General features: G+C 41.2%; 183 protein-coding genes, 1 tRNA gene, 4 pseudogenes, 2 CRISPR repeat arrays and 1 riboswitch (1 of these 191 only partly in view). Of the genes and pseudogenes, 154 read left to right on the top strand and 34 right to left on the bottom strand.

Translation table 11 applies throughout. From position 1 onward, the window contains the following. Positions 1-221: 221 nt before the first annotated feature. Positions 222-2,396: direct repeats of the CRISPR family, unit length 30 nt; unit sequence GTTTGTATCGTACCTATGAGGAATTGAAAC. A gap of 139 nt (positions 2,397-2,535) precedes the next feature. Together ETB99_RS01250 and ETB99_RS01245 are read left to right on the top strand one after the other, a co-directional pair. After that, a complete protein-coding gene (locus tag ETB99_RS01250) occupies positions 2,536-2,778 on the top strand; it encodes a hypothetical protein (RefSeq protein WP_171699723.1) in 243 nt (80 codons plus the stop codon). Continuing rightward, positions 2,778-2,963 (top strand): hypothetical protein, encoded by a 186-nt coding sequence (locus ETB99_RS01245; protein ID WP_171699722.1) that lies wholly within the window; start codon positions 2,778-2,780, stop codon positions 2,961-2,963. The genes ETB99_RS01250 and ETB99_RS01245 overlap by 1 nt, the downstream gene beginning before the upstream one ends. 344 nt (positions 2,964-3,307) lie before the next feature. On the opposite strand, the gene ETB99_RS01240 is transcribed toward ETB99_RS01245, so the two are convergent. Then, positions 3,308-3,739, bottom strand: a complete 432-nt coding sequence (locus ETB99_RS01240) for a type II toxin-antitoxin system HicB family antitoxin (protein ID WP_055441049.1) — start codon at positions 3,737-3,739, stop codon at positions 3,308-3,310. A 25-nt stretch (positions 3,740-3,764) separates the two neighbouring features. Beyond that, the gene (locus tag ETB99_RS01235; RefSeq protein WP_171699732.1) at positions 3,765-3,947 is read right to left on the bottom strand and encodes a type II toxin-antitoxin system HicA family toxin; all 183 of its coding nucleotides are present in this window, start codon (positions 3,945-3,947) and stop codon (positions 3,765-3,767) included. 240 nt (positions 3,948-4,187) lie between these two features. Here ETB99_RS01235 and ETB99_RS01230 point away from each other — a divergent pair, with 240 nt between their 5' ends. Genes ETB99_RS01230 through cas6 form a run of 8 tightly spaced genes read left to right on the top strand, consistent with a single transcriptional unit; the run spans position 4,188 to position 12,553 of the window. Continuing rightward, positions 4,188-5,930, top strand: a complete 1,743-nt coding sequence (locus ETB99_RS01230) for a TIGR02556 family CRISPR-associated protein (RefSeq protein ID WP_253263517.1) — start codon at positions 4,188-4,190, stop codon at positions 5,928-5,930. Beyond that, positions 5,911-6,873 carry a type I-B CRISPR-associated protein Cas7/Csh2 gene (gene cas7b / locus ETB99_RS01225; protein WP_171699720.1) on the top strand — a complete coding sequence of 321 codons (963 nt, stop codon included), beginning with the start codon at positions 5,911-5,913 and terminating at the stop codon, positions 6,871-6,873. The genes ETB99_RS01230 and cas7b overlap by 20 nt, the downstream gene beginning before the upstream one ends. 12 nt (positions 6,874-6,885) lie before the next feature. Further along, positions 6,886-7,605 carry a type I-B CRISPR-associated protein Cas5b gene (gene cas5b, locus ETB99_RS01220; RefSeq protein WP_171699719.1) on the top strand — a complete coding sequence of 240 codons (720 nt, stop codon included), beginning with the start codon at positions 6,886-6,888 and terminating at the stop codon, positions 7,603-7,605. A 50-nt stretch (positions 7,606-7,655) separates the two neighbouring features. Beyond that, the gene (cas3, locus tag ETB99_RS01215) at positions 7,656-9,995 is read left to right on the top strand and encodes a CRISPR-associated helicase Cas3' (RefSeq protein ID WP_171699718.1); all 2,340 of its coding nucleotides are present in this window, start codon (positions 7,656-7,658) and stop codon (positions 9,993-9,995) included. Between the two features lie 8 nt (positions 9,996-10,003). Further along, on the top strand, positions 10,004-10,513 hold the full coding sequence (gene cas4, locus ETB99_RS01210; protein WP_171699717.1) for a CRISPR-associated protein Cas4: 510 nt from the start codon (positions 10,004-10,006) through the stop codon (positions 10,511-10,513). Between the two features lies 1 nt (position 10,514). Next, a complete protein-coding gene (cas1b, locus tag ETB99_RS01205; protein WP_171699716.1) occupies positions 10,515-11,516 on the top strand; it encodes a type I-B CRISPR-associated endonuclease Cas1b in 1,002 nt (333 codons plus the stop codon). Between the two features lie 9 nt (positions 11,517-11,525). Beyond that, positions 11,526-11,789, top strand: coding sequence for a CRISPR-associated endonuclease Cas2 (cas2, locus tag ETB99_RS01200; protein ID WP_171699715.1), 264 nt, complete (start codon positions 11,526-11,528; stop codon positions 11,787-11,789). Positions 11,790-11,803: 14 nt separating this feature from the next. After that, entirely contained in the window at positions 11,804-12,553 is a 750-nt protein-coding gene (cas6, locus tag ETB99_RS01195) for a CRISPR-associated endoribonuclease Cas6 (protein WP_171699714.1), read from the top strand. A 181-nt stretch (positions 12,554-12,734) separates the two neighbouring features. Then, a CRISPR array of direct repeats spans positions 12,735-14,460; the repeat unit is 30 nt; unit sequence GTTTGTATCGTACCTATGAGGAATTGAAAC. A 132-nt stretch (positions 14,461-14,592) separates the two neighbouring features. Here cas6 and ETB99_RS01190 read toward each other — a convergent pair. Beyond that, entirely contained in the window at positions 14,593-15,096 is a 504-nt protein-coding gene (locus ETB99_RS01190; protein WP_171699713.1) for an IS630 family transposase, read from the bottom strand. Between the two features lie 28 nt (positions 15,097-15,124). Between ETB99_RS01190 and tnpB the strand changes: the two genes are divergently transcribed. Beyond that, complete coding sequence (tnpB, locus tag ETB99_RS01185) at positions 15,125-16,279, top strand: IS200/IS605 family element RNA-guided endonuclease TnpB (protein WP_171699712.1); 1,155 nt, start codon at positions 15,125-15,127, stop codon at positions 16,277-16,279. A gap of 299 nt (positions 16,280-16,578) precedes the next feature. Here the strand turns inward: tnpB and sigK are convergent, their stop codons facing one another. Then, entirely contained in the window at positions 16,579-17,292 is a 714-nt protein-coding gene (sigK, locus tag ETB99_RS01180; protein ID WP_171699711.1) for an RNA polymerase sporulation sigma factor SigK, read from the bottom strand. A 175-nt stretch (positions 17,293-17,467) separates the two neighbouring features. On the opposite strand from sigK, the gene ETB99_RS01175 reads away from it, so the two are divergent. After that, the gene (locus ETB99_RS01175; RefSeq protein ID WP_171699731.1) at positions 17,468-18,784 is read left to right on the top strand and encodes a TrkH family potassium uptake protein; all 1,317 of its coding nucleotides are present in this window, start codon (positions 17,468-17,470) and stop codon (positions 18,782-18,784) included. Positions 18,785-18,811: 27 nt separating this feature from the next. Here ETB99_RS01175 and motB read toward each other — a convergent pair whose 3' ends face one another. From motB to pssA, 3 genes are all read right to left on the bottom strand, one after another. Next, complete coding sequence (gene motB / locus ETB99_RS01170) at positions 18,812-19,567, bottom strand: flagellar motor protein MotB (RefSeq protein WP_003393832.1); 756 nt, start codon at positions 19,565-19,567, stop codon at positions 18,812-18,814. Continuing rightward, positions 19,551-20,351, bottom strand: coding sequence for a flagellar motor stator protein MotA (motA, locus tag ETB99_RS01165; RefSeq protein ID WP_129000601.1), 801 nt, complete (start codon positions 20,349-20,351; stop codon positions 19,551-19,553). Before motA ends, motB begins: the two co-directional genes overlap by 17 nt. Positions 20,352-20,491: 140 nt before the next feature. Continuing rightward, positions 20,492-21,031 (bottom strand): CDP-diacylglycerol--serine O-phosphatidyltransferase, encoded by a 540-nt coding sequence (pssA, locus tag ETB99_RS01160; RefSeq protein ID WP_006317790.1) that lies wholly within the window; start codon positions 21,029-21,031, stop codon positions 20,492-20,494. A gap of 124 nt (positions 21,032-21,155) precedes the next feature. Here pssA and ETB99_RS01155 point away from each other — a divergent pair, with 124 nt between their 5' ends. Then, positions 21,156-21,953: a phosphatidylserine decarboxylase gene (locus ETB99_RS01155; RefSeq protein WP_171699710.1), complete on the top strand. Its 798-nt coding sequence runs from the start codon at positions 21,156-21,158 to the stop codon at positions 21,951-21,953. Between the two features lie 8 nt (positions 21,954-21,961). Here the strand turns inward: ETB99_RS01155 and ETB99_RS01150 are convergent, their stop codons facing one another. After that, the gene (locus tag ETB99_RS01150; protein WP_077428843.1) at positions 21,962-22,102 is read right to left on the bottom strand and encodes a sporulation histidine kinase inhibitor Sda; all 141 of its coding nucleotides are present in this window, start codon (positions 22,100-22,102) and stop codon (positions 21,962-21,964) included. Between the two features lie 278 nt (positions 22,103-22,380). On the opposite strand from ETB99_RS01150, the gene ETB99_RS01145 reads away from it, so the two are divergent. Genes ETB99_RS01145 through ETB99_RS01110 form a run of 8 tightly spaced genes read left to right on the top strand, consistent with a single transcriptional unit; the run spans position 22,381 to position 27,368 of the window. Next, the gene (locus ETB99_RS01145; RefSeq protein WP_077428841.1) at positions 22,381-22,893 is read left to right on the top strand and encodes a YqeG family HAD IIIA-type phosphatase; all 513 of its coding nucleotides are present in this window, start codon (positions 22,381-22,383) and stop codon (positions 22,891-22,893) included. Positions 22,894-22,898: 5 nt separating this feature from the next. Further along, positions 22,899-24,002: a ribosome biogenesis GTPase YqeH gene (gene yqeH / locus ETB99_RS01140; protein WP_171699709.1), complete on the top strand. Its 1,104-nt coding sequence runs from the start codon at positions 22,899-22,901 to the stop codon at positions 24,000-24,002. Positions 24,003-24,018: 16 nt separating this feature from the next. Next, the gene (gene aroE, locus ETB99_RS01135) at positions 24,019-24,849 is read left to right on the top strand and encodes a shikimate dehydrogenase (RefSeq protein ID WP_171699708.1); all 831 of its coding nucleotides are present in this window, start codon (positions 24,019-24,021) and stop codon (positions 24,847-24,849) included. After that, positions 24,843-25,136: a ribosome assembly RNA-binding protein YhbY gene (gene yhbY, locus ETB99_RS01130; protein WP_004889429.1), complete on the top strand. Its 294-nt coding sequence runs from the start codon at positions 24,843-24,845 to the stop codon at positions 25,134-25,136. The genes aroE and yhbY overlap by 7 nt, the downstream gene beginning before the upstream one ends. Positions 25,137-25,146: 10 nt before the next feature. Next, on the top strand, positions 25,147-25,713 hold the full coding sequence (locus tag ETB99_RS01125; protein ID WP_004889430.1) for a nicotinate-nucleotide adenylyltransferase: 567 nt from the start codon (positions 25,147-25,149) through the stop codon (positions 25,711-25,713). Further along, positions 25,703-26,278: a bis(5'-nucleosyl)-tetraphosphatase (symmetrical) YqeK gene (gene yqeK / locus ETB99_RS01120; RefSeq protein WP_004889432.1), complete on the top strand. Its 576-nt coding sequence runs from the start codon at positions 25,703-25,705 to the stop codon at positions 26,276-26,278. Before ETB99_RS01125 ends, yqeK begins: the two co-directional genes overlap by 11 nt. Further along, positions 26,275-26,631, top strand: coding sequence for a ribosome silencing factor (gene rsfS / locus ETB99_RS01115; RefSeq protein ID WP_006317816.1), 357 nt, complete (start codon positions 26,275-26,277; stop codon positions 26,629-26,631). Before yqeK ends, rsfS begins: the two co-directional genes overlap by 4 nt. Further along, a complete protein-coding gene (locus ETB99_RS01110) occupies positions 26,628-27,368 on the top strand; it encodes a class I SAM-dependent DNA methyltransferase (protein WP_171699707.1) in 741 nt (246 codons plus the stop codon). Before rsfS ends, ETB99_RS01110 begins: the two co-directional genes overlap by 4 nt. Before the next feature lie 60 nt (positions 27,369-27,428). On the opposite strand, the gene comER is transcribed toward ETB99_RS01110, so the two are convergent. Continuing rightward, positions 27,429-28,259: a late competence protein ComER gene (gene comER, locus ETB99_RS01105; RefSeq protein ID WP_171699706.1), complete on the bottom strand. Its 831-nt coding sequence runs from the start codon at positions 28,257-28,259 to the stop codon at positions 27,429-27,431. A 76-nt stretch (positions 28,260-28,335) separates the two neighbouring features. Between comER and ETB99_RS01100 the strand changes: the two genes are divergently transcribed. From ETB99_RS01100 to ETB99_RS01090, 3 genes are read left to right on the top strand one after another with little or no spacing between them, the layout of a single operon-like run. After that, positions 28,336-28,923: a helix-hairpin-helix domain-containing protein gene (locus tag ETB99_RS01100; protein ID WP_129000594.1), complete on the top strand. Its 588-nt coding sequence runs from the start codon at positions 28,336-28,338 to the stop codon at positions 28,921-28,923. 45 nt (positions 28,924-28,968) lie between these two features. Then, positions 28,969-29,436 (top strand): ComE operon protein 2, encoded by a 468-nt coding sequence (locus tag ETB99_RS01095; protein ID WP_006317820.1) that lies wholly within the window; start codon positions 28,969-28,971, stop codon positions 29,434-29,436. A gap of 18 nt (positions 29,437-29,454) precedes the next feature. Beyond that, entirely contained in the window at positions 29,455-31,689 is a 2,235-nt protein-coding gene (locus tag ETB99_RS01090) for a DNA internalization-related competence protein ComEC/Rec2 (RefSeq protein WP_171699705.1), read from the top strand. A 48-nt stretch (positions 31,690-31,737) separates the two neighbouring features. On the opposite strand, the gene ETB99_RS01085 is transcribed toward ETB99_RS01090, so the two are convergent. Then, complete coding sequence (locus ETB99_RS01085; protein ID WP_003393868.1) at positions 31,738-31,872, bottom strand: YqzM family protein; 135 nt, start codon at positions 31,870-31,872, stop codon at positions 31,738-31,740. Positions 31,873-32,112: 240 nt separating this feature from the next. On the opposite strand from ETB99_RS01085, the gene holA reads away from it, so the two are divergent. Further along, complete coding sequence (gene holA / locus ETB99_RS01080) at positions 32,113-33,093, top strand: DNA polymerase III subunit delta (protein WP_305792545.1); 981 nt, start codon at positions 32,113-32,115, stop codon at positions 33,091-33,093. Positions 33,094-33,102: 9 nt separating this feature from the next. On the opposite strand, the gene ETB99_RS01075 is transcribed toward holA, so the two are convergent. Continuing rightward, positions 33,103-33,783, bottom strand: coding sequence for a Crp/Fnr family transcriptional regulator (locus ETB99_RS01075; protein ID WP_077428830.1), 681 nt, complete (start codon positions 33,781-33,783; stop codon positions 33,103-33,105). 57 nt (positions 33,784-33,840) lie between these two features. After that, on the bottom strand, positions 33,841-34,107 hold the full coding sequence (gene rpsT, locus ETB99_RS01070; RefSeq protein WP_004889444.1) for a 30S ribosomal protein S20: 267 nt from the start codon (positions 34,105-34,107) through the stop codon (positions 33,841-33,843). Positions 34,108-34,298: 191 nt separating this feature from the next. On the opposite strand from rpsT, the gene gpr reads away from it, so the two are divergent. The 33 genes from gpr to ETB99_RS00905 all read left to right on the top strand — a co-directional run bounded on the left by gpr (position 34,299) and on the right by ETB99_RS00905 (position 63,985). Then, positions 34,299-35,402 carry a GPR endopeptidase gene (gpr, locus tag ETB99_RS01065; protein WP_129000591.1) on the top strand — a complete coding sequence of 368 codons (1,104 nt, stop codon included), beginning with the start codon at positions 34,299-34,301 and terminating at the stop codon, positions 35,400-35,402. 65 nt (positions 35,403-35,467) lie between these two features. Then, complete coding sequence (spoIIP, locus tag ETB99_RS01060) at positions 35,468-36,637, top strand: stage II sporulation protein P (protein ID WP_129000590.1); 1,170 nt, start codon at positions 35,468-35,470, stop codon at positions 36,635-36,637. A 9-nt stretch (positions 36,638-36,646) separates the two neighbouring features. Beyond that, positions 36,647-36,952 (top strand): YqxA family protein, encoded by a 306-nt coding sequence (locus ETB99_RS01055; protein WP_077428824.1) that lies wholly within the window; start codon positions 36,647-36,649, stop codon positions 36,950-36,952. A 94-nt stretch (positions 36,953-37,046) separates the two neighbouring features. Then, positions 37,047-38,873, top strand: coding sequence for a translation elongation factor 4 (gene lepA, locus ETB99_RS01050; RefSeq protein ID WP_006317830.1), 1,827 nt, complete (start codon positions 37,047-37,049; stop codon positions 38,871-38,873). Between the two features lie 47 nt (positions 38,874-38,920). After that, positions 38,921-40,063, top strand: a complete 1,143-nt coding sequence (gene hemW / locus ETB99_RS01045) for a radical SAM family heme chaperone HemW (protein ID WP_171699703.1) — start codon at positions 38,921-38,923, stop codon at positions 40,061-40,063. 77 nt (positions 40,064-40,140) lie between these two features. Continuing rightward, a complete protein-coding gene (gene hrcA / locus ETB99_RS01040) occupies positions 40,141-41,175 on the top strand; it encodes a heat-inducible transcriptional repressor HrcA (protein ID WP_006317832.1) in 1,035 nt (344 codons plus the stop codon). A gap of 66 nt (positions 41,176-41,241) precedes the next feature. Beyond that, on the top strand, positions 41,242-41,823 hold the full coding sequence (gene grpE / locus ETB99_RS01035) for a nucleotide exchange factor GrpE (protein ID WP_077428820.1): 582 nt from the start codon (positions 41,242-41,244) through the stop codon (positions 41,821-41,823). Positions 41,824-41,836: 13 nt separating this feature from the next. Further along, positions 41,837-43,654 carry a molecular chaperone DnaK gene (gene dnaK, locus ETB99_RS01030; RefSeq protein ID WP_077428818.1) on the top strand — a complete coding sequence of 606 codons (1,818 nt, stop codon included), beginning with the start codon at positions 41,837-41,839 and terminating at the stop codon, positions 43,652-43,654. 131 nt (positions 43,655-43,785) lie between these two features. After that, on the top strand, positions 43,786-44,907 hold the full coding sequence (dnaJ, locus tag ETB99_RS01025) for a molecular chaperone DnaJ (protein WP_035019456.1): 1,122 nt from the start codon (positions 43,786-43,788) through the stop codon (positions 44,905-44,907). Between the two features lie 24 nt (positions 44,908-44,931). After that, positions 44,932-45,870, top strand: coding sequence for a 50S ribosomal protein L11 methyltransferase (gene prmA / locus ETB99_RS01020; protein WP_006317836.1), 939 nt, complete (start codon positions 44,932-44,934; stop codon positions 45,868-45,870). A 14-nt stretch (positions 45,871-45,884) separates the two neighbouring features. Beyond that, a complete protein-coding gene (locus ETB99_RS01015; RefSeq protein ID WP_171699702.1) occupies positions 45,885-46,634 on the top strand; it encodes a 16S rRNA (uracil(1498)-N(3))-methyltransferase in 750 nt (249 codons plus the stop codon). Positions 46,635-46,644: 10 nt separating this feature from the next. Continuing rightward, the gene (gene mtaB / locus ETB99_RS01010; RefSeq protein ID WP_171699701.1) at positions 46,645-47,997 is read left to right on the top strand and encodes a tRNA (N(6)-L-threonylcarbamoyladenosine(37)-C(2))-methylthiotransferase MtaB; all 1,353 of its coding nucleotides are present in this window, start codon (positions 46,645-46,647) and stop codon (positions 47,995-47,997) included. A 100-nt stretch (positions 47,998-48,097) separates the two neighbouring features. Next, positions 48,098-48,271: a 30S ribosomal protein S21 gene (rpsU, locus tag ETB99_RS01005; RefSeq protein ID WP_003393897.1), complete on the top strand. Its 174-nt coding sequence runs from the start codon at positions 48,098-48,100 to the stop codon at positions 48,269-48,271. A gap of 14 nt (positions 48,272-48,285) precedes the next feature. Further along, the gene (locus ETB99_RS01000; protein WP_171699700.1) at positions 48,286-48,729 is read left to right on the top strand and encodes a GatB/YqeY domain-containing protein; all 444 of its coding nucleotides are present in this window, start codon (positions 48,286-48,288) and stop codon (positions 48,727-48,729) included. A 92-nt stretch (positions 48,730-48,821) separates the two neighbouring features. Next, positions 48,822-49,484: an NfeD family protein gene (locus tag ETB99_RS00995; protein WP_171699699.1), complete on the top strand. Its 663-nt coding sequence runs from the start codon at positions 48,822-48,824 to the stop codon at positions 49,482-49,484. Further along, positions 49,481-50,470, top strand: a complete 990-nt coding sequence (gene floA / locus ETB99_RS00990; protein ID WP_012574511.1) for a flotillin-like protein FloA — start codon at positions 49,481-49,483, stop codon at positions 50,468-50,470. The genes ETB99_RS00995 and floA overlap by 4 nt, the downstream gene beginning before the upstream one ends. A gap of 7 nt (positions 50,471-50,477) precedes the next feature. Continuing rightward, a complete protein-coding gene (locus ETB99_RS00985) occupies positions 50,478-50,816 on the top strand; it encodes a hypothetical protein (RefSeq protein ID WP_171699698.1) in 339 nt (112 codons plus the stop codon). A 53-nt stretch (positions 50,817-50,869) separates the two neighbouring features. Beyond that, positions 50,870-51,154: a sporulation protein YqfC gene (gene yqfC, locus ETB99_RS00980; RefSeq protein WP_004889469.1), complete on the top strand. Its 285-nt coding sequence runs from the start codon at positions 50,870-50,872 to the stop codon at positions 51,152-51,154. Between the two features lie 11 nt (positions 51,155-51,165). Then, positions 51,166-52,350 (top strand): sporulation protein YqfD, encoded by a 1,185-nt coding sequence (gene yqfD, locus ETB99_RS00975; protein WP_171699697.1) that lies wholly within the window; start codon positions 51,166-51,168, stop codon positions 52,348-52,350. Between the two features lie 3 nt (positions 52,351-52,353). Then, entirely contained in the window at positions 52,354-53,316 is a 963-nt protein-coding gene (locus ETB99_RS00970) for a PhoH family protein (protein ID WP_077428806.1), read from the top strand. A 56-nt stretch (positions 53,317-53,372) separates the two neighbouring features. Next, a complete protein-coding gene (gene ybeY / locus ETB99_RS00965; RefSeq protein ID WP_171699696.1) occupies positions 53,373-53,840 on the top strand; it encodes an rRNA maturation RNase YbeY in 468 nt (155 codons plus the stop codon). A 6-nt stretch (positions 53,841-53,846) separates the two neighbouring features. Continuing rightward, complete coding sequence (locus tag ETB99_RS00960) at positions 53,847-54,233, top strand: diacylglycerol kinase family protein (RefSeq protein ID WP_004889475.1); 387 nt, start codon at positions 53,847-53,849, stop codon at positions 54,231-54,233. A 67-nt stretch (positions 54,234-54,300) separates the two neighbouring features. Further along, the gene (gene era, locus ETB99_RS00955) at positions 54,301-55,209 is read left to right on the top strand and encodes a GTPase Era (RefSeq protein ID WP_171699695.1); all 909 of its coding nucleotides are present in this window, start codon (positions 54,301-54,303) and stop codon (positions 55,207-55,209) included. Between the two features lie 99 nt (positions 55,210-55,308). Next, positions 55,309-55,452, top strand: coding sequence for a YqzL family protein (locus ETB99_RS00950; RefSeq protein WP_004889477.1), 144 nt, complete (start codon positions 55,309-55,311; stop codon positions 55,450-55,452). Between the two features lie 19 nt (positions 55,453-55,471). After that, complete coding sequence (gene recO / locus ETB99_RS00945; RefSeq protein ID WP_006317857.1) at positions 55,472-56,233, top strand: DNA repair protein RecO; 762 nt, start codon at positions 55,472-55,474, stop codon at positions 56,231-56,233. A 91-nt stretch (positions 56,234-56,324) separates the two neighbouring features. Continuing rightward, positions 56,325-56,954: a transcriptional regulator CcpN gene (gene ccpN / locus ETB99_RS00940; protein ID WP_171699729.1), complete on the top strand. Its 630-nt coding sequence runs from the start codon at positions 56,325-56,327 to the stop codon at positions 56,952-56,954. 12 nt (positions 56,955-56,966) lie between these two features. Continuing rightward, complete coding sequence (locus tag ETB99_RS00935) at positions 56,967-57,773, top strand: pyruvate, water dikinase regulatory protein (protein WP_004889481.1); 807 nt, start codon at positions 56,967-56,969, stop codon at positions 57,771-57,773. A 296-nt stretch (positions 57,774-58,069) separates the two neighbouring features. Then, positions 58,070-59,884 carry a DNA primase gene (gene dnaG, locus ETB99_RS00930; RefSeq protein WP_171699694.1) on the top strand — a complete coding sequence of 605 codons (1,815 nt, stop codon included), beginning with the start codon at positions 58,070-58,072 and terminating at the stop codon, positions 59,882-59,884. Beyond that, the gene (gene rpoD, locus ETB99_RS00925) at positions 59,877-60,995 is read left to right on the top strand and encodes an RNA polymerase sigma factor RpoD (protein ID WP_171699693.1); all 1,119 of its coding nucleotides are present in this window, start codon (positions 59,877-59,879) and stop codon (positions 60,993-60,995) included. The genes dnaG and rpoD overlap by 8 nt, the downstream gene beginning before the upstream one ends. Before the next feature lie 74 nt (positions 60,996-61,069). Further along, positions 61,070-61,603: a hypothetical protein gene (locus ETB99_RS00920; RefSeq protein WP_171699692.1), complete on the top strand. Its 534-nt coding sequence runs from the start codon at positions 61,070-61,072 to the stop codon at positions 61,601-61,603. 109 nt (positions 61,604-61,712) lie between these two features. Beyond that, positions 61,713-62,075, top strand: a complete 363-nt coding sequence (gene cccA / locus ETB99_RS00915) for a cytochrome c550 (protein ID WP_129000571.1) — start codon at positions 61,713-61,715, stop codon at positions 62,073-62,075. 90 nt (positions 62,076-62,165) lie between these two features. After that, complete coding sequence (locus tag ETB99_RS00910) at positions 62,166-62,870, top strand: tRNA (adenine(22)-N(1))-methyltransferase (RefSeq protein WP_077428942.1); 705 nt, start codon at positions 62,166-62,168, stop codon at positions 62,868-62,870. Next, a complete protein-coding gene (locus tag ETB99_RS00905; RefSeq protein ID WP_077428792.1) occupies positions 62,867-63,985 on the top strand; it encodes a Nif3-like dinuclear metal center hexameric protein in 1,119 nt (372 codons plus the stop codon). The genes ETB99_RS00910 and ETB99_RS00905 overlap by 4 nt, the downstream gene beginning before the upstream one ends. A 9-nt stretch (positions 63,986-63,994) precedes the next feature. Here ETB99_RS00905 and ETB99_RS00900 read toward each other — a convergent pair whose 3' ends face one another. Both ETB99_RS00900 and vrrA read right to left on the bottom strand, forming a co-directional pair. Beyond that, positions 63,995-64,942 (bottom strand): 4-hydroxy-3-methylbut-2-enyl diphosphate reductase, encoded by a 948-nt coding sequence (locus ETB99_RS00900; RefSeq protein ID WP_004889489.1) that lies wholly within the window; start codon positions 64,940-64,942, stop codon positions 63,995-63,997. A 67-nt stretch (positions 64,943-65,009) separates the two neighbouring features. Continuing rightward, a complete protein-coding gene (gene vrrA, locus ETB99_RS00895; protein ID WP_171699691.1) occupies positions 65,010-65,471 on the bottom strand; it encodes a VrrA/YqfQ family protein in 462 nt (153 codons plus the stop codon). A gap of 150 nt (positions 65,472-65,621) precedes the next feature. Here vrrA and ETB99_RS00890 point away from each other — a divergent pair, with 150 nt between their 5' ends. Then, positions 65,622-66,902, top strand: a complete 1,281-nt coding sequence (locus tag ETB99_RS00890; RefSeq protein WP_171699690.1) for a DEAD/DEAH box helicase — start codon at positions 65,622-65,624, stop codon at positions 66,900-66,902. 13 nt (positions 66,903-66,915) lie between these two features. Continuing rightward, positions 66,916-67,803: a deoxyribonuclease IV gene (locus tag ETB99_RS00885; RefSeq protein ID WP_004889493.1), complete on the top strand. Its 888-nt coding sequence runs from the start codon at positions 66,916-66,918 to the stop codon at positions 67,801-67,803. Between the two features lie 22 nt (positions 67,804-67,825). Here the strand turns inward: ETB99_RS00885 and ETB99_RS15145 are convergent, their stop codons facing one another. Then, positions 67,826-68,080, bottom strand: coding sequence for a DUF2624 domain-containing protein (locus ETB99_RS15145; RefSeq protein ID WP_004889494.1), 255 nt, complete (start codon positions 68,078-68,080; stop codon positions 67,826-67,828). An 84-nt stretch (positions 68,081-68,164) separates the two neighbouring features. Here ETB99_RS15145 and ETB99_RS00875 point away from each other — a divergent pair, with 84 nt between their 5' ends. From ETB99_RS00875 to ETB99_RS00860, 4 genes are read left to right on the top strand one after another with little or no spacing between them, the layout of a single operon-like run. Then, positions 68,165-69,040, top strand: coding sequence for a YitT family protein (locus ETB99_RS00875; RefSeq protein WP_171699689.1), 876 nt, complete (start codon positions 68,165-68,167; stop codon positions 69,038-69,040). A 58-nt stretch (positions 69,041-69,098) separates the two neighbouring features. Then, positions 69,099-69,854 (top strand): metal ABC transporter ATP-binding protein, encoded by a 756-nt coding sequence (locus tag ETB99_RS00870; protein ID WP_171699688.1) that lies wholly within the window; start codon positions 69,099-69,101, stop codon positions 69,852-69,854. 14 nt (positions 69,855-69,868) lie between these two features. Further along, a complete protein-coding gene (locus ETB99_RS00865; protein ID WP_129000563.1) occupies positions 69,869-70,702 on the top strand; it encodes a metal ABC transporter permease in 834 nt (277 codons plus the stop codon). 6 nt (positions 70,703-70,708) lie between these two features. Continuing rightward, positions 70,709-71,134 (top strand): Fur family transcriptional regulator, encoded by a 426-nt coding sequence (locus tag ETB99_RS00860; protein ID WP_006317883.1) that lies wholly within the window; start codon positions 70,709-70,711, stop codon positions 71,132-71,134. Between the two features lie 2 nt (positions 71,135-71,136). On the opposite strand, the gene ETB99_RS00855 is transcribed toward ETB99_RS00860, so the two are convergent. Beyond that, the gene (locus ETB99_RS00855) at positions 71,137-71,712 is read right to left on the bottom strand and encodes a 5' nucleotidase, NT5C type (RefSeq protein ID WP_077428783.1); all 576 of its coding nucleotides are present in this window, start codon (positions 71,710-71,712) and stop codon (positions 71,137-71,139) included. Positions 71,713-71,842: 130 nt separating this feature from the next. On the opposite strand from ETB99_RS00855, the gene ETB99_RS00850 reads away from it, so the two are divergent. Further along, positions 71,843-72,175 carry a hypothetical protein gene (locus ETB99_RS00850; RefSeq protein WP_077428782.1) on the top strand — a complete coding sequence of 111 codons (333 nt, stop codon included), beginning with the start codon at positions 71,843-71,845 and terminating at the stop codon, positions 72,173-72,175. 21 nt (positions 72,176-72,196) lie between these two features. Here the strand turns inward: ETB99_RS00850 and ispG are convergent, their stop codons facing one another. Next, positions 72,197-73,291 carry a flavodoxin-dependent (E)-4-hydroxy-3-methylbut-2-enyl-diphosphate synthase gene (gene ispG / locus ETB99_RS00845; protein WP_004889502.1) on the bottom strand — a complete coding sequence of 365 codons (1,095 nt, stop codon included), beginning with the start codon at positions 73,289-73,291 and terminating at the stop codon, positions 72,197-72,199. Between the two features lie 79 nt (positions 73,292-73,370). Next, a complete protein-coding gene (locus ETB99_RS00840; protein WP_004889503.1) occupies positions 73,371-73,682 on the bottom strand; it encodes a type IV pilus assembly protein FimV in 312 nt (103 codons plus the stop codon). Between the two features lie 163 nt (positions 73,683-73,845). On the opposite strand from ETB99_RS00840, the gene ETB99_RS00835 reads away from it, so the two are divergent. Further along, positions 73,846-75,570: a methyl-accepting chemotaxis protein gene (locus ETB99_RS00835; RefSeq protein WP_171699687.1), complete on the top strand. Its 1,725-nt coding sequence runs from the start codon at positions 73,846-73,848 to the stop codon at positions 75,568-75,570. A 14-nt stretch (positions 75,571-75,584) separates the two neighbouring features. Here ETB99_RS00835 and ETB99_RS00830 read toward each other — a convergent pair whose 3' ends face one another. Then, positions 75,585-76,358, bottom strand: a complete 774-nt coding sequence (locus ETB99_RS00830; protein WP_077428780.1) for a DUF1189 domain-containing protein — start codon at positions 76,356-76,358, stop codon at positions 75,585-75,587. A 118-nt stretch (positions 76,359-76,476) separates the two neighbouring features. On the opposite strand from ETB99_RS00830, the gene ETB99_RS00825 reads away from it, so the two are divergent. The 9 genes from ETB99_RS00825 (at position 76,477) to phoU (ending at position 85,383) form a co-directional block, all read left to right on the top strand. Further along, positions 76,477-76,550 (top strand) — tRNA-Ile (locus ETB99_RS00825). A gap of 166 nt (positions 76,551-76,716) precedes the next feature. Next, a complete protein-coding gene (gene sodA, locus ETB99_RS00820) occupies positions 76,717-77,325 on the top strand; it encodes a superoxide dismutase SodA (protein WP_012574541.1) in 609 nt (202 codons plus the stop codon). Between the two features lie 91 nt (positions 77,326-77,416). Next, entirely contained in the window at positions 77,417-78,631 is a 1,215-nt protein-coding gene (locus ETB99_RS00815) for an MFS transporter (protein WP_171699686.1), read from the top strand. Positions 78,632-78,691: 60 nt separating this feature from the next. After that, on the top strand, positions 78,692-80,845 hold the full coding sequence (locus tag ETB99_RS00810; protein ID WP_171699685.1) for a peptidoglycan D,D-transpeptidase FtsI family protein: 2,154 nt from the start codon (positions 78,692-78,694) through the stop codon (positions 80,843-80,845). A gap of 113 nt (positions 80,846-80,958) precedes the next feature. Beyond that, entirely contained in the window at positions 80,959-81,921 is a 963-nt protein-coding gene (locus ETB99_RS00805; protein WP_171699684.1) for a PstS family phosphate ABC transporter substrate-binding protein, read from the top strand. Positions 81,922-81,996: 75 nt separating this feature from the next. Next, entirely contained in the window at positions 81,997-82,947 is a 951-nt protein-coding gene (pstC, locus tag ETB99_RS00800; protein ID WP_129000554.1) for a phosphate ABC transporter permease subunit PstC, read from the top strand. Between the two features lie 2 nt (positions 82,948-82,949). After that, complete coding sequence (gene pstA, locus ETB99_RS00795) at positions 82,950-83,831, top strand: phosphate ABC transporter permease PstA (protein ID WP_171699683.1); 882 nt, start codon at positions 82,950-82,952, stop codon at positions 83,829-83,831. A gap of 26 nt (positions 83,832-83,857) precedes the next feature. Continuing rightward, positions 83,858-84,670 (top strand): phosphate ABC transporter ATP-binding protein PstB, encoded by an 813-nt coding sequence (gene pstB / locus ETB99_RS00790; protein WP_129000552.1) that lies wholly within the window; start codon positions 83,858-83,860, stop codon positions 84,668-84,670. Positions 84,671-84,723: 53 nt separating this feature from the next. Next, entirely contained in the window at positions 84,724-85,383 is a 660-nt protein-coding gene (gene phoU, locus ETB99_RS00785; protein WP_006317904.1) for a phosphate signaling complex protein PhoU, read from the top strand. Between the two features lie 29 nt (positions 85,384-85,412). On the opposite strand, the gene ETB99_RS00780 is transcribed toward phoU, so the two are convergent. Next, positions 85,413-85,826, bottom strand: coding sequence for an endolytic transglycosylase MltG (locus ETB99_RS00780; protein WP_077428773.1), 414 nt, complete (start codon positions 85,824-85,826; stop codon positions 85,413-85,415). Continuing rightward, positions 85,823-86,140, bottom strand: a complete 318-nt coding sequence (locus tag ETB99_RS00775; RefSeq protein ID WP_216366003.1) for a hypothetical protein — start codon at positions 86,138-86,140, stop codon at positions 85,823-85,825. Before ETB99_RS00775 ends, ETB99_RS00780 begins: the two co-directional genes overlap by 4 nt. A 144-nt stretch (positions 86,141-86,284) precedes the next feature. On the opposite strand from ETB99_RS00775, the gene ETB99_RS00770 reads away from it, so the two are divergent. From ETB99_RS00770 to ETB99_RS00745, 6 genes are all read left to right on the top strand, one after another. Continuing rightward, positions 86,285-88,669: a sugar phosphate nucleotidyltransferase gene (locus tag ETB99_RS00770; protein WP_077428771.1), complete on the top strand. Its 2,385-nt coding sequence runs from the start codon at positions 86,285-86,287 to the stop codon at positions 88,667-88,669. An 80-nt stretch (positions 88,670-88,749) separates the two neighbouring features. Next, positions 88,750-88,899, top strand: coding sequence for a 50S ribosomal protein L33 (rpmG, locus tag ETB99_RS00765; RefSeq protein ID WP_004889517.1), 150 nt, complete (start codon positions 88,750-88,752; stop codon positions 88,897-88,899). 54 nt (positions 88,900-88,953) lie between these two features. Then, positions 88,954-89,523 (top strand): 5-formyltetrahydrofolate cyclo-ligase, encoded by a 570-nt coding sequence (locus tag ETB99_RS00760; protein WP_077428770.1) that lies wholly within the window; start codon positions 88,954-88,956, stop codon positions 89,521-89,523. Positions 89,524-89,683: 160 nt separating this feature from the next. Continuing rightward, positions 89,684-90,634, top strand: a complete 951-nt coding sequence (locus ETB99_RS00755) for an L-lactate dehydrogenase (RefSeq protein ID WP_035019479.1) — start codon at positions 89,684-89,686, stop codon at positions 90,632-90,634. Positions 90,635-90,704: 70 nt separating this feature from the next. Then, entirely contained in the window at positions 90,705-90,896 is a 192-nt protein-coding gene (locus ETB99_RS00750) for a hypothetical protein (RefSeq protein WP_171699728.1), read from the top strand. Between the two features lie 35 nt (positions 90,897-90,931). Then, positions 90,932-92,485, top strand: a complete 1,554-nt coding sequence (locus tag ETB99_RS00745; RefSeq protein ID WP_171699682.1) for a rhomboid family protein — start codon at positions 90,932-90,934, stop codon at positions 92,483-92,485. Here ETB99_RS00745 and ETB99_RS00740 read toward each other — a convergent pair. Further along, positions 92,456-93,316 carry a hypothetical protein gene (locus tag ETB99_RS00740; RefSeq protein ID WP_077428766.1) on the bottom strand — a complete coding sequence of 287 codons (861 nt, stop codon included), beginning with the start codon at positions 93,314-93,316 and terminating at the stop codon, positions 92,456-92,458. The two genes, ETB99_RS00745 and ETB99_RS00740, sit on opposite strands and share 30 nt — an antisense overlap. A gap of 163 nt (positions 93,317-93,479) precedes the next feature. On the opposite strand from ETB99_RS00740, the gene ETB99_RS00735 reads away from it, so the two are divergent. The 5 genes from ETB99_RS00735 to ETB99_RS00715 all read left to right on the top strand — a co-directional run bounded on the left by ETB99_RS00735 (position 93,480) and on the right by ETB99_RS00715 (position 99,259). Further along, positions 93,480-94,883 (top strand): spore germination protein, encoded by a 1,404-nt coding sequence (locus ETB99_RS00735; protein ID WP_064221267.1) that lies wholly within the window; start codon positions 93,480-93,482, stop codon positions 94,881-94,883. Between the two features lie 109 nt (positions 94,884-94,992). Further along, the gene (locus tag ETB99_RS00730) at positions 94,993-95,226 is read left to right on the top strand and encodes a YqgQ family protein (protein ID WP_006317940.1); all 234 of its coding nucleotides are present in this window, start codon (positions 94,993-94,995) and stop codon (positions 95,224-95,226) included. After that, positions 95,211-96,176, top strand: a complete 966-nt coding sequence (locus ETB99_RS00725) for an ROK family glucokinase (RefSeq protein ID WP_171699681.1) — start codon at positions 95,211-95,213, stop codon at positions 96,174-96,176. The genes ETB99_RS00730 and ETB99_RS00725 overlap by 16 nt, the downstream gene beginning before the upstream one ends. A 266-nt stretch (positions 96,177-96,442) precedes the next feature. After that, positions 96,443-98,305: an LTA synthase family protein gene (locus tag ETB99_RS00720; RefSeq protein ID WP_171699680.1), complete on the top strand. Its 1,863-nt coding sequence runs from the start codon at positions 96,443-96,445 to the stop codon at positions 98,303-98,305. An 84-nt stretch (positions 98,306-98,389) separates the two neighbouring features. Beyond that, positions 98,390-99,259: a M14 family metallopeptidase gene (locus ETB99_RS00715; protein ID WP_253263515.1), complete on the top strand. Its 870-nt coding sequence runs from the start codon at positions 98,390-98,392 to the stop codon at positions 99,257-99,259. Between the two features lie 29 nt (positions 99,260-99,288). On the opposite strand, the gene ETB99_RS00710 is transcribed toward ETB99_RS00715, so the two are convergent. Then, positions 99,289-99,474, bottom strand: coding sequence for a DUF2759 domain-containing protein (locus tag ETB99_RS00710; protein WP_091700632.1), 186 nt, complete (start codon positions 99,472-99,474; stop codon positions 99,289-99,291). A 132-nt stretch (positions 99,475-99,606) separates the two neighbouring features. Here ETB99_RS00710 and ETB99_RS00705 point away from each other — a divergent pair, with 132 nt between their 5' ends. Further along, positions 99,607-100,239, top strand: a complete 633-nt coding sequence (locus ETB99_RS00705) for an MBL fold metallo-hydrolase (protein WP_171699678.1) — start codon at positions 99,607-99,609, stop codon at positions 100,237-100,239. A 114-nt stretch (positions 100,240-100,353) separates the two neighbouring features. After that, on the top strand, positions 100,354-101,457 hold the full coding sequence (locus ETB99_RS00700) for a class I SAM-dependent methyltransferase (protein WP_171699677.1): 1,104 nt from the start codon (positions 100,354-100,356) through the stop codon (positions 101,455-101,457). Between the two features lie 29 nt (positions 101,458-101,486). On the opposite strand, the gene ETB99_RS00695 is transcribed toward ETB99_RS00700, so the two are convergent. Together ETB99_RS00695 and ETB99_RS00690 are read right to left on the bottom strand one after the other, a co-directional pair. Continuing rightward, positions 101,487-101,729, bottom strand: coding sequence for a DUF2626 domain-containing protein (locus tag ETB99_RS00695; RefSeq protein WP_004889537.1), 243 nt, complete (start codon positions 101,727-101,729; stop codon positions 101,487-101,489). Between the two features lie 69 nt (positions 101,730-101,798). Then, a complete protein-coding gene (locus ETB99_RS00690) occupies positions 101,799-102,497 on the bottom strand; it encodes a helix-turn-helix transcriptional regulator (RefSeq protein WP_077428759.1) in 699 nt (232 codons plus the stop codon). Between the two features lie 188 nt (positions 102,498-102,685). On the opposite strand from ETB99_RS00690, the gene ETB99_RS00685 reads away from it, so the two are divergent. The 10 genes from ETB99_RS00685 (at position 102,686) to ETB99_RS00640 (ending at position 107,825) form a co-directional block, all read left to right on the top strand. Continuing rightward, positions 102,686-103,057 carry a Spx/MgsR family RNA polymerase-binding regulatory protein gene (locus tag ETB99_RS00685; RefSeq protein ID WP_077428758.1) on the top strand — a complete coding sequence of 124 codons (372 nt, stop codon included), beginning with the start codon at positions 102,686-102,688 and terminating at the stop codon, positions 103,055-103,057. Between the two features lie 108 nt (positions 103,058-103,165). Then, positions 103,166-104,236: a competence type IV pilus ATPase ComGA gene (comGA, locus tag ETB99_RS00680; protein WP_077428941.1), complete on the top strand. Its 1,071-nt coding sequence runs from the start codon at positions 103,166-103,168 to the stop codon at positions 104,234-104,236. Continuing rightward, entirely contained in the window at positions 104,220-105,251 is a 1,032-nt protein-coding gene (gene comGB / locus ETB99_RS00675; protein ID WP_004889541.1) for a competence type IV pilus assembly protein ComGB, read from the top strand. Before comGA ends, comGB begins: the two co-directional genes overlap by 17 nt. A 12-nt stretch (positions 105,252-105,263) precedes the next feature. Beyond that, positions 105,264-105,560: a competence type IV pilus major pilin ComGC gene (gene comGC / locus ETB99_RS00670; RefSeq protein ID WP_006317959.1), complete on the top strand. Its 297-nt coding sequence runs from the start codon at positions 105,264-105,266 to the stop codon at positions 105,558-105,560. Next, the gene (gene comGD, locus ETB99_RS00665; protein ID WP_077428756.1) at positions 105,553-105,990 is read left to right on the top strand and encodes a competence type IV pilus minor pilin ComGD; all 438 of its coding nucleotides are present in this window, start codon (positions 105,553-105,555) and stop codon (positions 105,988-105,990) included. The genes comGC and comGD overlap by 8 nt, the downstream gene beginning before the upstream one ends. Beyond that, positions 105,974-106,282 (top strand): competence type IV pilus minor pilin ComGE, encoded by a 309-nt coding sequence (gene comGE / locus ETB99_RS00660; protein WP_077428755.1) that lies wholly within the window; start codon positions 105,974-105,976, stop codon positions 106,280-106,282. The genes comGD and comGE overlap by 17 nt, the downstream gene beginning before the upstream one ends. Further along, positions 106,279-106,713: a competence type IV pilus minor pilin ComGF gene (gene comGF, locus ETB99_RS00655; RefSeq protein WP_129000543.1), complete on the top strand. Its 435-nt coding sequence runs from the start codon at positions 106,279-106,281 to the stop codon at positions 106,711-106,713. Before comGE ends, comGF begins: the two co-directional genes overlap by 4 nt. Next, on the top strand, positions 106,673-107,089 hold the full coding sequence (gene comGG / locus ETB99_RS00650; protein ID WP_171699676.1) for a competence type IV pilus minor pilin ComGG: 417 nt from the start codon (positions 106,673-106,675) through the stop codon (positions 107,087-107,089). Before comGF ends, comGG begins: the two co-directional genes overlap by 41 nt. Positions 107,090-107,103: 14 nt before the next feature. Continuing rightward, positions 107,104-107,610, top strand: a complete 507-nt coding sequence (locus ETB99_RS00645) for a shikimate kinase (protein WP_077428752.1) — start codon at positions 107,104-107,106, stop codon at positions 107,608-107,610. Positions 107,611-107,636: 26 nt separating this feature from the next. Continuing rightward, positions 107,637-107,825, top strand: coding sequence for a YqzE family protein (locus ETB99_RS00640; protein WP_004889551.1), 189 nt, complete (start codon positions 107,637-107,639; stop codon positions 107,823-107,825). 14 nt (positions 107,826-107,839) lie between these two features. On the opposite strand, the gene ETB99_RS00635 is transcribed toward ETB99_RS00640, so the two are convergent. Both ETB99_RS00635 and ETB99_RS00630 read right to left on the bottom strand, forming a co-directional pair. Next, positions 107,840-108,610 carry a YqhG family protein gene (locus ETB99_RS00635; protein ID WP_171699675.1) on the bottom strand — a complete coding sequence of 257 codons (771 nt, stop codon included), beginning with the start codon at positions 108,608-108,610 and terminating at the stop codon, positions 107,840-107,842. After that, positions 108,597-110,240, bottom strand: a complete 1,644-nt coding sequence (locus tag ETB99_RS00630; protein WP_077428750.1) for a DEAD/DEAH box helicase — start codon at positions 110,238-110,240, stop codon at positions 108,597-108,599. Before ETB99_RS00630 ends, ETB99_RS00635 begins: the two co-directional genes overlap by 14 nt. A 589-nt stretch (positions 110,241-110,829) precedes the next feature. Next, a riboswitch (glycine riboswitch) is annotated at positions 110,830-110,918 on the top strand. 143 nt (positions 110,919-111,061) lie between these two features. Here ETB99_RS00630 and gcvT point away from each other — a divergent pair. From gcvT to gcvPB, 3 genes are read left to right on the top strand one after another with little or no spacing between them, the layout of a single operon-like run. Then, the gene (gcvT, locus tag ETB99_RS00625; RefSeq protein WP_077428749.1) at positions 111,062-112,156 is read left to right on the top strand and encodes a glycine cleavage system aminomethyltransferase GcvT; all 1,095 of its coding nucleotides are present in this window, start codon (positions 111,062-111,064) and stop codon (positions 112,154-112,156) included. 17 nt (positions 112,157-112,173) lie between these two features. Further along, entirely contained in the window at positions 112,174-113,520 is a 1,347-nt protein-coding gene (gcvPA, locus tag ETB99_RS00620; protein ID WP_077428748.1) for an aminomethyl-transferring glycine dehydrogenase subunit GcvPA, read from the top strand. Next, complete coding sequence (gene gcvPB, locus ETB99_RS00615; protein ID WP_171699674.1) at positions 113,513-114,961, top strand: aminomethyl-transferring glycine dehydrogenase subunit GcvPB; 1,449 nt, start codon at positions 113,513-113,515, stop codon at positions 114,959-114,961. Before gcvPA ends, gcvPB begins: the two co-directional genes overlap by 8 nt. Before the next feature lie 188 nt (positions 114,962-115,149). On the opposite strand, the gene ETB99_RS00610 is transcribed toward gcvPB, so the two are convergent. After that, positions 115,150-115,521 (bottom strand): rhodanese-like domain-containing protein, encoded by a 372-nt coding sequence (locus ETB99_RS00610; protein ID WP_035019487.1) that lies wholly within the window; start codon positions 115,519-115,521, stop codon positions 115,150-115,152. Between the two features lie 127 nt (positions 115,522-115,648). Between ETB99_RS00610 and ETB99_RS00605 the strand changes: the two genes are divergently transcribed. The 9 genes and pseudogenes from ETB99_RS00605 to ETB99_RS00565 all read left to right on the top strand — a co-directional run bounded on the left by ETB99_RS00605 (position 115,649) and on the right by ETB99_RS00565 (position 122,986). After that, positions 115,649-116,485, top strand: coding sequence for a lipoate--protein ligase family protein (locus ETB99_RS00605; protein WP_006317987.1), 837 nt, complete (start codon positions 115,649-115,651; stop codon positions 116,483-116,485). A gap of 161 nt (positions 116,486-116,646) precedes the next feature. Then, positions 116,647-117,432, top strand: a pseudogene (locus ETB99_RS00600) (ribonucleotide reductase N-terminal alpha domain-containing protein); the annotation flags it as partial. A 99-nt stretch (positions 117,433-117,531) separates the two neighbouring features. Further along, entirely contained in the window at positions 117,532-117,969 is a 438-nt protein-coding gene (locus ETB99_RS00595; protein WP_253263514.1) for a helix-turn-helix domain-containing protein, read from the top strand. Positions 117,970-118,062: 93 nt separating this feature from the next. Further along, a pseudogene (locus ETB99_RS00590) lies at positions 118,063-119,244 on the top strand (vitamin B12-dependent ribonucleotide reductase); the annotation flags it as partial. Positions 119,245-119,508: 264 nt separating this feature from the next. Continuing rightward, entirely contained in the window at positions 119,509-120,336 is an 828-nt protein-coding gene (locus ETB99_RS15235; protein ID WP_309138128.1) for an HNH endonuclease, read from the top strand. A gap of 86 nt (positions 120,337-120,422) precedes the next feature. Beyond that, positions 120,423-121,031 (top strand): annotated as a pseudogene (locus tag ETB99_RS00580) (vitamin B12-dependent ribonucleotide reductase); the annotation flags it as partial. Positions 121,032-121,190: 159 nt separating this feature from the next. Then, positions 121,191-121,538 (top strand): annotated as a pseudogene (locus tag ETB99_RS00575) (spore photoproduct lyase family protein); the annotation flags it as partial. A 69-nt stretch (positions 121,539-121,607) separates the two neighbouring features. After that, positions 121,608-122,036, top strand: coding sequence for a transcriptional regulator MntR (gene mntR, locus ETB99_RS00570; RefSeq protein WP_009373920.1), 429 nt, complete (start codon positions 121,608-121,610; stop codon positions 122,034-122,036). Positions 122,037-122,110: 74 nt separating this feature from the next. Beyond that, the gene (locus ETB99_RS00565) at positions 122,111-122,986 is read left to right on the top strand and encodes a patatin-like phospholipase family protein (RefSeq protein WP_171699672.1); all 876 of its coding nucleotides are present in this window, start codon (positions 122,111-122,113) and stop codon (positions 122,984-122,986) included. A 15-nt stretch (positions 122,987-123,001) separates the two neighbouring features. On the opposite strand, the gene ETB99_RS00560 is transcribed toward ETB99_RS00565, so the two are convergent. Next, positions 123,002-123,343, bottom strand: a complete 342-nt coding sequence (locus tag ETB99_RS00560) for an SA1362 family protein (RefSeq protein ID WP_129000534.1) — start codon at positions 123,341-123,343, stop codon at positions 123,002-123,004. Between the two features lie 20 nt (positions 123,344-123,363). Continuing rightward, entirely contained in the window at positions 123,364-124,293 is a 930-nt protein-coding gene (locus ETB99_RS00555; RefSeq protein WP_129000533.1) for a DUF1385 domain-containing protein, read from the bottom strand. 115 nt (positions 124,294-124,408) lie between these two features. Between ETB99_RS00555 and ETB99_RS00550 the strand changes: the two genes are divergently transcribed. From ETB99_RS00550 to efp, 4 genes are read left to right on the top strand one after another with little or no spacing between them, the layout of a single operon-like run. Continuing rightward, on the top strand, positions 124,409-124,972 hold the full coding sequence (locus ETB99_RS00550; protein WP_077428742.1) for a YqhR family membrane protein: 564 nt from the start codon (positions 124,409-124,411) through the stop codon (positions 124,970-124,972). 38 nt (positions 124,973-125,010) lie between these two features. Continuing rightward, positions 125,011-125,457: a type II 3-dehydroquinate dehydratase gene (aroQ, locus tag ETB99_RS00545; protein WP_004889580.1), complete on the top strand. Its 447-nt coding sequence runs from the start codon at positions 125,011-125,013 to the stop codon at positions 125,455-125,457. A gap of 2 nt (positions 125,458-125,459) precedes the next feature. After that, complete coding sequence (locus tag ETB99_RS00540; protein ID WP_077428741.1) at positions 125,460-126,521, top strand: M24 family metallopeptidase; 1,062 nt, start codon at positions 125,460-125,462, stop codon at positions 126,519-126,521. An 18-nt stretch (positions 126,522-126,539) separates the two neighbouring features. Further along, a complete protein-coding gene (gene efp, locus ETB99_RS00535; protein WP_003394108.1) occupies positions 126,540-127,097 on the top strand; it encodes an elongation factor P in 558 nt (185 codons plus the stop codon). 42 nt (positions 127,098-127,139) lie between these two features. On the opposite strand, the gene ETB99_RS00530 is transcribed toward efp, so the two are convergent. Beyond that, a complete protein-coding gene (locus ETB99_RS00530) occupies positions 127,140-127,655 on the bottom strand; it encodes a GNAT family N-acetyltransferase (protein WP_077428740.1) in 516 nt (171 codons plus the stop codon). 217 nt (positions 127,656-127,872) lie between these two features. On the opposite strand from ETB99_RS00530, the gene ETB99_RS00525 reads away from it, so the two are divergent. From ETB99_RS00525 to spo0A, 23 genes are all read left to right on the top strand, one after another. Continuing rightward, positions 127,873-128,145 (top strand): YqhV family protein, encoded by a 273-nt coding sequence (locus ETB99_RS00525; RefSeq protein WP_171699670.1) that lies wholly within the window; start codon positions 127,873-127,875, stop codon positions 128,143-128,145. A gap of 12 nt (positions 128,146-128,157) precedes the next feature. After that, positions 128,158-129,081: a stage III sporulation protein AA gene (gene spoIIIAA, locus ETB99_RS00520; RefSeq protein WP_077428739.1), complete on the top strand. Its 924-nt coding sequence runs from the start codon at positions 128,158-128,160 to the stop codon at positions 129,079-129,081. Further along, the gene (spoIIIAB, locus tag ETB99_RS00515) at positions 129,082-129,594 is read left to right on the top strand and encodes a stage III sporulation protein SpoIIIAB (RefSeq protein ID WP_129000528.1); all 513 of its coding nucleotides are present in this window, start codon (positions 129,082-129,084) and stop codon (positions 129,592-129,594) included. It begins immediately after the preceding gene. A 15-nt stretch (positions 129,595-129,609) separates the two neighbouring features. Beyond that, on the top strand, positions 129,610-129,816 hold the full coding sequence (gene spoIIIAC, locus ETB99_RS00510) for a stage III sporulation protein AC (RefSeq protein ID WP_004889589.1): 207 nt from the start codon (positions 129,610-129,612) through the stop codon (positions 129,814-129,816). Positions 129,817-129,822: 6 nt separating this feature from the next. Continuing rightward, on the top strand, positions 129,823-130,224 hold the full coding sequence (spoIIIAD, locus tag ETB99_RS00505; protein WP_268915724.1) for a stage III sporulation protein AD: 402 nt from the start codon (positions 129,823-129,825) through the stop codon (positions 130,222-130,224). Between the two features lie 4 nt (positions 130,225-130,228). Beyond that, positions 130,229-131,389, top strand: a complete 1,161-nt coding sequence (spoIIIAE, locus tag ETB99_RS00500; protein ID WP_171699669.1) for a stage III sporulation protein AE — start codon at positions 130,229-130,231, stop codon at positions 131,387-131,389. Positions 131,390-131,396: 7 nt separating this feature from the next. Next, complete coding sequence (spoIIIAF, locus tag ETB99_RS00495) at positions 131,397-131,975, top strand: stage III sporulation protein AF (protein WP_077428736.1); 579 nt, start codon at positions 131,397-131,399, stop codon at positions 131,973-131,975. A 6-nt stretch (positions 131,976-131,981) separates the two neighbouring features. Next, positions 131,982-132,548, top strand: coding sequence for a stage III sporulation protein AG (spoIIIAG, locus tag ETB99_RS00490; protein ID WP_006318011.1), 567 nt, complete (start codon positions 131,982-131,984; stop codon positions 132,546-132,548). Positions 132,549-132,560: 12 nt separating this feature from the next. Beyond that, positions 132,561-133,124 carry a SpoIIIAH-like family protein gene (locus ETB99_RS00485; RefSeq protein ID WP_004889595.1) on the top strand — a complete coding sequence of 188 codons (564 nt, stop codon included), beginning with the start codon at positions 132,561-132,563 and terminating at the stop codon, positions 133,122-133,124. 190 nt (positions 133,125-133,314) lie between these two features. Continuing rightward, positions 133,315-133,815 (top strand): acetyl-CoA carboxylase biotin carboxyl carrier protein, encoded by a 501-nt coding sequence (gene accB / locus ETB99_RS00480; protein ID WP_171699668.1) that lies wholly within the window; start codon positions 133,315-133,317, stop codon positions 133,813-133,815. 13 nt (positions 133,816-133,828) lie between these two features. Beyond that, positions 133,829-135,181 carry an acetyl-CoA carboxylase biotin carboxylase subunit gene (gene accC, locus ETB99_RS00475; RefSeq protein WP_171699667.1) on the top strand — a complete coding sequence of 451 codons (1,353 nt, stop codon included), beginning with the start codon at positions 133,829-133,831 and terminating at the stop codon, positions 135,179-135,181. 21 nt (positions 135,182-135,202) lie between these two features. Continuing rightward, a complete protein-coding gene (locus ETB99_RS00470) occupies positions 135,203-135,598 on the top strand; it encodes an Asp23/Gls24 family envelope stress response protein (RefSeq protein ID WP_171699666.1) in 396 nt (131 codons plus the stop codon). A gap of 121 nt (positions 135,599-135,719) precedes the next feature. Beyond that, positions 135,720-136,106 (top strand): transcription antitermination factor NusB, encoded by a 387-nt coding sequence (nusB, locus tag ETB99_RS00465; RefSeq protein WP_171699665.1) that lies wholly within the window; start codon positions 135,720-135,722, stop codon positions 136,104-136,106. Positions 136,107-136,129: 23 nt separating this feature from the next. Next, entirely contained in the window at positions 136,130-136,981 is an 852-nt protein-coding gene (gene folD, locus ETB99_RS00460; RefSeq protein ID WP_171699664.1) for a bifunctional methylenetetrahydrofolate dehydrogenase/methenyltetrahydrofolate cyclohydrolase FolD, read from the top strand. Positions 136,982-137,004: 23 nt separating this feature from the next. Beyond that, complete coding sequence (gene xseA, locus ETB99_RS00455) at positions 137,005-138,345, top strand: exodeoxyribonuclease VII large subunit (RefSeq protein ID WP_171699727.1); 1,341 nt, start codon at positions 137,005-137,007, stop codon at positions 138,343-138,345. Further along, positions 138,342-138,554, top strand: a complete 213-nt coding sequence (locus ETB99_RS00450) for an exodeoxyribonuclease VII small subunit (RefSeq protein WP_004889602.1) — start codon at positions 138,342-138,344, stop codon at positions 138,552-138,554. The genes xseA and ETB99_RS00450 overlap by 4 nt, the downstream gene beginning before the upstream one ends. A 2-nt stretch (positions 138,555-138,556) precedes the next feature. Further along, positions 138,557-139,429 carry a polyprenyl synthetase family protein gene (locus ETB99_RS00445; protein ID WP_077428731.1) on the top strand — a complete coding sequence of 291 codons (873 nt, stop codon included), beginning with the start codon at positions 138,557-138,559 and terminating at the stop codon, positions 139,427-139,429. A 169-nt stretch (positions 139,430-139,598) separates the two neighbouring features. After that, positions 139,599-141,491 carry a 1-deoxy-D-xylulose-5-phosphate synthase gene (dxs, locus tag ETB99_RS00440; protein WP_171699663.1) on the top strand — a complete coding sequence of 631 codons (1,893 nt, stop codon included), beginning with the start codon at positions 139,599-139,601 and terminating at the stop codon, positions 141,489-141,491. A 3-nt stretch (positions 141,492-141,494) separates the two neighbouring features. Further along, complete coding sequence (locus ETB99_RS00435) at positions 141,495-142,337, top strand: TlyA family RNA methyltransferase (RefSeq protein WP_171699662.1); 843 nt, start codon at positions 141,495-141,497, stop codon at positions 142,335-142,337. Between the two features lie 93 nt (positions 142,338-142,430). Beyond that, the gene (gene ahrC, locus ETB99_RS00430; RefSeq protein ID WP_004889608.1) at positions 142,431-142,880 is read left to right on the top strand and encodes a transcriptional regulator AhrC/ArgR; all 450 of its coding nucleotides are present in this window, start codon (positions 142,431-142,433) and stop codon (positions 142,878-142,880) included. Between the two features lie 18 nt (positions 142,881-142,898). Then, complete coding sequence (gene recN / locus ETB99_RS00425) at positions 142,899-144,629, top strand: DNA repair protein RecN (protein WP_077428729.1); 1,731 nt, start codon at positions 142,899-142,901, stop codon at positions 144,627-144,629. 115 nt (positions 144,630-144,744) lie between these two features. After that, complete coding sequence (gene spoIVB / locus ETB99_RS00420; RefSeq protein ID WP_171699661.1) at positions 144,745-146,022, top strand: SpoIVB peptidase; 1,278 nt, start codon at positions 144,745-144,747, stop codon at positions 146,020-146,022. Between the two features lie 217 nt (positions 146,023-146,239). Beyond that, entirely contained in the window at positions 146,240-147,019 is a 780-nt protein-coding gene (gene spo0A, locus ETB99_RS00415) for a sporulation transcription factor Spo0A (protein WP_077428727.1), read from the top strand. 22 nt (positions 147,020-147,041) lie between these two features. Here spo0A and ETB99_RS00410 read toward each other — a convergent pair whose 3' ends face one another. Next, the gene (locus tag ETB99_RS00410; protein ID WP_171699660.1) at positions 147,042-147,188 is read right to left on the bottom strand and encodes a YycC family protein; all 147 of its coding nucleotides are present in this window, start codon (positions 147,186-147,188) and stop codon (positions 147,042-147,044) included. A gap of 55 nt (positions 147,189-147,243) precedes the next feature. Here ETB99_RS00410 and ETB99_RS00405 point away from each other — a divergent pair, with 55 nt between their 5' ends. Further along, complete coding sequence (locus ETB99_RS00405) at positions 147,244-147,978, top strand: glycerophosphodiester phosphodiesterase (protein ID WP_171699659.1); 735 nt, start codon at positions 147,244-147,246, stop codon at positions 147,976-147,978. Here the strand turns inward: ETB99_RS00405 and ETB99_RS00400 are convergent. Then, positions 147,970-148,224 carry a DUF2627 domain-containing protein gene (locus ETB99_RS00400; RefSeq protein WP_012574608.1) on the bottom strand — a complete coding sequence of 85 codons (255 nt, stop codon included), beginning with the start codon at positions 148,222-148,224 and terminating at the stop codon, positions 147,970-147,972. The genes ETB99_RS00405 and ETB99_RS00400 overlap by 9 nt on opposite strands. A gap of 123 nt (positions 148,225-148,347) precedes the next feature. Between ETB99_RS00400 and ETB99_RS00395 the strand changes: the two genes are divergently transcribed. The 13 genes from ETB99_RS00395 (at position 148,348) to ETB99_RS00335 (ending at position 165,452) form a co-directional block, all read left to right on the top strand. Then, the gene (locus ETB99_RS00395; RefSeq protein WP_171699658.1) at positions 148,348-150,414 is read left to right on the top strand and encodes a sigma 54-interacting transcriptional regulator; all 2,067 of its coding nucleotides are present in this window, start codon (positions 148,348-148,350) and stop codon (positions 150,412-150,414) included. A gap of 128 nt (positions 150,415-150,542) precedes the next feature. Next, positions 150,543-151,475 (top strand): phosphate butyryltransferase, encoded by a 933-nt coding sequence (yqiS, locus tag ETB99_RS00390; protein WP_171699657.1) that lies wholly within the window; start codon positions 150,543-150,545, stop codon positions 151,473-151,475. Continuing rightward, positions 151,462-152,565, top strand: a complete 1,104-nt coding sequence (gene bcd, locus ETB99_RS00385) for a branched-chain amino acid dehydrogenase (protein ID WP_012574611.1) — start codon at positions 151,462-151,464, stop codon at positions 152,563-152,565. Before yqiS ends, bcd begins: the two co-directional genes overlap by 14 nt. A gap of 65 nt (positions 152,566-152,630) precedes the next feature. After that, positions 152,631-153,731, top strand: a complete 1,101-nt coding sequence (buk, locus tag ETB99_RS00380; RefSeq protein ID WP_171699656.1) for a butyrate kinase — start codon at positions 152,631-152,633, stop codon at positions 153,729-153,731. A gap of 12 nt (positions 153,732-153,743) precedes the next feature. Next, positions 153,744-155,165, top strand: a complete 1,422-nt coding sequence (gene lpdA / locus ETB99_RS00375) for a dihydrolipoyl dehydrogenase (protein WP_171699655.1) — start codon at positions 153,744-153,746, stop codon at positions 155,163-155,165. A gap of 11 nt (positions 155,166-155,176) precedes the next feature. Then, entirely contained in the window at positions 155,177-156,169 is a 993-nt protein-coding gene (locus tag ETB99_RS00370; protein WP_006318044.1) for a thiamine pyrophosphate-dependent dehydrogenase E1 component subunit alpha, read from the top strand. 2 nt (positions 156,170-156,171) lie between these two features. Beyond that, positions 156,172-157,155, top strand: a complete 984-nt coding sequence (locus ETB99_RS00365) for an alpha-ketoacid dehydrogenase subunit beta (protein ID WP_003394199.1) — start codon at positions 156,172-156,174, stop codon at positions 157,153-157,155. Positions 157,156-157,167: 12 nt separating this feature from the next. Then, positions 157,168-158,484 carry a dihydrolipoamide acetyltransferase family protein gene (locus ETB99_RS00360; RefSeq protein ID WP_171699654.1) on the top strand — a complete coding sequence of 439 codons (1,317 nt, stop codon included), beginning with the start codon at positions 157,168-157,170 and terminating at the stop codon, positions 158,482-158,484. A 155-nt stretch (positions 158,485-158,639) separates the two neighbouring features. Then, complete coding sequence (locus tag ETB99_RS00355; RefSeq protein WP_171699653.1) at positions 158,640-160,622, top strand: methylmalonyl-CoA mutase family protein; 1,983 nt, start codon at positions 158,640-158,642, stop codon at positions 160,620-160,622. Then, the gene (gene scpA, locus ETB99_RS00350) at positions 160,609-162,798 is read left to right on the top strand and encodes a methylmalonyl-CoA mutase (protein ID WP_129000509.1); all 2,190 of its coding nucleotides are present in this window, start codon (positions 160,609-160,611) and stop codon (positions 162,796-162,798) included. Before ETB99_RS00355 ends, scpA begins: the two co-directional genes overlap by 14 nt. Continuing rightward, on the top strand, positions 162,795-163,895 hold the full coding sequence (meaB, locus tag ETB99_RS00345) for a methylmalonyl Co-A mutase-associated GTPase MeaB (protein WP_077428718.1): 1,101 nt from the start codon (positions 162,795-162,797) through the stop codon (positions 163,893-163,895). The genes scpA and meaB overlap by 4 nt, the downstream gene beginning before the upstream one ends. Positions 163,896-163,959: 64 nt before the next feature. Next, positions 163,960-164,898, top strand: coding sequence for an aromatic acid exporter family protein (locus tag ETB99_RS00340; RefSeq protein ID WP_171699652.1), 939 nt, complete (start codon positions 163,960-163,962; stop codon positions 164,896-164,898). A gap of 50 nt (positions 164,899-164,948) precedes the next feature. Next, a complete protein-coding gene (locus ETB99_RS00335; protein WP_171699651.1) occupies positions 164,949-165,452 on the top strand; it encodes a L,D-transpeptidase in 504 nt (167 codons plus the stop codon). Between the two features lie 30 nt (positions 165,453-165,482). Here the strand turns inward: ETB99_RS00335 and prli42 are convergent, their stop codons facing one another. After that, positions 165,483-165,578: a stressosome-associated protein Prli42 gene (gene prli42 / locus ETB99_RS00330; protein WP_009373849.1), complete on the bottom strand. Its 96-nt coding sequence runs from the start codon at positions 165,576-165,578 to the stop codon at positions 165,483-165,485. A gap of 141 nt (positions 165,579-165,719) precedes the next feature. Here prli42 and mce point away from each other — a divergent pair, with 141 nt between their 5' ends. From mce to ETB99_RS00315, 3 genes are all read left to right on the top strand, one after another. Further along, entirely contained in the window at positions 165,720-166,133 is a 414-nt protein-coding gene (mce, locus tag ETB99_RS00325) for a methylmalonyl-CoA epimerase (protein WP_077428716.1), read from the top strand. Beyond that, complete coding sequence (locus tag ETB99_RS00320) at positions 166,130-167,680, top strand: acyl-CoA carboxylase subunit beta (protein ID WP_171699650.1); 1,551 nt, start codon at positions 166,130-166,132, stop codon at positions 167,678-167,680. The genes mce and ETB99_RS00320 overlap by 4 nt, the downstream gene beginning before the upstream one ends. A gap of 117 nt (positions 167,681-167,797) precedes the next feature. Next, positions 167,798-168,341, top strand: the 5' end (the start) of a protein-coding gene (locus ETB99_RS00315; RefSeq protein ID WP_171699649.1) for a M20/M25/M40 family metallo-hydrolase. 581 nt of this gene lie beyond the right edge of the window; 544 of the gene's 1,125 nt are visible here — the first part of the coding sequence; the start codon lies at positions 167,798-167,800; the stop codon falls past the right edge of the window.

The raw sequence follows: 168,341 nt of genomic DNA, 5'->3' as shown, positions 1-168,341 counted from the left end.
AGAGAAAACGCACATACCTACAGGATGAGAGTAAGTAAAAGCGCTTACATATAACGATTTTATAAAACCATATATAACCAAAAAAATCGGTCGAGAAAAAAATCTCCCACAAAGTCTTGACTCAAACCCAACGGACATAGACTATTGACTGAATTTTCAAATGTATGTATAATGATGTTGTATAGCTTTTCCATGTGTTGATATATCAACACTTTTTTGGGGTTTGTATCGTACCTATGAGGAATTGAAACTTCCCATGAAAGGGGTGAACACATGCTTATTGTTACGAGTTTGTATCGTACCTATGAGGAATTGAAACTGCGCAAAGGACTGTATAACCGTTTTGAAACGCTTGGTTTGTATCGTACCTATGAGGAATTGAAACTCCTGCCCGTTATCGTCGATTATTTTAATGTAATCGTTTCGTTTGTATCGTACCTATGAGGAATTGAAACTGCGCAAAGGACTGTATAACCGTTTTGAAACGCTTGGTTTGTATCGTACCTATGAGGAATTGAAACTCCTGCCCGTTATCGTCGATTATTTTAATGTAATCGTTTCGTTTGTATCGTACCTATGAGGAATTGAAACTGCGCAAAGGACTGTATAACCGTTTTGAAACGCTTGGTTTGTATCGTACCTATGAGGAATTGAAACTCCTGCCCGTTATCGTCGATTATTTTAATGTAATCGTTTCGTTTGTATCGTACCTATGAGGAATTGAAACTCGCGCAACATCGCACGAACATGCGCGTTAATTACGTTTGTATCGTACCTATGAGGAATTGAAACTCAGCCAGGATTGATTGCGGATTTTTAGACGCCTGCGTTTGTATCGTACCTATGAGGAATTGAAACGCGACCTCCTTCATGTGTTCATATTTTTTCTTGAGTATGGTTTGTATCGTACCTATGAGGAATTGAAACTTTCTCTTTCGAAGGATGTTTACGACTTTATTCTTGTTTGTATCGTACCTATGAGGAATTGAAACCGCGGAAAGAGAATAAGAAAAAATATGATGAGTTTGGGTTTGTATCGTACCTATGAGGAATTGAAACCCGTATTTTGTCAACTTTCACCCTCCGTGTTCTTGGCGTTTGTATCGTACCTATGAGGAATTGAAACTTTAGATTGTTGTTTGTTTTATGATTGCCTTATCTGGTTTGTATCGTACCTATGAGGAATTGAAACTTTCTCTTTCGAAGGATGTTTACGACTTTATTCTTGTTTGTATCGTACCTATGAGGAATTGAAACCGCGGAAAGAGAATAAGAAAAAATATGATGAGTTTGGGTTTGTATCGTACCTATGAGGAATTGAAACCCGTATTTTGTCAACTTTCACCCTCCGTGTTCTTGGCGTTTGTATCGTACCTATGAGGAATTGAAACCCGATCATTTTTTCTTCCGCAATCCAATCTTTCACGTTTGTATCGTACCTATGAGGAATTGAAACCCATTCATCACCACTTGGCCTTTACTAGGGTAACGAGTTTGTATCGTACCTATGAGGAATTGAAACAAAACATTCCTGTTGGGAACGTTCCGAGGTATCAGACATGTTTGTATCGTACCTATGAGGAATTGAAACTCGATTAGTTCGGATGAGCTGTAGTTCGTCGTATAGAGTTTGTATCGTACCTATGAGGAATTGAAACTTAGAAGAGATGACCGTATTTAGCGAGTACATCTTCACTGTTTGTATCGTACCTATGAGGAATTGAAACTTTTTCATAATGTTCTACATCCTTTCTACATAGTGTGAGTTTGTATCGTACCTATGAGGAATTGAAACTACTCAAGGTCCGCATGGTATGCCTCTGGATATATAGAGGTTTGTATCGTACCTATGAGGAATTGAAACCTAACAGGTGTCATGTCCTTTGTCCTCCTCTAAATTGCAGGTTTGTATCGTACCTATGAGGAATTGAAACAAGATAATATAGCAATAATAAAAAGGAAAATCGTCGAAGTTTGTATCGTACCTATGAGGAATTGAAACATCTCTTTTCGTTTCTCTTGTGGTATCGTAATATTGTTTGTATCGTACCTATGAGGAATTGAAACTCATCCCATTTGACACGATCAATTTGTTTATATTGAGTTTGTATCGTACCTATGAGGAATTGAAACTTTTTGTCATAATTAATGCACTCCTTTTTGAATTGGTTTGTATCGTACCTATGAGGAATTGAAACATTCGTTTCTAACCTCTTCACTTGGGACACCTGTAAAAGTTTGTATCGTACCTATGAGGAATTGAAACGCTCTCAGAGCTGTTGGTTCAGATGGAGACATCAAGTTTGTATCGTACCTATGAGGAATTGAAACGAAAAGATCGTGGTTGGCTTTGGCTCACTGGTACAGTTTGTATCGTACCTATGAGGAATTGAAACTGTGGTACTGAACAAAAACCGCGCAAAAGACAGCCAGGAATTCCAACGCATCAAAGAACAAAGCGCGGAACACAAATGGTCTGCCGTCGGCTCTCGCTATGGAACAATTATCCACTAGTTCGGGCATCAAATAGACTTCTTGCTGCAAGACGCGGGGCTTGCGTCGTTCGCCGATGAGCTGTGGAATAAATACAGGCAGAATCCGCTGCAATGGTGGCAGCAAAACATCAGCGAATACGGCAGCACAAACCGCGCCGAAATGTTCGCGGAACTTTTCAGCGAATACGTTGTAAAGGGCGATGATGCTAGAAGTATCGCAAAGCAATTCGGGGAAATGCTGGAAGCAACTATGGCGAAATATCGCGCAGGGGGGAATGACTGATGGACGTAGTCCGTCCAAAATTTATGGATAGCGAATTCTTCGTCGCTGAACCAGGAAACTGGCGGCTGAATCCTGGCGCGCCGAAATATATTCAGGAAGAATTCATAAAGTATATGGAAGCAATCAACGCAGGCGGAAACGAGGACATCGAACTTATCGACATCATGGACGATGAAGACGAATAAAACAAAAGTTTGTATCGTACCTATGAGAATGGAAACGAGAATCAAAATACTATCGCATAAGTGGAAGGTATTTTGTAAGCTTGCTTTCGCGCTCGTAATCGAAGTATGTAAAGAAGGGTAGAATTAAAGATTGTTTCACAGGTGATAAAACAATATAGTTTTCAAAGGTTTTTTATCCCTATATGTTGCATAAGAAAGAATGTCTTTGATGGTATGTTTTTGATGGTAGGAAGTTGATGCAAAGATGAAAGTTTAATTTGCTTCAAGCGTGGTACGATAATACCATAGGGTAATTATACAACGAAAGCCTCTTCTGCATGGTGTAGCTGAAGAGGCTTTTGCTCTCATCGTTTGAAATCAAAATCGTTTCGAACGTTGATTCCTAGACGCTCCTTAATTGCAAATTGTAACAACTGTGAAAAATTGATTCCTTCAGCTTCTGCGGCATCGTTTAACCATTTTGGAATAGTTAATGTTTTCTTAACAGCTTTATTTGCCATCTCCTCGCGAATGTAGTCAGTTCTTGCCTCGATGACAGAAACGAATGCGCCTTTTGGCAATTCAATATTTTTCGGATTGGAAGGGGAAGGAATGGATTCATTATCTTCTTCCATCCCGTATAAATAACCTTCCAAAGCGTCCTTTGCCATGCGAAATGCTTCTTCTAACGTTTCGCCTTCTGTGATGCATCCTGGAAGGTCAGGGAAAGTGACGGTATATCCTTCGCTTTCATCAGTGCCAGGGTCGAAAATCGCTGGAAAATAATATTTAGCCAAGAAAAACAACCTCCTTTCGCAGGGGCTATTTCAGTCCAGCCTGCTTTAGTATTGAGTTCAAGGTTCCGGGTTTTAAATCTTTGCGCGGATGGGGAACGGTGATCGTTCCTTTTTTTGTTGGATGTTTGAAGTGGTGATGGCTACCGACTATTCTATGTAAGTACCATCCGTCTTTTTTGAGCAGTTTAATCAGTTCTTTTGATGAAATGTTTATTCCCCCCTCTCCACATTTTTATTATAATACGTATAATTAACACGTGTAAATAGGTTTTTTATCTAAAGATGGGAGGGTTCGTCCTCAGCAGCAATGCAGAGATCCAAAGCGGTATACACATTCCGCCGCTTGTATATAAAAATAAACATCTTTTGGTGATGAACCAAATAAAAGTAAAAAAATATTGAAAAATATAAAAATCATGAGAAAATATAGATATTAGATAGTTATTTCATGGGAGGTGTAACATTGATTGAGTCAATAGCGGAAATCGGAAAGTGGGCACTAGAAAAAAAGCAGAAAACGGTTGTAGATCAGTTGATTGAAGACCATGGTTATCCATATGCGATGAATATTTTACTAAAAGAAGAGGATGGGACGTTTGTTTTTGTTGGTATAGAAGTAGAAGAGGCTCACATAGATTTCAAAAAATATTTATTTAGAAATGGATCGCCAAGGGGAGCGAACTATTCTCCAACAGCAAGAGTTACGACGATTGATAATACATTTCAGCAGAAAGTATTAGGATGGTTTAAAAAAGTTAAAGATGTTGAAAATCCTTATTTTTCTTCTATTTATGAATTGCTCGTGAGTAAACAAGAAGAGATTGTTTGTGACCTTCAGGAAAAATTTGATCAGTTGAGAGAGCGAGCTATTTTATCAATTAAAATTAATGGTGAGTTTTTATATGATCTACCGCCTTTTGTTGAAAAATTTTTATTTCTTGTCAATGAAAAAGATTTAGAATTGTGTGCGAAAAATCAAGTATGTTCAGTATGTGGAAAGAAAAAAGAGATTGTTATCGGAAAAATGTCAGTATTTCGCTTTTATACGCTTGATAAGCCAGGATTTATTACGGGGGGGTTTAATGAAAGTTCAGCGTGGAGAAATTTCCCGGTCTGTTTAAACTGTAAGTCGTTTATTGAAGAAGGAAGGAAAATTATCGAGGAAAAGTTGCGATTTCAGTTTTATGGGCTGTCTTATTTACTTATTCCAAAATTTATCCTTCCTTCTAAAGTGAATAGTGAAGATTACGAAGACATACTGTATCTTCTTTTTCTACAGCCAAAAGATATACGGCTTCAAGATAAAAAAGTCCAATCATTTATGACAACGGAAGAAGATATACTAGCGGTGCTTGCGGATACAAAAAACACTATTTCCCTACAACTGTTATTTTTACAAAAAATTCAAAGTGCAGAGCGTATTTTGTTGCTTATTGAAGATGTTCTTCCATCAAGATTACGAGAAGTTTTTCAAGCGAAAGCACATGTAGAAAAAATACTTTCTTTTGCAGATCGCCAATTCCATTTTGGAATGGTGAGGACGTTTTTTAATAGTGATGCAGATCGATATTTTCTGACTATTGTTGATCGAGTATTTAAGAAAGAACCAATCCATTTCACGTTTTTGTTGCCGTTTATTATGAAAGAGATTCGTCGCGATTTTTATGAAGTGGAATCAAACACAAACTTTTTCTACAAGGTGAGACAAGCTATAGCAGTCATTCTTTTTCTTGAACAGTGTGGGGTGCTGAAAATGAAAGGAGGAAGCGTAGTGCCGAGTAAATTTGATGCGCTATTTGAAACGTTTGGGCAACAGTTGGATACCAATGAGAAGAAAGGTATTTTCTTATTAGGTGCGCTGACGCAAATGTTACTAGAGGTACAGTGGAAAGAGAGAGGGAGTCAGCCGTTTGTAAAGCAGCTGATGGGTTTAAAGATGGATGAGCGCACAGTAAAAGGACTTCTTCCAAAAGTGATCAATAAACTAAAAGAGTATGATGCATATCAAAGAAGTCATCAGCAGTTAGCAGAAGACATTTCATCATTATTTATGATGGCACAAAAAAACTGGAAGCTGTCCGTGGACGAGTTGAATTTTTATTTTGTTTGCGGAATGAATCTTGTTTCAAAAGTAAAAGAGTGTTTATTTGAACAGAAAGGGGAAAAGATAAATGTTGAACAATCGCTCTGAATTGCTTTTTTTATACGATGTCATGTGGGCTAATCCAAACGGAGATCCTGTAGACGAAAATAAGCCGCGAATTGATGAGGAAACAGGAAAAAATATCGTAACGGATGTACGATTGAAGCGCACAATACGAGATTATTTACATGGCTATTTAGGGAAAGAAATTTTTGTTCGTGAAATTGCTGATGAAAACGAATACATTCAGGACGCAAAAATGCGCGCGGAAGATTTTTTGATTAAAGACGGCGAAAAACAAAATAAATCAAAACTATCCTTAGTCGAAATGAAAACGCTCATTAACGAACAAGTATTAAATGAGTGTATTGATGTGCGACTTTTTGGGGTAACTTTACCGATTGAAAAAAGTAGTAAGGAAGCGAGTTCGATTACCCACACAGGACCTGTGCAATTTAAAATGGGGCAATCGTTGCACTCCGTTAAGTTACACTATGTGAAAGGGACAGGTGCTTTTGCTTCGGGAAGCAAAAAGTCGACAAAAACGTTTCGTGAAGAATATGTATTACCGTATTCACTTATTTCCTTTTACGGCGTGATTAATGAAGTAGCTGCTAAACATACGAAATTAACGGAAGAAGATGTGCAGTTTATGCTTGAAGCGATGTGGAATGGAACAAAAAGTCTTATCTCACGTTCAAAAGTGGGACAAGTTCCACGTCTGTTGATGAGAGTGGTATATAAAGAGAAATATTTCCAAATTGGAGAATTGGATAAATATGTGTCGCTCCATGCAGAAAAAGTTGATGAGGAAATCCGAGATGTAAGTGACTATATGCTAGATGTGACGAATTTGCTTCAAGTGTTAGAAAAATATAAAGAGCGCATTGAACGAATTGAGTTAGCACAAGACGATCGTCTTGTTTGTAGTGAAAACTTAGTAAGTGCTTTAGAATGCAAAGGTTTTGTTGTTGAACAAAAATCGTTTTAAGGGTGAAGTTACATGAATGTACTTATTTTTGATCTATACGCTGATTTTGGACATTTTCGGAAAATATATTCAACCTCTTCACCCCTAACATATTCCATTATCCCACCTACCGCCTTTTACGGGATGATTGGTGCCATTGTTGGATTAGAAAAAGAGGAAAATACGTACCTCAAATATGTGAATCATCATACGGTAAAATTTGCAGTGCAGCTACTTCATCCTGTAAAAAAAATAAGAATGGGATTAAATCATATCAATACAAAAGGAAATGTATGGATTCCAAAACATCGGAGGGAAGGAGCGCGAACTCAAATTAGAACAGAATTTCTACGTTTTCCGAAATACCGATGTTATGCGCATATCAAGGATTCCGTATTGTTTGATGAACTGATTGATTATGTAACGTGTGGGAAAAATGTATATACAGTGAGTATGGGCTTAAGTGAATGTCTAGCAAAAATTGAATTCGTTTCTATTCGGGAGTTTGAGCAGAAAAAGGACGAGGAAGCTACTGAAATCGCGACAGCTGTTCCTGAACGGAAACTGAACAGTCTAGAAATTGAATTTGGAAAGGAATATTTTAAAGAAAGATTGCCTATACGTATGGATCGTGAACGAATTGTGGACTTGTATGATGAAGTGCTTTTCGAAGCTAATGGACGAACGGTGAAAGCTTCTGTTGATTCGTATTGGACGGATCATCAAGGAACGCAAATTGTTTTTCTGAATTAGAGCGCGTATGTCACTTCATGCGTGCTCTCTTTACATATGGAGGGAACATGATGAATGAATTATATTCGCATCCGAACTATCCTCTTCAAAGACATATAGAAGGGGTAAAATGGTTGTCGTCACAATTTTTGCGTGAAAAAAATTTAAGCTTCACCGAGCAAGAGTGGGTACAAACGCTTATTGAGCATATTGCTTTTTTTCATGATATGGGGAAGTCACATCGGTATTTCCAAGATTATATTTGTGGTTTGAATGTTCCGAAGCAACTGAAAACCCATGCGTTGCTCTCGGCGTTTATGTTTATGGCTTTTATAGAGAAATACGAGAACATTGAAGAGTTATGGAAGTATATTTCGTTTGTTATTATTAAGCGTCATCACGGCGATCTTCATGACTTGCTGGAAGAATGGAAACAGTTCAGTAGTGAAATGGAGCAACAGTTATTAAAACAAATTGAAGCCATTGATTTTCAACAATTAAATGATACATATACTCATTTCATTCCTGAACTTTCCAATCATCCATTGGTGAAGTCTGACTTTGAGCATGCTGTTCGAAATTTATTTAAACAAAGTCGAAATGTTCGGCGTTACGTCATGCGTTGGAATCAAGAAAATGATTCGCTAGTTCCTTATGTACGATTTTTATTTTTATTTTCATTGCTTCTGGACGCAGATAAATCAGAAGCGGGAATTATACAAAAAGAAACAAAGTCTTTTTTTGAAAGATACGCTATCCCTTCCACACTTATTGAAGTATATAAACAGAAACAAAATTGGGACAAGAATAAAATAAATGAGTTGCGCGAAAGGGCGTTTGAAGAAATTACAACCGTGCCAATTGATGTAGCGAATCATTTTTATTCGCTACAACTCCCAACAGGTATGGGAAAAACGCTTGCATCTTTACAGTTCGCCATTCGCCTTAGAGAAGCGATTGAAAAGGAAAAGGGCGTTACTCCACGCATCGTATATAGCCTACCGTTTTTAAGTATTATCGATCAAACGGCGTCTGTATTAGAAGATATTTTTCAATCGAATAACATGGTGACCGATCAACGGTTATTTTTATCACATCATCACTTAGCAGAAATGCAATATTCGCTCGCACAAGACGAAGAACGATATGATGTCGATTATGATGTGGCGAAGCTTTTAATTGAGGGATGGAACTCAGAAATTATTTTAACGACATTTGTTCAACTTTTTCACACCATATTTACTAACCGAAATAAGCTGATACGAAAATTTCATCGTTTAGCTAATGCGATTATTGTGATTGATGAGGTGCAGGCTATACCGCATCAATATTGGCTTGTAATAAAAGAAATGTTTCGAATTTTAGCTGAAGAACTAAACTGCTATTTTCTATTTAGCACTGCGACCACACCTGCCATTTTTCAAAGAGATGAAATGGTACAGCTTGTTGAGCCTTCGACATACTTTCAAGCATTGTCGCGTGTTCAGCTGTTTCCGTACGTGCAAAAAAATATGACCATTGACGAGTTTGTGAATCAACTTTGTTTGGATGAAGAAAAAAGTTACTTATTTATCGTGAATACAATCGATTGTGCGAAAAATTTATATGAAAAATTAGCTGAACATATTTGTTCGGAAAAAATGACATTTTTATCAACACATATCCCCCCGAAAGAAAGGTTGCGAAGAATTCAAGAGATTAAGAACGGAACATATCGAGTTGTTGTAAGCACGCAACTGGTAGAGGCTGGAGTGGATATCGATTTTGATGTTGTATATCGTGATCTTGCCTCATTGGATTCCATTCACCAAGCAGCAGGAAGATGTAACAGAAACGGTTTAAAAAAGGGAGAGGTTTATGTAATTTCATTAACAGATGGGAGACGTCGCTATGCTAGCTATATTTATGATTTAGTACGTATTGATTTAACTCAGTCTCTTTTGAAGAACCACTCGATTATAGAGGAGAGCGAGTTTTTTCCTTTGATTGAAAAATATTTTGAACAGCTCTCTATGAAAATGAATAATCGAGAGTCTATTCAGCTTTTAAATGGACTAAAAAGTCTTTATTTCGATGGCGAAGCAACAACGGAGCGTATACCAATTTCCCACTTCCGTCTTATTGAAGAAGGGGAAGATAAATTTGATGTATTTATTGAATTAGATGAGGAAGCCAAGACGATATTTCAACGGTTTGAAAAAATCATACGGATAAAAGAACCTTTTGAGCGTCAAAGACAATTTGCGGCGATTAAGGCGTCATTTTATCAGCATGTTGTGTCCATTCCACGGAAAGTGGATAATAAACCACCTATTTTATATGGTATAGGTTACGTTAACATAGATATGCTTGATGATTTTTACGATCAAGTGCTTGGATATAAAACGAAAAGCGAAGGAATGATATGGTAGGTGAAAACATGGACTATGAAATTCCTATCACCGGAACAGACATATGGTATTACTACATCTGCCATCGCGAAGTATGGCTTATGAAGCACCAAATTGCACCAGATCAAGAAGATGAATCGCTTGATCTTGGCCGTTTTATTTCAGAGATGTACTATCGAAGAAATAAAAAAGAATTGTCATTCGGCAATATTGTTATTGATCGCATTCGCCAAGAAGATGGGCAAATCGTTGTGGGGGAAGTGAAGAAGTCGTCGCGGTATATGAAAAGTGCAAAAATGCAGCTCCTTTATTATTTAGACCATTTACGTCAAATGGGGATTCAGGCGAAAGGGGAGTTGCTGTTTCCAGAAGAACGAAAAAAAGAAGTGGTCGAATGGACAGAGGAAGCAAGATTAGAGCTAGAGCAGGCTGTTAAAGAGATTCAGCGCATTTCGCGCATGCCGGTGCCACCGAAGCCAAAGAAAATCCAGTTTTGCGCAAAATGTGCGTATCGTGAATATTGTTGGGCGGAGGAATGAGATGAAACGGACATTGTACATTTTTCAAAACGGAGAGTTGCGCCGAAAGGATAATAGTCTTTATTTTGAAACAGAGGAACGGAAAAAGTATATTCCCGTCGAAAATACAAGTGACATATACATTTTTGGAGAAGTAGATGTATCGAAGCGTTTTCTTGAGTTTGCTTCGCAAAAACAAATCATCGTTCATTATTTTAACCGTTACGGCTATTACATTGGTTCATTTTATCCGCGCGAGCATCTAAATGCTGGTCATGTGATTTTAAAACAGGTGGAGCATTATATAGATATACAAAAACGTCTTAACTTGGCACGACGATTTATTGAGGGGTCGATCCAACAAATGGGTCGCGTGCTAAAGTACTATCGTTCCCGTTTGGAGAAAAAAGATGTTTTCAATGACATATTAGAAAGTTTTGAAAAAGAGTTGCTTTTTTTGACTGACGCTCAAACAGTAGAGCAATTGATGGCATCGGAAGGGCATATGCGCGAAAAATATTACAGTGCGTTTGATACGATTATTCGTCATCCCGATTTCGTATTTGAAAAGAGGACAAAGCGTCCGCCTCATAATCGTTTGAATGCCCTCATTAGTTTTGGAAATTCAATCGTATATACGATGTGCTTAAGTGAAATTTACAAAACGTATCTCGATCCGCGCATTGGCTTTTTGCATAGTACAAATTTCCGACGGTTTTCACTTAACCTTGACGTGGCTGAAATATTTAAGCCAATTATTGTTGATCGTCTTATTTTTTCATTAATCAATAAAAAAATGTTAGCCAAAAAACATTTTGATAAGCTAACGGACGGTATTTTATTGTCTGAAGAAGGACGAAAAATATTTGTGAGCGAATTAGAAAAGAAAATGCAAACAACGGTACAACATCGCCATTTAGGAAAATCGGTATCGTATCGACGACTAATCCGTCTCGAACTATATAAAATTCAGAAGCATTTATTAGGGGAAAAAGAGTACGAACCGTACGCAGCGAAATGGTAGGTGATGGCGGTGTTTGTTATTTTAGTGTACGATTTTAATGAGAAGCGCGTAGCGAAAGCGTTAAAAATTGCCCGTAAATATCTTCATTGGGTACAGAACTCTGTGTTTGAAGGAGAAATATCAGAAGCAAATTATAAGAAATTAAAAATTGAACTGCAAAATATCATGCATCCTGACGAAGATTCAATTATTTTCTACACGTTCCGCACGCAAAAATATTCGAAGCGTGAAGAGTTTGGATTGAAAAAAGGTGGAGAGGAATTTATTTTGTAGAGAGGAAGACGGAAATGCGTTTAACGATTACATTACGGGGAACAGACGGAGCGGTGACGTTTCCGCTTCATTATCAGCAATATTTACAAGGACTAATATACCATTCACTCAGCGATGAGGCATTTGCTCACTTTTTGCATGATCGTGGATTTCGCAAGGAAAAACGATCGTTTAAGTTGTTCACTTTTAGTCGCCTGTTTGGTGATCATCGTATTGAACATCGTACGAAAACAATTACGTTTATTGATTCATTTCAATGGCACATTGGCACTGTGCTTCCTGAACTGACGCAACAGTTAGGGGAGTATTTATTGCTTCAGCCATATGTAAAAATTGGTGATCAACATGTCATCATTGAGCGAGTGGAAACCGAAAAGCGAACCATTGAGCAGCGTGAAATTGAAATTGATATGTTGTCGCCAATGACTGTATACAGTACGTACGAAACGGTGGATGGGAAGAAAAAAACACAATTTTTTGACCCGAGCGACGAAGTGTTTTCACATTTAATGGAACGGAATTTTCATAACAAATATGAAGCATATTACGGTGTTCCACCAAGCGATCGGCTACTCATCGAACCTGTCGATGTTCGAAAAAGCGACCGCGTTGTGACACTCTTTAAAGGCTTTTACATCACGGCATGGAAAGGTCGATATAAACTTATTTCTTCTCCGGAAAATTTAACGTTTTTGTACCGTGTAGGTATCGGCGGACGAAACTCGCAAGGATTTGGTATGTTTCGTGTTGTATCGATAAAGTGAAATAATTCACAACTGTCGTCGACCTCCAATCTTGCAAAAACCGCGGGGGATCGACGACAATTTGTTTTTTGCAACTTTTTCAGACGTATCAAAGCATCAAGGTTATTGACAGAATTTTCGGATTTATGTATAATGCCATTGTATAGCTTTTCCATATGTTGATTTATCAGCACTTTTTAGGGTTTGTATCGTACCTATGAGGAATTGAAACCATTAGTGTATAGGGATGCTTCAGGTACTGCTTTAGGCGTGTTTGTATCGTACCTATGAGGAATTGAAACCCACGACAAGTAAAACAAAACGCTGATCTGAAGAGTTTGTATCGTACCTATGAGGAATTGAAACAAGAAGAAGAACAGCGGCTTGCGGAACGTCGCCGCGGTTTGTATCGTACCTATGAGGAATTGAAACATTAACCGACTAGCTCAACCGCTAGTCATTTTTTATGTTTGTATCGTACCTATGAGGAATTGAAACTTCTAATCTCAAACACATATTGCGGATTATGTTCATTCGTTTGTATCGTACCTATGAGGAATTGAAACAAGGTATATGACCACTGGTCACACCACTTTTTAGCCCGTTTGTATCGTACCTATGAGGAATTGAAACTGTTCATTCATGTAAGCAACTTCTTTTTTCAACTCTTCCGTTTGTATCGTACCTATGAGGAATTGAAACTGTCCTTTTCACTAATGACTTTTTCCCACATTTCATTAGGTTTGTATCGTACCTATGAGGAATTGAAACTATATGTACCATTATGTCCATTAAGGAGGTGTAACTGTTTGTATCGTACCTATGAGGAATTGAAACCACAATATAAAAATCAGAAATAAAAATAATGCATCATGTTTGTATCGTACCTATGAGGAATTGAAACAGAGATGCAACGATCTTTTTCTTTTTGGCCAACGGTTTGTATCGTACCTATGAGGAATTGAAACTGAGTTGCCCAAAAAAATCATCGAAATGGATACAGGATGTTTGTATCGTACCTATGAGGAATTGAAACTTCCTTCTTGTGTATAATTATCATGAAAAGAAAGAAGTTTGTATCGTACCTATGAGGAATTGAAACCGCCTATGACATAGTATCCTTTATTCTCTATGTGTTCTATGTTTGTATCGTACCTATGAGGAATTGAAACTAGTTTTCATTATATGGTGTTATCTCCTGCTTTATTTCGAGTTTGTATCGTACCTATGAGGAATTGAAACAGTAACAATATTTCTATATAATCAATGTAAAATGCTACGTTTGTATCGTACCTATGAGGAATTGAAACAAATCTATGGTGACGATCACTAAATCACCATTTTTGTTTGTATCGTACCTATGAGGAATTGAAACTGAGCTAGTCTAATATACGTAATAAATAACTTCATTTTCGTTTGTATCGTACCTATGAGGAATTGAAACTTCTCATAAAACATCATTAGCATACATAATCAATCGTTATGGTTTGTATCGTACCTATGAGGAATTGAAACGATGATCCGCAGTCGTTTTATTTCCTCATTCGTGCGTTTGTATCGTACCTATGAGGAATTGAAACAGCCAATTGCACTTCACCGAACACGAATGCTTCGTCAGTTTGTATCGTACCTATGAGGAATTGAAACGGCGGAAGCAAAAGCGGTTGTAGCAAACGAAACTGGTGGTTTGTATCGTACCTATGAGGAATTGAAACTATTCTTTCCCTTCTTCCGTCCATCTCGTTTTCACTTCGTTTGTATCGTACCTATGAGGAATTGAAACCGTCTGGCTCCGTTCCTGGCTCCGTTCCTGGCTCCGTTCCTGGCTCCGTTTGTATCGTACCTATGAGGAATTGAAACTGTAACTGCAATATGCTATGTAGATTCACGTATAGAAAGTTTGTATCGTACCTATGAGGAATTGAAACTCGTATTGGTCACTAGTCAGCGCTTCTACAGTAAAAAGTTTGTATAGTACTTAGTTAGTTTGACGTTGGCGGTATTGTGCTTGTCCCTCTTCACTTTCTATATACATCCAAATTGGCATTTTAACCTCTGATTTACGCAGCACACCCGATGCGGCGTAACACCTCATCTGGGTGCTGTAAGACGTGCTGTTCAAAGCGAGTAATGGATTGGGCAATGTCATTTTGATCCTTGTGAAAAACGTTGGCAATCACTTCATCTTTCAACCACTTCCACAGCCATTCAATCGGATTTAACTGTGGAGAATACGGTGGCAAAAAGATGAAATGAAAAGCATCGCCTTCCTCGTCATCAAGAAAGGCTTGCACCATCTCGGCATGATGAATACGCGCATTGTTCAACACAAGCACGAGGAATCGGTCCGTATATTTCTCTTTCAATCGGTGCAAAAAGTCGAGGAACGTTTCGGCATTGGCGGATGATGCGCGATGAAATACCACATCGCCTTGTTGAACATCGACGGCGCCAAAAATAGAAACGTGGGCGTGGTGACCGTAGCTCGGCACGTGTTTTTGATTTCCTACTTCTGCCCATGTCGTACGCAACGCTTGATAGGCACGAACATGTGTCTCATCCACATAAAACATGTGGAAGGAGGTGAAGTCAATGTTGGTCAACAAAGCATACAAATTTCGCATCTATCCAAATAAAGAACAAGAAGTATTAATCGCGAAAACATTCGGTTGCTCGCGTTTTGTATTCAACTATTTTTTAGCGAAATGGGAGGATGCTTATAAGCAAACGGGCAAGGGATTAACTTACAACGCTTGTTCTTCTCAATTGACGCAATTAAAAAAAGAATTCACTTGGTTAAAAGAAGTGGATAGCATTGCGCTTCAATCTTCACTCAAGCATCTGGATGATGCGTACGATCGCTTTTTTAAAAAGCAAAACGACAAACCGCGCTTTAAGTCTAAAAAGAATGCTGTGCAATCGTATACAACTAAGCATACAAATGGGAATATTGCTGTGCTAGATCAACACATCAAGCTACCTAAACTTGGCCTTGTTCGTTTTGCTAAAAGTCGTGAAGTAGAAGGGCGTATCTTGTCTGCTACGATTAGACGAAATCCGAGCGGGAAATACTTTGTGTCCATTTTGGTTGAAACTGACGTGCAAGCGTTGCCTCAAACGGGTTCAGCCGTTGGCATCGATGTTGGGTTGAAGGAATTCGCCGTTCTTTCTGATGGAACAAAGTACGCCAACCCGAAATGGCTTCATAAGCTGGAAGAACAGCTAGCAAAAGCACAACGTATTCTTTCCAGACGAAAAAAAGGTGGCTCGAATTGGAATAAGCAACGAATAAAAGTTGCACGATTGCACGAAAAAATAACAAATGCACGACATGATTACTTACACAAAATTTCCACCGAGATTGTCAAAAACCACGACATCATCGGGATGGAAGATTTGTCTGTAAGCCATATGCTAAAAAATCATAACCTTGCAAAAGCGATTCAAGAGGTATCTTGGTCAACGTTTAAAGCCATGATCGAATACAAAGCTAGATGGTACGGAAAACAAGTTGTCACCGTAGCAAAAAACTTTCCGTCTAGCCAGCTTTGTTCGTGCTGTGGCTATCAAAACAAAGACGTGAAACATCTTGCTTTGCGTGAATGGGAATGTCCTGTGTGCCATACTCATCACGACCGAGATGTGAACGCAAGTATCAATATTAAAAGCGAAGCGATTAGGCTTCTTAACCGCAGGAACTGTGGGGATCGCCTACTAAATAACCGAAAAAACTTTCGGTGTTCGTAGGAATCCGCTATGGCTTTAGTCTAGCGGTAGTTCAACTGAACGTAGTGGGATGTAAAAGACATTATGAAAAAGCGTTTCAGTCAAAGTTTGAAAACATCGTTGCTCAAGCGGACAGGATGATGGCGCCATCGGAGAAGTTTCATGAAGGGGAGCAGCCATCCATTGCTTGTCCTTTTCAATCACTTTTTGTTTTGGGCTGTAGTCATCATTTTTTTATATTATATTGAAACATAAGAAATAGACGGAGGCTTAGTAACGTATGAAAAGGTGTCCCGAGTGCGTGTGGGACACCTTTTTAACTACGATCCTTTTTCTCCTTTATCATGCTTATAACATTCATGAAACAGTTTCATTAACGCCCGTTTTTCGATGCGCGAGACGTAGCTGCGCGAGATACCGAGCTCTTTGGCGATTTCACGCTGGGTGCGTTCCGGTTGCATGTTTAGGCCGAAGCGGCTAATAATCACTTGGCGTTCGCGGTCGTCCAGTACATGTAAATGTTGGGCGATGTTTTCGAGCTCATTATTTTTTTCGATCATATCGATAATGTCTTCATCTTCCGATTTTAATACATCCAATAAACTAATTTCGTTTCCATCGCGATCTTGCCCGATCGGGTCGTGAAGGGAAACGTCTTTTCTCGTCTTTTTTAGCGAACGTAAATGCATAAGTATTTCATTCTCGATACAACGAGCAGCATATGTCGCTAGTTTTGTTCCTTTTCCTGTTGAATAGCTTTCAATTGCTTTAATTAAGCCGATCGTGCCAATTGAAATTAAATCTTCTGGATCTTCTCCCGTGTTTTCAAACTTTTTCACGATGTGAGCAACGAGACGTAAATTATGTTCGATCAGCTTATTTCGAGCATGTTCATCTCCTTTCGCCATCTGTTTCAAATACATCGCTTCCTCTTTTGCATCAAGCGGTTGTGGAAAGGCATTATTTTTTACATAAGAAACTAAAAAGACGAGCTCTTTTACAAACAAAGCAAGCGCAGAAAAAATCGTGCCCATGTTCGTTCACCTCACAGGTGGTCATTTGTTGCTTATGTATGTATATGCATTAGAAAACTTGTTCGTGTTTGGACACTTTATTTTCTTTTTCCTTCTTTGTTTAATGAAGAAAATGATATATAATCGTGAAATATAAAAACATGACGTGAAAGAAGGATGAGTCGTGCGAAAAGGAATGACAAAACCGTTAAAACTCAACCCACCGCAGTTGTTAGCACTTATGTTTCTTTTTCTCGTTGTTGTCGGTGGGGTGTTATTGAAGTTGCCGATTGCAACAGAGAAGGACATTAGCTGGCTTGATGCGTTCTTTTTATCGACATCTGCCGCAACGGTAACCGGTTTAGCACCGATTGATCCCGGTTCGACATTTACCTTATTTGGAGAAATTGTTTTAATGGTGCTCATTCAAGTTGGTGGACTTGGAATTATGACATTTGCGGTGCTTGTTGTCATTGTGCTTGGGAAAAAGATCGGAATGAAGCAGCGCATGTTAATGCAAGAGGCGCTAAATCAACCATCGCTTGGCGGTGTCATTCGTTTAGCGCGAAATTTATTGTTGTTTTCTTTATTGATGGAGCTTGTCGGGGCAACGTTATTAGCAATTGATTGGGTTCCGAAAATGGGCTGGGCGAAGGGGCTGTATTACAGCCTTTTCCACACGATCGCATCGTTTAATAATGCGGGGTTTGCATTATGGCCTGATAATTTATCACGTTTTGTCGGCGATCCGATCGTCAATATGACCGTCTCTTTGCTTGTTATTATTGGGGGGCTCGGTTTTACTGTCGTATTTGACGTGTTATATCAACGACGGTGGCGAAAACTATCTCTCCATACGAAGCTGATGTTAGTGATGACGCTTATTGTAAACGTTCTAGCGATTGTTGCCATCTTTTTATTTGAACATAATAACCCGAAGACGCTCGGTTCCCTTTCACTTTCCGAGCAACTATGGGCATCGTACTTTCAAGGTATTACGCCGAGAACAGCAGGATTTAACACGATTGATATAGGTTCACTTGACCAGCCGACAGCGATGTTCATGATTTTCCTTATGTTTGTTGGGGCAGGAAGTACATCGACAGGTGGAGGAATTAAACTGACGACATTTGCGGTGATCGTTTTTGCGGTGGTGAGCTTTTTAAAAGGGAAAGAAGAAACGGTCATTTGGCAGCGTACCATTCGTCATACAATTATTTTGCGTGCGTTAGCGATTGCTTCGATGAGCATGTTGTTTATTTTTGTTGTGACGCTAGCTTTGACGCTTACAGAGGATGCATCTGTCCTTGCGCTTTTATTTGAAGTCGTATCCGCGTTCGGGACCGTTGGGCTCTCGATGAATTTAACGCCGCATTTATCAATGATCGGAAAAGTGCTTATTATTTGCGTCATGTTGTTTGGAAAATTAGGTCCGTTAACGCTCGTCTATTCGATTGCGAAGCCGAAAAAAACAAATATTCGTTATCCAAATGGCGATATATTGACAGGATGAACAAAAGCGAGGGGCATCCCCTCGCTTTTATTGTGCCGGTTCTTGCGGCATAATTAAAATTTCTACCCGTCGGTTTTTCGCTCGTCCTTCAGCTGTTGCGTTAGATGCGATCGGTTTAAATTCACCGTATCCTTTTGCGCTAAATAGTTGCGGGTCTAATTTTGTATTTTCAAGCAATAGTTTCATAAAGTTAACGGCGCGCATGACGCTCAATTCCCAGTTTGAAGCAAACTTTGCATTGTTGATTGGCACGTTGTCTGTATGTCCACTAATGACGATGTTGCGCGGTGGGTTCATGACGAGCAAATTCGATATTTTTTTAGCGACATCGCGATATTGCGGTTTAATATCGGCGCTACCTGAATCGAACAATACGTCGTTTGCGATCGTCACAAGCAGTCCTTCTTCTGTCATGGCGACAGATAGTTCCCCACTTAATTGATTCGTTTTTACATATTCGTTAAATTTACTTTGAATCTTTTTTAGTTCCTCGTATTCTTCTTTTGAAATTTTTACATACGGCTTTTGACTCGGAGAATCTTTAATGACCGAATCCATTTCTTCGCGTTCAATCGGACTTAAATATTGCAGCGCTCCTGTGCCACCTGTAAACACGCTATTAAAGGCGCGAGCAATTTGCATAAACTTTTGAGAGTCGATTTGGCTGCTGGCAAATAATACGATAAACAAAGCCAACAGCAACGTCAGTAAGTCGGCGTACGGAATTAACCAGCTCTCATCGACATGTTCCTCATGATGATGCTTTTTATGCTTTTTCGCCATTATTTTGAGCTCCTTGTTCTAAAAGTTTTTGACGCTCGCTCATCGGCAAGTAAGAAGCTAGTTTTTGTTCGATCGCCCGCGGTGCTTGTCCTTCGATGATGGAGAGCACCCCTTCAATCATCACTTGCCGCACTTTAATCTCCTCTTTCGATTTCCGTTTCAATTTGTTCGCAAACGGATGCCAAAGCACGTATCCGGTGAAAATACCCATAAGCGTTGCGACGAACGCCGCACTAATCGCTTGACCGAGACGTTCAATGTCAGACATATCTTGTAAGGCAGCGATTAACCCAACGACGGCCCCAAGTACCCCAAGTGTAGGAGCATACGTTCCTGCTTGTGTGAAAATAGTTGCATTCGCGAGATGACGTTCTTCCATCGCTTCAATTTCTTCAGTCATCACATCGCGAATAAATTCTTGTGACTGTCCATCAATAGCTAAACTTAATCCGTTGCGCAAAAATGGGTCATCAATTTCGGCGACTTTCGCTTCTAGCGCTAACAACCCTTCGCGGCGAGCGATGTTCGCCCACTCAACGAAAAGTGGAATCAATTCTTCAATTTTTGGCGTTTTCGACTCTTTAAAAATTATCCCGAATAGCTTTGGGACTTTCGAAATTTCTTTCGTTGGAAAGGCGATTGTCACTGCGGCCACTGTCCCTAATAAAATGATTAAAATCGCCGCAGGGTTAACGAGCACAGCTGGGCTTACCCCTTTAAACACCATTCCGACACCGACAGCGATAATGCCAAGAATGAGCCCAATTAAGGACGTACGATCCATGATATCACCTCTAGTTGCAGAATGAAAACAAATCCAAGTTTATCATATAATTTATCCGAATGTTTGAAAAGGGAAATTTGTACGAAAAAAAACCTTGAAGCACGAGTCTTCAAGGTGAGCGTTCCTTTTTTTACGTATGACTAAATTTTTTTTAGCCTAAATGAACCAACCATTAAAAGAGAAAGCGTGAAAATAATAAAAATAAAGACGTAAGGCGGAAAATAGTGAATTGTTAAATAACTGAGCGTCAATAAACACCCTGCAGCTGTGATCGGCAAGCCGGTAAAATACCCGTTGCTTTCAGTAATGTTAAACCGAGCTAAACGAAATGCCCCACACCCGATATAAAAAACCGTAAAAAATGAGCCGGGTGCCCCAAATTCGTGCAACAATCCTTGATAAAGTAATAGTGCAGGTGCTACTCCAAATGATATAATATCACTCATTGAGTCCAATTGTTTTCCTAAGTCTGATTCGATGTTCATTTTCCGAGCGACTGTTCCGTCAAAACGATCGGCAAGTGCAGCTAAAAAGATAAATAATACAGAGACGTTCAGCTGGCCTTTTACCGCAAATAAAATCGCGAAACCGCCTAAGCTTAAGTTTGTTAACGTCAATACGTTTGCCGTATGCGCTTTAAGTTTTTTAATGGTATGATCAATATAATCGGATAAAAACATATAAGTTCACTCCTTTATTGAAATCGTGCCGACCCACTTGCCAAAAATATCACTCGGTTACTAATATTTTATTGATAATAAGCGAACTAGTAAAGGATATTCTTTACTTGAGGGGGGGAAATCGTTGGTTAAATGGCTATATCAACTATTTATTGAATTGACAAATCATGCATGGACATCGAAATGTCTCGCTTCGTTCACACGATCGAAATGGAGTCGGTTATTCATTTCATCTTATGCGAAAGTATACAAAATTAATAAAGAAGAAATGGAAAAAAAGTTGCATGAGTACGAAACGTTACAACAATTGTTCGTGCGTACGTTAAAAAAAGGGCTTCGTCCGATCGATACACATCCAGATAGCGTCGTCAGCCCGGTTGATGCAGTCATTGAAGATGTTGGGATCATTACGGACCAAAAAGAAATCATCGTCAAAGGAAAAACGTATTCGATTCGTGAAATGCTTGGCGATGATCAGATAGCTGAAAAATATTTGCATGGAACGTTTATTATTTTGTATTTAAGTCCGAGTCACTATCATCGCATTCATAGTCCAATATGTGGAGAAGTAGTGAAGCAGTGGGAGCTCGGTGGGAAGTCATACCCTGTAAACCGCCTTGGATTGAAATATGGCAAGGCTCCACTTTCTAAAAATTACAGAAGAATTACCGAACTGTGTACAAATGGTATGCATACGGCAATTGTGAAAGTCGGAGCGATGTTTGTCAACAGCATTGAATTAACACATGAACATGATTATGTGAAAAAAGGGGAAGAAATCGGATATTTTTCATTCGGTTCTACGGTTGTGTTACTGTTTGAAAAAGATGTGTTCACATTAGACGAACAAATCGTCCCGCCATTTGAAGTAAAAATGGGACAACGAATCGGCTTTTTGGCGCAAAAGAAAAAGAGCCAATAGAGGCTCAATTACGATGTTTGTTTCAGTTTATGATGGAGACGGCGACGCAAAATCTCACGTTCAATCAGTTGAATAAATTCTTTGCTTAGTTGTAATTCTTTCGCTTTGTAGTATGATTCAATTAATAAGTCGTCAGGCAAACATTTCATTTTTTCGCCTCCTCGGTATACAAAGGAAAATGTATACATATAATGGTAGGTTTATCTTCACTTTACCATAAATCGAAAATAAGAACAATCGTTCTGATTATCCACATGTGATGGTGGATAAGTTGTGGATTTATTGTTTATAAAGGTGATGGAATGTTGAAAAATGCGTGTGGATGATGTGTATAAAGTTATCCACAAAACGTGAAAAACGTCGGGTTTTGTCGAAAAATTTTACAATTTGTTTATTTATGTAAAAAACGGAGAAGGAATGAGGAAGTATGTTAAAATATTTTTTGCCAAATGAACATGCGAAAAGTATTTTTGAGATTACGCCAGAACATTTGAAACAAAAAGGAATGAAAGGGATTATTACCGATTTAGACAATACGTTAATTGAATGGGATCGTCCGCTTGCGACGCCGGAAGTTGTCAGTTGGTTTGAACAAATGAAACAAAGCGGCATTCAAGTGACAATCGTGTCAAACAACAATAAAAAAAGAGTGGAAGCGTTCGCGAAGCCGCTCGGCATTCCGTTCATTTTCGAAGCGCGCAAGCCGTTAACGAGAGCGTTCCAACAAGCGTTGCGCGACATGAAGCTAAGAAAGGAAGAAGTCGTCGTTATCGGTGACCAGCTTCTTACCGATGTGTTTGGCGGTAATCGCCTCGGCTTGCATACGATTTTAGTCGTCCCTGTTGCGCAAACAGACGGCTTTTTTACGCGTGTGAATCGAAATATTGAACGAAGAATTTTAAATGTCATGCGAAAAAAAGGTATGATTCATTGGGAGTGATGATAATGAGTGAACAAGTCATTTGTATTGGATGTGGAGTAACGATTCAAACAGAAGACGAAACGAAAGTCGGATATGCGCCTCCTTCAGCGCTTGAACGCGATCCGATTATTTGTCAACGTTGTTTTCGGTTAAAACATTACAACGAAGTGCAAGACGTATCATTAACAGATGACGACTTTTTAAACATTTTGCACGGCATCGGACAAGCAGATGGACTGGTCGTGAAAATCGTTGATATTTTCGATTTCAATGGAAGCTGGTTGCCAGGGTTGCATCGGTTTGTCGGAAAAAAAGATGTGTTACTTGTCGGCAATAAAGTGGATTTGTTGCCAAAGTCCGTCAAACATGAAAAGGTCACGCGTTGGATGAAACAAACTGCACGAGAACTTGGCTTACAGCCGCGTGACGTTTTTTTAGTTAGTGCACATAAAGGATATGGCATGAAGGAAGTCATGACGGCGATTGACGAGTATCGCAACGGAAAAGACGTATATGTTGTCGGTTGTACGAACGTTGGAAAATCAACGTTTATTAACCGTATTATTAAAGAAGCGACGGGTAAAGGAAATGTCATTACGACATCATATTTTCCAGGGACAACGCTTGATATGATTGAAATTCCACTCGATGATGGCTCAGCGCTTTATGATACACCGGGAATTATAAACCATCATCAAATGGCGCATTTCGTTGACAAGAAAGATTTAAAAGTCATTACACCGAAAAAAGAAATTAAGCCGAAAGTATATCAATTGAACGAACAACAGACGTTGTTTTTTGGTGGGCTTGCTCGATTAGATTATGTAAGTGGTGGGAGACGTCCATTTGTATGTTATATGTCGAATGAATTATTTATTCATCGAACGAAACGTGAACATGCCGATGAATTGTATGAAAGACATCTTGGTGAATTGTTGCAGCCGCCGCGCAAAAGCTATTGCGAGCAATTGCCACCGCTTGTCGCCCATCATTTTACGTTAAAAGAACCAAAAACAGATATCGTTTTTTCAGGGCTTGGCTGGGTGACGTGTCACGAGCCGGGGGCACAAGTCATCGCATATGCGCCAAAAGGCGTTGGTGTAATGTTGCGGAAGTCGCTCATTTAACACAAAGGGGGAGAGGATGTTGAAATTGTTTGGGCTGATCGGCTGTCCTGTTCATCATTCGTTGTCGCCGCTTATGCATAACGATGCGTTTCAATCGTTACATATTGATGCGCATTATCATGCGTTTCACGTCGAACCGCATATGTTAAAAGAGGCGGTAGAAGGCTTAAAAGCGTTACAATGCGCTGGGTTTAATGTGACGATCCCGCATAAGACAGCGGTGATGGAATATATGGATGAGCTTGATGAAACGGCTAAGCAAATGGGGGCAGTAAACACAGTCGTTAATGAAAATGGAAAATGGGTTGGCTATAATACAGATGGTGAAGGATTTGTCCGAGCGTTATGCGAGCAAATGAACATTGAATTATCTGGCGCACGCATATTGATTATCGGTGCAGGTGGAGCGGCGCGCGGCATTTATTTTACTCTTTTAAAACATGAAGCAGCTGCTATTGATATATGTAATCGCACGATGGAAAAGGCAGAGGCGTTTATTCAAAAAGAACGGTCAGCTGTGTATTCGCTTGAACAAGCAGAAGAACGGTTAGGAGCGTACGACATCATCATTAATACAACGTCTGTCGGTATGTACCCACATGTCGATACGATGCCGATCTCCCTTCAAACGTTAAAAACCGGGACGATCGTCAGCGACATTATTTACAATCCACTCATGACGAAATTTTTGCAAGAAGCAAAAGAAAAAGGGGCGCGCGTGCAAAACGGTGTAGGCATGTTCGTCTATCAAGGTGCACTAGCGTTCGAAAAGTGGACAGGGATCTTTCCAAATACGAAACGAATGGAACAACTTGTGATACAACAGTTAGGAGGAAAAACATGTTAACAGGAAAACAAAAACGATTTTTACGTTCTTTAGCTCATCATTTAACACCGATTTTCCAAGTGGGAAAAGGTGGCGTCAATGACAATATGATTAAGCAAATTGCCGATGCGCTTGAAGCAAGAGAGCTGATTAAAGTGAGTGTATTAAAAAATTGCGAAGAAGAAAAAGAAGTAGTGGCAGAGCAATTAGCGGAAGGTGCAGGGGCGGAAGTCGTCCAACTGATTGGGCATACGATCGTATTATATAAAGAATCGCGTGAACATAAACAAATTGTGTTACCGAAATAGGAGCGTTGTGGTGAAAAAAGTAGGCATTTTAGGTGGGACGTTTGATCCGCCTCATTACGGGCATTTATTAATTGCGGATGATGTACGAACGGAGTTACAGCTCGATGAAATATGGTTTATGCCAAATTACATTCCACCTCATAAAGATAAACAGGTGACGGATCACGTGCATCGCGTTCATATGTTGCGGGCGGCGATTGCGAATCAACCGCACTTTCGCGTTGAAACGATTGAGCTTGAACGAAAAGAGCGATCATATACGTACGATACGATCGTTTTGTTGAAGCAAAGATATCCGGATACGATGTTTTACTTTATTATCGGTGGAGATATGGTTGAATATTTACCGAATTGGTATCGAATTGACGAACTTGTTCAGCTTGTGCAATTTGTCGGGGTGAAACGGCCTGGCTATTCTCTTCGTACACCGTATCCGATCATCGAAGTGGATGTGCCGACGTTTGCGGTTTCTTCTTCGCTTATTCGTGAGCGGATTCAAAGTGGGAAAAGTGTCACGTATTTGTTGCCGGAAGCGGTTCAATTATATATAAAGGAGAATCGGTTGTATGAAACGTGAAGAAGCGTTAGCGATCGTGCGCACACAATTAAAAGAACAGCGGTATATTCATACGTTAGGCGTGATGGAAACAGCCATTGAACTGGCGAAATTGTACGGAGCTGATGTACAAAAAGCGGAATTGGCGGCAATTTTTCACGACTATGCAAAATTCCGCACAAAAGAAGAAATGAAGCGCATCATTATCGAACAACATATGCCCCAAGATTTGTTAGCATATAGCCCAGAGTTATGGCATGCGCCTGTTGGGGCATATTTAGTCCAAACGGAAGTCGGCATTCAAGATGAAGACATTTTACAAGCGATACGTTATCATACATCAGGAAGACCAAATATGACATTGCTTGAGAAAATTGTATACATTGCTGATTACATTGAGCCAAATCGTTCGTTTCCGGGTGTTGACGAAGTGCGTGCGTTGGCGCGAGAGCATCTAGATCGTGCGCTGTTTCGAGCGCTTCAAAATACGATCCAATTTTTAATGGACAAACGCGAACCGATTTACCCAGATACGTTCCATACGTATAATGATATAGCTAAAAAATTGAAGGAGGTTTCTTCATGACAGAACGAGATATTTTACGTATTGCAGTACAAGCAGCGGATGACAAAAAAGCCGAAAACATCGTAGCGTTAAATATGAAAGGCATTTCGCTTGTCGCTGACTACTTTATGATTTGTCACGGTCATTCCGATAAACAAGTACAAGCGATCGCGCGTGAAATTAAAGAAAAAGCAGAAGAGCATGGTGTTGTAGTCAAACGTGTTGAAGGATTTGACGAGGCGCGTTGGATTTTAGTTGATTTAGGGGATGTTGTCGTTCACGTGTTTCATAAAGAAGACCGCGAATATTACAATCTTGAACGCTTATGGGGCGACGCACCGCTTGAACACATTGAGAGTGATCTTGGGGCATGACGTACGAACGATTTGCGAGTTGGTATGATCAATTAATGAGCGATGCTCCATATGATGCGTGGTGTGCCCTCGTTGAACGAACGGTTACTTCGTATCACAATGGAAAACGACTGCTTGATCTCGGATGCGGTACAGGGGAACTTGCGATTCGGTTAGCGGAAAAAGGGTTTGACGTCACCGGTGTCGATTTGTCGGAACAAATGTTGACTATTGCGCAGATGAAAGCAGAGGAGCGGGGGGTAAACCTCTCGTTTTTTCAGCAAGATATGCGCGAATTTGGCCCGTTCGAGCCGTTTGATACAATCGTCATTTTTTGTGATTCACTCAATTATTTATTACAGGAAGAAGACGTTATCGCTACGTTTATGCGCGTATATGAACAATTGCGACCTGGCGGATTGTTTTTATTTGATGTACATTCTTTATTTAAAATGGAACACGTCTTTTTGCATCATCGCACGTTTGCGAGCAATGATGACCAAGTGAGCTACATATGGAACTGTTACGAAGGACCGTGGCCACATAGCGTCGAACACGAACTCACGTTTTTTGTTCAATTACAAGAAGGGATGTATGAACGAGTCGATGAAATGCACGTACAGCGAACATACGATGTCGATCAATATGTCATGTGGTTAAAACAAGCAGGGTTTCATGTATTGCATGTATGGGCGGATTTCACAGAGCAACAACCAACAAAAGAAAGCGAGCGCATTTTTTTCATTGCGCAAAAATAAAATCCCAAAAGTGCCTCACTTTTGGGATTTTTCTTCAACAAATAAGCAGGATTTTTTTTGTCAATCACGAATATTGTCGATTTGTTGGCGCACCTTTTCTGTTTCTTCATAAAACTTTTCGTGCGTTTTTTGAAAAACGTGAACGAACAAGTCCCCGACTTCTTTTTCCAACACTTCAATGCCCGCTCCTGTAATGCCACCTTTCACACGCACTTTTTCCTGCAATGTCGGTAATGTGTACAAGCGTTGTTCTAGCAAGGCACCGAGCCCGATAATCATTTCAGTTGCCAATGTTGTTGCTTGTTCTTTCGTAATGGATGTTTGTTGAACGGCTGCATCGATAAACTTTTGAATTAAGTAGCTGAAAAAAGCAGGACCACAGCTCGTTAAATCAGAAGCGATGCGCGTAATAGGCTCGTCTATGTATATTGGACGAGAAATGGAGCGAAATAAATGTTCAATCGTTGTCCGATCCGCCTCTGTGCAACGTTCACTTACCGTAATTAACGTACTTCCAGCGAGTGCGCGATTTGTAATGCTCGGAATGACGCGAGCGACGCTACATGGCACGAGCGATTCAAGTTGTTGCACAGAAATGGGGCTCGTAATCGATACGATACAATGATGATCGGTCAAATGCGGGCGAAGTTGCTTTAGAACATCGGGCATATGCAACGGTTTCGTGCAAATAAAAACAATCGTTGCATGTTTTACGACTTCTTCATTCGTCGGCATCACATGGATGTTTGGGTAGCGTTTTTGTATATTGTACGCTTTTTCAAGCGTGCGATTCGTAATGAATAGTTGTTCTTGTTTTACGGCTCTTCCGTTAATAAACGATTCAATTAAAATTGTTCCCATGTTTCCAGTTCCAATGAACCCTATATTCAACGGTATCCCCCCTTATCCGTCATCACTATACGTCATATGTATGCACGAATAATGCTTTTTATGAAAGGGTGAAAGCATGAAGTGGATAAAAACATATGAACGTTGGATATATGTAGGCTTAATTGTCATTGGAGCGGCCATTTGGATCATTCAACAACAAGAGGACACCCCCGTACAACCGCTCCCTTTAGAGCAGGTAGAACAAGAAGAACAGCAAGAACAACAAGTAGAGGAACAAGCCTCCGTTGTTGTCGATGTGAAAGGAGCCGTCAAACGAGCGGGAGTATATGAAGTGGCACCGGAAAGCCGCATTCACGATGTCATTCAACTGGCAGGAGGGCTAACCGAAGAAGCAGATGAGACGAAAGTAAATTTGGCGATGAAAGTGCATGATGAAATGGTCATTTACGTGCCGAAAAAAGGCGAAGACATCATCGTGGAAACAACGAGTCAAACGGGCAGTTCAAGTGGAAAAATCAACATTAACACAGCAACGATTGAACAGCTACAAACGTTACAAGGGATTGGACCTGCGAAAGCAGCCACCATCATTGCATATCGCGAGGAACATGGACCGTTTCAAAAAGTCGAAGATTTGTTGAATGTGAGTGGAATCGGTTCGAAATCGCTTGAAAAAATAAAAGAACAAATTGTCGTTCGCTAAAATTGACGATAAACTAAAGGCATAATGGACAAGGGGGAGAAGTAGATGGAGCGAATTACATGGGATCAATATTTTATGGCTCAAAGCCATTTGTTAGCGTTACGTAGCACGTGCACAAGGCTAGCCGTCGGGGCAACCATTGTGCGCGATAAGCGCATCATTGCTGGGGGATATAACGGTTCGATCGCAGGTGGGGCGCATTGTATTGATGAAGGATGTTATGTCATCGACAATCATTGTGTGCGCACGATTCATGCAGAAATGAACGCTATCTTACAATGTGCAAAGTTTGGTGTGCCAACAGAAGGGGCGGAAATATACGTCACTCATTTTCCGTGTTTACAATGTTGTAAGGCGATCATTCAAAGCGGGATAAAAGCTGTTTATTATGCGAACGATTATAAAAACCACCCGTTCGCTTTGCAGTTGTTCGAACAAGCTGGCGTAACGGTCAAGCACGTCCCGTTTGATGTAAACTCGATCCCAACCTTTTTACATGCAAAGGGGAGATGACGTATCGTTTATGTGGCGATGGCGGCCGTTTTGGCCGTCTTGTCTATGCTAACAAAATCGGTTGTTTGTTTTACATTGTCATGTGTGTATAGTTTCTTTTTACTCTGGCGAAAGCGAGCGTTATTTTTCGCTTGCGTGTGCTGTTATTTATTTTTCTTGTTGTGGAGCAGATGGGTAGCTGTGCATCATGTGACAACGCTTTCTGGGAATGAAACGACATTTTTTGTCCGATTCATTGCTCCGATTTATATTGACGGCGATCGAGTGAAAACGACTGTCCAATGGCAAAAAGAGCGATTACAGCTCGTTTATCGTCTTCGAACAGAAGAGGAAAAACGAAAATGGGAAGAGATTCAAATAGGGACAGCATGTTTACTAAAAGGAACGCTTGAGCGCCCTTCTTCGCCGACAAATCCATATGCTTTTAATTATCGACGTCATTTGTTTTACGAGCGCATTCATTGGATCGTTCGTCCAAATTCTCTTGAAAGTTGTACACGCACAAATGTAACATGGATAGAACGATTACAAATCATTCGCCAACAAGGCATTCGCTACATTCAACATCACTTTCCAAATGACGTAAGTGCGTTTATGCAAGCGCTCATTTATGGTGAACGAAGCGATATAGAGCCAACGGTACTCGCTAGTTATCAAAAGTTAGGGCTTATTCATCTGCTTGCGATTTCGGGCTTGCATATGACATTGCTCGTTGGTGGTTGTTTTTATTTGTTTATTCGCTTCGGTATTTCAAGAGAACGAGCGACGGTCATATTGCTTGGGTGTATCCCGCTGTATGCTGTTTTAGCCGGTGCCGCTCCGTCAGTAATGCGCGCAGCCATTATGACAAGTTGTTTTCTCCTTTTTTCTTCTCGTTTCCGCACAATTGATACGTTAAGTATCGCTTGCCTCCTTTTATTAGGAAAAGATCCGTATACTGTATTTCATCTCGGTTTTCAACTATCTTTTCTCGTTTGTTTTGCGTTAATTATTTGCTCTTCGTTCATTCAAAGCGAACGCTCTATTGTTCGCCAATTGTTCATGACATCTTTCATTGCACAAATAAGTACATTACCACTTTTGCTTTATCATTTTTACGAAGTGTCTCTTTTATCCATTCCGTTAAATATCATCTTTGTTCCACTTTATTCGTTTATCATTTTGCCGCTTTGCTTTGTAGCCCTTCTCAGCCACTTGTTTATGCCATTTGTTAGTTCTCTGATCATATATGTATTGACGGTTGTGCTTGAACATACGAACGCACTTGTTCTCTCGTTATCCGACATGTTCGTGCTCACGCTCGGTCGTCCGCCACTATTGCTGCTTGTTGCTTATATCGTCTCCGTTTTTCTCTTTTTTCTTTCTTTCGAATCGAAAAAGCGCGCGGTTATGTTTCGTTTTTCGTTTCTTTTTGTTATGATCGCGCATGTCATTTGGCCATTTTTTCGTCCGACCGGTGAAGTCGTCATGTTAGATGTTGGACAAGGGGATAGTATATATATTGAACTGCCTTATCGAAAAGCTGTTTATATGATTGATACGGGTGGAACGATGTCATTTACTGATGAACATTGGAAAAAACGAAAGCAATCGTTTCGTGTTGGGGAAGATGTAATCGTTCCGTTTTTAAAAGCAAAAGGAGTTCGTACGCTTGATGCACTTATCGCAACACACGGTGATTTCGATCATATTGGTGATACCAACGATATATTCGATGCTGTTCGTGTACGAAAACTTATCGTCGGTATGCAACGAAATGATTTAATCGAATCGGTGATGGAGCAAGCAGTAAATAAAGGGACACGTGTGCAAATAGTGAAAAGTGGCGATCGTTGGACGGTTGGGAAAGCGCAATTTTACATTCTCTCTCCATTTGGAAATGAAGAGACAACAAACGACGGTTCGATTGTGTTGTATGCATTGATGGGAGGAGCATATTGGCTATTTACAGGTGACTTAGAAGAAAAAGGGGAACAACAAATTATGAGAACGTACCCGTCATTGCCAGTCGACATATTAAAAGTAGGGCATCATGGCAGTAAAACGTCGACGTCTGAATCGTTTTTACGACATATACGTCCAAAGTTGGCGCTTATTTCAGTTGGGCGCGGCAACCGATATGGTCATCCGCATCGGGAAGTCATCGAACGTTTACGTCACGATCACGTGCGCATATTTCGCACCGATGAACATGGTGCGGTCGTCATTCGTTTTCATAAGCGAATAAGCACCATTCAGACGTTCTTGCCATAATATACAAGAAAAAAGAGACTGCAATACGCAATCTCTTTCAGGTGTCCATTATGCACCGAAAAATTTTACAAGTGTGGCGATAATGAACATCGTGGCGAAAAAGCCGAATGATACGATGAAGCCAACAGCCGAGTCAACGGCGTCGTTGCGCGTACATTGAACGTTTTTTTCAAATTCGTTCATGACCATCCCTCCTATTTTCTCACCCATTAGTATAAGGGAAAAAAGAAAGAAAATCTACATCGTTGACAACAGTTGTCACAAATAGTTCGCGTCAGATCGGAAAAGATAAAGATACCCGTTGGATAAACGAGTTCCTAGGGCTTGTTTTCCAACGTTTAAATAAATGGGAGTTGGCGATTCTCATCTGCTAACTCCCTTGTAAAATGCTCCGAAACGTTGTATGTTCTTTAGAGAAGATGGATGAAGAATGGGGAAGAGAACATGGAACAACTATATGTCATATATGGCACGGAGCATTTTTTAATGAGACAAGCGTATGAACAAATTATTCGTCGGGCATTGTCAGACGAAGAACGTGAATGGAATGTTAGTACATATGATTGCGAAGAAACGCCTATTGAAGTGGCGCTTGAAGATGCGGAAACGCTTCCGTTTTTTGGAGAGAGGAAAATCGTCATCGTCAAGCAGCCGTATTTTTTAACAGCGGAAAAAGGAAAAGAAAAAGTAGAGCACGATGTGAAACGGCTAGAAGCCTATATTGACAAACCTGCTCCGTTTTCAAGTGTCATGTTTGTCGGTTCGTATGAAAAACTTGATGAACGAAAAAAAGTGACGAAAGCGTTATTAAAAAAAGCACATGTCATCGTTGCTAAGCCGTTGAACGAAAAAGAGTTAAAACAATGGGTGAAAGGGCAATGTCAAATTGATGATGACGCGATTGACGTGTTGCTTACATTAGCAGGCACCGATTTAGCGACATTAGCAAACGAAATCGAGAAGTTGATGCTTTTTGCTGAGGGGCGTTCCATTACAGCTGACGATGTTCGGTTGCTTGTATCGCGTACACTTGAACAAAACGTCTTCGTTCTAGTTGAACAGATTGCCAAGCGGAACATCACAGATGCGTTACAAACGCTCCAAGATTTATTACGTCAAAATGAAGAACCAATTAAGCTTGTTGCACTATTAGCTAGCCAATTTCGGCTCATTTATGAAGTGAAAGAATTGATGAAAACAGGATACGGTCAACAACAAATAGCCTCGATGTTAGGTGTCCATCCGTTTCGTGTAAAAATGGCGGCAAGTTATGCGGGCGGATTTTCGGAACAGCAGTTGATGCACATTTTATATGATTTAGCGGAAACAGATTATGCGCTAAAAAGTAGTGCAACAGACAAACAGTTGTTGTTGCAGTTGTTTTTCTTAAAGTTACAGCGGTAGAGAAACAATCTACCGCTTTTGTTGTAGCGCCTCGACATCAATGATATAGTAGCCGTCGTCATCCGTTGTTACGACGCCTTGCTGTTTCATTTGGCTGAGTACACGACTGACTGTTTCGCGTGCGGTGCCGATCATATTAGCCAATTCGCGAGTTGTAAGCGTCGCTTTTAAACGATAACGGCCGTTGACATACACGCCGCTTGTTTTCGCTAATCGGATGAAAAGTCGGGCTAATTGTTCAGCTGTATTGTGAAAAACAAGTTCTTCTAACCGTGTTTGTAATTCAATAATTTTTTCTCCCATGATGCGAAACAGCTTTATGCATAGTTGTGGATGACAAATGAGTGTTTGTTCAAATTGTTCAATAGGAATGACAATAAGCGTCGTTTCATTCATCATTTCAGCGTGCGCTGGGTATGTACCACGTCGAAAAAAGCCGGTGTGCGGAAACATCTCTCCTTCGTGCAAAATAGATACAATTTGTTCTTTTCCGCTAACATCTGTTTTGTAAATTTTTACTGTACCACGGACGATGAAAAAAACACGATCGAGCGGATCTCCTTGCATAAAGACGATCGTTTTCGGTTTGCATGTGCGGACAGTTGCAATATGTACAATCGCATCTAATTCTTCATCGGATAGTTGAGAAAATAACGAAATGGTTTTTAACTGTTCTTTCACCCAATGCATATGTTCCCCTCCCAAAACGGAAAAACAGCTTGCCGGGTATGACAAGCTGTTTTTTCATTATGCTGTAATGCTGTTTAATTTTTTCGCTAAACGTGATTTATAGCGATTTGCAGCGTTTTTGTGGATTAAGCCTTTGCTAGCTGCTTTGTCGATTTTTTTCGTTGCAAATGCGAAAGCTTCTTTTGCTTTTTCCACGTCTTTTAACTCAACAAGCGCCTCAAATTTTTTGATTGCTGTGCGCATTGCTGATTTCATAGATGCGTTATGAGCGCGGCGCTTTTCGCTTGTTTTTGCACGTTTAATTGCAGATTTAATGTTTGCCATTTTTTTCACCTCCATTAACCGATCGCAAATATATACGTTCAATACGCGACAGTTCGATGAACAATAAGAACAAGTGATATTCTACCAAACTGCTCTTAATTATGCAATAGGGCAAAGACGAAAAGTACGATTGTATGAAAAAGGAGGAAAATGGATAAAACAAATGATAAAAAATACATGGAGGAAGCGGTATGATCGATTTACGACCGTATAGTGTACGAACGGATTTAGCGATTGAAGCGCATGAAATAGCGATTGAAGAACGACTACAAAACAAGCAGGAAACTTCGCTTGAGGGGGTATTGATTCGTGACTGGGAAGAAGATGGTGTTCATTTTTCATTTGTAGAAGTGACGGAAGAAGGGGCAAAAACGTTAGGAAAAAAAGCAGGAAAGTATTTAACAATTGAAGCCCAAGGCATTCGTACACAGGATACCGACTTACAGCAAAAAGTAGAAAAGCTTTTTGCTAAACATTTTTATGCTTTTTTACAGCAGCTTGGCATCCCAAGAGAAGCAAGTTGTCTTGTTGTCGGATTAGGGAATGCGGAAATAACTCCCGATGCGCTCGGTCCACTAGCTGTATCGAACTTATTAGTGACGCGGCATTTATTTCAGTTGCAACCGGAAAGTGTTCAAGACGGATTTCGCTCGGTGAGCGCGCTCGCTCCAGGAGTAATGGGGATGACCGGAATTGAAACGAGCGACGTGATTGCAGGGATTGTCGAAAAAACTCAACCAGATTTTATTATTGCGATTGATGCGTTAGCGGCGCGTTCGATCGAACGAGTCAACGCGACGATTCAAATTTCTGATACAGGCATTCATCCAGGAGCGGGTGTTGGGAATAAAAGAAAAGAGTTAAGTAAACAAACGCTAGGTATTCCCGTGATTGCGATTGGTGTACCGACGGTTGTTGATGCTGTATCGATTGCAAGCGATACGATTGATTTGTTGCTAAAGCATCTCGGTCGTGAGATGAAGGAAGGCAATCGAGCAGCTCGTGCGCTTGCGCCAGCAAGTCTCGTATTCGGAAAGAAAAAAAAGTTAACGGAAGAAGATTTACCGAGCGAGGCAGATCGTTCAGCTTTTTTAGGGATGGTCGGTCTATTGGATGACGAAGAAAAGCGACGGTTAATTTATGAAGTGCTTGCCCCGATCGGTCATAATTTAATGGTTACACCAAAAGAAGTCGACGTATTTATCGAGGAAATGGCGAACATATTGGCGAGCGGGCTGAACGCTGCTTTGCATCATCGGATTGATCAAGAAAACGTTGGGGCATATACGCATTAGTTTTTTCGTTCTATCTTTCAAAGCGTTGTCATATTGATAGAGTAGACAAGCTTTGAAAGGGTGAAGTGATGAACATGATGGTGACCGTTCACGGAACGAGTATAAAAAAGTGGCTTGTATTTATTTTGTTTACATTTATGGGAACGTTGACAGTTGTCGCCACGATGACAGCGACATCGACATATCGTCTCTCTTCTTCGTCTGTTCATGAAGTGGCGAATCAATTTTCAACGGAATCGCTCGTGCATTTGCTTTCTTTTGAAAATGTGTACTTTCGTCAAACGTTGCCGAAAGATAAACAACAATTCCCGTATTCCCAGTATTTTTTTCAAATGACGACAAGCGTTAATTTGAACGATCCACGCAGCTTGCTCGGACGAGAGCTTCCCGGTTTTTCGTTATATGATAGCGAAATTATTTTAGCTGGGGAAGGAACGGACTTTACAAACATTCCATACGAATCTCCTCCTCCTTTAGAAGTGTTGCTTGCGGAGCGTGAAGCTGCGCAAGAACAACTTCACGAGGAGGAAGCACCACCTGCTCCTGCGCCGTCGCAAACGACAGGAGGAAAGAAAGTCGTTTACATTTATCATACGCATACACAAGAATCGTATTTACCAGCATTAAAAGGGGTCACAAATCCAAACTTTGCGCATCATCCGACTGTGAATGTTACAAAAGTTGGAAAAAAATTAGGAGAAGAGCTAGAAAAGCGCGGCATTGGAACGGTTGTTGATACGACCGACTTTATAGGGAAGTTGTTGAAAAATAACATGGAATATTATCAAGCGTATGATATGTCGCGTAAAACGGTCGTTGAAGCGATGGCAAACAATCGTGACGTGCAATATTTGATTGACATTCACCGCGATTCTCGACGCCGTAACGATACGACGGTGACGATTAACGGAGTGGATTATGCGCGAGTATCGTTTATTATCGGTGGAGAGAATGCGAAGTATGAAAAAAATTTACAGTTGGTAACAAAATTGCATGAAATGCTAGAAAAAAAATATCCGGGCTTGAGTCGTGGCACGTTTGAGAAAAAAGGGGTCGGCACAAACGGAAAATTCAATCAAGATTTATCAGAAAACGCCATTTTAATTGAGTTCGGCGGTGTGGATAATACATTTCAAGAATTGTATCGAACAGCAGCAGCTGTAGCGGATGTATTTAGTGAATATTATTGGCAAGCGGAGAAGGTGAATGCGACACAACCAGCGGAGAAAAAGTAGGTGGGTAAGATGGTGAAATTTATGATGCAAAGTTTACTCATCGCCGTCATTTTTTTAGTCGGGGTATTGCTCGGCATGCAGCAAGCGAACGAAGGAATGCGAAAAATGAAAGGGTATAACGATCCTTCTCTCGAGCAAGTTGTACATGTATCAAAAGATGAAACGATCGTGCTCGGTCAATCCATCGAAGAGAAAAAAGAAAAACTGCAACAAATTGAGGCATTTAACATGTTTTCAAAAGCGGGACAAAAACTTGCGACATTCGTTCATTCGCTCGTTGAACAAATGTTCTCATTGATGCAAAAGGCGGGATAGCACTCCGCCTTTTCTTTTTTTGCGTTGAATATTGCGAACGTTGTTGCTATAATCAAAGCTAGCGTATTTCGGAAATTATAGGAGTGGAACATAGATGAATCGTGAAGAAAGACTAAAAAGACGAGATCGTATTCGCAACTTTTCCATTATTGCGCATATCGATCACGGCAAATCGACACTTGCTGACCGCATTCTCGAGAAGACAGGTGCACTATCTGAGCGCGAGATGAAAGAGCAAGCGCTCGATTCGATGGAGTTAGAGCGCGAGCGCGGCATTACGATTAAATTAAATGCCGTCCAGCTTCATTACAAAGCGAAAGATGGACAAGACTACATTTTACATCTCATTGATACGCCTGGGCACGTCGACTTTACGTACGAAGTGTCACGCAGTTTAGCGGCGTGTGAAGGGGCAATTTTAGTCGTTGACGCAGCGCAAGGCATTGAGGCGCAAACGCTTGCGAACGTATATTTGGCGATCGATAACAACTTGGAAATTTTACCTGTTATTAATAAAATTGATTTACCAAGTGCCGATCCTGAACGTGTTCGTCAAGAAATTGAAGATGTCATCGGTCTTGACGCATCCGAAGCTGTGTTGGCATCAGCCAAAGTCGGCATCGGGATCGACGAAATTTTAGAACAAATCGTTCAAAAAATTCCTGCTCCATCCGGAGATCCAGATGCACCGCTTAAAGCACTTATTTTCGACTCGCTTTACGATCCATATCGAGGGGTTGTCGCATACATTCGCGTGGTCGAAGGAACAGTAAAAGCAGGTCAAAAAATTAAAATGATGGCGACAGGAAAAGAGTTTGAAGTCGTTGAAGTGGGCGTATTTACGCCGAAAGCGAAAGTCGTTGACGAGTTGACCGTCGGTGATGTTGGATATTTAACCGCATCGATTAAAAACGTAAGCGATACGCGCGTCGGGGATACGATTACGCATGCCGACAACCCAGCAAACGAACCGCTTCCGGGGTATCGCCGTTTAAATCCGATGGTGTTTTGCGGATTATATCCAATTGATACAGCGCGTTACAACGATTTGCGTGAGGCGTTAGAAAAGCTACAATTAAACGATGCGGCGTTGCAGTTTGAGCCGGAAACGTCACAAGCGCTTGGCTTCGGTTTCCGTTGCGGTTTCTTAGGACTTTTGCATATGGAAATTATTCAAGAGCGTTTAGAACGTGAATTTAACATTGACATTATTGCAACAGCGCCAAGCGTTGTATATAAAGTATATTTGACAGATGGAACAGAGCTCGCCGTCGATAATCCATCCAACATGCCAGATCCACAAAAAATTGAACGTGTGGAAGAACCGTATGTACGTGCGACAATTATGGTGCCAAACGATTACGTCGGTCCTGTTATGGAACTATGTCAAAAGAAACGCGGTATTTTCGGTGATATGCAATATTTAGACGAGCGTCGCGTTACGTTGACGTACGAATTACCACTTGCTGAAATCGTATACGATTTCTTCGATATTTTAAAATCGAGCACAAAAGGATACGCATCGTTTGACTATGAATTGATCGGTTATAAGCCGTCTAAGCTAGTGAAGATGGATATTTTATTAAACGGTGAAAAAGTTGACGCCTTGTCGTTTATCGTTCATCGCGATTCAGCATACGACCGTGGAAAAGTGATTGTTGAAAAATTAAAAGACTTAATTCCACGCCAACAGTTTGAAGTTCCTGTTCAGGCAGCGATCGGCAATAAAATTATTGCGCGTTCAACGATTAAGGCGTTGCGTAAAAACGTATTAGCGAAATGTTACGGCGGGGACATTTCTCGTAAGCGTAAGTTGCTTGAAAAGCAAAAAGAAGGGAAAAAGCGCATGAAGCAAGTCGGCTCTGTTGAAGTGCCGCAAGAAGCATTTATGGCTGTACTAAAGATGGACGATCAAAAATAAACCGCAGAACCATTCTGCGGTTTTTTATATAGAAAAGGGTGAAACGAGTGATTCAAGCAGCATATATTCATATTCCGTTTTGTACGCACATTTGTCATTATTGTGATTTCAATAAAGTGTTTTTACATCAACAACCGGTCGATGCTTATCTTGATGCGTTGATTATCGAGATGGAGCGAACGTTTGAACGTTTTCCGACCTCGCAATTACAAACGGTGTTTATTGGTGGTGGTACACCGACGTCGCTTACTGCTAAACAACTTGATCGATTATTGAGCGCCATTCATCGCGCAGTTCCGCTCGCTTCGAATGTTGAGTTTACCGTAGAGGCGAATCCGGATGGAGTAAGCGATGAACAGTTGTATGTGCTCAAGCAATGGGGAGTCAATCGCCTTAGCTTCGGGGTACAAACGTTTGATAATGAACTGCTACGACACATTGGACGTACACATACGAAGGAAACGGCAATCGAAACAATTGAACGGGCGAACGAACTCGGTTTTCATAATATAAATATCGATTTAATGTACGGATTACCGACACAAACAATCGATCAACTGAAAGAAACGTTGCACATAACGTTTTCATTACCCATTCAACACGTTTCTGCCTACTCGTTAATTATTGAGCCGAAAACGGTTTTTTATAACTTAATGAAAAAGCAGGCGTTACGATTGCCGAGTCAAGAAGAAGAAGCACAGATGTATGAAATCATTATGGAACAAATGGAACAACGCGGATATAAACAGTACGAACTAAGCAATTATGCCCAAAACGGATTTAATAGCCGCCATAATATGACATATTGGAATAACGAGTACTACTACGGATTTGGTGCGGGAGCGCATAGTTATATGAACGGCGTAAGGTACGTAAACGCCGGACCGATTAAAAAATATATCCAACTCATTGAACGAGGTCAATTTCCTTATATCAATACACATGTTGTGTCAAAAGAGGAACAAATGGAAGAGCATATGTTTCTCGGTTTACGAAAAAGCGAAGGAGTAAATAAAGATGAATTTTTTCGACGATATGGAAAAACGGTGCATGACGTCTTTGATGAAGCGATTGCTTTACAAAAACGAAACGGATTGCTTGAAGAGACAGAAGAAGCGATTGTTTTGACGCATCGTGGCAAATTGCTTGGAAACGAAGTATTTCAGTCGTTTCTCGGCGTTTCATCTTGACACGACAAGCTCAATTTGATACCTTAATAGTAGATTTAGCACTCGCTTTATTAGAGTGCTAACAGAGGTGATGAGCATTGCTATCCGATCGCCAATTGTTAATTTTAAAAATTATTGTCGATGATTTTATTCGTTCAGGGCAACCGGTTGGTTCGCGAACGTTATCGAAAAAAGAGCAAATTACGTTCAGCTCGGCGACGATTCGCAATGAAATGGCGGATTTAGAGGAGCTCGGTTTTATTGAAAAAACGCATATTTCCTCTGGTCGCGTCCCGTCTCAAAAAGGGTATCGTTATTACGTCGACCATTTGTTGCCGCCTGTTCGGTTAACACAAAAGGATGTGCAAACGATTCAGTCGATTTTTCATGAACAAATATACGAATTAGAAAAGCTTATTCAAAAGTCGGCGCAAATTTTATCAGACTTAACGAACTATACGACGGTTGTGCTCGGTCCCTCAGTAAAAGAACATAAGTTAAAAACGATTCAAATTATTCCGCTCAATGCGGAAACGGCTGTCGCGATTATTGTGACCGATACAGGTTATGTTGAAAAACATGTTGTGACGCTCCCGCCATCTATTCCACCATCAGATGTTGAAAAGATGGTAAACATTTTAAATGAACGGTTGACGGGTGTCCCTTTAGAAGATTTGACAGATAAAATTCAAACGGAAGTTGCGCACGTTCTTCGTGAACACATCCAAAGCTACGACCACATGTTGCGCATGATTTCGTCTTCTTTAGATTTAAATGCGCCTGCACAAATGTTTTTAAGCGGAAAGATGAACATGCTTCGTCAGCCGGAATTTAGCGACATCGATAAACTTCGTGCTTTATTTAACATCATTGAACAAGAAAAAGAGTTTTATCGTTTACTAAGAAAGCATAACCAACAAGGTATCCAGGTGAAAATCGGTACCGAAAACGATGTCGAAGGGATGGAAAACTGCAGTTTAATTACAGCGACATATTCCGTCGGTGGAGAGAAACTTGGCACAATCGCTGTGCTTGGTCCAACCCGTATGGAATATTCGCGCGTCATTTCGCTGCTAAACCTCGTTGCAACGGATTTGTCGAAGGCGTTAACGATGTGGTATCAAAAAGATTAGCAATGTCAATATTATGGATGGGGAATTTCCCCATCCGCTTTTCGAGTGTTTAAGGGAGGTGAGAAGATGGAGAAAGAACAGCGTACATATGATGAAACGATTGAACAACATGAGGATGCACAAAGCGAGCAAGCATCAGAAGAGCAAGTGGAAAATGAAGCAACGCAACAAGAAGAAAAAGATGAGTTAACGCTTGCTTATGAAAAAATTGCTCAATTGGAAGCGAAGTTGGCAGAAACAGAAAATCGTTTCCTTCGTTTACATGCTGATTTTGACAATTATCGTCGCCGTGTGCGTTTAGATATGGAAGCGGCTGAAAAATATCGCGCGCAAAGCTTAGTTTCTGATTTGTTGCCGATTTTAGATAACTTTGAACGCGCATTACAAGTGCAAGTCGAAGATGAAAAAGCAAAATCGTTACTGCAAGGCATGGAAATGGTTTATCGTTCGTTAATCGAAGCGTTGAAAAAAGAAGGCGTCGAAGCGATCGAATCGGTTGGAAAACCGTTCGATCCGCATGTGCACCAAGCGGTGATGCAAGTCGACGATCAAAACTATGAACCAAACACAGTTGTGGAAGAGTTTCAAAAAGGTTACAAACTAAAAGATCGTGTCATTCGTCCGGCAATGGTCAAAGTAAATCAATAGGGAGGGATTATGGATGAGCAAAATTATCGGTATTGACTTAGGTACAACAAACTCTTGCGTCGCTGTATTAGAAGGCGGTGAACCAAAAGTTATTCCAAACCCAGAGGGAGGTCGCACGACACCATCTGTCGTTGCGTTTAAAAACGGTGAGCGTTTAGTTGGTGAAGTCGCAAAACGTCAAGCGATCACAAACCCAAATACAATCATTTCAATTAAACGCCATATGGGTACAGACTATAAAGTGCAAATCGAAGGAAAAGAATATACACCGCAACAAATTTCTGCGATGATTTTACAATACTTAAAATCATACGCAGAAGCGTATTTAGGTGAGCCTGTAACACGTGCTGTTATTACTGTTCCTGCATATTTTAACGATGCACAACGTCAAGCGACAAAAGATGCTGGCCGTATCGCCGGTTTAGAAGTTGAGCGCATCATTAACGAGCCGACAGCGGCGGCGTTAGCATACGGATTAGATAAAATGGATGAAGATCAAACGATTCTCGTATACGACCTTGGTGGCGGTACGTTTGACGTTTCCATTCTTGAGCTAGGTGACGGTGTATTCGAAGTAAAAGCTACTGCTGGTGACAACCATCTTGGTGGTGACGACTTTGACCAAGTTATCATCGATTACTTAGTCGAAGAGTTCAAAAAAGAACACGGCATTGATTTATCGAAAGACAAAATGGCATTGCAGCGCTTAAAAGATGCAGCGGAAAAAGCGAAAAAAGAACTTTCTGGCGTGATGCAAACGCAAATTTCATTGCCGTTTATTAGCGCAAACGAAAACGGTCCACTTCACTTAGAAATGACGTTAACGCGCGCAAAATTCGAAGAATTATCCGCACACTTAGTTGAACGTACGATGGGTCCTGTTCGTCAAGCGTTAAAAGATGCGGGATTAACGCCTGCGGACATCGATAAAGTTATTCTTGTCGGTGGTTCAACGCGCATTCCAGCTGTTCAAGAAGCAATTAAAAAAGAAATTGGAAAAGAACCGCATAAAGGCGTAAACCCAGATGAAGTTGTCGCAATTGGTGCAGCGATTCAAGGTGGGGTCATCGCTGGGGACGTCAAAGACGTTGTATTGTTAGACGTGACACCACTTTCACTCGGTATCGAAACGATGGGTGGCGTCTTTACAAAATTAATTGAACGTAACACGACAATTCCAACAAGCAAATCACAAATTTTCACGACGGCAGCAGACAACCAAACAGCGGTAGACATTCACGTTTTACAAGGTGAACGCCCAATGGCTGCCGACAACAAAACGCTCGGTCGCTTCCAATTGACAGACATTCCACCAGCTCCGCGCGGTGTGCCGCAAATTGAAGTAACGTTTGACATTGACGCAAACGGTATTGTGCACGTACGTGCGAAAGATTTAGGTACAAATAAAGAGCAATCGATTACAATTAAATCTTCTTCTGGTTTGTCTGAAGAAGAAATTCAACGCATGATTAAAGAAGCAGAAGAAAATGCAGAAGCAGACCGGAAGCGAAAAGAAGAAGTGGAACTTCGCAACGAAGCAGACCATCTCATTTTCACAACAGAAAAAACGTTAAAAGAATTAGAAGGAAAAGTAGACGAAGCGGATGTGAAAAAAGCGCAAGAAGCAAAAGATGCGTTAAAAGCAGCGCTTGAAGGAAAAGATATTGAAGACATTCGCACGAAGAAAAATGCGCTACAAGAAGTTGTGCAACAGCTTTCTGTTAAGCTATATGAACAAGCAGCTAAACAAGCGCAAGCACAACAAAGCGAAGGCAAAAAAGACGACAATGTCGTCGATGCGGAATTTGAAGAAGTGAAAGAAGATAAGTAAACAAACAAAAAGTCAAAGTCAGGCCTGCCTTGGCTTTGACTTTTTTGCTATGGAAACATCAAATGTATTGCGCAACAAGTTGAGACAATGATAAAATTACGTTCATGTGAACGAGTCGGGAGTGGGTGATCATGAGTAAACGAGACTATTATGAAGTGCTCGGTGTGAGTAAAAACGCGACAAAAGAAGAAATTAAAAAGGCGTATCGAAAATTATCAAAGCAGTATCATCCAGATATTAATAAAGCGCCCGATGCAGCTGAAAAGTTTAAAGAAATTAAAGAAGCATACGAAGTGTTAAGCGATGACCAAAAGCGCGCGCACTACGATCAGTTCGGTCATACCGATCCGAATCAACAGTTTGGTGGATTTGGCGGCGCTGATTTTGATTTTGGTGGATTCGGTGGATTCGAAGATATTTTTAGTAGTTTTTTTGGCGGTGGGCGTCGACGTGATCCGAACGCACCGCGTGCAGGGGCAGATTTGCAATATACGATGCGTTTAACATTTGAAGAAGCGGTTTTTGGAAAGGAAACAAATATTGAAATTCCACGTGAAGAAACGTGCGATACGTGTCACGGTTCTGGGGCGAAACCAGGAACGAAAAAAGAAACGTGCGCGCATTGTCACGGTACAGGGCAATTAACGATTGAACAAGCGACGCCGTTTGGCCGCATCGTAAATCGTCGCCCTTGTCATCATTGCGGCGGCACAGGACACTTTATTAAAGAGAAATGTTCGACATGTCATGGAACAGGTCGCGTGAAAAAACGAAAAAAAATTCACGTCAAAATTCCTGCTGGTGTCGATGACGGTCAACAATTGCGCTTAGCAGGTCAAGGTGAGCCAGGAATAAACGGTGGACCATCAGGAGACTTGTACATCGTTTTCCACGTTGAACCACATGAATTTTTCGAACGGGATGGCGATGACATTTATTGTGAAATGCCAATTACATTTACGCAAGCCGCGCTCGGTGCAGAGATTGAAGTGCCGACGCTGTATGGAAAAGTGAAGTTGAAAATTCCAGCTGGTACGCAAACAGGTACAAAATTCCGTTTGAAAGGAAAAGGAGTACCGAATGTGCATGGGTACGGAAAAGGAGATCAACATATTCGCGTTCGTGTTGTCACACCAACGAAATTAACGGAACGTCAAAAACAATTGTTGCGTGAATTTGAACAACTCAGTCAAGGGAATGGACAAGAAGACAGCTTTTTTGCAAAAGTGAAGCGAGCATTTAAAGGGGAGTAACGTGAAGGAGGAGTTGGTGGATTTATGAAATGGTCAGAAATAAGCATTCATACAACACACGAAGCGGTCGAGGCAATTTCAAATATTTTACACGAAGCAGGTGCTGGTGGTGTCGTCATTGAAGATCCGTTTGAACTAACGAAAGAACGAGAAACGACTTACGGGGAAATCTACCAACTCAATCCTGACGATTACCCCGAAGAAGGCGTCATTATTAAAGCATATTTACCGGTGAATAGTTTTTTAGGTGAAACGGTCGAAGAAATTAAACAAGCGATTAATAACTTAATGTTATATAACATCGACATTGGACGAAATAAAATTACAATTAGCGAAGTGAATGAAGAGGAATGGGCAACAGCGTGGAAAAAGTATTACAATCCGGTCAAAATTTCTGAGCGATTTACGATCGTTCCGACATGGGAAACGTATGAACCGGTTTCAAGCGATGAATTAATTATTGAATTAGATCCGGGCATGGCGTTTGGTACAGGCACGCATCCGACAACAGTCATGTGTATTCAAGCGCTCGAAAAAACAGTGAAAAAAGGGGATGTAGTGGTTGATGTCGGTACGGGATCAGGCATTTTAAGCATTGCGGCTGCGATGTTAGGGGCAAAGCGTGTCCATGCGCTCGATTTAGATCCTGTGGCAGTAGAAAGTGCAAAATTGAACGTGAAGTTGAATAAAGTGCACGATGTTGTCACCGTTTCGCAAAACAATTTACTTGATCGAATGGATGAACAAGCAGATGTCATCGTCGCAAATATTTTAGCTGAAATTATTCTTCGTTTTGTCGACGATGCGTATCGTCTGTTGCGTTCAGATGGTGTGTTTATTACATCAGGTATCATTCAAACGAAAAAACAAGAAGTGAAGGAAGGGCTTCTTCGTGCTGGTTTTACCATTGAAGAAACGTTAACGATGGAAGACTGGGTTGCGTTTATTGCGAAAAAACAATAAAAAGGGTGTTCGTGTTGCAACGATATTTTGTACGTAACGAGCAAATCGTTGGCGATCACGTCATGATTTCTGGCGATGACGTCCATCATATCGGACGGGTGATGCGCATGAATGAAGGGGATCGCCTTCTTTGTTGTAATGAACGTAGTGAAACGATGCTTTGTGAGATCGAACAAATTTCCAATGATTTTGTGCGCTGCCGTATTATACAATGGATAGAGGCAAACGTTGAACTTCCTGTACACGTATATGTCGCAAGCGGATTGCTAAAAGGAGATAAATACGAACTCGTTTTACAAAAAGGAACAGAGCTTGGAGCAAAAGGGTTTCTTCCGCTTATCACCTCTCGTTCGGTCGTGAAATGGGACGAGAAAAAAGGGGATAAAAAAGTGGAACGTTGGCAAAAAATCGTGAAAGAAGCGGCTGAACAGTCGCACAGAGCTTACATGCCACCTGTTTATGCTCCGATGACGATTCGTGAACTTATTGCATGGGCGCGCGACATCAATTATAAATATATTGCGTATGAAGAAGAGGCGAAAGAAGGACGTCACCGTTCGTTTGCTCATCTTCTTCAAACGATGAACAAAGAGGACTCTCTCCTCATCGTTTTTGGACCAGAAGGAGGCCTCTCTGAACAAGAAGTGGCGTTATTAAAAGAACATGGATTCGTCGCATGCAGTCTTGGACCACGTATTTTACGGGCAGAGACAGCGCCATTATATGCATTATCCGCTGTATCTTATGAATGGGAACTTAAGTGAGGTGATCTACATGCCAACGGTTGCATTTCATACGTTAGGATGCAAAGTGAATCATTACGAAACAGAAGCGATTTGGCAGTTATTTAAACAAGCAGGATACGAGCGAAAAGACTTTGAAAGCCACGCAGATGTATACGTTATTAATACGTGTACAGTAACGAATACAGGCGATAAAAAAAGCCGTCAAGTCATTCGTCGCGCGGTGCGCCGCAATCCTGATGCAGTCGTATGCGTAACGGGCTGTTATGCGCAAACGTCTCCAGCGGAAGTTATGGCGATTCCCGGTGTCGATATTGTCATCGGGACACAAGATCGCGGCAAAATTTTAGAGTACATTGAGCAGTTTAAACAACAACGCCAGCCAATTAACGGTGTGCGCAATATTATGAAAACGCGTGTATATGAAGAGCTTGATGTGCCTGCATTTACCGATCGAACGCGGGCGTCGCTAAAAATTCAAGAAGGGTGCAATAACTTTTGTACGTTTTGCATTATTCCATGGGCGCGCGGTTTAATGCGCTCGCGCGATCCGAAAGAAGTTATTCGTCAGGCGCAACAACTCGTTGACGCGGGCTATAAAGAAATTGTATTGACGGGCATTCATACAGGTGGATATGGAGAAGATATGAAAGATTACAATTTCGCCATGTTGTTGCGCGATATTGATGAGCAAGTAAAAGGATTAAAACGTTTGCGCATTTCATCGATTGAAGCGAGCCAAATTACAGATGAAGTGATCGACGTATTGAGACAATCGGATAAAATCGTCCGTCATTTACACATTCCGTTGCAATCTGGTTCAAACGCGGTGTTAAAGCGAATGCGCCGCAAATATACAACTGAATTTTTTGCGGAGAGACTAGCTCGTTTACGTGAAGTATTTCCAGACTTAGCTGTAACATCAGATGTCATCGTCGGTTTCCCTGGGGAGACGGAAGAAGAATTTATGGAAACATATGAATTTATTCGCGAGCAACGCTTCTCCGAACTGCATGTCTTTCCATACTCAAAACGGACAGGCACACCAGCCGCAAGAATGCCAGATCAAGTCGATGAAGAAGTGAAAAACGAGCGCGTGCATCGTTTAATTGCACTTTCCGATCAGCTAGCGAAAGAGTACGCATCAAAGTTTGAAGGACAAGTGCTTGAAGTCATTCCAGAAGAGCTTTACAAAGAAGATCCAGCGAGTGGGTTATACGTCGGTTATACGGATAACTATTTAAAAGTGAAATTCCCAGCAACAGAAGAAATGGTCGGTCAACTCGTGAAAGTGAAAATTACAAAAGCAGGCTATCCATATAACGAAGGGGAATTTGTTCGTGTCATTGACGATGCTCATGAAGCCATTCGGCTAAGCTCATAAAAAGAAGTTGACTTATGAGCTTGGTTATATTATACTTTGAAAGTACATGTTTTAACATGTACCAAGGATTAGCGGTTTTGTTCGGAGGGAGGGAAGTAGGATGTCAAAAACGATCGTTCGTAAAAACGAGTCGCTTGAAGATGCTCTTCGTCGCTTCAAACGTGCGGTTTCCAAAACAGGTACGTTGCAAGAAGCAAGAAAGCGCGAATTCTATGAAAAGCCAAGCGTAAGACGTAAGAAAAAGTCTGAAGCGGCTAGAAAGCGCAAATATTAAAAGAGGGTGTATTTATGAGTCTTCTCGAACGTTTGAACAATGATATGAAACAAGCGATGAAAAACAAAGAGAAGGACAAATTGTCGGTCATTCGTATGGTGAAATCCGCTTTACAAAATGAAGCGATTAAACTTGGCAAAACGTTGACCGAGGATGAAGAATTAACCGTACTTTCTCGCGAATTAAAACAGCGTAAAGACTCCCTCCAAGAATTTGAAAAAGCTGGTCGCACAGACCTTGTTGATAAAGTCAAGGAAGAAATTACGGTTCTTGAACTTTACATGCCGAAGCAGTTGAGCGAAGAAGAGCTTGTGCAAATCGTAAAAGAAACGATTGCCGAAGTCGGTGCTTCCTCAAAAGCGGATATAGGTAGAGTGATGGGAGCGATCATGCCGAAAGTGAAAGGAAAAGCTGACGGCTCGCTCGTAAACAAACTTGTTCAACAACATTTAAGCTAAAACACCTTACGAGTTCGTAAGGTGTTTTTCTATTTTTTGAAACTTTTTTTCTTTCCATACGTACATAATAAAAGGTGAAGGGAGGAAAAAGGATGGCTAGTCTAATTGTTGCTTTCACGCATCCGTTTCTTGCTGCGCTTCTGCTCATCGCTGGTAGCGTGTTGTTTGTTTGGCAACTGTACGATGCGCGCTGGGGATGGAAAGGAACGGGAAGCCTCATTTGCTTTTTGCTTTTTTTCTCATCGCATTTAGCAGCTGGTTTAACCGGCGTTGGGGCGATGATGTTGTTTGCTATTGGTCTTATTTTGTTAGTCATTGAGTTGTTTGTGCCAGGTGGCGTCATTGGTTTTCTCGGGCTCGGTACGCTCGTGTGGAGTTTATTTTTGGCAGCAAAACATTCCCCATTTGTTACGATGTCGTTAGCAGTAGCCATTGTGGGTGCGCTTATGATGGGATTATGGCTTAGCCGAGTAAGCAAAAAGAAGATGGCGCTTTTTGAAAAAATAGTGCTGACCGACGAACAGCGGAATGAAGAAGGATATGTGTCCCATGAGGCACGTATGGATTTAGTCGGGAAACGCGGAGTGGCCATCACTGTATTGCGGCCAGCAGGAACAGCGCTCATTGATGGCGAACGTGTAGATGTTGTCACAGAAGGAGAATATATTGAACGACATCGACCAATTGAAGTTATTCATGTAGATGGGTTAAAAGTCGTCGTTCGAGAATGTAAAAAAGAGGAGGAAGTCGTATGACACCTGATCAACTTTTATTTATTATTGCAATTGCGTTAGGGCTTGTGTTATTAGCTGTATTCTTTTCGTTCGTTCCAGTTATGCTTTGGATTTCCGCGCTTGCTTCTGGTGTGCCTATTAGTATTTTTACGCTTATTGGGATGCGTTTACGCCGCGTCATTCCATCACGTGTCATTAATCCACTAATTAAGGCAAAAAAAGCAGGGCTTGATGTCACGACTAACCAGTTAGAAAGCCACTATTTAGCCGGAGGAAATGTTGACCGTGTCGTTAACGCTTTAATCGCTGCACAGCGAGCGAATATTAATTTAACGTTTGAACGTTGTGCGGCAATCGATTTAGCAGGACGAAATGTATTAGAAGCGGTACAAATGAGCGTCAATCCAAAAGTCATTGAAACGCCGTTCATTTCTGGCGTGGCGATGGACGGCATTGAAGTGAAGGCGAAAGCGCGCATTACTGTAAGAGCAAATATTGATCGATTGGTTGGTGGTGCGGGAGAAGAAACGATTATTGCACGCGTAGGAGAAGGTATTGTTTCTACCATCGGCTCTCAAGACGATCATAAAAAAGTGCTTGAAAACCCAGATATGATTTCACAAACTGTTTTAGCAAAAGGGTTAGACTCAGGAACGGCGTTTGAGATTTTATCGATCGATATTGCAGATATTGATATTGGGAAAAATATTGGTGCAGAATTGCAAACAGACCAAGCGGAAGCGGACAAAAAGATTGCACAAGCGAAAGCGGAAGAGCGTCGGGCGATGGCAGTTGCACTTGAACAAGAAATGAAAGCACGCGTGCAAGAAATGCAGGCGAAAGTCGTGGAAGCCGAAGCGCAAGTGCCGCTTGCGATGGCAGAAGCACTCCGTTCGGGTAAGCTTGGTGTCATGGATTACATGAACTTAAAAAACATTATGGCGGACACGAATATGCGTGATTCGATTGGGAAACTTACACAAAACCCAGATGAAGAAAAAAGGTGAGGAATAAATGATGACGCTCATCGATTGGCTTCTTGATAACATATTTGTCGTCTTTATTTTAGGAGCGTTTATTTCTTGGATTGGAAAACGCATCAAAACTGTGGAGGAAACAGTTGAACGAACACAACAGCAAGAACAAAAAACAACGGTCGTTGTGACAGAAGTAGAACCGAAAGTGACGACGCGTCCAGTTAAGAAGGTGCAAGAGCAAATGACTGTATCACAGCCAGCAGAAGAGCAACATAAAAAGACGAAACAATTGCCGACACATCCGCTCGTGCAAGGTGTGATCTTTTCAGAGGTACTCGGTCCGCCGCGCGCAAAGCTTCCGTACGGTAGAAAATAAGTGCTATAACCCCCATTTCGCTCATACATATGAGATGAAAGGGGGTTTTGTTTATGATCGGAAAATGGAAAAACAAAATGCGACAATGGTTAACAAATCAAATGGAGCTGCCTGCGGACGTTGTCGCTGACCTCCCCCGCATTACGATGATTGGGCATATTCATATTTACATAGAAAACCATCGCGGTTTACTTCTGTTTACAGATCGCGAATTACGCTTGTTGTTAAAAAATGGTCAGCTACTTGTTAAAGGGGAATCGTTTAGCATTAAAACGATTTTGCCAGAAGAAATTTTGCTCGAAGGGAAAATTAGTCAAGTATTATATTTAGAAGAATAGGGGGGGCGGGTGTGAAAAACGAGTGGATGTATCGAATGTCAGGCAACTTGCGCATACGTATTGTTGGAAAAGGATTAGAACGGTTATTAAATGAATTTACACGCCGAGGGATATACGTATGGAACGTGAGGCGAGAGGGGGAACATTCGCTCACGTGTTATATACTTCTTCGCGATATTCGCCACGTGCGAGTAGTGATGCGTAAAAGTGGTTGTAAGCTATATGTGCTTGAACGGCATGGGGCACCGTTTTGGTTGAAAGCGTCATGGAAAAATAGCGGTATCGTTGTCGGACTAGTTGCTTTTATATGCATCATTTTTTTATTGTCTAATATGATTTGGCGCATTGAAATCACAGGAGCAAATCCAGAAGTAGAACATACGGTGAGGCAACAATTAAAAAAGATGGGGGTTGAACGTGGTGCGCTACAGTTCGTGATTCCGAGTCCCGAAACGATCCAGCGTACGTTAATGAATATGGACGCGGTAACATGGATTGGTGTTGAATGGCGTGGAACAACGCTATATTGCCGAGTCGTTGAAAAAAAGCAACCGACAGAAACGAAATCGAATACCCCCCAACATCTTGTTGCAAAGAAAAAAGCGGTTATTACGTATATGTTTGTTGAGCAAGGGCAAGCAGTTGTAGAAATAAATGATCATGTCGTTCCGGGACAACTACTCGTTTCTGGATTTATTGGGAAAGAAGGACAAACAAAGATCGTGCCAGCGCGCGGTCAAATTTTAGGTGAGACGTGGTACAAGTCTACAGTTGTCGTTCCGTTAAAAACGACGTTTTATATGTTGACAGGGAAAAAACGCGAAACACATTACGTTCGTTTTTGGTCGTGGAAAATCCCATTTTTTTGGAATCATAAAGAGAAATTTTCAACATTTGAAAAACAAGTCGATGAAAAAACGTTTCGTTTCTTGACATGGACGTTACCGATTCGCTATGAAAAAGTAGTGTGGCACGAAAAAGAAATCGCTGTTCGTGAATATTCATACGATCAAGCAAGGAAAGTGGCGAAACAAATCGCGCGTGAACAGTTAAAGCGACAGCTGCCTTCGGATGCGACCATCCAAGGTGAAAAAGTTTTGCATGAGACGAAGGAGAATGGTAAAGTAAAAGTAGAAATGCATTACCAAGTCATTGAAAACATTGCGACACCACAACCAATTATTCAAGGAGATTGAGGAATGTCGGAACAGTTTGTCACGATTTATCCTAACGTACAAAATGCAGATGAAGCGCTCGCTTTATTTGGTACGCACGATGTTCATTTAAAGCGCATTGAGCAAGAGCTCGGTGTTTCAATTGTGACGCGCGGAGAAGCGATAAGCGTGTCAGGAAGCAAGCAACATGTTGAGCTTGTTGATGAGTTGCTTCGCCATTTGTTGCTTGTTATTCGTAAAGGCATTGTGATTAGCGAACGAGATGTGCTTTATGCGCTACAAATGGCGAAAAACGGAACGATTTCTTATTTCGTTGAACTGTACAACGAAGAAATTGGAAAAAATGCGAAAGGAAAAGCGATTCGCGTCAAAACGCTCGGTCAGCGTCAATATGTATCGGCTATCCAGCGCCACGACTTAATTTTTGGTATCGGGCCAGCAGGAACAGGAAAGACGTATTTAGCGGTTGTGATGGCTGTACAGGCATTGAAAAACGGACAAGTCAAACGCATTATTTTAACGCGTCCTGCTGTGGAAGCGGGTGAAAATTTAGGTTTTTTGCCGGGAGATTTAAAGGAGAAAGTTGATCCGTATTTACGTCCGCTTTACGATGCGCTTCATGACGTGCTCGGTCACGAACATACACAACGATTAATTGAACGCGGTGCAATTGAAATTGCCCCGCTTGCCTATATGCGCGGTAGAACGTTAGATGATGCGTTTGTCATTTTAGACGAGGCACAAAATACGACCCCTTCGCAAATGAAAATGTTTTTAACGCGCCTTGGTTTTGGCTCGAAAATGGTCATTACCGGCGATATTTCGCAAGTGGATTTACCAAAAGGTGTTCGTTCTGGACTTGCGGTTGCAAAAGATATCTTAACGAATGTAAACGGAATTTCATTCGTCTTTTTGGAGCAAGCTGATGTTGTACGCCATCCGCTTGTCGGCAAAATTATCGCCGCATATGAAGATGCAGGAATGTAAATGCGACCCGCACTCATGTGGGTCCTTTTTGCACTTTAACGGAGAGAGGGAAGAATATGTTAATTATTGACTTTATGGATGAAACGAATGAGATGACCGAAGAGCAGATTAATCTCATTGAGCAATTATTGCAACACGCTGCAAAAGAGGAGCATGTGCCAGATGATGCAGAAGTGAGCGTCACGTTTGTTGATAATGAAAAAATTCGCGAAATTAATCGCGATTATCGCGGAAAAGATCAGCCGACCGATGTTATTTCGTTCGCCCTTGAGGAGATGGGTGAAGAAGAAATTGAAATTGTCGGTATAGATGTACCACCTGTGCTTGGAGATATTATTATTTCCGTTCCAAAAGCGCGTGAGCAGGCAGAACAATACGGTCATTCGTTTATGCGCGAACTCGGTTTTCTAGCTGTACACGGTTTTTTACATTTACTCGGTTACGATCATGAAACGGAAGAAGAAGAGAAAGTAATGTTTGCAAAACAAGAGCAATTATTACAACAGTTCGGCTTAACGAGATGATCGATTGTGCGTTGGAAACGATTTGTCACTAGCGTATGGTATGCTTTAAATGGGGTTCGTCTTGCGGTTTGTTATGAGCGAAATATGCGCATTCATCTCGTAGCCGCGATTATTGTGATCGTCGCTGCAGCGGTATTTCGCGTTTCGAAAATGGAATGGCTTGTGTTGCTGATAACGATCGGTATCGTTATCAGCTTGGAAATTGTCAATAGCGCAATAGAACGGGCGGTCGATTTAGTGACGGATGAGTATCGACCATTGGCAAAGGAAGCAAAAGACTTAGCAGCTGGTGCCGTACTTGTCTTTGCTTTTCTTTCTATCATTATCGGTATTTCCATTTTTTTGCCTTATTTGCATGTATTTTTTAAAAATTCTTTACATTTTCATAAATAGTAGTGAAATCGCGCTCATATTTTGGTAAAATAAAAATCAAGCATAACTTTATGCGATGGAGGTTTTTATGATTCAGGAAGGATATAAATCAGGATTCGTAGCAATTATCGGACGACCAAATGTAGGGAAATCTACATTTTTAAATCGCGTCATCGGGCAAAAAATTGCGATTATGAGCGATAAACCGCAAACGACGCGCAATAAAATTCAAGGTGTATACACAACAGATGACGCACAAATCATTTTCATTGATACGCCAGGCATTCATAAGCCGAAACATAAGCTTGGCGACTTTATGGTGAAAGTAGCGCAAAGCGCGTTGCAAGAAGTTGATTTAATTTTATTTATGGTGAATGCTGTAGAAGGGCTCGGCCGCGGTGACGAGTTTATTATTGAACGTTTAAAACAAGTACAAACGCCAGTGTTTTTAGTCATTAATAAAATTGATGAAGTGCATCCTGATGATCTATTACCGCTGATTGAGCAATATCGCTCACTCCATTCGTTTGCCGAAGTCATTCCTATTTCAGCGTTGCAAGGAAATAACGTAGAAACGTTGTTGCAGCAAATTAAAAACTACTTACCTGAAGGACCGCAGTATTATCCTGCGCATCAAGTGACAGATCACCCGGAGCGATTTATTATCGCCGAATTTATTCGTGAAAAAGCGCTCCATTTAACGCGCGAAGAAGTACCACATTCCATTGCAGTTGTCATCGATTCGATTGAACGTCGGGAAAATAGCGATACCGTATATGTGGCGGCGACAATTATCGTTGAACGTGATTCGCAAAAGGGAATTATTATTGGCAAACGCGGTCAAATGTTAAAGGAAATCGGTCAACGTGCACGTGCTGATATCGAAGCGCTACTCGGTTCGAAAGTGTTTTTAGAGTTGTGGGTGAAGGTACAAAAAGATTGGCGTAATAAAATGGCACATTTGCGAGACCTTGGCTATCGTGAAGATGAATATTAATGCTGTAAAATTTTAAATAACATTGTGACAGCGACAAACGGACAAACTACAAGTGAGCTGCTCAATCACCGTCAACTAACGAGAGAAAGGTGTGGTTCGATGCTCGATTTTACGTGGAAGCTATTTAGTCAAACAGGAAATATTGACACGTATCTTTTGTTTAAGGAGCTAGAACGCGAAACGAAAGAGCAGGCGAGCGATTCTACGTATCATTTAAGTGAACGAGATTACCACGTCCTGTAACTTTGGAAGGTTATGTTGTATGTTTGAAAAATGCGAAGGAATTGTCATTCGAACAATTGACTATGGAGAGACGAATAAAATCGTCACAATATTTACGCGCGAATGGGGGAAGGTTGCTGCGATGGCACGTGGAGCAAAAAAGCCGAGCAGCCGCCTTTCTTCTGTCACGCAAATATTTACATACGGTATATTTTTAATTCAAAAAAGTCGCGGGGTTGGAAGCTTGCATCAAGGAGAATTGCTTTCAACGATGCGCCATATACGTGAAGACATTTTTTTAACAGCATACGCTTCATACATTGTCGAATTGACGGATAAAGCAACAGAAGAAAGACGTCCGAATCCATATTTATTTGAACTTCTTTTACAAACGCTCACATATATGAACGAAGGACTCGATGCGGAAGTGTTGACGTATATATACGAGATGAAGCTGCTTCCGGCATTCGGGCTATATCCGAAGTTAGACGGCTGTGCCATTTGCGGAGAAAAAGAAGGGACGTTTGCTTTTTCGATTGCACAAGGAGGATTTTTGTGTCACCGCTGTTTTGAGCACGATCCACACCGCATTCCGATGACCCCATCGGTTTTAAAATTACTTCGCCTTTTTTACTACGTTGATTTGTCTCGCATCGGTCAAATCGCTGTCAAATCGGAAACGAAACAACAAATAAAAACGATTATTTCAGCTTATTACGACGAATATTCGGGCCTTTCGCTGAAGACGAAACGTTTTTTACAGCAACTACATACGTTGGACGGTAAAAGCGGACAAATATAACGTTGTCCGCTTCCCACTTTTGTTTGCAAAATACGAAGATGAATTATAATATGATGTTATAATGTAGCCTATTGTAAGGTGGTGAGCGACAATCGAACTCAATAAACGTCAAGAACAAATTTTGCAAATCGTCAAAGATCACGGCCCAATTACTGGGGAGCATATTGCTGAAAAGCTCAACTTAACACGTGCGACGTTACGTCCGGATTTAGCGATTTTAACGATGGCAGGGTATTTAGAAGCGAGACCTCGTGTTGGCTATTTTTATACAGGAAAAACAGGGACACAGTTGCTTGCTGATAAAATTAAGAAAATGAAGGTGAGCGACTATCAATCCATTCCGGTTGTCATTCATGAAAACATGAGCGTTTATGATGCGATTGTTACGATGTTTTTAGAAGATGTCGGAACGTTGTTTGTTGTGGATGAAGAGTCGCTGCTTGTCGGTGTGCTATCCCGAAAAGATTTGCTGCGCGCCAGCATCGGAAAACAGGAGTTGACGTCTATTCCTGTCAATATCATTATGACGCGAATGCCGAATATTACATTTTGTGAAAAAGATGATTTATTGATTGATGTCGCCCAAAAGCTAATTGAAAAACAAATTGATGCGATGCCAGTCGTTAAAAAAGTCGACAAAGGGTATGAAGTCATTGGACGTATTACAAAAACAAACATGACAAAGGTGCTTGTCGCGTTAGCAAAAGAAGACGTGCTTTAAAGGGGGAAAAATATGAGTCAAATCGTATATGTCGTATCCGATTCAGCAGGGGAGACGGCCGAACTCGTTGTGAAAGCAGCAGCGAGCCAGTTTCAAGGAGCGCTCGTTCAATTTCGTCGTGTTCCGTACGTAGAAGATGTTGGAACGCTATCAGAGGTTGTCGCTTTAGCAAAAATGAACCGAGGAATTATCGTCTTTACATTAGTTATACCCGAGATGCGTCAATTTTTATTAGCGGAGGCAGCACGTGAAGGAGTTCCTGTATACGATATTATTGGACCGCTCATTGAACAAATGGAACAACTATTTCAAATGGCACCACGTTGTGAACCAGGTCCTGTTCGTGTATTAGATGAAGACTATTTCCGAAAAATTGAAGCGATCGAATTTGCGGTAAAATATGATGATGGACGTGATCCTCGTGGCATTTTGCGAGCTGATATCGTTTTAATTGGGGTATCGCGCACCTCGAAAACACCACTATCGCAATATTTAGCCCATAAACGTTTTAAAGTCGCGAACGTGCCGATCGTTCCAGAAGTCGATCCGCCTGAAGAACTATTTCAAGTTTCGCCTAAAAAATGTTTCGGTCTAAAAATTAGTCCAGAAAAGTTAAATGAAATTCGCCGAGAGCGTTTGAAATCACTTGGATTAGATGATCGTGCCATTTACGCAAACATTGACCGAATTAAAGAAGAGTTGCAATATTTTGATGAAATTGTAAAGAAAATTGGTTGTGAAGTTATCGATGTAACAAACAAAGCCGTTGAAGAAACAGCAAATGTCATTATAAATATTATGCGCAAAAGAGAAAAATAAACAAGTGAAGCACAGTCACAACGTGTGATATGTGCTTTTCCTTTTTATAAAAACATTTGTATAGCCAACTAACGTTTTTTATATTATAATAAAAAATTGTGATAAAACAGGTTTAGACTGAACATAGGACGAATAAACTATTTATAGCTAATTGTCAAGTGACAATACATCGGGATTTTCGACAATATTTTTTTCTTAAAAAGAAGGATTGTTTCGCGCGATGGAGAATAAAAACATACAAAACCGTTGGGACAAAGCCACACGTTTTGTCGAAATATGTTTGGAGTTGTTGAAATATGGGACAACGCATTCCTGAAGAAACGGTTGAGCACATCCGTCGCTCAGTCGATATTGTAGACATCGTTCAACAGTATGTCTCACTAAAAAAGCAAGGGCGCAACTACTTTGGGTTATGTCCTTTCCACGGAGAGAAAACACCTTCTTTTTCCGTTTCACCTGAAAAGCAAATTTACCATTGTTTCGGTTGTGGGGCAGGTGGAAATGTGTTTTCATTTTTGATGGAAATTGAAGGGGTTTCTTTTATCGAAGCTGTCAAACGGCTAGCACCACGAGCAAATGTTGATTTGTCGCACGTCGTTGATGATCATTTGCCAACTGAGCGAACAGAAACAGCTACGATGATTGCTGCGCACGAGTTGCTAAAAAAGTTTTATCATCATTTGCTTATGCATACAAATGAAGGAGAAGAAGCATTAAATTATTTGCTTCAAAGAGGCTTTACCCGCGAAATCATTGAACAGTTTGAGATTGGCTACGCTTTGCCAGCTTGGAATGCGACCGTCACATTTTTAACAAATAAAGGTTTTTCGCTTCCCCTTATGGAAAGGGCAGGGTTAATTGTAAAAAAGTCAGGCGAGGACTCATACTTTGATCGTTTTCGACACCGCATTATGTTTCCGATTCACAATCATCACGGAGAGACGGTTGCTTTCTCAGGAAGGGCGATCGGAAACGAAGAGCCGAAATACTTAAATAGTCCTGAAACACTTATTTTCAACAAACGCAACACCTTATATCACTTCCATGAGGCACGGTTACCGATGCGCCAAAAGCAGCAAGTGGTGTTATTTGAAGGATTTGCGGATGTCATTGCTGCTGTGCAAGCTGGCATTTCCCATGCGGTAGCAACGATGGGAACAGCCTTATCAGAAGAACAGGCACGCATGCTTCGGCGCAATGCTTCATCTGTCATTGTGTGCTACGATGGTGATCGAGCTGGAATAGATGCTGCGCTTCGGGCTTCCGAGACGCTTACGGAAGCTGGTTGTTATGTTAAGGTAGCGATGATACCAGACGGGCTCGATCCTGATGAGTACGTGCGCAAATATGGTGCTGACCGCTTTCGTCATCATGTGCTTGACGCGAGCTTATCGCTTACCGCATTTAAGCTAGAATATTTGAAGCGCGGACGTCATTTGCAAAATGAAAGCGAACGGCTTCGTTATATTGAAGAAGCAGTCAGAGAAATTAGTCGCTTATCTAATGCTGTCGAAGCCGATTATTATTTGCGACAACTAGCGGATGAGTTTTCGATCTCTCTCGATGCGTTACGGGAACAAATGATGATTCACGGAAAGAAACAGCAAATAGAACGTAAACAAGAGCGCCGTGAAACAGTCATCTTACCTGCGAAGGCGAAATTACTACCAGCTTTTCAAAAAGCGGAGCGAATGTTAATTGCCCATATGTTGCGCGACAAATCGATCGCATTTACGGTACAAGAGGCGATCGAAGGCGCGTTCAACATCGAGGAGCATCGCGCTATTGCTGCTTATGTATATGCGTTTTACGAAGAAGGACACGAACCCGATGTGAGCTCGTTGCTTGAACGCATTCATGATTCGCAGCTAAAACGCATTGTTACGGAATTGTCGATGATGCCAATTAACGAAAATATTTCATCGGCTGAGTTACAAGATTACCTCCAATGCGTGCTCAATTATCCGAAAGAGCAGTTGCTTAAACAAAAAGAAGCAGAACTGCGTGAAGCTGAACGTCAAAAAGATTATGAGCGCGCGAAACGTATTGCTAGCGAAATGATTGCGATGCGAAAGTTTTTGTATTTTGGAAGGAGGGGAATAAATGGCTGAAAAGTCAACACATTCCGATTTAACGTTAGAACAAGTAAAAGAACAATTAGTTGAACTAGGTAAAAAACGTGGTGTTCTTACCTATGAAGAAATTGCCGAGCGATTATCCCCGTTTGATCTCGATTCCGATCAAATGGATGAATATTATGAGTATTTAAATGAGCAAGGGATCGAAGTTGTCGGTGAATCTGATCTAGATGATACGGATTTAGATGACTCGGACTTCGATGATTTAAAAGACGAAGAGTTCGATTTAAACGATTTAAGCGTTCCGCCTGGTGTAAAAATTAATGACCCTGTTCGTATGTATTTAAAAGAAATTGGTCGCGTTCCGTTATTGTCGGCAGAGGAAGAAATTGAGTTAGCAAAACGCATTGAGCAAGGTGACGAAGAAGCCAAACGTCGCCTAGCTGAAGCAAACCTTCGCCTTGTTGTGAGCATTGCAAAACGTTATGTCGGTCGCGGTATGCTCTTTCTTGACTTAATTCAAGAAGGGAATATGGGCTTAATTAAAGCGGTCGAAAAATTTGATTACCGCAAAGGATATAAATTCAGCACATATGCAACATGGTGGATTCGCCAAGCAATTACGCGGGCGATTGCTGACCAAGCACGCACGATCCGTATTCCTGTTCATATGGTTGAGACAATTAATAAGCTTATTCGCGTTCAGCGCCAGCTTTTACAAGACTTAGGACGCGAGCCATCTCCAGAAGAAATTGCAGAAGAGATGGATTTAACGCCAGAAAAGGTGCGCGAGATTTTAAAAATTGCTCAAGAACCTGTGTCGCTTGAAACGCCAATTGGTGAAGAAGATGATTCACATTTAGGCGATTTTATTGAAGATCAAGATGCGACATCTCCAGCCGAACACGCCGCGTATGAACTATTGAAAGAACAGCTTGAAGACGTATTAGATACGCTAACAGATCGGGAAGAGAATGTGCTTCGTCTTCGCTTTGGCCTTGATGACGGACGTACGCGAACGCTCGAAGAAGTCGGAAAAGTGTTTGGCGTCACGCGCGAACGCATTCGTCAAATTGAAGCAAAAGCGTTGCGGAAACTGCGTCATCCAAGCCGAAGCAAACGTTTAAAAGACTTTTTAGAATAACCGTTTACAAGAAATAGTTTACTTCTTACAATGGAAGTAAGCTATTTCTTTATTTAGGAAGGAATGCGTATTCAATGGAACAAAAACGAAAAGAAATCATTATTAATGAAATTAAATATTGGAAACAAACGCGATTGCTACCGGAACAATATTGCGACTTTTTGCTTGCGTTGTATACGGAAGGGAATCGCGACGGTGTTGAACAGCCAACGAAGCAAGTTCCGGCATGGGCTATTCGAGTGACGGTGATAATGATCGGTGTCTTTTTGCCGTTTGCCCTTCTTGTCATTTATTTTACTGAATTGTCGTTCGTTTTGCAAACGCTCATTTTGTCACTTTTTGTCATAATTTGTTTTATGACCGTTCGTTTTTTTGTACAACATAAAATGCTCACCCATATCGCTCTCATTGTGGGTGCTTTGTCGCTTCTTCTTCTTTCGATTCGCGTATCAGATATTTTCTTTTCTGAAAGCACGAGTGCGTTAGCGATCACAGTCATATGTAATTGTTTTGTTTGGTTGTTGATCGGTTGGCGTTTTTCGCTCATGTATTTTGTCATTTCGGGCGTTGTTGGCATCATTCTTCTTTTTTCTTCATTTTTCGTTTAAAAAAATTACATACAGGGCTTTTCCTTTATGGGAATTTAAAGTACAATAAAATTGTTTGTAACGTTTTCATTTTGAAAAACATGCTTTATTACATAAGGGAGGGTAAAGTATGAATCGCAATCCGTTAATCCCATTTGCACTCATTATGGTGATGGGAATTGGTCTCATTTTCTTTCTGTCTGTAAAAGGCCTCGGAGATATGAAAGAAGTCGCGAAAGAGAAAGAAGGCGGCGCAAAGACAGAAGAAACAGCAGCTGCTGGTCCAGAAGACATTTACAAGAAAAGCTGTATAGCATGTCATGGTGCGAACTATGAAGGTGGCGTTGGCCCAGCATTAACAGGTGTGGGCGATCGTTTATCTGTCGACCAAATTAAAGAGGTGTTAGTAAACGGTCGTGGAAGCATGCCAGCTGGATTAGTACCTGCGGATCAAGCAGAAGAAATGGCAAAATGGCTTTCTGAATTAAAATAAACGAAGCGAAAAGTCCCTTTACTTCGGTGAAGGGATTTTTCGTTTTTTGCAAAACATGATAAACTGAAGAAAAAAGTGTGGGTGATGTTTGTGAACGAATTACAGCTATCTAAACGGTTACAAACGGTCGCGTCATTTATTCCAAAAGGAAGCGTACTAGCAGATATTGGCTCAGACCATGCATATTTGCCGTGTTATGCGTATTTGCACGGATACATAACAAAAGCAATTGCGGGTGAAGTGGCAGATGGACCGTTTCGTTCTGCAAAGCAACAAGTCGAAAAGAGCGGGCTTTCTCACGTCATTTCCGTTCGCAAAGGAGACGGTCTACAAGTTGTAGCGCTTAATGAAGTAGATTGTATAACAATAGCCGGAATGGGAGGAACGCTCATCTCGAACATTTTAGAAAATGGAAAAGAGAAGTTAGAAGCTGTAAAACGTCTTATTTTACAGCCAAATGTCGGTGCACATATCGTAAGACAATGGCTACTAAATAACGAATGGGAATTAATTGATGAGCGCATCTTGGAAGAGGATGGGCAAATATACGAAGTGCTTGTTGCAGAACGTGGTGATCCTTATCGTCCGTACACCCAACTTCATGTGGAGCTGTTGCTCGGTCCGTTTTTATTGAAAGAGCGAAATGAAGTGTTTAGGAAAAAATGGGATATGGAAATGAAACATTGGCAGAATGTCATCGAGCAATTGAAGTATGCGAAAACGGACGAGGCGATCAAAAAGAAGCAACAATTTCTCGAAACATTGCAGATGGTAGAGGAGGCTTTAAAACGATGAAAACGCCAAACGGATATGAAATCATCCAGTTGTTTGAGCAGTTTGCTCCAAAACATTTAGCGATGGAAGGCGATAAAATCGGATTACAAATCGGTACGTTAAACAAGCCGATTCATCGTGTTATGATTACGTTAGATGTATTAGAACATGTTGTCGATGAAGCGATTGAACATGAGATCGATTTAATTATTGCGCATCATCCACCGATTTTTCGGCCGCTCAAACATATTGTGACCGATCAGCCGTATGGACGTATGATTGAAAAGTGTATTAAACATAATATTGCTATTTATGCTGCGCATACAAATTTAGATATTGCCAAAGGTGGTGTGAACGATTGGCTCGCTGAAGCATTGCAATTACAAAACGTAGATGTGCTCGTTCCAACATATGAAGAGCCGCTAAAAAAGCTCGTTGTATATGTGCCACGCACACACGCAGATGCGGTGCGCAAAGCCATTGGTGATGCCGGTGCGGGACATATCGGAAACTATAGCCATTGTACATTCAATAGCGAAGGAATGGGAACGTTTTTACCAGAAGAAGGAGCAAATCCGTTTATTGGTCAACAAGGGAAGTTAGAAACGGTAGAAGAAGTACGCATCGAAACGATTGTTCCTGCACGTTTGCAACGAAAAGTCATTCAAGCGATGTTACAAGTTCATCCGTATGAAGAAGTAGCGTACGACGTATATCCGCTTGACAATAAAGGAACGACATATGGACTTGGTCGAATTGGGACATTAAGTGAAGAGATGACGTTACAGCAATTTGCACAACATGTGAAAACATCGTTGCGCGTGCCGACAGTTCGTGTCGTTGGGGAGTTAACAAATCGCGTTCGGAAAGTAGCTGTTATCGGTGGAGACGGAAATAAATATATTCATCAAGCGAAAATGAGCGGTGCTGATGTGTATGTGACAGGTGACTTATATTATCATGTCGCACATGATGCGTTAATGCTTGGTTTAAACGTTGTTGATCCTGGGCATCACGTCGAAAAGGTGATGAAAGAAGGAGTTGCAAACGTATTAAAAACGATGTGTGCACAACAAAAATTTGATATCGATATATATGTATCACAAGCCAATACAGAGCCGTTTACGTTCATATAAAAAAGAGGCTTATTCGCCTCTTTTTTTCACTTTCGGTAAAATTTTTGTTAGCGGTACTTTTCGCTCGCGTTTCCATGTTTCAGGATTGTTTGGATCGAATTGCTCCAAAAAGTCGATAACTTCTTTTGTAATTGGTGTTGGTGTAGATGCTCCGGCAGTAACCGCTACTTTTTTTGCATCTTTAATCCATTCAATGTCGATTTCGGTTACATCTGCAACACGATACGCTTTCGTTCCGGCAATCTGTTCCGATACTTGTGCGAGTCGATTCGAGTTATTGCTTCTTGGGTCACCGACAACGATCGTCACATCCGCTTCTTTCGCTTGTTCAGCGACCGCCTCTTGCCGTACTTGCGTCGCTAAACAAATTTCACGATGCATCTCGACATGAGGATATTTTTCTTTTACTTTTTCCATAATATGTGCCACGTCCCATTGGCTCATTGTCGTTTGGTTTGTCACGATAATGCGTTTCGATTGAATATCCAGTTGTTCTACATCTTCAGGCGTTTCAATTAAATGGACAGCATGTGGGGCAACGCCAATTGCCCCTTCAGGCTCAGGGTGTCCCTTTTTACCGATATAAATGACTTCATACCCGTTAGCGACCTTTTCGCGAATCAAATTATGCGTCTTTGTGACATCTGGGCATGTAGCATCAATGGTGACAAGTCCTTTTTCTCTCGCTCGTTGTTTTACTTCAGGTGAAACGCCGTGGGCAGTGAAAATGACTGTGCCATGATCGATGTTTTCTAAAATTTCAAGTCGATTTGGCCCGTCAAGTGTAATAATTCCTTCTTCTTCAAACGCGTCCGTTACATGTTTATTATGAACGATCATACCTAAAATGTAGATCGGTCTTGGCAACGTCGGATCGAGCGCAGCGTTGCGGGCGATGACCATCGCATCAACGACTCCGTAACAATATCCGCGTGGCGTAATTTTAATGACTTCCATATGGATCGCTCCTTCTTGGCGTGTTTGTCGTCTTCATTATATAAAAGAAGAAGCGAACATACAAAAGTTAAATATATAGTTTTGGAACAGATTTCCCTTTTTCATCCGTTTGTTGTTGTTTTCGTTCTTTTACTGTTGGAACGGAGCGTTGTTTTCTCGGTATTTTTTGCTCCATTTGCTTCTCCGTTGTTGCCGCACTTGTTGCATTGGCTGTTTCAGTTGTTTCGTTTATGTTGTCAGATTGTTTCAATTCGCGAAAAATTCGCATCATCGATGGTACGCTTTTAATGAGTGGACCATATTGTTGCACCATCGGGGTAATCGTTTGGACCATGTTTAACATTTTTTGTACATTTGTTAACATCGAATCAATGCTCGGTAATGCTCCTTGAGCACCGAAAGCTTGTGTAGGCAGTTGGCTGCCGAACAATCGTGAAAACATGCCTCCTTGTGCTTGCCGCATCATTGGTTGTTGCCACATAGATGGCATCGGTGGATGGGAAGGTGGAAACATAAATGGACGTCGCAATGAAGTTCCTCCTCTCTTTATGTGTTGTGCTTATTTCATCTATATTACGATATGCAAGAAAGCTCATATAGTTGAATGAACGATTGATGTTCGTATATAATATGTAACTGGTCTATTTTTTTATTGAACTGAGAAAGGGGATGAGAAACGATGTTCGAGCGTTTGCCGTTTCATCCGTTTATTATAGAGGCGATTCAACATTTAAAATTCCATAAACCGACACCGATTCAAGAGCGTGTCATTCCTGCTGTGTTGCGTGGTGAAAGCGTCATCGGCCAGTCGCAGACGGGAACAGGAAAGACGCACGCTTATTTATTGCCGATCATTCAGCGCATCGATCCGCGTGTAGCAGAAGTACAGGCGGTCATTACTGCACCGACGCGTGAATTGGCAACGCAAATTTATCATGAAGTGTTAAAAATCACAAAGTTTTGTCCGAATGATCACCGCATTACAGCCCGTTGTTTTGTTGGCGGAACAGATAAGTTGCGTTCGATTGAAAAGCTGAAAACACAACCTCATCTTGTCATTGGTACACCGGGGCGCATTGATGATCTTGTTCGCGAACAAGCGTTATTTGTTCATACTGCCCGCATGCTCGTCGTTGACGAAGCAGATGTGATGCTTGATATGGGGTTTATTGCAGATGTCGATCGCATCGCGGGTCGTATGCCTGAAAATTTACAAATGCTCGTCTTTTCTGCTACTGTTCCAGAGAAGTTGAAGCCGTTTTTGAAAAAGTATATGGAGAATCCGACTCATATTCATATCACCCCAAAACAGATCGCAGCACCAACGATTGAACATATTTTAATTCCGTTGCGTCATCGCGACCGTTTACAACTTTTACATGACGTGTTAGTGAGCTACAACCCATATTTAGCGCTTGTGTTTGTCAATACAAGAAAAACAGCTGACGAGGTGGCGAACGGCTTAATTGATAAAGGATTAAAAGTAGGTGTGTTACACGGAGATTTATCACCACGTGAACGGAAAAAAATGATGAAAGCGATTCGTGATTTACAATTTCAATATATTGTTGCAACTGATTTAGCGGCGCGCGGAATTGACATTGAAGGCGTCAGTCACGTCATTAACTATGAATTGCCGTCAGACCTAGATTTTTACGTTCATCGCGCTGGGCGAACAGGACGTGCCGGTTATGAGGGGATTGCTGCAACGATTTATGAAGCATCCGATCAACATGCGTTAGTTAAGTTAGAAAAGAAAGGGATTCATTTTCTCCATCGTGATTTGCGTCAAGGTGAATGGATCGAGCTTGATGCATGGAACGGACGGAAAAAAGAGAAAAAAGTCGATGAAGTGGAACAACTCGTTGAAAAAATAGCGAAAAAACAAAAGAAAGTAAAACCAGGATATAAGAAAAAATTGCGAGAGCAGTTAAAAAAACAAAGAGCGAAAAAGAAATAAGGGAGAGAAGAACGTGTTAAAAATTGGTTCGCACGTATCAATGAGCGGAAAAGAGATGTTGCTAGCCGCGAGTAAAGAGGCGGTATCGTATGGGGCAAATACGTTTATGATTTATACCGGAGCGCCACAAAACACGAGACGGAAACCAATCGAACAGCTAAACATTGAAAAAGGACTTGCCCATATGAAAGAACATGGGATTGATGAAATTGTTGTACATGCCCCGTACATTATTAATATCGGTAATACGACTAATGCCGATACATTTTCTTTAGGTGTTTCTTTTTTACGTTCAGAAATTGAACGAACGGAAGCAATTGGCGCCAAGCAGCTTGTTCTTCATCCGGGAGCGCACGTTGGCGCAGGTATTGAAGCAGGAATTGAAAAAATTATTGAAGGATTAAACGAAGTCATTACAACTGACCAACAAGTACAAATTGCTTTAGAAACGATGGCGGGAAAAGGGTCAGAATGTGGAAGTCGTTTTGAAGAGTTGGCGAAAATCATTGACGGTGTGACACATAACGACAAATTGTCTGTCTGCTTTGACACGTGCCACACGCACGATGCCGGGTACGATATTGTTCATGATTTTGATGGAGTATTAGATGAATTCGATCGCATTATTGGGCTTGACCGTCTCAAAGTATTGCACATTAATGATAGTAAAAATGCTTGTGGAAGCCGTAAAGACCGTCATGAAAATATCGGCTTTGGTTATATCGGTTTCGATGCGCTCAATTATATAGTGCATCACCCGCAGCTTACGCACGTGCCAAAAATTTTAGAAACGCCATATGTCGGTGAGAAAACGTCTGCGAAGCCGCCATATAAATTCGAAATTGCTATGTTGCGTGCACAACAATTCGATCCAAATGTTCGTGAAAAAATTGTTGAGTAGAAGGCTGTCATCGGCAGCCTTCTTACTGTATAAATTGACGAATGAACTCATTGGCTTGCTTGGCGAGTTGTGGTGATGTGCGATGGGCGAGTTCGCGAATCCAATTTTTTCTCGCTTGTTCGTTAAACACATCAATCGTTTTCTCGCGCATCATTTGAACAATCGTTTCCGCATCTTTCGGTGAAAGCGAAACGTTATATTCTTTTGCATACATCATCAACTCATTTGCGGTAATGGATTTCATTTTATGTTGGACGATTTTATGATATACATTCACGTAACATCCCTCCTTGTTTACGATATGAGCGGGAAAAGGAAGGTGTGCAATGATATAATAAAATGGATGAAGGAGGAGATTTGGATGAAAAGACAACATAAAAAAGAGACGATTAGCCATTTGTTGTATCGTCTTGTGATGATGACGATTGGTGCCACGCTTGCAGCGGTATCCATCGAGCTGTTTTTAGTGCCAAATGAAATTATTGACGGTGGGGTAATCGGTATTTCCCTTATTCTTGATCGCATTCTTCCAAATTACGCATGGTTGAACTTTGCGACACTTGTCGTTTTGTTAAATACACCATTTATGTATTTTGGTTATAAACAGATCGGAAAAACGTTCATGCTTTCCTCACTCTATTCTATCGTTGTGTTAGCTGTGATGGAACGATTGTTTCACCATGTATCTCCATTTACAACAGATTCCATTTTAGCGACAGTATTTGGCGGAGCGATTCTTGGTGCGGGTGTGGGATTTGTTATTCGTCATGGAGGTTCGTTAGATGGAACAGAAATTTTAGGTATTTTAATGACGAAAAAATTGCCGTTTTCTGTCGGTGAGTTTGTTATGTTTACAAACATTTTTATTTTTACATGGGCTGCGTTTGTATTCGGACCGAAGCAAGCAATGTACTCTGTTTTAACTTATTATATCGCTTTTAAGACGATTGATACGGTTATTCAAGGGTTAGATGAAACAAAGGCTGTTTTGATCGTATCAGACCGTTATGAAGAAGTGTCGGATGCCATTTTAAATCGACTCGGACGCGGGACGACAAAGTTGATGGGAAAAGGCGGATATACGGACGAGCAAAAAGAAGTCATTTATGCGGTCGTGACACGTTTAGAAGTGACGAAGCTGAAGTCGATTGTATACGAAATTGACGAAAATGCTTTTATTACCATTATGAACACACAAGAAGTACGTGGGGCGAAATTTAAGTCTGCTATTCATTAATGAAAATAAATGCGCTATACTATGAATCGGAATCATTTTGAATTAAGGTGGTCAAACGATGGACGATATTTTGCGTGTTGAAGATGTTTCGTTTCGGTATGATGATGAAGATGTATTGCAACATATTAATTTTCGCATTCCAAAAGGCGCGTTCGTCGGTTTAGTTGGTCCGAATGGGTCAGGGAAATCGACATTGTTAAAATGTGTTTTACGATTGTTAAAACCACAAACGGGGAGAATTTTTTTGTTCGGCACGCCGATTGAGCAGTTTAAAGATTGGCATAAAATCGGTTTTGTATCTCAAAAAGCAAACAGTTTTAATACTGGATTTCCTGCAACCGTATATGAAGTTGTCGCAAGCGGTTTAACAGGAAAGCTCGGTTTATTTCGTCGGTTAAGTAAAAAGGACGAAAAAGCGGTATATGAAGCGATTGATGCAGTTGGCATGAGCCCATTTATCCGACGCAATATCGGTGAACTGTCGGGCGGTCAACAACAACGTGTATTTATCGCTCGGGCCATCGTATCGCAACCAGAGTTTTTAATTTTAGATGAACCGACTGTCGGGGTTGATGTACATCATGTGCAAAGTTTTTACGATATGCTTGCCCGATTAAATAAACAACATCATATGACGTTGCTTCTTGTTACTCACGATATCGGAACAATTACGGAAAAGGTGACGCATGTTGCATGTTTAAACAAACATTTACATTTTCATGGTAGTGTGCAACAGTTTGCACAGTTAAAAACAGAAGATGTCGCATCCTTTTATGGGCATCATCTTCATTTACTTGCTCATGACCATGCGTAGAAAGGGGGGTGTGTATGTTAGAAGCTTTATTTCAATATGAGTTTTTGCAAAACGCGTTTGTTGTCGGTATATTGATCGGATTTATCGCCCCACTTTTAGGTGTGTTCATTGTCGTCAGAAGGTTATCGCTTATTGCTGATGCGTTAAGCCATGTCACACTAGCAGGAATTGCAGCAAGCTTACTTGTGCAAAAAAAATTTTTTACGTTTGCAACATTAAACCCGATTTATATTGGCATGGCCTTTTCTGTTGTCGGTTCGTTATTTATTGAAAAACTGCGTACGGTATATAAACATTATCAAGAATTGGCGATTCCAATCATTTTATCAGGAGGGATCGGTTTAAGCGTTATTTTCATTTCGCTTGCGGATGGCTTTAATACAGATTTGTTTTCATATTTATTCGGAAGTGTAAGCGCAGTAAGCCGAACGGACGTATGGACGATTAGCATCATTTTTTTCATTGTGCTTACCGTCATTTTTCTATTTTATAAAGAATGGTTTATTTTGTCATTTGACGAAGAATATGCACAAGCATCGGGAGTAAAAGTAAAGTCGCTCCATTTTGTTTTCATTGTGCTAGTCGCTCTTGTCATTGCTGCGTCGATGCGAATTGTCGGCATTTTGCTTGTTTCGTCACTCATGACGCTTCCTGTTGCCGCAAGTATTCGAATAGCGAAAGGATTTAAACAGGCGTTATGGTTTTCCGTTTTGTTCGGTGAATTTGCGGTCATTGTTGGACTATTTCTTTCCTATTACTTAAACTTAGCTCCCGGTGGAACAATTGTTTTGCTAGCGGTTTGCATATTAATTGGATCAATCATGTGGAAAAAATGGAAGAGAGGATGAAGAAGCGTGAACGTTTCTGAAGCGCTACGATTAATGAAAGAAAAGGGATTTAAGTATACAGGGAAGCGCGAGGAAATGCTTGAATTGTTTGCGAAAACAGATAAATATTTAACTGCAAAAGATGTGCTTGATGTAATGAAAGATCGGTATCCTGGACTTAGTTTTGATACCGTTTATCGCAACCTGGCACTATTCGTTGAGCTCGGTATTTTAGAAATGACTGAGCTATCTGGAGAAAAGCATTTTCGGTTTACATGCAACATGAGCCATCACCACCACCATTTTATTTGCATGACGTGTGGCAAAACGAAAGAACTTGTCACGTGTCCGATGAATGAATTAGCGGAAGACTTGCAAGGATACGCCATTTCAGGACATAAATTTGAAGTGTACGGCACGTGTCCGATGTGTCAACAACAAGCTGACGTGTAATGTCAGCTTGTTGTTGTAAGCAATTTTTCTACTTGTTGTTTTGCTTCGTGCCAGTTGTATACACGAATGACTCCTTTTGGTAGCGGACCACGATTGTAAGGAGTATCAAATAAAATGACAGGGATCATACATTGTTCCGCAATGTCGCATGCGTTATCGTATTTATCTTCAAAAAAAATGTCGATGTTGTATTTTTTCACAGCCTCAATTTTATTGTGCGAACCGATAAGCTCAATATGATGATAATGAACGCCTTGTTGTTGAAACCATTTTTCTGTTATTTCATATAAGTGACGACCTCGTGCACTAATGTAATATAGCTCATATTCATCTTTCCAGCTATTAATGACCTCTAGTGCTCCGTTCGCAAGAGGAGCTTCGCTATAAATGATCGGCTCATATCGTTCCATCCATTCGTTCAGTTCTTCTTCTGTCGTATCTAAAAAAGGAACTAAATCGTAGTCAGTAATATCATCGAGCGTTAAATTTTTTCGGAATGATTTGTTTAAATATGGAATAAACGTACTTGGACATGTGACTGTTCCATCAATATCGATTCCAAATCGTCGCTTGATCATTGTTTGCTCATCCTTTCATGTCGGGTGCTTCTTGCCCATTATAACATTGACATAAAGTAACATCTATAATGACGTATCGCTTATTGCATAATAATAGTGCTCCTCATTTTACGAAAGCGAGGGAATTGTTATGGACAATGAGCGTCAAGCGTATGACAACGCACGAATAGATACGGTTCCAAACATTGAGCAAGATTTTATGGAAGAAACAGCAGGTGAAATTGCTGAGCCGATTCGATTTTCTGACCGAGAAGTAGAGCGTGGAGAAAACGGTCGGGGGATAGGTTGGCTTGCACTTGCTTTATCGATTGTTTCTCTTTTCCTTATGCCAGTCATTATGGGGGCGGCCGGCATTATTTTCGGATTTATCGCTCGCCGTCGAGGAGCGGAAACGTTAGGAGCGTGGGCGATTGGAATTGGTGCTGTCTCCATCATTTTAAGCTTTTTCGTCCGATTTTGGTAAATAAGAGGGGAATGTCCCCTCTTATTTTTGTTTCCCTTTCGAGGCATATTCTTCCGCCAATTTATCGATTTCTTTTTTCAGCTCTTCCACCATCGTCTCTTCAGGTACTTTACGAACGATTTTTCCGTGGCGGAACAATAATCCTTCTCCACGTGCCCCTGCGATGCCGATGTCAGCTTCGCGTGCTTCTCCGGGCCCGTTTACTGCGCAGCCGAGAACTGCTACTTTAATCGGTGCTTTAATTTGGGCAATATACTCTTCAATTTCATTTGCAATGCTAATTAAATCAATTTCGATTCGCCCGCATGTCGGACAAGAAATTAACGTTGCAGCGTTCGCCGCAAGACCGAATGCTTTCAACAACTCGCGAGCCACTTTTACTTCTTCGACAGGATCGGCGCTAAGGGATACCCGTACGGTGTTACCAATTCCTTTACTTAAAATCGCACCAAGTCCCGCAGCACTTTTTACCGTTCCTGCGAATAACGTACCCGATTCCGTAATCCCAAGGTGTAACGGATAGTCAAATGCACGAGCGGCTTTTTCGTATGCTTCAATCGCTAAACGAACGTCGGAAGCTTTTAATGACACGATAATGTCTTGAAAATCGAGGTCTTCTAAAATGCGAATATGATGCAGAGCGCTTTCGACCATCCCATCTGCAGTAGGATAGCCGTATTTTTCTAAAATGCGCTTTTCAAGTGAACCAGCGTTGACCCCGATGCGAATCGGTACGCCACGTTCTTTCGCTGCTTTAACGACCGCTTCAACTTTTTCGCGTTTCCCGATATTTCCTGGATTAATGCGAATTTTATCCGCCCCGTTTTCAATCGCTTTTAAAGCAAGGCGATAATCAAAATGAATATCGACAACGAGTGGAATATTAATGCGCTTTTTTATTTCAGCAATCGCATCTGCTGCTCTTTCATCTGGGCAAGCGACGCGAACAATTTGGCATCCAGCTTCTTCAAGTCGATGAATTTGGGCAACAGTCGCATCGACGTCATGCGTTTTTGTTGTCGTCATGCTTTGAATGACAACCTCATTATTCCCGCCAATTGTAATGTTTCCAACACGAACAGGGCGGGTTTTCGAACGATGAATGATTTCACTCACGCGTCAATCGCTCCTTTAACGTATTAATCAAATCATTTTTTATTGTAGCAATGTTTCTTATTTGTTGACAACGTTTTTGCTATTTCTGTTTATAGAGTGGAATACGATACGTTTTGCCAGCTTGAAGGGAATGCGCATTTACATGTGGATTGAGCGCTTGAAAATCAGTAATGAGTTGATCGATGGGTACGGGCAATTTACCATTCATTTCACGTTCGATAATGGAGAGGAGCGTATCGCCACGTTGGACGGTTATTTCGCGATAAGGTAATTCGTTCGTCCGCTTGTTCGTTTTTTCCGCACGAATCGTATGAATCGTTCCGTCTGTTACATCATGGTAAGCAATCGCACATATAGCAATGAAGATAAGAAGGGTAACTACTTTTTTCATCCTATTTCCCCACCTGTCGTTCTTCTTTCTTCATGCATATGGCTTGTCCTTATCATATATGCACAAAAATTACACTTCTTTTACATCACTTCACATTTGTTTAACATCCCATTCATATTTTTTTAGTATTCTTTGTCTGTATTTGTCGAAGGGGGGATGTGCCGTGCCATTGAAAAATATAAAACCGCATATAAGAATATTTCGTATTCAACCATCACCGAAAGTAAAACAATGGTTATTAAAAATGAGTTTACAAAACCGTCTATTCATTTTATTTTTTAGTGTTCTAATTACTTCGCTTAGCATTGTGGGGATGATTGCTTATCATCAGGCGAAAGAAACGACTGTAAAAGCGATCGAAAACCGCCTTGAGAGAGAAGCGACGATGATGTTTGAAGTATTACGTAATTTGCTGTATATTCATGCCGGAAATGAAAAACTGTTTGACAAAAGTTTACGTTCTGCAATTAAGCAGCAAAGAGCAGAACTGATGCAAGATGGGTTAAGTGTAGATGTTTTTTTAATAAGTGATGGAAAAGTAAAAACATTTGAGCGAAATGAACAGCTGAACGTAACAAAATCGATCAAAGAAACGATTGTGAAACGAAAAAATGGCGTTTCGCATTTGGAGTGGAACGGACGTACATATACGTTCGCGTATAAAACGATTCAAGAGTTAAAAGGAACTTATGTGATAGCGGTAACGGATGAACAGTTTATGAAACCCATTCATCGGCTTGCGCAGCTGACGATCATTGCTATTGCTGTGAGCGTTATTATTTCTGCGTTCATGATTAAATGGCTAGTGAGCGGATTGACGAGACCGATTGCTCAACTTCGTCATGCGATGAGTCGGCTGTCGCGCGGTGATTTAACGGTTGATGAACATATTTATTCGACGACGCCGGAAGTGGACTCGCTTTCGCGTAGCTTTCAGCGCATGTTAATGAATATGAAAAATATGATTCGCGAAATGAATGAAATGACAAAGCAGTTAACGATGACAGGTGGCGATTTAGGGCACGTTTCGCAGCATGCGATGGAGTCGAACGATCACCTTATGGCAGCCATTGCAACTGTGAAACAAGGGGCTGAAGAAACAGCAAGTGCTTCAGATGAAAGCATTTATCGTGTAGACGAGATGAAAAAACGAATGGAACGTTTATTAACAAGCGTGCAAAACATTTCGGAAAGCGCTAAAGATATGAATATGTCTTCGCAAGGTGGAGAGGAGCGACTGACGCATTTAATTACTGGCATTCATTCGTTCTCTGAAGAGTTTAAAAAAGTAAACGATACGATTCAAAGCGTAAAACATCATTCGACGTCGATTACAAAAGTGGTGGATGTCATCCGACAAGTTGCTGAACAAACGAAGCTATTGGCGCTTAATGCAACAATTGAGGCCGCGCGCGCTGGTGAAGCTGGAAAAGGATTTGCTGTCGTTGCTATGGAAGTAAGAAAATTGGCAGAGCATGCGTCGAAAGCAACGGAAGAAATTACATCGTCTATCTTTGCGATGGAAGAGGTAGCAACTTATGCGACAGATCAGTTTGAAGGTATGATGACGCACTTGCAACATCAACTCACGTCTGCAAATGAAGCGAAGTGTTCATTCGACCGTTTATTAACAGAAATTCAGCGCGTCAACCGAAACGTTGCCGAAATGGAGGTCGAGCTAGAACAGTTTCAGCAATTGTTGCCGATCATTGAAACGGTCACCATGGCATTTGCATCTGTTGCCCAACAAACGTTAGCGAGCGCGGAGGAAATGATGTCTGTTTCTCATGACCAAACAAAACAAATGAATGATATGTATCGGGTTGGTGAGCGATTAAATGAATTATCGCAATCATTATCAATGCTTACCTCCACATTTAAAGTATAAAAGAAGCAGGCGGATCAGCCTGCTTCTTTCATAGAAGGGAGTTCTTTAATGGAAGCGAACAAAATCGTGACAGAAACGAACCAGTCTAAAGCAACGGCATAAGGAACAACAATTTGCAACGATTCCATTATTGTAAAAAAGATAGTTGATAATGTAATCGAATAAGCGGAGATGCTCCACATATGACGGTACGTTCCACGCTTATTTAATGTGCCGCGAAAAATGAGACCGATGAATGCAAGAACGGTCACGTAAAGAAATTTACTTGTACATGTGAAAAAGTATAAAACAAAAAACGATAGTGAAATGACGATAGGAAGTAATGATTGCAACGTGCGTGTAAATTCATATACGTCTTTGTTTGTAAAGCGATCTACTTGCATGACGGCATACGGATACGATTGAACGTGGCCATTTACAACGAGCGAAAAGTCTTCTTTTAAAAACGCCACTGCATTTGTGTAGCGCGCTACGTCATCGGTAGTTAATGTACCTGTGCTATCTAATAAAATAGTCACGTCAGGATGTATGAGCTCAATTGGTTTTTTTTCGTCCGATGTCAATATGCCATCGACGACTTCAAATGGGGGAAGCTCCTCGCTCAATAGTTCGCGCGTTGAGTCGATCGTTTTGTTTATACTTATTATAAAATAAATAGCAATCGGCAACGTCGCAATAAGCGATAAAAAGAACACGTAACTAATCGCTTTTCCGATCGGATGAAAGCGAAAGCGGGCAATATGTACAGGCGAATAAAGACTTTGTAACAACCGTTTCCACATGATCATTCACATCCTTTAGGCATCATCATTTTTCATTCTACTTCTTTTTCTATTCGCTACACAACCATTTTGTCTCGTATTGACGCCTTTCATCATTTTTGCTAAAATTACCATCGGATATGATGGACCCTTAGCTCAGCTGGTTAGAGCGGACGGCTCATAACCGTCTGGTCGCAGGTTCGAGTCCTGCAGGGTCCATTTTCCTCGCTAAGTGAATTAGCGAGTTTTTTTGCAAATAATTTGAAACATTCGTTTTATTTTGGTACTCTTAAAGTAGGTTCACTTATGAAACTTTTCTGTTTCTAAATGTGATTGAACGGTTTCATTTGTGACCAATTACATAATAAATGAGGAGGAATGAAGTATGGCATTTGAATTACCACAATTGCCTTATGCTTACGATGCGTTAGAACCACATATTGATAAGGAAACGATGAACATTCATCACACAAAACATCATAACGCATATGTAACAAACTTAAACGCAGCGCTTGAAGGTCATCCAGAATTACAAAGCAAAACAATCGAAGAGCTAATGGCTCATTTAAACGAGGTGCCGGAAAACATCCGTACAGCTGTTCGTAACAACGGAGGAGGGCATGCAAATCATTCGCTCTTTTGGACAATTCTTTCACCAAATGGTGGCGGTGAGCCTACAGGTGAATTAGCTGAAGCAATTAACAATACATTCGGCAGCTTTGAAAAGTTTAAAGAAGAATTTTCAAAGGCGGCTGCAACACGTTTTGGGTCTGGTTGGGCATGGCTTGTTGTGCACAACGGTCAGCTTGAGGTAACAAGTACACCAAACCAAGATACGCCATTAATGGAAGGTAAAACACCAATTTTAGGATTAGATGTATGGGAGCATGCATACTACTTAAAATACCAAAACCGTCGTCCAGATTATATTTCAGCGTTTTGGAATGTTGTCAACTGGGACGAAGTTGCGAAACGTTACGCAGCAGCAAAATAATGATGAAGAGCTCGGCAAATTTTGTCGAGCTCTTTTTGCATATCGCTACAAAAGAGTAGGCAAACTACTTGTCAAGAAAGGGAGTTTGCCTATGAACAGATGGAAACGAATCATCGCGCACATTCACACACATCGCCAATTGTTTCTTTTACTAGCAATCGGCGGATTGTATTCTCTTAGCATCGCTTTGTCCAATACGTTTGTAAACGTATATGTTTGGAAAAAAGTGAACAGTTTTCATGCCCTAGGTGTGTACAATTTAGCGATTGTCACATGGCAGCCGCTTGCATTTATCGTTGCTGGAAAAATCGCCAAAAAAATTGATCGCGTCATCGTTTTACGAATGGGCGTGACGTTTTTGGCACTCTTTTTTTTAGTCGTATTATTCAGTGGAAATCAAGCGATGAATCATTTGTTTTTCCTTGGTGGTTTGCTTGGTGTTGGTTATGGCTTTTATTGGCTTGCATTTAACGTATTAACATTTGAAATTACTGAGCCAAATACGCGCGATTTATTTAACGGGTTGCTTGGAGCGATGACATCTGTGGCAGGAATGATTGGGCCACCGCTAGCAGGATGGGTTATCGCTTCGAGTGAAAAGTTTACGGGGTACATGGCGATTTTTTTAGCTTCTTTATGTTTGTTTATTGCCGCGGTGATCCTCAGCTTCTTCCTACATCGACGAGGCTCATCAGGGCGATTCGCACTTCGTTCAGCATACGATGAACGAAAGAAAAACAAAAATTGGAAAATGATTACAAACGCCCACTTTTTTCAAGGATTTCGGGAAGGAACATTTGTGTTTATCGTTTCTATTTTTTTATTTATAACAACAGGAACAGAAAAAGCGCTTGGCGTATTTGGTTTTATTAACGCAGTTGTTTCCTTCATGACGTACTCGTTTGCATCCAAATATATAAAGCAACGCTGGCGATTGCGCGCGATTTTATTTGGTGGCGTGTTATTGTATGCTTCTGTTTTTTTACTCGTTTTTGATTTGTCGTACACAAAGCTGATGATATACGGTGCGCTTATTGCTGTTGGTTATCCGATTTTGCTTGTCCCATATTTGTCGCTTACATTTGACGTCATTGGACAAAGCAATCATGCAAAGGAGTGGCGCATTGAATATATTGTGATGAGGGAATTATTTTTGAACGGTGGGCGTGCAACGTCTGTTTTATTGTTTTTATTAGCCATTACGTTATTTGATGCAAAAGAGGCGATTCCATTATTAATGTTAATTGTTGGAGCCGGTCATTTAATTATTTATTTTTTTGTAAGACGCATTCGACTTTCAATGTAGAAATTTGCGAGCGTTTCTTTTACAATGAGAAGGAGCAAGTAAAGGAGGTGCTCGCACGTTTTGAAACAAATACAACATGCTCAAAAAGCGAAGAAAAAGAAAAAACGAATGCAGGTGCCATTTCGGTTAAACGTGCTATTTTTTATTGTATTTTTACTCTTTTCTGCGCTTATTTTACGATTAGGTGTCATCCAAATCGTTTATGGTGAGCAATATCGAAAAGAGGTTGAGCGAACGGAAAACGTCACTGTCAATACACCGGCGCCGCGTGGCAAAATTTATGACCGTAACTACCAAGTCGTTGTCGATAACGAACCGCTTCATGCGATTACGTATACGCGCACCCAAACAACAAAACCTTCGGAAATGATTGAAGTAGCAAAAAAGTTAGCAATGTATATTGAAAAGCCGACGGATCGTGTGACAGAGCGAGATATAAAAGACTATTGGATTTTAACAAATGAGGAGAAGGCGAAAGAAAAAATTACAGAAAAAGAATGGAAACAGTTTCGCGCTAAAAAGTTGAAAGATAAAGATATTTATCGACTGCAACTTGAGCGCATTACAGAAGAAGATGTAAAAGCAATTAAAGAAAAGGAGCTTGAAGTTGTCGCTATTTTTCGGGAAATGAATAGTGGATACGCGTTGACGCCACAAATGATTAAAAATGAAGGGGTAACGAATGAAGAATATGCGGTTGTTAGCGAGCATTTAGAAGAATTGCCAGGGGTAGATGTAACGACAGATTGGGATCGTCATTATGCATTTGGTGATACGTTTCGTACAGTGCTGGGAAATATTACATCATCGGAAGAAGGGTTACCGCGTGAAAAGCTTGACTACTATTTAGCACGCGATTATAGCCGTAATGACCGTGTAGGGAAAAGTTACATTGAAGCGCAATATGAAGATGTGTTACGTGGGCAAAAGGCAAAAATTAAAAATGTGACAGATAAAGCAGGCAACATTATTGAAACGATTGAAATATCGCAAGGACAGCGTGGCAAAGATATTGTGCTAACGATCGATATGGAATTACAAAAACGTGTCGAGCAAATTATTGAAGAAGAATTGACGACAATGAAACGGCGCGCTGGAACAGAGTTGCTCGATCGTGCTTTCGTTGTCATGATGGATCCGAATACGGGAGAGATTTTATCGCTAGCTGGGAAACTGTATACACGTGATGAGAATGGGAAAGTAGTGTTCAAAGATTATGCCCTTGGAACAATCACATCAGCGTATGCGATGGGTTCAGCAGTCAAGGGAGCAACCGTATTAACAGGATTTCAAACGGGTGTTATTCAACCGGGCACGGTGCTAGTTGACGAACCGCTATATATTAAAGGAACACCGACGAAAAAATCGCATAGCGGTATTCGTCCGGGACCGATGAACGATTTAAAAGCGCTTGAAATGTCGTCAAACGTTTACATGTTTAAGACAGCAATAGCGATTGCTGGCTCTACGTACCGCCCACATCAAGCGTTACCAATTAAAAAAGAAGCGTTTTCGATTATGAGACGATACTTTAATCAGTTCGGTTTAGGTGTGAGAACAGGGATTGATTTGCCTGGGGAAATTATCGGATGGCCTGGACAAAGTACGCTTCCAGGGCATTTGCTTGACTTAGCTATTGGGCAGTTTGATGTATACACGCCAATTCAAATGGCGCAATACGTTTCAACGATCGCTAACGGTGGATATCGCATTCAACCGCACGTTGTAAAAGAAATTCGCGAACCGATTAGCGAAAAAAATGAAATGGGAAATGTCATTTATTCGTTTGAGCCGAAAGTGTTAAACCGAGTCGATATGAAAACGGAGTATATTGAGCGCGTGCGTGAAGGATTTTATCGCGTTATGCACGGTTCAAACGGAACAGCGCGTGCCTTTTTCGCAAACGCCCCTTATGATCCAGCAGGAAAAACAGGAACCGCACAGGCGTTTTATGATGGACCGATCAAGTCAAGACGGATGACGCCAACATACAATTTGACGTTAGTTGGCTTCGCTCCGTACAACAATCCGGAAGTGGCGTTTGCTGTCGTTGTGCCTTGGGTATATCAAAATCCGAGAAACCATTATCCGATCAATAACTACATTGGAAGAAAAATTTTAGATGCGTATTTTGAATTGAAAACAAAGCGCCAATTCGGAGAGCAACCCCCTACTGAACCGTTGAATAATGAGGAACAAACAATGGAAAGATAAAAGAAAGCGAATTTACAAAAGCTTAACATTTGTTTAAAACGAATTTAATACCTTTCCATTATTCTATAACTCGTGGGACAAAAACTAATGAAAAAGTAGGGGGAAATCAAAAGATGAAGAAAAACAAATGGTTTGCACTCGCAAGTGTAACAAGCGCTGTATTAGCATTTACAACAGCATGTGGTGGCGGCGCTGAGCAAGGCGGCGAAAATGGCGGAGAACAGTTAAGCGGAAACGTTGTTGTAGATGGATCGTCTACTGTTTATCCGATTGTTGAAGCTGCCGCTGAAGCGTATGCGGGTGAACAACCAGATGTCAAAGTATCTGTTGGTTTGTCCGGAACAGGTGGCGGATTTGAAAAGTTTACAAAAGGGGAAACAGACTTTTCAAACGCTTCTCGTCCAATTAAAGAAGAGGAAAAGAAAGCTGCTGAGCAAAACGGCATTCAATTTGAAGAGCTCCAAGTTGCATTCGACGGTCTTTCTGTTTTAGTAAATAAAGATAACGACTGGGTTGATTATTTAACAGTTGATGAACTAAAGAAAATTTTTACATCCGGTGCGGTAAACGGTAATGACAAAGTCAAATGGTCAGACATTCGTCCAGAATGGCCAAATGAAGAAATTAAATTGTTCTCACCAGGACACGACTCTGGTACGTTCGATTACTTCGATGAAGTCATTTTAGATGGACAACCGTTAAACAAAACAGCGCAATTATCTGAAGATGATAACGTACTTGTTCAAGGAATTGCAGGCGATAAAAATGCGCTCGGTTACTTCGGATTTGCATACTACATTGAAAATAAAGATAAGTTGAAAGCTGTGCCAATCGATAATGGAAACGGTCCAGTAGAGCCGACGCATGAAACAGTTCAAAGCGGTGAATACGCACCACTTTCTCGCCCATTATTTACGTATGTAAGCGTAAAGGCGTTAAAAGAAAAGCCACAAGTATATGATTTCGCGAAATTTTTATTAGAGAACGGTGCGGAGTTTGCTGAAGAAGTTGGATATGTAGCGCTTCCACAAGAAAAATATGATGAGCAATTGAAAAAGCTTGAAGGATTGAAATAACGAAACGTGAAGATGAGAAGCGACACCATAGTCGCTTCTCATCTCGCCATGAATTTGGAAAGGGGTTTTCACATTATGGCGATGACAGATGGGAATCGTTCATATTCCGTCCGTGAGATGATTAAAGAAAATAAGAAAAAGCAAAGCGGACAACAGTTTATGGAATGGTTCATGCCAAAATTGTTATTATTAACAGCTACCATTTCGGTTTTAACGACAATCGGCATTTTATTTACATTGTTATTTGAAACATTTATTTTCTTTGAACGAGTATCAATCGTTGAATTTTTAACGAGTAAAGAATGGCTTCCATGGGATGAAAAAACAGGTTCGTTCGGCATTGCTCCGCTCGTGACAGGAACACTTTTAACGACATCAATTGCAATGCTTGTAGCGATTCCGATCGGTTTAGCTTCAGCAATTTACTTGAGTGAGTATGCGTCTGAAAAGGCACGAAAAGTATTAAAACCGATATTAGAAGTGTTGGCGGGAATTCCGACAATCGTATACGGATTTTTCGCATTAACATTTGTAACACCTCTTTTGCAAAAAATCATCCCAGATTTAGGGATTTTTAACGCGTTAAGCCCGGGCATCGTCATGGGTATTATGATTATTCCGATGGTTGCTTCCTTATCTGAAGATGCGATGAGTTCTGTGCCAAACTCCATTCGTGAAGGAGCGCTTGGCCTCGGTTCAACGAAGTTAGAAGTTGCTTTAAAAGTCGTCCTTCCTGCAGCGACGTCAGGTATTGCGGCATCGTTTATGCTTGCAATTTCTCGTGCTGTTGGTGAGACGATGATTGTAGCTGTAGCGGGTGGTTCATCTCCTGTTTTCACATTTGATGTAACGAAATCGATTCAGACGCTAACTGCCTACATTGTCCAAGTAACAACAGGCGATGCCGGATACGGTACAACGGTTTATTACAGCATTTATGCGGTCGGTATGACACTGTTTGTATTTACGTTAGCCATGAACTTACTCGCGCAATACATTTCTCGTCGCTTTAGGGAGGAGTATTAATCATGGAAAAGTTAATTGATAAACAACGTGTCGTTCAACATATGAACGGTCGTCTGTTACGCAATAATGTGTTAAAATTTTTGTTTTTCTTAGCGACATTATTCGGATTGATTGTTCTCGTCGTCCTTCTATATCGGATACTCACTCAAGCACTTGGCTGGCTAAACATGGACTTTTTAAATAACTTCCCGTCTCGTCGTCCGGAAAAAGCAGGAATTAAAGCAGGATTAGTTGGTTCATTATGGTTAATGGTCATCGTTGCCCCTGTTTCGCTTATTCTTGGCGTAGGAACTGCCATTTATTTAGAGGAATATGCGAAAAAAAATCGTTTTACAGATTTTATTCAAACGAATATTTCCAACTTAGCAGGTGTTCCGTCGATCGTATTCGGTTTGCTCGGTTTAACGCTTTTCGTTCGTGAATTGAATTTAGGTCGTAGCATTCTAGCGGCTGGTTTAACGATGAGTTTGCTTGTGCTTCCTGTCATCGTCGTTGCGGCACAAGAGGCGCTTCGTGCCGTGCCGAATCAATTGCGCGAAGCATCATATGGTATGGGAGCGACGAAATGGCAAACGATTTATCGTATCGTTCTTCCAGCAGCGATCCCCGGTATTTTAACAGGTAGCATTCTAGCTTTATCACGTGCGATCGGTGAAACTGCGCCGCTTGTCGTTTTAGGTATTCCGACGTTTTTAGCGTATTTGCCACGCGGCATTCTTGATACATTTACTGTCATGCCGATGCAAATTTACAACTGGACGTCGCGTCCGCAAGCTGATTTCCAAAACGTTGCAGCTGCCGGAATTGTCGTGTTGCTCGTTGTGCTCATCTTTATGAACTCGATTGCCATTTTCATTCGCAACAAGTTTCAAAAACGTTATTAATTGCGCGTTGAAAGGGGAACTTATCCATGGAATTAACAGTTGTGAAAGAACGTAAAAATAAACAAGCTGAAGAACGAAGCGAAAAAAACGTTGTGTATCGCACGAAAAATTTAAATTTATGGTATGGAGAACATCATGCGCTAAAAAATATTGACTTAGATATTTACGAAAATGAAGTCACAGCGATTATCGGTCCGTCGGGATGTGGAAAGTCGACATACATTAAAACGTTAAACCGAATGATTGAGCTTGTGCCAAGCGTTCGCACATCCGGAGAAATTACGTATCGCGGGCGCAACATTTTTGATAAATCGTATCGTGTCGAAGAATTGCGTACGCAAGTCGGCATGGTATTCCAAAAGCCTAACCCGTTCCCGAAATCAATTTATGATAACGTGGCATACGGTCCGCGTATTCACGGTATTCGTGACAAGAAAATTTTAGATGAGATCGTTGAAAGAAGTTTACGCGGTGCGGCGATTTGGGATGAGGTAAAAGACCGTTTGCATACGAATGCATATGGACTGTCTGGTGGACAACAACAACGTCTATGTATTGCTCGCTGTTTAGCGATTGAGCCAGATGTTATTTTAATGGATGAACCGACATCTGCACTTGACCCAATTTCAACATTGAAAGTAGAAGAGCTTGTGCAAGAGCTAAAGAAAAACTACAGCATTATTATCGTTACACATAATATGCAACAGGCGGCTCGTATTTCTGATAAAACGGCGTTTTTCTTGAACGGTGAAGTGATCGAATATAGCGACACAGATAAATTATTCTCGAATCCAGACGATAAACGAACAGAAGATTACATTACAGGTCGATTTGGATAAAAAATCGTGCGGGTACGCTCGCACGATTTTTTCAAAATAAAGGGGGAGTAAGCATGTCTGTACGTGAGAAATTTGATTACGATTTGCAAACGTTGCGCGATCAATTACTACAGCTCGGAAGTCTCGCTGAAATCGCATTAACGCAGTCGTTTGAAGCGTTAAAAACAAAAAATAGCGATTTAGCATTGCAAGTGCTCGAGAACGATACAAAAATTGATCTACTTGATGAGGAAATTAACGATTTTGCGATTTTACTAATTGCAAAACAACAACCTGTTGCAATCGATTTGCGCCGCATTATTGTTGCGATTAAAATTGCAACGGACGTTGAGAGAATGGCGGATTTTGCTGTCAACATTGCGAAATCGGCTATTCGAATCGGTGAACAGCCATTTGTTATTTCATTAAATAAATTAGAAAAAATGCATGAAATCGCAGTAAATATGCTTTCGTTAACGTTAAAAGCGTATTACGAAGAAGATGTCGTTACAGCGAAAAAAGTGGCTGACATGGACGATGAAGTTGATCGTTTGTACGGCGAAACGATTCGGGAATTGCTTGAGCGCACAAAAGCACATCCAGATGCGATGTCGCAAATTACTCAGCTTTCGTTTACTGCACGTTACATTGAACGTATTGCAGATCACGCGACAAACATCGCTGAAAATGTCTTTTATTTAGTCAAGGGAAGACATTACGACTTAAACGATTAAAGCAAAAGGATGTCCAACAGCGGACATCCTTATTTTGTGATTTTTTTGGTGATTTGTTCATATGACATGTCACTTGTAACAACATACGTTCCAGGGCGTAGCGCACGCGTTAATTGGTGGGTATCGAGGTATGTTAAAAATGATTGAGCATCATCAATAATGTGCGCTTGTTCAAGTCGGTTAGCAACGTCGCGACTTGCCTCTCCTTTGGCAATCGTTAACGTATAAATGTACACTTTTTCTTTTTGAGATGGTGTTGTTTTTTCAGTTTCTTTTTTTTGTTTTTCGAGTTTTTCAGCGAGTTCATTTCGTTCAGCAACGATTTGTTCATACTGCTGTTCGCTGATGATAGTATACTGTTTGTCATTCGTGTAATGAACGATAGCAAGTATCGTTGTGGCAAACAACATTCCAACCGCAAATGCACGTGTTGTCTTTCTCATCGTTCATTCCTCGCGATCATAATATTTACTTCATCTATCGGCATGTTGAGTTTGCGGGCAATTTGTTCTTTTGTCCAACCTTGCTTATGTAGATGACATATTTGTTCTTCAGTTGAAAACAACTCCATTCCGACAAGCAGCTCTTCTTCAAGCGCTTTAACTCGCTTTTTTATTTCGTACAATTGTTGCATCGTCGATAATGTGAGTTGCTCTACTTGTTCTTCTACCTCTTTTACACGATCTTTTTGAAAGAAAGAAATAAGCAATAGTATGATTGCAAAAGAAATGAGTCCAATCAATGTATATTCGATCATGTTTGTCACCCCACTTTATTATACATAGGAATGTAGCGATCATGCATCATTTTCATGTAAAATCGACAATTTTCGTATATTGTCCGCATAGTATTGTCATGATATGATGGAAAAAAGTGTGCTTTCACTTGGGGGGGATATGTTGTGAAAGCGGTCATTATGGCAGGGGGAAGAGGAACACGGTTACGTCCGTTAACTTGTCATGTTCCGAAACCGATCGTACCAATTATGAATAAACCTGTGATGGCGTATAGTATTGAATGGTTAAAACATCACGGAATTACGGATATTGCTGTAACCGTTCAATATTTAAGTGATGAAATTATTGAATATTTTGGTGATGGACGTCGATTCGGTGTACATCTTCATTACTTTGAAGAGACGACGCCCCTTGGAACGGCAGGGAGCGTAAAACATGCTCAGTCTTTTTTAGACGATACGTTTGTTGTTATTAGTGCAGATACGTTGACGACAATTCATTTACAGCAAGCAATCAATTTCCATTTTTCCAAACAAGCATTAGTTACCGTTCTTATGCACCACGAAGCGACTCCTCTTTCATACGGTGGAATTGTGACAGATCGAAACGGAAAAGTGATTCATTTTGTAGAAAAACCAAAATGGAATGAAGTGTGCAGCGATTTAGTCAATACAGGCATTTACATTTGCGATCCAGCGATTTTTAATTATATGCCTGAACATCCACCTTACGATTTTAGTCAACATATTTTTCCACATCTCATTCAACAAGAGTACCCAATATACGGATATGAGGCGGATGGATATTGGTCTGATATTGGTGTCATCGAACAATATCATCAAACACATGTTGATTTACTAAATCAACGTCTCGTTTCTTCTCATTACAAAGAAATAGCTCCTGATGTATGGATCGGTGAGCGAGTGAACATTGCACAAGAGGTAAAATTAGAAGGACCGATTCTTATTGGGGACGATGTGCGCATTGATGCCTATGCAACACTCGGACCATATACGGTGGTTGGCTCACGTTCAGTTATTAGTAAATACGCATCGTTAAAGCGCTCGATTGTTTGGTCCAATGTTTATATTGATGAACATAGTGAATTACGGGGAGCAGTTGTAGCAAATGATGTGTATATCGGTAAAAAAAATGAAATATTTGATTATGCGGTCATTGGGGCAAAGTGCAAATTAAAAAATAAAGTGAAAGTGCAACATGCGGCTAAAATTTGGCCGAATAAAACAATTGCAGAAAAAACGAAAGTGAAAGGTTCAATTGTATGGGGTGAACAACGCCCAAACGTATTGTTTCGCCAAAATGGGATCAGCATGCGCGCTCATGTTGATGCTCATCCGATGTTTATCACACAGTTGGCTTCAGCATATAGCAGTCTACATGAAAAAGGAAGTCACATATTAATGGGCTATGACAATCACCCGTTGTCTCAGGCGCTCGGATCGTTGTTTGCTCAATGTTTGCATATGTACGGTATGTACACAAATGTATATGAGGGGGGATATTTGCCTGCTTTTCGTTATATTCTTTCTCATAAACAATATCGTGGTGGCGTATTTGTGACGGTGAACGAACATGATGAAGTAGTTATTGACATACACGATGAACAAGGATTTCCCATTGATTGCACGATGGAACGCGCGATTGAACAACGAATGAAACATGAACATCACATGTCAGTGGCTCAAATTGGCGAAGCAATGAAACAAAAAGAGAACGATGAAATGTATATTCGCGCATTGCGTCAAGCGATTTCTTTTTCTTCATCGGAGCGATGGAAAGTTGTCGTCGCTAGTTCTCCTTTATTGAAGCATACCATTGAACGCACACTTCTGTTGTTCGCGATAGAAGTTGTTTGGACAAAAGAGCGTGATGATGAACACATTCGGAAACTAATCGAGCAAGAACAAGCCCAATTTGCTATCGTGTTTGACTATTCAGGGGAACGTTTTCGAATGTTTGACGGGCAAGGAATCACATTGACGAAAGAAGAAATGATTTCGTTGCATGTGCTCACATCTCTTTTATTTAGCGAAACGAAAAAAGTAGCCGTTCCTGCTTGGGCACCGTCTGCGTTACACACATTAGCAGAACGGTTATATGGAGATATTGTTTATGTAAAAGATACGAGACGAGATTTTTTGCTTGCACATCATCATGAGCCGTTTCATTTTTATTTCGATGGATTGTATGCATGTGTACAACTATTGCACTTGTTAGCGATTGAACGTTGTTCGCTTCGTACCATTGTGTCGTCTATTCCAACTATTCATTTATCATGCCGTGATGTTCATTGCCCATGGGATGAACGGGCGGCTGTTATGCGTAAATTGTTAGAAGAATCGTATGACAAGCATGTAGATTTTACAGATGGCATGAAAGTATATCATGAAGATGGAGCATGGACACTCATTTTACCGAAAGTAGATGAACCAACGTTAACGATTTATTCACAAGCAGCAAATGCTCAAAAAGCAAAAGAATATACGAAATACTATATAAAGAAAATTCGGCAATATCAAAACGTATAAAATTCATATGGAAATTGTTTAAGAAAAATGATATGATGGAAAGGTGTGATTATAATACTTTTGTTTGGAGGGAAAGAACGATGCGTGTAAATATTACGTTAGCATGCACAGAATGCGGCGAACGCAACTATATTTCAACAAAAAATAAGCGCAATAACCCAGAGCGCCTCGAATTGAAAAAATATTGCCCACGAGACAAAAAAGCAACAGTTCATCGTGAAACGAAGTAAGCAGTAGGATTTTTTTCCTGCTGCTTATTTTTTTATGAAAGAGGGGGAAGGTTAATGAATAAGAAACAATTGCGGCAACAAATAAAACAACGTCTCTTACATATGACAAAAGAAGAACGCAAGAAAAAGGAGAACATCATTCACGATATATTATTTCACCAACATCTTTGGCAAACGGCACAAGTGATCGGTATTACGATCTCACAACAAATCGAAATCGATACAAAATGTATCATTGAACGAGCATGGCAAGAAGGGAAAAAAGTTGCCATTCCAAAATGCGATGTAACAACAAAACAAATGACGTTTCGCGAAATTCGTTCGTTTCAAGAAACGGAACGCTCTTTTTTCGATTTATATGAACCGATTGTGGAAGAAACGAGAGAAGTGCAAAAACATGAAATCGAGCTCCTATTTGTTCCAGGTCTTGCTTTTGTTCGTAAAGGATATCGCCTTGGCTATGGTGGGGGATATTATGATCGATATTTAGTTGATTTTCCAAACGATACAATTTCCCTTGCATATGATTGTCAAATCGTCTCTACGTTGCCGGTTGAACAGCATGACATCCCTGTCCAAATGATTATTACAAACGAAGGAATTGTTGTTTGTGAAAACGAATAATAAAACAGCATAAGCGCTTTCATATTGTACAGGAGAAAAAATTAACAAAATGTTAATAATTCATGCCTTATAAACTTTGTGAAACAGTGTACAATGTAAGTGTGAAACAGATAAACAACGCACAGATTGTAAAATGATATAAACGAAAGGTGGAAGAAATATGTCAAATAAAGTGAATCGTGTTGTTTTAGTTGGAACAGGTTTTGTCGGTTCAAGTTATGCGTTTGCGCTTTTAAACCAAGGAGTGACAGAAGAGCTCGTTTTGATTGATATTAATAAAGAAAAATCGGAAGGGGATGCGATGGACTTAAATCACGGCATGCCGTTTGCGCCATCCCCAACGAAAATTTGGTTTGGCAATTACGAAGATTGCAAAGATGCTGATCTCGTTGTGTTAACTGCGGGAGCCAATCAAAAACCAGGAGAAACACGATTAGATTTGGTTGAGAAAAACACGAAAATTTTCAAAAATATTATCGATCAAGTGATGGCAAGCGGATTTAACGGTATTTTTCTCGTCGCCACAAATCCGGTTGACATTTTAACATACGCTACATGGAAGTTTTCAGGATTGCCAAAAGAGCGCGTGATCGGTTCAGGAACGATTTTAGACACAGCTCGCTTCCGCTATTTGTTAGGTGAATATTTCGATGTGGATACGCGCAACGTACATGCTTATATTATTGGGGAACATGGTGATACGGAGTTGCCTGTTTGGAGCCATGCATTCATCGGTTGCCGCCCAATTGCCGATATGATGAAAGAAAAGCCACAATATAAACAAGAAGATTTAGATAACATTTTTGTGAATGTACGCGATGCAGCGTATCAAATTATTGAGCGAAAAGGTGCAACATATTACGGTATTGCCATGGGACTTGTTCGTTTAACAAAAGCGATTTTACAAAATGAAAACAGCGTTCTTACTGTTTCAGCTTACTTAGAAGGCCAATATGGTCAAAATGATATGTACATTGGCGTACCAGCGATCGTAAATCGCAACGGTATTCGTGAAGTTGTTGAACTACAATTGAACGAGGAGGAAAAAGAAAAATTTACTCATTCTGCAACTGTATTAAAAGATGTAATGAAACGCGTTGGATTGCAATAGGTTGTCTCATGATGAGGCAACCTTTTTATAATTTCAACACGAAAAGGGAACGGTAAATATGAGGAGGGTGATGATATTGAATGGAAAAACGTTGATCGTTGCCGTTATGGCAGGGCTCGTTCTTTATCAGTTTCGTTATCGGTTATTGAACGAAATATTGAAACGAGAAGCGGTTCAAAAACGAGTGGTACAATGGGGAATGTCCGTTCCGTTTATTCGCCAGCGCATTGTTCCTACATTATTTTTACAAAAGTACAAATAGTTGCGCTTTGTAAGAGAGTGTGATAAAAGAAGGGTATGATAGCGAAGGGAGAGGGAAGGTTGGGCATTCGCTTTGATTTTGTATATTGGCAAATGATGTTTCAATTGTTACAGATGAACTATGAAATCGTTTATTTGTCACCTGATGAGCGGGAGGTTTGGTTGCAATCTACGAGGGAACGAAAAGCGCCGCTTGTACGCCTTGTTCGCACTGATATGGATTGGGGTGTGTCATTAAAAAATGATATGAATCGCGCGCTAGTCGCTGTTGATGAATGGCGCAAGCGACAATTTCGCCGCCAACTGCAAGTCATCAACGTTTATGTCATGATGTATCCCCCTCTTGACGATTGGGAACTGTATGTTCAGCGACCATTCACGACTGGGCGAGTGCATATGCAAACATATGTGATGCATCTTTACAATATGTATGACGTCTTGCATAAGCTAAGCACGCAGTTCCATCAATCATTAAAAGTGTACGTACCTGATGATTCTCCAATGTTGCAACAAGAATTACAAACGTTTAAACAACACGTGTTATCATTTGCAGAGCGCATGTATGAAAATGAACGGCGCATATTTGAACGTGGAAAAGCGAGATTTACATATGTGTTTATTGCTTTACAAATAGTGATGTTTTTTATTTTAGAATGGAACGGTGGAAGTACAAATACGTTGACGCTCATTCAATACGGCGCAAAGTTTAATCCGCTTATTTTGCAAGGAGAATGGTGGCGCTTTTTCACCCCTATTGTTTTGCATATCGGCTTTTTACACTTGTTCATGAATACGTTTGCGCTATATTATTTAGGCCCACTTGTTGAAAAATTGTACGGCTCGTTTCGTTTTTTATTTATTTATCTTTTCGCTGGTTTTGCAGGTTCGCTTGCTAGTTTTTTATTTTCATCATCCGTATCTGCCGGGGCGTCTGGTGCCATTTTCGGATGTTTTGGGGCTTTGTTATACTTCGGAAAAGCAAAACCGCACATATTTTTTCGAACAATTGGAATGAACGTCATCACTGTCATCGGCATCAATTTAGCGTTCGGTCTCGTCGTTCCTAATATTGATAATGCAGGTCATATTGGCGGTTTAATTGGTGGGTTTTTAGCGGCAAATATCGTTCATTTCCCAAAGGAACGTGTTCGCTTTGGACAATGGTTTGCTGCTTTGTTCACAGCGGTCGTTACGCTCATTTGCTTATATATTGGTTTTCAACGACCGCCAGCAGATCAAGCACAACTTATTCTTGCGTTGTCCAAGCAATATATTGATGAACGAGAATACGGCCAAGCAGAGCAAATGTTAACACTCATTCATGAACAAGATGCTGAAGCATATAAGGCAGATTTTTTGCGTGCCTATATTCACATACAACAAAAAGATTACGATGATGCAAAACAATATTTATATGATGCCATCGAAAAAAACAACCGTTTTCATGAAGCGTATCATTATTTAGCGTTATTATATGCGGAAGAAAAAAACTATGAAAAAGCAAAACAAGCTGCAGAGCGTGCGTTGCAGCTTGAACCAAATAATGAGCAATATCAACGATTATTGCTTGAACTCGAGCAGTTGCTTTAATATGACGAGTTCTCCGTCTGCTGTTTCTGTTACGACAAACAGTTTACTGTAATCCTTTTTGATTAAAATAAGCGGAACGGTGCTACCGATTGGAGATTCAATCGAACCGTTCTGTTTTTTTATGCCTAAAAAATAATTTTTGTACAACCCTTCCCATAAGTTTCCGATCATCGTTTCCGTTTCATTTGTTGTTAAGTCCATAAATGGTTGCTCATTATATTGAACGAGCTCCGGTAAATACAAATGGTAATAATCGTCTGCTGGCAATATATTCCCCATTTGATTAGCGGTTTTATTTACGATCGTTTGCGTTTGTTTATTTAATGTGTTTGCCCATGTTTTTTGTTCGGCTGTCGTTGGTTTACGAAACGATTGAAGTGGTGCGAAGGATGAGTCGACGACGTATAATACATCCCCACTCATTTTTTGACTGCTCCGAATATCATTGTCGCTATGCAATTCTCCTTGGTGATACGAAATGGCTTGAAACAATCGACTTCCTTTTTGTTCGATCTGTTTTTGCTGAATGAGACTTTTTCCATTTTCCTTCCATTTTGTTTGTGTAGCAACAAGCCTTCCGTTAGCAAATAACAACGAAACATCTTGCCGAAGATAAGCAGTTCGATCAAGCGATGAAGTGACGATCCAATCGACGACATAGCGTGTCTCCTTCTTTTTGGGCTGTAGTGATAATTTTGTTTCGGCAGTTGTAAAGTGAACGGTCGGATCGATCGGGAAAAACATAATCGCTTCATGCGCTGGCCGTTCAAACGCTTGTATGATGATGACAAATGACAAAAGAAATATGCATATCGATAATAAACGTTTCATCTTATTCCTCCGGTCAAGCTTACATTTATAAAAAATGTATGTGCATATGACAGGAAATATGTATGAATACATTTACATGTGTCAAAGATGAATGGTAATGAATGTAAGGTAGGTGATTGGAGTGGAACGAGTATCTTCACGTCTTTCAGAAAACGTTTCATATATGAAGGAAAAGCTTGGAGTAGGGAAAAGTTTTGACGTCATTTACTTAGACGTGCATTATGCTGGAAAAGACATGGCGTTATTTATGATTGACGGATTTGTGAAAGATGACATTCTTCATTATTTAATGAAATTATTATCTGAGCTACCAAATGGCACATTAGATGAACAACCGTTAGATAAATTATTAAAAACGCATCTTCCGTATGTAGAGTTGGATCAAACAGATGATTTCGAACGGGTAATTGATGGTGTGTTGGCAGGGCCGACCGCTTTGTTCGTTGATGGAATGGCAAAAGCGATTTTAATTGATGCACGCACATATCCTGTGCGCGGGCCTCAAGAGCCAGATATGGAGCGTGTTGTTCGAGGTGCACGCGATGGATATGTGGAAACGATTGTATTTAACACAGCGCTCACAAGACGGCGCGTGCGAGATCGTTCATTACGAATGGAATATATGCAAATTGGTCGCCGTTCAAAAACGGATGTCTGTGTTTGTTATATTGAAGATATTGCGAATTCACACATTGTGGAAGAAGTGAAACAGTCATTAGCCAAAATTGATACAGACGGCTTGCCAATGGGGGAAAAAACGGTAGAAGAATTTATTTCAGGCAGGCACTTCAACCCATATCCTGTCGTTCGTTATACAGAAAGGCCAGATACGGCTGCAGCTCATTTATATGAAGGACATGTTCTCATTTTTGTCGATGGGTCTCCGAGCGTGTTAATTACACCTGCAACATTTTGGCATCATCTGCAGCATGCAGAAGAATATAGAAATAAACCAATTGTTGGTGCATATTTGCGCTTTGTTCGGTTTCTTGCGGTATGGCTATCGATTTTTTTATTACCGCTTTGGTATATGTGGATGAAAACACCAGAGCTCGTGCCACATGCATTATCGTTTGTCGCAAAATCAACGGAAGGGAATATTCCGTTGTTTGGACAAATTTTACTGATCGAATTTGGATTAGATATGTTGCGAATGGCAGCTATTCACACCCCATCTGCCTTAGCGACAGCACTTGGGCTTGTTGCAGCATTGATGATTGGTGGAATTGCGGTTGAGGTTGGCTTATTTTCTAACGAAGTCATTTTATATTTTGCGATGGCGACGATCGGGACGTTTGCGACACCGAGTTATGAGCTAGGACTAGCCAATCGGCTCGTTCGCCTCGCTTTGCTCGTTGTTACAGCATTATTTGGTGTCATTGGCTACGTTGTTGGTATTACTGCATGGTTAGTTATGCTTGCTCGCATGCAATCGTTTGGCGTCCCATATTTATGGCCGTTTATTCCGTTTTCATATCGCGGAATGCGCGATGTGCTCATCCGTTCCCCAATTCCGTTAAAAAATCGACGACCGACTGTCTTGCATCCGAAAGATCCGGATCGATAAAATGTGAAAAATGTCGCAAAGTCATTGTTCAGTTCTTGACGCCCTTTTGTTTTCTTTATACATTTAGAATATGAAGATTGAAAACGCTTATACACGATAGGTGAAGAAAATGAAATCTGTATATGATGTACAACAATTGCTAAAAAAGTATGGAACGATTATTTACGTCGGTGACCGTCTCGCTGATTTGGAATTGATGGAAGACGAACTGAAAGAATTATTTCAAGCGCAGCTCATTGACGTAAAAGATTATCAAATGGCGCTTCTTATTTTGCGTCATGAAGCACAAATCGAACGAGAAAAAAGAGAAAAAGGGATGAAAGAACAATGGAACAATGGTTAGTTGGCGTAGATTTAGGCGGAACGACAGTCAAATTAGCATTTGTGAACATGTATGGGGAAATCATTTGTAAATGGGAGATTCCAACGGATAAATCCGAACAAGGGAAACATATTACAACACACATTGCAAAAGCGATTGATGAAAAGTTACGTGAATTAGATGAATCAAAAGAACGGTTGATCGGCATTGGCATCGGTGCACCAGGACCTGTTAATATGGCGACAGGAGATATTTATGAAGCAGTAAATTTGGGATGGAAAAACTTCCCTTTGAAAGATCGGTTGGAAATGGAAACAGGTCTTCCTGTCGTTGTTGATAACGATGCGAACATTGCCGCCATCGGAGAAATGTGGAAAGGGGCGGGCGATGGCGCGAAAAATTTAATTCTCGTCACGCTTGGCACAGGTGTTGGTGGCGGTGTGATCGTAAACGGCCAAATCGTGCACGGAACAAACGGCGCTGGTGGTGAAATTGGTCATATCACATCCATTCCAGAAGGAGGGGCTCCTTGTAATTGTGGCAAAACAGGATGTTTAGAGACGATTGCTTCAGCAACAGGTATTGCACGTATCGCGACAGAGCGCTTGCAACAAACCGATGAGCCAAGCCGGTTGCGCGACGTATGGAAACAAACAGGAGCCGTTACGGCGAAAGATGTATTTGATGCCGCGAAAGAGAATGATACGTTAGCGCTACAAATTGTTGATGAAGTGACGTTTCATCTTGGTTTAGCGCTTGCTCATTTAGCCAACGGTTTAAATCCAGAGAAAATTGTCATCGGTGGCGGTGTATCGAAAGCAGGGAGTATGTTAGCGCAAGCGGTTGCTCGTCATTTTAAACGTTTTGCGTTCCCGCGCGTCGCTGAAGCTGCTGACATTGTTATCGCTACCCTTGGAAACGATGCGGGTGTGATCGGTGGCGCATGGCTAGTCAAAACAAATATGTTATAAAAACAGACGAAGCGCTCGTCTGTTTTTTTTTGTCGAAAATTTGTCGGAAAAAAACGTCTTGCATTTTCAGAAGAAAAGGTGTAAAACAGTCATATGTGGACGTGCGACTTGTCTATTATACCGTTTATAGTTTAAGATAACAGTTGCTTTTTTGTTAAGAAAGTATTAATATTGTTTTTGGTTAAGATAAAAAAATGTAAAAAAACGGATGTACCTCATACAACATAGAATAGACAGATGTGGATGGATTAAAGGAGGGAGAGCATATGAAAAACTACCGTTTCGTTTTGTTAACGGTATTGCTTTTATGGTTAAAGACGTATTTAGTCTATAAAAATAGTTTTGATATAAAAATTGAGTCATGGAAGCAGGAGTTTATTTTGTTCATTAGCCCGTTAAGCTTCCTGTTATTTATTTTTGGGCTTGCTTTATTTATGAGTGAGAAGCGACGCAATCGCTATATTGTCATTACAAGTTTCATTATTTCATTTGTTTTGTATGCGAACGTCATGTTTTATCGCTTTTTTAGCGATTTCATTACAATTCCTGTGCTGTTCCAAACGAATAACATGGGTGATTTAGGAAATAGTGTGTTTGAATTGATGAATGTTTCGGATATTTTCTTTTTCCTTGATGTCGCATTGCTGGCTTGGATGGCGTATAAAAAAGTGTCTATTGCGCAATACGTACCAGCGACAAAACGCTTTCGCCGCACCTATTTCCTTGCAACAGTAGCCATTGCTTTATTTAACTTAGGATTAGCGGAAACGGAACGTCCAGAGCTGTTAACGCGCACGTTTGACCGTGAAATGTTAATTAAAAACTTAGGTATATACAATTACCATGTATATGATATTATTTTACAGTCGCGCTCAAAAGCGCAACGTGCATTAGCGGATAGTAGCGAATTGGCGGATATTCAAAACTACGTTAATGCGAATGAAAAAGCGCCGAATAAAGAGTTATTTGGTATTGCCAAAGGCCGTAATGTGATCATTGTGTCGATGGAGTCATTACAAAGCTTCGTTATTAACAATACGGTGAACGGACAAGAAATTACGCCGTTTTTGAATGACTTTATTAAACAAAGCTATTACTTTGATCAGTTTTATCATCAAACAGGACAAGGAAAAACATCTGATGCTGAGTTTTTAATTGAAAACTCATTATATCCGCTCGGTCGTGGTGCGGTCTTTTTCACACATGCGACAAACGAGTATAACGCAACGCCAGAAATATTGAAAAACTATGGCTATTACTCGGCCGTTTTCCATGCTAACAATAAAAGCTTTTGGAACCGTGATGTTATGTATCAGTCTATGAAATACGATCGCTTTTTCTCAATGACTGACTATGACATCACAGAAGAAAATTCAGTTGGTTGGGGATTGAAAGATATTCCATTTTTCGAACAATCTGTGCAACATTTAAAAACGTTGCCGCAGCCATTTTATACAAAGTTTATTACATTAACGAACCACTTCCCATTTGAACTAGGGGAAGAAGATAAGATGGTTCCAGAGTACACGTCGAATAGCCGGACGTTAAACCGCTATTTCCCAACGGTTCGATATATGGATGAGGCGCTCAAAGTATTTATTGAGCGACTGAAAAAAGAAGGATTGTATGAAAATTCTATTATCATCCTTTACGGAGACCATTACGGTATTTCTGAAAATCATAACAAAGCGATGGCTCAATATTTAGGTAAGGATGAAATTACGCCATTTGATCACGTTCAATTGCAACGCGTTCCGTTGATCATCCATATTCCAGGCGTAACAGATAAGCATCCAAAAGTCATTTCAAAAGTATCAGGGCAAATTGATGTGAAACCGACATTGCTTCATTTGCTCGGAATTGATACACGCAACCAAATTCATTTTGGTGAAGATTTATTCTCAAAAGATAAGCTGGACTTCGTTGTTCTTCGTGATGGTAGCTTCGTGACAAAAGATTATGTATATACGAAAAACGCATGCTACGATAAGAAAACAGGGGTAGAAGTCGACGCGTCTCATTGTGAACCGTATATGGAAAAAGCACGTCAGGAGCTTGATTACTCCGACAAAATTGTATATGGTGACTTATTGCGTTTCTACAATAAACAACAAGAAAACAAACGATAAAGCTAGCTCTTGTGACAGAGCTAGCTTTTTTACATACATATGTACAAATGTACTGTTCATACGATGAAACAAGGGGGGAGAGCGATGTACGATTTTTCAACTTTAATGCATGATCTCGATCAATTGCGGTGTCATTCGTTCGTCCGCACGCAAGAAATTGGGCAAAGTGTGTTAAAAAAACCGATTGTTGAGTTACAAATTGGAGAAGGTGAAACATATGTGCATATGAATGCCTCGTTTCATGCGAACGAATGGATTACCTCAGCAGTTGTTATGGCATTTGTAAACGATTATGTGCAAGCGTTAAAGAATAAAAATCACCTTTTCGGATACGATGTACAACAATTGTATAAAAAGACGACATTATCAGTCGTCCCAATGGTTAATCCAGACGGAGTTGATCTCGTATTACATGGAAAAAAGGCTGCACAACATTACGAAGATGAAGTGTTGCACATAAACGAAGGAAACGATGATTTTTCGCAATGGAAAGCTAATATTCGCGGGATTGATTTAAATAATCAATTTCCTGCAAAGTGGGAAGTAGAAAAGGAAAGAAAAATTCCAAAAGCACCAGCTCCACGCGATTTTCCAGGCTCTCTTCCACTCACAGAACCAGAAGCACAAGCAATGGCTGAATTGACGATAAAGCGCGACTTTTTTAAAGTGCTCGCATTTCATACACAAGGAAAAGAAATTTATTGGGGATATGAACAATGCGAACCACTCGAAGCGGAAGAGGAAGTAAATGAATTTGCGAAATGGAGCGGTTATACACCTGTTCGTTATATTGACAGTCATGCCGGGTATCGTGATTGGTTTATTTTCAATTGGAAACGACGCGGTTATACAATTGAGCTTGGTGAGGGGGTGAATCCGCTCCCATTTTCCCAGTTCCAATCGATTTACAATGATAGCATTGGCATTTTTGTGACTGCTCTTGCCCGAACATAAAAAGACGCCAAATAGATGTTGGCGTCTTTTTAACTGGCAACTGGATATCCGTTATGAATGACAGTCATAATTGTAAACCAACCAAATACAGCAACCGTTCCGATTCCGAACAGCACACCAAGGAAATTTTTCTCACGTAATGAACGGATCGTGCCGTAAGCAGCAAGCAATGTCACTAATGTGAAAATCACGACTAAAATAACTCCTGTCGGCATAACTTCCCCTCCTTATGTACACCGATTATTCCTTTTCCATTGTAATCGTTTTTGTTACGTTTGTCGAGGTGCAAAACGTATATTGTTCGTGTACAATGAGAATAGAATATAGGAGAAAGGTGAGGAAATAAAATGAAATGGAACCGAATCCCATTAGGGCCGTTACAAACGAATGCGTATGTGCTCGTTCATGAAGATCAAACATGCTTAGTTTTTGATCCAGGTGACGAGGGGGAAAAACTCATTCATTATATTGAAACGAACGGCTGGACGCCGCTTGCGGTGTTGCTTACACATGCTCATTTTGATCATATTGGAGCGGTAGATGACATAAGAAAGCGATGGTCTATTCCTGTATATGTACATAAGCAAGAGCAACATTGGTTAACAGATCCGATGAAAAACGGCTCCTTATTGTTTATGGGAGAAGCAATTACAGTAAACGAAGCGGACGTATTGCTTGAAGGAGAACAAACGTTGACAATTGGCGATTTCTCACTTCAAGTGTTCGAAACACCAGGGCATTCGCCGGGTAGTGTGTCATACTATATCGAAGATGCTCAAGCAATCGTATCAGGTGATGTGTTGTTTTCAGGGAGTATTGGTCGGACAGATTTGCCTGAAGGGAGTTACGAACAATTGTTACAAAGTATACATCGTAAGTTGCTTGTTCTTCCTGAAGAAACGATTGTGCTATGTGGACATGGACCAGAAACAACGATTGGAGCGGAAATGGATACAAACCCTTTTTTAAATGGATTTTAGACAAAAAAATTCCCTTCTCTATACAGAGAAGGGGGTTTGGGGGATGTTTTATTTCCTATAATGGGAGGGGATATAGTTAAGCTACTACATTAACAATATAACAAATTTAACACTATGTCAATAGTGAAAAAGGGTGCGAATGAAAAAATGTTAGAAAAAATGAGAAATAAACGTTTATCGTATGCACAATATATGGAATTAACATTGTATGATGAACAGTATGGATATTATATGAGAAGAAAAGAAAAAATTGGGCGCGAAGGGGATTTTATTACGACGAGTAACGTTGGGCATATCATTGGACGTGTATTTGCAGATGTGTTTGTTCGCTTGATAGAAACGTATCATGTTCCACCGCTCATCTGTGAAATCGGTGGGGGGACAGGACGATTTGCTTACGCTGTTTTAGAACAATGGAAACGTCAATCACCTAAAACGTTTTCACAAGGACAATATATAATGATCGAAGCAAGTCCATACCATCGGGAAAAACAAGCGGAAACGCTCGCCCCGTTTATTGATTACGTTCGTATCATCTCCAGTTTTGCTGAGCTTTCTGATTCTTTTTCTGGTATTGTATTTAGCAATGAGCTATTTGATGCGTTTCCTGTTCATGTCATTGAGAAACGAGAAGGTCACATATACGAGTGCTTTATTGAAGTAGAAAACGATCAGCTTGTTGAGAAATGTGTTCCGCTTGAAAATGAGCAAATTGCTCAATATATCGTTGAACGGAATATTCAGCTCGTTGACGGACAGCGATTTGAAATTCCGTTAGCGATGAAAAAGTTTATTTTTCAGCTCGATCAAGTAATCGATAAAGCAATTATTTTTACAGTAGATTATGGATATACGGATGAGGAATGGAAACACCCAGCGCGAAAACGTGGGAGCTTGCGCGGTTATTATCGTCATCAGCTCATCGACAATGCGCTTCGTTATCCAGGTGAGATGGATCTCACCACACACATTCAATGGGACGCGTTACGATTTTATGGAGAACAAGCAGGGTGGACATATACTCATTTATGGCGCCAAGATGAATTTTTATTGCAGGCAGGCATTTTAAATCATTTGATTGCCCACCATGATCCAAATCCGTTTTCTGAGCAACAGCGTCATAATCGTGCTATTCGCTCGCTAGTCATGAGCGATATCGGCAGGGCGTTTCATGTGATGGTGCAACAAAAAAACATGAATATTCCTATTTTTACATAAAAAAGCGATGAGGTATACTCATCGCTTTTTTATTCGCCCATACCAGGAACCATCATAAAGGTTGTCCAGTACGTAAATCCGGCAAAAAAGACCGTTAAGTACGCACCGAAAATGTAAATGTACATTCTTTCTGTTAATTTTAAGTAGCTTAACAAAAGAAAGAATCCTGTTTGGCCGAGGAACAATAATGATGTTGTATGCATATGGCCAAGATAGAACATGACAGCAAAAATTCCTGTCCAAAATGACAAGACGCGGAACATACGATCCATATGTATCCCTCCTTTTCTGACCGTTTCCCTTACTTATTATAATGTACTCGAAATGGTTGTGTAAACGTTCTATTTTTTTAGAATGGCTTGATACGTACACGAATTACAGCCTGATGGCATAATTTCTTCAGTCACAAGTTCAGCGTTTGTAAATAATACTTCTAACATTCCTTTTAAAAAGGCGTTATGCATATAACATACAGAATCTGGATGTGCAAATGCGAGTTCTTTAAACGGGCAGTTGAAAATTTCAAAGTAAATTTTCCCTTGATTTTCACTGTAATGGAATGTCGGATAAAATCCAGCGGCTTCCGCTGCTTTTTGTAAAATGTCCATTTTTTCTTCCACACTTAACTGTTCAAGTGCTTGCATCGATTGGACGTGTTGTTGTACAAGTTCTTGACCAAATAACTTTCCTGTTTCATACAACGCTTGTTTTCCTGCTTCTCCAAGTTTCATCATCGCATGGATTGCAATTTTTGATAACAGCTGGTAGTCACGAAACGGAAAATGGAGCTGAATCACATCGTCAGATAGACGGTATAATCGACTCGGTCTGCCACCTTTTCCTGTTTTTTTTGTTTCCGATACAAGCATATTTACATCTTCTAGCTTTGTTAAATGAAGACGCGCGACGTTTGGGTGAATATGAAAAGCGTCAGCAATTTCTTGAACGGTTACTTCTTGATGTTTTCTAGCGATATACTGATAAATTTCATAACGAGTCGGATCAGCAAGGACGCTTGTAATTTTCAGTACTTGGTCCATTATGTCTCACTCCTATATGTTCATTCATTTACATTATAATACATGTATTTCCACAATGGAAATGCATATATAAGTCTTTTTCCCTATCTTTTTGTAACGTTCACAAAGTTTTAAAACAAATTTATATACAAATATTAAACAAATGTTATACAATATGTATAACTAAGTGGAGAGAGGAGTGTGTTGCTATGCTGACTGTATATATGCATCCGAGTTGTACATCGTGTCGAAAAACAAAAAAGTGGTTATGTGCAAACAATATTGCCTTTCATGAGCGCCATTTATTTCGTGAAACACCGACACGTGAGGAGCTATTGCACTTGTTATCATTAACGACGGAAGGGATCGATGAAATTTTAGCTACGCGTAGTCAGTCATTTAAACAACTTGGCGAAAACGTGGAGGATTGGCCTTTATCAAAAGTTGTTGAGTTGCTTGTAAAAGAACCTCGTCTTCTTCGTCGTCCGATCGTCACAGGTGGTAAACGGCTTGTTGTCGGCTATAACCCGTCAGCATTAAAAAACATTGCGAAAAAATATCGTCGTGTTTGTGTCTCATAACGTTCACCCTATGGGTGAATATTTTTTTTGAATTTTTTGCGAATGAAGCAGGAATTTGACGAAAGATGTTGAATAATCAAGGTGAAAAATAAAGAAAGGGGGATGGCATTGCAAACAATCGAGCAATTGGCGGATCGACTTATTGAGGATGCGTATATTCTTCAAGCTTCTGACATTCATATCGTTCCGCGTAAGCAAGATGCACTTGTTCAGTTTCGATTAGGGGGTATGCTCGTTACAAAAAGTGTGTTATCAAAACAGACGTGTGAACGTTTGCTTGCTCATTTCAAGTTTCTCGCTGATATGGATATTGGTGAACGTCGCCGCCCGCAAAGCGGAGCAATGGAAATGAACGTTGCCCACACAACTGTCCATCTTCGTTTATCGACATTGCCTACGATTTATGATGAAAGCTTAGTTATCCGTCTGCTTCCGCTACACTCATTTCTTCCGCTCAAACAACTCGCGCTATTTCCTTCGACCGCAAAAAAGTTGCTTGCGCTATTAAATTATTCCCATGGGCTGATGATTTTCACAGGACCAACAGGATCCGGAAAGACAACAACGTTATACAGTTTGTTAAACGTATGTCGCCATCATTTTCAACGAAATGTCATTACGTTAGAAGATCCGGTTGAAAAGCGGGCGGAAGATGTGTTGCAAGTACAAGTAAACGAAAAAGCTGGCATTACGTATGCTGCAGGGTTAAAAGCGATTTTGCGACACGATCCAGATGTGATTATGGTAGGAGAAATTCGTGATGCCGAAACGGCACGAATAGCTGTACGCGCAGCGCTTACGGGACATCTTGTGCTAACGACGATGCATACGAAGGATGCGGTTGGAGCGATTTATCGTCTTCTTGAGTTTGGTGTACCATTTCAAGAAATGGCGCAAACGTTAGTCGCTGTGACAGCCCAACGTCTTGTGCAATTGAAATGTCCGTTTTGTGAAGCGGAGTGCTCACCTTTTTGCCGACAGTATCGACCTGTTCGTCGAGTCGGTGTTTATGAATTATTATACGGAAGTGAACTGGCACAAGCGATGCGGGCAGCGAAAGGGGAGCAAGCGACATACGTGTATACTCGGTTAAAAGATGTGATTAAAAAAGGCATTGCGCTCGGTTTTTTACACGAGCATGTCATTGAAAGTTGGTTGTTAGATGAAGCGACGTCGTAATTGGTCGTTACAAGAGCAAAGTTCGTTTTTCATCCAACTTGGAAAATTGCTCAGTAAAGGGTATTCGCTTGCTCAGGCGATTGAGTTTTTACAAATTCAGCAACCTGTAGTAAAACAAAAAGATTTAGATGATTGCATGCAAGCATTGCGAGCCGGTGTACCGATTCATGAAACTTTTTCACGCATGCAATTTCATTCTCATCTTTTAGGATATATATTTTTCGCTGAACAACACGGCCAACTTGCTCACGGGTTTATTGAAGCGGGGGAAATCGGACAAATGCGGGCACATTACGTTGAGCAAGTGAAGCGTATGTTACGCTACCCATTGTTTCTTTTTAGTTTTTGTATCGCCATGTTTTTCATATTTCAACAAGTGTTAGCTCCGCAGTTTTCTCATCTTCTTTCTTCATTTCATGCTCGTTCTGCTTTTTCTACGTTCATTTTTTCTGTTGCGGTATGGCTTCCTCGCATTTTTTCTATTGCGCTCATCGTGTTCATTTTCTTCGTATTGTTTTACTTTTTTGTCGTTCGTTCATGGCCTATTTATAGACAAATGAATCTATTTATGAACATCCCAATTGTTCGCTCGTGGATCGTTTCTTTTCATACGCAAGTATTTTCATTGCAATTAAGCCATTTGTTGAAAGGGGGACTATCGATTTATGAGGCGATCCAAATTTTTGAGCATCAATCTCACCTTCCATTGCTGAGAGAGGAAGCGAAATTGATGAAACAACAGCTATGCGCAGGTGAAAAATTAGATGAAATCATCGAACAGCGGAAATATTACGAGAAGGAACTACCTTTCGTCATTCGTCACGGTCAGTCGAATGGAGAATTAGTTCAAGAATTATTGCATTATAGTCAGTTTTCATTGCAAAAACTAGAAAAACGTCTGAAGAAAATGATATATATCATTCAACCACTGTTGCTTAGTTTTATTGGTATTTTCGTTATTCTCATGTATATGGCGATGCTATGGCCCGTTTTTCAATTGTTAAATCACATATAATGGGGGATGTATATGCGAAATGAGAAAGGGTTTACATTAATTGAAATGTTAATTGTGCTAATGGTTATCACAATTTTAATTTTAATTACGATCCCAAATGTGACAAAACATAACAGCATGATTAACAACAAAGGGTGTTCGGCTTTTATAAAAATGGTTCAATCCCAAGTGAAAGCATACGAAATGGAGCACGGTACAATCCCGACTGTGCAACAATTAGTAGATGGAAAATATATTGAGAGCAACCGTTGCCCAAATGGAAAAGAGATCGTTATTACAAATGAAGGAGACGTTTTAGAAGGTGAATGAACGAGGGTTTACGCTTGTAGAAATGTTGATCGTTCTTTTTATTGTCACAACGATCATGGTTTTTACCGTTCCACCGCTTCAACAAACGTTAGCTGAGCGGCAGTTACAATATTTTTTAGAACAGTTTAGTAACGATATGTTATACGCTCAACAATATGCCATCAGCCGAAAAAAGACGGTAGCGATTATGTTTTATTTCGATACATGTCGCTATCAAGTGAAAGAAGGTGGGACGTTTGGGAAGGAATTAATCGCTCGTTCCTTCCCTTCCCCTTTTCAATTTCAAATGGCTACACTATCTCCACCGTTGTTTTATTATCCAAATGGCAATATCAATAAGGCGGGAACATTGCTTGTTGCGTATGGAAGCAAAAAATATAAAATCGTTTTTCAATTAGGGAAAGGGCGATTGTATGTACAAAAATTGTAACGGTTTTACATTTTTTGAACTGCTTATTTCGCTTAGTGTGTGGAGCGGGGTAATCGTTATGATCATCGCTCATTGGACAATCATTATGATAGAGCGAGAAAACAAAAAAGCGGAAACGATCGCCAATCAAATTTTATATGAGGTGATGATGAACGAGCAGATTGGAAACGAAACGGTCGTGGTGCGAGGTACACATACATTTTCACTGTTTATGCGTTCAAATGAGCAATGTGTGCGCTGGGAAGATAGGTTGAAACGAACAAAAGAAAGATGTGAGTCGTTAGGACAATGATTCAAAAAGAGAAAGGATTCACATTAATCGAAATACTCATGTCTCTTACCGTTTTGTTCATCATTTTATCTTTATTGACACCCGCATTTCATCTAGCAGCAAACTATACAGCCAAACGTGGAAACTTTCACTATTTTGAATGGCTTGTTTTTATTCAACAAGCAAAAATGGAACTAAGGGAATCGAAAGATGTTCGTATATACGGAACGACGATTCAATTCGATAAATGGACAGGGGAGCGCGTAACGTATGAAAAGTACGGAACGATCATTCGTCGACGTGTGAATGCTACCGGTCATGAAATTATGCTTCAGTTTATTCAACAAATATCATATGAAAAAGAGGGAGCAGGCATCCGTATTCGTGTATTGACAGACAAGGGGGATGCATATGAAGCGTTCATTCCATCTTTTCGTTCGCTTGAAACATGAACGGGGAGTTGTTTTTCCCTTTACCGTCATGTGTGCGTTATTCATGAGCGCTCTTTTTTTGCATGCTGTTGCATTGTATCATACAGAAATACAATTTTTTGAAGAAGAAAAGAAATGGTACGAAGCAGATTACTTAATGAAACAAGCGCTTATTTATGTGAAACAAACGCTTGCCAGTACACCAGAAAACGTGTCATCATTAACCCAAACGGTTTCATTTGTTCATGGGCAAGCAACATATCGTGCAACACGTATTGAGTCTGATGTATGGTCTGTAACTGTATCGTGCATAACGAATGCACAATTTCGTTACGACGTCCAATTTCAATTCAATGCTTCAACAAACAACATATCAGTGTGGCGAGAAGTATACTAGAAGGGAGAGGGAACATGAAAGCGATTTATTTAACAGGATTTATGGGAGCAGGAAAGACGACAGTTGGTAGACGTTTAGGAGAAGTATTGCAATTGCCTGTGATCGACACAGATGCATATATTGAACAGCAAGTCGGAAAAACGATTACAAAGATTTTCGCAGAAGAGGGGGAAGAGACGTTTCGAGCGTATGAACGAGACGCATTAAAGAAGCTTCCAAAGGAACATGTGATTATTACAACAGGTGGCGGGATTGTCATTCAAGAAGAAAATCGTCAATTTATGCGCGAGCATGGAATCGTCATTTATTTGCATTGTGAGCTACATGAATTGTTTCGGCGTTTAGCTGATGATGAGACCCGACCGTTACTGATGGGAAATAAACAAAAGCAAATGAAACAGCTATTTGAACATCGTCTTCCGTTTTATCAAGAAGCGCATATGACCATTGATACAACAAATCGCACAATAGATGACATCGTAGAAAACATCGTCTCCTTGCTTAAAACACCTCGTTTTTGACGATACTAGCATCGAGGTGATGAACGATGGCAGGAAACGATTATGTGAAATTTATGACCGAACAAGTCGTAAAATATTTAGACCAACCGAGAGACGAACGAAAAAAACAAAGACAACAAAAAAAGGAGTTTAAAAAACAACAAAAGCAACCGTTTTTATATCGCTGGTTCGGCGTCATTCCGTATGCTGTTATCCTTTTATTCAAGCGAAAATAAGGCTTATGTCAGCCTTATTTCGCTTGCAAATAAAATAATCCGCCATTGATAATGGATATGTGAATTCTCGGTTCGTACCTTTGTCGCAATGCTTCTTTTTCTTTTTCATATTCTTCTCGTTTTTCCTCTACGCCTTCGTAAAAATGTTGCAATAATGCTAGTTCTTCTTTCCAGCGTGCTCGCGCTTCATCCGCCCAATGATGTGTTTCAGAGGAGATGAGACGCTCCACAAAAGCTTCAAGCCGGGCAAGTCCGCTCAGCGGTTTAATAAGTGGAGAAATGGTAAAACAGTAATCAGGGACTGTTGCCGCCCACTGTTTTCCTTTTAACACGTCGTAAAATGATTCAATAATCGTTCCACTAATGAGATGAATACCTAACGATAATAAACGATCTTGTTTTCGATCACACTCATAAGAGAGCAATATGTTTGTATGAAGCCACGGATGAAGCGCAACAGAACGTTCACATACTTGTTCATAAAGGCGAACGAATCGACCGTTCATTTTGGCGATTGAAAAAATTTGGTGAAGCCGCGGTGAACCGAAATGAATATATTCCCCTTCTTTTGTAGCTGATTGTCTCGTCATAAGCGATAATTGCAGTGGTTCACCTATGGCTCCGATGCGTTCAACATAATGCCAATAAAAAGGACGATTCATTAATTGTTTATCCATATCGACGGTAAGTTGAACGCGTATGTGGTCATCACTACGTTCTAAAATTGGGCAATGGGTAGCGGTAAAAAAACGTTCGAGAAAAGATTGAATGTCATGTTGCTGCATGGACACTATCCCCCATGTTCGTAAAAATTTCTACAAAATTTTGCATTTTAATTTTTAGTTCCCCTTCACTTTTGGACTGGGCGATTATACGTTCTAAATGATTTGAAAATGTAGGAGATTGTAATTTCATTAAAATATCATCTAACTCACCAACGACTCGTTCAAATAGTTGAATTTTTTCGTACAATAACGTAAACATATGTTCTTCGACCGTATTGCGCACGACAAAATTATAAATGTGGACATCTTTCGTTTGTCCGAGACGGTGGACGCGCCCGATTCGTTGTTCAAGACGCATTGGGTTCCATGGTAAGTCGTAGTTGATGACATGATTACAAAATTGTAAGTTAATTCCTTCTCCTCCTGCTTCAGTCGCGATTAACACTTGCGCGCGATGTTGAAACAACTCTTTCATCCAATCTTTTTTACTTCGTTTAAATCCACCGCGAAACGGCACAGAAGAGATGCCATGTTGTTTAAAAAACCATTGCAAGTACAACTGTGTGGCGCGGTATTCTGTAAATACAATAACTTTATCGTTTATTGTTTGAATGAGTTCTAACGCTTTTTTCGCTTTTGCGTGGTCGGTGATGTCGTTCATTGTTTGCAACAATGCCCCGATTGTCGTTTCAAGATGCGGTTTTTGTTCAAGCATGTTCTTTAGCGTGCAAAAAAGCGCTTCTTTGCTGCTACATATTTCACGCAACAATGTCATATGTGACAGCGATGTATCTGAAAAATGAGTCTTCAACTGTTGAATCGTTTCATATACATTTCGCTCCGCTTCCGAGAAATCAATAAAAAACGTTTCAACGTGCCGTTTTGTCCACTCAATACCTGTATCATGGCGACGATGACGAATCATTACTTTGCGAATGAGCTCTTTTAAATGGGCATCATCGTGTAATGTCCGCAATTTTCCATACTTTTTTTGAAATTGTTCGGCATTTCCTAAATGTCCTGGTTTCAGTAGAGAGACAAGATGAAAAATTTCCTCTACACGATTTTGAATCGGTGTTGCTGTCAATAGCAAACAAAACTTTTTTTTCAGTCCTTGAACAAATTCATAGTTTTTTGTTTTATTGTTTTTTAACTTATGTGCTTCGTCAATAATGACCATATCGTACGTTTGTCCATAAATGATGTCTCGGTGTGGTTGTTTTTTTGCCGTATCAATGGATGAAACAACAATGTCACATTGTTCCCATACGTAACTTTTCCTTTGGGCAACAGCAGGAATAAAAAATTTCTCGTTCAATTCTTGCACCCATTGTGACACGAGAGAGGCTGGAACGAGAATAAGTGCCTTCTGCACAAGTCCACGAATCATATACTCTTTTAAAATCAATCCTGCTTCAATCGTTTTCCCGAGTCCAACTTCATCAGCTAAGATGGCTTTTCCGTTCATTTGTTCAACGACTTGACGGGCAACGTCGTATTGATGGGGTAAAATGGTGACATGTGGTAAATGATTTGGCGCTTGTAGCCCATCAAATTGAGGGATAGCTAACGATTTCGTTGCTTCAAGCGCCAACTCATATAATTCCCAATTTGACCACGGGCCGTCACGTTCAATACGTTTGGCAAATTCATCTTTCCAGCTTCTCTCCCAATGCATGGTGATGTTCATCAAGCATCCCTCATTTTCCGAACATTTTTGTTTAAAACTAAATAAACTTACGTATTTTATTTATAAAAAGGTATTGCGACAAATGAGAAGTTATAAGATAATAAAAAACGTAGGAAAGTTTGTAAAATTGTTTCATCCTATTTCGCGCAGGAGACTCCCACTTCAACGACCAAAGAGAGTAAGTGGGAGAGGAATGCGCGTTCCCCCTTTCTTTTGTGTATGAGATAATAAAGGCGTGGAGAAAACCGTTAAATAAAGGCACTCCAATAACTGCTACTCGATGTATGGAGTTGGTTACAGGAAACGTTGTAACCGTAAAACATCGAGCGTATGTCCGTCTGTTGTGTGTGGAAGCCAAGTACTGCCAACAGACACACCGAGAGAATCGGTAACGATGCAGGCATGACCTGCGTCGTTGGGTAGTCGTCAACCTGCCCCTGATGCAACCCCAAGTCAAGGAAGGAGGACGAAGTCCGTTTGCACTTCTGGGGAGTTGCAAGCCCCCGCTTCAAGCGTTAGCTAAGTGGGGGTAGTTGACTGGTGTGTTTACACGTAGTGTGGCACAAAAACGACAATTGTATACGGGCGGATGAGAACAAGGGGAGAGACTACAGCACGTAGCGCCGAAGGAGCAAGTGGCAACACGAATCTCTCAGGCAAAAGAACTCTTGTTTGACGCAGCTCTGGAGAGCGTTCACAAACGTGAACCACCCACGAGGACACCTAATTACTCTTAGGGAAACTTTCAGGTGAAAGGACAGAGACTACCATATGACAATATGGGGGTCGTCTGTCTTTTTTTATGAACAAGGAGGGAGCATATGTTACAAAGAACACCGCTATTTCCTCTGTATGCAGAGTATGGCGCAAAAACGATTGATTTTGGTGGCTGGGAGTTGCCTGTGCAATTTTCTAGCATTAAAGAAGAACATGAAGCTGTACGAACGCGTGCAGGGTTATTTGATGTGTCCCATATGGGCGAGTTTGAAGTGAAAGGAAAAGATAGTCTTGCTTTTTTACAAAAAATGATGACAAACGACGTTGCGAAGTTAACGGACGGTCGCGCCCAATACACGTTGATGTGTTATGAAGATGGGGGAACCGTTGATGATTTACTTGTTTATAAAAAAGCGGACGATCATTATCTTCTTGTCGTAAACGCTGCCAATATTGAGAAAGATTTTGCTTGGCTTTCTGAGCATGTTGTTGGGGATGTCGAACTTGTCAATATTTCAAACGATATTGCGCAACTTGCGCTACAAGGCCCACTTGCAGAAAAAGTATTACAGCAATTGACGACGGTCGATTTATCTACGATGAAGTTTTTCGCTTTTGCAGATCATGTTGATGTTGCAGGAGTTCAAACGCTTGTGTCCCGAACAGGATATACAGGAGAAGACGGATTTGAGCTATATTGTCGAGCAGAAGATGCCCCAACGCTTTGGCGCACCATTTTAGAAGCAGGAAAAGAAGAAGGGGTACTTCCATGCGGGCTCGGTGCACGCGACACGCTTCGTTTTGAAGCATGCTTGCCGCTATATGGACAAGAACTGGCCAAAGATATTACCCCAATCGAAGCAGGGCTTGGATTTGCAGTAAAAACGAATAAAGATGTCGACTTTTTCGGAAAAGAAATATTGAAGAAGCAAAAAGAAGAAGGAGCGCCACGGAGACTTGTCGGAATCGAAATGATTGACAAAGGCATTGCGCGTCACGGATATGCGGTGTATGTCAACAATGAGCAAATTGGCTTCGTCACGACCGGAACACAATCGCCAACGCTTAAAAAAAATATCGGACTAGCGCTTATTTCTACTGCGTTTTCGTCACTTGGTACGGAAGTGGAAGTAGACGTTCGTGGGAAGCGGTTAAAAGCAAGAGTGGTGGCAACACCGTTTTACAAGCGTACAAAATAATGTGAGGAGAGAGAGTTATGCTTCATCGTTATTTGCCGATGACAGAAGAAGATAAGCAGCAAATGTTACAAACGATCGGGGTACAGTCCATTGATGAATTGTTTTCTGACATCCCGGAAAGCGTCCGTTTTCAAGGAGAGTACAACATTAAGCCGGCAAAATCAGAACCGGAGTTAATGAAAGAATTAATGGCATTAGCGGCAAAAAATGCGGATATGAAGACACACACGTCGTTTTTAGGGGCAGGGGTGTACGATCATTACATTCCGACGATTGTGGATCACGTCATTTCACGTTCCGAGTTTTATACGGCATATACACCGTATCAACCAGAAATTTCGCAAGGGGAATTGCAAGCCATTTTCGAGTTTCAAACGATGATTTGCGAGCTAACAGGCATGGATGTGGCAAATTCATCGATGTACGACGGTGGAACAGCGCTAGCAGAAGCAGCGTTATTAAGCGCGGCGCATACGAAAAAGAAAAAAGTGTTGTTATCAAGCGCGGTGCATCCAGAATACCGCGACGTCGTGAAAACGTATGCGAAAGGTCCTGGGCTAGAGGTAGTAGAAATACCGTACAAAAACGGTGTAACGGATATTGACGCCCTTCAAACAGAAATGAACGAAGATGTGGCATGTGTCATTGTACAATATCCGAACTTTTTCGGACAAATCGAACCGCTAAAAGAGATCGAGCCAATCGCTCATGCGCATAAAGGAATGTTCGTTGTCGCCAGCAATCCGCTTGCATTAGGGGTATTAACGCCGCCAGGCCAATTCGGGGCGGACATCGTCGTTGGCGATGCGCAGCCGTTTGGTATTCCAACGCAATTTGGTGGCCCGCATTGCGGCTATTTTGCGGTGAAATCAGCGCTCATGCGCAAAATTCCGGGACGTCTTGTCGGACAAACGACAGACGAAGAAGGTCGCCGAGGTTTCGTCTTGACATTACAAGCGCGCGAGCAACACATTCGCCGCGACAAAGCAACATCGAATATTTGCTCGAACCAAGCGTTAAACGCGCTTGCAGCGTCGGTGGCGATGACTGCGCTTGGTAAAAACGGGGTAAAAGAAATGGCAACGATGAATATTCAAAAAGCACACTATGCAAAAGAGGCGTTTGTTAATCATGGATTTGATGTCGTATTTACAGGACCGTTTTTCAACGAGTTTGTCATCCGCATGAACAAACCGATAGCAGAAGTAAATAAAAAGCTATTGGAAAAAGGAATCATTGGTGGCTATGATCTCGGGCGTGATTATCCAGAACTACAAAATTGTATGTTAATTGCAGTGACGGAACTACGCACGAAAGAAGAAATCGACACGCTTGTAAAAGAATTGGGGGATTGTCATGCATAAAGACCAACCGCTTATTTTTGAATTAAGTAAGCCAGGGCGAATTGGGTATAGCTTACCGAAGCTAGACGTGCCAGCCATCGATGTTGCACAAGTCATTCCAACCGATTACATTCGTCAAGAAGCACCTGAGCTTCCAGAAGTGTCGGAGCTTGATATTATGCGTCATTATACAGCGTTGTCCAAGCGCAATCATGGGGTCGATTCCGGCTTTTATCCGCTTGGATCTTGTACGATGAAATACAATCCGAAAATAAACGAAAATGTTGCTCGCTTCGCTGGATTTGCTCACATCCATCCGCTTCAGCCGGAAGAAACGGTGCAAGGAGCGCTTGAATTAATGTATGACTTACAAGAGCATTTAAAAGAAATTACTGGAATGGACGCGGTAACGCTACAGCCAGCTGCAGGTGCGCATGGGGAATGGACAGGACTCATGATGATTCGCGCTTATCACGAAGCAAACGGCGACTATCACCGAACGAAAGTCATCGTTCCCGATACGGCGCACGGAACAAATCCTGCATCGGCGACGGTTGCCGGCTTTGAAACGGTGACGGTAAAATCGACCGAAGAAGGGCTTGTTGACTTAGACGATTTACGCCGCGTTGTCGGTCCAGATACCGCAGCGTTAATGCTCACCAATCCGAATACGCTCGGTCTTTTTGAAGAAAATATTTTAGAAATGGCAGAAATTGTGCATGCTGCAGGCGGAAAGCTGTATTATGACGGGGCTAACTTGAATGCGGTGTTAAGCAAAGCACGCCCTGGCGATATGGGCTTTGACGTTGTGCATTTAAACCTTCATAAAACGTTTACCGGTCCACACGGTGGCGGTGGCCCTGGCTCAGGTCCTGTCGGCGTGAAGGCGGATCTCATTCCGTTTTTACCGAAGCCAACGGTGGAAAAGGGAGAAAACGGCTACTATTTCGACTACGATAGACCACAAGCGATCGGGCGTGTGAAGCCGTTTTATGGCAACTTTGGCATTAACGTTCGTGCGTATACGTATATTCGTTCGATGGGGCCAGATGGCTTAAAAGCAGTGACAGAATATGCGGTATTAAACGCCAACTATATGATGCGCCGATTGGCTGAGTATTACGACTTGCCATACAACCGTCATTGCAAACACGAATTTGTTTTGTCAGGAAAGCGACAAAAGAAATTAGGGGTACGTACGCTTGATATTGCGAAACGTCTCCTTGATTTCAGCTACCATCCACCGACAATTTATTTCCCGCTCATCGTCGAAGAGTGCATGATGATCGAGCCGACCGAAACTGAGTCAAAAGAGACGCTTGATGCATTTATTGATGCGATGATTCAAATCGCAAAAGAAGCGGAAGAAACGCCAGAAATCGTCCAAGAAGCGCCACATACAACGGTCGTCAAACGTTTAGATGAAACGACGGCTGCTCGCAAACCAATTTTGCGTTATTAAGAAAAGCGCAAAGCGCCTGCCTATCGGCGAAGAGCGCACAAGCCCCACCGAGGAGGCTGTCGCCGCCGCAGTGTGGGGCGGAGCGACTCGAGCCGATGGCGCTTGGAGCTAGACAGCTCCCTACCTAATCACGTGTATGCTTTCTTTTTCTTAAATAAACGAGGTGCCAGGCGTGTAGGCTTGGCACCTTATTTTTTCTTTACTTTTCCTGTCCACATTTTAAATCCGCCTTTTAAATGGTATAAATCCCGATAGCCGTTGCGATACAACATTTGTGCCGCGCGACTGCTACGTATTCCGCTTTGGCAATATAAGTAAATTGGTTGATCTTTACGCAATTCTTTCATGCGTAAACGTAATTGAGAAAGCGGAATGTTACGAGCTCCTAAAATATGACCTGCCGCGTATTCATCGGGTTCGCGAACATCGATGAGTTGTGCTTTTCGATAGCCTGCGCGAAACTCTTCTTCCGTCAACGTTTGAACGATTCGCTTTTGGTAAAAGTATGTAATGACCGCGTACACAATAATTGCTCCGAGAATAATAAGAGCGATTGTCATGATGCCCCTCCTTTTTTTCATCGTTGCCATGTCTATTATATAAATGTTTTAGGCAAGAAGCAAAGCATTTTCCATTGACTTATTATGTTTGTTACACTATAAAATGATAGAGGAAAGGGTGGAGTAGATGGAAAAAGAAGTATGGCGTTTTATTGACTCAGGCAATTGTTCTCCAGCGTTTAATATGGCGCTTGATGAAGCGTTGTTAGAATGGCATAGCGAAGGAAAAATTCCGCCGACGATTCGGTTTTACGGTTGGAATCCACCGACGCTTTCGATTGGCTATTTTCAAAAAGTGGAAAAAGAAATTGATATGGAAGCGGTCAAAAAGTATGGTCTTGGTTTTGTTAGACGTCCAACCGGGGGACGCGGTGTGCTTCATGACCAAGAGTTGACGTATAGCGTTATCGTGTCTGAATCGCATCCAGCTATGCCACAAACGGTGACGGAAGCGTATCGTGTCATTTCACAAGGCATTTTAGAAGGATTTCGCTTTCTAGGGCTTGATGCGTATTTTGCGGTGCCAAAAACAGAAGAAGAAAAAGCAGATTTAAAAAATCCGCGCTCGGCTGTTTGTTTTGATGCACCGTCTTGGTATGAGCTCGTTGTCGAAGGAAGAAAAGTGGCAGGAAGCGCTCAAACGAGGCAAAAAGGAGTCATTTTACAACACGGATCGATTTTATTAGATTTAGACGAAGACATGCTTTTTAGTCTATTTAAGTATCCGAATGAAAGAGTGAAAGAACGATTAAGGCAAAACTTTAAAAACAAAGCAGTCGCCATTAATGAATTAACGGATCGAAACATTACGATCAATGAGGCAAAAGAAGCGTTTTTCAAAGGATTTGAAAAAGGGTTAAATGTTCAGCTTGAACGATATGAATTAACAGATGATGAGCTTTTCTACGTTCAGCAACTAGCGAAAAACAAATACGAAACAGATGAATGGAATTTTAAACGGTAAATTTTTCTCTTGACAAATAAAAAATGCTTGACTTAATTATCAATATGTAGTATATGATTTTTAAAAAATCATACTATATATTGATTTTTTTATTGATTATTGTTGTCGATATATGGTAGTTTAATATAGTAAGATTATGTTGGTAGAGGAGAGGTAAAAAAATGACGGTTGCGTTTTCTGAAAAAATGACGGTGAATGTGGACAAGTTGAACGAAGATATTCGTCTCTTTCCACAAGTGCACCCGATTACCCCTGAGATGCACATTACATATAAGGGTGTGTCGCGTTTAGTGATGCTTGATCGCTATTCGTTTAAAGATACGGAAAAGTTGACGTTAAGCGTTGGGGACTTTGTCGTTTTAACGGTAAAGGAAGATCCGAAGTTTCCAGCGCGTGGCCTTGGATTTATCGTTGAGTTGGACTGGGAAAATAAAAAAGCACACGTGCTCGTTGAAGAAGAATATCGTCATGTGTTGGAAGGAGACGAAGCGAAAACAGGCGTTGTTGTTCGCTCGCTCGATGTCATTGAAAAGCCACTTGAAATTTTTTATGAGCAAATTGCAAAGCGGAACGCAACCGGGCTAGCCGCTGTTGAAAAAACAGAAGAAAAAAGAAAAGAGTGGTTTGAAAAGTTTTATGAACAGCTCGTCAGCCTGAATTTTGTTCCAGCTGGACGCGTACTGTACGGAGCAGGTTCTGGGACAGAAGTGACGTACTTTAACTGTTATGTTATGCCATTTGTGAAAGATTCGCGCGAAGGCATTTCTGAGCATCGCAAACAGGTGATGGAAATTATGAGCCGCGGTGGCGGTGTAGGAACGAACGGTTCTACCCTTCGTCCACGTAACACACTCGCGCGCGGAGTGAACGGAAAATCGTCCGGGTCCGTATCATGGCTTGACGACATCGCAAAATTAACCCATCTTGTCGAACAAGGTGGCTCCCGTTAACAGAGCGCCATCGGCGGGAGTAAAATCTCGTGAATTGCTGGAACACCCTAAAGCCAATTGAACCACAACGTAGCTGGCAACGGCAGGCGTGATGGTGTGAAAATCAATTGGATGGAACAATGGGCAACCAGCAGCCAAGCGTCTCTGGAAACAGAGATGAAGGTTCAACGACTATTGAAACTTCCTACAGCTTCCCATACAATGAATGTAATAAATAAACATGTTTGGAGTGGAGAAGCCATGGAAGGAGTAAATCGTAACGCCCGGCAACGAGGTTACGAGGCACGAGACAAAGAAGAGATGTTGGAAAAAGCGAAATATCTCCATAAAGAAGGATATAGCCAAGTTAAAATAGCTAAAATATTAGGTGTAAATAGGGGAACTTTAAGAAGATGGAATGAAGAAATGAAAATGTTTGAAATCAGAAAATGTGGGGAAGCCGGTAAGCTAGCGAACAAAAAATATGATTATAATGAAAATTATTTCTCTGATATAAAAACTCCAATATCAACATGGAGATATAAAATTGAATAGAAAATATGTGATATTCTCTTCTTTGATGATATAGTCTGATCTCCGTTCGAAAGACGGAGAGCTAGGCAGAAATGACCTAGCCCACTCAAATGAGTGAGTAACAAGTTGCGTGGCGCACAAATGATTATGTTAGCCGATTGGCATCCGGACATTATTGAATTCATCATTTCCAAAATGCAAAATCCGCGCATTTTACGCTATTTACTTGAAAATACGGAAGATGAAGGCATTCAAAAAGCAGCGAAAGAAAAATTAAAATTTACGCCACTTACTGAACAAGAACGCGCAATGTATCAAGGGATTGTTAATTATAAAAACATCCCGGGTTACGGCGGTTTCACGGAAAAAATCATTAAAGATGCGGAAGAAAAGTTGCGCACAGGTGGCACGTATAGCGTCCACAATCCAGACTTTTTAACAGGAGCGAACATTTCTGTTTGTTTAACGAAAGAGTTTATGGAAGCGGTAGAGAAAGATGAAGAGTATGAATTGCGCTTTCCAGATGTTGAGACGTATTCGGAAGAAGAAATGCGCATCTACAACGAAAAATGGCATGAAGTCGGCGATGTGCGCGAATGGGAGAAAATGGGCTATCGCGTTCGTGTTTATCGGAAAATTCGTGCGCGCGAGCTATGGAAACTCATTAACATTTGCGCAACGTATTCTGCCGAACCAGGTATTTTCTTTATCGACAACGCCAACGACATGACGAATGCAAGAGCGTACGGACAAAAAGTTGTTGCAACAAATCCATGTGGTGAGCAACCACTCGCACCTTATTCTGTGTGCAATTTAGCCGCGATTAATTTGGCAAATATGGTCGATAAAGAAAAAAAGGTCGTTGATTATGAAAAATTAAAGCGTACGGTTGAAGTTGGCGTCCGTATGCAAGATAACGTTATTGACGCAACCCCGTATTTCCTTGAAGAAAATAAAAAGCAAGCGCTTGGGGAGCGTCGCATCGGTCTTGGCGTCATGGGACTAGCTGACTTACTTATTTATTGTGAAAAAGAGTATGGCTCCAAAGAGGGTAATCAGTTAGTTGATGAGCTGTTTAAAACGATTGCAACAACGGCATATCGGGCGTCGATTGAGCTTGCGAAAGAAAAAGGAAGCTTTCCGTTTTTAGTTGGCGAAACGGAAGAAGAAACGATGAAATTGCGCGAAGCGTTTATTCACACCGGTTATATGAAAAAAATGCCGGACGATATTCGCCAAGATATTTTAAAATACGGCATTCGCAACTCGCATTTGCTGACCGTGGCTCCGACGGGTAAGTAGTTGCCCCCTGTATTTGTAAAAATACAGTGAAAACTCGGCTATATGCGGGGAAATCTGGCGTATCTCTTGCTACCTGTGCCTTGCCAGCACATGAAAGAGGTAAAAATGCAAGAGTGTTGGATTATCCTACCAGACAATCCGCAGGGAAGTCGTGGCTGACCCCTCAACGACTACACGCCGAGCAACCAAATCTCGCGACAGGAACACCTGTTCTGTTTTATAATAATCATATTAGGACAGAAAAGGAGAGATGTTCCTGTGAAGAAAAAATGTCTTAATTGCGATGAAGAAATTTATGTAAAGCCTAGTCACTTTGAAAGAAAAAAGTTTTGTTCCCGATCTTGCAAAACAGAGTATCAAAAAAAGAATCCACCATTATTTTGGAAAAAGATGAGTAAAAAAGTTAAAGTTTTTTGCTCGTTTTGTGGAGGGGAAATGCTTCGAAAGCCTTCTATTATTCAAAAAAATAATTTTTGTAATAAACAATGTAGGAGAATGTATCTAATACAGAACGCCCATCAAATTAATCAACATTTGAGAAAACGTGTCGAAAAAATTTGTGAAACTTGCGGAAAAACGTTCGATGTCCCAGAAAATCGAAAATTAAGCGCAAAATATTGTTCGAGAACATGTCTAGGCAAAGCGAACGGTGAAAGAGGAAAAGTTCAATATAAAAAGCGAATTATTGTCACATGTAATAATTGTGGCAAAAAAATCGAGAAAAAACCTTCTGTTGTTAGAAACCTTAATTTCTGTTCTGTGCATTGCATGGGTGATTATTATGAAAGAACTAGGATGTTCTCTGGAGAAAACAATGGTGCTTGGGCAGGGGGAGATATAGAATATTATGGGCCAAACTGGAGAGCTCAGCGCAGGAAGGCTAGGGAACGTGATAATTTTACTTGTCAAGATTGTGGAATAACAGAAGCTGAATATGGACGTGAATTATCAGTTCATCACATTATACCATTTAGGGCTTTCAACGGTGATTGGGAAAAGGCGAATGAATTATCTAATTTAATTACCTTATGTGAGTATCCTTGTCATCGCAAAAGACATTCACAGGAGATTTGGTTGAAGATATAGTCTGACCCATATGGCGACATATGGAGCGGGTAGCAATATCGTACCTGCCTTCTGTCCAATATGTATGGATAGAAGTAACATAAGTGAGTACCGGAACCATGATCGGCGTGTCCACAGGACTTGAACCATATTTTTCCTTTTCTTATTATCGAAGCGGCCGTCTAGGCAAGTTTATTGAAGTGAAGGCGGATATCGTTCAAGAATATTTAGATAAACATCCAGAAGCGGATCCGAACAACTTGCCGCATTGGTTTGTAACCGCCATGGACTTATCGCCAGAAGCGCATGCCGATGTCCAGTGCATTATTCAACGTTGGGTGGATTCAAGTCTCTCGAAAACGGTAAATGCCCCGCGAGGCTATACGGTTGAGCAAGTACAAAAAGTGTACGAGCGGTTATGGCGAGGCGGCGCAAAAGGTGGAACAGTCTATGTCGACGGTAGCCGCGATGCGCAAGTATTAACATTAAAAGCGGAAGAACATGCGGTTGAAGAACAACTGGAGCTCCTTCCAGAAGAACCGAAAAAACGGGCTGTTGCGCTTGTTGAAACGATTCCAGATTTACGCGCAACGGACGTCACGATCGGTTCAGAAGTCGGCAACATTTGCCCGGTATGCCGTGAAGGAACGGTCGAAGAAATCGGTGGCTGCAACACGTGCACAAGTTGCGGAGCGCAATTAAAATGTGGTTTATAATGTAAAAAGGGACGGGAAAAACCCGTTCCTTATTTTATTATGAATAATAACAAAAATTGTATTTCATCACCTCATGACAATCAAACATACTAACATTGAGGTGATCGAATGAAATCATTTATTCCTCAGCTTGTTTATTTTGAGCCCGAAGTGCTTCATTATCCGCTCGGCTTTATCGTCGCGCCAATTTACATGCATGACGGCTGGGAAGAAGGGTATTTTGAGCTATTTGAACGATTACATGCTAATTTGCGAGATGTTGACTTAACGAATTTAACGTTTGAATTAATACAACATCGCTTCACGAAACCAGCAAAAACAGTCATTCAAAAACGGTATCCGAAAACGAAGCTCGATCTAGATGAAACGAAGCGAAAATATAAATGGGGACGATACGGAATTGGAAAATATGTGTATCAAGATGAAGAGGCGAACCAGCTGAATGCCACAATTCGCTCCTACATTGCACAATTTTTTCCTGAAGCAACGATTGAATATTTTACGTAAATAGTTGTCATGCTTGGTAAACATGTTATAATCATAATGATTACGGATGTTTGTTTAGGAGGGAAACGTATGCCAACACCAAGCATGGAAGATTATATTGAGCAAATTTATATATTGATTGAAGAAAAAGGATATGCCCGTGTATCAGATATTGCCGAGGCATTGTCCGTTCATCCCTCCTCTGTGACGAAAATGGTGCAAAAACTCGATAAAGACGAATATTTAGTATACGAAAAGTACCGTGGACTTGTCCTTACACCAAAGGGCAAAAAAATCGGCAAGCGGCTTGTGTATCGCCATGAGCTACTGGAACAATTTATGCGTCTCATTGGTGTAGATGAAGAAAATATTTATCGCGATGTTGAGGGAATTGAACATCATTTAAGTTGGAATGCGATTGATCGCATCGGTGACTTAGTACAATATTTTGAAGAAGATCGGTCACGTCTTGAAGCGCTTCGCAACATTCAAAAACAGAACGAGCAAGAACAGGCATAAACGCTTGTTCTTTTTTGTTTTTTTATGCTCAACTCTTCTCGTTGTTCATACATATATGGCGAGGAGGGAAGAGGATGGAGATTGACGGTGTATTTTCAGGCGGAGGGGTCAAAGGTTTTGCGCTCATTGGAGCATATGAGGCGATTGAGGAAAGAGGTTTTCGCTTTAAACGGCTTGCTGGTACGAGTGCAGGGGCACTCATCGCTTCATTTATTGCAGCAGGGTTTACAAGTAAAGAAATATTGATCATGGATGATCTCAATTTAATGGATTTTCTCGATGAGCGACGTACGATCATTCCGTATGCATGGTTAAAATGGCTCGTCCTTTATTGGAGAATGGGGCTATATAAAGGTGAAAAGCTCGAACAATGGATAGCTGAACAGCTTAACAAAAAAGGGGTGCGCACATTTGCAGATTTGCCGCACGAACGACTGCGCGTTGTTGCTTCCGATTTAACGAATGGAACGATGCTTATTTTGCCAGATGATTTACCGAAATACGGCATTGATCCGCTTCGGTTTTCAGTCGCAAAGGCAGTAAGAATGAGCGTTGGTATTCCTTATTTTTTTGAGCCTGTGAGGCTAAAGACGGATGAGGGAAGACATATCGTCGCTGATGGTGGCTTACTAAGCAATTTTCCGATTTTTTTATTTGATGAAGAACGGAAAAAGAGACCTGTTCTTGGTATCAAATTGAGTGCAAAACAGGCACAAAAAGCAAAAAAGCAAATTAATAACGCGATTGAGTTGTATGAAGCGTTGTTTCAAACGATGCGCGAGGCACACGATGAACGGTACATTTCACGCCGCCATGAAAAAAACATTGTTTTTCTTCCTGTCAAACATGTCGTTGCGACCGATTTCTCAGTGACGGACGAAGAAAAAAAGAAGCTTATTTCGTTTGGAAAGGAACGGACAGAACAATTTTTAAAAACATGGACGTATTAAAAGAAAAAAATCGGGTCAAAAAGAGGCCCGATTTTTTTTCTTTCCTTTTTTACCTTCAATGACTGTTAAATGAGTGACGTGCTTTTTCTTTAAAGCGGTTGGGCGCGTTTGTTTTTTCGACGTCGGCTTTGTTTTTTGATGGTGGAGCTTTTTCGATTGTTTTACCGCTTTTTGATATGAGTGATTAGAGCGCTGTCTTTGCATCCATTTATATATGCTATAAAAGACAGCTACAACAAACACGATAAAAAATATTTGTTTCAACAACTGAATTGGATCGTTCCATAGTCGATAAGAAAACCCGAAAATAGCAAATACAATAAGCAACGTGATAAGCGGGAATGGGCGCCGACGCAATCGATCCACCTCCTTTATCATTACACCACTTCTTCTTGCTGTTTCGTCGCTTCTCCCTCTAACTCAAGCAACCGTTGAAATGATGCGATCGCTACTTCTACTTGATCATTAGTCGGTTCTTTCGTTGTTAATCGTTGTAACCATAAACCAGGGTAGCCAAACCAGCGTAACATTGGAACATGTCGCACCGCGTTTGTAATTTGTAATACTTCAAACGATAGTCCTAATACAACAGGAATGAGCGCTAAGCGATTTAATACGCGCACCCAAAGCGGTTCGGTTGGAACGAACATGTAAACGAATACGCCGATGATGACAGTAAATAAAATGAAGCTGCTCCCGCAACGATAATGAAGACGAGACTGTTGTTGTACATGTTCAACCGTCAATGGCAAACCATTTTCGTAGGCATTAATTACTTTATGTTCAGCTCCATGATATTGAAACAGTCGTTTGACAAGAGGTGTGAGTGAAATAAAGTAAATATAGCCCAAAAGCAAAAGAAGTTTAAAAAAGCCTTCAACAAGTATTTGTGCCGTTTTCGACGGGAAAATCGGTCTCGTTAATTCAGCTAAAAATACAGGAATGAGTGTGAAAATAAATTTTCCGAATAAAAACGATAATACCCCAATAAGCGCAACGCCTAAAATCATCGTCCATTTGGACGGAGCTTCAGCGTGCAATGCTTCATCTTCATTTGGATCAAGATCGTATCGTTCGCTCGAAAATTGCAAATGTTTCGAGCCGTTTGCGCTTGCCTGAATAATCGCAAAAATGCCGCGCAGAAACGGGATTTTCTTTAATGAAGCGAGCGTTTTATTTGTTTCGCGTGGAACGTGGAAATACTCAATCGAACCGTCTTTGCGACGAATGGCTGTGACAGAATGATGACGTCCAGCAAACATTACACCTTCAATGACCGCCTGCCCACCATATACGTTTTTGCTCATAAGAAGACACCAACCTATTTTCTTTTTTCTTATATTCTACAAGAAAACGATAAAAACCTCTAGGTCGATGTATCGTTTGTATTCGTATTGTTGCCAAAAATGAGAAACGATACACATGAGATGCAACATTTTGGACAAGATAAAAACGGAGGTGATTGCTGTGCAAACAAAAACGAAACAAGACGCACAACTAGAACAAAACAAAAGAGAAAAGCCAATGCCTGTTTTAGCAAAAGTTGCATTAATTGGTTTTATTGGAGGTGTGTTTTGGAGTTTCCTCGCATACTGTGCTTATTTTTTCCATTTTACAGAGGTAGCGCCAAATTTCATTTTGCAACCATGGGCAATCGGTGATTGGAAAAACGGAGCGCTCGGTCAGACGATTGCGATTTTGTTCATTGGGATTGCTTCTGTCGTTGCTGCGTTTGTATACTATGCTTTTTTAAAAAATCGCCAAGGTATTTGGCCAGGCGTCGCTTTCGGCATCGGGTTATGGGTGCTTGTTTTTTACGTATTAAATCCGATTTTTCCTCAATTAAAAGCTGTTCCACAACTTGAGCGAAATACGGTTGTTACGATGGTATGCTTTTACATTTTATATGGAATGTTTATCGGTTATTCCATTTCATTCGAAGTAGCAGAGATGAGGCGACAAAAACAGGCCGATGTGGTAAAATAACCATATGTATTTTCATCAGCAAAGGGGGGAGAGGGGGAATGGTTCGATTCCTCCTTTTAAACGGTCCGAACTTAAATCGTCTTGGTATGAGGGAGCCACACATTTATGGGCATACGACACTTGCACAACTAGAAAAACAGCTAACGGAATTTGCTAGTGAATATGAAGTAGAGTTAACGTGCTATCAAAGCAATTATGAAGGTGCGTTAATTGATCAAATTCATCGGGCGGAGTCGTTATATGACGGGATCATTTTCAATCCCGGAGCGTTTACGCATTACAGTTATGCCTTGCGTGATGCAATTGCAAGCATACAAACGCCAGTCATTGAAGTACATATTTCAAATATTCACGCAAGGGAGCCGTTTCGTCATCAATCTGTTCTTGCTCCTGTGACGGCCGGGCAAATTGTCGGTCTTGGCGTAAACGGATATCGATTGGCGATTTTAGCGTTGCTTGATATAGTTGAAGGGAAGGGGAAATAACGTTGGATAAATTACAAAAGCTTCGCGCACAATTTAATGAACATGGCATTGACGGATTTCTTATTACAAATGAATATAACCGTCGCTATATGACGAATTTTACAGGAACGGCAGGTGTTGTTTTAATTAGTGAAACAGACGCCGTATTTATTACAGATTTTCGCTACGTTGAACAAGCGACAAGACAAATTGAAGGATATGAAATTGTGCAACATACGCAGACGCTCATTGAAGAAGTGGCGAAACAAGTGGAGCGATTAGGTATTAAAAAACTCGGTTTTGAACAAGATGACATGTCGTATGCTACGTTTTCATCATATGCAAAAACAGTAAAAGCAACGCTTGTTCCTGTTTCCGGCGCGGTTGAAAAGTTACGCTTGATTAAGTCGGAAGCAGAGATTAAGATATTAAAGGAAGCAGCCGAGATTGCCGATGCCGCATTTCGCCATATTCTCGATTTTATTCGCCCAGGTGTGCGTGAAATAGATGTGGCAAATGAATTAGAGTTTTTTATGCGTAAACAAGGTGCGACAAGCTCGTCTTTTGACATGATTGTTGCTTCTGGTGTGCGTTCAGCATTGCCACATGGGGTGGCGACAGAGAAAGTCATCGAAAAAGGTGAGCTCGTCACGCTTGATTTTGGCGCATATTATAAAGGATATTGCTCTGATATTACGAGAACGGTTGCAGTTGGAGATGTAAGCGACGAGTTAAAGCGCATATATGATGTCGTGTTGCAAGCTCAGCTTCGTGGTGTTGAACATATTCGTCCAGGGATGACAGGACGAGAGGCAGATGCGCTCACACGTGATTACATTTCTGCTTGTGGATTTGGCGAATACTTTGGGCATTCTACTGGTCATGGTCTTGGCATGGAAGTGCATGAAATGCCGGCGCTTTCAATGCGTTCGGATACAGTACTACAGCCGGGAATGGTTGTGACGGTCGAACCAGGCATTTACATAGCGGGATTAGGCGGTGTTCGCATTGAAGATGACATCGTCATTACAGAAAACGGCAATGAGCGGCTCACTCTTTCACCAAAAGATCTCATTACTTTATAGACATAGGAGGAAATGAACATGATTTCAGTAAACGATTTTCGTACAGGCTTAACGATTGAAGTCGATGGTGACATTTGGCGCGTCATCGAATTCCAACATGTGAAACCAGGAAAAGGGGCGGCGTTCGTTCGCTCAAAACTTCGTAACTTGCGCACAGGTGCAATTCAAGAAAAAACGTTCCGCGCAGGTGAAAAAGTAAGCAAAGCACAAATCGACAACCGCAAAATGCAATATTTATACGCAAACGGCGATCAACATGTGTTCATGGATATGGAATCATATGAGCAAATTGAACTACCTGCGAAACAAATTGAACATGAATTAAAGTTTTTAAAAGAAAACATGGAAGTATTTATTATGATGTACCAAGGTGAAACGATCGGTGTTGAATTGCCAAACACCGTTGAGTTAAAAGTTGTTGAAACAGAGCCAGGTATTAAAGGTGATACAGCATCAGGTGGCTCTAAACCAGCAACGTTAGAGACAGGTCTTGTCGTTCAAGTACCGTTCTTCGTCAACGAAGGCGATGTATTAATTATTAACACAACAGACGGCACATACGTATCACGTGCGTAATGGAAAATTGTAAAAATTGAGAAATTCAGCTTGTTGGCTTTGTCAACAAGCTGAATTTTGTATATGGGATTTTTTAAGTTTTAGCACCATTTGAATTGTTTTTAACGTATGACCATTAAATTCCTCAACAAACTCTTTCACAACTTCAAAACCTTTAGCTTCATAAAAGGTCTTTCCGATTTGATTATCTTTTTCTACATTTACATAAATTTTATTTATACCGTCTATGTCTTGTATTCCTTTTTGCAACAAAGCTGAACCGATTCCTTTGCCTTGGTGTTCTGGATGAACATAAATAGCCCATAACTCCACATTTCCATCTTCTCTTACTGAAGAAAAGTTAGCAAACCCCACAATGTTATTTTCTACTTCAGCTACAAAAAGAGTAGAGTATTGTAATCGTTGTTTCATGCGCTCGTCACTGTAAGCTGATTTTAAAAAATTTTCTTGCACATCCGAAGGGATAACACCCTCATATGTAGCATTCCAAGTTATTTTCGCTATATATTGAACTTGTTTTATATCTTCTCGTTTCATTTTGCGAATGACGTATGCCATCTTGATTATTCCCTTCATTTGTTATTTAGCATATCGCTTGATGCCTCACCATGAATCTTTCCAAATGGTTATGAGCAATCCCTTCTTTTTGTATAAAAATTGTATACATATCCTTCTCATCTGTAAACATCTTTCTCTATAAATTTTCCTCTCTATACTTCTGAATTGTCTCATTTCTGCATACGTTGTACTAGCACTGTTGTACAAGGAGGATGCGATGAAAACTGATGCAACGGTTTGGACGATGGCAGGGTTACGTTTTTTATCTGCAGCGATTGAGTTAAGCGCAGCGATCGTTATGTTGTCGTTCAACGACGTAAAAAAGGCGCTTGCGGTCAACACATTGCTTGCGGTTGTCGGTCCGACGATTTTTTTCGTTGTTATGATGGTTGGGCTTGTTGCCGTAGCAAATGAATTATCTTTATTTAAATTCATATGGATCGGCGCTGGAGTTGTATGTATATTGATCGGTATTTATGTCGTGAAATGAGGGGGGAAGAGAATGCAAGCAGTGTTGAATATATTGCCTAAAACGCTTGTTGATGCCATTCAATCGTTTTCTATTTTTCCCCAGTCTACGATTGAAGAAATTCGCATTCGTATTCATCGGCCGCTGGAAGTCATTGCTGGTGGGAGGTCGTACATATGTCCGCATGTTGTACAAACGGAAGAAGGTGTCGAACTATTAAATAAACTAAGTCAATATTCTCTTTACACAATCGAGGAAGAGTTAAAAAAAGGCTACATCACGATTCAAGGTGGGCATCGCGTTGGTTTAGCCGGAAAAGTGATTGTAGAAGACGGAAAAGTAAAAGCGATTCGACATATTACGTCATTTAACATCCGAATGGCCCGTCAACAAATCGGCATAGCTGAGCCACTTCTTCCTTACTTATACGACGGACGATGGATGAATACGATCATCATTGGCGCACCGCAAACAGGAAAAACAACACTCCTTCGCGATATTGCACGCATCGTCAGTAGCGGAGTGACAGAGCAGCATATTGCTCCTCGAAAAGTTGGCATTGTCGATGAACGATCAGAAATTGCTGGGTGTGTCAAAGGCATTCCGCAATTTACATTCGGATGCCGTGTCGATGTGCTCGATGCATGCCCGAAGGCCGAAGGAATGATGATGATGATCCGTTCCATGAGCCCAGATGTTTTAATTGTTGACGAAATTGGAAGCGAAGCGGATTGTACGGCTATTTTAGAAGCGGTTCATGCAGGAGTTGGCTTATTTATGACAGCGCACGGTCGCCATCTGGACGATTTAATGAAGCGTCCATCGCTGCGTCCGATTATAGAACAAGCTGTATTTGAGCGCTTTGTTGAATTGACGAATATCGGACGTCCTGGGACGATTCAAGCCATTCGCGATTCAAGCGGTCGCGACGTATATCGAAAGATGAGTGTGATGTAAATGAAATGGATCGGAGCGGTATGCATTATATTAGCAACGACATGGTCCGGTTTTGAAGCATCGCGACTTTTACGAGAGCGTACAAAACAGTTGCGTCAGTTAAAAATGGCGTTACAGGCGCTTGAAGCAGAAATTATGTACGGGCATACACCGTTAATAGACGCCTCCCTTCGCTTATCCCAGCAACTATCGCGACCGTTATCATGGTTGTTTGAATCGTTTGCGCAAAAGTTGCAAAAAGGAACGATGAACGCTCGGCAAGCTTGGGAAGAAAGTTTGCACGAAGTATGGAAAATGACAGCTTTAAAAGAAGGAGAATTGGAAATTATGAAGCAGTTTGGCGAAACGCTTGGGCAGTACGATCATGAAATTCAGCAAAATTACATTCGCTTAACGATGGTGCATTTAGAGAGAGAAGAAGGGGATGCGATTGAAAAACAACAGCGCTATGAAAAAATGATGAAAAGTTTAGGCGTATTAACCGGCATTCTCATCGTGCTTTTACTCATATAGAGGAGGACATTCAAAATGGGAGTTGACGTAGATTTAATTTTTCGTATTGCTGGTGTAGGCATTGTCGTTGCTTTTTTGCATACGGTGTTAGAAGGATTCGGAAAAAAGGAATATGCTCAATGGGTTACATTACTAGGGTTTATTTATATTTTATTTTTAGTTATTTCGATCGTCCAAGACTTATTTCAAAAAATTAAATCCGTTTTTTTGTTTCAAAGTTAGGAGGGAATACCCATTGATATTTTACAAATTGTTGGACTTGGATTGATTGCCACGTTTTTAGTGACGATTTTAAACGAGCATAAGTCGAATATTTCGCTTTTGCTGACTGTGTTTGTCGGAACAGTTATTTTTTTATTCTTAATTGATCGCATTCAAGACATTTTTCGCATGGTTCAAACGTTAGCGAATGAAGCACACGTTCAAACCGTGTACGTTGAAACGATTTTGAAAATTATTGGCATTGCCTATATTGCGGAGTTTGGTGCACAAATTTCAAAAGATGCAGGACAGGGAGCGATTGCGGGAAAAATTGAACTTGGTGGGAAAATTTTAATTTTAGCGATGGCCATCCCAATTTTAACTGCTCTAATCGAAACCATTTTGAGTTTTCTTCCGATGAAGGGGTGATGACATGAGGCGCGCTCCAATTTTATTTTTCTTTCTCTTTTTTTTCTTGCCTTCTATTGTACAAGCTTCACCGCCAACAAATGAGCTAGTCAAACAGCAAGCAGAACAAGTTGGGGTAGAGTCGATCAAGCAATATTGGGATCATATCGTTCAACAATACGGCGGGTTGCTCCCGGAAAGTCAAAAAGGATCGTTTTGGCAGTTTATTAACGGGGAAAAAGAACTGTCGCTCAGCGAATGGTTGCAGGCGTTTATAAAGTTTTTATTGTATGAGCTTATGGCGAATGGAAAATTGCTAAGTATGCTTATTTTACTAACGATATTTAGCTTATTTTTACAATCGTTACAAAACGCATTTTCACATCACGCTGTGAGCAAAGTGGCGCATGCGGTTGTGTATATGGTGCTTATGATTATCGCATTAAATAGTTTTCATGTTGCGGTGACGTATGCAAAAGAAGCTATTCAGACGATGACAAGCTTTATGATTGCGCTTTTACCCATTTTACTGGCGCTTATGGCGTCATCGGGGGGAGTTGTATCTGTTGCCTTTTTCCATCCGATTGTGCTGTTTTTTATGAATATAACAGGGACGGTCGTTGAGCGTTTTTCATTGCCGCTTTTGTTTTTAGCGACAATTTTAAGCATTGTTAGCTTGTTGAGCGAACATTATAAAGTAACAAAACTAGCAAATTTGTTGCGCAACATTAGCGTCGGTTCACTCGGGATCATGTTGACGATTTTCTTCGGCGTGTTGTCTGTCAAAGGAGCGACAACCGCCATTGCCGATGGAATTGCGATACGGGCGGCTAAATTTGTCGCAGGAAACTTCATTCCCATTATTGGACGAATGTTCACTGATGCTGCTGACACCGTCGTCACTGCCTCCGTCTTATTAAAAAATACAGTTGGGTTGTTCGGAGTCGCTTTATTACTCTTAATTGCAGCGTTTCCAGCGCTCAAAATTTTAGTCATCGCGCTTATTTATCAACTAGCAGCTGCTATATTACAACCGATGGGAGGCGGCATCGTCATTTCCTGTTTAAGCATCATGGGCAAAAGCATTATGTATGTACTCGTTGCTTTGATGATTGTATCGCTTATGTTTTTTTTAAGCATGACCGTCATCATTGCAGCAGGAAATTTAACGATGATGGTTCGCTGAAAGGGGAATGGACGCTGTGGGACTCTTGACAGAATGGATTTCTCATCTCATTACATTTATTTTGCTAGCCGTTGTCATTGAACTGATTTTACCGAACGGTTCGTTTCAAAAGTATGTAAAAATGGTCGTCGGTCTATTGTTTATTTTCATTTTATTTTCTCCGCTTCTTCGTTTGTTTCACGGGAACGTAGATACGTGGTTTGCTTCAGTTCAGCGACAACAAAACGAAACGATTGAAAATGACATTGAAAGAAAGAAAAAAGAAATACAAGCCTCGCAACGTGCATATATTTTAGAACAAATGGCTGTCCAGCTAAAGAACACAGCGGCTGAGGAGTTGATGCGCACATATGGGTTAACGGTGACGGACGTTTCATTAACGATTGGGGAATCAGACCAAATCCCACCTCCGATTGAAGCAATTACGGTAGAGTTGGCAGAAGAAGCGACTTCTGTTGTCAAGCCCATTCGCATTCAATCATCACCATCAACAACGGAACAACATGACGACATTGCCCGCTTTTTAGCGCATATGTGGGAAGTGGATCCAGAGATGATTACGATTCATCTAGAAAGGAGGGAGTAGGGAGGGGTGAAACAATGGGTTGAAAAAAACGGATTGATCGTCATCCTTTTCGTTTTCGGCTTATCGTTTATGATTTTTGGCAACGTGTTCAACTTTTCTTCTTCCAAACAAGTTCAGCAAGAAGCAACTCAAGCTGTATTTCGCCAATCAGATGAAGAAAAAAAATTAAAGCAAATTGCCGACTATGAAGAACGATACGAACAACAACTAAAAGAAGCGCTTGAAGCGATTGTTGGCGTTGGTGAAGTAAAAGTGATCGTAAATGTCGATGCTACAGAACAAAATGTACTTGAAAAAAATGCAACCGTCCAAAAAAAACGAACGACGGAAGAAGATAAAGAAGGAGGAAAGCGTGAAATTCAAGATGAATCAACAGACGAAAAAATTGTGATCGTGCGCAAAGGAGACGAAGAAACACCTCTCGTTTTGCAAACGAAAAAACCGGAAATTCGTGGTGTGCTTGTTGTTGCGAAAGGAGCCGATCAAGTGCAAGTGAAAAAATGGATTGTCGAAGCAGTGACGCGAACGTTGAACGTTCCAAGCCATCGCGTTGCTGTTTTACCAAAAAAGTAAGGGGGAGAACATATGTTGAAAAAACAAACGGTTTGGTTGTTAACCATGTTTAGTTTAGTTGTCGTCTTATCGGTGTATTATGTAACAAGTCCTCAGCTTACAGAGCAAGTAGCGTTTGAACAAAAGGAAGAGGCAAACAATGAAAAAGGTTTAACACCGACGGATGAAGCGATGAAAGAAGAAGTCGCAAATGAGGAAGACGTGACTGTTGAACAAACGAATACAGGAAGCGACGATTTATTTACAGCGCTTCGACTCGAAATTGAGGATGAGCGAAGCAAGTTACGTCAAGAACTCAATGCCATTGTCGCTTCCAATAATGTATCTGCCGAAGAAAAAAGCAAGGCGATTGATCAGTTGCAACAACTATCGAACATTGCAGAAAAAGAAGCAGTGTTAGAAACGTTAATTAAATCGAAAGGATACGACGATGCCCTTGTTCGCGTTCACGAAAATCAAGTGCATATTACAGTAAAAGCAAAAGAACATTCAAAAAAAGCCGCGAATGAAATTATCCAACTCGTGCAAAGTGAACTTGGCCGCGTCCAAGACGTAGCTGTTCGTTTCCAAAAATAACCGGAAATCCGGTTATTTTTTTTCGGTTGAAAACGAAATTTATAATACTATATAATAATAATTGTTTTTATGACCAGATATAAATTTACTAACATTTTCTTATCATTTTATTGAATAATGGAAAAGGTGTGTCGTATCATGGTATTGTATAATCTTTTTCTACAAATGATGGGGTGAGGGGTGTAAGTCAATGTTGAAAATCCAAGAAATTCGCGAATTAATCCGATTAGTAAACGAGTCAAACATTGTGGAGTTTGTATACGAGCACGATGGCTCCAAAATTAAAATGAAAAAAGCTGGAGCAGCTGAACAAGTCGTCGTTGCTCCACCGAAAATAGACGTGCCGCCGGCAGCTGTCGTTCAACAACAGACGCCGGTGACACCAGTCGTTGAAAAGGTGGAAGTGAAAGAAGAAGCGAGACCGGAAAAACAAGTTGTTGCAACAGAAAACTTACATACGATTACCTCGCCGATGGTCGGTACGTTTTATGCAGCGCCATCGCCAGATGCAGCACCGTACGTAAAAGTTGGCGATAAAGTGAAAAAAGATACGATCGTATGTATTGTTGAAGCAATGAAATTGTTTAACGAAATCGAAGCAGAAGTCGATGGAGAAATTGTAGAAGTGCTTGTGAAAAATGGCCAGCTCGTTGAATATGGACAACCTTTATTCCTTGTGAAGCCTGAATAAAGGAGCGATCGAGATGATAAAAAAATTGTTAATCGCCAATCGTGGGGAAATTGCTGTTCGAATTATTCGGGCGTGCAAAGAACTTGGCATCGAGACGGTTGCTGTATTTTCAGAAGCCGATCGTGAAGCGCTTCATGTTCAATTAGCAGACGAAGCATATTGTATCGGTCCAAAAACGTCTAAAGACAGCTATTTGAATTTCACAAACATCATGAGTGTGGCAACGTTAACCCAATGTGATGCCATTCACCCAGGATATGGTTTTTTAGCTGAAAATGCTGATTTTGCTGAGCTATGCCGTGAGTGTAACGTAACGTTTGTCGGACCAAGTCCGGAAGCGATTACAAAAATGGGAACGAAAGATGTTGCACGTGAGACGATGAGACAAGCTGGAGTTCCGATTGTTCCTGGTTCACAAGGAATTATTGAAAGCATTGACGAGGCAATTGCGCTAGCGAGCGAAATCGGGTATCCTGTTATTATTAAGGCAACTGCAGGTGGCGGTGGAAAAGGCATTCGAGTCGCTCGAAATGAGCAAGAGCTCATTAAAGGAATTACGATCACACAACAAGAAGCAGCAACAGCGTTTGGAAATCCAGGGGTATATATTGAAAAATACATCGAAGATTTTCGTCACGTGGAAATTCAAGTGTTAGCCGATTCATATGGAAATGTGATTCATCTTGGTGAGCGCGATTGTACAATTCAACGTCGTTTGCAAAAATTACTAGAAGAAACTCCATCTCCTGTACTTGATGAAGAAATGCGGCAAAAAATGGGGGAAGCAGCTGTCAAAGCAGCGCAAGCCGTTCAATACACAGGAGCAGGAACAGTTGAATTTATTTACGATTATCGCAATCGTCAGTTTTATTTTATGGAAATGAACACGCGCATCCAAGTAGAACATCCTGTAACAGAAATGGTAACAGGTGTCGATTTAATTAAAGAGCAAATTCGCGTTGCCTCCGGTGAGAAATTAACGCTGAAACAAGAAGATGTGACGTTTAACGGTTGGTCTATCGAATGCCGTATTAATGCGGAAAACCCTGTGAAAAACTTTATGCCATCGGCTGGGAAAATTCAAATGTACTTGCCTCCAGGGGGATTTGGCGTACGAGTGGATTCTGCTGCTTATCCAGGTTATACGATTCCGCCGTATTACGATTCGATGATTGCCAAACTGATCGTTCATGCACCAACGCGTGAAGAAGCGATCGCACGTATGAAACGCGCTTTGAGTGAGTTTGTTATTGAAGGAGTTCATACAACGATTCCGTTTCATTTGAAATTGCTCGAGCATGAAAAGTTTGTCGAAGGAAACTTTAATACAAAGTTTTTAGAAACATACGATGTAATGAACTCTTAATGATAAAGGAGGGCATTTATTATGTCTGAACACGTATTGGAAATGGGAAATGGCCATAACGGTTTAGGAAAAGTAGAAATTGCACCGGAAGTGATTGAAGTCATCGCCGGCATTGCGGCATCTGAAATTGAAGGGGTGGCGCAAATGCGCGGCAACTTTGCTGCCGGTGTTGTAGAGCGATTAGGGAAAAAAAATCACGGTAAAGGTGTAAAAGTCGACTTAACAGACCGCGGCATTATCATTGATATTTATTGTGTCATGAACTTTGGTGTGTCCATTCCAACCGTCTCACAAAAAATTCAAGAAAACGTTCGTCAAGCATTGTTGACGATGACAGGGCTAGAGACAGCTGAAGTGAACGTTCATATTGTCGGCGTTCAATTCGAGTCATCGAAACCAGAATCGGAAGTCGAATAAAGAAGAGGGGGCAATCTCATTGATGAGATCGCCCTTTTTTCATAGGTGAGTGTTTTCTTTCATCGAAATATGTTATGATCATGATATAATTTTCGACAATATGATAGAAAGGGTTTTGGTCATGAAGCGGCATACAGCAAGAGAAAAAGCGTTACAAGCATTGTTTCAAATTGACGTAGGAGGCATTGAGCCACACGAAGCGGTTGCGAACGTCATTGAAGGAGAAACAGATCCGTTTATGGAGATACTTGTTTTTGGCGTAGTTAAATACCAAAAAGAAATTGATGATTTATTGCGCCAACATTTAGAAAAATGGACGTTAGAGCGTGTCGCAAACGTCGATCGCTCGATTTTACGTATGGCTGTATTCGAAATGAAATATATGGATGATATCCCATTGAGTGTAAGTATGGATGAAGCTATTGAGTTAGCCAAAGTATTTGGCGATGAAAAATCAAGTCGCTTTATTAACGGCGTGCTTGCAAAAATAAAAGAAACATTGTCTTAAAAGAATAAGGGGGAGAAGGATTTATGGCAGCACAAATCATTAACGGTTTTGAATTAGCAAAAGAAAAGCGAGCGCAGTTAGCAAAAGAAGTCGAACAGTTAAAACGAGAAGGTATTGAGCCAGCGTTAGCTGTTATTCTTGTTGGAGATCATCCTGCTTCACAATCGTACGTAAAAGCGAAACAAAAGGCATGTGAAGAAATTGGAATTCGTTCTGTTTTGCTGACTTTTCCAAATGACATATCCGAATCGTTTTTGCTAGAGCAAATTGCTCGTCTAAACAAAGACCGCTCAATACACGGCATTTTAGTGCAATTGCCGTTGCCGCCGCAAATTAATGAGCTACATGTGATTGAAGCGATTGCGCCCGAAAAAGATGTCGATGGTTTCCATCCGTTAAACGTCGGGCGAATGATGACGGGACAACAAACGTTTTTGCCTTGTACACCGTATGGTATTTTGTATATGGTTCAATCTTTGCAAGTTGATATTGTAGGAAAACATGTCGTTGTCGTTGGGAGAAGTAATATCGTCGGCAAGCCGGTCGGTCAACTATTTTTGCGCGAACATGCGACAGTCACGTATTGCCATTCCCGAACAAACGATTTAGAAGCGATCACACGCCAAGCAGATATTTTAATTGTTGCGGTCGGCAAACCGAAGCTTATTACGTCTTCATATGTGAAAGAAGGAGCAATTGTAATCGACGTCGGTGTGAATCGACTAGAAAACGGAAAGTTATGTGGGGATGTCGATTTTGATGATGTAAAACAAATAGCAAGCTACATTACTCCTGTGCCAAAAGGTGTCGGACCGATGACGATTACGATGCTGTTGCACAACACGGTGCAAGCAGCGCGTGAACAACATAAGTAAGCGAGGTTATTTTTGTGGCAGACATGAGGTATGTAACGGTTGCGGCATTAACGAAATACATTAAGCGGAAATTTGAAGTCGATCCCCATTTGCAAGATTTATGGATTAAAGGAGAAATTTCTAACTTTACATATCATTCGCGTGGACATATGTACTTTACGTTAAAAGATGAACAAGCGCGCATTCAAGCCGTTATGTTCGCAGGGTATAATCGCCAGCTAACATTTAAACCAGAAAACGGAATGACTGTGCTTGTGCGCGGTGAAATTTCCGTATATGAGCCGAGCGGAACGTATCAAGTATACGTAAAAGAGATGCAACCGGATGGTGTTGGTGCGCTTTATTTAGCGTATGAGCAGTTAAAAAAGAAACTAGAGCAGGAAGGGCTATTTGCTAAAGAGCATAAAAAGCCGATTCCGAAATTTCCGCAACATATTGGTGTTGTAACATCGCCAACGGGGGCAGCGATTCGCGATATTTTAACGACGATTCGCCGCCGCTATCCGCTCGCAAAAGTGATTTTATTTCCGACGCTCGTTCAAGGGGAGCAGGCTCCGTTATCGATCGTTCAATCGATTCAAAAAGCAAATGATATTGGATATATTGACGTGCTCATCGTCGGACGCGGTGGAGGTTCGATTGAAGAACTTTGGGCGTTTAACGAAGAAATCGTGGCGCGAGCGATTTTTGCCTCGCGCGTTCCGATTATTTCTGCCGTCGGACATGAAACAGACTATACGATCGCTGATTTTGTTGCGGATTTGCGTGCGCCGACGCCGACAGGGGCAGCGGAACTTGCTGTGCCGCATGTCGCAGATTTGCTTTCGCGTGTATCCGACCAACAAGCTCGTCTCATTCGAGCGACGAAAGAACGGTTAAATGCGGAACAAAAACGGCTTCAATCGTTGCGTTCATCGTATGCGTTTCGCTATCCGAAACGGCTTTACGAACAAAAAGAGCAGCAGTTAGATATGCTTGTTGACCGATTGCAACGACAAATGAACGATATGTTAAAGCAAAAAGAACATAAACTCCAACAGTTGCAACTGACATTGTTTGCACATCATCCACAATCGCGAATCGAAAAAGCGACTGATTGCATTCGTACGTTACAACAAACAATTGTTCGTAATATGAACGATGTGATCAAACAAAAAAAATGGTCGCTTGTAACAACGATGACGAAGCTCGATGCGCTCAGCCCATTAAAAATTATGGAGCGTGGCTACAGCCTTGCGTATGATGAGCAAGAAACGCTCATTAAGACAGTAAAACAATTGCAAACAGGGGATCGTGTTCATATCCGCTTTCAAGACGGGCGCGCACATTGTATTGTTTCAAATATTGAGGAGGAGAACGTATGACGTTTGAAGAAGCGATGAACAAACTTGAAGAAATTGTGCAAAAGTTAGAAGAAGGGGACGTTCCGCTTGAAGAAGCGATTCATTTTTTTCAAGAGGGCATGAAATTATCGAAGTTTTGTCACGACAAGCTACAACAAGTGGAAAAACAAATGGAATTTATTTTACGGGAAGATGGACAGCTTGAACCGTTTACAGTGCAGGAGGAATAAATGTGGAACGGTTATTGCGACAATATAAAGAGCAAATCGAACAGCAGCTACCGACGTATATTGAATCGTTGCAAGCACCTGAAACAATTAAAGAAGCGATGCTCTACTCGTTGCGAGCAGGAGGAAAACGGATTCGCCCTCTTTTGTTGCTCTCAACGTTACATGCGTTTCGTAAACCAATTGGCATCGGTATGTCTGTTGCCTGTGCGCTTGAAATGATTCATACGTATTCACTCATTCATGACGATTTGCCGAGCATGGATAACGATGATTTACGGCGGGGTAAACCGACAAACCATAAAGTGTTTGGTGAAGCGAATGCGATTTTAGCAGGCGACGCGTTACTGACATACGCTTTTCAAGTAGTTGCAGATGACAAAACCATTTCATCGGATGTAAAAGTTCGTCTTATTTCTGAATTAGCAAAAGCAGCTGGACCCGAAGGAATGGTTGGCGGACAAGTAGCCGACCTTGAAGGAGAAGGAAAAACAATTAGTTTGCAACAATTAGAATACATTCACCGCCATAAAACTGGAAAGTTGTTGCAATATAGCGTTCGAGCAGGTGCGATATTAGGTGAAGCAACAGAACAACAATTAACGTTGTTAACATTATTTGCCGATCATCTCGGTTTAGCGTTTCAAATTCGCGACGACATTTTAGACATTGAAGGAGACGAACAAAAGATCGGAAAAAAAGTAGGAAGCGATATTGAAAATGATAAATCGACATATCCTTCTCTTTTGACGCTTGATGGAGCAAAGAAAAAACTTTCCGATCATATGAAAGAAGCGCGCAAACTTCTTGATGAAGCAAAAATTGATGCATCGCTATTACATTATATTTGTGATATTGTCGAAACACGCGATCATTAATAGCGTTGAGGAAAGAAGCAACATGTGGTATAGTGGAAAAGAAATGTTAGCCGTTCACACGTTCGTGTAAGCGGCTCTTTTTTGCGTACAAACATGTTTATCTGTATAATTAAAATACATAAAATTGTATGATATCAGGTTTTAGCTTACATGAAAGAGAGTGATCGCGTTGGATGTTACAGCGATTCAAAACCCAAAATTTTTAAAGCAAATGTCAAATGAACAACTCGTTCAATTGAGCGAGCAAATTCGACAATTTTTAATTGAGAAATTATCGAAAACAGGTGGGCATATTGGTCCGAATCTCGGAGTCGTTGAATTGACGATTGCGCTTCATAAAGTGTTTGAAAGCCCGAAAGATAAACTCATTTGGGATGTTGGCCATCAGTCGTATGTGCATAAAATTTTAACTGGGCGTGCTAGTCAATTTGATACGTTGCGACAATATAAAGGATTGTGCGGCTTTCCAAAACGTAGCGAAAGCGAACATGACGTATGGGAAACGGGGCATAGCTCGACATCGTTATCTGCTGCAATGGGTATGGCGATTGCACGCGACTTAAAAGGAACGGACGAATATATCGTTCCGATCATTGGGGACGGCGCGCTCACCGGGGGAATGGCGCTAGAAGCGTTAAACCATATCGGACATGAGAAAAAAGATATGATTGTCATTTTAAACGATAACGAAATGTCGATTGCTCCAAACGTCGGGGCGCTTCATAATGTACTTGGTCGCCTGCGAACAGCTGGAAAGTATCATTGGGTAAAAGATGAATTAGAAATGTTGTTAAAGAAAATTCCAGCTGTCGGTGGAAAGCTTGCTACAACAGCGGAACGTGTCAAAGACAGCATTAAATATTTGCTCGTTTCGGGCGTATTTTTTGAAGAACTCGGCTTTACGTACTTTGGACCGGTAGATGGCCATAACTTTGAAGACTTATTTGAAAACTTACATTATGCAAAAAAGGCGAAAGGCCCTGTTCTTGTTCACGTCATCACGAAAAAGGGAAAAGGATATCACCCAGCGGAAAGCGACAAAGTCGGAACGTGGCACGGAACAGGACCGTATAAAATTGAAACGGGTGATTTCATCCAATCAAAGCAATCTGCTCCATCTTGGAGTGCGGTTGTGAGTGAAACAGTGCGCAAATTAGCGCGCGAAGACCGTCGCATTGTTGCCATTACGCCTGCGATGCCTGTTGGTTCAAAATTAGAAGGGTTCGCAAGCGAATTCCCTGAGCGTATGTACGACGTCGGTATTGCTGAGCAACATGCTGCCACGATGGCTGCTGGTTTAGCGACGCAAGGAATGAAACCGTTTTTAGCAATTTATTCAACATTTTTACAACGGGCGTACGACCAAGTTGTTCATGACATTTGTCGCCAAAACTTAAACGTGTTTCTTGGTATTGACCGTGCAGGTCTCGTCGGTGCGGACGGCGAAACGCATCAAGGTGTGTTTGACATCGCCTTTTTACGCCACATTCCAAACATCGTATTAATGATGCCAAAAGATGAAAATGAAGGGCAACATATGGTATATACAGCCATTCAATACGATGACGGCCCGATTGCGATGCGTTTTCCGCGTGGTAATGGTCTTGGTGTGCCGATGGATGAGCAATTGAAAAAAATTCCGATCGGTACGTGGGAAGTGTTGCGTGAAGGAATAGACGTTGCCATTCTAACGTTCGGTACGACGATTCCGATGGCGCTTCAAGCAGCTGAACGTCTTGCAAATGAAGGCATTTCTGTACAAGTTGTCAACGCCCGTTTTATTAAGCCACTTGATGAAGCGATGTTGCATACGCTACTACAACAAAACATGCCGTTACTTACGATTGAAGAAGCGGTACTTCAAGGTGGATTTGGTAGTGCTGTAATTGAATTTGCTCATGATCACGGGTATCATGGGGCGATTATTGATCGAATGGGCATTCCGGACCGTTTTATTGAACATGGCGGTGTGTCGCAACTTCTTGAAGAAATTGGACTAACGACAGAACATGTAATGGAACGAATTTGTTTATTAACTCCGAAAAAAAGAAAAAGGGCATGAGAGATGAAAGGGAAGAAAGAACGTTTAGATGTATTACTTGTCGAACGCGGATTGGCTGAAACGCGCGAAAAGGCGAAGCGAACAATTATGGCTGGCCTTGTGTATTCAAACGAAATGCGGCTTGACAAACCAGGGGAAAAAGTTCCCGTGGACATTCCGCTAACGGTGAAAGGAAATGCGCTACCGTATGTAAGTCGCGGTGGGCTAAAACTTGAAAAAGCGTTACAAATGTTCGCGCTTGAAGTAAAAGATAAGATTATGGTTGACATTGGTGCATCGACAGGCGGATTTACGGACTGTGCGTTGCAAAATGGAGTGAAGTTGTCGTACGCTCTTGATGTGGGATACAATCAGCTCGCATGGAAACTGCGCCAAGATGAACGTGTTGTAGTCATGGAGCGGACGAACTTTCGTTATGTGACGCCGAGTGATTTTCAACACGGCTTACCAAACTTTGCAACGATCGATGTGTCGTTTATTTCATTAAAATTAATTTTACCCGTCTTAAAAACGATTTTAGTGCCGCATAGCGATATCGTTGCTTTAGTCAAACCGCAATTTGAAGCGGGAAAAGAGTTTGTCGGAAAAAAGGGGATTGTCCGCGATGCACGTGTTCATGTGCACGTACTTGAAACAATTACTGCATTTGCGCAACAAGAAGGGTACGACACTATTGGGCTAATCCACTCGCCGATTACAGGCGGTGACGGAAATATTGAATTTTTGCTTCATTTACGTTGGGAAGGCAAAGAAGTAGGAGAAAATCGCTTGACTGTTTCTCCCGAAGAAGTAGTTGCCAGGGCACACGGCGAGTTGAAAGAAAATAAAGAACATGCGGGGGAATAACGATCGGTTATTCCCTCTTGTTTGCTCGTCTGTCGTTCGGTAACATAGAAGTATAAATATGCATATGTTATACACACGAAAGAGGTGTTTTCGTTGAATAAAGGACAACGTCATATTAAAATTCGTGAAATTATTTCAAATCATGATATTGAAACACAAGATGAGCTTGTTGATATGTTGCGCAAAGAAGGTTTTAACGTCACGCAAGCAACGGTGTCTCGTGACATTAAAGAACTTCATTTAGTAAAAGTGCCGATGATGGATGGGCGATATAAATATAGCTTACCTGCCGATCAACGATTTAATCCGCTCCAAAAGTTAAAACGAGCGCTCATGGATGCATTTGTAAAAATTGATGGAGCAGGTCACCTGCTCGTTATGAAAACGCTGCCGGGAAATGCGCATGCTATCGGTGTACTGCTCGATCATTTAGAATGGGATGAAATTGTTGGCACGATTTGTGGTGATGATACTTGCTTAATTATTTGCCGCACGCCAGAAGATACAGAAGTTATTTCAAAACGATTGTTGGACATGCTGTAATAAAGGTGTGAGCGTAAGATGTTAGCGGAGTTATCTATCAAAAATTTTGCCATTATTGAATCCCTTTCGCTTTCGTTTGAAAAAGGATTAACCGTTTTAACTGGAGAAACGGGAGCGGGAAAATCCATTATTATTGATGCCATTCATTTGTTAATTGGCGGACGCGGCTCAGCAGAATTTGTTCGATACGGTGAAACAAAAGCAGAAATCGAAGGTCTTTTTTTGCTTGAACAAGATGATCACCCGTGTTACAGCAAATGTGCCGAGCTTGGCATCGATATAAGCGATGGGATGATTGTGCTTCGTCGAGAGCTAACGATAAACGGAAAAAGCGTCTGTCGCGTAAACGGAAAATTAGTCACGATCGCGACATTGCGTGAAATTGGCTCCACACTTGTAGATATTCACGGACAACATGAGCATCAAGAATTGCTTGATGAAAATAAGCATTTATATTTATTAGATGAATATGGAGGCGAGCGTATTCGTGACGCATTAGAGGAATATAAAGCTTTATATGCGGCATACGAGCGAGTCAAGCGTCAACTGCAAAAGTTAAATGAAAATGAGCAACAAATGGCGCATCGTTTAGATTTATTAACTTTTCAGTTAGATGAAATTCAAAAAGCAGAGCTACAGTTAGATGAAGATGAACAGCTAATGGAAGAGCGGCGAAAAATCGTTAACTTCCAGAAAATATACGAGGCGTTACAAAGTAGCTATGAAGCGCTTTACGGGGAGCAACGCGGACTTGATTGGATTGGATTAGCGATGAATCATTTAGATCATGTGAGCGAAATCGATTCATCGTTGAAACAAGCCCAAGAAGTTGTATCGAACTGTTATTATTTGTTAGAAGAAGTGGCCCATCAACTGCGTGAGCAATTAGATCAATTAGAATACGATCCGCTTCGACTTGATGAAATTGAAAGTCGCTTAAATGAAATTAACCATTTGAAACGCAAATACGGCCAAACAGTACGTGACATCTTAGAATATGCGGCGAAAGTGGAAGAAGAAATTGAAACGATTCAACACCGCGATGATCATATTCATAAATTGCAGACCGAACTTCAATCCATTACGGCTGATTTATTAGTTGAAGCGAAACATATAAGCGAATTGCGTATGCAATATGCGAAACAACTGATCGACGACATTCATCAAGAACTAAAAGATTTATACATGGAAAAAACGACGTTTGATGTTGTTTTTCGAAAAAGGCAAGGAACGTACGATGATCCATTGCTTGACGGAACGCCTGTAAAGTTGCAAGCAGACGGAATGGACGAAGTGGAGTTTTACATTTCAACGAATCCAGGGGAACCGTTAAAACCGCTTGCCAAAGTTGCATCAGGTGGAGAATTATCGCGCATGATGCTTGCCTTAAAGAGCATTTTCTCTAAACATCAAGGTGTCACATCTATTATTTTTGATGAAGTCGATACCGGTGTAAGCGGTCGCGTCGCTCAAGCCATTGCGGAAAAAATTTATCGCGTGGCACGCCATTCGCAAGTATTATGCATTTCGCACTTACCACAAGTGGCAGCGATGGCGGATACGCATTTATTTATTGCAAAAGAAACGAAAGATGGACGGACAACAACAACGGTGGAAGCGTTAAACGAACAAGAAAAAATTAACGAAATTAGCCGTATGATTTCTGGAGTGGAGATTACAGACTTAACGAAACAGCATGCACGTGAGTTATTGCAATTAGCTAAAAAGATCAAAAACGAAACAACATAAATACCAACATTGACATTGTTTTTTTCATTTTATCCGGTTATATTTCATTTGTTTCAGGCAACATTAAATAGTGTAGGATTCGGTGTGTACGTAGGAACGAGGAGAGTGAAGACATTTGAATTTTGACAAGTTAAGAAAAGGAATAGGTGCATTTCTCCTTGTTTCTTTTATCGTTCTAAGTATGGCAACACCATTTCAAAAGTATGTAAATATTCCAAAACAAATTGTATTATTTCAAGGACAAACGGCTCATGTGCCTGTGTTCGGTTCTGCTCATGCGATAACGACAAACGCTGTTTCTGTTCGACAAAAAGAAAAATTAGCGATTAGTGGAGAACATGTTGGAGAAAGCGACGTCATTTTACAAATGGCAGGATTTCCAATTAAACAAGTAAATGTAAAAGTATTGCCAGATTTCAAAGTTGTTCCCGGTGGTCAATCGATCGGCGTGAAGTTAAATACGATTGGCGTTCTTGTCGTCGGTCACCATTTAGTGGAGACGGAACAAGGAAAACAATCTCCCGGGGAGAAGGCTGGCATTCAAATAGGGGACGCGATTACCCACATTAACGGACAAAAAATCGAAAAAATGACGGATGTTTCTCCATTCATTGAAGAGGCGGGAAGAACGGGTAAACCTTTACGATTAACCGTTGCTCGTGATCACCATACGTTTGAAACAACACTGACTCCGTTGAAAGATAGGCACGATCAGGCGTATCGTATCGGATTATACATTCGCGACTCAGCAGCAGGAATTGGAACAATGACGTTTTTCGATCCGAAATCAAACATATATGGAGCACTCGGGCATGTCATCTCCGACATGGATACGAAAAAGCCGATTGTCGTTCGGGATGGAACGATTGTTAAGTCGACAGTGACGGCGATCGATAAAGGAAGAAACGGAAGTCCTGGTGAAAAACTGGCGAGATTTTCGGCCGATAAACAAGTGATTGGTGACATTAAAACGAACAGCCCGTTCGGTATTTTTGGTAAACTCTCAAAACCGATTCAAAATGGTATTTTTGACAAACCGATGCCCATTGCTCTGTCGACAGACGTAAAAAAAGGTCCAGCAAAAATATTAACCGTCGTCGAGCAAGATCGGGTGGAAGCGTTTGATGTTGAAATCGTTAGTGTGACACCGCAAAAATTCCCAGCTACAAAAGGAATGGTCATCAAAGTAACCGATCCACGACTGTTAGAAAAAACGGGTGGAATCGTTCAAGGGATGAGTGGAAGCCCGATTATTCAAGATGGAAAACTTGTTGGGGCTGTGACACACGTGTTTGTTAACGATCCGACATCCGGCTACGGCGTGCACATTGAATGGATGTTGCATGAAGCTGGAATTAACATTTATGATCGAAACGAACAAAAAGCGAGCTGATATTAGCTTGCTTTTTGTTTTTCCACGCAATTTGTCATATTTTATCATGACACGATGTAAACATATAGTGTAAAATGAAAGAAACAGCGTGTACGAATACTTTATGAAAAATATAAATTATTTGACTAATTTTGTGAAGGAAAAAGGATTTTTGTCTATTACGTCGAATTAAGCACGTATGTGACAAAAGATCATTGCTTTAGGGAGGAAGGATTTCGTGAGTACAATCAAAGTGTGCATTGTAGATGATAATCGTGAGTTAGTGCATTTGCTTGAAGAATACATTACAAGCCAAGGGGATATGGAAGTTATTGGCGTTGCATATAACGGACAAGATTGCTTGCAGTTGCTGCGCGATCGCGATCCTGATGTCCTCGTTCTTGACATTATTATGCCGCATTTAGACGGTTTGGCTGTATTAGAAAAGCTGCGCATGATTAAACAGCCATTACCGAACGTAATCATGCTCACGGCATTTGGGCAAGAAGATGTAACGAAAAAAGCAGTTGAACTTGGTGCTTCTTACTTCATTTTAAAACCGTTTGACATTGAGCATTTAGTCAATCAAATTCGCCACGTATGTGGCAAAAAACCAGCCGTATTCAAACGACCGCTTCTTGCGCCAATTCGTGACGGAAAACCGAAAAATTTAGACGCAAGCATTACGAGCATTATTCACGAAATTGGCGTTCCTGCGCACATTAAAGGATATTTATATTTGCGTGAAGCGATTGCGATGGTATACAACGATGTTGAATTGCTTGGATCAATTACAAAAGTGCTTTACCCAGACATTGCGAAAAAATACAATACGACAGCTAGTCGCGTTGAGCGAGCGATTCGTCATGCGATCGAAGTCGCGTGGAGTCGCGGTAATTTAGAATCCATTTCCTCTTTGTTTGGTCATACTGTCAGCATGTCGAAAGCGAAACCGACAAATTCCGAATTTATTGCGATGGTTGCTGATCGGCTAAGACTTGAACATAAAGCGAGCTAATAAAAATAAGGTAGTCGAACGGCTACCTTTTTTGTTGTTCCTTTTTTTCGATTTCAAGTAACTTTTGGATTAATATGTGCTGAGGCATGTGCATAATTTGTTCTAGTGGGACATTTAATACTTTTGCTAGCTTTTGGGCGGTTTCTAACGAAATTTGTAACGGTCGCATACATTTCACTCCTTTCATACGTTAAGTATAAAACATTTTTTAAGGTGGGAAAAGGATGACACATATTTTTGCTCATCGTGGATCAGCAGGAACGCATCCAGAAAATACGATGATTTCGTTTATGGAAGCGGCACGTGTGGAAGCGGACGGAATTGAACTTGATGTACAACTCTCGAGAGACGGTGTGGTTGTCGTCATTCATGATGAAACGGTCAATCGAACGACAGACGGAACAGGATGGGTAGGACAAATGACGTATCGGCAATTACGGAAATTAAATGCTAATTATAAATTTAAAAAATACGGCTTTTGTCCCATTCCATCGTTACAAGAAGTGCTTGAGTGGGCGAAAAACACGTCGTTACTCATCAATATTGAACTAAAAAACAACCTGATCCCTTATGAACGGTTAGAAGAAAAAGTGATTGAACTCGTTGAACGATACGATTTAGCATCGCGTGTCATTTTTTCCTCGTTCAACCACGAAAGTATGGCAACATGTCACCAATTGGATCCCCATATTGAAACAGCGCTACTATATATGGAAAAGTTGCATCGGCCGTGGAGCTACGCTCATACGTTACAGGCGCTAGCGCTTCATCCGTATCACCCAACTGTAAATCGATCGTTTGTTGAAGCGGCTCACGCTCATCATTTGCTCGTCCGTCCTTTTACGATCAATAAAGAAGAGTTGATGAAAACGATGTTTCAATATGAAGTAGATGGTATATTTACCGATTTTCCAGAAAAAGCGCAAAACGTACGCGAAGAAACGCTTCGATCACTCTGAATCGAAGCGTTTCTTTTTTTGGAAGCGTGGTTGCACTTTATTTCGTTTTCGATCGCGATGCAAAATAAATCCTGCAATAAAGCCAAGACCAACAAGAAAACAAAATAAGCCAAGCAAAAACTGGACAATAAGTGAAGGAATAGGTGCGTGTAAAATACCGAATATTGTATCACGCATCCATTTAATTCCCAATGCTGCTATAAATCCGGGAATAAGTAAAATAAGTAGGGCGATCATTCGTTGCATAAAACAAAACCCTTTCCGTTTGTTCTGTTTTCATCATAAATGTTTTTGATGGTTTGTCAAGAAGAGAAAAACAATGTATGATGAAAGCGTCTGCAAAAAATTGCAAACGAATAGGTGATGGGAATGAAAAAAGTATTAATTGTCGGGGCAGGCAAAGGTGGAAGTGCGCTATTAAAAATGTTTCATGAAACAAAACTGATGGATGTTGTGGCGATTGTCGATCGAAACGACGATGCGCCAGGGATAAAGGCTGCGCGTGACATGGGTATTCAAACGAGCAACCATTGGCGTGATGTGTTAACGGACGACATCGACATCATTGTTGAAGTCACAGGAGACGACGAAGTGTTTACTACGTTGCGTAAAGCAAGCGCTGCGCATACGGTCGTCATTCCGGGTGATATTGCCTATATTATTGCACAACTTGTCGAAGAAAAAGAACAACTTATTGCTACGTTAAAAACAGCGACAACAAAGCACGATTTGATTTTTAACTCCACACATGATGGAATGATTGTTATTGATGAACGTGGTTTTGTAACGCATATGAATCCAAGTGCAGAGAAGATGATTGGAAAAAGGAAAAAGGAAGTTATAGGATCACATATTTTGCATGTCATTCCAGCTAGCGGATTGCCACGCGTATTACAGACAAGAGAAGTCGAGTTGAATCAAGAATTGTTATTAGAAAACGGAAAAAAAATGATTACGACACGTATTCCGTTAATCGATGAAAACGGCAAATTGTTTGGCGCTTTTGCGGTATTTAAAGATATTACAGAAGTTGTCCATTTGGCAGAAGAAGTAACAAATTTAAAAGAAATTCGCACGATGTTAGAAGCCATTATTCATTCTTCTGAAGAAGCGATCTCCGTTGTTGATGAATATGGCAATGGTATTTTAATTAACCCAGCGTATACAAAGCTAACAGGCTTATCAGAAGAAGAAGTGATCGGAAAACCGGCGACAGCGGATATTTCAGAAGGGGAAAGCATGCATATGAAAGTGTTAAAAACGCGACGACCAGTAAGAGGTGCGCGCATGAAAGTCGGACCGAAAAAGCGAGATGTCGTCGTGAATGTAGCCCCCATTATCGTTGATGGGGTATTAAAAGGGAGCGTCGGTGTCATTCATGATGTATCTGAAATTGAACAGTTGACCTCTGAGTTACAGCGCGCTCGTCAAATTATTCGTACGCTAGAGGCGAAATATTCATTTGATGACATCGTTGGCACGTCTGAGGAAATGATGTTAGCGATTGAACAAGCGAAATTGGCAGCGAAAACACCAGCAACCATTTTGCTTCGTGGCGAATCCGGGACAGGAAAAGAATTGTTTGCACATGCTATTCATAATGCGAGTGATCGAAAATATCACAAATTCGTTCGCGTCAATTGCGCTGCCATTTCTGAGTCACTACTTGAAAGCGAATTGTTTGGTTATGAGGAAGGGGCGTTTTCTGGTGCAAGACGCGGAGGAAAAAAGGGACTATTTGAAGAGGCAAACAACGGAAGCATTTTTTTAGATGAGATTGGCGAGTTATCCGCTAATATGCAAGCCAAACTATTACGGGTGCTGCAAGAAAAAGAAATTGTGCGCGTCGGTGGCACAAAGCCGATTCCGATTAATGTACGTGTCATTGCAGCAACAAATGTTCACCTCGAAAAAGCGATTGCCGATGGGACTTTTCGTGAAGACTTATACTATCGGTTAAATCGCATGCCGATTTACATCCCACCGCTACGTGCTCGAAAGCAAGATATTCCAGCTTTATGTGAACGACTCATACAAAAACTAAATCAAGACTATGGACGTAATGTGGAAGGGATTACAGATGATGCGCTCGCATATTTACTCTCTTACGATTGGCCAGGCAATGTGCGTGAGTTAGAAAACGTATTAGGGCGCGCCATGATTTTTATGAAATATAACGAAGTCATCATTGAGCGTAAACATATTTCATTGTTGCATAAGCCGAAGGAGCAAGAACATGTTTCATCACACGAATCATCGGCTGTGCACAAACCGTTAGCGGTGCTTGTGGAACAATATGAAGCCAAAGTGATTGAACGTGTTTTGCAATCATGTCAAGGGAATAAAACGGCAGCTGCCAAACAGCTTGGCATTTCTATTCGAAATTTATATTACAAACTTGAAAAGTATGGACTTGATAAAAAAAGCATGCAATAATGTTCATAGTATGCAAAAATCTGCAATAAAAAATAAATAAAAGTAAAGCGTTTTCAATCAAAAAGAAGTTGGCACACTTTTTGCAAGAATAAAAGGTGACGAAAAAACAAAGGGGTTGAGCAGATGAGATGAAGCTACAATCGTTGGTCACCAAAGCAACCCAATTTCCTGAAGCAACGGTAGCTGTTGCGGCAGCAGAAGACGAAGAAGTGTTAAAAGCGGTCGCACAAGCGCTACAAGCAGGATTCGGGCGATTTATCTTATATGGCGATGAATCCGTTTTATCACGCCTCGTTGCTGAACACGTCCAAGATGTCGGTCACGACGCTATCCGCATCGTTCACGCTTCGACAAACGAAGAAGCAGCCCATATGGCTGTGAAAGCGGTGCATGAAAAGGAAGCAAGTGTCTTGATGAAAGGGAACGTACCGACAGCAACGATTTTAAAGGCGGTGCTAAATAAAGAATATGGACTTCGTACAGGCCGTGTTTTATCGCATGTTGCTGTATTTGATGTGCCGCATTATGAACGTCCTATTCTTGTTACTGACGCAGCGATGAATATCGCACCTGATTTACAACAAAAAGCAGAAATTATTATGAACGCAGTACAAGTGGCAAAAGCAATTGGCATCCATACGCCGAAAGTTGCACCACTCGCCGCTGTTGAAGTTGTCAATCCAGCGATGCCGGCAACGATTGATGCAGCCGCATTGTCCCTTATGAATCAACGAGGACAGTTGAAAGATTGCATCGTCGATGGACCGCTCGCTTTAGATAACGCCATTTCCGTTGAATCAGCGCAACATAAAGGCATTCAAAGTTCGGTAGCAGGACATGCGGATATTTTAGTTGTGCCGAACATTGAAACGGGAAATGTGCTATATAAATCGCTCGTGTACTTTGCCCGCGCGCAAGTAGGGGCGATTATTGCTGGCGCGAAAGCACCCATCGTATTAACATCTCGCGCGGATTCAGCAGAAAGTAAATTATACTCGCTAGCACTAGCTATTTGTGCAACGAACAAACAACAAGGGGGAACGAAAGATGGAGATTTTTAAATATATGGAACAATACGACTATGAGCAATTAGTATTTTGCCAAGATAAAGAATCAGGATTAAAAGCGATCATTGCGATTCACGATACAACGCTTGGACCAGCGTTAGGCGGTACGCGCATGTGGATGTATGAATCAGAAGATGCAGCCATTGAAGATGCGCTTCGTTTAGCGCGTGGGATGACATACAAAAACGCAGCAGCTGGATTAAATCTTGGCGGTGGAAAAGCGGTTATCATTGGGGATCCGCGTAAAGATAAAAACGAAGCGATGTTCCGTGCGTTCGGTCGCTTCATTCAAGGGTTAAATGGCCGTTATATTACAGCGGAAGACGTTGGTACAACGGTTGCTGATATGGACATTATTTACGAAGAAACGGATTATGTGACAGGTATTTCACCAGCGTTCGGTTCATCTGGAAATCCTTCTCCGGTTACTGCATACGGCGTGTATCGCGGTATGAAAGCAGCGGCAAAAGAAGCATTTGGTAGCGATTCGCTTGAAGGAAAAGTGATCGCGGTACAAGGTGTTGGTAATGTTGCTTACAATTTATGCCGTCATCTTCATGAAGAAGGAGCGAAGCTGATCGTTACAGACATTAATAAAGAGGCAGTGCAACGCGTTGTTGAAGAATTTGGGGCGCAAGCGGTAGACCCGAACGATATTTATAGTGTGCAATGCGACATTTTTGCTCCATGTGCGCTTGGAGGAATTATTAACGACCAAACAATTCCGCAATTGAAAGCAAAAGTTATTGCTGGTGCTGCGAACAATCAATTGCGTGAAGCAAGACACGGAGACATCATTCATGAAATGGGTATCGTTTATGCGCCAGACTACGTCATTAACGCGGGTGGCGTCATTAACGTAGCGGATGAGTTATATGGATACAACCGCGAACGTGCGATGAAAAAAGTTGAACAAATTTATAACAATATTGAAAAAGTCATCGAAATTGCGAAACGTGACGGCATTCCAACATACCAAGCAGCCGACCGTTTAGCTGAAGAACGCATTGCGAAAATGCGTCAATCACGTAGCCAATTTTTACAAAACGGTCAACACATTTTAAGCCGTCGCCGTACGCGCTAAAAATATGCAATGAAGCGAGGACGTATGTTCTCGCTTCGTCGATGATAAAAATGGAGGGTTACACATTGCAGGAACATTCATTTCGCATCTTAGTCATTAATCCGGGATCGACGTCAACGAAAATTGGCGTCTTTGATAACGAGCGCTCCATTTTAGAAAAAACGATTCGTCATGATACAGAAGCGTTACGAGCGTATAAAAAAATTATTGACCAATACGAATTTCGCAAACAAACGATTTTAGAAACGCTTGACCATGAAGGAATTAATATTTCTAAGCTCGACGCAGTATGCGGACGCGGTGGCTTACTCCGTCCGATTGAAGGTGGCACATATGCTGTCAATGAGGCGATGCTACAAGATTTAAAGCTTGGCTATTCCGGTCAGCACGCTTCGAATCTCGGTGGAATTTTAGCGCATGAAATTGCTTCAGCATTAAACATTCCAGCGTTTATCGTCGATCCAGTCGTTGTAGATGAACTTGACCCGATTGCTCGCGTTTCTGGATTTTCATTAATTGAGCGTCGAAGCATTTTCCACGCGTTAAATCAAAAAGCAGTAGCGCGTCGTGTTGCTAAACAAATGGGAAAAACATATGAGGAAGTCAATTTCATCGTCGCGCATATGGGCGGGGGTATTACAGTTGGTGCACATCAACGCGGACGCGTTATTGATGTCAACAACGGATTGGACGGAGAAGGTCCGTTTAGCCCTGAACGTGCCGGTACTGTGCCAGCGGGTGATCTCGTTTCTCTCTGTTTCTCTGGTGAATATTATCGTGAGGAAATTATGCGCATGCTCGTTGGTGGCGGGGGGCTCGTTGGCTATTTAGGGACGAACGATGCGGTGAAAGTCGAAAAAATGATTGAAAATGGCGACGAAAAGGCGAAGCTCATTTACAGTGCGATGGCGTATCAAGTAGCGAAAGAAATTGGAGCTGCAAGCGCAGTATTATCAGGAAAAGTTGATGCCATTATTTTAACGGGCGGTTTAGCATACGGAAAACAGTTTGTGAAAGAAATTGCGGATCGCGTACAATGGATTGCCGATGTTATCGTGCAACCAGGAGAGAATGAACTGCAGGCGCTTGCTGAAGGGGCGCTTCGCGTATTGCGCGGAGAAGAAGAAGCGAAACAATATCCACAAGCGGTCAAAACAACGGTTTAAGGGGATGAAACGATGGCAAAAGAATACGATGTAGTCATACTTGGGGGCGGAACGGGCGGATATGTCGCTGCGATTCGCGCTGCTCAGCTCGGTTTAAAAACAGCAGTTGTAGAAAAAGGAAAGCTTGGTGGAACGTGTTTGCATGCGGGATGCATTCCGAGCAAAGCGTTGTTACGAAGTGCGGAAGTATATGCCCAGACGAAAGAAAGCGAAACGTTTGGTGTACTTGCTAGCGAGGTGCGTTTAGATTTTGCTAAAGTGCAAGCGCGCAAGCAAGCGATCATTGAGCAGTTGCATAAAGGCATTCACATGTTAATGAAAAAAGGGAAAATCGATGTGTATGAAGGGACAGGACGCATTTTAGGCCCATCGATTTTTTCACCGATGCCAGGAACGATTTCAGTTGAGATGAATGATGGAACGGAAAATGAAATGCTTGTGCCGAAGTATGTTGTTATTGCAACAGGTTCCCGTCCACGTACGTTGCCTGGCTTAACCATTGACGGTCAATTCGTTATGACGTCAGATGAAGCATTGCGTATGGAGACGTTGCCATCTTCGATCATTATTGTCGGTGGTGGCGTCATCGGCATCGAATGGGCATCGATGTTGAATGACTTTGGCGTGGATGTTACAGTCATTGAATATGCAGATCGTATTTTGCCAACAGAAGATCGCGATGTCTCCAAAGAAATTGAAAAAATATTAAAACAACGTGGTGTACGCATCGTTACAAAAGCAAAAGTATTGCCTGACACACTCGTTGTTGAACATGGTGTAACTATTCAAGCCGAAATAAACGGAAAAAATGAAACGTTCACAGCTGAAAAAATACTCGTTTCCGTTGGACGTCAAGCGAACGTTGAAGGCATTGGGTTAGAAAATACTGACATTGTCATTGAAAAAGGCTTTATTCAAACGAATGAATACTATCAAACAAAAGAAAAACATATTTACGCCATTGGGGATGTGATCGGTGGCTTACAGCTTGCTCATGTCGCTTCACATGAAGGGATTATTGCGATTGAGCATCTTGCTGGAAAAGAAGTTCATCCGCTTGATTATGCGATGGTGCCAAAATGTATTTATAGTCGTCCGGAGGCAGCAAGTGTAGGTTTGACAGAAGAAGAGGCGAAGGCAAAAGGATATGACGTGAAAGTCGGCAAATTCCCTTTCAAAGCGATTGGAAAAGCGCTTGTATACGGAGAAGCTGAAGGGTTTGTAAAAATTGTTGCTGATGCAAAAACAGACGATTTGCTCGGCGTGCATATGGTTGGTCCGCACGTCACAGATATGATTTCCGAAGCTGGATTAGCACGTGTGCTTGATGCGACACCGTGGGAAATTGCTCACACAATTCATCCGCATCCGACGCTGTCAGAGGCGATGATGGAAGCAGCGCTTGCTGTTGATGGAAAAGCGATTCATTTTTAAAGGAGGAATGAATGATGCGTCATAAACAACTCGGTTTGAGTGATGAAACCGTTTTACAAATGTATGAAACGATGGTGTTAGCACGTAAAATTGACGAACGGATGTGGTTATTAAACCGCGCAGGTAAAATTCCATTCGTCATCTCTTGTCAAGGACAAGAAGCGGCGCAAGTAGGAGCGGCATTCGCTTTGGATCGTACGAAAGATTATGTGTTGCCATATTATCGCGATATGGGTGTCGTATTAACGTTTGGTATGACGCCGACAGAATTGATGCTTTCGGCATTTGCAAAAGCGGAAGATCCAAACTCTGGCGGTCGCCAAATGCCAGGGCATTTCGGGAAAAAGAAAAACCGCATCGTCACAGGTTCCTCTCCAGTTACAACACAAGTACCACATGCTGTTGGGATCGCTTTAGCAGCGAAAATGGAGAAAAAAGATTTCGTATCGTTCGTTACATTTGGGGAAGGGTCTTCGAACCAAGGTGACTTCCATGAAGGGGCTAACTTTGCAGGCGTTCATAAGCTGCCGGTCATTTTTATGTGCGAAAACAATAAATATGCGATCTCTGTTCCAATTGAAAAACAATTAGCATGCGAAAAAGTGTCAGATCGTGCCATCGGCTATGGCATGCCAGGGTATACAGTGGATGGTACAGATCCGCTTGAAGTATATCGCGTTGTCAAAGAAGCAGCCGATCGTGCGCGCCGTGGTGAAGGACCAACATTAATTGAAACGGTTGCTTATCGCTTAACAGCGCATTCGTCGGATGATGACGATCGTGCATATCGTACGCCAGAAGAAATTGCAGAGGCAAAGTCAAAAGATCCAATTTATTTATTTGCAAACTACTTAAAAGAAGTAGGCGTATTAACAGATGAGTTGGAAAAAGAAATTCTCGATCGCGTCATGAAACAAGTGAACGAAGCAACAGACTACGCAGAAAAAGCACCATATGCACAACCAGAACATGCGTTGAAATACGTATACGCAGAGGAGGAATAAACATGCCTGTCATTTCATATATCGATGCCGTTACGATGGCGATTCGCGAAGAAATGGAACGTGACCCACGCGTATTCGTACTTGGGGAAGATGTCGGAAAAAAAGGAGGCGTATTTAAAGCGACGCAAGGACTGTATGATCAATTTGGCGAAGAGCGTGTCATCGATACGCCGCTTGCGGAATCTGCAATCGTTGGTGTCGGCATTGGCGCAGCTATGTACGGATTGCGTCCAATTGCAGAAATTCAATTCGCGGATTTTATTATGCCTGCTGTAAACCAAATTATTTCTGAAGCTGCGCGCATTCGTTATCGCTCTAATAACGATTGGAACTGTCCGATTGTCATTCGTGCCCCATATGGCGGTGGAGTCCATGGAGCGTTATATCATTCGCAATCGGTCGAAGCGATTTTTGCAAATCAGCCGGGATTAAAAATTGTTATGCCATCTACACCATACGACGTAAAAGGATTATTAAAAGCGGCCATTCGTGACGAAGACCCTGTGCTATTTTTTGAACATAAGCGAGCGTATCGTCTCATTAAAGGAGAAGTACCAACGGATGATTATGTATTACCGATTGGTAAAGCGGATGTAAAACGTGAAGGAGAAGATATTACAGTTATTACGTACGGTTTATGTGTTCATTTCGCATTACAAGCTGCTGAAAAATTAGCGCAAGAAGGCATTTCTGCACACATTTTAGATTTGCGTACTGTATATCCGCTCGATAAAGAAGCGATCATTGAAGCAGCAAGCAAAACAGGAAAAGTATTGCTTGTGACAGAAGACAATAAAGAGGGAAGCGTCATGAGCGAAGTCGCTGCCATTATTGCAGAACATTGTTTATTTGATTTAGATGCTCCAATTATGCGACTTGCTGGTCCAGACGTTCCAGCGATGCCATATGCGCCAACGATGGAAAAATTCTTTATGGTCAACCCAGATAAAGTCGAAAAGGCAATGCGCGAATTGGCGCAGTTTTAAGGAGGAGTTACGATGGCGATTGAGAAAATTACAATGCCACAGCTTGGTGAAAGTGTAACGGAAGGAACGATTAGTCAATGGCTCGTATCGGTTGGCGATCGCGTCAATAAATACGACCCACTTGCCGAAGTGATGACAGATAAAGTAAACGCGGAAATCCCATCTTCATTTGCTGGTGTCATTAAAGAAATTATCGCAAAAGAAGGGGAAACATTGCCTGTTGGTGCTGTCATTTGTACGATTGAAGTAGAAGGAGAAGGCACAGAAACGGCGGAAACGAAACGAGAAGAAGCACCGAAAGCGGAAGCGCCGGCAGTGTCAGCACAAGCAGCAACGCCGAAAAAACCAGCGGGAGAAAAAGGCCGCTATTCTCCAGCCGTTCTTCGCCTTGCCCAAGAGCACAACATCGACCTTGAACAAGTACAAGGAACAGGCATGGGCGGACGCATTACGCGCAAAGACTTGTTGAAATTAATTGAATCCGGCAACATCCCAACGCCAAGTCAAGCGTCAACAGCTCCGGTTCAAGTGCAAGCGTCTGTGCAATCGGTGCAAGAAGCACTAAAAGCGGAAGCTCCTGTTGCGGCAGCACCAAAACAAGCCGCCGCGCCTAACGTACCGGTTCAACCGGGCGACATCGAAATTCCTGTCACACCAGTGCGTAAAGCCATTGCGACAAACATGCTTCGCAGTAAACATGAAGCACCGCACGCATGGACGATGGTTGAAGTCGATGTGACGAACTTAGTCGCTTATCGCGATTCGATTAAAGACGAATTTAAAAAGCGCGAAGGGTTTAACTTAACGTATTTTGCGTTTTTTGTAAAAGCAGTCGCGCAAGCGTTAAAAGAATTCCCACAAATGAACTCGATGTGGGCAGGAGACAAAATTGTTCAAAAGAAAGATATTAACATTTCAATTGCTGTAGCGACAGATGACGCACTTTTTGTCCCAGTTATTAAACATGCGGATGAAAAATCGATTAAAGGGATTGCACGTGAGATTGCGGAATTAGCCGCAAAAGTGCGCGCAGGCAAGCTCCGTCCGGAAGATATGCAAGGTGGTACGTTTACGGTTAACAATACAGGTTCGTTTGGCTCCGTTCAATCCATGGGAATCATCAACTATCCACAAGCGGCGATTTTACAAGTGGAATCGATCGTGAAACGACCTGTTGTAAAAGACGGCATGATTGCTGTTCGCGATATGGTTAACCTTTGCTTATCGCTAGATCATCGCGTGCTCGATGGCTTAATTTGCGGCCGCTTTTTAGCGCGTGTGAAAGACATTTTAGAACATGTGACAAAAGAAAACACACCAATTTACTAATGAGGATGAGGAGGGTAACGAGCTGTTATCCTCTTCTTCTTATTATGATTTCTCTTTTCTTCCTTTCATCTATGTACTACAATAAAAAATGTAACGAATATTTTCAAAAATATGAAAAGAAAGCGCTTTAACAACAAAGGGGACGGGGTGTTACGATGAAACAAATATCGTTTCCAATTCCAAGCTATGACGAATGGAAACAAGAAGTGGAGAAATCGTTAAAAGGAAAACCGTTTGATCGATTATATGCCACAACATACGAACAAATTCAATTAAAACCGATTTACACACGCGCTGATTTAGAGGGATTGCCTATCGAACAATATCCAGGTTTTCCTTCATATGTGCGCGGAACAGAAGTAGAAGGGTATATAAAAAAATCGTGGGAAGTCAGTCAACAGTGCAGGGCTTCGACACCTGAACGATGGAACGAGCTCATTCAAAAGCAGTTAGAACGCGGACAAACGGAAATTCACGTTGTGCTACCCAAGTTAGGCTTTTTTATCGAAACGATCGAACAAATCAAAACGATGTTTTCTAACGTTTCTTTAGCCAATTACTCACTTCGTATCGATACGGGCGTAAGTCCTTTACCCTTTTTTCCTCTTTTTGTGACATACCTTGAGGAAAATGGACAGTCACTTCATGAGGTGCATGGAACGATCGGAATGGATCCGCTTGGCACTCTTACGGTAGCAGGAGAGCTCCCGCTTCCGCTTGCTACTTTATATGACGTGATGGCCGATGTGACAAAATGGGCGAAAACACATATGCCACACGTGAAAACGATAACGATACATGCCGACCCATATCATAACGGTGGAGGGCATGTCATTCAACAGCTAGCGTTTGCTTTTGCGACAGCGGTAGAGTATATAAATGAATGTCTCGAACGAGGGTTGACGATTGATGACATAGCAAAACGTATTGATTTTTCTTTTCCAGTCGGTTCACATTTCTTCATGGAAATTGCGAAGCTGCGTGCTGCGCGGCTCATTTGGACAAACATTGTGCAAGCGTACGGTGGAAGCGAACAGGCGCAAAAACTATCCATTCATGCGCGCACATCGTATTTTACGAAAACGATATATGACCCATATGTAAATATGCTTCGCGCAACGACAGAAGCGTTCGCAGCAATCGTCGGTGGGGCAAATAGCCTTCATGTTTCCCCGTTTAACGAACCGTTTGCAACTGAAGATGAATTTGCAGCGCGCATCGCTAGAAACACACAACTTATTTTGTTAGAAGAAGCCCATATCGGAAAAGTGATCGATCCAGCTGGCGGATCGTATTATGTAGAAACGTTGACAGCACAAATAGCAGAAGAAGCTTGGAAATTATTTCAACAGATCGAAGCGCAAGGCGGGATGACAAAAGCACTTCAATGTGGATTTGTGCAAAAAGAAATTGAAAACATAGCAAAACAACGTGAACAATATGTGAAAGCAAGAAAAGAAAAAATTGTTGGAACGAACGTGTATGCTAACATAGCTGAAGGGCTGGCGCCAAAGCATGTACACGCCTCTCATGGAAATCATAATATATATGTAAACGTAAAAACAATGGAAGAAGCCCTTTCGCTTGCTAAACGTCGAGCGTTCGCTCAACATGTTATACGTGAAGAAGAATGTTCGGCGATTACCGTGACACCGATCCGCCAATGGCGTCTTTCCGAGCCGTTTGAGCGGCTTCGCCAAGCTTCTGAACGTCATATGGAAACAAACGGACAACGTCCAACGGTGCATCTTGTCAATCTCGGTTCGATTTCAAAACATAAAACACGCGCTGATTTTATCACAGGCTTTTTTGAAGCGGGTGGGTTTACGGTTGTAAAAAACGATGGGTATATGACGACAGAGGAAGCTGTGAACGGCATACTTGAAACAAACGGTATACATTATATTATTTGCGGAACGGATGATGATTATATACATGCAGTCCCAGCCATTACCCATCAAGTGAAAAAAGAAAAAAGCGATATTCGCATATATGTGGCAGGTAAGCCAGCACCAGACGTGGAGGCAGCGTTTATACATGCGGGCGTGGACGGATTTATTCATCTCGGTTCCAATTGTTACGATACACTGTTGGCGTTTATGAAAGACATGGGGGTGAACGTGAATGGGGAAAATTAATTTTGCCAATCGACCGTTGCAATATGGAAAACAAGTCGATGAACGAGCATGGAAACAAGCCGTTGAACAAAAAGTGCAAGCAACATTAGATGAGCTTGTCTTCCAAACAAACGAACAAATTACGCTTAAACCACTATATACAAAAAAAGATATTGAAGGCTTTGACTTTCTTGACTATATGCCGGGTATTCCACCATATTTACGCGGACCGTACCCATCCATGTACGTCAATCGTCCATGGACGATCCGTCAATACGCTGGTTTTTCTACTGCAGAGGAAAGCAATGCGTTTTATCGCCGCAATTTAGCGATGGGACAAAAGGGCTTGTCTGTTGCGTTTGACCTTGCTACCCACCGTGGTTACGATTCAGACCATCCGCGCGTTGTTGGCGATGTCGGCAAAGCAGGGGTCGCTATCGATTCCGTCCTCGATATGAAGACGTTATTTGATGGCATTCCGCTTGATCAAATGTCGGTATCGATGACGATGAACGGTGCAGTATTGCCAATTATGGCGTTTTACATCGTAACAGCTGAAGAACAAGGGGTAAAGCAAGAGCAGTTATCTGGCACGATCCAAAACGACATTTTAAAAGAATATATGGTGCGTAATACGTACATTTATCCCCCAGATATGTCTATGCGCATCATCGCCGACATTTTTGCGTATACGTCAAAACATATGCCGAAATTCAACAGCATCAGCATTTCAGGTTATCATATGCAAGAAGCAGGAGCACCAGCGGATATTGAACTCGCTTATACACTTGCTGACGGATTAGAGTACGTGCGCACAGGTTTAAAAGCAGGCATTGACATTGATTCATTTGCTCCACGCCTATCGTTTTTCTGGGCAATCGGCATGAACTATTTTATGGAAGTAGCGAAAATGCGGGCAGCGCGCCTCATTTGGGCAAAAATGATGAAGACGTTTCATCCGAAAAATCCAAAATCGCTTGCTCTTCGTACACATTCGCAAACATCAGGATGGAGCTTAACGGAACAAGATCCGTTTAACAACGTCGTACGGACATGTTTAGAAGCGCATGCTGCAGCGATGGGACATACGCAGTCGCTTCATACGAATGCACTTGATGAGGCGATTGCATTGCCGACTGACTTTTCCGCCCGCATCGCGCGCAATACACAGCTTTATTTACAAGAAGAAACAGGCATTTGCCAAGTCATTGACCCATGGGCAGGCTCGTATTATGTGGAAACATTAACGAACGAATTAATGAAGCGTGCGTGGGCACACATCGAAGAAATCGAAAATCTTGGTGGGATGGCGAAAGCGATTGAAACAGGGTTACCAAAAATGCGCATCGAGGAAGCAGCAGCAAGACGGCAAGCCAAAATTGATTCTGGTGCGGAGACGATTATCGGTGTGAATAAATATCGTCCAGAAAAAGAAGAGCCGATCGATATTTTAGAAGTCGATAATACGGCTGTGCGCATGCGACAAATCGAAAAATTAAAACAGTTGCGTGCGTCTCGGGATGAAGCGCGCGTGCAACAAACGTTGCAAGCGATTACGAAAGCGGCAGAAACAGGCGAAGGGAACTTGCTCGAGTTAGCGGTTGAAGCCGCGCGCGCTCGTGCGACGTTAGGTGAAATTTCAGACGCCATTGAAAAAGTGGCAGGTAGACATAAAGCGGTCATTCGTTCCGTTAGCGGTGTATATAGCGCAGAGTTTACGAACGAAGAAGAAATTGTACGTGTGAAAAAAATGACGGACGAATTTTACGAGTTAGAAGGAAGGAGACCGCGCATTTTGATTGCAAAAATGGGACAAGATGGACACGACCGCGGAGCAAAAGTGATCGCCACCGCATTTGCGGATTTAGGTTTTGACGTTGATATCGGTCCGCTCTTTCAAACACCAGAAGAGACAGCGCGGCAAGCGGTTGAAAACGATGTTCACGTCGTTGGGATGAGCTCGCTCGCTGCTGGACATAAAACGTTACTGCCACAGCTTGTGGAAGAGTTACGCAAACTAGGGCGAGAAGATATTATTGTTGTCGTTGGTGGCGTCATCCCACCACAAGATTACGAATTTTTATATGAACATGGTGCAGCGGCTATTTTTGGACCAGGTACGATCATCCCGGTCGCAGCTCAAAAAGTGTTGCACGAAATTTATCGACGACTCGGTTACGAGGAAGTGAGCGAATGAGTGAGGAGCGAACATCTCGACCAGAATGGGTGGATGACCACAATATGTTTGCAACGTCGTACGTGAAAGGAAACGATCGTGTTCAGCCGACAAAAGAAAGACGATGGGTAAAAAGAAAAGAGCTTTCGATTGAAGAATATGTCGCAGGTGTATTAAATAATAATCGCACCATTTTAGCACAAGCGATTACACTTATTGAAAGCAATGCAGCAAAACATACAGAAAAGGCACAGCGCATATTGCATGAGCTCCTTCCTTATGTAGGGCGTTCGGTTCGCATTGGCATTACTGGTGTTCCAGGTGCAGGCAAAAGTACATTCATTGAAGCATTCGGACAATTTTTATGCGATAAAGGTCATCGGGTTGCGGTATTAGCGATCGATCCGAGCAGCTCGCTCACAGGTGGAAGCATTCTTGGCGATAAAACGCGCATGGAATATTTAGCTCGTCATCCGCGTGCGTTTATTCGTCCTTCTCCATCGGGTGGCACGCTCGGGGGAGTGCATCGGAAAACACGTGAGACGATGCTGCTTTGTGAAGCAGCGGGATATGATATTATTCTCGTGGAAACGGTCGGTGTTGGTCAAAGTGAAGTGGCAGTACGCGGCATGGTTGATTTTTTTCTATTGCTTGCGCTAACAGGCGCTGGTGATGAACTGCAAGGAATGAAAAAGGGGATGATGGAACTCGTCGATGCGATCGTTATTAATAAAGCAGACGGGGATAATAAACAGAAAGCAGAGTTGGCGAAAGAAGAATATAATCAAATTTTACATTATTTACGCCATGCCACGAAAGGATGGGAGACGAAAGCATATACTTGTTCTTCTCTCTATAAAGAAGGAATTGAACAAATTTGGGACGTGATCGAGCGCTTCGTCCGAACGACAAAACAATCGGGTGTATTTGAGGAGAGAAGAAGAGAACAGATGAAAGATTGGTTGCATGCGATGATTAAAGATTATTTACACATCCGCTTTTTTCATCATCCGGCTGTACAGCAACAATTGCCGAACATTGAACAACAGGTGATGGAAGGAAAACAGCCGGTCACAATGGCCGCACAGCAATTGATTCGCTTATACGAACAAACGTAAAGGTGTCCGTTATGGGCACCTTTTATTGTTGAATATGTTATAATGAGGGCGGAGTGTGATATATATGTTGAAAATTGGATACAGAACAACGAAAACAGCTATTGGAACAGCAGCTGCAATTGCTATTGCTCAGTCGTTGCACCTTGAGAATTTCGCTTCCGCTGGTATCATTACGCTGCTTTGTATCCAAGTGACGAAAAAAAAGTCGTTACAAACAGCGCGTGCTCGCTTGATCGCATGTTTAATCGGATTGCTGTTTTCGTTTTTGTTTTTTGAAGGACTTGGTTATCATCCGCTCTCCATTGCTTTATTGCTTTTATTTTTTATTCCAACGACCGTCTCATGGAAAGTGACTGAAGGAATTGCGACGAGTGCAGTTATTATTTTGCACGTATATATGGCTAAAGCGATGACGTGGCAACTTTTATATAATGAACTAATGCTCATTGTTATTGGCATTGGCATCGCACTGCTTGTGAATATGTACATGCCAAGTGTCGAAAAAGATTTAAAAGAGTATCAACGCATTGTAGAAGATTTATTCCGTATCATTTTTAAAGAAATTGTCCATTATTTACGTACGAATGAAAGCTTATGGGACGGAAAAGAAATTGCGTTAGTGGGCGATACGTTAAAGCAGGCGAAGGCGCTTGCGTTGCAAAATATCGAAAATCATTTTTTACGCAATGAAGATTATTATTATCGATATTTTCGTATGCGTGAACGACAATTTGAAATTATTGAACGCATGCTGCCGCTCATCAGCTCGATGACGTACACAGTTGAGCAACGAAATATGATTGCCGATTTTATTGATGAATTAAGCGATGCGATTCACCCGGGAAATACAGCAGACCGTTTTATTCGACAACTTGAGGAGATGAAAAAACAGTTCCAACAAATGCCTTTGCCAAAAACGCGCGAGGAATTTGAAGAGCGAGCTGCTCTTTTGCATTTTGTAAAAGAGATGGAGCAATATTTAATCATTAAAAGTCAGTTATAACGGTATGATCGCTCTTTTTTGGTGCACAATAATGAAAAAAGGGTGAGATCATGCCGCTTTTGTTTGCTTTCTTTCTTTTTCTTTCACCGCTTTGGCCGCTTGGAGATAATCCGCGCGTGGGCGATCCGATGATTATTGTCAATAAACAAACGAACCAACTTGCTTTTATTCGCCATGGGAAAATTGAACGCATATATCGAGTGGCGACAGGAAAAACGAATGTACTCACGCCAGAAGGGATATTTACGGTAACTGTTAAGGCAGTAAATCCTTATTATCGGAAAAAAAACATTCCAGGAGGAGCACCGAACAACCCGCTTGGTACGAGATGGATCGGATTTGATGCACGTGGAACGGACGGTCGAACGTACGGCATTCATGGAACGAATCGACCCGAATCGATTGGACGTTATATAACAGAAGGATGCGTACGCATGCATAATCGCGATGTCGAAGCGCTATATCCGAACGTGCCATTAGGAACGAAAGTAGCGATCGTAAAAACGAACGAATCATTTTATCAGCTCGGGAAAAAGTACGGGGCGCTTAAATAGAACAAGCTGGCCGAATACGGTCAGCTTGTTCTATATCCACATGCTTAATCCAGCAAGCAAAGATGTTAACAGCATCGAACCGAGCATTAAATAAACAACAATTTTTTGCACTTTTTTTGAATGCATCATCTTCACCTCTTCTTCCTATTGTACAAACATGCTGTTCGGCAAACAAGCAGGAAAAATGCAAAAAAAGAAGGAAAAAAGAAAAAAGGTGTCGAAATACATACACGGTTTGCAGCCGAGAACAACAAAGGGGTTGGGGTAATGGAAGTAAAAAAAGTCGATCATATTGGTATTGCTGTGAAATCATTAGATGAGGCGCTTCCGTTTTATACGGATACGCTCGGCTTATCGTGCGTTGGCATTGAAACGGTCGAATCAGAGCAGGTGAGGGTAGCATTTTTAAAAGTCGGCGATGTAAAAATTGAATTGCTTGAGCCGCTTTCTGAACATAGTCCAATTGCTTCTTTTATTGAAAAAAGAGGCGAAGGGATTCATCATGTCGCGCTTGGCGTAGATGATATTGAACTGCGCATTCAGGAGTTAAAAAATAATGGTGTTCGTATGATTCATGAGCAACCGAAACGCGGTGCAGGCGGTGCACGGATCGCTTTTATGCATCCGAAATCAGCGCACGGCGTGTTGTATGAGCTTTGTGAACGGGGCGGTGGGCAATGATGGATATGTACGATAAAATTAACGAGTTATATGACCGCCGACGCGAAATTGAATTAGGTGGCGGTGACGATAAAATTGCTAAACAACATGAAAAAGGGAAATTAACAGCGAGGGAGCGTATTGATCTTTTATTGGATGAAGGGACGTTCGTCGAGTTAAACCCGTTTATTGAACATCGTTGCACCGATTTTGGATTAGCAGGAAAAAAAGGTCCGGGTGACGGAGTTGTCACAGGATACGGGAAAATCGACGGTCGAACAGTGTTCGTATTTTCACAAGATTTTACTGTATTCGGTGGCGCGCTTGGGGAAATGCACGCGAAAAAAATTGCGAATATTATGGACTTAGCGGCAAAAACAGGTGTACCAATCATTGGTTTAAATGATTCCGGTGGTGCACGCATTCAAGAAGGAGTATTGTCCCTCGATGGCTACGGCCATATTTTTTACCGTAATTCCATCTATTCTGGCGTCATTCCGCAAATTTCTGTTATTATGGGTCCATGTGCAGGAGGGGCTGTCTATTCACCAGCCATTACCGATTTTGTTTTTATGGTCGAAAAAACGAGCCAAATGTTTATTACTGGACCGAAAGTGATTGAAACGGTGACAGGAGAAAAAATTAGTGCGGAAGATTTAGGTGGTGCCCGCGTTCATAATACAATTAGCGGAAACGCTCATTTTTCAGGAGCGACAGAAGAAGACGTGCTTGCCCAAGTACGACGGCTGTTAAGCTATTTGCCAGCAAACTGCCAAGAAAAGCCACCGATCAAGCCTGTTGCCAATGAAGATGACTACCGTCCTGATTTAGCGGATGCGATTCCAATTGACGCGGTCAGACCGTACGATGTGCGCAACGTTGTGCTACAAGTCGTTGATGAAGGATCGTTTATGGAAGTGCAAAAAGATTTTGCGAAAAACATTGTCATTGGCTTTGCTCGCATCAAAGGAAAAGTTGTCGGGCTTGTATGCAACCAACCGAAGTTTATGGCGGGAGGACTAGATATTGACTCATCGGATAAAGCAGCCCGCTTTATTCGTTTTTGCGACTCGTTTAACATTCCGATTATTACGTTTGAAGACGTGACAGGCTTTTTCCCGGGAGTCAAACAAGAGCATGGGGGTATCATTCGCCATGGGGCGAAAATTTTATATGCGTATTCGGAAGCGACCGTGCCGAAAATAACGGTCATTTTACGGAAAGCATACGGTGGGGCATATGTTGCATTAAACAGTAAATCGATCGGAGCGGATGTCGTATACGCATGGCCAAATGCAGAAATTGCTGTTATGGGACCACAGGGGGCAGCGAACATTATTTTTGCAGGCGAAATCGAAAATAGCCCGAATCCAGAAGAAACAAGAGCGCAAAAAATTGAAGAATATCGCGATAAATTCGCCAACCCTTATGTTGCAGCGAAATACGGCATGGTTGATGATGTTATCGACCCACGTGACACGAGAATCAAGCTTATTCAAGCACTCGACATGCTTCGTCATAAGCAGGAAGAACGCCCGAAAAAGAAACATGGGAATATTCCGTTGTAAGTATATACCGCCAGTTGTTTGGCGGTATATGTTTTTCGAAAAATAATCGTACGATTTCGCAAACGATGTAAAAATCCGTTATACTTAAAGATGAGTACATACATAGGAGGAAGTATGATGGTCAATAAGCAGCGTCTAGTTGAAGAATTTTTAGAACTTGTACAAATTGATTCGGAAACGAAATATGAGCGCAACATTGCAAATGTGTTGAAAGCGAAATTTGAAGCGCTCGGTTTACACGTCATTGAGGATGATACGACAGCACAAACAGGGCATGGAGCAGGAAATTTAATTTGCACATTGCCTGCGACAAAGGAAGGGGTCGATCCGATTTACTTTACATCCCATATGGATACGGTTGTGCCAGGAAAAGGGGTCAAGCCGTCGATTCAAGATGGATATATTGTGACAGATGGGACAACGATTTTAGGAGCGGACGATAAAGCAGGGCTTGCCGCGATGTTCGAAGCGATTCGCATTTTAAAGGAAAAACAAATCGCGCATGGGACGATTCAATTTATTATTACTGTCGGTGAAGAATCGGGGCTCGTTGGAGCGAAGGCGCTCGATCCATCGCTCATTCAAGCGAAATTTGGATATGCGTTAGATAGTGATGGAAAAGTCGGACAAATTATCGTTGCTGCTCCGACGCAAGCAAAGT

The sequence above is a fragment of the Anoxybacillus sp. CHMUD genome (genome assembly GCF_013096965.1).
GTDB lineage: Bacteria > Bacillota > Bacilli > Bacillales > Anoxybacillaceae > Anoxybacillus > Anoxybacillus kestanbolensis_A.
Note: the sequence above shows the minus strand (reverse complement) of the source record. Positions and strands in the feature narration are given on the sequence as shown.

Excerpts from the sequence above, each read along its gene's own strand:
- ETB99_RS01245 (WP_171699722.1), top strand. The coding sequence starts at position 2,778 with ATGGACGTAGTCCGTCCAAAATTTATGGATAGCGAATTCTTCGTCGCT.
- ETB99_RS01230 (WP_253263517.1), top strand. The coding sequence starts at position 4,188 with ATGGGAGGTGTAACATTGATTGAGTCAATAGCGGAAATCGGAAAGTGG.
- cas7b (WP_171699720.1), top strand. The coding sequence starts at position 5,911 with ATGTTGAACAATCGCTCTGAATTGCTTTTTTTATACGATGTCATGTGG.
- cas5b (WP_171699719.1), top strand. The coding sequence starts at position 6,886 with ATGAATGTACTTATTTTTGATCTATACGCTGATTTTGGACATTTTCGG.
- cas3 (WP_171699718.1), top strand. The coding sequence starts at position 7,656 with ATGAATGAATTATATTCGCATCCGAACTATCCTCTTCAAAGACATATA.
- cas4 (WP_171699717.1), top strand. The coding sequence starts at position 10,004 with ATGGACTATGAAATTCCTATCACCGGAACAGACATATGGTATTACTAC.
- cas1b (WP_171699716.1), top strand. The coding sequence starts at position 10,515 with ATGAAACGGACATTGTACATTTTTCAAAACGGAGAGTTGCGCCGAAAG.
- cas6 (WP_171699714.1), top strand. The coding sequence starts at position 11,804 with ATGCGTTTAACGATTACATTACGGGGAACAGACGGAGCGGTGACGTTT.
- tnpB (WP_171699712.1), top strand. The coding sequence starts at position 15,125 with ATGTTGGTCAACAAAGCATACAAATTTCGCATCTATCCAAATAAAGAA.
- sigK (WP_171699711.1), bottom strand. The coding sequence starts at position 17,292 with ATGGGCACGATTTTTTCTGCGCTTGCTTTGTTTGTAAAAGAGCTCGTC.
- ETB99_RS01175 (WP_171699731.1), top strand. The coding sequence starts at position 17,468 with ATGACAAAACCGTTAAAACTCAACCCACCGCAGTTGTTAGCACTTATG.
- motB (WP_003393832.1), bottom strand. The coding sequence starts at position 19,567 with ATGGCGAAAAAGCATAAAAAGCATCATCATGAGGAACATGTCGATGAG.
- motA (WP_129000601.1), bottom strand. The coding sequence starts at position 20,351 with ATGGATCGTACGTCCTTAATTGGGCTCATTCTTGGCATTATCGCTGTC.
- pssA (WP_006317790.1), bottom strand. The coding sequence starts at position 21,031 with ATGTTTTTATCCGATTATATTGATCATACCATTAAAAAACTTAAAGCG.
- ETB99_RS01150 (WP_077428843.1), bottom strand. The coding sequence starts at position 22,102 with ATGAAATGTTTGCCTGACGACTTATTAATTGAATCATACTACAAAGCG.
- ETB99_RS01145 (WP_077428841.1), top strand. The coding sequence starts at position 22,381 with ATGTTAAAATATTTTTTGCCAAATGAACATGCGAAAAGTATTTTTGAG.
- yqeH (WP_171699709.1), top strand. The coding sequence starts at position 22,899 with ATGAGTGAACAAGTCATTTGTATTGGATGTGGAGTAACGATTCAAACA.
- aroE (WP_171699708.1), top strand. The coding sequence starts at position 24,019 with ATGTTGAAATTGTTTGGGCTGATCGGCTGTCCTGTTCATCATTCGTTG.
- yhbY (WP_004889429.1), top strand. The coding sequence starts at position 24,843 with ATGTTAACAGGAAAACAAAAACGATTTTTACGTTCTTTAGCTCATCAT.
- yqeK (WP_004889432.1), top strand. The coding sequence starts at position 25,703 with ATGAAACGTGAAGAAGCGTTAGCGATCGTGCGCACACAATTAAAAGAA.
- rsfS (WP_006317816.1), top strand. The coding sequence starts at position 26,275 with ATGACAGAACGAGATATTTTACGTATTGCAGTACAAGCAGCGGATGAC.
- ETB99_RS01110 (WP_171699707.1), top strand. The coding sequence starts at position 26,628 with ATGACGTACGAACGATTTGCGAGTTGGTATGATCAATTAATGAGCGAT.
- ETB99_RS01100 (WP_129000594.1), top strand. The coding sequence starts at position 28,336 with ATGAAGTGGATAAAAACATATGAACGTTGGATATATGTAGGCTTAATT.
- ETB99_RS01095 (WP_006317820.1), top strand. The coding sequence starts at position 28,969 with ATGGAGCGAATTACATGGGATCAATATTTTATGGCTCAAAGCCATTTG.
- ETB99_RS01090 (WP_171699705.1), top strand. The coding sequence starts at position 29,455 with ATGGCGGCCGTTTTGGCCGTCTTGTCTATGCTAACAAAATCGGTTGTT.
- ETB99_RS01085 (WP_003393868.1), bottom strand. The coding sequence starts at position 31,872 with ATGAACGAATTTGAAAAAAACGTTCAATGTACGCGCAACGACGCCGTT.
- holA (WP_305792545.1), top strand. The coding sequence starts at position 32,113 with ATGAAGAATGGGGAAGAGAACATGGAACAACTATATGTCATATATGGC.
- ETB99_RS01075 (WP_077428830.1), bottom strand. The coding sequence starts at position 33,783 with ATGCATTGGGTGAAAGAACAGTTAAAAACCATTTCGTTATTTTCTCAA.
- rpsT (WP_004889444.1), bottom strand. The coding sequence starts at position 34,107 with ATGGCAAACATTAAATCTGCAATTAAACGTGCAAAAACAAGCGAAAAG.
- gpr (WP_129000591.1), top strand. The coding sequence starts at position 34,299 with ATGATCGATTTACGACCGTATAGTGTACGAACGGATTTAGCGATTGAA.
- ETB99_RS01055 (WP_077428824.1), top strand. The coding sequence starts at position 36,647 with ATGGTGAAATTTATGATGCAAAGTTTACTCATCGCCGTCATTTTTTTA.
- lepA (WP_006317830.1), top strand. The coding sequence starts at position 37,047 with ATGAATCGTGAAGAAAGACTAAAAAGACGAGATCGTATTCGCAACTTT.
- grpE (WP_077428820.1), top strand. The coding sequence starts at position 41,242 with ATGGAGAAAGAACAGCGTACATATGATGAAACGATTGAACAACATGAG.
- dnaK (WP_077428818.1), top strand. The coding sequence starts at position 41,837 with ATGAGCAAAATTATCGGTATTGACTTAGGTACAACAAACTCTTGCGTC.
- dnaJ (WP_035019456.1), top strand. The coding sequence starts at position 43,786 with ATGAGTAAACGAGACTATTATGAAGTGCTCGGTGTGAGTAAAAACGCG.
- prmA (WP_006317836.1), top strand. The coding sequence starts at position 44,932 with ATGAAATGGTCAGAAATAAGCATTCATACAACACACGAAGCGGTCGAG.
- mtaB (WP_171699701.1), top strand. The coding sequence starts at position 46,645 with ATGCCAACGGTTGCATTTCATACGTTAGGATGCAAAGTGAATCATTAC.
- rpsU (WP_003393897.1), top strand. The coding sequence starts at position 48,098 with ATGTCAAAAACGATCGTTCGTAAAAACGAGTCGCTTGAAGATGCTCTT.
- ETB99_RS01000 (WP_171699700.1), top strand. The coding sequence starts at position 48,286 with ATGAGTCTTCTCGAACGTTTGAACAATGATATGAAACAAGCGATGAAA.
- ETB99_RS00995 (WP_171699699.1), top strand. The coding sequence starts at position 48,822 with ATGGCTAGTCTAATTGTTGCTTTCACGCATCCGTTTCTTGCTGCGCTT.
- floA (WP_012574511.1), top strand. The coding sequence starts at position 49,481 with ATGACACCTGATCAACTTTTATTTATTATTGCAATTGCGTTAGGGCTT.
- ETB99_RS00985 (WP_171699698.1), top strand. The coding sequence starts at position 50,478 with ATGATGACGCTCATCGATTGGCTTCTTGATAACATATTTGTCGTCTTT.
- yqfC (WP_004889469.1), top strand. The coding sequence starts at position 50,870 with ATGATCGGAAAATGGAAAAACAAAATGCGACAATGGTTAACAAATCAA.
- ETB99_RS00970 (WP_077428806.1), top strand. The coding sequence starts at position 52,354 with ATGTCGGAACAGTTTGTCACGATTTATCCTAACGTACAAAATGCAGAT.
- ybeY (WP_171699696.1), top strand. The coding sequence starts at position 53,373 with ATGTTAATTATTGACTTTATGGATGAAACGAATGAGATGACCGAAGAG.
- era (WP_171699695.1), top strand. The coding sequence starts at position 54,301 with ATGATTCAGGAAGGATATAAATCAGGATTCGTAGCAATTATCGGACGA.
- ETB99_RS00950 (WP_004889477.1), top strand. The coding sequence starts at position 55,309 with ATGCTCGATTTTACGTGGAAGCTATTTAGTCAAACAGGAAATATTGAC.
- recO (WP_006317857.1), top strand. The coding sequence starts at position 55,472 with ATGTTTGAAAAATGCGAAGGAATTGTCATTCGAACAATTGACTATGGA.
- ETB99_RS00935 (WP_004889481.1), top strand. The coding sequence starts at position 56,967 with ATGAGTCAAATCGTATATGTCGTATCCGATTCAGCAGGGGAGACGGCC.
- dnaG (WP_171699694.1), top strand. The coding sequence starts at position 58,070 with ATGGGACAACGCATTCCTGAAGAAACGGTTGAGCACATCCGTCGCTCA.
- rpoD (WP_171699693.1), top strand. The coding sequence starts at position 59,877 with ATGGCTGAAAAGTCAACACATTCCGATTTAACGTTAGAACAAGTAAAA.
- ETB99_RS00920 (WP_171699692.1), top strand. The coding sequence starts at position 61,070 with ATGGAACAAAAACGAAAAGAAATCATTATTAATGAAATTAAATATTGG.
- cccA (WP_129000571.1), top strand. The coding sequence starts at position 61,713 with ATGAATCGCAATCCGTTAATCCCATTTGCACTCATTATGGTGATGGGA.
- ETB99_RS00905 (WP_077428792.1), top strand. The coding sequence starts at position 62,867 with ATGAAAACGCCAAACGGATATGAAATCATCCAGTTGTTTGAGCAGTTT.
- ETB99_RS00900 (WP_004889489.1), bottom strand. The coding sequence starts at position 64,942 with ATGGAAGTCATTAAAATTACGCCACGCGGATATTGTTACGGAGTCGTT.
- ETB99_RS00890 (WP_171699690.1), top strand. The coding sequence starts at position 65,622 with ATGTTCGAGCGTTTGCCGTTTCATCCGTTTATTATAGAGGCGATTCAA.
- ETB99_RS00875 (WP_171699689.1), top strand. The coding sequence starts at position 68,165 with ATGAAAAGACAACATAAAAAAGAGACGATTAGCCATTTGTTGTATCGT.
- ETB99_RS00870 (WP_171699688.1), top strand. The coding sequence starts at position 69,099 with ATGGACGATATTTTGCGTGTTGAAGATGTTTCGTTTCGGTATGATGAT.
- ETB99_RS00865 (WP_129000563.1), top strand. The coding sequence starts at position 69,869 with ATGTTAGAAGCTTTATTTCAATATGAGTTTTTGCAAAACGCGTTTGTT.
- ETB99_RS00855 (WP_077428783.1), bottom strand. The coding sequence starts at position 71,712 with ATGATCAAGCGACGATTTGGAATCGATATTGATGGAACAGTCACATGT.
- ETB99_RS00850 (WP_077428782.1), top strand. The coding sequence starts at position 71,843 with ATGGACAATGAGCGTCAAGCGTATGACAACGCACGAATAGATACGGTT.
- ETB99_RS00840 (WP_004889503.1), bottom strand. The coding sequence starts at position 73,682 with ATGAAAAAAGTAGTTACCCTTCTTATCTTCATTGCTATATGTGCGATT.
- ETB99_RS00830 (WP_077428780.1), bottom strand. The coding sequence starts at position 76,358 with ATGATCATGTGGAAACGGTTGTTACAAAGTCTTTATTCGCCTGTACAT.
- sodA (WP_012574541.1), top strand. The coding sequence starts at position 76,717 with ATGGCATTTGAATTACCACAATTGCCTTATGCTTACGATGCGTTAGAA.
- ETB99_RS00815 (WP_171699686.1), top strand. The coding sequence starts at position 77,417 with ATGAACAGATGGAAACGAATCATCGCGCACATTCACACACATCGCCAA.
- ETB99_RS00805 (WP_171699684.1), top strand. The coding sequence starts at position 80,959 with ATGAAGAAAAACAAATGGTTTGCACTCGCAAGTGTAACAAGCGCTGTA.
- pstC (WP_129000554.1), top strand. The coding sequence starts at position 81,997 with ATGGCGATGACAGATGGGAATCGTTCATATTCCGTCCGTGAGATGATT.
- pstA (WP_171699683.1), top strand. The coding sequence starts at position 82,950 with ATGGAAAAGTTAATTGATAAACAACGTGTCGTTCAACATATGAACGGT.
- pstB (WP_129000552.1), top strand. The coding sequence starts at position 83,858 with ATGGAATTAACAGTTGTGAAAGAACGTAAAAATAAACAAGCTGAAGAA.
- phoU (WP_006317904.1), top strand. The coding sequence starts at position 84,724 with ATGTCTGTACGTGAGAAATTTGATTACGATTTGCAAACGTTGCGCGAT.
- ETB99_RS00780 (WP_077428773.1), bottom strand. The coding sequence starts at position 85,826 with ATGAGAAAGACAACACGTGCATTTGCGGTTGGAATGTTGTTTGCCACA.
- ETB99_RS00775 (WP_216366003.1), bottom strand. The coding sequence starts at position 86,140 with ATGATCGAATATACATTGATTGGACTCATTTCTTTTGCAATCATACTA.
- rpmG (WP_004889517.1), top strand. The coding sequence starts at position 88,750 with ATGCGTGTAAATATTACGTTAGCATGCACAGAATGCGGCGAACGCAAC.
- ETB99_RS00760 (WP_077428770.1), top strand. The coding sequence starts at position 88,954 with ATGAATAAGAAACAATTGCGGCAACAAATAAAACAACGTCTCTTACAT.
- ETB99_RS00755 (WP_035019479.1), top strand. The coding sequence starts at position 89,684 with ATGTCAAATAAAGTGAATCGTGTTGTTTTAGTTGGAACAGGTTTTGTC.
- ETB99_RS00750 (WP_171699728.1), top strand. The coding sequence starts at position 90,705 with ATGATATTGAATGGAAAAACGTTGATCGTTGCCGTTATGGCAGGGCTC.
- ETB99_RS00745 (WP_171699682.1), top strand. The coding sequence starts at position 90,932 with ATGATAGCGAAGGGAGAGGGAAGGTTGGGCATTCGCTTTGATTTTGTA.
- ETB99_RS00740 (WP_077428766.1), bottom strand. The coding sequence starts at position 93,316 with ATGAAACGTTTATTATCGATATGCATATTTCTTTTGTCATTTGTCATC.
- ETB99_RS00735 (WP_064221267.1), top strand. The coding sequence starts at position 93,480 with ATGAAGGAAAAGCTTGGAGTAGGGAAAAGTTTTGACGTCATTTACTTA.
- ETB99_RS00730 (WP_006317940.1), top strand. The coding sequence starts at position 94,993 with ATGAAATCTGTATATGATGTACAACAATTGCTAAAAAAGTATGGAACG.
- ETB99_RS00725 (WP_171699681.1), top strand. The coding sequence starts at position 95,211 with ATGGAACAATGGTTAGTTGGCGTAGATTTAGGCGGAACGACAGTCAAA.
- ETB99_RS00720 (WP_171699680.1), top strand. The coding sequence starts at position 96,443 with ATGAAAAACTACCGTTTCGTTTTGTTAACGGTATTGCTTTTATGGTTA.
- ETB99_RS00715 (WP_253263515.1), top strand. The coding sequence starts at position 98,390 with ATGTACGATTTTTCAACTTTAATGCATGATCTCGATCAATTGCGGTGT.
- ETB99_RS00710 (WP_091700632.1), bottom strand. The coding sequence starts at position 99,474 with ATGCCGACAGGAGTTATTTTAGTCGTGATTTTCACATTAGTGACATTG.
- ETB99_RS00705 (WP_171699678.1), top strand. The coding sequence starts at position 99,607 with ATGAAATGGAACCGAATCCCATTAGGGCCGTTACAAACGAATGCGTAT.
- ETB99_RS00700 (WP_171699677.1), top strand. The coding sequence starts at position 100,354 with ATGTCAATAGTGAAAAAGGGTGCGAATGAAAAAATGTTAGAAAAAATG.
- ETB99_RS00695 (WP_004889537.1), bottom strand. The coding sequence starts at position 101,729 with ATGGATCGTATGTTCCGCGTCTTGTCATTTTGGACAGGAATTTTTGCT.
- ETB99_RS00690 (WP_077428759.1), bottom strand. The coding sequence starts at position 102,497 with ATGGACCAAGTACTGAAAATTACAAGCGTCCTTGCTGATCCGACTCGT.
- ETB99_RS00685 (WP_077428758.1), top strand. The coding sequence starts at position 102,686 with ATGCTGACTGTATATATGCATCCGAGTTGTACATCGTGTCGAAAAACA.
- comGB (WP_004889541.1), top strand. The coding sequence starts at position 104,220 with ATGAAGCGACGTCGTAATTGGTCGTTACAAGAGCAAAGTTCGTTTTTC.
- comGC (WP_006317959.1), top strand. The coding sequence starts at position 105,264 with ATGCGAAATGAGAAAGGGTTTACATTAATTGAAATGTTAATTGTGCTA.
- comGE (WP_077428755.1), top strand. The coding sequence starts at position 105,974 with ATGTACAAAAATTGTAACGGTTTTACATTTTTTGAACTGCTTATTTCG.
- comGF (WP_129000543.1), top strand. The coding sequence starts at position 106,279 with ATGATTCAAAAAGAGAAAGGATTCACATTAATCGAAATACTCATGTCT.
- comGG (WP_171699676.1), top strand. The coding sequence starts at position 106,673 with ATGAAGCGTTCATTCCATCTTTTCGTTCGCTTGAAACATGAACGGGGA.
- ETB99_RS00645 (WP_077428752.1), top strand. The coding sequence starts at position 107,104 with ATGAAAGCGATTTATTTAACAGGATTTATGGGAGCAGGAAAGACGACA.
- ETB99_RS00640 (WP_004889551.1), top strand. The coding sequence starts at position 107,637 with ATGGCAGGAAACGATTATGTGAAATTTATGACCGAACAAGTCGTAAAA.
- ETB99_RS00635 (WP_171699675.1), bottom strand. The coding sequence starts at position 108,610 with ATGCAGCAACATGACATTCAATCTTTTCTCGAACGTTTTTTTACCGCT.
- ETB99_RS00630 (WP_077428750.1), bottom strand. The coding sequence starts at position 110,240 with ATGAACATCACCATGCATTGGGAGAGAAGCTGGAAAGATGAATTTGCC.
- gcvT (WP_077428749.1), top strand. The coding sequence starts at position 111,062 with ATGTTACAAAGAACACCGCTATTTCCTCTGTATGCAGAGTATGGCGCA.
- gcvPA (WP_077428748.1), top strand. The coding sequence starts at position 112,174 with ATGCTTCATCGTTATTTGCCGATGACAGAAGAAGATAAGCAGCAAATG.
- gcvPB (WP_171699674.1), top strand. The coding sequence starts at position 113,513 with ATGCATAAAGACCAACCGCTTATTTTTGAATTAAGTAAGCCAGGGCGA.
- ETB99_RS00610 (WP_035019487.1), bottom strand. The coding sequence starts at position 115,521 with ATGACAATCGCTCTTATTATTCTCGGAGCAATTATTGTGTACGCGGTC.
- ETB99_RS00605 (WP_006317987.1), top strand. The coding sequence starts at position 115,649 with ATGGAAAAAGAAGTATGGCGTTTTATTGACTCAGGCAATTGTTCTCCA.
- mntR (WP_009373920.1), top strand. The coding sequence starts at position 121,608 with ATGCCAACACCAAGCATGGAAGATTATATTGAGCAAATTTATATATTG.
- ETB99_RS00565 (WP_171699672.1), top strand. The coding sequence starts at position 122,111 with ATGGAGATTGACGGTGTATTTTCAGGCGGAGGGGTCAAAGGTTTTGCG.
- ETB99_RS00555 (WP_129000533.1), bottom strand. The coding sequence starts at position 124,293 with ATGAGCAAAAACGTATATGGTGGGCAGGCGGTCATTGAAGGTGTAATG.
- ETB99_RS00550 (WP_077428742.1), top strand. The coding sequence starts at position 124,409 with ATGAGATGCAACATTTTGGACAAGATAAAAACGGAGGTGATTGCTGTG.
- aroQ (WP_004889580.1), top strand. The coding sequence starts at position 125,011 with ATGGTTCGATTCCTCCTTTTAAACGGTCCGAACTTAAATCGTCTTGGT.
- efp (WP_003394108.1), top strand. The coding sequence starts at position 126,540 with ATGATTTCAGTAAACGATTTTCGTACAGGCTTAACGATTGAAGTCGAT.
- ETB99_RS00530 (WP_077428740.1), bottom strand. The coding sequence starts at position 127,655 with ATGGCATACGTCATTCGCAAAATGAAACGAGAAGATATAAAACAAGTT.
- ETB99_RS00525 (WP_171699670.1), top strand. The coding sequence starts at position 127,873 with ATGAAAACTGATGCAACGGTTTGGACGATGGCAGGGTTACGTTTTTTA.
- spoIIIAA (WP_077428739.1), top strand. The coding sequence starts at position 128,158 with ATGCAAGCAGTGTTGAATATATTGCCTAAAACGCTTGTTGATGCCATT.
- spoIIIAB (WP_129000528.1), top strand. The coding sequence starts at position 129,082 with ATGAAATGGATCGGAGCGGTATGCATTATATTAGCAACGACATGGTCC.
- spoIIIAC (WP_004889589.1), top strand. The coding sequence starts at position 129,610 with ATGGGAGTTGACGTAGATTTAATTTTTCGTATTGCTGGTGTAGGCATT.
- spoIIIAE (WP_171699669.1), top strand. The coding sequence starts at position 130,229 with ATGAGGCGCGCTCCAATTTTATTTTTCTTTCTCTTTTTTTTCTTGCCT.
- spoIIIAF (WP_077428736.1), top strand. The coding sequence starts at position 131,397 with ATGGACGCTGTGGGACTCTTGACAGAATGGATTTCTCATCTCATTACA.
- ETB99_RS00485 (WP_004889595.1), top strand. The coding sequence starts at position 132,561 with ATGTTGAAAAAACAAACGGTTTGGTTGTTAACCATGTTTAGTTTAGTT.
- accB (WP_171699668.1), top strand. The coding sequence starts at position 133,315 with ATGTTGAAAATCCAAGAAATTCGCGAATTAATCCGATTAGTAAACGAG.
- accC (WP_171699667.1), top strand. The coding sequence starts at position 133,829 with ATGATAAAAAAATTGTTAATCGCCAATCGTGGGGAAATTGCTGTTCGA.
- ETB99_RS00470 (WP_171699666.1), top strand. The coding sequence starts at position 135,203 with ATGTCTGAACACGTATTGGAAATGGGAAATGGCCATAACGGTTTAGGA.
- nusB (WP_171699665.1), top strand. The coding sequence starts at position 135,720 with ATGAAGCGGCATACAGCAAGAGAAAAAGCGTTACAAGCATTGTTTCAA.
- folD (WP_171699664.1), top strand. The coding sequence starts at position 136,130 with ATGGCAGCACAAATCATTAACGGTTTTGAATTAGCAAAAGAAAAGCGA.
- xseA (WP_171699727.1), top strand. The coding sequence starts at position 137,005 with ATGAGGTATGTAACGGTTGCGGCATTAACGAAATACATTAAGCGGAAA.
- ETB99_RS00450 (WP_004889602.1), top strand. The coding sequence starts at position 138,342 with ATGACGTTTGAAGAAGCGATGAACAAACTTGAAGAAATTGTGCAAAAG.
- ETB99_RS00435 (WP_171699662.1), top strand. The coding sequence starts at position 141,495 with ATGAAAGGGAAGAAAGAACGTTTAGATGTATTACTTGTCGAACGCGGA.
- recN (WP_077428729.1), top strand. The coding sequence starts at position 142,899 with ATGTTAGCGGAGTTATCTATCAAAAATTTTGCCATTATTGAATCCCTT.
- ETB99_RS00410 (WP_171699660.1), bottom strand. The coding sequence starts at position 147,188 with ATGCGACCGTTACAAATTTCGTTAGAAACCGCCCAAAAGCTAGCAAAA.
- ETB99_RS00405 (WP_171699659.1), top strand. The coding sequence starts at position 147,244 with ATGACACATATTTTTGCTCATCGTGGATCAGCAGGAACGCATCCAGAA.
- ETB99_RS00400 (WP_012574608.1), bottom strand. The coding sequence starts at position 148,224 with ATGCAACGAATGATCGCCCTACTTATTTTACTTATTCCCGGATTTATA.
- ETB99_RS00395 (WP_171699658.1), top strand. The coding sequence starts at position 148,348 with ATGAAAAAAGTATTAATTGTCGGGGCAGGCAAAGGTGGAAGTGCGCTA.
- yqiS (WP_171699657.1), top strand. The coding sequence starts at position 150,543 with ATGAAGCTACAATCGTTGGTCACCAAAGCAACCCAATTTCCTGAAGCA.
- bcd (WP_012574611.1), top strand. The coding sequence starts at position 151,462 with ATGGAGATTTTTAAATATATGGAACAATACGACTATGAGCAATTAGTA.
- lpdA (WP_171699655.1), top strand. The coding sequence starts at position 153,744 with ATGGCAAAAGAATACGATGTAGTCATACTTGGGGGCGGAACGGGCGGA.
- ETB99_RS00370 (WP_006318044.1), top strand. The coding sequence starts at position 155,177 with ATGATGCGTCATAAACAACTCGGTTTGAGTGATGAAACCGTTTTACAA.
- ETB99_RS00365 (WP_003394199.1), top strand. The coding sequence starts at position 156,172 with ATGCCTGTCATTTCATATATCGATGCCGTTACGATGGCGATTCGCGAA.
- ETB99_RS00360 (WP_171699654.1), top strand. The coding sequence starts at position 157,168 with ATGGCGATTGAGAAAATTACAATGCCACAGCTTGGTGAAAGTGTAACG.
- ETB99_RS00355 (WP_171699653.1), top strand. The coding sequence starts at position 158,640 with ATGAAACAAATATCGTTTCCAATTCCAAGCTATGACGAATGGAAACAA.
- scpA (WP_129000509.1), top strand. The coding sequence starts at position 160,609 with ATGGGGAAAATTAATTTTGCCAATCGACCGTTGCAATATGGAAAACAA.
- meaB (WP_077428718.1), top strand. The coding sequence starts at position 162,795 with ATGAGTGAGGAGCGAACATCTCGACCAGAATGGGTGGATGACCACAAT.
- ETB99_RS00340 (WP_171699652.1), top strand. The coding sequence starts at position 163,960 with ATGTTGAAAATTGGATACAGAACAACGAAAACAGCTATTGGAACAGCA.
- ETB99_RS00335 (WP_171699651.1), top strand. The coding sequence starts at position 164,949 with ATGCCGCTTTTGTTTGCTTTCTTTCTTTTTCTTTCACCGCTTTGGCCG.
- prli42 (WP_009373849.1), bottom strand. The coding sequence starts at position 165,578 with ATGCATTCAAAAAAAGTGCAAAAAATTGTTGTTTATTTAATGCTCGGT.
- mce (WP_077428716.1), top strand. The coding sequence starts at position 165,720 with ATGGAAGTAAAAAAAGTCGATCATATTGGTATTGCTGTGAAATCATTA.
- ETB99_RS00320 (WP_171699650.1), top strand. The coding sequence starts at position 166,130 with ATGATGGATATGTACGATAAAATTAACGAGTTATATGACCGCCGACGC.